Raw genomic sequence first — 226,209 nt, 5'->3', positions numbered from 1 at the left:
GAGATGGGCTGAATTCTCATGATGCTGGTAGGGACGTCCGGCTGGCAGTACGCCGACTGGCGCGGAGTGCTGTATCCATCCGGCACGCCCCAGCGGCTGTGGCTTGAGCGGTACGGCGAGTGCTTCGGAACGGTCGAGAACAACAACACCTTCTACCGGCTGCCGACGCACCAGACCTTCGAGGACTGGAAGGAGCGCACCCCGGACACGTTCGTCATGGCGATCAAGGCGAGCCGGTTCCTCACCCACGTCAGACGGCTGAAGGATCCGCGGGAGCCGGTTGGGCGTCTGCTGGCGGCGGCCGACGGCCTGGGGACCAAGCTCGGGCCGGTCCTCCTGCAGCTCCCGCCGACGTTGAGGGCGGATCCGGAACTGCTCGGCGCGTGCCTGGGGTGTTTCCCCGCCCGGGTGCGTGTCGCCGTCGAACCGCGGCACGCCTCCTGGTGGAGCGATCCCGTCCGCGAGGTGCTGTCGACGTACGGCGCGGCCCTGTGCTGGGCCGATCGGCTCGGCCGCCCGCAGACACCCCTGTGGCGGACCACCGGCTGGGGCTACCTGCGGTTTCACGAGGGCCTGGCCCGCCCGTGGCCCGCCTACGGCGACGGCGCGCTCCGCTCCTGGCTGCGCCGCCTGGGCGAGGCGTGGGACGACCGCTGCGATGTTCACGTGTACTTCAACAACGATCCGGGCGGCGCGGCGGTGCGGAATGCCGCCCGATTCGCGGAACTCGCACACGCCGAGGGGTGGCCGGTGAGCCGTACACCTGCCGGGAGCCTGGATCATGTTCCGGAGGAGATCGCCTCTCAGCCGGGTAGGCGATCAGCGGATTCGCCCGGATGGGCGGGCCGGCCGATGTGACATCGCCGACGAGCGCGGTGCCCATCTCTTTCATCGACGCGCTGGCCGGACGGTGGCCGTACGTGGCACGGTGTACCGGTGTCCGATCTCACCAGGCTTCCACGCTCGGTCGCCGATGCCGTCGCCGCCGAGCGGAACGGCGAACGGTTGCGTTACCTGTTCTTCTGGGGCCATCGGCCGGCGCGCGGCGGCGGGGTCGGCGCCGGATGCCTCAGCCAGTGGTGGGAGGTCACCTTCACGGCGGAGGGGCACGTCTTCCGGTCTGCGTGGTGATCACGACCTGGGCACGCTCGCTCGCCTCGGTCAGCGCGTCGAACAACGCCCCGGCGGCGGCAGGGTGGAGCGCGGTCTCCGGTTCCTCGATCACTACCAGTTTTGTCTGCCCATCCAGTACAACCAGTCGGCGTTCGGCGGTCGCCTGCCTCCCGTACGCCCCAGGCCGCCGGAAGGTCCCGTCAGCCGGGAAGCGGATCATCAAGCCGGGCGCGGTCGAACCGCTCGATGAGGCTGGTCTTGCGCAAGTGCTCCTGACGCAGGCTCGCGAAGCGCCGCGTGAAGTCGCCAAGACGGTCGGCACGCTCGGCCACCGCCCGCAGATCCTTCAGAAGCTCGACGGCCGCGTCGTACTCACTCGCCTTCTTCGCGGTGATCATCGTGTCGACACGCCGCCAGGCTCCGTTCTCGTCCTCGGCCAGCGTTTCCAGCCGCTTCTCCCTGGCCAGAGCCCGCTCTCGGGCACGACGGGCTTCCTCCTGGGCGCGCCTGGCCACGGCAAGGAGTTCGCGTTCCTGGCGCCGCTCCGCCGCCGCGTCCAGCAGCTCGGCCACACTACGCCGGGGAAGATCACCGCTGTCCGCCTTGGGTTCGCCGCGGAAGCGACGCAGCAGTTCCATCCGGACCTGAGCACCCTGGTCCCGGACGACCCGCAGCAGCAGCCCGCTCTTCTCAGCCTCGGTCAGGTTCGCGATCCACGCGGCCAGCTCACGCTGGTTGTCCCGTACGACGGTCAGCTCGGGGCTCGCCTCGGCCGCGACCTCAAGCAGGTCGGCGTCAAGACGGAGGAAGTCGGCCAAGGCCTGCTGCCCCGCGCTCAGCGATCCCAGTCCCGCCGGAATCGGCGGCTCCAGCTCGTCCTCGGCCGTGTAGTCAAAGGCGTCCTCGTCCCGCTCCCACCTGCCGAAGGCCGACAGCCAGGCGAGGTAGAGGGGCCGCAGATCACCCGCGGCGAGCTCGGCCCGGACACCGACGATGGCCGACAGGGAGTCCTCGGCGCCCTCGTCCCATTCGCCCGATTCGTCATCGCTGGTCAGGTCAAGAATGAGATGCTCACCCGAAACCCACATCGTCACCTGGTCCCCGGCACAGTACTGCTCCGCCACATTCCGATCGAGCAGCGTTCTCGGCAGCCGGAGCATGATCTGGTGGGTGCCCCAGTTGGTCAGATACAGGTGGGCGTCATAGAAGCGCTCCATCATCCGGCGCGGATCGCCGCGGAAGTTGCCCCAGTGATACTCGTTGGTAAAGCTGGTGGCGGTGACCCGGGCCCGGGTCGACAGCGCGCGGACCTCGGCCTGCTGGCGGGCGTCCAGGGGACGGTCCACCGCCAGAAACTCGTAGTACTGGTATTCGCTCATCGTCAGGGCACCCAGTGCCGATATGCCTCGATCCACTCCGAACCTCGGGGCGGCGGATCCGGCAGCGGAAGATCGAGAATGCCGATCGCCTGCCGGTATGACCCTCGGACGCAGACCGCGACGATCCCGCTCCCCGCGTACAGGTCGATCTTCTTGACCGTGACCTCGACCCCCAAGACCATCGTCTGGAACGGCGTCGCCAGGTGCTCGTCGAGCATGACGTGAAACCCGGACAGCTGCTCATCATCGTCGTAGGCGTCGACGGTGGCCTCCTCGACCAACGCGTCCAGCTCCGCCTCACTCAGTTCTGCCATGGCAGCCAATCCTAGAGATCTCTCATACGACCTCGCCAAGGAAACAGCCCAGGCGTGAATATTCACGTCTCCTCTCCCTGCACCGCATGAGCATGGTCCCGTACGTGGGATGACCTTCGGGTGACCGTGACCGTGACCGTGACCGCGGGCGAGCGGCCGTCGTATGGCGAGCTCGCGGCCTTGGTCGTGACCCTGACGGCCCGGCTGGATGTGCTGAAGGCCCGGGTAGCCGATCTGGAAGCAAGTGTTCGAGGAGAGGGGCAGCGGCAGGTCAGGCACCGTCCCGACCACCAGCGCCGAGGCGGGGAGCCATCACCACAACAGCAGGGCACGCCCCACTGTCAATGTCGGGCGGTGGTAGGGCGCAGCGGACCGTTCTTGGGGTGCATGAGCGCGCGGAAGTGCCTGACGAGCCTGCCTACCACGTCGGGATCGCGGAGGACCACGCCGACTTCGAGGTTGTGGGCGAGCGCCCGATCCGTGAGGTTCGCGCTGCCGAGCAGCGCGACGTCCTCGTCCGCGGCGATGACCTTCGCGTGCAGCGCGGGAACCGAGCCACCGGTCCTCGGCCTGTCCGCCCAGACCCAGAACGTGGCCAGCGGGCGGAGCGCCTCAAAGGGCGGGGTGGATGTGCCGCGCAGCGCGCCGCCGTCCTCGACGGTGCCCTCCAGGACCAGATCGATCTGGACGCCCCGCCTGGCCGCCCTGACCAGTTCCCGCGTCACCTCGGCGACGCCGAACGCGGCGAAGCTCACCACGAGCAGCGAGGTGCGGCTGGCGCGGATCACCTCGATGATGACCGAGCTGGTCAGCCGGACGGGGACCTCGTCACTGTGCGGCCCGCTGACCACGATGTCGGTCCTGTGGCGGTGGGTCTCGCCGTGCATCCGGGACGCGGTCTCCAGCGCCAGTGCCAGCGCCGAACCCGGCGGCGGCGGGTCCGCCGCCGACCAGGCGGCGACGAGCCTGGCCGCCCGGGCTCCCATGACGGCCCCGGTCCTGGCCTGGGTCAGCAGCCCTCGGATCGCGGGATGCGGTGCGGGGTGCCCGCGCAGGATCTGTGCCCATGCCCGTACGTGGACTTCGGGAAGCTCTCGCGCGAGCGCGGCGATCACGGCGGGCAGATCGCTCACCGGGCGGCCAGGAATCCGATGCCCAGATCGCTGACGGTGTCGACGAGCAACGCCCGGTCCAGGTAGTGATTGCCCCGCTCGCACGAGGTCTCTGACGCGAACAGGCAGGCGTGACACGCCGAGCCGTACAGGTGACCGTGTTCGCGTGGATCGCGTTCGGAGCAGAGCGGGTCGGAGCTGCACAGCCGTGCGGCGTCCAGTGCCTGCTCGATGAGCGTGCCGAGGCGGTCTCGCCGGCCCAGGGTCACCAGTCCGCCCAGCGTGCCCTCACTGTCCGGGGCGGCGGTGTACAGCAGGACTCCGGCCATGGGCCGCGTGCCGGTCCCGGAGTAGATCTGTTCGCCGATTCCTGCGGCGCTGTAGCCGCTCTCCAGGGCGAACTCCCGGATGAGCGCGTGCGCGAAGGTGTGCAGGAGCAGGTAGCGGATGCCCGGCCAGTGGCCTGGTTCGAGCCGGCGCTGTGCCCGCCACCTGTCATGCCCCTCACGGAGCTGCCTGCGACGTCCGCGAACGTCGGAGCGTTGTTCCCAGGCGGCCAGTTCCTCCTCCCGGAAACGCAGGAAGATGCCCTCGCCCCGCGTCTCCGCGCACGGCACCCAGGTGGGCAGGGCGACGGAGATCGGCGCGAAGCCGGTGTCGTCCCCGTCCTCTCCCCATTCGGGGGCGTCGATCCGGGTGAAGCCGTACAGGGCCGACACCTGACGTAACCGGGTGACCAGCACGACCTCCTCCAGCCACCGTTTGCCCTCGGCCGGGGGCCTTTCCTTCTCGGTTGTGAAGTCGGGCAGCCTGACCGGCAGCGCGCGGGTGAAGGCGTTCCATTCGGGAGTCCTCAAATCCAGGTCGTCCCCCTGGTCGTCGTCGCCGGACCTCTCGGCACGCCGCCGGATCGCCTTCCAGACCTCGTCGACCCCGTACTGCTCCAACTCCGGCCAGCAGCGCAGGTCGGGCAGCAACCCCTTGGCGTCGGCCTCCGGGAAACGGGCCACCCGCTCCAGCATCGTCCACAGCTCGGCGACCCGCTGGTCCACCTCCAGGTCGGCCTGCGGCAGGGTGAACGCCTTGAACTGCATCCCGAACCAGCTGTTGGTGGCGCCCAGACCGATCGTCCGGGTCTCCTCGCCGCAGCCGGTGAACTGGGCGGAGCGCAGGTGCGGGTGACGGCCCCGGCAGCGCGGCAGGTTCGGCACCATCTTCTCGCCGATCGCCTGCGCCATCGACCGAGGCTGGACACCGCACGAGCACCGGACCCACAGGCTCGCCGCGTCACCTGTGGTGCTCCGTTCCTCAAGGGTGAGGGTGTGCCCGCCGAACTCGGGGACGACCCCCTGGTGGGCGAAGAACAACCAGGGGAAGTCGTCAAGGTGCCCGTTGCCGCAGGCGAGGACGAACCGGGCCGGCACCGCGGTGGGCCGGCCGCCTCCGTTGCCCCGGCAGCCGTGCACGTAGCGGATCCGGTCCGGGGAGAACGCGTGCGGGAGAAGCTCGAACAGGCCGGTCTCCACCGGAGCCAGCAGCCCGCATTTGGGGTTGGTGCAGCGCAGCCAGCGCGGGAACAGGGTCACCGGCACACCCACCCGGGTCCACTCACCGAAGGGGTCGGCCGACTCGGGGACGTAGGGAGGGGTACGCAGCGCCTCCACCGGTGCCCGCAGCTTCGCCCGCACCGCCGCGAGCAGCCGCTCCTCCGGGACGACCCGGGTCTTGGCCGGATCCCACTCGTCCAGCCCGCACACCATCACCGACAGGTTGGGCATGTCGGCGACCGCCCCCACACCGTAGGTGTGCAGGAGCTGGTTGGGGCGCAACTCGCCGACCCGCAGACTCGACTCGGTCATGACGCGCTCCCTCCGGCGACGAACGGCGGTTCCTGGGTGATGGCGAGATTGTCGTCCTCGGGCAGCAGGAGCAGGCGTACCCCCGGCTCGACGTCGCGTAGCGAGGTCGGGCAGGTCATCGGCAGCCAGCTGCCGTCCTCCGGGCGGCGCAGCAGCCCCGCGGCGTCCCCCGGCGTTCCGGGCGCCCGTTTGTTGTAGGCCAGCCGCCGTCCCGGCACCCGCCGTTCGTTGTGCCACTGGTCGAGCCGGGCGTCCAGGTGGCGTTCGACCTCGACGCCCACCCGGTTGTCGGCGGTGACCTCCCGGGCCCGGCGCTTGAGGAACCGCACCACATGGTCGGCCAGCTCACCGGCCCGGTCGAACTGTCCCGCGCGCAGGTTGCCGTTGTAGGTGAATCCCAGGTTCCGCACCAGGGACACCAGCACCCCGGTCAGCCCTCGGTCGACCGCGCGATCGGCGAACGGGGTCACCGACAGCGCCTCCACATGCCGGTAGATGGTGGCGTGGAAATGCTCGAACGTCTCGTAGTGCGACAGATCGCGTGGCCGAGCCCAGTTGTAGACCGTGAACACCAGGCCCGGCGCGGCACGCCCGACCCGGCTGGTGGCCTGGATGTACTCGGCGGCGGACTTCGGCTGGTTGGAGACGACCATCACGCCGAGGCGGGACACGTCGACACCGACAGCGATCATGTTGGTGGCGAGCAGGATGTCGATCGGGCGGCGCCTGCGCTCCTCGCGGTCGTCGGTGAACGCCTGCTCCAGGTGGTCGAGCACGACCGGGATGTCCGAGGAGGACAACCGGGAGGTCAGCTCCTTGACGACCGGATCCCAGCGACGGGAGAACCCGCGATCCTCCGCCCGGGACAGGCGGGTGGAGACGTCGTCCTCCACCATCCGGCGCATCGCGCCCAGGTCGCGCAGGCTGTTGAAGTAGCCGACCAGGGTCATGTAGGGATCGGTGACCCGGTTGCGCCCGTACCTGTCGTGCAGGGTCTGGGCCGCGCCGAGCACCGCGACGTACACCCGGATCAGCACCGACTTGTTGCGGACGCCGTGTGCGCAGATGCCGACGTAGCGGCGGCCGGGCCGGTGACCGGGTTCCGCCGGATCCACCGGGCGCTGCCGGGAGAAGAAGTTGTCACCGATGTCCAACCCCGGGGGCGGGAAGACCTCGGTACGCCGGTCGAAGAGCGCCCCGATCTGCTGCTGTGCCCGCCGTACGGTCGCGGTCGAGGCGACGACCTTGGGCCGGACCCGCCTGCCGCCGGGCAGCTCCCAGGTGGCGAGCCGGTCGACCGCTGTCTCGTACAGACCGGCCAGGGACCCCAGCGGGCCGGAGATCAGGTGCAGCTCGTCCTGGATGATCAGGTCCGGCGGCCGGAGCCGCGACACGTCGACGATCCGCGCGGACGGCAGGGCTCCCTTGGCGGGATGCCGGGCGGACGCCGATGACAACTCCCAGTCGTTGGACCTGGTGTCCTCCGTCACGTATCCGTGCCGCTCGCACCGCTGCCCGACTCCGCCGAACAGCGCCTGGGTCTCACCGCGCCACGGGAGCTGGGCGAACTTGTCCACCGTCGCGATGATGAGGCTGGGCAGCAGCCGGTAGATCTCCTCGTCCACCAAGACGATCGGGATGCCCTCGGGGTCGACGAGGTTGCTGAACTCGCAGTAGAGGTTGGGGCAGAAGACCTGGGTCCGGCGCCGGGCCGGGTCGACCACGATGTTGACGCCCGCCTCCAGGACCTCACCGCACCACGGGCAACCGGTGAGCTGGTGCGGCGAACCGGTGGCCCGTACGAACCCCCGCCTTCCCGCCTTGCGGAGTTGCTTCAGCCAGTCGCCCGCGTCGTCGGTCCTGTTGGGCGTCACCCGCGCGCCGACCCAGAGCCCGATCCGGAACGGCGTCGTGCCCCACGTCGTCTCGTCGCCGCGGCGCAGGTGCTCGCACGCGCAGATCAGCGCGGTGGCGCGCTGGAACTGCTGGATGGTGAGCAGCCGCAGCGTGTAGCGCATCAGCACCGCCACGCCCGCCGACGGATCGTAGCCACCGAGTGCCGGGCTGAGCCTGCGAATCGCCAGCGTGAACGCGGTCAGACCGAGATATGCCTCGGTCTTGCCGCCACCGGTGGGGAACCAGAGCAGGTCCGCCACGGCGTCGCCGTCCCTCTCGTCGGCACCGCGCTCGGCATGCCCCGGGTCGGCCAGCGCGGGCAGGTTCAGCAGGATGAACGCCAGCTGGAACGGGCGCCAGCGGTGGTTCTTCGGGACGCGGACCTCCTCCAGCGCCTCGTCGAGTGTCCGATCGGGGGTCTTCCGCCGCACGGCCGCCGCCAGTGTGTGCACCCGCTGCAGGTACATCGCCTCGTTGGCGAAGCGGAATGCCCGGAGCGCGTTCTCGTCGCGTACGTTCTCGTCACCGGTGAGCAGGTCGATCCCTGCCTCGATCCGGTCGGCCGCCCTGCGTGCCGTGGCCAGCACCTCGCTCGGCGCCCTCCCGTACCTCACGAGCCCCTCGCCGGAATCGGAGAGGCGCCTCTCCTGCCGGGCGATCCAGGCCCGATATCCGGTGACCAGCGGCGACAACCCCCTGCGCAGCGCGTCCACCGGCAGGCTTCGGAGCACCTCCATGTCCAGCACCAGATCGGCCGACTCCGGATCTCCGTCCGGATCGGGCACGTCGGTGTACGGGATCTCATAGGTCGGCACGGCCCGCGTCTCGATCCGGACCGCCCGCGTCGGGTCGTCCGGTGCCTGCCGCGCCGTCACCCCCACCCCGTGGCCGACGGCGAACTCCGGATGGAACCGGTAGGCCATGGCCAGCCGCCGTTGCTCGACGCGGTCGATCTCGTCACCGCCGCCGGACGTGTCCGGCCGGGCCCGGAAGATCGGCCCGCCGTCCACGGCGGTGACGCCGATGCGCGCCTGGAACAGCCAGGCCGCCCCCTCCAGCCGCTGCGGCCGGGGCGTGGTGTTGACCAGAAAGACCGAGACCAGCCAGCCGCCGTCATGACGGCGCGCCCGGCCACGGACCACCACGTGCTCGTCGGAGGACATGCGCTCCGGATCGAGCCGCCCCTCCCTGAGTGCCAGCCGCACGCTCCCCGAATCGGGCACCCGGCACCACACCCGATCACCCCTGACGCTGTCGAGGCCCTCGACCCGCTGGTAACGTGCCCAGTGACCGGTCACCTTCAGCTCGGTCACGTCGCCGTCCACGAAAACGGTGCAGCCCAGGGCGGAGGGCATCAGGCTGGCGGTGGTCAGCACGGACGGCTCGGCCTCGTCCTCACCCACATCGGCACCGCCGGTGTCGGCGGCGTCGTCCATCAGATCCGGCTCGATCAGCTCACCGTCCGGGGCGAGCCTGCCCAGGATGTAACGATCCATCGGGCGCTCTGCGAACTCCTCCTCCTCGTCGTCGAAGGGGCCGTGGAGATCGCGGACGACCAGCCTCTCCAGTTCATCCCGGATCCGGGCCTCGTCGGGACGTGCGAGCACCGTCTCACCGCTCATGCCGATCACTGTAGGGGCAGACCATGACATTCCACAGGCGCTCCCCGGAAGGCGAGCGGCAGGACTCACGGGCCGCCGCCACGGTCCTCCGGCTGCTGGAGGCGCCGGATCTGGAGGCGCAGCTCTCGTTCACGGTACGCGTGCCGCTGCTCACGCCGTAGTTCCAGCTCTTCGGCGGTCGCATCGTCCCAGCGCGTCCGGGTCGCCCAGATGTGATGCAGGGTGATGCGGGACAGCCACATGACGCCGATCGCGATGGCCATGAGCACGGTCACGTGACCGGCGAAGAGCAGCGCGAAACCGGCGACGAAACACATCCAGTACGCGGTCTTGACGGCGATTTCTATCGCGTCGATGTGCTTTTCGAACAGCGTCATCCGTTACTCCGATGGTGTTGGGGGGAGTAGTCGCTCCGGCACGAGAGGGAATGACCGAAATATCGGTTTCGCCCGCTCGGGTGGTCACGGCCCCACCGGCGGAAGCGCGATGCCGGCCGGGTACCGGACTTGCCGATTTAGACGATCAATACCTACTCTGGTATGCGACTTTTTTCCTTCATCACGGGGTCATGAAAAGGACGGGGGTGGCGTGGCCGAGCGGATGGTGCCCAGTCCCCGGCACGAACGGCTGAGGCAATTGCTCGTCGAAGCCGAAGACAGGGCTCATGAGGTGCGGCAGGCATACCAGCGCGCCTCCTCGGCGATGCGGTCGGGACAGGTGTGGACGGGGCCGACGGCCACCACCTGGACCACCGAGCTGGAAGACCGGCATCAACGGCTCGGACGGCTCGCCCAGCGCGTGGTGGATGCGGTCGAGGAGGAGCTGCGCCGCTCTCCCCCGCTGGTGACCGAGGCAGAGGCGAACGCCATGCGCCGGGAGATGGCCGGACGCACGTGACCGTCATGACCATGAGGGGGAACGTTCCATGGCACCGACCGCCGAGTTCTGCGGCATCGACCCCGAACAGATGGGTCAGCTCGCCACCTCCCTGCGCGGCGCCGCCGACCGGCTGACCGCGTTCAGCAGGGAGTTCGAGGAAAAGCTCGGCCGACACGGGATCAGCACCCCCGTGCTCCGGGAGATCACCGACATCGCCGATTGGGGCGGGAGGCAGGTCTCCATGCTGCACGGCCGGATCGACCTGATCAAAACCCTGGGCAACGGCGCCCCGGAGCTGGGCGGGGCGGGGGGAACTGGCGGCGTGGGCGGGTCGGGGGGCGCGGCCTCGATGGCGGCGGGCGGACAGGGGCTCATCCGGCTCCCCGACGAGCTGAAGGACTTTGATATCGCCCAGGGCCTGGCCAGGATGTACGGCGAGGACATCCTGGTGAACTTCCACGGCGAGTCGCAGGCCAAGCTCATCCACGAGCACATCGACGAGGTCGCCAAACTCGCCGACAACCCCCAGGCCGCCGCCGCCTTCTTCGCCCTGCTGTCCCCCAAGGTCCGGGACAGCCTGCCCAATCTCATCGCGGTCACCGGCAGCAAAACCGCCAAGCAGGACCTGGCCGCCTTCAGCAAGGCCCTCGGCGCGGCTCTGAACGCCCCCACCCTCGTCCCGGCCTTCGCCAAGGTCAGAGCCGACCTGGTGAAACCGGCTGGCAGCAAGGTCGCCGCCTGGAACCGGCTTGCGCTGCTCAGCGGTGCCAAGGCCCCCTCGTCCGTCCGCAGCGCGGCGGCCCGCGCGCTGGTCCTGGACGAGTTCGCGAAGAAGCCCCGGCAAGACTGGCGCGCCGGCGGGCCTGCTGAGACGGAGGCGTATGACCTGCCCGAAGACCTGGTCGCCATGGGGCTGGAGGTGCTCGCCGGAGACGGCGCGGCCGTGCGAGACGCCTTCGCCAAGATGGGCGGGGCCGACGTCAAGCTCAGCCAGGTCGACAAGATGAAGCTGTTCCTCGACCGTGCCAAGAGCACGGGCACCGGGGACGAGGTGGCCGATGCCCTCGGCCGGGCGATGGAGGCGGGCAGCGAGGCCACGACCGAGAAGGCCGGACAACACAGCCCGGAGGCCGCGGCCTTCGCCCTGGACGCGATAAAGGCCGCGGGCTCCTTGGGCAGCGACCTGCCCAAGGTCGCCTGGGACTCCATGAGCGTGATCGCGAAGTCGTACATCCACGAAATGGCCTCGGGCGCCCGCTTCGACAAGGCCGTCTACCGCGATTCCGGAATGGGAGTCCCGGAGAACTGGGTTCACCTTCCTCCCGTGACCCCCGCGTTCTACCTCAGTCCGGGCGACACCTTTCGCTTCCTGAAGACCTTCGTCGGAGACAAACAGCTCACCGGCGACTTCGACGCGACGGCAGCACAGTTCCGTCATGACATGTTGACGGCAGCAGCCAACTTGGACGCACACGACGGGACCCGACATTTCGAGAGAACAGCTAGGGCATTCGGCGACCTTGGTGGCATGGAGTTCAAGGCGACGCTAGACGTGCGCGGGGAGCAGGACGCCATCAACGAAATAGTCGTTAACATCGTCAAAAACACCGTCTCCTTCGGGATCGACGGGATTTCCCCCATGGGTAGGGGGGTCATAGCGGGGTGGGAGTTACTCAAGGCCCATGGTGTCAGCAACTTCCTCGATGGTGTGGCTGACGACATCGAGACACGGGTAGAGCAGGCCACCGGAGCTCGGGCAGACTTCGTTCTGCGCTTGAAATACGATATGGCTCGTCTCCTTCACGAGGCCGAATACCCGGCGAGTAACCCACCCACCGAAGCCATGAACACGAACACCGGAAAACTCAAAACCTATGACGAACTCGTGGCTGAAGCAAAGAAAGAAGCCGGCGCCAACAAGGAATGGGAACAGGTGTTGAAGGAGAAGCTGACACCCTACGAGCGCTGGATGGACAGCAATAGAAAATTCGACGATAAGGCCGAGGATGCCTCAACTTTCCAGGCCAACGAGCGATCCAGGGAAGAGATAAAAATCTGGGACTAAGCTGGCTTCGTCACCGCGGTAGACAAGCTGTCATCGCATGCAGCCGCCAGGTGGGGGCCTCGGGAGCTACATATACGGTCACCTTTACATCTGGGTCTATCTTCGTACCGTAGATGAACCGCCCCTCCTTGGTCTCCGTCTGACTGAAGTCGAACTCCAGTTTATAACCGAGAACCTGGGCAATGGTGTTTTCCATTAGCGTTTGAGCTTGATCCAGGTGAACATCCAATGATTCGTCGACACGTTCGTAATCGGCCGTGGCTCGCAGCGCTCGTTTGAACTTGTCCTTGCCACAGCGGATGTCCTTGTCCGGGCGCTGTAGGATGCGCAGCTTCTTGAGCGGATTCTTGAAGATGCTGTTGGTCTCTAGCTGCTGGGTGTCCTTTTGTAGCTCCGCCGCCGCTTCTCCCAGGGAGGGCTCGGAAGTGCATCCCGAGGTCAGCATCACCAGCGCCAAGCTGACGGCCAGCAACCGGGCGACGCGCATTCAGTACCTCCGGAGGGGTTGACGCCGGGACCTATCAATCCTTACCCACCCGGCCCGCTTTCGCTACACCCCTCCCATACTCGTTTGTCAGCCAAGGGGAGTTGCCAGGTCACGCCGACCGCTGTCATCAGCCAGGGCAGGGGCATGTCCTCGCGGTTCAGAGCCGTGATCCGTTCGGCCAGCGGCTCGCTCATCGTCATAGTCTCACCTTTCGAATACTTTCCGGTGCTCGCGATGGGAGACCGAAAGAGGACTATCTAATTCATGTCCGACCCGATTCGTCTCCGGCCAAGAAAGTGGTTTACCGCTTTCTTGACAACACTTTCGCGAGCAGGATTTCTGTGCCTAGACTGCCTTACCGGTAGTTGACCTGCTACCGGATCGGCAATCCAGGCTAGAGCGGATGATGACAGCCGTTGGTCTGCCCGGGCTGGATTCGATATCACCGGCTGGACATTAAGTCCGTTTTTTCCAATTCGAGAGGAAATACGATGGACAGTGCGCCGTCTCTCGACCCTGGATCCCCCCGCGTGCGGTTCGGCGCCGAGATGCGCCGCCTGCGGCTGGCCGCCCAGCTCTCACAGACCGCAGTGGCCAGACGCCTCGGCTGCACCCAGACCCAGATCAGCCGCCTGGAGAGCGCCAGCCGGACGCCATCCAAGTCCGATGCCGAGAGACTGGATCTGCTCTATGGGACCGCCAACGGCATCTCCTTCACGGGAATTCGCGAGCACATCGTCGCCCAGCCCGGCGGCCCGACCTGGTTCTGGAACTGGGCCGAGGAGATCGAACCCAGAGCCACCGTCATCCGCTCCTGGGATCCCCTCCTGGTGCCCGGCCTGCTCCAGACGGAGGCATATGCCCGGCAAATCTTCAATCTGGAGCCCCAAACCACTCCCGAGGAGGTCGAGGAGCGGGTCGAGGCGCGGGTGCGGCGGCAGAGGATCCTCGATAGAGAGAATCCTCCACGTGTCGTCGTGCTCTTCGATGCAGGGGTGCTACGCCGTAAGGTCGGTGGAGCCGAGGTGATGCGCGAACAATTCGATCACCTACTGGAGGCCGCCAGGCGCCCTTCTGTCTCTATCCAGATCGTCGACCCGGAATGCCTTCCCGGCCTGGCGGGCGCTTTCATGATCGCTGAACTCCCCGACGGGCAACCCGCCACCATTCACACGGACTCGCCGGCCAAGGGATACGTTACGAACGACCACGAACTTATGACTTCCATTCAAGAAAGATATGAGGCGATACGGCTATGGGCTTATCCTGAGCGTGTATCCCTCAAGATGATCGAGGAAGCGAGACGCGAATGGACCTGAGCGCTGCCATCTGGCGGAAATCATCGCGATCTTCAGGAAATGGTGGCCAGTGTGTCGAAGTAGCCGCCAACCTGCCCGGAGTCGTCGCGGTCCGTGACAGCAAGGACCCCAACGGCCCCAAACTACTCTTCACCCCCACCGAGTGGAGAACGTTCGTCGGCGGCATCAAAACCGGTAAGTTCGACCACTAAACCGGTTCCGGTCAGGAGAAAACACCCCTTCAGACTGTGAAAGCGCCGTGAGGCAACACGACTCTGGCCCTATCCTGAGCCGTGTTGCCTCAAAAAGATCAAGAAAGGAAAGCAGCAATGGACCTGAGAGCTGCCATCTGGCGGAAATCATCGCGTTCCTCAGACAACGGTGGCCAGTGCGTCGAGGTCGCCGCCAACCTGCCCGGAGTCGTCGCGGTCCGTGACAGCAAGGACCCCAACGGCCCCAAACTACTCTTCACCCCCACCGAGTGGGGCACCTTCGTCCACGGCATCAAGACTGGAGACTTCGACCGCTGATCCTGTCTCGGTCGGGGACCCCCAGCACGCATCCCTCAAGAAGATCGAGGAAGCGAGACGCGAATGAACCTGAGCACTGCCATCTGGCGAAAATCATCACGTTCCGGATCGAACGGCGGCCAGTGCGTCGAGGTCGCTGCGAACCTGCCCGGGATTGTCGCGGTCCGGGACAGCAAAGACCCGAACGGCCCCAAACTGCTCTTCACGCCCACCGAGTGGGGCACCTTCGTCCGCAGTATCAAGACTGAAGACTTCGACCGCTGATCCTGTCTCGGTCGGGGACCATCAGCACGCATCCCTCAGGAAGATCGAGGAAGTGAAGCAGGAATGGACCTGAGCGCCGCCATCTGGCGGAAATCATCACGCTCCGGTGGAAACGGTGGCCAGTGTGTCGAGGTGGCCGCCAATCTGCCCGGGGTTGTCGCGGTCCGGGACAGCAAGGACCCGGACGGCCCCAAACTGCTCTTCACCCACGCCGGGTGGGGAGCGTTCGTCGGCGGTGTCAAAACCGGCGAGTTCGATCGTTGACCTGGTCTTGGTCCGGAGAAACCGTCCTTTCAGACCGGGATGGTGGTCCGGACCGAGACCAGGGCAGAATCGCTCTCTTCGCCGATATCGGCCGATCAGAAGAGAGTCCCGTCCGGTGGGAACAGGCCGTCCTCGAAGGGGTCGGCCTGTTGCGGCACCGGGTCTGAGCCTTGCGTACGGCCCACTGCCGGTGCGCTGGGAGTCGCCACGGTGGTGGCGCGTGCCTTCTTGGCCTGGCTGCTCTTTCTGAGCTTGCGGACGCCCGTCTCCGGCTCCTGCCGGTGGCGGTAGTGGTTGAGCGCCAGCAACTTGTCGAGGATGTCGAGGCGGGCCTGCGGGCCGACCGTCCAGCGAGTCCCCTGGCCGTGGTCATGGAACCCGTGGTCCAAGACCACATCGGACCACGCGGGCAAAGGGGCCTTCGCCTTCCGAGCCTCATAGTCATGAATGGCCGGTTCCCGCTCCTCATCCAGCGCGTACGCCTCCAGGACCGCCTCGTCGATCTCGACGTGTAGCTCCCTGATCCGCTGGATCTTCGGATCGAACTCGGCCGGGTCGTTCACCAGGTTGTAGAGCTTGGTCAGCCCGAGATCGCACTCCAGCATGAGCTTGCTTCGGAGGCTGTGCAGTTCTTCTGCTATCTCTTCCATCCGCTTTGTGAATGTTGGTTGAGCGAGCGTCTCGCAACAGTCTGAAGGAGCGAACACCGGGTCGGCCTTCATCGTGGAGCTTCGGGTCACCGTCCAGAAGTACTGAAATGCGCTTGTTCGCAAGGCCATCGCTGCAGCCGAAGATGCTGGGAACACCACAAGCTTCTGATCGAAGACCTGCCCGCTAGGAACTAGAACAGGTATCTGAGTCCGACTTGTTTGTGCAATGACGAGCACCCGGTCAAGGTCCGCGATGGCCTCGTACAGGCCCGGTGCCCGCTCTGCGTACTGCCACCACCGTTCCCGACGAGCCTGCCGTTTGTTCCGTTCTCGAAAAGGCTTGACCTCGCGTTCAACGATGGCGAACAGCTCGGGATATTCCTGAGCCCGCTCAACCGGCCAGTCCCGAAAGTTGATCACCCAGCGGCGGCCCGAGCCGTCCGGCCGGGAGTTGAGGTCCTCCCCGTTGAGGTAAGGGAACAGCACCTCCCGATTGCGCGGGTCGGCCTCGATCACGGCAGCGGCCTCCTCCGGAGACATGGTGAAGCCAAGACCGAGGACATTCGACCCCTGAAACGATTGGCCGGTATTGGCCGCCAGTCGGTATGGCAGTCCCTCCATCCGGCCTTCCGGGTCGAGAGAAGAGGTGATCGAAGGCACCTCCCGGCCGTCACGAAGCCGCCGTTCTCCGGCCCCCGGGTGCCCGGCCCAGACCAGCGACACCTCCAGCGACGCCGTACCCGGCCACGGCTGGGACTTGACGGTCCGGTAGACCCGCCAGTCCCGCTCGTACGCCTGGTCGAGACCGACCTCCCGGGTGCCGCCCTGGGCGATCGTGTTGGTGGCGATGATCCCCACCCGCCCGGCCGGGGCCACCGCCAGGTCGCGGAGCAGGAAGTACGAGCACAGGTCCGCGCTACCGCGCCTGCCCCCGGCGACGTACGTGACGAGGAACTCCCGGACGTCATCGCCGATGGCCCCGGTGAGCCGCTGCCCGCCGATGAACGGCGGGTTGCCGACCACGGCGCTGAACCCGCCGTGCCGCATGACCTCGGGAAACTCCAGCGGCCAGTGGAACGGCCTGATCGGCTCCGGTCTGCGTCCGCCGCCGGTGAGCATGGGCGTGATCAACCGGCGGACCCGGTCTTCGGCACCCACGGCCGCGAGGACGGCCCGATACAGCTCGCCGTCCTCCACCACGTCGAGACTTTCCACCAGCCCGGCGAGCCGGGAGCCGTACCCCTCCTCGCCGGGATCGCCCGCCAGCGCGATGGTCATGACGAGCGGGGCGAGGACCTTCTCGACGTCCTCGGCGAGTTCGGCCAGAAGTTCGCCGTACTCGTCCTCGTCCGTCTGCTCCTCCCAGTGCGGACGGCGGTTCTGCTTCTTGCTGTCAGCGGCGGCGAGCGCGGCGGCGACAACGGCGTCCGCCGCGAAACGGAGTCGCCCGGTGAGCGCCTCGGCGGTGGCGAGCCTGGCCTCCAGCTCACGACCGTGGGCGGTGTCACGAACCGGCTCCCGCTCGATCTCGACGCGGAGCCGCTCGGCCTCATCGAGGATCGACGTGACCGTCTCCGCCAAGGTGTTACTGAGCCGGGAGTTCTGAAAATTCCCCGCCTCCGCGTCGAGGTCGAAGGCGACGAGCTGCCGGTCGTCGACGACGCCGATCAGGGAGTCACCGCAGCGCAGCGCGTGGTCGAGGAAGGAGAACGGCCTGTTCTTGGCCAGCGTGACCAGCCAGAGCGACAGCTTCGCCAGCTCAACGGCCTGGTCGTCGCGGTCCACCCCGTAGACGCAGCTCGCGGCCACCCGGCGGCGGGCCTCCAGCAGCAGGCCGTCGCGGTCGTAGCCGGGTCCGACCGCGTCCAGGATCTCCCCCGGCACTCCGTTCCGGTCCCAGTCGTCGACGATCCGGTCCGCGATGTACCGGCAGGCGGAGACGAGGAACGCGCCCGAGCCCATCGCCGGGTCGAGCACCTTCAGCGCCAGCAGCTCGTCCCAGCGCTTGGCCTGCCACACGTGCGGCTCGGCGCCCTCGGCGGGGCCGGGAGAGAAGCAGAGCGGGGCCAGGGTGTGCTCGACGACCTCCTCGGCGAGCGGGCGCGGCGTGTAGTGGGTGCCGGTGGAACGCCGGTCGCCGACCTGGGTGATGATCAGTGATCCGGTGGGGAAGACCGTGGGCCAGCCCCGCAGGTCGCGGCGGAGCAGGCCGAGGAACGGGGCCGCCCGGTCGGCCAGCGCGTCATCGTTGTCACAGGCCGTACGGAGTCGTTCCAGATCGTCCGGCTTCGCTGCGGCGGTCAGCGCCTTGGCGGCCCGGTTCGCCGTCGTGTCGCAGGTCCGGACCGCCCAGGCGGCGAGGTCCGCCTCCTCGCGGCGGGCACGTTCCAGCTCGGCCAGCGGGAGCTCGGGCTCAAGTCTGCCGAACAGCCCGGCGTACGGCTCGGTCACCCGGACGCAGGAGAACTCCAGCAGGCCCTCGTAGACATGGCCGATCTGCTCGACGTTGAGGCCCTTGTAGCTGAGCCGTTCCGGGGCGCCGCTCTCGCCGACCAGGATCAGCAGCGCCCGCAGGATCTCGTGCACGACCCGGTCGGTGACCTTCATATCGGCCAGCCAGCCGAAGCGCTCCGGGTCGAAGAGCGCGCCCCCGTACGGCGGGATGCGCATGTCGTCGTGCTCGCACCCGCCGTACACGGCGCCGAAGAGGGCGAGCAGTCGAGGCCAGGCGGCCCTTCGCCGGTCGCCCACCGCGTCACCGTGCCTGCTGCGCGCCTCCTCCAGCTCGTCGAAGAGGCCGCCGACCGAGTAGGAGTGGGCATACAGCTCGGAGTCGACGGGCAGCAGGCGCTGGTCCTCGGCGTAGAGCAGGAAGACCAGGCGCATCATCACGCTCAGCGTGCCCTGGTAGACCTGGCGTTCGGGCACGTGTACGAGGAGCCGGCCATCGGCCTCCCGGTCGAGCCGGGCGAGCTCGCCGACAAGCAGCTCGACGGCGCGCAGCACCTGCCTGCCAAGGGTGGTCGTGACCTCGGCCTGCGCGTCGGCGCTGCGGGAGAACAGCGCGGCCAGGCTGTCGGTGGGGTCACCCGCCGCGTCGAGGGCGGGCCTGAGCACACGGGTCGCGCCGAGCAGCGTGACGAAGGCGCGGAGCAGGTCGCGCTCCTCCAGCCACAGGTCCGCGTCGAAGGTCGCGACGGTGGAGGGTTCCTGAACCCGGGCGTGCACCAGGATCCACAGCCGCCCGTTGGTGAGCAGCGCCAGCGGCACGCCCCGCCGACGGCAGAGGTCGGCGGCCTCCTCGACCGCGGAGCGGCGGTCCCTGGTCGCCCTGGTGAGGGGTTCGGCCCAGCCTCGCCGGTAGATGTGCAGCCGTTCGGCCCGGCCACCGGCGCCGTCCGGGCCGAAGGCGACCCCGTCCGGCCTTACCCGCGTGTCGGCCGGGCCGTACCCGCGCACCTCCTCGGGCAGCTGCGCGCCTTCGGCGATCAGCGGACCGGTCAGGCCGAGCACCTCGCGGAGGATGAAGTCCTGCCAGGCGGGGTTCAGCTCGTCGGGAGCGGCCTGGACCTCGTCCCACGCCTGGATGAGGCGTTCCAGTTTCCGCTCGGGAAGCACCTCCAGCCCCTGGGGCAGTGCTCCGGCGAGCACGCCGACCGAGACGAACGGGCCGTCCGGCCGGAGCAGGCTGATCCAGTCGGCGTGCTGGCGGGCGATCGACGGGGTCGCGATTCTGCGGCGCGGTGGCATCAGGCCCCCCGGTGGGCGATCGAGGCGGGCACCAGGAAGGTGACCGCGGCCGGGAACCAGCGGACCGTCGGATTGGCGTAGCGGCGGGTGATCGCCTCGATCTCGTCGGCGAGCTGCCGGGGAATCGACTCGCGCCGCTCGACGAGGGCCTCGCGGTCCCTGGCGAGCTGCGTCCGTTCCTCGTCGGCCTCGAAGAGGCTGGGCTGCCAGTAGCCGTCGTCGTCGAGGGCGGCGGTGATGGTACGGCGCAGCTCGTCGAGGACGGCGGTCATGGCGGCGATGTCCTTCTCGCAGCGGGCCTGAAGGTCGGTGGCGTGCCGGTTGGTGCGCCGCCTGGCCCGGTCGGCGAGAATGCCCGCGACCTTCGGCTCCAGCTCCAGCCGCTCCCAGACCTCGGTGAGCCGGTCGAGCACGTGCCGGGGCGGCGGCTCGTCGGTGGCCGCGGCGAGCCAGCTCTCCAGACTTTCGGCGTTCACCCGGGTCAGGCGGCCCTCGTCGAGGGTGCCGCCGCCGAGGACGACCTCCTCGTGCAGCCGGGTGCCCTCGTCCCCGGTGACGACGATGCGCATGTGCGCCACCACGGCGGGGGAGGTGATCAGGTCCGCGGGCACGACCCGGGCGGTGACCCGTGCCAGCTTCGCACCCCCGCCGACCCCGGATGCCCACAGCTCGGCGCGGAGCAGGTGCAGGCACATCTGGACCAGGCGGCTGCCGAGGTGGAGCAGGACCACGTTGGTCCGGTCGGCCGCCGCGTCCTGGTCGAAGGTGACCACCCGCTCCGCGTGCGTGACCGGGTGCAGCAGCCCGTCGTTGCGGGCCTCCGCCCACGCGCCGGACAGCGGGGGCAGCCGGAAGCAGCGCGCTTTCAGCCCCTTGGGAGGGTCGGCGTCGAGCAGGTCCCTGTTGTGGGCCAGCCGGAGCGCGGTGCGGACCACCCGCTCCACCGTCTGCGGGGTGAGGTTCAGCTTCGTCCGGCTGCCGCGTAGCGTCTCGGTGAGCTTCTCCAGGTCGGCGGCGAGATCACGGCGGATCTTCAGCTGGGCCGTACCGCTCCGCTTGGTGATCTCGGTCTCGGCGGCCTGCCAGTCGGCGGGCCGCCCGAGCATCTTCCGCTCGACGTTGGCGGCGATCACGTCTCCCGCGCTGCCGAGGTCCTCCCGGATCTGGTCGACCTTCCTGACCGCCACGGTGAGGAACTGGAGTTCGTCCTCAAGCGAGCCTTCCCGAGCGTCCCGCCAGTCCGACGGGACGAAATGGAAGATGTCCACCTGCGGTGCCGGCTGGCCGTGCCGGTCGATCCGGCCGTTGCGCTGCTCCAGCCGGTTGGGGTTCCACGGGATCTCCCAGTGCAGCAGCCGGTGGCAGTGGTCCTGCAGGTTGATGCCCTCGCTGGCCGCGTCGGTGGCGAGCAGGATCCGCATCGGGTCGAGATCCGGGGAGTCGCGGAAGACCTTGCGGATCCGGTCCCGCTCGGCGTCGTCCATTCCGCCGTAGAGGCAGGCGATCAGCCTGGCCGGGTAGCCCGCGTGGATGAGCTGATCCCGCAGCCAGTTCTGGGTGTCGCGGTACTCGGTGAAGATGATGACCCGCTCGCCGTTGTCGTCGTTCCACTCCCCGTCCGGGCGGACGATCGGGTCGAGCCAGGCGCGCATCGCGTCGAACTTCGCGTCCGGCTGCTTCTTCGCCTCCCCCGCCCAGTCGCGCAGCTCGCCAAGGAGCTTCTTCTCCCCGGCGGTCAGCGGCGGCAGCAGCCGGCGGGCGGCGGTCAGCGCGCTCGTCTCCGCCTCGCCGTACGCGGCGTCGTCCTCGGCGGTCTCCTCCAGCCGGTCCACGAGCGGTCTGAGCACGCGCGCCTGCGCCTTGGCGGGCAGGGGCCGCTCGCCGTCCTCGCGCCGGACCATGGTCTCCAGGTGCTTGTCGACGGTGCTGAAGAACGCCTGCGGAGAGGAGAACAGCCGCTTCTTCAGCAGCATCGTGACGAAGTCGGCGGCGCTCCGCTGGGCGTTGCCGCCGGAGGTCCGTCTCCGCGACTCGGCGTACTCGGCCAGTCTCAGGTGCGCCTGACGTTCGAGCTCCGAGTAGCGGACGTCCACATCGTGGATCTTCCGGGTCGCGAACCGCGACGAGCCATCCCACTTCGGCGGCAGCTCGCTCTTGAGCCGGCGGATCATCACCTGGGCGAGCTGCTCGTCGCTGGGCGGGACACCCCGCGCGAATCGCTGGTCGTCCAGCAGCTCCAGCAGGGCGGTCCACGAGTTCTGGTAGCCGTTGTGCGGGGTGGCGGACAGGAACAGCCGGTGCTCGCAGTGCGGTGCGAGCTCACGGATGACCTCGGTCCGCTGCGAGTCGACCGCGTACTTCCCCCGGGTCGCCGGCGCGCAGGTGTGCACCTCGTCCACGACCAGCAGGTCGAAGGCGCGCGGGTAACGCGGAACCGGGGGGAGCACGTCGCGCAGCAGCCGCCGGGGACGGTCGCGCTTGAGCCAGTCGACGCTCACGATCAGCCGCGGGAAGTGCGTCCACGGGTTCGCGTAGAGCCCGCGGGTCCGGCGGAGCTCCTTCAGCAGCCCACTGTCGACGATCCGGAAGTCCAGCCCGAACTTGTCGCGCATCTCGTCTCGCCACTGCAGGGTCAGGCCCGCCGGGCAGACGATCAGCATGGTGCGGGCCCGGTGCCTGAGCATGAGCTCCTGCATGACCAGCCCGGCCTCGATCGTCTTGCCCAGACCGACGTCGTCGGCGATCAGGAGGTTGGTGCGCGGCATCGACAGCGCCCGCACGACCGGGTCGAGCTGGTACTCCTCGATCTGGATGCCCGAACGGAACGGCGCCTGCAGCACCGTCGTGTCCGCCGAGGCGATCGCCCCCCACCGGACCGCGTCAAGGAACGCGTCCAGATGGCCGGGCGGGTCGAACCCCCGCGCGGGGCTCGGCAGCGCGTGCTGCTCGTACGCGGCGGCGCCCGGCTCCAGCTCCCAGACCACCCGGAGCCGCTCGTCACGGGCGTCGTCCTCGATGCTCACCAGGCTCACCACGTGGGGAGCTCTGGACGTGAGTGCCCTGTCATCGGAGCCGGCCACACTGCCCTGGCGGACGTCGGCGACGACCCACGGCCGGTTCCGGACGGTCACCACCTGGCCGATGGCGGGCAGCGCCGGGGTCTCAGCCGCCACCTGCGTCATCGCCGCTCCCCACCCGAGTCATCATTTTCAACTGTCTTGCCTCATGGCATAGATCGGCGACTACGTCCTACCACGATCCACCAATGTTCCAGAGCGTATCGATAAGGATTCGCCCCGGCGAAAAGCAGAGGCAGGGGCCACGGCGTCGCCGCGTTTGGGGCTCACGGCGCGGCCACCTCACCGTGATCCTCATCCGGCAGCGCGCGGGTGAGCCGCGCGGTCAGCTCGGGATCGGCCAGGATGCGGGCGGTGGCGCGCCACTCGACGATGACCCGGTGCAGCGTGGAGTGGACGTCCAGATCAACCGAGTCCCGGGTGGCGTCGACGAGTTCCCGGACGAACTCCCGCGTCTCCTCCACGGAGAGATGCCGGACCCATGGAAAGACCTGGGGCAGCGCGTGCAGGACGGCGCGGGTGCCTTCATCGTTGGCCGGCAGCGCGGCGATCATGCGGGCCGCGACGTCCGCGGTCTCTTCTCGCTGATGGTCATGCCGGGCTATTGAGATGAACAGGTCCTCTCCGTCGCGGCGTGTGACGCGCACGCGATGGAAGCAGTCGATGATCTCGGCGACCCGTTTGGAGTGCTTCGACAGGTCGGAGAACAGCACGGTCGGCATTGCCATACCCAACCGTACTTCGGAACACGTTCCGAAGTGACCGCCGCCGTTTCTCCAACCAGACCAGCAACTTCACCAGGCTCCGCCTCCCGGTCGAGGACACCCTGGTGACCGAGGTACTTCCTGGCCTGCAGAGCGCCCTTGAGGTCACGCACCGCGCCGGGGCCGACTGCCCGGCACAACACCATGGAGTGATAAATCCGCATAAATGCCGACCAAATCTTCTTCTGATAAGTGCCGTTTACAGTTTTTCCGGTGACCAATACCAGACCGGCTACCGACAGCGGATCCCGCAGGGTGACCGGTGTTCGCGAGCAGGAAGAACTCCTATAGAGGCCCCGAAGCCATCTGGACAATACCGACCGTTTCCTATTGCCTTCAGAGTTGGAAACGGGAAACACCGGAACAGGTCTTGTCTGTCCGACATCGGCTAACACAGTCTTGCAAACGATGATTCACGGCTGCTCGGACAGGCAGTGACGGAGGTTCATGTGGTCCAGCAGCCAATCACCTTCGGAAGGGAACTTCGGAGGCGGCGTCTCGCCGCCGATCTCACCCTTACCGATTTATCCAGGCTGGTTCATTACAGCAAAGGCCAGCTCAGCAAGGTCGAGCGAGGTATCAAAGCGCCGAGCCGCGAGTTGGGCCGCCTCTGCGACGTCGCACTCGACGCCGGAGGCGAGCTCGCAGCTCTGGTCCGCGAACGGCCTCCCAAAGAAGGACTCACGCAGGAGAGCGGTGACGAGGATGAGGTGTGGCTGATGCGGTTGTCCTCAGACGGGCAGAACCGGTTCCAACCCATGAGCCGGAGACAGGCGCTGGCCACGGGGGCGGCTTCGATCGCGGGAATGAGCATCGGCGGCCCGGCAACCCCGTCCGGCGCCGAGGACACGACGCTCCTGGGAGTGTCCCGATCGCTGTTCGACCAGTATCGGCAGCTCGGTCAGACGGTCAGTCCCGGGCTCCTGCTCCCCGTACTCATCGCGCAGACCCATACGCTCCGGGAGCTATCCGCCAATGCCGGTTCCCAGACCCGTCAGGGGTTGCTGAGGCTCGGTTCCCGGTACGCCGAGTATGTCGGCTGGCTGGTGCAGGAGACGGGAAACGAACAGGCGGCGCTGTGGTGGACGCAACGCGCCGTTGACCTGGCGGCTGTCGGCGGTGATCATGACCTTGCCGCCTACGGACTGGTCCGCCGGGCACTGGTCACCCTCTATCGCGAGGATGCGCCCCAGACCGTTGAGCTGGCCCGGCAAGCGCAGAACGGCAAGGTCCCGCCGCGGATCCGCGGCCTGGCAGCGCAACGGGAGGCACAGGGCCACGCGCTCGCAGGTGACTACGACGCCTGCATGCGCAGCCTGGACCGGGCGCGTGCGCTGCTCGTCGGCCACGCATCCGACTCTGACGCGCCCGTCATCGGTACCACCAACCTGTCCGACCCGGTCGCGATGATCACCGGCTGGTGCCTTTACGACCTGGGACGGCCGGCCGAAGCCGCCGAAATCATGGAAACACAGCTGGCGCAGGTGCCGCCCCGGGCACTGCGCACGCAGGTCCGTTACGGAGTGCGCTGCGCACTCGCCCACGCCGCTGCCGGGGAGATCGACCACGCGTGCGATGTGATCAGCCGACTGCTGGGCAGCGCTGTCACGGTGAGTTCGGCCACCATCGCCGCGGACCTGCGCAACCTCGCCCGTGCCCTGGCTCGTCACCGACGGAACCGGTCGGTGCGCGATCTCAATCCTGAACTCAGCGCGACCCTGCAGATCATCGTTTCGTAGAGAGGGAACCCGCTATGCCCGACGTGTTCATCAACTACCGCACTGGAGACGGCGAGAAGACCGCTCTTCTCCTCGAAAAGGAACTATCCGCAATTCTCGGGGGAGAGGAACGGATCTTCCGTGCCACCAGGTCCATCAAACCTGGCCAGCGCTTCCCCGAGGAACTGCTCGGCAACGTGCGGCGCAGTACCGTCCTCCTCGCCGTCATCGGCCCCAACTGGATCCAGCCCCCCAGACTTCGTGACGAGGACGACTGGGTCCGCCGGGAGCTCCTTGAGGCGTTCACCCTCGGCATACCGGTCGTGCCGGTTCTTGAAGGGCACAGGACAAAACGGCTGGACCGGGCGGAGTTGCCGGTGGAGCTGGCCTGGCTCACCGAGACCCAGTCGGTGCACGTGGATCTGGAGGATCTCCAGGCGGACCTCACGCGTCTCGTCGCCAGGCTCGCCGATTGGGTGCCGTCGTTCAGAACGACGAAACGCCCGGCCCCTCAGCCTCCGCCCCCTGGCTCCATCACCAACTCGGCGGGCGACGTTCATGGCACGGCCATCCAGGGCCGCGACATCACCACCGGCGATGTCGGCACCGTCATCAAAGGCGACCACGGAACTATTCACGCTGGTAAGGGCGATATCTACCGCGACTCCCAGCACTTCTCCGGCGATGGGGCGGCATACGTCGCCGGAGACAACCACGGAGGGATCAATCACCGGTTCGGCGGCTCCCGCAAGGACAAGAAGGGCGACCGTTGAGCGACCAGATAAGGTCCTCCGTCTCCGTCGGCCACGGAGCGGCGGTGCACGCGGGCAGCGGCGACCAGATCGTCTTCTCGCTGCTGGCCGAAGCCGCGGGCAAAGATCCCCGGCGCATTGCCGATGACCAGCTGTCGTGGCTCCGGCGGCGCTTCCTTTCCCCCGGAGGCTTCGCCAAGGCGGCTGCGGCCCTGGAATCCCACGGCACCGTATTCCTGGATGGAACGCCGGGCACCGGAAGAAGGACCGCCGCCTGGATGCTCCTGGGTGAGCTGCACTCCGGGAGCGAGACGTTCCACGAGCTCCTACTGAAGGACAAATCCCCCTACCTGAACACCAGCCAGGTCGGCGAAGGCGCTTTGGTGCTGGTGGATCTGTCCGCGATCCCCAATGAGCAGGTCTGGGCCGAGGTCCAAGGCGAGCTTCCCGACCTCCGCAAGGTCGTGCACGAGCACAGCGCTCATCTGGTGGTGATACTCCCCACCGGGAGAGTCGAGCGGCTCGGAGCGGATCTTGGTGCCTACCGCGTCAAAATCGTCCGTCCAGCAGGACAAGTGGTACTCCAGCGTTATCTTCGCATGGAGCGAATCCCGGTAGCCGAGACTGATTCGGCGCCTCAGGCCGCCTCAGACTTCCTGGCCAAGAACCCCTCGATGCAGGAGATCGCCGACTTCGCCGCCCTCGTCGTCGAGGCACGGGCAACGGCGGAATCAGCAGGTGGATTCGCCGGCTGGTGTGAGAGCGCCCTGGCCGCATTGGACAACCACCAGGGCAAGCTCGTCACCGACGATCTCGTCGAACTGCGCAAGGGGCCACAGCGAGCACTGCTGCTGGCCACGGCCATGCTGCACGGAACCCATATCGACGTCATCCACCGGTCCGCTGTCGCACTGCTGGAAGGGGTGCGACATCCCCACGACGAACGTCCTCTCCTAGAGCAGGCGGACCTCGCCGTGCGCTTCCAGGAGATCAAGGCGACACCCGACGCCTCCGGCCGGGTGCGGTTCGACAAACTCGGATACGACTCGGCGGTCCGGGCCCACCTATGGACTCACCGCCCGGAACTACGGGAGCCCATCCAGCGATGGGTCGGTGACACCGTGGGCCTGACGGACTTGGAGACGGACGACCGCGACAAGCTGATCAAGCGGTTCGCCGAGCAGTGCCTGCACGACAGGTACCGAGACCTCCTGCTGACTCTCGTGTCTCAGTGCGCGAAGGACACTGGGAACGGCTTCCGGATGGGCGCGGCCATTCAGGCACTGCGGCACGGGCTCCAGCACGAAGAGCACGGCCGGTTCTTCCGACAGAAGATCTACGACTGGTCGCGTGAGACGAACCTGCCCAGGGGCCTCACCCAGGTGATCGTCGTGGCGTGCTGGAAGGTGATGGCCGTGCGCCACCCGGACCAGGCCATGATCCGGCTCCATCACCTGGCGCGCAGGGAACGCGGAACCACACATGCCCGCGACGCGCTCGTGCAGTTGGTGGGCGCCGACGCCCAACTCCGGGTCCGGATGCTGGAGCGGTTGGTTCAGCGGCTCCAGCTGGAAGAATGGCCGATCGATGCCGACCTGTTCGTGGAGTTCGCCGATCCGGCAGCGCTCACGGCCACCGGACCACACACGCGCGCGCCTCTGTCCGACCCCGACCTGAGAGAGCAGCTAATCATCGGCTGGAGCATCGCCTTCCACCGGCGTCCGTACGAGGTCTGGCGCACACAGGTGGAACGCTGGATCCAGACAGCCTTCGCCGATGAAGCACATCGTGAGCATCTCCTCGACACGCTCGTCGCCGGTGGCGGGCAACATGCGGACCTCCTGGCCCGCCTGCACGTCATCACCCGAGACCTGGCCCGCCCTGGGACGGACGGACAGGAACACCACGCCTTTCTCGTCGATCGCGTCCTACGGAAGATCAACTTTTCCATGGGTATCTGGGCCGTGTGAGCCGCCATCGTGACAACAGATCAGGGAGACAACACCATGGGTTCTGGCCACAGGACGGTGACGGTCTACTTTGTCGCCTTCGCGGGATTGATTCTCGCCGGTCTTATCCTGTTCGCTCCACTACCGCCCTGGGCATGGGTGGTGGTCGCCGTGGTAGCCGGGATCGTCGTGGTCCTGGCCATGAGAGTACCCAGCCGCGGAACGGATTCCGCGCCACCGGTGGAGACGACGTACCTTCCACCGCCACCCATAGAGCCTCGGGAGCAGCGGGTCGTCGAAGTCGCGCTGCCGAGCATGGAGGATGACTACGACTTCCTGTTCTCGGCGACAGTGCGATGGTCTCCGGATGGCAGGACAGTGGATGAACCGGTCGCCAACCTCGGCGGTCTGGCGGTCGACACGATCCTGGAACGTGCCATGGATGTCACGAAGAACCGGCTCCCCGGCAGGGCCTCGCTCGTTCAGCACGAGTTGAACGGTGCACTGAGCAGGATGCAGTCGGACGCCAGCGGATGCGTGCGGGCGATGGCCGAGTCGGTCACGCTCACTCTCTCCGATCACGATCGGCAACGCCTGAAAAAGCTCGCCGAGGTGCGTAAGGACAAGGCGGTCTGGGAGCACGAGAGGAAGTACGAACAGAGCAAGCGGGAGTACCTCGGAGAGGACGTACTGAAAGACCCGGGCAGCACCGTGGTCTGGTGGCTCGCCAAGAACGACGACCGCGTGGAGAAGGTGGTGCAGGACCTGGGCATCCTCGCCCAGCTCTCCTCCGCCGCGAACAACGAGGACATACCCGAATGCTTCCGGTACCTGGTGCCGGGGCCGTCCCCCTCACAGCCAGCAGACGACGAGCCGTCCACACCTGATCCGGGACACGGATCATCCGCCGTCGACCACTTCGAGGCGTTCCTGGGGGCGACGGATTTCCCGGACGGTGACCCGCAACGTGCCCTGTTCACTCGGCAGGTGGCCGACTACCTCGTCAAGCACGGCAGGCAGGACGCGGCTGACGACCTGGAACGCCGGTTCGACGCGCCCAGTGCCTTCGTCCCTGAGGATGCGATTCCTCCCTCCGACCAGCTCGACGAAGAGCCGTACACCGACGATCCCGGATGAGCGAGTCGTGATGTTCACCATGGTGATCCCGAATACCTTTCTTGAAGGCAGATCGAGGACATGGCGGGTCTTTCTGTCCACTACCGGACTGACGCCGGCACTCCTCAGCTCCTGCTCAGCAAGGGTACGTTTCTGATCTGTACCGGCACGCTGATCTCCTTACCCCAGAGGGAGCGCGATGACAGGCACGCAGCAGAGACCCTTTCCCGTCGACGATCTCTTACGGGCCGTACGCCTGGAGATCACCGCCGAACTCCGCAGCGACGGCGATGGGGAGAAGGTCTCACTGACCGCCGGACGCAGGATCGGAGGCGACGGGGAGATCCAGGAGTACCTGTTCTCCTGCAGAAGCTGGAAGGACTCGTTCTCCGGGGAAAAACTACTCGTCCGGCTCTCACGTTCCCGCGACCTGTGGGTGAGCGCCGAGGCGGTGCGGATGCCCGACGGCAAGGTCACGGTCCGCACTGCGGCCGATCTGAGCAGCCGGCCCGACAACGCTCAGCTGCGCAAGGACGAGTCGGCGGGTATGGAGGCCCTCGCCGAGCGGCTGGAATCCGCCGGTGCGAGCGATGGTCTGGTCAATCTCACCACGGCGGGCTGGATGCTCGGTCAGGGAAGTCCGCGCGTCGACCGCTGTGCCACCCCGGAACGTTTCATCCGGGGGTATCGCGAACGCGAACTCAATCCCCGGCAGCGGCAGGCGATCGAGCAGGCTCTCGACAGCGAGCTCACCTTCATCTGGGGACCACCGGGAACCGGCAAGACCGACGTCGTCGCCTCCATCGTCGAGGGCTGTTACCGGCAGGGGATGCGGGTGCTCTTCGTCGCTCCGACCAAGGTCGCCGTGGACCAGGCGCTGGAGCGGATCTGTGACCTGCTCTCCGGTGAGGAGGGTTTCGACACGGGGCTCGTGCAGCGCGCCGGAGACATCGAACTCGCCTCCCTGGCCACCAGGTTCGGCGACCAGATCAACGCCGGACGGATAGCCGGACGACTTTTCGCCGCCGTGACCGCGAGGATCACCGAAACGCGCGAACTGTTGGACGCGGCGCGTCAGGACCTCGCACTCCACGCCGAGGCCGAGCGCGTCTCAGGCGAACTGCGGGACCTGAGCGCGCGACGCGACGAGGCCGGGCGGCACGCCGCCGCCCTGCGCCGGCAGATCCAGGCCGGGCAGGCCGCCCTCGCCAGGACCGAGCAGCAGATTCACAAGATCGGCACCCCTTCCGGGCTCTTCGCCAAGAAGAAACAGGCCAAGCTCGACGACCTCGGCCGCGTGCACCGGACGCATCGGAACGCCGTCGCCGCGCTCGACCAGCAGCTGCACACCGCGCTGACCGTACAGCGAAACCGTGCCACCGAGGTCGCCAAACGTGAGCCGGAGCTGGCCGTGCTGCACGGTCGGCTGCGGAGAGTTCCCCCGCCCGGTCCTCTTCGAGACGCCGTTGAGAGGCTTCAACGACAACTCAGCGCGTTGGAGCAGGAACAGCAGAAGATCACCGAAGCGGTCCGGAGCAACTGCCGCGTCATGGGCGCCACCGTCGCCAAGGCGGTACAGTCCCGCACGTTGCTCGACTCGATCGACGTGGTGGTCATCGACGAGGCCGGGATGGTGAACACCCCTTCGGCCTGGTGCGCCGCCGGACTCGCCGCCCGGCGGGTCGTCGTCGCCGGTGACTTCCGGCAGCTACCCGCCGTGACCAAGTCCTCCGGCGACCGGGAGGCCTCCCCCGAGGACAGGCAGCACGCTGTGCTCTGGATGGACCGCGATGTCTTCGCCACGGCCGGGCTGGTGGACCCGGTGGGCTCGGCCCGTCAGGACCGGCGGATGGTCTGCCTGGACACGCAGTACCGTATGCGCCCGTCGATCTGCGAGGTGGTCAATGTCGTCGCCTACCCCGACGCGCCCTTGCGCACCGGACGCGGTGACCGCAGCCGTCTCCCGTACTCGCCGCTGATCGACGGCCCGCTGATCCTTGTCGACACCACTCCGCGCCGCCTGCCCAACCCGAAAGGCCGCCGCAACGGGCACAAGACCAACCCGGTGCACGAAGCGGTCATTCATGAGCTTGTCCGAGGCCTGCAGTACGACGAGGTCCTGCCCGCTCGCAAGTGGACGAACCTGGCCGCCGGAGAGCGGCCGGCCGACCGGCTGGCTGTGATCGCTCCGTTCAGAGACCAGGTGAAGGCGCTGCGGAACAGCCTGACCTATCGGTTCGGCGAGAGCTACGAGGGGCTGGTGGACACCGTCCACCGATTCCAGGGCAGCCAGCGCCCTCTTGTGGTGATCGATACCGTGGCCGGGGCGGGCGACAGGCTCGGCTACTTCTACGAGGGCTCGGGCCTGTCATCCTCCACCTGCCGATTACTCAACGTGGCCCTCAGCCGGGCGCAGGACCATCTCGTCGTCGTCGCCGACACCCTGTTCCTGCACGACAACCTCAGTCCGGGCAGTGAGGCCGCACAGATGCTCGCCCACCTGGAGCGCCATGCGCGGTTGCTCTCGGTGGACGAGCTCGTGCCGTTCCGTTGCGCGGCCGACCTGGCCGGGCTGGACAAGGACGAGCTGGCCCGGCCTGCGTTCTTCCCCGCCGACGAGGTGTCCCGCGCCATCGCGTGGGACATCGAACAAGCTCAGCGCAGCATCGAGATCTACTGCGCCTTCCTGGACCCGGTCCCCGTCGGCAGATGGCTGCGGCATCTCACCCCGCGCATCGAAAACGGAGTGCAGGTGACCGTCCACACCCGGGACCAGGCCGACGATCCGCGCAGGCGCGCTCTGGTACGAGACCTTGAGGCCGCCGGTTGCCTGGTCGCGGTACGCGAGCGCATGCATGAGAAGGTCATGATCGTCGACGACACCGTGCTGTGGCACGGCTCGCTCAACCTCCTCGCCAACACCGGCGCCACCGACCTGATGATGCGAATCACCGACCCGTCCTCCTGTCGGCAGGTTCGTCACATCGTCGACCGCGCACGGATGGAACGTCCTGCCCGTACCTGGAAACAGACGTCGCCGGAGCCGGATTCGGCTCCCGATGTCAGAACCGGCGACGTGCTGGACGGACGCCTTTACATACAGGTCCCCTTCGACAAGAAGGACGAGTTCAAACACGCGCTACAGGCCGCCGGGATACGCCCCCAGTGGCACGGGGCGAGGAAGCTGTGGCATGTCGATGCCACCGTCCCACGGCACCTGGTCCAGCGTTGGCTTCCTCCGGCCCGGAACTGACAGTGCCGGCGCACTTGAGCAGCTCGCTGGTGTAGCCATCCAGGTCTCCGCCGTTCCCCCACTTGTCCCCCGAACGAACCCACTGGAAGTCAAACAATGAGACACTCCTCAGCTGCTGCCTGCCCTTACGATCATGTTTCATGATGATTCGCACATTGGCGACCACCGCTGGGGTATTCGTCCTGTTGTTCGCCGGTACGGCCACCGCATCGGCCGGTCCCATCGTCGGGGCTCCCGAGCTGACCCACAACCCGCTCTACAAGCAGGGCAGCCTTCCCACGGTCTCCTGCAAGGTGACCAAGGGCACCACCAAGGCCTCCACCACGAAGTACTTGACCAAGGTCGTCGGCTGCCTGAACTCAGCCTGGCGCAAGACCATCAAGGACTTCGTCCCGGCCGGGGTGAGCATCAAGGCCAAGGTCGAGAACGGTCTCTGCCTCACCGGCCTGCAGGTGTCCGGCTCCTTCGCCGCCTCCTGTTACGGCTCCATTCAGGTGCAACTCGGTTCCGACTGGATCAACGCCAAGTCCGACCAGGCCATGCTCGTCGAGGTCACCCGGGCGTACGCCGGATTCATCCAGGCGCAGACAGGCATCAGCGAGGCCTGGTGGGCGTTGCCGGCCAGCCGGGAGGAGGTAGGTGACGGCGACGAGCAAATGCACCGCTACTACCTGCAGGCCGACTGCCTGGGTGGAATCTCCATGAAGAGCCTGGGACGTTCGGCCAAGAACTGGAAGCCCCTCCTCACCGCCGAGACGCCAAAGGAGTACGCCAGGTTCAACTGGTACGGCAAGCCCGCCAACCGTCTCCACTGGTTCAAGCAGGGCTACGCGTCGAAGAAGCCGGGCGCGTGCAACACCTGGAAGGCCCCCTCCTCAAAGGTCGCCTGATCCGTGCCGGCACGTCTCAGAGGATGAGCACGGCCCCGCCCGGCGGGCGAGTACAGCGGTTGCCGTCGACCTGTGCGTGGGCCGCGGGTTCATGCCCAGGGAGACGGCGTACGAGTGGGCGTCACCGCCATGCCTTCCCTGACATGGTCAATCCGTACCCGAGGTGCTACCGGACGGGGGGCACAGGTCACGACCGGGACAGGGACGGCGGAAGCCCCTCGTTGGATGAAGGTCTGCCGGACCGTGGCGTTCGGCTTCACGGGATTCCACGACCCGTTGCTGTCCACGGTCACATCGGCCCCCGACTGGTCCATCCGGCCGGCCAGATAGATGGTGACCTTCTGGTCGCCCGGCCACGTCCAGGTCAACTGCCACTCGTTGATGGTCGAGGTGCCGGTGTTCCTGATCAATATCTTGACCATGTTGTCGGTCACCCGGGCCCCGTTCTCCCAGTAGGACCAGGAGTTGATCTCCTTGTACGTCGCCGCGCACGTGGGGGCCCCGGCCGTCTCGGCGGTCGCGGCCCCTGGGATCGCGACGACCGTCGGCACCAGAACCACCGCGGCCAGGGCGCCGACCAGTCGACTTCGCATGTTCGAGCTCCTCCATCCGGGTTTACGGAGCTTTCTACTGAATCCTTATAGTTTTGGTCAATAGGTGCGTTGACCAGGTCATACAATCCTTGATTTCTTTACCGAGAGTTGACTCTGGGACCGATCACCTGTTCCCCCCGGTCACGAGATCAACGACCGTACCGAGCCGTCCACGGTTTGCCCTACGTGCATCAGGCCCCGGGTCCGGCCTGGTGCCCCTTGCGAGGGAATCGATGATCTTCGTCGAGCTTGGGCACACATTCGGCACGGTCAGCCGCAAACGATCAGCGACAGCCGGACACGACGAAAGCGCCCCCGACCACGAACCTTCCGTTCTAGTGGTCGTCGCAACACCCCAGCTCGGGGAGTGCGATGGACTTCGAGATCCGCAAGATCCGGTCATCAGTCTCGGACCGTTCGTCAACGCCGTCATCACAAACGGCGACCTCCCCGACTTCCTCAACCGAGTCCGGGCCGCCGCCGAACGCCGCGCCGCCTACGCCCCCGCCAGGCCCAGCCGCCGCCCGTCGTCCCTGAGCAGGCTCCGGCCTCCGACGAGCCCTCGGTGACCCCCGAGGAGCGCGAGGCCGCCATCGCCCGCCGTCCGGGAAGCCTTGGGCAGCTTCCGCGTCCGCAGAGGCGAGAAAGGCCCCGCCCGTGTCCTCCGTCCCCGAGGCGCGGCCCTGGAGGCCCCGCCCGCCGCACAGACCGCCCGCGACTACCTCAACCGCCGAGGCGACTTCGCCGAGTGGATGACCATCGCCCGCGAGAAGCTCGGCGGGGACGCTGTTCGGGATGAGGTGGTCGTCCTAGCGGCCGAACTGGCTCGCGCCTGCGACGGCAAGGGACACTTCGTGCGCTGGGGCGCCCGGTTCCTCGGCCACAAGGACTGACCGGGTTGCCCGCGACGTCCTATCCTGAGTCCATGCCGTACATCGAGGAGCGCGTCTCCACCGTCGAGACCGACATCGCCGAGATCTTGAAAGCGCGCATTGCGGACGGCACCTACCCTGCAGACACCCAACTCCCGTCGCAGCATGAGCTGGTCCGCGAGTTCGAGATCGCCCCGAACACCGCCCAGAAGATCCTCACTCGGCTCCGCGAGGAAGGCATCGCCTACTCAGTGCGTGGACTCGGGACGTTCGTGGCTCCACCGGCCGACCAGTAGTCCAGACGCATGAGAGCCCCGGCGCCGGGGCTCTCATGCGTCTGGACTACTTGGAGCAGGATGTTCACCGGCGACCCGGCAGCAGCGCACAGAGTGCGTACGTAGCCGAGAGGGGGTCAACCAGGTCCACCACTACGTTCAAGATCATGGCCGTTGATCACTTCGACCCGGAACCAAAGTACCGCCAGATCGCCCGGATCACCCGCGAGCAGATCCGCACCGGAGAGCTGGAGCCGATGACGCCGATCCCGAGCGAGGCTCGGATGGTTCAGGTGCACGGTGTCGCCCGGGAGACCGTCCGCCAGGCCGTCCGCTTCTGCGTGAGGAGGGGTGGGTCTTCACGATTCAGGCGCGGGGCACCTTCGCGTCGCCTGCGGATCGGTGGCCTGAGACCCCATGATCAACACGCATGGTCCGGCAATGGTCCACCTGGAGATCATCTCAGAGCCGGACCGGCGATGGTCCGGCAGACCGGCAAGGTCATCTAAGATAGAAACCGCAGGTCAGAAGCCTGATCAGGGCTTTCTACGAGGGTAGGGCGGGCGGGACTCGAACCCGCGACCCAGGGATTATGAGTCCCCTGCTCTAACCAGCTGAGCTACCGCCCCTCGTGCACACCGTACTGCGGCATTCAACCAAACGTGGGCGCTGTTCGCACACTTGCCAGGCGGGACGGTTCAAGATGTGACCTTTGGCGAAACCCGGCTCCAGGGGACTCGCTACCCTGACGGTGGACCTTGTTGAGGAGTGTTGGATCATGCGCGTTATTGACGCTTTCCGGGAGTCGTGCGGAACGGAGCCCGCCGGGGTGTGGCACGCGCCGGGGCGGGTCAACCTGATCGGGGAGCATACCGACTACAACGACGGGTTCGTGCTGCCGTTCGCGGTGCCGTGGGGGGTGACCGCGGCGGCCTCGCCGCGCGAGGACGGGGTGATCCGGCTGCGGTCGTTGCAGGCGGGCGAGCCGGTCACGCTCGCGACGCTCGACGAGGCCGAGAGCTGGGCCCGCTACGTGGCCGGGATGTTCTGGGTGCTCCGCGAGGCCGGGCACCGGGTCGGGGGCGCGGACGTGGTGATCGGCGGGGACGTGCCGCAGGGAGCGGGGCTGTCGTCGAGCGCGGCGCTGGAGGTGGTCGTCGGCACGGCGCTGAACGAGTTGTACGGGCTCGGCCTCACCAAGATGGAGATCGCGCTGGCCGCACAGAAGGCCGAGAACGACTTCGTGGGCATACCGTGCGGGATCATGGACCAGGCGGCCTCGGCGCTCGGCGAAGAGGGGAAGGCCCTGTTCATGGACTGCCGAAGCCTCGGCACCAGGAACATCCCGTTCGACCTGGCGAGCCACGGCCTCCAGTTGCTCATCATCAACACCGGAGTGCACCACGAGCTCGCCGACGGGCAGTACGCCCGCCGCCGCCGTGACTGCGAGAACGCCGCGAAGCACCTGGGCGTCGACGCGCTGCGCGACGTCACCGACCTGGGTGGCGCCCTCGCCAGGCTGAGCGGTGACGAGCGCAGGCGCACCCAGCACGTGGTGACCGAGAACCACCGGGTCGAGGCGGTGATCGGGCTGCTGCGGGCCGGGGCGGTACGGGAGATCGGCGCCCTGCTGAACGCCTCCCACCTGTCGCTGCGCGACCAGTTCGAGGTGTCCTGCGCCGAGTTGGACGTGGCCGTGGAGTCGGCGGTCAGGGGTGGTGCCCGGGGAGCTCGGATGACCGGCGGCGGGTTCGGCGGCTCGGCGATCGCACTGGTCACCGACGAGCGGGTGGAGTCCGTGCGGGAATCCGTTACCCGCGCCTACGCCGAGCGCGGCTGGGCCGCACCGGAGATCTACCCGGCGACTCCGGCAGCGGGAGCCCGTCGTCTGATCTGACCCGCACGCGAGCACATGCCCCCGTGCTCTGCCTCGGCATCGTTCCCCAGTGCGGTGACCGCCGCTCCGGCCAGGCCCGTATCCGTGGATCGCGGACCGCTCAGCCGGGTGAACGTTCCCGGCCGTTGCTAGCCCGCGACTCCCGCGACTCCCGCGACTCCCGCGACTCCCGCGACTCCCGCGGCTCCCGCGGCTCCCGCGGCTCCCGCAACTCCTGCGGCGGGGGCTCGAGCCGGGGCGGGACCCCGGGGGCGGTGGCGGGGGAAGAGCGGGACCGGGTCGGCAAGCCGCTCTCCCCTGCACTGGCCGGCGATCCGCGCCGAGGCGTCCGGGAGGAAGGGGGACAGCAGGTCCGCCAGCTCCCTGCAGGTGGCGACGAGGGTGCCGAGGACCTCGTCGAGCCGGGGCGAGCCCTCGCGAGCGAGGCGCCACGGCTCGGTGCGGTTGACGTACCGGTTGGCCTCCTCGGCGACCGCGTAGACGGCGGCGGTGGCCGCGCGGAAGTCGAACACCTCCAGAGCCTCGATCACCGCGCCTCGGGCATGACCTCTGACCTCGTCCAGAGCCGTCTCACGCTCTTCGGGCACGATTCCGCCCCGGTATCGGTGGACCATGCTGACCACCCGGTTGACGAGGTTGCCCAGCCCGTCGGCCAGTTCGCCGTCGTGGCGGGCGACGAGCCGCCTCGCGGTGAAGTCGACGTCGCCGCACCTGGGCACCTCGCGCAGCAGCCACCACCTGACCGCGTCCACGCCGTACACCTCGACGAGCCCGATCGGGTCGACGGCCGAGAGGTCGGTTCCCACGGGGCCGCCACCGGAGTGGCCGGAGACATCGAGGCCGCCCGGAACACCGGAACCGCCCAAGACTCCAGGGCCGCCCGGAACACCGGAACCGCCCGGGACGTCGAAGGCTCCGGTGGAGACGCCCACACCGCGAGGAGCAGCGGAGGCACCCTGCCCGCCGGCGACACCGTAGCGGGCCGATTTACTGATCTTCCGGCCGTCCACGGTCAGGTAGTCGTGGACCAGGATGTCCGTCGGCGGCAACTCCCCCGCCGACAGCAGCATCGCCGGCCAGTAGACCGCGTGGAAGCGCAGGACGCCCTTGCCGAGCACGTGGATCCGCCGGTCGGCACCGGACCACCAGCGGCCGTGCTCTCCCTTCGCGTAGTCCAGCGCGGTCAGGTAGTTGCCGAGCGCGTCCCACCACACGTAGATCACCTGTCCGGGGTCGCCCGGCACGGGGATGCCCCAGCCACGCGCCCGCGCCTGGGATCGAGAAACGCTGAAGTCGGACAGCCCAGCCGCGATGAAGGTGAGGATCTCGTTGCGGCGCTCGGCGGGCTCGACACGAATGCGGCCGCTGTCGATGAGGCTGTACAGCTCGTCGCGGTAGCGGGACAGGCGGAAGAACCAGTTCTCCTCGGACACGTGCTGGAGGGGGGCGTCGTGCTCGGGGCACTGTTCGTCGGGCGGGTAGAACTGCTCGCAGCCGACGCAGTAGAGGCCCTCGTAGTGCCTGCGGTACAGGTCGGCGGAGCAGGCCCGCCAGAACCGTTCGACGCCGGGCCGGTGCCGGGGGTCGGCGCTGGTACGGATGAAGTCATCAAAGGAGAGCGAGAGCGGTCCCGCCAGCCGGGCGAACTCGGCGGCGTTGCGGTCGACGAGATCCCGTACGGAGATCCCCTCGGCCTCGGCGGCCCGCACGTTCTTGAGCGAGTTGTCGTCGGTGCCCGTCTGAAGCCTGACCTCGTCACCGAGCAGGCGGTGGTGCCTGGCGAGTACGTCTGCCTGGACGAGCTCCAGGGCGAAGCCCAGGTGGGGGCGCGCGTTGATGTACGGGATGGTCGTGGTGAGCAGGATTCGGGACATCGGAACCTCCGCTGAAGCCCGAAAACAGATCGAGGCCCCGTTTCAGGGCCTCGAGAAGACGTCAGGCGACCCCGGTTTCAGGGGGAGAGCATCACCAGGAAAGTCATGTTCTCATGCTAGCGATCCGTTCCCCGGTTCGACATGCGGTTTTCCGCGCTCCGAGCCCGTCCCGGCCTCCGAATCCGCCTCCGGCACGGACCTCGACCTCGACCTCGACCTCGACCTACGGGCTGATGACCGGCGGTCTGGCGTTCATGTCCCCGCTCTGGGAGACCGCCGTGCAGGAACACATCCCCACCGAGGCGATCTCACGGGTGTCCGCGTACGACTGGCTGCTCTCCATCGGGCTGACGCCCCTCGGCATGGCCCTGGCCGGGCCGCTGGCCGGCGCGGTGGGCAGGTAGCGCAGCCCGTCGCGCGCGGCCAGGTCGGCCAGCGCCCGCTCCTCCCCGTTCGGGATCACGTCGCCGTGCCCCTGAGCCAGGATCACCGCGTCGGCCTCGATCGTCCGGCCGTCCTGCAGCAGCACCGCCTGACCGCCGGGGATGTCCGCGAGATCGACGGCGCGGGTGGGGTGCACGTGCACCCGGACCCCGCGCGGTGCGGTCGCCACCGCGTGCCTGAAGACGTGGGAGAGGTAGCCGTTCTGGGCCGGACGGGAGGCGAAGGTGCCGGGGTCCCCGCCGAGCCACTCGGCCAGCGTGGGGCCTGAACGGATCGGCCCCTCACAGCGCACCGACTCATCGGTGAAGAGCGTCACGTCGGCGGCGGCGGAGTTCATCCAGAGCAGGTCGGGCTGGTCACGGCGCCAGACGCGGCCGCCGCCCGGCGGGTGGGGGTCGATCACGTGGACGTCCAGCGAGGGCCAGCCGAGCAGGTCGGCGGCGTTGGCGCAGATGCGCTCCACCAGGCAGGTGCCCGTCGGGCCGGCGCCGACGACGGCGATCGAGGCGCTCATACGGCGGCTCTGCGGTGCCACTGCCCCGGCTCGGCGGGAATCCCGGGGAAGGGGCGGCAGGTGTCGAGGCCGGCGGGGCTCGCCTGGTTCGATGTGCTGATCTTCGACATGTGGCTCTCCCGGGCATGTCTCGGTGACCCCGGTGAGGGGGTCCGCGCTTGCGGCACGCCGACCGTGCCGCCAGGTCTCCCCCGGGGGCACCCCGCCGCGGTGCGAGGGTTGCCGGTCAGCCAGCCGGGGCTCCGCACTGACGCTCGTAACCTACTTATAAAGTAGGAAATACATAGATCTCTGTCAAGCCTTATTGTCGGGGAATGCCCTATGAGACGGTGAATGTGGTCTACCGCAAGTACGACGGATCGCTGCACTGGCACCACCGCGGCCTGCTGCTCGGCGAGGACGAGCACGGGGTATGGACCGGTTGCGTGGCCAATTCCAGCGGTCGCAAGGGGGACGGACCCGAGATCGCCTGGCCTCACCCGTTCGTGATGCTCTTCCCCCACGACGCCTGGTGGACCGCGGCCTTCAACACCGCCCCGCACAAGCACGAGATCTACTGCGACATCTCCACGGTGCCGATATGGGGAGACGGCGAGGTCACCATGATCGACCTGGACCTGGATGTGATCCGGACGCGCCGCGATCTGGCGAGGGGCCGCACCAGCCGGGTCTTCCTGGACGACGAGGACGAGTTCGAGGAGCACAGGGTCAGGTACGCCTACCCGCCCGAGGTCGTCCGGAGCGCCCGCGCCTCGGCCGCCTGGCTGATGGAGGCCGTCGCCGCCCGCACGGCCCCCTTCGACACCGCCCCGCACTGGCTCACCCTGGTCAGCTGAGAGCGCCGTAGCGACTACAGCTGAGAGCGTCGTAGCGACTACAGCGGCGGGAAGCCGGCGACGCCCTCGGCGAAGTCCGGCCGGGTGAAGGAGTCGACCATCGCCTCTCCCTCCCGGAAGCCCTCGGGGCGCTCCCGCACAGGAGCTCCCCATCCGGAGAGCCACAGGAGCTCCCCATCCGGAGAGCCACAGGAGCTCCCCATCCGGAGAGCCACAGGAGCTCCCCGCCCGGAGAGCCACAGGAGCTCCCCGCCCGGAGAGCCACAGAATGTCGTTCTACACCTTTTCCTTCCCAGGTGTCAGCATGTGCGAGCGGACCAGGTCCTCGACGGTGGCGCGCAGGCCCAGGAAGAGGGAGGTCCGCTTGACGGCGAGGGCCCGGTAGGCGGGCAGGTCGATCGGGACCTCGGCGGCGACCCTGCCGGGCCCGCAGGCGAAGACGAGGACCCGCTGGGCGAGCAGGACCGCCTCCTCCACGTCGTGGGTGACCATCAGCACGGTCGTGCCCGTGTCGCGCCACACCTCGCGCAGGAAGAGCTGCATGTCCTCCTTGGTCTGCACGTCCAGCGCCCCGAACGGCTCGTCGAGCAGGAGCACGGCCGGCTCGCACGCCAGCGCCCTGGCGATCGCCACCCGCTGGCGCTGCCCACCGGACAGCTGCCGGGGCAGCGCGTCCGCCAGGGACGACAGCCCGACCTCGCCGAGATACCAGCGAACCCGCCGTTCCCGGTCGGCCCCGGAGATCGGCAGCAGCCGCAGTCCGAAGGCCACGTTCTCGGCGACGGTGAGGAAGGGGAACAGCGCTCCCGACTGGAAGACCAGCCCGCGCTCGGGACCGGGGCCGACGACGGGTGCCCCGCCGAGCGTGATGGAGCCCGCGCTGGCCGGGGAGAGCCCGGCGATCAGCGACAGCAGCGTCGACTTGCCCGAGCCGCTCGCCCCGACCACGCACACGAACTCGCCCGGCTCCATCGACAGGTCGATGCCGTCCAGGACGCGGGTGGTCCCGTAGTCCTTGGCCACGCCGCGCAGCACGAGGGTCATGCCGTCCACCTTCCGAGACGGTCGCGCAGCACGCGCAGCACGACGTCGATCAGCAGGCCGACCACCCCGATCACGATGAGCACCGCGAAGATCTTGTCGGTCTGCAGGAACCGCTGGGCCCGGATGATCCGGTAGCCGAGCCCGGACTCGGCGGCGATCAGCTCGGCCACCACCACGAAGTTCCACGCGGCGGCGGCGTTGATCCGCGCCGCGTCCACCACCGCCGGGAGCGCGTACGGCCAGATCACCTTCCTGAGGATCTCGCCACGCCGGGCGCCCAGGGTGGCTGCCGCCTGGCCGAGCTCGCCCGGCACCCGCCGTACGGCGTCGGCGACCATCAGCGTGTTGAAGAACACCACGCCCAGCAGCAGAATCGCGACCTTGGACGGCTCGCCGAGGCCCAGCCAGATGATCAGCAGGGGAATGAACGCGGCGGCCGGCATGTAGCGGAGCAGGCCGACCGCCGGTTCCAGCAGGGCCAGTGCCACGGCCGAGGTGCCCATCGCGACGCCCACCGGCACCGAGATCGCCACCGCCAGCCCGAACCCGGCCCCGACCCGGCCGAGGCTGGCGAGGGTGTCGTCGAGCAGCAGGCCGGTGCCCAGCATCTCCGCGAACGCCTCCAGGACGGCCAGCGGGGACGGCAGGAAGGTCGGATCGACCAGTTCCGCCATGCTGACGACGGTCCAGAGGGCGAGCGGGACCAGTACCGAGGCCGCCCGCAGACCCCAGCGGGCACGGACGGACACCCCGGAGCTCCGCTTCCAGGCCGGACCCGGCCGGCCCGCGCGCCGGGGCAGCGGCTCCCAGGCTCGCCGCCCCACCTCGGGGGGCGCGACGGACTCCGCGGTCCTCACGCTCATGACTGCCGCGACCTTCCTGGTGGCGAGCAGGGCGAGCTGAACCCGCCCCGGCCACAATCGGTCGTCGCCCGGTGTGCTCTCCATATCGGCGCTCCCGCACTCACGGCTTGAGGCTCCTGACGAACCTTGGCTCGAAAAGACCGTCCAGCGACGGCTCGGTGTCGGCCAGGCCCGACGCGACGAGGAACTTCGCGATCAGGGCGGCCTGGTGGTCGAGGTGGTCGTCGGTGTCGCCGGGCTCGAAGGCGGCCAGGTTGTCGGCCAGGGAGAAGATCGTGGTTCCCGCGTCGTAGCTCGCGTAGTCGGCCTCGTTCACCCCCGCCCGCCTGGCCATGATCGCGGTGGCTTCCGCTCTGTTGGCCGCGATCCACTCCAGGGTCTCGAACCAGGTCTTCACCAGTGCCTGCACCTCCTGCGGCCGCTCGGCGACCAGCGAGCCGGCCACCACCAGGTGGTCGGGGATCGCGCCGGGGAAGTCCTTGGAGGTGGCGATGGCCGTGGAACCCGGCAGCCCCAGGGCGGTGGTGGTGAAGGGCGCGAACACGCCGACCGCGTCCACCTGGCCCGCCTTGAAGGCCGCCGCGGCGGCGTCCGTCGGCAGCGGCTTGAAGGTGACGTCCTTCTCGGTCAGCCCCGCCTTCCGCAGCGCGAGCAGCAGCAGATAGTGGTCGACGGTGCCCTGCTCGGCCGCGACGGTCCTGCCCTTCAGGTCGGCCACCGTGGAGATGCCGGACCTGGCGATGATCTGGTCGTTGCCGGTGGAGTTGTCGTTGACCAGCACGATCGTCTGCTTCGCCCCGCCGGACACCGAGGCGAGGGTGTCGTTGAGCGTCTGGCTGTTGGCGTCGACGTTGCCGGTGGCCAGCGCGGTCAGGCTGTCGGTGTAGCTGTCGAAGTACTTCAGCTCGACCTTGATGCCGTTCTTGGCGAACAGCCCCTTCTCCTGGGCGACCTGCCAGGGGAACCAGCCGGGCCAGGCGGAGAAGCCCAGGGTGAGAGCCTTCTTCTCGCCGGACGCGGCCGGCCCGGCGGACCCGCCGGGGGTGGACGCGCACGCCGCACAGGCGGCGAGCAGGCAGAGCGAGACGAGCAGGCGGCGGAGCATCACGCGGTTCCCTTCCTCTTGGGCAGGTGCCCGGAACGGACCAGGCAGCCGAGGGTGTCGCAGATGACGCGGGCGGCGATCAGCGAGGTGATCTCCGCGTTGTCGTAGGGTGGCGAGCACTCCACGACCTCGATCCCGGCCAGCGGCGCCGCGTCGGCGATGATCTGGATGAACTTCAGGACCTCGCGCGGCAGGAAGCCGCCGGGTTCCGGCCAGCCGGTGCCGGGGACGAACGCGGCGTCCAGGCAGTCGACGTCGAAGGAGAGCCACACGGCCTCGGCGTCCTTCCAGGCGACCTCCAGCGCGCGCTCGGCCGCCGCCTCGATGCCCATCTCCACGCAGTCGGTGACCGTCATGATCGTGGTGCCGCGCTCACGACCGACCTTTACCCCAGGTCGGGGCGCCTGCCACCCGCCGATGCCGATCTGCACCAGGTTCTCCGGCGGCACGTTGGGAATGTCGGTGGCGTGGAACCACGGCGTGGTGTGCATGCGCTCGTCGAGGTCGGTCTCCTGGGTGTCCACGTGCCGGTCGAAGTGGATGATCCCGAGGTTGCCCGACAGGTGCTCGGCCACGCCGCGCACGGTCGGGTAACCGATGGAGTGGTCGCCTCCCAGCACGACCGGGAACGCCCCGCTGGAGTAGACGTGCGAGACGGCCTTGGAGATCTGGTCGAAGGTCTTCTCGATGTTGCCGGGGATGGTGAACACGTCCCCGAGGTCGGCCATCGTGATCGACTCGCGCAGATCCACCCCCAGCTCGAAGCTGTAGGGGCCGTACAGGGCGGAGATCTTCCTGATGCCCTGCGGGCCGAAGCGGGTGCCCGAGCGGTAGGTCGTGCCGCCGTCGAACGGCGCGCCCAGGATCGCCACGTCGTACGCGCCGCAGCGCCGCACGTCCTCGACGTACGGAGCCTTGAGGAAGGTGTTGATCCCGGCGAAGTGCGGCAGTTCTCCGCGGGAGAAGGTCGGGATGCGCCGGTCGACGATGGAGTCGGCGCCCTGCAGGCCCACCTCCAGGGCCCAGGCGACCTCGCGCTCCCAGTTGGTGGTGGGCAGCTCGGCCTCGCGGTCGACGGCGAAGCGGGCCTCGGGACCGTACCTGTCGGGGCCCGAGGGGGCCGCGCCGGAGGGGCCCTGGCGGGCGGGGTCGGAAGCGGACGGGTGCCAGTGCATGGGAGCTCCGATCAGCTCGGACCCCGGCTGGAGGACAGCCGGGATCGGCCGGCCTCCCGGGCTTTTGTCCCGCCGTGGAACGGCCACGCGGCCGCCTGCACCTCTCGGACCAGTCCCGCGCCGTCGCCGTACGGCCTCACGGTCGTGACGCCCGGCGTCGGCGGCGGCGGAACCCTAGATGCGCCCCACCATGCGGTGGGTCACTGCAAGTGCACCGCCGGCACGTTTCCCCTGGATTAACCTCCCGTTGCAGTCCGGTGACCAAGCGCACACCTCAGGGAGTCGGCGTGGTGGACGAAGTTCGGTGACAGCCGCCTGTCCTCGTAGTAGCGGTGGAAGACCGGCGTGGCCGAGGCCGACATGGGCGGCACGATCCAGGTCCAGTCCGCGGGGCAGACCCGGCCTGCCCGCTCCTCGCGCTCCAGGTGGATCAGGAAGTGCCTGGCCTCGGTGTGGTGGTCCGTCATCGTCACCCCCGCCCGCTCGAAGGAGTGCAGGACCGCCACGTTCAGCTCCACCAGCGCCTGGTCCCGCCAGAGCGAGCGGTCGGTGCCGGTGTTCAGCCCCAGGCGCTGTGCGATCAACGGCATCAGGTCGTAGCGGTCGGCGTCGGCCAGGTTGCGGGCGCCGATCTCGGTGCCCATGTACCAGCCGTTGAACGGCGCCGCCCGGTAGCAGACGCCGCCGATCTCCAGGCACATGTTCGAGATGACCGGCACGGCGTGCCAGCGCAGCCCCAGCTGCTCGAACCACGGGTGGTTGGGGTGCGAGAGCGCGACCTCCAGCACGGCGTCGCCGGGGATCTCGGACAGCAGCGGCGGCCTGTTCCCGACCGAGATCGCCAGTGGGAGGACGTCGAAGGGGCTTCCGGGGCCGCCGGGCCAGCCCAGCTCGCGCAGCATCGCGGTGAAGCCGATGTAGCGGGGGTCCCCGACGACCGAACCGTCCGCCGTCGGGTACCCGGCGTATCTGATGAGCTGCTCGTTCCAGATCCGCGGTCCCGGCGCCCCCGGTCGGTCCTGGGGGAACACGGTGATCGTCGGGCGGATCCGGCGGGCGGGCGCCGCGTCCCGCAGGTGGTTCACGCACTCGACGGCGACCCCCTCGGCGGTGGTGACGTGCCGCCGGTCGCGCACCCGCAGCGAGCGCCAGTACAGCCGCCCGATGCATCTGCCGCTGTTGCGCCAGGCCACCCTGGCGCCGAAGATCAGCTCGCCGGTGGTGTGCGTGTACGTTCCCGTGTCGGCGATCTCCCGCCGGATCTCGCGCAGGCGCTCCCGTAGAACCCCCGTGCCGGGATTCTCCGCGTGAAACAGCCTCAGGTAGTCCTCGGCCGCCGCCATCACGTCGACTGGAGGCGTCTCGGGGACCTTGGGGACCTCGTGGGCCGGATCCGGCGCACGCCGCCGGGACCTTCGCCAGGTCAGCACAGAAAAACCACCCATTGTGGCTCACGAGCACGACTACCGTTCCGGGCGGCGTGGTGCCCTGAACGCGGCGGCCCTTCCCCGCTGCGATCGCTGTTGTCCGCGGCGACCGCGCACCGGTTCACTCGCCACGATCGCGGCGACACCGGGCACGGCCTCCCCTATTTTCTGTGATTCACCGTGGTTTGTCCGCCGAATCAGGGCATGGGGGGACGCCAAACCCAGGCGTGAGACGCCAAACCTGGGCGTGAGACGCCAAAAGCCCCGGAAGCTGGGCTTCCGGGGCTTTGACGCTGGCTCCCGCGATAGGACTCGAACCTATAACCTGCCGGTTAACAGCCGGCTGCTCTGCCGATTGAGCTACACGGGATTGCGCTTTGCGCTGGTCGGGCCGGGTGCTCCCCGTTCCTTGCGGCGCAGGAATAGATTAGCGCACTCCATGGGTGTGTGTCGCATCGATACTCCGGGGTAGGTGCGAGACGAGTGGCTATCCGCAGGTGATCACAGGACGGCGGCCGGCGGAACATGGTTGTGGAGGTGGACATGCGTTATCGGTTGATGTTCGGGGTGGGATTCGCGTCCGGCTACATCCTGGGGAGCCGCGCCGGACGGGAGCGTTACGAGCAGATCAAGAGGATGGCCCAGCGGGTCGTCGACAACCCCACCGTGCAGGAGACGGCCGGCCTGATGGGCGCCAAGGTCTCCAGGGCCACCGGTGCGGCGAGGACCAAGGTGGGCGACGCGGCCAGAAACCGGCTGCCGTTCATGCAGTCGGCGAACGGCCGGCACGGCGACGAGCACGACGACACGGGCACCGGCTGGCCGGAGAACCAGAGGACCGACGCACCCCACTGATCCCGCCGGTGCCGCCCGGCCGGCGCCCACGGGCAGCGCGGCCCTCCGGGCACCCACGGGCAGCGCGGCCCTCCGGGCACCCACGGGCAGCGCGGCCCTCCGGCGCGAAAGGCCCCGCCAGGGGCCTTTCGCGTGTCCGGGCACCCCGGCCCCCCGGCTCAGACGCCGAAGCTCCTGCGGGTCTCCTCAAGCGCCTGCTCCGCGAGAGCGCGCAACCCGGCGTCGTCCGGGTCCAGACCCGCGTCGAAGACGAACTCCCAGACCAGCCGGTCGGCGTCGGCCTTCCTCGCCACCAGCCGCACTCCCCCTCGCGCGTCCAGCGGGACGTACTGGTTGACCACGATCGAGGCGGTCACCCGCTCCCGCACGGCCTCGGGGACCCTGCCGGGCTCGGGCAGCAGCGCCCGGTGCGACCGCCCGTCGGTGGTGACGACGGTCAGCCCCTCCTCGTCCCATGCTCCGCGGTCCACCTGGAACCAGGGCAGGCGCTCGCCGCCCAGGTAAAGTGCCCTGTCCGCGGCGATCACGTAGCCGTCCGGGCCTTCGGCATAGGTGAGCACCCGGTCGCCGGGATCGACGGCCCCGCGGACCTCGGCGGGCAGGCGGTGGAAGAGCTTCATCTGAATCCTCACAGCGTGGAGAGCTCGGGCGCGGCGCCCACGAGGAGACGCGGCGCGACCCCCCGCAGGTTCGGTGTCGTGTCCGGCGATGGCCGTACCTCAACACTCCACGGTATCCGCGAGCAGGTCGAGGGTGAGCGCGGCCGACCAGGAGAAGTCCCGGCTGCCTCGCCCACTGCCGTCGAAGGGGTCGAAGCACTCGCGGAAACCCGCCTGCCGTACAAGGCGCAGGGTCTGCGAGCCCAGCACCCGCGCCAGCCCCGCCAGGCCGTGCACCGCCGCCGCCCGCCGCAGCAGCCAGTTGGTGTTCACCCAGGACGGCCCGCGCCAGTAGCAGGACCGGTCGAACTGCGGAGCGCGGATCTCGCAACTCGGCACCGGGTACCCCGCGGCTCCCATGAAGCCCGCCGACTCCAGCACCCCCACCAGCTCCGCGACCCTGTCGGCCGGCAGCCCCTCATCGAGCATCGGCCCGAAACAGCCGACCGTGCGGATGGAGCTGAGCCGCCCCGCGCGCAGGTCACGGGCGTGGAAGACACCGTCGGCCCAGAGCCGGTCCAGCAGCGCCGCGCGGATCCGCTCCACCGCCTCCCGGTGCGGGCCCGCGTCCGCGCCGGCCACGGGGGCCAGCTCGGCGAGAGCCTGGCAGGAGGCGAGCCAGATCCCGTTGAACATCGGGTCCTCGACCGCGAACGGGTGCTCGTCTCTCAGATAGGCCGGATCGTAGCCGGAGTCCCGGTAGCCCAGGACCAGCGCCATGTAGCGGTCGTGTTGGCTGTCGGGATGCCGCTGGGAGGGATCCTCCCGCCGGTAGGCGTGGCGGACCGGGGGCAGCGCCTCCAGCGGGGCGTCCCAGACGGGGCTGTCGTCCATCCCCGACTCCCATGGATGCACGATCGCGGCCAGCCCTCCCCCGCCAAGGTCCCTGGACGTGGCGAGGTAGTCGTGCTGGGCGACCAGCATCGGGTAGATCCGCCGTACGAGGGCCGCGGCCGTGTCACGGTCGACCGCGTGCCTCCACACCCACCACAGGGCCAGCGCGTGCAGCGGCGGCTGCGTCAGCCCGGAGGTGCACACCCCGTTGGGAGAGGCTCGGTGCTCCTTTGAGCGCCAGACCGACGGGCCGGGGAAGTAGACCTCCGCGTGGGCGGGCTGGAAGACGATGTGCGGCACCATCCCGGTGTGCCACTGCCCCGCCAGCAGGCTGAGCAGCTCGGTCCCGGCCCTACGGGTGTCCCAGCGGGCCAGGCCGATCGCGACGAAGGTCGAGTCCCAGTTCCACTGGTGCGGGTAGAGGCCCGGCGCGGGCACGGTCGCGGCCCCCGTCGAGTTCGCGTCGAGCACGGACCACGCCTCGCGCCCGAGCGCGGCATCGTCGACCGCCGCTCGCGACTCCATTCGCCCAGTCTGCGCCTGTATCGGCCAGGAGAACAGTCCAGCGTCGCCCCGGCCTTTCCGAATGCGGGGAAAAGGCCCGCGAAACGATGCGGGAAAAAGGCCGCGAAACGGCGCGGCCCCGGGAACCTGGGTTCCCGGGGCCGCGCCGTGTGGCTCCTCAGTCGAGGTAGTCGCGAAGCATCTGCGCCCTCGTCGGGTGGCGTAGCTTGGCGAGGGTCTTCGACTCGATCTGGCGGATGCGTTCACGCGTCACGCCGAACTCCCTGCCGACCTCCTCCAGCGTCCGGGGGTGGCCGTCCGCGAGCCCGAAGCGCAGCTGGATGATGCGCTGTTCACGATCTGAGAGCGTCGCGAGGATGTCGTCGAGCTGGTCCTGCAACATGATGAAGGCCGCCGCCTCCATCGGGACCACCGCGTCCGCGTCCTCGATGAAGTCACCGAGGTCGGAGTCCTCCTCACCGATCGGCGACTGGAGCGAGACCGGCTCCTGGGCGATCCGCTGGATCTCGATCACCCTGTCGATCGGCAGGTCCATCTCCAGGGCGATCTCCTCGGGCGCCGGCTCGCGGCCGAGGTCCTGGTGAAGCTGACGCTGGACGCGCACCAGCTTGTTGATCGTCTCGACCATGTGCACCGGAATCCGAATGGTGCGCGCCTGGTCCGCGATGGCCCTGGTGATCGCCTGGCGAATCCACCAGGTGGCATATGTGGAGAACTTGTAGCCCTTGGTGTAGTCGAATTTCTCGACCGCCCGGATGAGCCCGAGGTTGCCCTCCTGGATGAGGTCCAGGAACAGCATCCCGCGTCCCACATATCTTTTGGCGATTGACACGACCAGCCGCAGATTGGCCTCGATCAGCCGCTGTTTGGCCCGTGTGCCCTGCCAGGCGAGCTCCTTGAACTCCGGGAAGACCAGACGCGAGACGACGCTGGTCAGCTTGTCCTCGGCGAACAGGCCCGCCTCGATGGACTTGGCGAGCTCCACCTCCTCCTCGGCCGTGAGCAGGGGCACACGGCCGATCTCCCGCAGGTAGATCCGGACGAGATCGCTGGTAGGAGCCCTTTTTCCGACATCCTCCTCATCGGACCGGGCGGGCTCCTCGTCGCTCTGGGGCTCAAGGACCTCCACTCCCTGCTCGGCGAGCATGCGAACGACGCGCTCAAGCGCGTCGGACGGCAGCTCGGACTTGTCGAGAGCGGCGGCCACGTCATCGACCGTGACGCTTCCGCGCTCTCTTCCCTTCGTGACGAGGTCGGCCACCTGGTCTACCGATGGCGGCCCACTTGGCAGCACCGATGCACCCACGGGAGACAGTCTGCTGTATTGGGTCCCCTAAATGGCAGACCTATTTTTGTCACCGAAGGTAAGGCCGCGATCATTATCGGATCGAGACCTTATTCGGGTTTGGTGGAATCGCCTCGCGGATATTAAAGCCAATTACGCGGTCAGCTCGCGGCGGCGCGTTCCCTCAGCACGCGCCGCTGCTGCTCGAGCGCGACCAATTCCGCGTACAACCGCTTGTAATCCTCCGGCGCCTCGACGGGATTGGTCCGCTCCATGCGTGATTTGAGCTGATCGAGCACCCGAGTGACGGTGATCAACTCAAGTGCCACCAGCAGTCCCGCCGCGTACCGTTCCTCACTTGTCAGGTCGGCGCGGATCTCCTCGACCGCGAAACGCGTCAGGAGTCCCCGCAGGGAGTCGTTCACGCCGCCCAGCAACCGGTCCACCCATTCCCGCCCGCCGGCTCCGGCCGCCGCCGTGCCGCCCGCGTCGGCGATGAGCTTGTAGAGGGCGAGATGTTCGGGAAGGGTGAACGCCTCCCCGCCCATCACGTCGAACTCCGGGCCGAGCAGCGCGGGACGTTGCACCGCCAGTTTGAGAATCTCGGCCTCGGTCCTGACCGTGGGGTCGGTCAGGTCGGCGATCTTCCTCGGCCTGGCCTTCTGGCGGGGACCCGGTTGTGCCCGCAGGGACACCTCCATGATCCGGTCCAGCACGAAGCCCTCGTCGTTGAAACCGAGCCAGCGGTCCAGGCTCACCGCGTACAGCTTGCGCAGTCCCTGGTCCTTGATCCGGGCCACGATGGGTGCCGCGGCGTCGAGCCCGGCGAGCCGCCCCTCGTTGGTGCTCGCGTCGTAGCGGGAGATCACGCTGCGAATGGCGAAGGCGAACAGCGGTTCCCTGCCGGCGATCAGGTCGCGTACGGCCGCATCGCCATGCCTGATGCGCAGGTCGCACGGGTCGAGCCCGTCCGCCTGCACCGCCACGAAGGTCTGGGTGGCGAACTTCTGCTCGTCGGCGAAGGCGCGCAGCGCCGCCTTCTGCCCGGCGGAATCGCCGTCGAAGGTGAAGACCACCTCGCCCTGGGAGCCCGTGTGGTCGAGCAGCAGCCGCCGGAGCACCTTGATGTGCTCCTCGCCGAACGCGGTGCCGCAGGTGGCCACCGCCGTCGGCACGCCCGACAGGTGACAGGCCATCACGTCGGTGTAGCCTTCGACGATCACGGCCTGGGAGCGCTTGGAGATCTCACGCTTGGCCAGGTCCACACCGTAGAGGACCTCACTCTTCTTATAGAGCGGGCTTTCTGGAGTGTTCAAGTATTTCGGCCCGTCTTCGGCGTCATTCAACTTCCGCGCGCCGAAACCAATGACATCACCGGTTATATCGCGAATAGGCCAGACCAGCCGTCCCCGGAAGCGGTCGATCGGACCGCGCCGCCCCTCCTTGGCCAGCCCTCCCTTGATCAGCTCCGCGCTGGTGAACCCCCTGGCCATCAGATGCCGCGAGAGCGCCTCCCACTCGGCCGGGGCGTACCCGACGCCGAAACGCTCGGCGTCGACCCTCTCGAACCCGCGCTCCGACAGGAACCTGCGCCCGATCGCGGCGTCGGGCGCGGCCAGCTTCGAGACGTAGAACTCGGCCGCCGCCCGATGGGCCTCGATCAGGCGGGTGCGCTCGCCCTGCTCGCGCCCCGGGACGTAGCCGCCCTGCTCGTAGCGGAGCTGGATGCCCGCCCGGACGGCCAGCCGCTCGACCGCCTCGCCGAACGACAGGTGCTCCAGACGCCGGACGAAGGTGATGACGTCACCTCCCTCGGCGCAGCCGAAGCAGTACCAGTAACCCCGGGTGGGGGTCACGTTGAACGACGGGCTCTTCTCCTCATGAAAGGGGCAGAGCCCCTTCAGGTTGCCGCCGCCCGCGTTGCGAAGCTGGATGTGCTCGCCCACGATGTCGGCGATCGGTGAGCGCTCCCGTACGAGCGCGATGTCCTCGTCACTGATCCGGCCTGCCACGCCGCGAGTCTAGTCCGGCCCCCTGACAGGTCGGAGCAGTCGGCCCGGTCCGCCTTCCGACACGTGGGAGCAGTCGGCCCGGTCCGCCTTCCGACACGTGGGAGCGGTGCCGCCGGGACGGGACGGACAGGAGGAACGATGACTTTCCCAAAGAGGTCGTGACCAACCATGACGTCGGTTACAAAGGTAAAGGTGGATTTTCGATAATGTACGCGGGTGGAGATCATGCGATCGGGGCAAAAGACACGATTGGCCGCTGTGACAGGTGCGGTGCTCGTTACCGGAGCCTGCGCGTCGCCAGGTGGGGTGGCGGGCATCGGCACGGTGACTCCGAGCTTCGAGGCCGCCGCCGGGGCGCCGGCCTCGGTCACCGCGACCATGCCCGAGGCGACGCCGACTCCCGCCCCGCAGACGGCGGTCGACCGTCCCAAGCCCGACCCCCCGGTGCAGATTCCGCCGCCGAAGGTTTCCGAACACACCTACGTCTTCCCGGTGAAGGACTGCTCGGTCGACTACCAGCGCAAGCTCCTGGTGCTGCCCAAGACCACGATCTGGGCGGCCAAGGGCTGTTCCTTCGTCTCACCGGTGGACGGCGTGGTCGACGAGGTCAACGTCAAGAACCGCTGGAAGCCCTCCACCGATCACGGTGCCGCCCGTGAGGGGCGCTTCGTCACGATCATCGGCGACGACGGCGTGCGCTACCTGGGCGGTCACCTGGACAAGGTCGCCCCGGAGATCAGGCCGGGGCTGCGCGTCAGCGCCGGCCGGCTCCTGGGCCAGATCGGCAACTCGGGCAATGCCCGCTCCATGGCCAGCAACCTCTATTTCGCGATCTCCTGGAAGACCGACCCCTCGCTGTGGTGGATCCGCCGGGGCATGGTCAAGCCGTGGAACTACCTGGACGCCTGGTCGAAGGGCAACCCCACGTTCTCCCCGGCCGACGAGATGCGGGCCGTGATGAAACGGACCGGGGCGGCTCCCAGGTGCGTCACCCTCTGCGCGTCGAAGCCGGCGCCGACGAAGAAGCCCTCCAAAAAGCCGGAGAAGCCGCCGGAGCCGGAGCCGGAGCAGGTCACGCTGGGCGGTGGCTGAGCGCGACGGCGACCGCCCTCAGGAGGTCAGCGACCCGCCAGGTGTCGGTGCCAGGCGACCGCGGAGGTGTCGGTGAGCGAGGCGATCTGGTCGATGACCACGCGTAGTCGATCGGCGTCCCTCTCGGCCCTGGTGAAGGCGGGCCTGAACGCCGGTTCCAGGGTGCCGGGGGCGCCCAGCATGATCTGGTGGGCCAGATCGTGGATCAGCTCGCGCTGCCTGGCCTGGTTGGCGTTGTGCGCGTCGCTGGCCATCACGTAGTGGGCGGTGACCCCCTTCAGCAGCGCGCACTCCAGCCGGGTGGCTCTGGGCACGATCAGGTCGGCACTGTAGCGCCCGGCAGCCGGGCCGTACGCCTCGCGGGTGGCCACCTCGGCGGACCTGCAGAAGTGGCCGATCAGCGAGCTGGTGAGCCCCTTGATCGCGGCGAGGTCGGTGAGCGAGCGGTCGAAGTGGCGGGGCCAGAGCGGCTGGGTGATCAGGCGTCCGAAGAGATCCTCCAGCTCGCCGGGCTCGACGTCGGGGGCGTACCACTCGCGGGTGGTCGCGCAGACCTCGCGGCGCTCCGCCGGGTCGCGCATCGCCTCCAGCACCACGTTGCCGGAGTGCAGGGCGTCTTCCAGGTCGTGCACGGAGTAGGCGACGTCGTCGGCCCAGTCCATGATCTGGGCTTCGAAGCTGACCCGCCCCTCGGGCGCGCCCTCCCTGATCCACTCGAAGACCGGCAGGTCATCGTCGTAGACGCAGTACTTGGCACTTCTTTCCCTGGTCCACGGATACTTGACCGCCGCGTCCAGGGAGGCGCGGGTGAGGTTGAGGCCGGCGCTACGGCCGTCCTCGGTGACCACCTTGGCCTCCAGCCGGGTCAGCAGACGCAGGCTCTGCGCGTTGCCCTCGAAGCCGCCGCACCCGGCGGCGAGTTCGTTGAGCGCCGTCTCCCCGTTGTGACCGAACGGCGGGTGGCCGAGGTCATGGGCCAGGCAGGCGGTCTCCACCAGGTCGGGATTCCGGCCGAGCGTCTCGCCCATCTCCCTGCCGATCTGGGCGCACTCCAGCGAGTGGGTCAGGCGGGTACGGGGGATGTGCTGGCCACTGCCGAAGGTCTCTCCCGGGCCGACGACCTGGGTCTTGGCGGCGAGCCGCCGCAGCCCGGCGCTGTGCAGCACCCGCGCCCGATCCCGCCCGAACGGGTTTCTGCCGGGGTTGCCGGGCGGTTCCGGCACCCATCTGACCTGGTCGTGTTCGTCATAACCATGCATAAGTGCAGTGATTTTATCCGCGAAAAGAGCGTGCTATGCGGAACGGCAAGAAAACACCTGGTTACCGGGCCGGTGACCTTCATCCTCGGCTCGTACCGGACCCCGCGGCCGCCCCGGTGAGATGGGACGACCACGGGGCCCGGGCTTCACGGGTGTTCCCTCCGGCGGTGCCGGAGGCGAAACACCCGTGAAGCCCGGGCGGGATCCGAAAGGTCACACACCCGTGAAGCCCGGGCGGGATCCGAAAGGTCACACACCCGTGAAGCCCAGGCGGGATCCGAAAGGTCACACACCCGTGAAGCCCAGGCGGGATCCGAAAGGTCACACACCCGTGAAGCCCAGGCGGGATCCGAAAGGTCACACACCCGTGAAGCCCAGGCGGGATCCGAAAGGTCAGCGAGTGTCGGATCCGTCGCAGACCAGGGAGGCGCGGGCGGCCTCCAGGCGGGCTACCGGAACACGGAACGGCGAGCAGGACACGTAGTCCATACCCACCTGGTGGCAGAAGTGGATCGAGTCCGGGTCTCCGCCGTGCTCGCCACAGATACCCAGCTTCAGGTCGGGCCGGACCTTGCGGCCCTCCTCGGCGGCGATGGTGACGAGCCTGCCGACACCGTCACGGTCCAGGGTCTCGAACGGGGAGACGCCGAAGACACCGAGCTCAAGGTATTTGGAGAAGAACGCGGCCTCGACATCGTCGCGGGAGAAGCCCCAGGTCATCTGGGTCAGGTCGTTGGTACCGAAGGAGAAGAACTGGGCGGCCTCGGCGATCTGGCCGGCGGTCAGCGCCGCGCGCGGCACCTCGATCATCGTGCCGATCAGCGCCTCGACCCCGGCCTCGGCGAGGATCTTCCGCGCCTCGTCCTTGACGTGCTCCAGCTCCTGTACGGCGGCCACGAGCGGAATCATGATCTCCGCGCGACTGCCCGGCACGGCCTTGGCCGCCGCCGCGATCGCCCGGACCTGCATGGCGAACACACCGGGGATGACCAGGCCGAGCCGTACACCGCGCAGGCCCAGCATCGGGTTCTGCTCGTGGAGCCGCTTGAGCGCGGCCAGCAGCTCGCGGTCCTTCCGGTCGGCCGCGTCGCCCGCGAGGGCGACCTTCACCGACAGCTCGGTGAAGTCGGGCAGGAACTCGTGGAGCGGCGGGTCGATCAGGCGGATCGTGACGGGCAGCCCCTCCATCGTCTGGAAGATCTCCGTGAAGTCCGCCCGCTGCAGCGGCTCCAGCGCGGCCAGCGCCCGCTCACGCTCCGCCTCGGAGGTGGCCAGCACCAGGTCCTCGACCAGGCTGCGGCGCTCGCCGAGGAACATGTGCTCGGTACGGCAGAGCCCGATGCCCTGGGCACCGAACCTGCGCGCCCTGGCGGAGTCCTCGGCGTTGTCGGCGTTGGCGCGCACGGCCAGCCGGCGTACCTCGTCGGCGTGGGACATGATCCGGTGCACGGCGCCGACGAGCTCGTCGTCCTGGTCACCGGAGCCCTCGAAGTACTCCACGATCGGGGAGGGGACCACGGGCACCTCGCCGAGGTAGACGGCCCCGCTGCTACCGTCGATGGAGATGACGTCTCCCTCGGAGACCACAACGCCGGAAGACGTGGTGAACCTGCGATTCCTGACCGAGACCTCCAGCTCCTCGGCCCCGCAGACGCAGGTCTTGCCCATGCCCCTGGCGACCACGGCGGCGTGCGAGGTCTTGCCGCCGCGACTCGTCAGGACGCCCTGGGCGGCGATCATCCCGGCCAGGTCGTCGGGGTTGGTCTCCCGGCGGACCAGGATGACCGCCTCTCCTTGCGCGGCGAGCTCGACGGCCCGCTCGGTGGAGAAGACGGTCTTGCCGACGGCCGCGCCCGGTGAGGCGTTCATCCCCTTGGCGATCATCTCGGCGCCGGATTCGCTGGTGAAGCGGGGGAACATGAGCTGGGCCAGCTGGTCGCCGGTCACCCGGGTCACGGCCTCGTCGAGGTTGATCACACCCTGGTCGACGAGTTGCACGGCGATGCGGAAGGCCGCGCCCGCGGTCCGCTTGCCCACCCGGGTCTGGAGCATCCAGAGCCTGCCGCGCTCGACGGTGAACTCGATGTCGCACAGGTCGCGGTAGTGGTTCTCCAGCGTCTCCATGGTGTGCATGAGCTCGTCGTAGACGGCCTTGTCGAGGCTCTCCAGCTCCTGCAACGGCATGGTGTTGCGGATGCCCGCGACCACGTCCTCACCCTGGGCGTTCTGCAGGTAGTCGCCGTAGACGCCCTGCTGGCCGGTACCGGGGTCACGAGTGAAGGCCACACCGGTGCCGGAGTCCATGCCACAGTTGCCGAAGACCATCGAGCAGACGCTGACCGCCGTGCCCAGGTCGGCCGGGATGCGTTCCTGACGGCGGTAGAGGACGGCTCGCGGGGCGTTCCACGACTTGAACACGGCCTCCACCGCCATGTTCATCTGCTGGTGGGGATCCGCGGGGAAGTCCTCACCGGTCTGGGCGCGGACGATGCCCTTGTAGGTCGCGACCAGGCGCCGGAAGTCGGCCGCCTCCAGCTCCAGGTCGTGGCGGCCGGCCTTGAGCTCCTCCAGGGCCTCGTCGAAAAGCTCGCCGTCGATGCCCTGGACGGTCTTGCCGAACATCTGGATGAGGCGCCGGTAGGAGTCCCAGGCGAAACGCTCGTTGCCGCTCGCCTGCTTGGCCAGTCCGTGGACCGAGTCGTCGTTCAGACCGATGTTGAGAACGGTCTCCATCATGCCGGGCATGGAGAACGCGGCGCCTGAGCGCACGCTCACCAGGAGCGGGTTGTCAGCCTGGCCCAACCGGCGCCCCATCTTGGTCTCCAGCGCGGCCAGGTGCGCCGAGACCTCCTCCTGCATTCCCCCGGGAATCACCCCGTCCCGCAGGAAGCTCTGGCATGCCTCGGTGGTGATGGTGAAGCCGGGGGGCACCGGCAGCCCGAGATTGGTCATCTCGGCGAGGTTCGCCCCCTTACCGCCAAGCAGACCTTTGAGATCTTTGTTGCCCTCGGTGAAGTCGTAAACGTACTTGGGCACGGTTGCTCCTTCTTCGACTTCAGAACGGCGTCCAGTCCCGCCTCCCTGCGGACTCTACCGACGAACAAGGCGACGAAACAGTACCCAATGCGCAACACTGCATTTTCCCAGTTCAGAGCAGATAAACTGGTCTAATCCAATTCAAATCTAGATCAAATACACGAGGGTATTGACCGCTTCGAGAATCGGCTTATATCAATTGATGTGGGCTGGTTTCCCTAGTATTCGACCCTGTTCACGGCGGGTTCAGCGACCGGCCCGGCATCGCACGCCGCCACCCGGGGCAGGCTTCCGGTGCAATGCCGCAGGGCACGGGGAGCGGCCTTTACGAACCTTCCCGCAGCCGATACCCCCTGCTGATCACGGTCTCGATCACGCCCTCGGCGCCGAGCTTGCGCCGCAGATTGCCGACCGTCACCCGTACGGTGTTGCTGAGGGGGTCGGCGTGCTCGTCCCAGACATGCTCAAGCAGTTCCTCAGCCGAGACCACGTGCCCGTAGTGGGCCATCAGGTAGTGCAGCACGCCGAACTCCTTGGGGGTGAGCCCCAACTCCCGGCCCCTCGCGCGAACCTGCGCCCTGGAGACGTCCAGCCGCAGGTCCCCCACCTGCAAGATCGCGGTGCCGCCGCTCGGCTCCCCGTGCGGCAACGCGCTCACCCTGGCCAGCAGTTCGGGAAAGGCGAACGGTTTGACCAGGTAGTCGTCGGGTCCCTCGTCCAGTCCGAGGACCCGGTCGTCCAGCCGGTCCCGCGCGGTCACCATGATGATCCGCGCGGCCCCGCCGTTGGCGGTCCGCCGCAGCGCGCGGCACAGCTCGAAGCCGTCGCGGCCGGACAGGTCGAGATCGAGCAGGACCACGTCGTACGGGTCGAGTTGGAGCCGCTGTTTGGCCTGCGCCGTGTCGCGGGCGACGCAGACCGTGTAACCAGCCCGGACGAACCCCACTCGCAGGGCTTCGACCAGGTCTTTCTCATCCTCGACAACGAGCAGTCGCATGGTACGAACCTAGATCGTGCACGGCCCGAAACGCGGCTGCCACCGCCGTCCCCGCCTCCGTCGCTCCCGTGTCGTCGCGGAGCGGGTCGTTTCTCAGTCGTTGAGGTGCTGGCGGAGGTAGGGCTCGACCTGGTCGAGGGCCACGCGCTTCTGGGCCATCGAGTCACGCTCGCGGACGGTGACCGCCTGGTCGTCGAGAGTGTCGAAGTCGACGGTGATGCAGAACGGCGTGCCGATCTCGTCCTGGCGGCGGTAGCGGCGGCCGATCGCACCCGCGTCGTCGAACTCGACGTTCCACCGGCGGCGGAGCTGGGCCGCCAGGTCCTTGGCCTTGGGCGACAGGTCGGCGTTGCGCGACAGCGGGAGCACCGCGACCTTGACCGGCGCGAGCCTGTGGTCGAGCCGCATGACCGTGCGCTTCTCCATGACGCCCTTGGCGTTGGGCGCCTCGTCCTCGGTGTAGGCGTCGATCAGGAAGGTGAGCGTGGCGCGGTCGACACCGGCGGCCGGCTCGATCACGTACGGGACGTAGCGCTCGCCGGTGTCCTGCTCGAAGAAGCTGAGGTCGGTGCCGGAGGCCTTGCCGTGCGCGGTCAGGTCGAAGTCCGTGCGGTTGGCGATGCCCTCAAGCTCGCCCCACTCGCTGCCGGTGAAGTTGAAGCGGTACTCGATGTCGACGGTCCGCTTGGAGTAGTGAGAGAGCTTCTCCTGCGGGTGCTCGTAGATGCGCAGGTTGTCGGGGGTGATGCCCAGATCGGTGTACCAGCGGAAGCGCTCGTCGATCCAGTACTGGTGCCACTCCTCGTCGCTGCCCGGCTTGACGAAGAACTCCATCTCCATCTGCTCGAACTCACGGGTGCGAAAGATGAAGTTGCCCGGAGTGATCTCGTTACGGAACGACTTGCCGATCTGGCCGATGCCGAACGGGATCTTCCTGCGCGCCGACTGCTGCACGTTGAGGTAGTTGATGAAGATGCCCTGGGCGGTCTCCGGCCGCAGGTAGGCGAGGCCCGACTCGTCCTCGACCGCGCCGAGGTAGGTCTTCAGCAGGCCGCTGAACTGCTTGGGAGTGGTGAATGAGCCCTTGTTGCCACAGTTGGGGCAGGTGATGTCGGCCAGGCCGTTGGCGGGCGGCTTGCCGTGCTTCTCCTCGTACGACTCTTCGAGGTGGTCGGCGCGGTAGCGCTTGTGACACGACTGGCACTCGGTCAGCGGGTCGGTGAAGGTGTCCACGTGGCCACTGGCCTGCCACACCTCGCGAGCCAAAATCACACAGGAGTCGAGACCGACCACGTCGTCACGGCCCTGCACCACGGTCTTCCACCACTGCCGCTTCACGTTGTTCTTGAGCTCCACGCCCAGCGGACCGTAGTCCCACGACGCGCGCAGGCCGCCGTAGATCTCGCTGGAGGGATACACAAGACCACGCCGCTTGGCGAGGCTGACGATGGTGTCCATGATGTCCGTACGGCGTGCCATAAGGGAAAATCTCCATCCGGCTGGAGGTCGGCGAGGAATTGATTGAGTCTCCAGCTTAGGGGAGACGGCCCCTCGGGACGTGCGCATAAACCATGACGCCCGCCTCACTCCGGCAAAGCTTCCACGGAACCTCAGGGACGGCCGACGTCCTCGAACGCGCTGGGCTCGTTGATCATGAGCGTCATCAGCGGATACATCGCCATCCGCGCCGCGCCCAGCGCCCTGCGGTAGAACCCGGCGCCCTCCCACTCGCTGACCAGCGCCCACAGCTCCGGCTCGTCCACCGATCTCGACACCCTGCCGCGCAGGTAACCCGGCTGCTCCGCCAGCGTGTCGATGATCTCGTGGGCCCCGGCCAGAAACTCCTCGGTCCGGCCGGACGGTACCGAATAGCGGATGAGAGCAAGCATCCGCCCAGCATGTCAGAGCCCGCCCCCCGCCCCGCGACATCCCGTAGGGCCACGATGACGTTAGGCTCGACTCGTGGCCGACAAGCGTGGGAAACGCCCCGCACACCCGCTGGCACAGTCCCGCCCCAGGCAGGGCAAACGCCCGCTGCCGGCGGGTGAGCAGTTCTTCACGCCGGGGGCGACCGGGCTGCGAAAGAAGGCCGAGCGGCGCAGCGCGGCCCCGCTCGTCTTCCTGTTCCAGCTCCCCCGGTGGATCGCCCCGGTGGTGCTGGTGATCCTCCTGTTGACCGGCTTCGCGGTGCCGTCCTTCTGGGGTGGCATCGCCGTGCTTCCGGTGATCGGGTTCGTCGGCTGGCTCGCCTACATGTCGTGGCCGTCCCTGGGGGCCGGGGGCCGCCTGCTGCGTGTCGCGCTGCTCACCTTCCTGATCCTGCTCGCCGCCGACCGCTTCGGCGCCTTCTGACGCCACCTCGCCCTCGCCCCGGGCGTGGCGGCGCCCGTACGTCGCGGGCACCCGGCGCGTGGAGCCGTCACACCGGGGGTGATCGGGCTGACGTGGGTGTCCCCCCCGTCCGCCGGGCCGGCGGGTTCCCTGACCTCGGCGCCGTCGATCACAGGGTCGGCGATCACAGGGTCGGCGATCACTGGGGCGGCGATCACTGGGGCGGCGATCACGGAGTCAGTGATCACAGGGGCGGCGATCACGAGGCCGACGATCATGGGGTGGCGCACGGTTTTGACAACCGTTTTCATTTGCGCGCATACTGGGTGACATGATGTCCGAGTCCTCCCGACGTATCCGCATACGTAACGCGAGCCTGGTCGCGTCCGCCGCCCTTGTCGCCGCCACCACCGCCTGCGGCGCCGAAATCGGCTCAACCGATGAATCGCCCGGGGGGGCGTCAGGCGCCTCCGCGACGGGCAAGCCCGTCGTCACCGCGGCCATGTATCCCCTGCAGTGGCTCACCGAGCGGGTCGGCGGCCCCGACGTGGCCGTCACCGGCCTGACCAAGCCCGGCGTCGAGCCACACGACCTGGAGCTGTCCCCGCTCCAGGTGGCCGGGTTGCAGGAGACGAGGCTCGTCGTCTACATCAAGGGCGTTCAGCCGGCCGTGGACGAGGCGGTCGAACAGCACGCCGCCGACCGGGGCTTCGACGTGGCCTCCTCGGTCCCGACCCTGCCCGCGACCGAGGAGGAGGGCCACGACGGCGAGGAGGGACACGGCCACGAGGAGGCCGGCCACGACCCCCATCTCTGGCTCGACCCGGCCCGCTTCGCGACGGTCGCCACCAAGCTCGGCGAGAGGCTCGCCGTCGTCGACCCCGCGCACGCGCCGGGCTACCGGGAGCGTGCCGCCGGAGCCGCGGCCGACCTCACCGCCCTGGACGGCGAGCTGGCCAAGGGCCTGGCCACGTGTTCCTCACGCGCGATCGTCACCAGCCACGCCGCGTTCGGCTACCTCGCCAACCGCTACAAGCTCCACCAGATCGGCATCAGCGGCATCGATCCCGACGCCGAGCCCTCTCCCGCACGCCTCGCCGAAGTGTCAAAAGTGGCTAAGCAGGAGAAAGTGACTACGATTTTCACCGAGACTCTCGTCAGACCGAAGGTCGCCGAGGTTCTCGCCCAGGAGGTCGGCGCGAAGACCGCGGTCCTCGACCCGGTCGAAAGCCGGCCGGCGACCGGCGACTACCTGTCCGCCATGCGCCAGAACCTCACAGCCCTCCAATCGGCACTCAGCTGCTCCTGAAGGCCAGACGTGACATCCAGCAAAACGGTTTTCACCATGAACGGCGGCAGGGTCAACCTGGACCGCCGCCCGGTGCTCCGCGGGATCGACCTGTCCGTCGAGCCGGGTGAGGCGGTGGCGGTGCTCGGTGCGAACGGGTCGGGGAAGTCAACCCTCATCCGCGCCCTGCTCGGCCTCATCCCCCTGTCCGGCGGCGAGACCCTCCTGTACGACAGACCCCCCGCCCGGTTCCGCGAGTGGTGGCGAATCGGCTACGTGCCCCAGCGGCTCTCGGTGGGCGGCGGCGTGCCGACCACGATCCGCGAGGTCGTCGCCTCGGGACGGATCGCCAGGCAGCGACGCCTGCGGCCGGCCCGCGCGGCCGATCGGGAGGCGACGGACAGGGCGCTGGCCGCCGTCGGCCTGGCCCATCGCGCCTCCGACCCGGTGCAGACCCTGTCCGGCGGCCAGCAGCAGCGGGTGCTGATCGCCCGCGCCCTCGCCGGGGAGCCCGACACCTTCGTCATGGACGAACCCACCGCCGGCGTCGACTCCGGGAGCCAGATGCTCCTGGCCGAGACCCTGTCCACGCTCGTGGAGCAGGGCAAGACGGTCCTGCTGGTCGCGCACGAGCTCGGCCCGCTGGAACCCCTGATCACCCGCGCGGTGGTCCTGCGGGACGGGTACGTCTGCCACGACGGCCCGCCGCCCCAGGCGGTCGGCACTCACGCGCTGCCCGGCCACGACCACGTGCACCCGCACGCCGAGGAGGAGCCCGTGAGCCCGCTCGACTGGAGGCCCTCGTCGTGATCGAGCTTCTGCAGTTCGACTTCATGCGGCGGGCGCTGATCGCCGCCCTCCTGGTCGGCCTGGTCGCCCCCGCCATCGGCACGTTCATGGTCCAGCGCCGCCTGGCCCTGCTGGGCGACGGCATCGGGCACGTCGCGCTGACCGGCGTGGCCCTGGGCTTCCTAACCGGGACCGCCCCGGTGCTGACCGCCGTACTGGTCTCCGTGCTCGGCGCCGTGGCCATCGAAGTGGTCCGCGCACGCGGCAGGACCAGCGGTGACGTGGCGCTCGCGCTGCTGTTCTACGGCGGCATCGCCGGAGGGGTGCTGCTCATCTCGCTGGCCCCCGGCGGCAGCAACGCCACCTTGATGTCCTACCTGTTCGGCTCGATCAGCAGCGTCCCCGTCGAGGACGTGTGGGTGATCGGCCTGCTGGCGGCGGCGGTCCTCGGCGTGCTGGCCGTCTTCGGGCGGGAGCTCTACGTGCTCTGCCAGGACGAGGAGGTCGCCAAGGCCAGCGGCCTGCCGGTCCGCTTCCTCAGCCTGCTGATCGCCGTGACCGCCGCGCTGACCGTGGTCATCGCCATGCGCGTCGTAGGATTGCTTCTGGTCAGCGCGCTGATGGTGGTGCCGGTGGCGACCAGCCAGCAGCTCACCCGAGGTTTCGTGAGCACGATGCTGCTTTCCATGCTTTTCGGGATGATCGCCACGGTCGGTGGCCTGACCTCCTCCTTCTACGTCGAGGTCCCGCCGGGTGCGATCATCGTGATCGTCGCTCTCACCGGGTTCGTCCTCGCCCTCGGGCTCGGTAGATTCATACGCCGAAGCCGACCCCAGGAGTCCAGCTCATGAGCAACAGGCGTGATGCCGTCCACGCGGTCCTCCGTCAGAGCGAGGGTTTCCGCAGTGCGCAGGACGTCTACGCGGAGATGCGCGCGGAAGGCGCCAAGATCGGACTGACCACCGTCTACCGGGCGCTCCAGGCGCTCGCCGACACCGGTCACGTCGACATGCTGAGAACCGACGACGGTGAGTCGGTCTATCGGGCGTGTGCCAGCGGCGACCACCACCACCATCTGGTCTGCCGCATGTGCGGCCGTACCGTGGAGGTGGCCGGACCCGCGGTGGAGCGCTGGGCCGAGGCCATCGGCTCCGAGCACGGGTTCACCGAGGTCACCCACACGGTGGAGATCTTCGGGACCTGTGCCTCCTGCTCCACAGCCGCCAAACCGGCCCATGCGCCGAGCCGCGTCTGAGCCCGCCGGATCCTCACCACCCGGGGAAACGCACCGGGCCGCGTCTGAGCCCGCCGGATCCTCACCACTCGGGGAAACGCACCGGGCGACGGGGGCGTACCGGACGTGGAGCCGCTGAAGATCATGCCGGCTGGGTGTTCACAGGGCGTGCCACGGCGATGTGCGCGAGAGAGAACGAGAGAGAGAAGGCGCGAAGGTCCGCCGGAGAGATACGCTTCCGACACGGCAAGCCACCGCGAGCCTCACGCTGTAACCGCTTTCTACAGGAGTCAACATGCCATTCGGACATGACATGGTGCACTCACTCGCCACCGCGGTCGACCTGGTCAACACCTCCCCCTCCACCGGAGGCGAGGACACCCTGACCGATCTGCGGGAACTGGGCGACTTCGTGGCACGCTGGGAGGTCAGCGGGATCGGTGAGCTGGACGCGGGCGACCTGGCCGAGGTGCGCGCCCTGCGCGAGGCCTTCCACAAGGTCTTCACCGCCCCGGACCAGCCCACCGCGGTCATCCGGCTGAACACCCTGCTGAGCGGGACCCGCATCACCCCGCGCCTGGCGGAGCACGACGGCCACCCCCTGCACGTCCACTACTTCGCGCCGGACGCCTCACTCGACGAGCACCTGGCGGCCGACATCGGGGTCGCCCTGGCCCACCTGCTCGTCGAGGACGAGTGGGAGCGCCTGCGCACCTGCTCGGCGCCCGACTGCGACCATGTCTTCGTGGACGAGTCCCGCAACCGTTCGCGGGTCTACTGCGACAGCCGCACCTGCGGGAACCGCATGCACGTGGCCGCCTACCGTGCGCGACGCCGGGCCTGAGGTCACTCGCCGCCCGTACCCGCTCCGGCGTTGGACCGGGCGCGCCTCCTGGCCCGTCGAGGGCGCCCGGAAGACACCATTGTCATTCCGCGGTCGCGTTCGGCACGGCTCCGCCGTACCTCCTGTCGCGCTTGGCGTATGTCTCGCAGGCCTGCCACAGATCACGGCGGTCGAAGTCGGGCCAGAGACGGTTGAGGAAGACCATCTCGGCGTACGCCGTCTGCCAGATCAGGAAGTTGGAGATGCGCTGCTCGCCCGAGGAGCGCACGAACAGGTCGACGTCGGGGATCTGCGGCTCGTCCAGGTAACGGGCGAAGGTCTCCTCCTTCACCCGGCCCGGCTTGACCCGCCCCTCGGCGATGTCCTGCGCCAGGCGCAGGGCGGCGTCCACGATCTCGGCGCGGCCGCCGTAGTTGACGCAGAACTGCAGGGTCAGGGTGGAGTTGCCCTCGGTCATCTGCTCGGCGTCGCGCAGTTCCTGGATGACGCTTCGCCACAGCCGTCCGGGGCGGCCCGCCCAGCGGACCCGCACGCCCATCGCGTGGAGCTGGTCCCTGCGTCGGCGGATGACGTCGCGGTTGAAACCCATCAGGAAACGGACCTCGTCCGGGGAGCGCTTCCAGTTCTCCGTGGAGAAGGCGTAGGCCGACAGGTAGGGGATGCCGAGCTCGATCGCGCCCTCGATCACGTCGAAGAGCGACGCCTCGCCCGCCTTGTGGCCCTCGGTACGGGGCAGGCCGCGCTGCTTGGCCCACCGGCCGTTGCCGTCCATCACGATCGCCACGTGCCGCGGCACGAGGTCACGCGGGATCGGGGGCGAGATTGCACCGGAGGGGTGCGGGACGGGCGGGCGGACGTTCACGTGGCGAGTTCCCTTTCTACGTGTCGAAGAGAGCGTATGCCGTGTTCGAGGTGCCACTGGAGATACGCGGCGACCAGGCCGCTGCACTCCGCGCGGTGCCTGGCCCCCGATGCGTCGGCGGTGAGCCAGTCCCCCTTGAGCAACGCCACCATCAGGGCCAGGGTCTCCCCCTCCGGCACCGCCGCGCCCGCGGGACGGCAGGCCCCGCACACCACACCGCCGGCCACGATGGCGAAGGCCCGCACCGAGACCGCCTTGCACCGGGCACAGGCCTCCAGGGCGGGGGCGTAACCGGCGACCGCGAGAGAGCGCAGGAAGTAGGCGTCCAGGACGAGCCTGGCCTCGTGGGCGCCCGAGCCGAGCGTGCGCAGGCCGCCGACCAGCAGCAGGAACTGGCGGAGCGCCGGTTCCTTCTCCCCCATGATCAGGCGGTCGGCGGTCTCCAGCATGGCGATGCCCGCCGTGTAGCGCGGGTAGTCTGCGACGAGTGGCCGGCCGTACGGCTGGATGGTCTCGGCTTGAGTGATCACGTCGAGGGTGCGGCCGGTGTGGAGCTGGAGATCGACATGGGTGAACGGTTCGAGCCGACTGCCAAATCGTGATGTCGTGCGCCGGACGCCCTTGGCGACCCCTCGGATCTTGCCCGTCCGCCGGGTCAGGACTGTGACGATGCGATCGGCCTCGCCCAGCTTGTGGGTGCGCAGCACGATGCCGTCGTCACGGTACAGACTCACCCGCACAGTGTAGTGGGGGCGTGGGGCGATTCACTTGGCAGAGGTGCAACCATGATCAAACGACACGGATAGATCACTGGTGCGTGTTGTTCACCTAAAACTCACTAAACTTTGGCCTCTGGCGAAATACATCCCCCGCTACACCGCCTCACACCCGTCTCCGCATGAAAGGGTGCCATGCCCCGCGTGGTCCTGCTGGGCTCATCGCCCGGCCCCGATGCCGCTACCGGCCAGGCGACGCCGCCCGCCGCGTTGACCCTGCCCGCGCTTCCCGGTTGCCCCACGGTGATCGGCAAGCTGCACGGCCAGCTCGCCTCGATCGACCCCGAGCCGGTGACGATCGCCCGATCGAGTGAGGCCGCCGCCTACCGGGGCTTCCCCGGCAGCCTCGTCGAGACCTCCGACCTGGCCGGTGACCTGCGCGCCGTGGCCGAGGCGGCCGAGGCCGCCACCGAGAACCTGCTCATCCTGCCCGCCAACTCGCTGATCCACGACGAGCTGATCTACCAGATCACCAAGTCGAAGCGCGGGGCGCTCGCGCTGATCGTCAGGGAGCCCCGGGAGGAGGACGAGAACGGCGACGCCGTCGTCCCCGACGTCCCGATCGAGGAGGCGCAGCCGGAGATCGGCGACCGGACGCTGGAGGACCTGCCCGTCCGGGTACGCGCCCGCAGGTCCCGCATCATCTCGGTGGGTTCGGCCTTCCATGCGGTGACCAGGCCCAACGCGGTCCTGCTCGGCCCGCTGCACCTGCACCACAAGCACGCGCCGGTCCTCGCCGAGGCCGCCCGCGAGCTGGCCGACATGGCCCACCTGCTGGGCCCCGACGACGACCTGGTCCAGCTGCTGGTCCTGGGCCTGGTCCGCAAGGGCGTCTCGGTCGGCGTCCGCGGCCGCCGGGACCTGTTCTTCCGCCGGGTGTCCACTCCCGGGCAGGCCATCGAGGCGCCGGCCGAGATGGTCACGTTCAACGAGGACAGTGCCAGGCTGAACAACGCGGTGAAGGGCGCCGACGGTTTCTTCACCACCTATTTCGTCAGCACCTACTCCCGGTTCATCGCCCGCTGGGCGGCCAAGCGGGGGCTGACCCCCAACCAGGTCACGCTGATCTCGATCGCGCTGGGCGTGGCCGCGGCGCTCTGCTTCGCCACCGGTGAGCGGGCCGGGATGGTCGCGGGCGGCGTGCTGATCTACTTCGCGTTCGTGTTCGACTGCGTGGACGGCCAGGTCGCGCGGTACGCCCGCAAGTTCGGCGTGCTCGGGGCGTGGCTGGACGCGACCTTCGACCGGTTCAAGGAGTACGTGGTCTTCGCCGGTCTGGCGGTCGGCGCTGCGGTCTCCGGCGTGGGCGACGTGTGGACGCTGGCGCTGATCGCGCTCGGTGTGCAGTCCATCAAGCACCTGCTCGACTTCTCCTACGGCGCGGCGAACCGGCGTAAGCCCCCGTCGCCGCTGCCCTCGGTGCCGCTGTCGGTCAGCGCCGACACCGGCCTTCGCCAGGCGCTGGAACAGCGCAAGGCCGCCCAGACCGGCGGGATCCGCAGCCTGCTGAAGATGTGGGGCAGGGCCGGCAGGTTCCGGGCCGTGCACTGGGCCCGCAAGATGATCGTGTTCCCCATCGGTGAGCGCTTCGCCGCCATCGCGATCGTCAGCGCCCTGTTCGACGCCAGGATCACCTTCCTGACACTGATCATCTGGGGTGGCATCGGTGCCGCCTACTCGCTCACCGGACGCCTGATGAGGTCTCTCGCATGATCACCCAGCCGCAGACCATCCCCGCTCCGGACCCGTACCAGGAGCGGCTGCGCATCCAGACCGCGCGACTGCTCGCCTACCGCGACGACGGCCCGCTGGTGACGCTGCTGCGTGAGCGGGTCGGCCCCGGGCTGCCCCCGGTGCCCGCCACGCTCGCCGCGCTGCTGGCGATCATCGCGATGGCGGTGACCGGGATGCTGGTGGACGGGCCGATCCTGCTCGTCCCCGTGCTGATCATGATCGTCCTGGTGCTGCCCACCGCGGCCCGTGATCACCTCGGCAAGCTCGACTGGCTGGCGCCGCCGCTGATCCGCGGGGCCGAGTTCCTCACGATCATCCTGATCGGCCTGGCGGCGGACGCGCCCAAGTGGCTGCTGTACGTGCTGATCTACGTGATCGGCTACCACACCTACGACACGGTGTACCGGACACGGCAGAGCATCTGGCCGGCCCCCTGGGTCTTCCGGGCCGGCCTGGGCTGGGAGCTCAGGCTGCTGCTGATCGGCGCCGGTGCCGCGCTGGGCGTGCTGACCTGGGTGCTGGCCGCGCTCACGATCTACCTCGGTGTGCTGTTCGCCGTCGAGAGCGTGACGAGCTGGGTCCGCCTGGACAAGCAGACGGCGCTCGCCCAGGCGGGCGACGACCTGGAGGCCTCCCCCGAGGAGGCCCAGGAGCAGGCCACCGGCGAGGCCGAGCAGACCTGACCGGAGACCGCACAGATGGCGGATGCCGCCGGACAGGTCATCTGTCCGGCGGCATTTTCATTGATCACAGGACCGGGTGCGCGGCCGGACGCACGGCGACACGGATTCACCTCGGGTCGCCGCCGTCCGCCGTGAGCGCGGGTGGACCGCTCGTCGCGAGCCCGGACGGACCCGAAGCGATATACAGGTCAGCGTGGAACTGGACAGGCTGGATCGCGACATCATCGGGGCGCTCGTCGAGGACGCCCGAGCCACATACGCGGAGATCGGACAGCAGGTGGGCCTGTCGGCGTCGGCGGTGAAACGCCGGGTGGACCGGCTGCGCGAGACCGGCGCCATCACCGGGTTCACCGCCAGGGTGGAGCCCGCGGCGCTCGGCTGGACCACCGAGGCCTACGTGGAGCTGTTCTGCGCGGGGAAGACCTCGCCGTCGGAGATCGGGGTGGCCATCGGCCGCCATCCCGAGGTGGTCTCGGCGTGCACCATCACCGGCGAGGCCGATGCGCTGCTGCACATCAGGGCCACCGATGTGCGGCACGTGGAGAGGGTGATCGAACGCATCGCCTCGGAGCCGTTCGTGGTGCGGACCAAGAGCTCCATCGTGCTCTCCCGGCTGATCGAGGCGCCGCTCATGACCTCGCGCGACGAGCCGTTCATCGCCCCGCACAACGAATCACCGTTCATCGCCTGAAGCGCGCAAGAAACCCGCGCCAGAACGCAAGAGCAAGCTCTTGGCCTGCGAGAACACCGTTTCCTAGGCTGATGACGCCGCCACTGAGCCGGCGTTTTCACCACGACCTTCGATACGGGGTTATTCATGACGAGGCACTACCTCATGTGTCGGCCCGACCACTTCGCGGTTGAGTACGCGATCAACCCGTGGATGCGTCCCGAGGCCGGTGCCGACCGCGAGGTGGCGATCAGGCAGTGGGAGACGCTCAGGAGCGCCTACGAGGATCTCGGGCACCGCGTCAGCCTCATCGATCCGGTGAAGGGTCTGCCGGACATGGTCTTCGCCGCCAACGGGGCGCTGGTGGTCGGCGGTCGCGTGTACGGCGCGCGGTTCACCCACCCGCAGCGGGCGGCCGAGGGGCCCGCCTACCTGAAATGGTTCGCCGACAACGGCTACCAGCGGGTCCGCGAGGCGACCTTCACCAACGAGGGTGAGGGGGACTTCCTCACCCTCGACCACCTGGTGCTGGCCGGCACCGGCTTCCGTACCGACATCACCGCTCACGCCGAGGCCCAGGAGTTCCTCGGCCGACCGGTGGTGACGCTGCAGCTGGTGGACCCGCGGTTCTACCACCTGGACACCGCCCTCTTCCCGCTAAACGGACACAACGTGGCATACTTCCCGGGGGCTTTCTCCCCTGGAAGCCAGGAGGTGCTCCGCGGCCTCTTCCCCGACGCCGTCATCGCCGGTGAGGACGACGCCGCCGTGCTGGGCCTCAACGCGGTCAGCGACGGCAGCAACGTGGTGATCAACGTCGAGGCCGCCGATCTCCAGCTGGAGCTCAAGCGCCGGGGCTTCGAGATCATCCCCGTTGACCTGTCGGAGCTCCGCAAGGCCGGGGGCGGTCCGAAGTGCTGCACGCTGGAGATCAGGGGATAGTGCCGGGCGAAACGGCCACGGACCAAAAGGGGCGGACATCAAATGACCAGCACTGACGACTTCATCGAGCTGAGCGAGCGCCGCAGCGCTCACAACTACCATCCGCTGCCCGTCGTGATATCCGAGGCGCAGGGCGCCTGGGTGGTCGACGTGGAGGGCAGGCGTTTCCTGGACTGCCTGTCCGGCTACTCCTCGCTGAACTTCGGGCACGGCAACCCGAAGATCATCGCAGCGGCCCAGGAGCAGCTGTCCAGGCTCACCCTGACCAGCCGCGCCTTCTTCCACGACCAGTTCGCCACCTTCGCCGCCGGGCTGGGCGACCTCACCGGCAAGGACATGGTCCTGCCGATGAACACCGGCGCCGAGGCCGTGGAGACCGCGATCAAGGTGGCCCGCAAGTGGGGCTACGAGGTCAAGGGCGTCGCCGCCGAGCAGGCCAACATCATCGTGATGGAGGACAACTTCCACGGCCGCACCACCACGATCGTCAGCTTCTCCACCGACCCCGACGCCCATGACGGCTTCGGCCCGTACACCCCCGGCTTCAAGATCGTCAAGTACGGCTCCGTCGAGGCGATCCACGAGGCCATCGACGCCAACACCGTCGCGGTGCTGCTGGAGCCCATCCAGGGCGAGGCAGGCGTGCTGGTCCCGCCGGACGGCTACCTCACCCAGGTCCGCGAGCTGTGCACCGCGGAGAACATCCTGATGATCGCCGACGAGATCCAGTCGGGTCTCGGCCGTACCGGCGACACCTTCGCCTGCGACCACGAGGGCGTCGTCCCCGACATCTACGTGCTGGGCAAGGCCCTGGGCGGCGGCGTCGTCCCGGTCTCGGCGATCACCGCGAACGAGGACGTGCTCGGCGTGATCAGGCCGGGGCAGCACGGCTCCACCTTCGGCGGCAACCCCCTCGCCTGCGCGGTCGCGAACGCGGTCATCGAGATGCTCGGTACCGGCGAGTACCAGGCACGGGCCAGGGATCTCGGCGAGGTCATGCACGAGAGACTGCGCGGCCTGATCGGCCAGGGCGTGGTCACCGTCCGCGGGCGCGGCCTGTGGGCGGGCGTCGACATCGACCCGTCCCTGGCCGGCGGGCGTGAGGTCTCCAAGGCGCTCATGGCCCACGGCGTCCTGGCCAAGGACACTCACGGCTCGACCGTCCGCCTCGCCCCGCCGATCGTCATCTCCGAGGAGGACCTCGTCTGGGCGATCGACCAGCTCGGCGCCGTCCTCGCCGAGCTGGCGGAGTGAGCCACCGGCCCGGACGGGCCGGCAGAGCCCCGACATGACGGAGCCGGTGCGGCTCACGCGTCACGGACGCGTGAGCCGCAATCGCTCCGGGTACGGACAGTGGTTCCGCACCGGGCGTCGACCGGAGAACTCCCGGCGAGAGACAGCGGCCCCGCCCCGCTAAATCCCCTTCAGCTCCACCGTGGCGATCTCCGAGACATCGGTGCCGGTGGCGGTGTCCCAGCGGGCCGACATGGGAGCGGTGTCCAGGGACAGGACGGCCACCGCGTTGGAGAACCACGGGCCGTCGGTGATCCGCCACGTGAAGGGCGTCCTGGGGATCCTGGCCAGGCGGGAGAGCGAGCGTCCGATCAGGCCGGCGACGCCGAACTGGGCGACGATGTTGGCCAGGCGGAGCGTGCGGCTCAGCGGGTTGCGGATCGGCGAGCAGACCAGCTGGTAGATGGGGAGCCCGCGCGCCTTTGAAACGTAGGAGTAGTGCACGTCTCCGGAAAGTATGATCACCGGCTTCCCCAGCCCGGCCAGCAGCCTGGACAGATCCTCGAAGGAGCGCCGGAAGGCCGCCCAGTGCTCCAGGTCCAACGCCTGGCGCAGCGCCTCCGACCAGCGAGCCACCCTGGCGCCCCATGCCCCCTGTGCCAGGGCCTCGTTCCAGTTCTGGATGTGATGGATGCCCGCGGGAAGCAGGAACGGCACCGAGGAGCCGATCACGAAGCGCTTCGCGCCGTCCCCGCGGAGCCGCTCGGTGAGCCACTCCCACTCCACCGGGTCGATCATGCGCCGGTCTGTTGGGGTGAGCCGGCGGGAGCAGCGGGAGTCGAGCATGATCAGACGGGTGTCCCCGAGATCGCGGGCGTAGCTCCACCGGCTGTCGGCCGGAACGTCATAGGCGTGCTCGGCGAAGGCGTCGAGGACCTCCGCACCGTCCCCCTCGGCCGCGCAGACCTTGCTGAGCAGCTCGTCGGCGGCGCGCTCGGCCGGCGACATGTTGCCCAGGTGCTGGTAGACCCAGTAGGCGCCGATCCCGGAGATCACCCGGTGCCGCCACCAGGGGACGCGCTCCATCTGCTCGCGCCAGGTGCTGGAGGTGTTGAAATCGTCGCGCAGGTCGTGATCATCAAAGATCATCGCGGTGGGCACCGTGGAGAGGATCCAGCGGATCTCCGGGTCGGTCCACGCCCGGCGGTAGATCTCGGCGTACTCCTCGAAGTCGGCGATCTCCTTCTTCGGCTCGCTGTCCCGGCGACTCCCGATGAACTCCAGCATCTCGGCGGACGGCTCGTCGGCGTAGACCTGGTCGCCGAGGAGCAGCAGCAGGTCGGGCCACCGGTCCTCGGGAGTCTCCATCAGGGTGCAGCCGTACGCGCGCAGCATGTCCACCCCGTGGGAGATCGTGTGCAGGGTGTCGTGCGGCACGCTGGTCCGGCAGGAGCCGAACATCACCCGGTTCGGCCCGCCGGGGCCGAGCAGGCGGATGCGGCTGGGCGGCCGGCCGGGCGGCGGCCACACGGCCTCGGCGCCCAGACGCACCTCGTAGGCCCCGCCGCCGGCCACGTCCACGATCGCGTAGTGGTGACCGTGGACCGTGAACGTCCCGGCCTGCGAGCTCACCCCACCGACCTCGACCGTCACCTCGCACGGCTCGCTCGTCTCCAGCCATACCGACGCGCTCGTCTCGTCGACATAACGCAACATCGGCCCGACCACAAGTTCCGGCACGTTCAACCCCTCCGCCACTGCACGACGGTAGGAATCCTTTATCGGAGCCCACCGGATTCGTACGTTCCTCCCAGATTGCCCGGAGAGGCCGCCAGATAACAACGCATCATCAGGTCAAGATGGCGCGACCGGGCCCGGGAGCGGTCACGAGAACGAAACACTGCCTGTCCCCGCAGGCAAAAAACCGCACCTACTCTGAGCGTGACCATGTGCTCCGTACGGAGGTTTCCTTTGAGGACGCTCACGGTGCCGTCGACGACGCCGGCCACCACCGCTCCCGCCAGCCCTGGCCGGCAGGCTCTCGACTCCGCGCTCTTCCAGCTCGACCAGGCGGCCGACCGGCTGGGCCTGGACGACAGCCTGCGTGCCATGCTCGCCACGCCCCGCCGCTCACTCACCGTGTCGGTTCCGGTCCGCCGCGAGGACGGCCGGATGGACGTCGCGCAGGGTTTCCGGGTGCAGCACAACATCACCCGCGGCCCGGCGAAGGGCGGCATCCGCTTCCACCCCCGCACCGACGTCCACGAGGTCACCGCGCTGGCCATGGGGATGACGTGGAAGTGCGCGCTGGCCGGCCTCCCGTACGGGGGCGCCCAGGGCGGCGTCTCGGTGGACCCCGCCTCGCTGAGCACCCGCGAGCTGGAGCGGGTCACCCGCCGCTACGTCAACGAGGTCCTGCCGATCGTCGGCCCCGAGCGGGACGTCCCGACCCCCGACGTCGGCACCGACAGGCGGACCATGACCTGGATCATGGACACCTACTCGGTGAACGCGGGCTACCCGGTGCCCGGCGTGACGATCGGCGGACCGACGACCTCCGGCGGCGCACCGGAGCGGGTGGAGGCCACCTCGCGCGGCGTGCGGATCGCCACGCTCAGGGCCATGCGCGGCTCCCCCCAGGGCCGCACCGTCGCGATCCAGGGCTTCGGCAAGGTCGGCGCCCCCGCCGCGCGCCACCTCGCCGACGCGGGCTGTCTCGTGGTCGCGGTCTCCGACAGCACCGGGGCCGTGGTCAACCGCTCGGGCCTGGACGTCGACGGCCTGCGGGCGTGGTCAAAGGAGACCGGCGGAGTGCGCGGCTACCCCGAGGCGGACCCGCTGTCCCACGACGACCTGCTGGAACTCGACGTGGACGTGCTCGTTCCCGCGGCCCTGGAAGGGGCGATCACCGAGGAGAACGCCCCCCGGATCAGGGCAGGTCTGATCGTGGAGGGTGCCAGCTGCCCCCTCACGCCCGGGGCGGACCGCGTCCTCGCCGACGCGGGCATCACCGTGGTACCCGACATCCTGGCCAACGCGGGCGGCGTGATCGTCTCCTACCTGGAGTGGCTGCAGGAGGCGCAGGGTCGCTCCTGGAGCGCACGCGAGGTGGACGCGAGGCTCCGCGGTCTCGTGGAGAACGCGTTCGACACGGTCACGGCGGTCTCGGCCGAGTGCGGGATCACCCTGCGCCAGGCCGCCCACGTGATCGGCGTCGGCCGGGTCGCCGAGGCGCACCGGGCCCGCGGGCTCTGACCCCGAAGCGGCTCGACGACCTCTCCGTGCGCCTCCGTCGCGACGTGCACGAAGGCCGCCTCGACCCCCGCGCCACCGCACGCGCCGTACGGCAGGCGACCGCGTCCCTACGCCGCCGCGGCCAGACGGTCACGCCACCACGCGATCGTCTCGGCCAGCGCCTCGTCCATCGGGGTCGGCGCGATGCCGAAGGCGGCCTGGAAGTCGCCCGAGTCCAGGACGAAGGGCCGGACGAACTGGTAGCGCAGTTCCTCCAGCTCACCGAGCATCGGGGAGAAGGCCCCGACGGTGCGCAGCAGCGACGCGGCGAGCGGCGGCCAGTCGCGCGCCCACCGGTGGTAGGGCGGGTTGACGCAGTTGTAGAGGACCGCGGCGCCCTCGGTCAGGGCGGTCAGTCCCGCGCGGTCGCCCGCGTCGGCGGCGACCCTGCGGATGCCCGGCACCTCGGGTCCCGAGCCCGAGCGGCTGACGAGGACGACCTCGTGTCCCTGCCCGGCCAGCAACCGGGCGACCTCGGAGCCGACCTGACCGGCTCCCGCGACGACGTGCTTGGCCATGATCTTCCTCACTGATTCCAGACGAGCCGCAGGGCGGCGTTGACGACGAAGACGGCGGCGAAGGCGACCCCGGGGACGACGCGGCCGGCCATGACCAGCGCCACGGCGCCGCCGCCGAACCAGAGCACCTCCAGGACGGCGCGGGCGAGGCCGGTGAGCGGGATCAGCGCGCCGTTGGCCGCGCCGAAGATCGCCCAGGCCGCGATGAACAGCGCCGGCCCGCCAAGGCCGAGGAGCAGTCTCACCGGCCAGTTCGAACCGGTGACGAAACCCCAGTAGCCGACCGAGGCCAGTACGCCCAACTCCAGCAGGAACATGACGAGCAGGTTGGTGTTCTTGGCCAGGGACATCATGGGGGGCTCCTCAGAGATTACCGCTCCGCTATGAGAGCAATGCTCTCGCCAAAGAGCACCAGTCGTCAAGAGCAGTGCTCTCGTTTCTTTCCAGTGCTCTGATATGGTCACGGCATGACTTCGAGGCTCACCGCACGGGAGAGGGTCAGGGCCGAGCTGACCCGCGAGATCACCGACGTCGCCCGAGAGCAGCTGGCCGTCGACGGCGCGAGCGGCCTGTCCCTGCGCGCGGTCGCCCGCGAGATGGGCATGGCCTCCTCCGCGATCTACCGCTACTTCCCCTCCAAGGACGACCTGCTCACGGCCCTGATCATCGACGGCTACAACGCCCTCGGCGAGGCCGTGGAGAACGCCGACGCAGCCGTCCCGCACACCGACCACACGGGCAGGTGGATGGCGGTCTGCCACGCCGTACGGGACTGGGCGCTGGCCCACCCGCACGAGTACGCCCTGCTGTACGGCTCACCCGTCCCCGGCTACCAGGCTCCGCAGGACACCGTCCCCGCCGCGGTCCGCGACACCGTCGTCTACGGCCGGATCGTCTCCGACGCCCATCGGGCCGGAACCCTGAACCCTCCCGGCGACCATCCGCCCGCCCCGCCGTCCTTCCGCGAGGACGCCGCGCGCCTGCGCGAGCTGATGCCCGACGTCCCCGACGACGTGATCGTCCGCGGCCTGATCGCCTGGACCGGCCTGTTCGGCTGGATCAGCTTCGAGCTGTTCGGCCAGTTCAACAACGCGATCCTGGACCGCACCGCGGCCTTCGACCACACCATGCGCTGCCACGCCCGCACCCTCGGCCTGCCCGCCTGACACGTCACGACTTAGCGGCGATCGGTAACGCTTGTGGGTCTGGCGTGATAAATGAGATGAATGGCTCTTGAATGAGCCGTTCCCCCCCCACAGGCGAGAGGCGCTGCCGACTTCATGGTGGACAGTCCCATCCACGGCGAGGGTGTGACGGTCCGCACCCTCTTCGAGTGGAACTCCTTCGCGTTGGACTACTACCAGCGTGAGTACACCTGGACCCGGCACGAGGTCAGCACCCTGATCGACGACCTCAGCCAGCGCTTTCTCAGCCAGTGGAACCCCCTGCACGACCAGGAGGAGGCCAGCCGCTACGCCCCGTACTTCCTGGGCCCCTACGTCTACCACGAGAGCAGGGGCCGCACCTTCCTCGTCGACGGCCAGCAGCGCGTCACCACCCTCCATCTCGTGCTGATCTATCTCCGGCAGCTGCTGCTCGACCAGGAGATGTGGATCAACGTCGACGAGTTGGAAGGGCTCACCTACACGGCGCGGCACGGCAGGCGGAGCTTCAAGGTCGGCAGCTCCGAGGAGCTGTCCCGCGCGCAGCTGCTCAATTCCCTGGTCACCGATTGGAACGGTCTCAAGGGGTTCACCCTGCCCGACGACGCGCACATCTCGGTGCGCAACCTGCACGACCGGAGCAGGGAGATCGACGGGGAGTTCCCCGAGGTGCTACGGGGCGAGGCCCTGGTGCCCTTCGTCCGGTGGCTGCTGGACCGGGTCTGCCTGGTCGGCATCCGGGCACTGGACCAGGAGAACGGCCGCGAGATCTTCGTGTCGATGAACGACCGGGGGCTCCGGCTGAGCCACGTGGACCTGCTCAAGGGCCATCTCTTCCGGCGGGTCGGCGAGCAGCCGCGCGAGGAACTGGGTAGGGAGTGGGCCGATATGCTGGCCCGTCTCACCACCTCGGAGACCGACTCCCCCGAGGCCAACACGCCCAGCGCGTACGTTCGCTCGTTCCTGCTGGCGCAGTATGCGCACCTCGACAAGGACTCCAAAGACGCCGCCGAGATCGGGCGGGCCGTCCATGAGTGGATCCTGCGCAACGACGTCCAGCTCGGCCTCGGCCGCCCGGCAGAGGCCGAGAGGTTCGTGCGGAGGCTCACGGACGTGTCGAAACGCTACTGCGAGCTGCTCCGCGCCTGCCGGGAGTTCACGCCCGCCCTGGCAGCCGTCTACTTCAACGGCTACAACGGCATCGACAACCAGTTCACGCTGCTGCTCTCCGTCGTCTCTCCCGAGGACCCCGACGAGGTGTTCGTCCGGAAGACCTCGATGGTCGCCTCCTTCCTCGACCTCCTCTACGTGCGCAGATGCGTCAACAACCTGCCGGTGCAGCGCCGTGACCTCGACGAGGTCATCCACCGGCTGATTCCGCTGCTGCGAATCTGCCGGACCGCCGAGGACATCGCCACGGTCCTCGGCCGGGAGACCTCCCTGCTCGACCACGACTTCCGCGAGCTGGCCTCCTTCGGGCTGCGGGCCAACAACCGCCGCGTGGTCCGCTACCTGCTCTCCCGGATGACCGCCCACGTCCAGCGCGCCTGCGAGGGAGGGCAGCACGAGTACGCCTTCCTGCGGGGGCGGCGCGACTACGAGATCGAGCACATCTGGGCCAACCGCTTCGAACGGTACCGGGACGCCGTCAAGACCACCGCGGAGTTCTACATCCGGCGCAACCGCCTCGGCGCCCTGCTGCTCCTGCCCAAGTCGATCAACGCGAGCTTCCGCGACGACCCCTACGACAGGAAGATCGAGCACTACTACGCGGAGAACCGGCTCGCGGCCTCCCTGCACCCCAAGAGCCGCCTGCGCAACACCCCGTTCACGCACTATCTCAAGGACTCGGGGCTGGACAAGGCGTTCCGGCCCTGCCCCAGTTTCGGGGTACGGGAGATCGAACAGCGCCAGCACCTCTACCGGCTGCTCTGCGAGGAGATCTGGAACCCGGCCAGGCTCGGCTTCCGCCTGCCGGTGATCCCGCTCCCGACTCCTGTCGAGTCGCCCACGGCCCGCCGCCACTACGGCGTCGAGGTCGCCGACCTGATCAGGAGCGGCCTGATAGCGCCGAACACCAAGATCTTCCGTACGGTCAAGGGCGAGGTCCACCACGCCACGATCGAGGAGGACGGAAGGATCAGGCTGGCGGCGACGGACCAGGCGTACCACTCCCTGTCCGCCGCCGGGGCCGCGGCCGCGGGGAGCAAGGCGTGCGCCGGCTGGGACGTCTGGCGCATCGACCGCGACGGCGCGGCGATCCCGCTGAAACGCCTCCGCGAGGAGGCCATCACCCGCGGCCTCGTCTCCACCCCCTGACGCTCCGGCAGCCGGGGATGAGACCTACTCTCTCACCGCCGGACCGGTGGCCGGAAGAGGAACGGGCCGGGTGGGCGTTCGTCGCACCGGCGCAGGTGGAATCGGAATGCTTGATCGAGTTTTTTACCAGCTCGGAAGTCGCCAGTACGATGTCGTCGACCATTGGATGATCGACACCGAGCCATTCGCGCACTTCAGAGCGGGCTCGTGAGACGGATTCACGAACGCTGGGCAGATCGATGCTGCCGAGAATCCTCGGCTCCGGAGTCGTCGCTTTCATGGTTTCACCCGCTTAGAAGAATCATCTCCGATCAACCTCCCGACCATCCCAAGTTTCGGCTACATCCGGTACCGGATCACCATTCAGGTTCTTCCCTTCAAGGCATACTCAACGACCGGCCTCGCCGGTGGGTTCGCCATCGCACAGGCTCGGGGAACCTTCGACACCGCATACGTCGAGTCTGCTGGGGTCATGAGCCGAGTAACAGAGCGACCAGAGGACGTGAGCGTTTTAACATACAGATACGAGGGGATTCGTTCCGAAGCACTGTCCCAGCGCGAGTCCCTAGAATTGATCAAGGAGACGACGCAGCGATGGACGAGTTGACCCAGGAACTCAACACTGCCGTCTGGCGCAAGTCCTCCCTGTCAGGACCCGACGGCGGCAACTGCGTTGAAGTCGCCGAGTTGTCCGGCGGCCGTAAAGGCGTCCGAGACAGCAAAAATCCAACCGGCCCCGCACTGGTCTTCACCCCCGGCGAATGGGACGCGTTCGTCAAAGGCGTGAAGGGTTGCGAATTCGACTGACCGCTCCCCCTGTTTCCGAGGTTTCACCGGCGTGAACTCGGCACGAGCACCGGATCCTGTCTCCCTCCTCCTAACGGGACGCCCATGATCCCCGAGGCGTGCCACGACCCCGCGGTGACGATCATTATGGAGCCGTCGACAGCCTCTACCGGGAGAACGCCTTCTGTGCGGCACCGCGGATGACCTCGCCCAGGCGCTACCGTTCCCCGTGCAGTGAGATGAGGGCGACGAGTGACCCGGTGACGGCAGGAAGGACCCGCTGCAGGACGCGCAGCTGCTGCGTGCCGGCAACGTCGTCGGGAGTCTCCTTGCCGGGCTTCACCGCGTCCTCCATCGGCACGTCTCCCGCGCCCGCGAGCTTGGCGCCGAGTACTCCGGTGTAGGCGGTCGGCCGACGACCAACCCCGGAGGTTGCGCTCGGCATGCTCACGCCCCATGCGTGAGCCCCATCCAGCAGACGACCCTCATGGCGCAACTGTTTCATATATGAAAGAGTTGCGCCATGACTAGAAGTAGCGCAATGGCCACCCTCGGCTCTATCGGCGAGGCACAATGGGGCCTTGTAACGACGAGGCAGGCGGTCCAGAACGGCGTCTCCAATCTGGACATGACCCGGCTCACCCAGGATGGAGTGCTCAACCGTGTCGCTTATGGTGTCTACCGCGTTTCAGGTTCACCCGCCGGTCCGCTCACCGAACTGCGTGCCGCATGGCTCATGCTCGAACCACAGACCGAGGCCGATCTTCGGGGCATCGGCGCCGGGGTCGTCTCGCACGGTAGCGCCGCCGTCGTTCACGGCGTCGGAGACTTCACCGATGAGGTCCACGAGTTCACCCGAGAGAGGCGCGGAAGATCTCGTCGCCCCGATGTCCGGATCCATTCACGGCCGATTGGCCCGGAATCCGTCGTGTGGGTGGATCAACTTCCCGTCACCTCGATACCGCGACTGATCGACGACCTGCTCGCGGATCGCCATGACGGCCAGCACGTGGCGCACGTCCTGACGGACAGCCTCGACAGGGGCCTCTCAACGCCGGAAGAGGTCGCCGAAACGATAAATCACCATGCCGCGGCGTACGGCGTCACTCCGGCTGAAACATTTCTAGATCATCTGATTGGCCTGGTCAGACCAGCATCTCCCGGGAGCCCTCATCACAACTAACATGCCGTACGCCTCTCCCCGTGCGTTTGAGGCGGCGCTCACTGCCCGATTCAAAATGCTCGCGTCGCAACGCCCTTACTCGATGTCGCAACTGCGCCGCCAGTTCGCCTATGACCGAGCGCTTGCCCGCTGCTTCTCCGGGCCATCGAGCGATCGATGGGTACTCAAAGGGGGTATATCCATCCTCGCTCTCCTCCAGGCAGCACGACACTCTTCGGACCTTGACCTCTGTACAACGGCCCCCAGCAGCTCTGAGGCATTCCACGCTCTCCAATCGTCCCTGAGCCAGGACCTTGGCGACCACTTCTCCTTCCATCTTCAACAACCCTCACTACTGATCCAAGGCGTGGAGGGGGTCCGAGCTTCCGTAACAGCGTTTCTCGGACGTCGCCCCTACGAACGTTTTCACGTAGATCTGGTAACCGGCGTGATCTCCACCGGGACAGTGGAACATGCTGATCCACTCGTTGCACTTGGCATTCCTGGGCTACATCAACCGCGATATCGCCTCTACCCGCTGTGCGACACCCTTGCAGACAAGATCTACTCGATCGGGAAATGGCACAGTGATCGTCCCAGCACGCGCTTCCGCGACCTCGTTGACATCGTGCTGATCGCGGTCAACCGCCCTGTGGACGCCGCCCGGATGCACTCCGCGCTGAGCTGTGAGCGGCTACTGCGGAAGGGGATCCAGCCGACGACCGTCACTGTGGCCGACGAACCCCTCTGGGAAGCCGGATACGCGAAAGCCGCGGCATCAGCCCCCGGTCTGGCCGGATACCGTGACCTGCACTCCGCACTGCTCCTGGCGAGAAGGTTCGTGGATCCCGTGCTCAACGGGGTGGTTACCTCGGGGACGTGGGAACCGACCACACTGCGTTGGCAGTAGCCGGCCATCCGGCGGATCCATGCTGTTGTGGCCCTACCGAACCCTTACCTGGGCTCTGCTCCCGCGAAGAGACGATCGTTCCCGAACGGGTTGCGGAACTTGCCCGTGGGGTCGTGGTCGGCGGCCAGCCGCCGGAAGTCCGGTAGCCGGTCGTACAGGGACGCCAGGCGCTCGGGGCCCATCAGGAAGAGCTTGCCCCAGTGGGGCGGGCCTCGAAGGGCTCCAGGAGCCCGGCACGAGTGCACCATGAGTACCGCTGACCAGTGGATAATCTTCAACCGTGCTGTATGGGAGAGATCGGGAGACCGCGGTCCTCGACCGTCTTCTTGACGGGGCCAAGCGAGGGCAGGGCGGGGCCCGCGTGCTCTGGGGCGATCCAGGCATCGGCAAGACGGCGTTGCTCCGGTACATCGAGGATCGCGCCGAGGGGTTCGTCGTCCTGAGCGGCAGGGGAACCCGATCGGAGTCCGCCTTGGCCTTCGCCGCCCTGCACGAGCTGGAGCGCGGCCGCGCTCCCCGAGCTCATCGAGGCCGCGGTGCTCACGGGGCGGGCGGACCTGGCCATCCCCGCTGTGGACGAACTCGCCGCACTTACCGAAGCATCTGGCACCGATTGGGGCTTGGGCGTCCTGCTGCGCAGCCGCGCCCTGCTATCCGACGACCCGGACGACCTCTACCGGGAAGCCTGCGCCCGGCTGGGCCGAACCCGCGTGAACGTGCAACTGGCCCGGACTCACCTGCTGTACGGCGAATGGCTGAGCCGCACCGGCCGTCGCGCCGAGGCGCGTGCCCGGCTCCAAGAGGCGCATCGGCTGCTGGACGCCATGGGCGCAACGGGATTCGCCACCCGGGCCGCCCGCCGATTGCGCGCACTGGGTGAACGTCCGGCCGGCGGCACCAGGCCGGCCATCGACGTCCTCACCTCGAAGGAGGCGAACATCGCCCACCTGGTGACGAGAGGCCGGACCTCGAGGGAAGTGGCCGCCGAGCTCTTCCTCAGTCCACGAACCGTCGAGGCTCACCTGCGTAACATCTTCCGGAAGCTGGGCATCAACTCGCGCAGGCAGCTGCGAGACATGAACCTGCGAGTGTGACCGGCCCGGCCCCGGTCACACTCGCAGCGCTCATTTAAGGCCGAGGAGCTGGAATTCCCAGGCGAGGGCCGCCCCGAAGCTGCCGCCGTGCGCGAAGAAGATCTCGGCCATGCCCGGCACGGTCTCTTCCCTGGCCCAGTCGCGCTGCCACTCGCCGAGCATGGTGACGGCAGCGCTGGGGATGACACCCGCCTGCACCATGCGCTGTACCGCGCGCTAGTGCGCTTCCATCGAGGTGGCGCCGGAGGCGTCCGTCACGGCGATCACCCGATATCCGTCAGCCATCGCGTGCACCGCGGGGAAGACCACACAGATGTCGGTGTAAAGGCCGGCGATGACGAGGTCCTTACGCCCCGTCGCCGCCACCGCCTCCACCACTCGCTGGTCCTCCCAGCTGTTCTGGGTGGTGCGGTCAATCGGCTCCTGATCGGGGAAGACGTCCTGCAGCGAACGGAGAAGACGGCCACCCCGATCGGCGACCACGGTCGTCAAGATGGTGGGGATGCCGAACAGCTTCGCCGCCTTGGCCAGGGCGAGAGTGTTGTTGATCACCAAGTTGCCGTCATGGCTCTGCAGACCTGCAAACTGGGCACCCTGATGGTCGATCAGCAGCAGGACGGCGCTGTCGGGGGTGGATAGAGCTTCAAGGCCGATGTACGGGTTAGTGGGCACTTTCTGGCTCCTTTCGAGCGACAAGGTGATGCTTGCATCGATCGGAGCCCCTCCGCCTCTGCGAAAACTACCTATTGCTCTTGCCAGGTGAACGCGCCGGGACGGGACACCGCCGTTCGATCCATCGCCCGGCGCCGACCGTGACCGTGCCGCGTACCGGGTCGAACTCGGGTGGCCGTGCGGGGCACGGGTCAGGACCGGTGGTCGGGTGGGGCACGACGGCGACATCACCGTGCCAACGGTAGGTCAGGCTCGTACGGTGGCGGGAGGCCCGCCACCGTACGAGCCGATGTTCCTTGGATCGACGATCACCTCTACCGGCGATCAGGTCGCCGACGGCTCCCGCCGTTTCGCGGCGAAGGTGCGACGGGGCCGGCCTGATCCTCTCCAGGCGCCGATGAGTGACTGCTCTCCTGTCCCGGATCCGCAAAAGTCGGGTCTAGAAGTCGAAGACCGGACCTGTGGCGGCGTGCATGTCGCACTCGTTACTGAAGGTCCGCCGGTACTGGATGTACTGGCCGTCCCACATGCCGGTCGCGCTCGCCGTCGTGGGGTCGTACACCCGCGCGCACCCCATCCACGTCGGCCTGACCCGGGCCGGGTCGCCCTGCGCCGGGTAGAGCGCCGCACACGCGTCCGCCGCGCGCGGGTGCGTGCCGAAGACCGGCGAGCAACTGAGCTGAACGCTACGGGTGCCCGACCTGCCCGCGATGGTCAGCGATAGATCCCTGCCCAGTGGTACGCCCACCGTCACGGGCCACGGCGGAATCGGCCACCCGGTCGGGCGGGGCGGAATCGGGCGCGGCGGCCACGGAGTCGGCCACGGCGGAATCGGCCATCCGGTCGGCCTGGGCGGGAACGGGCGCGGCGGCCACGGAGTCGGCCACGGCGGAGGCGGGATCGGGCGAGGCGGGATCGGCTGACCCCACGTTCCGGGCGGCCACGGGAGCGGAGGCCGTGGCGGGAACGGGGGTCGCGGGGGTGGAATCATCGACCCGGGCCCCGGAGGAAGCGGCCCGGGCCCCGGAGGCGTCGGCGGTCGCGGGGGCAGCATGATCGATCCGGGCCCCGGCGGCATCGGCCGCGGCGGCCACGGAGGTGGATCGGCGATCGGCCGGCCCGCGGCCGGGGCGGGCCCGCGGCCCGGCGGTTGCGGCAGCGCGTCCGCGGCGGCCGTCGTGCCGCTGAGAAGGACGAGCCCGGCGGTGGCCAGGCCGAAGATACATCGCATGAATTCCCCCGATGAATACGAATTTCGTACATAGCCGAAAATGTCGCTTTCGGTTTGTTCGGGGGGAGCGAATTACACCCTGAGCTGCAAAGATGCTATGTCGCTAACGATGGGGTACCTCGGAGCGACTCGCCGTGGAATGCCATGAATTCACCAGTTTGGAAAGGCCTCGGCCGTCGATCGAACCCGGTTCGCACCGCCGGTCGCCGCCACGGAAGGGTGAAACGACTCGACCGCGCGTCCGCGGGTTACGCGGGAGGCGCGGTCGAGTAGGCGACAGATGACCTTGTGGGTCGTTGTCAGGCGCGTTGCCCCGGCGGATCGTGCCGGGGACAGCGCGGAAGGCCGTCCTAGCGGGTGGCGCGGTTGACGGCGGAGATGACGGCCTTGAGGGCGGCGGCGGTGGTGTTGGCGTCGATGCCGACGCCCCACAGGGTCTGGCCGGCGATCTCGCACTCGATGTAGGAGGCGGCCTTGGCGTCGGTTCCGGCGCTCATGGCGTGCTCGGCGTAGTCGAGGACGCGAACCTCGACGCCGACCCTGGCCAGCGCCTCGCAGAAGGCGGAGATGGGGCCGTTGCCGACACCCTCGATCTCCCGGATCTCCCCGTCGACCCGCAGGTCGACGCTGATCGCGTCCTTCTCGTCGCCCCGGGAGACGGTGCGGTGGGCCAGCAGGCCCAGCCGGCCCCACGGGCCGGCCGCGTTCGGCAGGTACTCGTCGGCGAAGACCTCGAACATCTGGGCCGGGCTCACCTCGCCGCCGAGGGCGTCGGCGCGGCCCTGGACGACGCGGGAGAACTCGATCTGCAGGCGGCGCGGCAGGTCCAGCTGGTGGTCGGCCTTCATGATGTAGGCGACCCCGCCCTTGCCCGACTGGCTGTTGACCCTGATGACCGCCTCGTACGTGCGTCCGATGTCCTTGGGGTCGATCGGCAGGTAGGGGACCGCCCAGGTGAACTCCTCAACCGGGACGCCCGCGGCGGCCGCGTCACGCTCCAGGTGCTCGAAGCCCTTCTTGATGGCGTCCTGGTGGGATCCGGAGAAGGCGGTGTAGACCAGCTCGCCGCCCCACGGGTGGCGCGGGTGGACGGGCAGCTGGGTGCAGTACTCGGTGATCCGGCGGATCTCATCGATGTCGGAGATGTCGACCTCCGGGTCGACGCCCTGCGAGAACAGGTTCATGCCCAGCGTGACCAGGCAGACGTTGCCGGTGCGCTCGCCGTTGCCGAACAGGCAGCCCTCGATCCGGTCCGCCCCGGCCATGTAGCCCAGCTCGGCGGCGGCGACGGCGGTGCCCCGGTCGTTGTGGGGGTGCAGGGACAGCACGATCGAGTCGCGATAGGCCAGGTTGCGGTGCATCCACTCGATCTGGTCGGCGTAGATGTTGGGCGTGGCCATCTCGACGGTGGCGGGCAGGTTGATGATGACCTTGCGGTCGGGGGTGGGCTGCCACACGTCGTTGACGGCGTCGCAGACCTCCACCGCGTACTCCAGCTCGGTGCCGGTGAAGGACTCCGGGGAGTACTGGAAGTAGATCTCCGTGCCCTCCAGCTCGGCGGCCAGCTTCTTGCAGAGCTTGGCGCCCTCGACCGCGATCGCGGTGATGCCCTCGCGGTCCTGGCCGAAGACGACCCTGCGCTGGAGGGTGGAGGTGGAGTTGTACAGGTGGATGATCGCCTGCTTGGCCCCGCGCACCGACTCGAAGGTCCGCTCGATCAGCTCGGGCCTGGCCTGGGTCAGGACCTGGATCACCACGTCGTCGGGGATCAGATCCTCTTCGATGATCTGTCGTACGAAGTCGAAGTCGGTCTGGGAGGCGGCGGGAAAGCCCACCTCGATCTCCTTGTAACCCATCTTCACCAGCAGCTGGAACATCTTGAGCTTGCGGTGGGAGTCCATGGGGTCGATCAGCGCCTGGTTGCCGTCACGCAGGTCGACGGCACACCACCGGGGTGCCCGCTCGATGACCTTGCCCGGCCAGGTGCGGTCGGCCAGCCGGATCGGGGTGAAGGACTCGTAGCGCTTGAACGGCATGGGACTGGGTTGCTGCTGCGGATACATGCAAAGGCTCCTCGACTGGAAAACAATCGTGGCCGACACGCATGGCTCGCTCCGCGACGAGGGAGCCGGCCCTTACAGGCCCTCGTCGCGGCAGCTAAGAAGAAGCCCGCGCAGCATGCACAGCACGCTATCAGACGGTTCCGAATGCCCGGGCCACGGTCTCACATGGCGGGACTCGAAGATCTTCGACGCGAATCACGCCACCGCCGTCGACTCGGTTTCCAACCGTGCGATCACCCGCTGATTGGATACAGTCCAGATGAACTCTGACAGGGGGAACCGACATGAGGGACGGCGACATCCTCGCCCACATCAACGAGCTCATCGTCGAGGAGCGGGAGCTCCGGAAGAAGCTGACCTCGCACTCGATCTCCTCGCACGAGGAGAACAACCGGATCAGACAGTTGGAGGAGGCTCTCGACCAGGCATGGGACCTGCTCAGGCAGCGCCGGGCACGCCGCGAGTTCGGCGAGGACCCCGACTCCGCCGCTCCCCGCCCGATCGACGAGGTCGAAGACTACCGTCAGTGACCGTCCGGATCGAAAGACCCAGCCGAGGCCGGAGGCGGTGTCGAAGACCACCGTCGGTGACCGTCCGGACCGAAAGACCCTGTCGGGGTCGGGGACGGTGAGGCGGGGGCGGGTTCCTCCACCGGGCGGCCATCGCAGCGCGAGTCGGCCGAGGCCCGCTGCGAGACCGGGGCGAGCCAGGAGATCACACTCTGCTCGACGTACCAGCCGTGCAGGTTCGCCCACGTCCTGGGCACCTCGCCGGGGTCGGGGCAGAGGACCTTCGACCGCAGCCGGTCGTTGGGGATGAAGCTCACGGCACCGTCACGGTGCAGGACCGTGGTCATCAGGTCGTCGCCGGCGACCATGTAGCCCACGACCACCTCGGGGGACTTCTCCCCGGTGATCTCCAGGGCGATCAGCGGGAGGATCGGCGCCCTCATCACGACCGCGCCGACCAGGAACGGGGTGAACACCGCCATCGCGATCGCGATGCCGTGGGTCAGCACCCTGGCCGACGCCGCGGGCACCGGGCCGGTCAGCAGCGGCGCGCACACCGGGGGGAGCGTCAGCAGGATCGCGGTCGCCACGTCCCGCTCGGCGAACGCGGTGACGACGGCCGGCCACAGCAGCACGTACGACAGCACCGCGGCGATCAGCGGCAGCGCGTAGCAGAACGTGACCCGCAACTCCTCGTGGTCCGGGAACCGCTCGCGCACGATCAGGCCCGCCAGCGCGAGCGACAGCATCATCAGCGTCGGCAGGAAGCGCAGTTGCCAGGTGCCCACGCCCACCACGACGGCCAGGCCCGCGACCCAGCCGGGCAGCCGCTGGGCCGCGCGCACCAGCCATGAGGAACGGCCCGTGCTGATCCAGCAGAGGGTGCCGAGGAGCCGGCCGCCGACGACGACGACGGGCAGCACCCACACCGTGGTCAGCAGGATCGCGCTCAGCATGCCCAGCGGGCTGATGGTCTGCACGAGCAGGAGCAGCGTCTGGGTGTCCTGTCGGCTGGCGTACCACAGCCGCATCACCAGCAGGATGATCGGGAACACCGGCAGCAGCGTGAGGAACCACTCCTGGTTCCTCGGCGCGTTCCTGACCCGCCTGTCGGTCTTCAAGGGGCGGAGGGACAATCCCGGGCGGGGAGGGTCCGCTCCCATGGCCAGCGGCGCACCGGCGGGGGAAGCGCGCACGGCTGCTCCGCCTGGGCCACGTTCACCCCCGGGTTGGTCTTCAGCAGCGGTTCGATGTGGGCCTTGTACGCCTCCTCCCAGCGCTGGTTCTGCGGGTCGGCGTAGGAACGGTAGAGCGCGAGGTCGACCAGGGTGCGCAGCGCGGCGTTGGGACCCGCGTTGACAGCCCACATCTCCGTCTTCTCCAACGCGATGTCGTGGTGGCGCAGGTTCCTGTCCTGCGTGACGAACCCGGCCAGGAGTGCCGCGTCGGTGGTCACCGCGTCGATGTCGCCCCTCCGGAGACGTTCCACGCATTTGCTGATCAGGCCCTCGGCGATGGGGTTGCCCCTTATCGCCTTGCTCAGCTCGGTCAGGGAGGTCGAGGTGCCGAGCGAGCAGACCTTCCTGCCCTCAAGCTGCCCCAGGGAGGCGACGTGTTCGTCCTGGTAGTCGGATCTGGTCACCACCGACTGCTCGGTGAAGAGGTAGGGCGTGGAGAAGCCGACGGAGGGGTCCGCCTTGCGGGCGGGCGTCACGCTGAAGGTCGCCACCACGAGGTCGACCCTGACGAATTCCCCGTTCCCATTCCGGGCCTGCATCCGCGCCCTGTCCTCGGTCTCGATGGACATGAACTCGACCTGGTCGCGCCGGAAGCCCAGATCCGCCGCGATCAGGTAGGCGATGTCGATGTCGAAGCCCTCGAAGCCGGACCCGTCCTTCGACCGCAGGGCGATGCCCGGGGTGTCGTCCTTCACGCCGATCCGGAGCCTGTCCTTGCTGAGGAGTCCCGCCTTCTCCCGGAGCTCGGCCTCGGTGGGCGGCCCGTTCACCCACGTGATGGACACCCCGACCACGACCGCGGCGACGACCAGCGCGATCCAGGCGGTCAGCCGGAACCGCCGGAACCCGCGCCTGGCGAACGGCCCGGCCGGCATCCCGGGGTACGCGTCCTCGAAGACCCGCGCGTCCTTGGGCCGTGGGTCGTGACCGTGCCCGTCGTCGTCCCACCGGTCACGCTCGTCGGACCGCCGCTCGTGACCGTGCCCGTCGTCGTCCCACCGGTCACGCTCGTATCGGCCGTCGAAGCGCCGCTCACGGTCATGTCGATCATCGGACCGCCGGCCACGGTCGTCACCTGACTGTCGATCATGCTCATCGACATCCCGGCCTCGGCTCTCGTCACCGGGCGACCTGCCGGTCCCGCCGCCGGATCGCCCCTCGCGCTCGTCGCCGGCCGGTCCGCCGCCCCCGCGACCGCCCTGCCGGTCGGAGCGACCGTGGTGCTCGGAAGGGGTCGGTGTCCCCTCCGCTCGCGTTCCCGCGTCCGCAGGTTCCTCCGCCATGACCCCCCCGGACTCCCTTTTTGCTGGGTAGGTTATGTCGCCATCGCCCACAGTGGGAGGTTCTTCATCAAGAAGAGATCAAGCACGACCTTCTTGATATGGATAGTCCGTTTCATACAGCGAGAAGGCGGTGAATCTCCTCCCCGTGTAATTCCTCCACCGCCCCCGAGTGGACGACGTGCCCGGCGTCGAGGATGAGGAAACGGTCGGCGAGGCGGAGCGCCAGGTCCAGATACTGCTCGACCAGCAGGAGCGACAGGCCGGAGGCGTGCAGCCGCTCGATCGCCTCCTCGATCTCGATGATGATCGAGGGCTGGATGCCCTCGGTGGGCTCGTCCAGGATGAGCAGCCTGGGCCGGGTGACGAGTGCGCGGGCGATCGCGAGCTGCTGCTGCTGCCCGCCGGACAGGAATCCGGCACGCCGCTTGAGCAGCGGCTTCAGGCGGGGGAAGGTCTCCAGCGCCTCCTCCAGCGCCTCCTGCGGGCCGCCTGCGGCCTCCAGCGTGACCTGCAGGTTGGCGAGCACGCTGAGCTGGGGGAAGGTCTCGTGTCCCTGGGGGACGTACGCCATGCCGAGCCGCACCCGCTCGTGCGGCGGCAGGCGCGTCACGTCGCGGCCCTCGAAGACGACCGAACCCGCGGTGGCGGGCAGCACGCCCATCACGGTGTTGAGCAGGGTGGTCTTGCCCACCCCGTTGCGGCCCATCACACACACCAGTTGCCCTGGCTCCACTTTCAGGGAGACCCCGAACAGCACGCGGGCTCTGCCGTACCCGGCGTCAAGATCCTGTACTGACAGCATCGTCGCGCTTCCTTCCGAGATAGACCTCCTGCACGCGCGGGTCGTCGCGGACCTGGTCCACCGAGCCTTCGATCAGCACCTTGCCCTCGTGCAGGACGGTGACCTGCGAGGCGTACCTGCGCAGGAACTCCATGTCATGTTCGATCACGATCACCGTGTGGTCGTTGGCCACGGACGTCAGGAGCTCGCCGGTCCGTTCCCGCTCGTCCTTCGACATCCCGGCCACCGGCTCGTCCAGCAGGAGCAGCTTGGGGTTCTGGGTGAGCAGCATGCCGATCTCCAGCCACTGCCGCTGCCCGTGGGAGAGCACCCCCGCGGGCCGGTCCGCCAGCTCCCGCAGACCTGTGGTCTCCAGCGCGTCGGCGACGGCCTCGGAGATCCCGCGCCTGCGCCGGGCCAGCGACCAGAGCGGGCGCCGGAAGGAGGCCGCCAGGTCGAGGTTCTCCAGGACCGTGAGCTCCTCGAAGACCACGGAGGTCTGGAAGGTGCGCCCGACACCGAGCCTGACGATGTTGTGCTCGCGCAGGCCGACCAGGTTACGGCCGTCGAAGACGACCTCACCGGTGGTGGGGCGGGTGAGGCCGGTGATGACGTCGATGAGCGTGGTCTTCCCCGCGCCGTTGGGCCCGATCAGGAAGCGCAGCTCCCCCTCCTCGACGGTCAGGTCGATGCCGTCGATGGCGCGGAAGCCGTCGAAGACCACCGACAGCCCGCGTACCTCGATGATCGGACTCATCGGACCTCCTCCATGACTCTCCTGCCGGGGGCGTCGTCCGTGGGCGGGGGTTCCGGGGCCGTGGGGCGCTTCGACCGCCGGGCCAGGGCGTCGCGGGCCGATGCCGCCAGCCCGAGGATCCCCTTGGGGGCCAGGGTCATGACGAGGATGAACAGCGCGCCCTGCAGGTAGAGCCAGCCGTCGGCGAACTGCTCGCTGAAGGACGTCTTGGCGTACCCCATGACGACCGCGCCGAGGATGGCCCCGGCGAGGGCGAACCTGCCGCCGACCGCGACCGCGACGACGAGTTCGAGCGAGGGGACCACCCCCAGCAGCGCGGGAGAGATGATGCCGACCAGCGGTACGAACAGGGCGCCCGCGAGCCCGGCCATGCCGGCGGAGATCGCGAAGACGACGGTCTTGACCCTGGCCGGGTCGTAGCCGAGGAACCTGACGCGGTCCTCGCCGTCCCTGATCGCGACGAGCAGCCGCCCGAAGCGGCTGTTGACCAGCTGGCGGGCACCGAGGTAAAGCAGCCCGGTGACGATCGCGACCACGAAGTAGAGCCCGCGCTGAGTGGAGTCCGCCGCCAGGTCCTGGCCGAACAGGTCGAAGAAGTTGGTCAGGCCGTTGGTGCCGCCGGTCAGGCCCTGCTGTCCGACGAGCAGGATGACGAACGCGGCGGCGAGCGCCTGGGTGAGGATCGCGAAGTACGCGCCGCGCACCCGCTGGCGGAACACCAGCAGGCCCAGCACGGTCGCGATCAGCATCGGCCCGAGTACGACCATGGCCAGCGCGAACACCGGGTTGGCGAACGGTTTCCAGAGCGCGGGCAGCTGTTCGACCCCGCTCCAGACCATGAAGTCGGGCAGGTCTCCCTGGGCGTCCACCAGCTTCAGGTGCATGCCCATCGCGTAGCCGCCGAGCCCGAAGAACACGCCCTGGCCGAGGACGAGCATGCCGCCCTGCCCCCAGGCCAGACCGATGCCCAGGGCGACGATCGCGAAGCAGAGGTACTTGGCCAGCAGGCCGAGGCGGAAGGGTTCCAGCAGCAGTGGTGCGACGACCAGGGCGAGCACGGCCACCGCCGCGAAGAGCGCCGGCCCTCTGAGGCGGGTGAGATTCACGTGAGCGCCCTCGATCGGAGTACGAACAGGCCCTGCGGGCGGAACTGGAGGAAGGCGATGATCGCGGCGAACACGATGACCTTCGCCAGGCTGGCGTCGCTCCAGAACTCGGCGTAGGAGTTGAGCAGGCCGAGGCCGGCGGCGGCGATGACGGCGCCGCGCAGCTGGCCGAGCCCTCCGGCGACGACCACCAGGAAGGCGTCGACGATGTAGTAGGTGCCCAGCGCGGGACCGACGGGGCCGATGAGGGTGAGCGCCACCCCGGCGACTCCGGCCAGCCCTGAGCCGATGAAGAAGGTCCGCTGGTCCACCCGGGCGGTGTTGATGCCGCTGACCGCGGCCAGTTGCCGGTTCTGCATCACGGCCTGCATCCGGCGGCCGGCGCCGGTGCGGTTCATGTAGGCCCAGATGCCGATGACGGTGGCGATGGCGAGACCGAAGATGAACAGCCGGTTGTACGGCAGGGAGGCGATGCCGCCCTGCAACCAGGTGGGCGCCTGGACCTGCACGTTGGGTGCCCCGAACAGGTCGCGGGCGAGCTGCTGGAGCACGAGGCTGACGCCCCAGGTGAGCAGCAGGGTGTCGAGCGGGCGGCCGTAGAAGTGGCGGATCGCGGTCCGTTCCAGGATGAGCCCCATCAGCCCGGCGACCAGGAAGGCGACGGGCAGGGCCACGATCACGGCCATCCGGCCGGTGAGGTCCTGGAGCAGGTAGGCGGTGTACGCCCCGGCCATGATGAACTCGCCGTGGGCCATGTTGATCACGCCCATCTGGCCGAACGTGAACGTCAGGCCGAGGGCGATGAGCAGCAGCACGGCACCGATGGACAGGCCGATCGGGAGCTGGTTGAGAAAGGCCTCCACCGAAGGTCCCCTTCCTACGAGTGTGTGGCTCCGGAGCCGGGCCGCGCCGCGTCGTGGACGCGCCACGGTACTTTCCGCGATCTGGTCACGGCCCGGTCCGGAGCCGGTCTTGAGGGGGATCAGCCGGTGGCCAGGTCACTCGCCCAGGGGTAGCCCTTGAGGTAGGGGTCGGGCTTGATCGGCTTGCCGGAGTTCCAGACCTCCTTGATGAGACCGTCGGGCTGGATCACCCCGATCCTGGCCGTCTTGTACATGTGCTGGTTCTCGCCGTCGATGGTGACGAGGCCCTCGGGACGGTCCAGCGCGATGCCGCCCGCCGCCTTCCTGACGGCCTCGACCTCGACGGTCCCGGCCTTCTTGGCGGCCTCGGCCCAGAGGTAGACGGCGTTGTATCCGGCCTCCATCGGGTCGGAGGTCACCTTGTCCGCGCCGTACTTGGCCTTGAACGCGGCGACGAACTTCTCGTTGGCCGGGTTCTCGGTGGTCTGGTAGTAGTTCCAGGCGACGGGGTGGCCGGCGATGTTGTCGACGCCGATGCCCTTGACCTCCTCCTCGGCGACGCTCACCGACAGCACGGGCATCTTCTCCGCGGTGATCCCGGCGCTGTTGAGCTGCTTGAAGAAGGCGACGTTGCTGTCGCCGTTGAGGGTGTTGAACACGGCGTCCGGCTTGGCCTGGACGACCTTGTTGGTCAGCGTGCTGTACTCGGTGTGGCCGAGCGGGGTGTACTCCTCACCGAGGATCTCCATGTCGTTCGCCGCCGCGTACGCCTTGATGATCTTGTTGGCGGTTCGCGGGAAGACGTAGTCGCTGCCGACCAGGAAGATCTTCTTCTTGCCCTGTTCCTTGAGGTAGTCCAGGCCCGGGATGATCTGCTGGTTGGTGGTGGCACCGGTGTAGAAGATGTACGGCGAGCTCTCCAGGCCCTCGTACTGCACCGGGTACCACAACAGGGCCTTGCTCCGCTCGAAGACCGGCAGCATCGCCTTGCGACTGGCGGAGGTCCACCCGCCGAAGGTGGTGGCGACCTTGTCCTGGCGGATGAGCTTGGTGGCCTTCTCCGCGAAGGTGGGCCAGTCGGACGCGCCGTCCTCCACCACGGGTACCAGCTTCTTGCCGAGCACTCCCCCGGCGGCGTTGATCTCCTCGATGGCGAGCAGTTCGGCGTCCCTGACGGTCACCTCGCTGATGGCCATGGTGCCGCTCAGCGAGTGCAGGATGCCGACCTTGATATCGCCGTCACCGCCACTCGCGGCGGCCGCGTCCTTGTTCGCAGGGGCTTCAGTGCCGCAGGCGGTCAGTGTCGCGGTCAGCGCCGCGACGGCCACCACGGAGCACCATGCTGTCTTCCTCAATGAACTTTCCTCCTTGCCGGTACGGCCCCCGCACCGATCTATCTGCCGCCAAGGTGACTGAGTGAGATTTCCCGTCTAGTTCGCGATTGTTAATTGCGGTTTACCGGAATATCACCGCCGTGACAGGACGCGGCGCCGCGGATAACCGCCGCCCACTTATCCAGATAAATCGACAAATTTCGTGGTACCAGCGTCAGAACGCCTCGGCAGACCCACGAGAAAGGGGCGCCGATGGACGGCTCTCCCCTCTCACACACCTCACGTCACCTGGAAACCCGCATGACATCGACGTGCAACGTCGCCGAAACCATCGGTTCCTATGGTCCGGGAATGCGGCTCACACCACACGAGCAGGAACGCCTGCTCATCCACGTCGCCGCCGGTCTCGCTCGCGACCGCAGGTCACGGGGCCTCCGGCTCAACCATCCCGAGGCCACCGCGATCATCGCGTCCTTCCTCATGGAGGGGGCCAGGGACGGACGGACCGTCGCCGAGTTGATGGAGGCGGGGCGCGAGGTGCTCTCCCGCGACGACGTCATGGAAGGGGTGCCCGAGATGCTGTCGTCCGTACAGATCGAGGCGACCTTCCCCGACGGCACCAAGCTCGTCACCGTCCACCAGCCGATCCCGTGAACCCAAGGAGCGGTGAGCGCCGATGACACCCGGCGAGATCCAGTACGGCGACACGCCCATCCCGCTCAACCCGGGCCGCGAGCGCGTCACCGTCCGCGTCGTCAACACCGCGGACCGGCCGATCCAGGTCGGTTCGCACTACCACTTCTCCGCGTGCAACCCCGGCCTGGAGTTCGACCGCCAGGCGGCCTGGGGCACCCGGCTCGACGTCCCCGCGGGTACGGCGGTGCGGTTCGAGCCCGGCGTGGAGCGCGACGTGCCCCTCGTGCCGATCGGCGGGCTGCGGATCGTCCCCGGTCTCCGCCCCGAGTGGGCCGGACCTCTCGACGGGAGCCCCGGTGTTCATTGAACGATCCCGCTACGCCGCGCTCTACGGCCCCACCGCCGGCGACCGGATCAGGCTGGCCGACACCGACCTGCTCATCGAGGTCACCGAGGACCTGTCGATCGGCCCCGCCGGAGCGGGCGACGAGGCGGTCTTCGGCGGCGGCAAGGTGATCAGGGAGTCGATGGGCCAGGCCAGGGCCACCAGGGCCGAGGGCGCGCCCGACCTGGTGATCACCGGCGCGGTGATTCTCGACCACTGGGGAGTGGTCAAGGCGGACATCGGGGTCAGAGACGGCCGCATCATCGCGATCGGCAAGGCCGGAAACCCCGACACCATGGACGGTGTCCATCCCGATCTGGTGATCGGCCCCTCGACCGAGATCCTCGCGGGCAACGGGAAGATCCTGACCGCCGGGGCGATCGACTCCCACGTCCACCTGATCTGCCCGCAGATCCTCGACGAGGCCCTCGCCGCCGGGGTGACGACCATCGTGGGCGGCGGCACCGGACCCGCCGAGGGCACCAAGGCCACCACCGTCACCGGCACCTGGTACCTCGCCCGGATGCTGGAGTCCCTCGACTCCTACCCGATCAACGTCGCGCTGCTCGGCAAGGGCAACACGGTCAGCCGCGAGGGGTTGCTGGAACAGCTCCGCGCCGGGGCCTCCGGTTTCAAGCTGCACGAGGACTGGGGCACCACCCCGGCCGCCATCGACGCCTGCCTGTCGGTGGCCGACGCCACCGGCACCCAGGTCACGATCCACACCGACACCCTCAACGAGGCCGGGTTCGTGGAGTCGACGCTGGCGGCGATCGGCGACCGGATGATCCACGCCTACCACACCGAGGGAGCCGGCGGCGGTCACGCGCCCGACATCATCCGGGTCGCCTCCTACCGCAACATCCTGCCGTCCTCGACCAACCCGACCCGCCCGCACACCGTCAACACGCTCGACGAGCACCTCGACATGCTGATGGTCTGCCACCACCTCAACCCGTCCATCCCCGAGGACCTGGCGTTCGCCGAGTCCCGGATCCGGCCGTCCACGATGGCGGCCGAGGACATCCTGCACGACATGGGCGCGATCTCGATGATCGGCTCGGACTCGCAGGCGATGGGCCGGGTGGGCGAGACGATCATCCGAACCTGGCAGACCGCGCACGTGATGAAGCGCCGGCGGGGGGCTCTGCCGGGCGACGGCCCCGCCGACAACCTCCGGGCTCGACGCTACGTCGCCAAATACACGATCTGCCCGGCGGTGGCCCACGGCCTGGACGGCGAGGTCGGCTCGGTGGAGACCGGCAAGCTGGCCGACCTGGTCCTGTGGGACCCGGCCTTCTTTGGTGTCAAACCGGACCTGGTGGTCAAGGGCGGTGTCATCGCCTACGCCCAGATGGGCGACGCGAACGCCTCCATCCCGACCCCGCAGCCGGTCATGCCGCGCCCGATGTTCGGTGCCGCCCCGGTCACCGCCGCCGCCACATCCGTCCACTTCGTCGCCCCGATGGCGATCGAGGACGGTCTCGCCGACCGGCTGGCCGTACGCAGGCGCCTGCTGCCGGTGGCCGACGTCCGCCGCAGAGGCAAGGAGAGCATGCCGCTCAACGACGCCATGCCCAGGATCGACGTCGACCCCGACACCTTCGCGGTCAGCGTCGACGGCGACCTGATCGAACCCGCCCCCGCCGAGAGCCTGCCCATGACCCAGCGCTACTTCCTGTTCTGATCTCCTGCCCGGCCGAAGGGAGGCCTCGGATGAACGCCGCGCTGCTACTGCTGGCCGACTCCCGGCTGCCCGCCGGGGGGCACGGTCACTCCGGTGGTGCCGAGGAGGCGGTCAGGATCGGCGCGATCCACGACCTTGTCGGCCTGGCCGCCTTCCTGCGGGGCCGCCTGGCCACCGCGGGCCTGGTGACGGCCGCCCTCGCCGCCGCGGCCTGCGATCTCGGCACGTCTCCCCCCGTGGAGACGTGCCGTTCGGAGTGGACGCGGCTGGACGCGGAGGCCGACGCCAGGATCTCCTCTCCCGCCCAGCGGGAGGCGAGCCGCACCCAGGGCAGGCTGCTGCTGCGGACCTCGCGGAGGATCTGGCCCTCCCCGGTGCTCGACACGCTGGCCGGGGCCCTGCCCCAGGGTGCCCACCACCCCCTCGCGCTCGGCGCGGTGGCGGCCTCGGCGGGGTGCTCCCCCGCCGAGGCCGCCCTCGCGGCGGCCTACACCTCCGTCACCGGACCCGCCACGGCGGCGGTACGGCTGCTCGGCCTCGACCCCGTCGCCGTCCACCGACTGCTCGCCGATCTCGCCCCGGCCCTGGAAAGGGTCGCGGCCACCGTCCCCGCCGACTGGGAGGCGCTGCCCGCACATGCCTCCCCCGCGCTCGACCTGCTCGCCGAACACCATATTCGTGCAGATCTGAGGCTTTTCGTCTCCTGACGGCCACCTGAAAGGACGGTGACCCACGTGGGCGCCAACCACGACGACCACCACCACGCGGCCGACCCGCACGGCCGGGCGTTACGCCTGGGCATCGGAGGCCCCGTCGGCAGCGGCAAGACCGCGCTGACCGCGGCACTGTGCCGGACACTGGGCCCGTTCATGCGCCTGGGCGTGGTCACCAACGACATCTACACCACCGAGGACGCCGACTTCCTGCGCAGGGCGGGCGTGCTCGCCCCGGAGCGGATCGTCGCCGTGCAGACCGGCTGCTGCCCGCACACCGCCATCCGGGACGACATCGCGGCCAACCTCGACGCGGTGGAGACCCTGGAGGAGCGGTTCGGCCCGCTCGACCTGGTGATCGTGGAGAGCGGCGGGGACAACCTCACCGCCACCTTCAGCAGGGGGCTGGCCGATCGGCAGATCTTCGTGCTGGACGTGTCGGGCGGCGACAAGGTCCCGCGCAAGGGGGGCCCCGGCGTGACGACGGCCGACCTGCTCGTGATCAACAAGACCGATCTGGCCCCGATGGTCGGTGCGGACCTCACGGTCATGTCACGCGACGCGGCGGCCGTACGGGACGGCAAACCCGTACTTTTCACCTCGATCAGGGAGGATCCAAGCGCGTACGCGGTCTCCGACTGGGTCACCGGGCTCGTCGAGTCCTGGGCCTACGAGCACTCCCACGCCTGACCCATGCCCCTCACCAACCCGGCTCCCGCCCCCGCCGGTGCTCCGGCGCCGGCGGGGTCCGTCCGACGGCCGCAGCGGGCAGGACGACGGTCGATGAAAGCGCGGGCGGCCATCGCCACCCGGCGGGACGCGGCCGGCCGGACCATCCTCGCCACGATGCGTTCCGACCCACCGCTCACGCTGCGGGCGACCGCGCCCGGCCGGGTGCATCTGGTGTCCACCGCGGCGGGTCCGCTGGGCGGCGACGACCTGGCCCTCGACATCGAGGTGGCGCCGGGAACCGCGCTGGAGGTGCGGTCGGTCGCGAGCACGCTGGTGCTGCCCGGTTCCACGGGGGCCGAATCGCTGATGACGATCACGGCGCGGGTCGGGGCGGGGGCCTCGCTCAGGTTCGCACCGGAACCGACGGTGCTCGCGGCGGGCTGCCTGCACCGTATGGTCGTCCGGCTCGACCTGGCCGAGGACGCGCGGGTGCTCTGGCGCGAGGAGATCGTCTTCGGCCGGTACGGCGAGCGCCCCGGACGCTGCCACTCACGCTTCGACGCCGTTCTCGGCGGGGTCCCACTGCTCCGGCAGGAGTTCGTGACGGGCGACGCGGAGATCGACGGCAGTCCCGCCGTCTACGGCGACGCCCGCTGCGTGGGCAGCACCCTGATCACCGGCCGGGCACCGGAGACGGTGGTCGGGGCGGGCTGGGCCGTCCTGCCCCTGGCCGGACCGGCCACCCTGGTCTCCGCGCTCGGCCGGGACGCCGTCGAGCTGCGGCGACGGCTCGGGCACGGAGAGGAGGCCGTCACCGGCCGCCTCTGAGGGCCACGGCCCGGCTCCCATGGAACAAGACAGCGTCCCGGCCACGGCCCGGCTCCCATGGGCCAGGGCGGCCGTCCCGGCCACGGCCACGGCCCGGCTCCGATGAACCAGGGCGGCCGTCCCGGCCCTGGAACCGTCAGTCGTAGAAACCCAGGCGGCGGAGCTGCTTGGGGTCGCGCTGCCAGTCCTTGGCGACGCTGATGCGCAGGTCGAGGTAGACGCGGGTGCCCAGCAGCGCCTCGATCTGCCCGCGGGCCCGGCTGCCGACGTCCTTGAGCCGGGAGCCCTTGTGCCCGATCACGATGGCCTTCTGGGACGGACGCTCGACGAACATGTGAGCGTAGATGTCGAGGAGGTCGTCACGACCCTCCCTCGGCAGCATCTCGTCGACGACCACCGCGATCGAATGCGGCAGCTCGTCGCGAACCCCTTCCAGGGCCGCCTCCCGGATCAGCTCACCGACCAGCACCTGCTCGGGCTCATCGGTGAGCTGTCCTCCCTCGTACAGCGGCGGGCTCACCGGCAGGCGCTGGACCAGCACGTCGGCCAGCACGTCGAGCTGCTCGCCCGACTGCGCGGAGACCGGCACGATGTCATCGAACTCGGCAAGCTGGGAGATCGCGAGCAGCTGCGCGGCGATCTGCTCGCGGGTCGCCAGGTCGCACTTGGTCACCACGGCGACCACCGGGGTCTTCTTGATGCCCGCGAGCTTCTCGGCGATGAACCGGTCGCCCTTGCCGATGGACTCGTTGGCGGGCACGCAGAAGCCGATCACGTCGACCTCGGTGAGGGTGGAGAGCACCAGGCTGTCCAGCCGCTCGCCCAGGAGCGTGCGGGGCCGGTGCAGACCCGGCGTGTCGACGATGACGAGCTGGGAGTCGGGGCGGTGCACGATGCCGCGGATGGCCCGGCGGGTCGTCTGGGGCTTGGAGGAGGTGATCGCCACCTTCGTGCCGACCAACGCGTTCATCAGCGTGGACTTGCCGACGTTGGGCCGGCCGACGAAGCAGGCGAAACCGGCATGGAAATCAGCAGCTGAGGAACTCACGTCAACCATTGTCGCCGATGCCGGACTCAGCTCTGACGCGGTGTCCCGTCAGGGCCGGCCACGAGCAGGGTCCCACCGCCCAGATCGCGGACCGTCCGCGTGTCGGCGTCGGAGGGTCCCTCACCGGCGGTGACCAGCGCGGCGGCCTCCAGCGACTCCGCTCCACCGGACACCGCCATCGCCACGGCGACCTGGATCGCCGACAGGGTCAGCGACGGCAACGCCACGTTGGTCGCCGAGTAGGTCCGGCCGGTCTCGTCCCGTACGGCCGCGCCCTCGACGGCACCGTTGCGTGCACGGGCGGAACGGGCCAGCACGATGATCTTCTTGTCCTCGGGGTCGAGGCTCGCGTCACTCACAGCACAAGGGTATTCAGCTTCCCGCGTCCAGGACGACACCGGTGCGGCCCCGGCACCAAAACGACACGGCTGCCGCCTCGCTCAGGCGGAGACCTCGTCGACCAGCAGGCGGGCGAGCTCCCGGGTGCGCTCGGTGTCGACGTCCCTGACACCGGCGTGCACCAGCGAGATCAGGGTGTGGCCGCTGAGGGCGAACACCAGGTGCATCTCGTACGGATATCCGTTCAACCTGCCGTTCAGCCGCCTGGCCTGCACCTCGCCGCCGACCTCGTCCAGGTCCAGGGGGGAGACCCGAAGAGCGGTGCCGCGGCCCGCCAGTTGGGCGCGTGCGACCGGACAGCCGCTCAGCGCCGTTGTGAGCTCGTTGAAGTGAAGCTCGGCGTCGTCACCGTGGTAGGAGGCCAGGCCGAACCCGGCCAGCTCCCCGACCCCGTCCCCCTGGTAGGTCACGGCCGCCCGCGCCCCCAGCGCACGCTGCGGCGGCCTGCCTCCGGCGGCGTCGAGAACGAGCCGGCAGTCCTCGTTCACGGGCTGGAACGGGGCGCGCCAGCCGTCACGCGGGCGGGCCGAGAACCCCTCAGGCAGCGCCCGTGCCTCGTTGAGCAACCCCCGCAGCCGGTTCAGCTCCGCGGTGCCGTCCATGGCGTCGCCGGCCCCCGCCCCGCTTCCACAGCCGGCCGCCCCGCCCACCATAAGTCCACATAACACTGTAAAAACGACAATATTTATCCCTCGCGTCATGACCATCCCCCCGATGTCATGTGCGAGGCGTCTCGTCCTCGCCGACTCGCTTTCTTCCCCGTCGGCAAAAGCGGCAATCATTAAGAAACGCCTAAGGGTGCCCTCAACCGTATTTCACGGTCGAGAACACCCTCAAGCGAGTAACACAGGACAGCCTCCAGCCCTGCGTGACTCTTCTCCCCCACGGGGCCGACCCCTCGCGCCGCGAACCCCTCCGGACGCCGGGGATCCTCCCCACCGACTCCCGCGCGACCAGGTGCCGTGAGAGAAGCATCACCCGCACCACTTGCAGGGCGCTTGCGGACGACTTGGGACGAATCCACCACCCGAGCCCGTCACTGATCGGCGGAGGCCGAGACCGAGTCAGACTCCGCGGAGGCGATCCTGGTGACGAGGACCGTGCCGATCCGGTTGCGGCGCCCGGCGAGGCTCTCGGCCGTCAGGCTGAGCCCCTCCACCACCGCCTGGGAGCCGGCGATCGGCACCCGGCCCAGCGCGTGCGCCAGCAGCCCTCCGACGGTCTCGACGTCGTCGACCTCCAACTCGATGCCGAACAGGTCTTCCAGATCGTCCACCGGGAGCCTGGCGGTCACCCGGACCGCACCGCCCTCCAGCGGCTCCACCCTGGGGACCTCCTGGTCGTACTCGTCGGTGATCTCACCGACGATCTCCTCCAGGATGTCCTCGATGGTGACCAGGCCGGCCGTGCCACCGTACTCGTCGATGACGATGGCCTGGTGGATCTGGCGGGCCTGCATCTCGCGCAGCAGCTGGTCGATCGGCTTGCTCTCCGGCACGTAGGTGGCCGGACGCATGATGGACTCCACCGGCTCGGCGCGCCCGTCGTCACCGGTGTCCTGCACCCGGCGCGCGATGTCCTTGAGATAGGCGATGCCGATGACGTCGTCCTCGTTCTCACCGACCACGGGGATCCGCGAGAAGCCGCTGCGCAGGGCGAGCGACAGGGCCTGGCTCAGCGTCTTGCCCCGCTCGATGAACACCATGTCGGTACGGGGCACCATGACCTCGCGGACCAGGGTGTCGCCGAGCTCGAAGACCGAGTGGATCATCTCCCGCTCGTCCGGCTCGATGACCCTGCGTTCCTCGGCCAGGTCGACCAGGTCGCGCAGCTCGGCCTCGGAGGTGAACGGGCCCTCGCGGAAGCCCTTGCCGGGCGTCACCGCGTTGCCCAGCAGGATGAGCAGCTTGGGCAGGGGTCCGAAGATCCGGGTCAGGCCGTACACCAGGGGCGCGCTGGCGAGCGCGATCGGCTCGGCGTGCTGACGGCCCAGCGTGCGCGGGGAGACCCCGACGATCACATAGCTGACGACGATCATGACCGCCGCCGCGGCGGCGTAGGCCCGGCCCTGGTCGCCGAGCCAGTCGATGAAGAGCAGCGTGCCGATCACCGTGGCGACCAGCTCGCAGCTCAGCCGGAGCAGGAGCAGCAGGTTCAGGTAGCGCGGCGGATCGGCGACGATGGCCTGCAGGCGCACCGCTCCCCGACGGCCGTCGCGGACGAACTCCTCCGCGCGAACCCTTGAGATGCGGGTCAGGGCCGTCTCCGCGCTGGCGATCAACCCACCGACCACAACGAGGACGACAGCGGAGAACAACCACCCGTTGGCAAGGTTCACCGCTGGGGGCGCACCTCCCGCCACGATTCCAGAAGCTCGCCCTGAAGGCCGAACATCTCCTTGTGCTCCTCGGGTTCGGCGTGATCGAAGCCGAGCAGGTGGAGGATGCCGTGCGTGCACAGCAGCTCCAGCTCCGCCTCGGTGCTGTGCCCCGCCTCGGCGGCCTGCTTGGCCGCCACCTGCGGGCAGAGCACCACGTCACCGAGGAGTGCCGGGTCGGTGGGCGTGTCGCCCTCCTGCCGGGCTCCCGCGCCGGGACCGGGCCGCAGCTCGTCCATCGGGAAGGCGAGCACGTCCGTGGGGCCCGGCTCGCCCATCCACTGCTCGTGCAGCGCCGACATGGCCTCTTCGTCGACGACCAGGATCGACAGCTCGGCGAGCGGGTTGATGCCCATCCGCTCCAGCACGTGCCCGGCCAGCGAGACGATGAGCCCCTCGTCGATCTCGACACCGGACTCGTTGTTGACCTCAACGCTCATGGGTCACCCCCTGCTTCTCACGTGCCGCGCGACCGGCTCGTGCCCCGCGACCGGCTCGTGCCCCGCGCCGGAGTCGCTCCGCGCTCATGTTCTCTCCCGGGGACGCTGCTTGACCACGCCCTTGATCTGCTGCGGCGCGCTCTGGCGCTGCCTCTCGTCATAGCGCCCGTACGCGTCCACGATGTCGCCCACCAGCTTGTGGCGCACCACGTCGTCGCTGGTCAGACGGCTGAAGTGGATGTCAGAGATGCCTTCGAGGATGCCCTGGACGACCCTGAGACCGCTCTGCGTGCCGTTCGGCAGGTCGACCTGGGTGACGTCGCCGGTGACGACGATCTTCGAGTTGAACCCCAGCCGCGTCAGGAACATCTTCATCTGCTCCGGCGAGGTGTTCTGCGCCTCGTCCAGGATGATGTAGGCGTCGTTGAGCGTGCGGCCCCGCATGTAGGCGAGGGGTGCCACCTCGATCGTGCCCGCGGCCATCAGCCGGGGGATCGACTCGGGATCGAGCATGTCGTGCAGCGCGTCGTAGAGTGGGCGCAGGTAAGGGTCGATCTTCTCGTAGAGCGTTCCCGGCAGGAAGCCCAGCCGCTCGCCCGCCTCAACCGCGGGGCGGGTGAGGATGATCCGGTTGACCTTCTTCTCCTGGAGGGCCTTCACGGCCTTCGCCATGGCGAGATAGGTCTTGCCCGTGCCGGCCGGGCCGATGCCGAAGACGACGGTGAACTTGTCGATCGCGTCGACGTAACGCTTCTGGTTCACGGTCTTCGGGCGGATGGTCCGGCCCCGCGAGGAGATGATGTCCAGGGAGAGCACCTCGGCGGGACGGTCGGAGGTCATCCGCAACATGGCGATGCTGCGCTCGACCGCGTCGGCCGTGAGCTGCGCGCCTCCGCGGACGAGTTCGGACATCTCCTCGAAGAGCCGCACCACGGTGCTGCTCTCCTCCGGGCTGCCGGTGACGGTGATCTCGTTGCCCCGGACGTGGATGTCGGCGCGGAAGGCGCCCTCGATGACACGCAACAGCTCATCGCGCGAGCCCAGCAGGCTGACCATCGACTGATCGTCCGGAATCACCACCTTCGCCTGAGTCCGGCTGGCACCCCTGGACCTCGGCGACATTCTGCTGGAATCGTTTGTCTCGGACATGAGCTGGCCTTACGGCCTGTTCGCCTCCAGATATAGGCGCGGAACTTCAACGCCATCGTATCCGTGATCGACGGGATCGCGCCTACCGGTTTTCAGCCGGGCGGCCACTTCAGACCGCGCCCCCCGATCACGTGTCCGTGCACGTGGAAGACGGTCTGACCGGCCTCGGGTCCGGTGTTGAACACCAGCCGGTAGCCCGATTCCGCGACTCCCTCCTGCCTGGCGACCGCGTGCGCGGTCTTGAGCACCTCGTCGGCCAGTCCCTGGTCGGCGGCCGCCAGTGCCGCGGCGTCCCGGTGGTGCTCCCTGGTGACCACCAGCACGTGGGTCGGCGCCTGGGGGTTGACGTCACGGAAGGCCAGCGTGCGATCGGTCTCATAGACGATCTCCGCGGGAATCTCGCTGGCCACGATCTTGCAGAACAGGCAGTCGGCTTCGCTCACCATGCGGGCACCTTACCGCTTGAGGACGTTGTGAATCGGTGATGGTTCCCGTCGGCAAACAAAGATCCACCCAGATATGGTGGGTGTGCAAAACTTCAACCAAGACAGCCTTTGCGCATAGCACCATATGGCCGCCTGGCGAGGACACGACTGGGTCATGCCCCTTAATGAACCGGAAGAGCGTAAACCCTCTGGGAAGGCCGAGCGTCCCACTGATGTGATCACCGAGACCCTCGTGGCAGACAGATCGCTCGGGGCGGTGCCCGTCGGGTGGGATGCCGACATGGCCGTTACCGCGCTCTACAGCGCGCACTATCGGTCTCTTGTCCGTCTCGCCGTACTGCTCGTCCGCGATATGGCAACCGCGGAGGAGGTCGTGCAGGACGCGTTCGTCGCCATCCATGGCGCCTGGCGTCGCCTGCGCGACACCGACAAGGCACTGGCCTACCTGCGGCAGTCGGTCGTGAACCGATCACGTTCGGTGCTTCGGCACCGGGCGGTCGTCGAGAAGTACGCGCCCAAGGGCATGCCCGACGCGCCGAGCGCGGAGAACGGGGCGATCGGCGAGTTCGAGCGCTCCGCCGTCATCGAGGCGCTCCGCGGGCTGCCCGCGCGCCAGCGGGAGGCCCTGGTCCTGCGCTACTACGGAGACCTGTCCGAGGCGCAGATCGCCCACGCGATGGGCATCAGCAAAGGCGCGGTCAAGAGCCACACGGCTCGCGGCATGGCCGCCCTACGAACCTCACTGGAGCAACTGTCATGACCGACTCCCCGGATGAGTACGGCGAGCTGCTCCGCCGTGCGCTCAGCGCGGAGGCGAACTCGGTCGTTCCCTCCCCTGACGGGCTGGAGATAATTCGCGCCCGCATCGAGCGACGCGGGTTTCGCTGGCTGACGTGGTGGCGGACCGGAGCCTCCGTCGCCGGCGCGCTCCTCGTCGCGGCGACCGTCGTCATGGTGGTTCCCCAGTTCCGAGAACAGGTGATCCCCCAGGTGAGCACCGGCACGGTCAACTTCACCGAGTCGACGCCTCCTCCGGACGGATCCGCCACCTCAAGACCCCCGGCTCCGCCCCAGCCGTCGTCCGGCCCCGCCCAGCTCCCCACCATCGGCAGGCCGGAGGCAGGCGGCACCACGCTCCCGCCGACGCCCACACCGTCCAGGAGTACGACGCCCAGCACGAAGCCGACCTCCAAGGCGACCTCGGCGCCACCGACTCCCAGTCCGACGCCGACGCCCACCTGCCCCACGCCTCTCGACGATCCACCCGTCGACCCCAACGGGATCTCCAAGCAGTGTGAGGAGGCCGAGGCGACACCCGCACCGACGAGGACGCGGCCCCCGGCTCCCTCGGAGAGCCCGTGCTCGGCCGATGAGTGCGACACGTCGGACGACGTGTCGCCCCCGATGCCGACGGAGGCGAACGTCCCCGCGCCGATCCCGGTCAGCAGCTAGGGCACCGTCCGGCGGATCCTGCCGTGGCGAGGATCTGCAGGGTGGCCTCTCGGCGCGCAGATGGGGGCCTCGGCCTACCGTGGTGGCCGGCGGCAACGCGGCGGGGCGCCGTCCGACCGGCCGCGGCAGACAGAAGACCCAAGGGACCCCAAGGGACCCCAAGGGACAGGGCCAAGGGGCGCCGTCCGGGGATCACCAGCGGCCGCTGCGCGTCTGGAGCACCGCCGCCGCGACGACACCGGCCGTCGAGGTACGCAGCACCGTCGGCCCGAGCAGCGCCGGCACCGCCTTGACCTCGCGGAAGACGGCGATCTCCTCCTGCGACACCCCGCCCTCCGGGCCGACCACCACGACGATGTCGCCGCCCGCGGGGAGCGGAAGGCCGGACAGCGGGGAGGCGGCCTCCTCGTGCAGCACGACGCCGAGCGCCGCCGCCGACAGCAGGGCGGCGACCCCGGCGGTGGAGACGAGCTCCGTCACCTCGGGCAGGCGGAAGCGGCGTGACTGCTTGCCCGCCTCACGCGCCGTGGAGCGCCAGCGGGCCAGCGCCTTGGCCGCGCGCTCGCCCTTCCACTGGGTGACACACCTGGCCGCGGCCCAGGGGACGATCACGTCCACCCCCGCCTCGGTCATCATCTCCACGGCCAGCTCGCCCCGGTCGCCCTTGGGCAGTCCCTGGACCACGACCAGGCGAGGGGACGGCATGGGCACCTCGTGACGGCGCAGTACCTGGACCCGGAGCGAATCCCTGCCCGCCTCGATCACCACGCACTCGGCGACGGAACCCGCCCCGTCTGTCAGGTCAAGCCGCTCCCCGGCCCGCAGCCGCCGTACGGCCGCCGCGTGACGCCCCTCGGGGCCGCCGAAGACGAACTCCGGCCTGACCAGGTCGGCGGGTTCGGCCAGGAAGACCGGAACGGTCATGGGCCGTCGGGGCGGGCCGTATCGTGGCGACACGACCGGGAACGGGCCGCGTTGCCGCGGCGCGGCCAGGAACGGACCGCGCCACGCCCACGCGACCCGGGGCGCTCCGGGTCAGCGGCCATTGAAGGCATCCCGCAGCCGGGAGAAGAAACTCTGCTGCCCGGGGGCGAACTTGCCGGGCGGGCGCTCCTCGCCGCGAAGCCTGGCGAGCTCCTTCAGGAGGTCCTCCTGGACCGTGTCGAGACGGGAGGGGGTCTCCACGTTCACATGGATCAGCAGGTCGCCGCGGCCGGTCTCGTTCAGGCGCTGCACGCCGCGGCCGTAGAGCGGGATCGTCTGCCCCGACTGCGTGCCGGGACGGATGTCCAGATCCTCGGCGCCATCGAGCGTCTCCATGGTCAGGATGGTGCCGAGCGCCGCCGCGGTCATCGGGATCTGCACCGTGCAGTGCAGGTCGTCGCCGCGCCGCTCGAAGATCTCGTGAGGGCGCTCGACGATCTCCAGGAACAGGTCGCCGGGCGGGCCGCCACCCGGGCCGATCTCGCCCTCGCCGGCGAGCTGGATGTGGGTGCCGTCCTCCACCCCGGCCGGGATGCGGACCTTGATGGTCCGCCGGGTGCGGACCCGGCCGTCGCCGGAGCACTCCTGGCAGGGGTGGCGGATGATCGACCCGAAGCCACCGCACTGGGGACAGGGCCGGGAGGTCATCACCTGACCGAGGAAGGAGCGGGTGACCTGGGAGACCTCGCCCCGGCCATGACACATGTCACAGGTGTCGGGGTGGGTGCCGGCGGCGGCGCCGGAGCCCGTGCAGACCTCGCAGACCACCGCGGTGTCGACGACCAGCTCGCGGGTCGTGCCGAAGCCCGACTCCCGCAGGTCGAGCTCGACCCGGATTGTGGCGTTGCGCCCGCGACGGGCGCGCGAGCGGGGGCCGCGGCCACCGCCGCCGGCCGCGCCGAAGAAGGCGTCCATGATGTCGCTGAACGGGAAGCCCGCGCCGAAGCCACCGGCCCCCGCACCACCCGAGGCGAACGGGTCGGCACCCATGTCGTACATCTGCCGCTTGCTGGAGTCGGACAGGACCTCGTAGGCCTGAGTGATCTCCTTGAAGCGCTCCTGAGTCTCAGGGTCGGGGTTGACGTCGGGATGCAGTTCGCGCGCCAGGCGTCGGTACGCCTTCTTGATCTCTTCCGCACTGGCGTCACGGCGCACCCCGAGGGTGCCGTAGTAGTCGCTCTTAGCCACTTTTCGTTGACCTCTTATGATGCAGCCAGGATCTGGCTGACGTAGCGTGCCACCGCGCGCACCGCGCCCATCGTGACCGGGTAGTCCATACGCGTCGGGCCCAGCACACCGAGCCGGGCCAGTTGCTTGTCCCCAGAACCGTATCCGGCGGCGACGATAGACGTGCCCTGGAGTCCGGTGTAGGGGTTCTCCGAGCCGATCCGCACGGTCAGCGCCGACAGGTCGGAGGTCTCACCGAGCAGTCGCATGAGCACGACCTGCTCTTCCAGAGCCTCCAGCACATCGCGGAGCCCGACGGTGAAGTCGGCTCCCGCAAGGTTGGCGGCCCCGGCAAAAACAATCTTTTCATCGTGCCTGTCCACCAGGGACTCCAGCAGCACCGACAGGATCGTGGCCGCGAGCGGCCGGTCCTCTGCGGGCAGCCGCTCAGGCAGGTCGGCGACCTTGTCGGGGACGCTGGTGAGCCCGCACCCGTCGAGGGAGGTGTTGAGCACCGCTCGCAGATGGGCCACACGCTGCTCGTCCGCGACGTCGGGCAGCTCGACGACGCGCTGCTCGACCCGGCCGGTGTTGGTGATGAGCACGAACATCAGCCGGCGCTCGTTCAGCGGCACCAGCTCGACGTGCCGGACCGTCGAATTGGTCAGCGTCGGGTACTGCACCACGGCGACCTGACGGGTGAGCTGGGCAAGCAGCCGCACCGTCCGCATGACGACGTCGTCGATGTCCACCGCACCCGCGAGAAAGCTCTCGATGGCCTTACGTTCCGCGCTCGAGAGGGGTTTCACCTGCGAGAGCCGGTCGACGAAGAGCCGGTAGCCCTTGTCCGTGGGCACCCGGCCGGCGCTGGTGTGAGGCTGGGCGATGTAGCCCTGCTCCTCCAGCACCGCCATGTCGTTGCGGATCGTCGCCGGGGACACCCCCAGACTGTGCCGATCCGCGAGGGCCTTGGAGCCCACCGGCTCGTTGGTGGACACGTAGTCCTCGACGATGGCGCGAAGCACGGCGAGCTTCCGGTCGTCGACCAACGTGGTCACCTCCCTGCCTGCGTTCAAATGGGAAACACGAGGCCTGGCACTCTGTGTTCCCGAGTGCCAAGTGTACGGCCCCCGTGCGGAAGGCGCGATAAGCAAGAGCTGCGGATGATGATGCCAAGCCTTTGGCAAGTCAACTGCTATCGCGCTTCAAGCGGCCCCCTGCACAATTCGTACATGTCCAACGATTTTGGTTCTTTTCCGGGCGACGCCCCCCGCGGCCCCGGTTACGGCTCCCCCCAGCAGCCGTATGGCCAGCAGTCCCACCAGGGCGGCCCCTCCTACGGTTACGCACCTCCCGGCTACGGCGCCCCGCAGGGACCGCCGCCCACCGGGAAGATCAAACCCGGTATCGGGTGGATCGTCGGCGTGTGGCTGCTCGCCCTGCTCAGCATCATCGTCGGCATCGGCGGCTTCGCCGGTGGCGTGCTGGGTGCGGTCAACAGCGCGGCACCGACGAAGACGTTCGCCCCCGGCGAAAACGCGACGGTCACGCTCAACCCGGCGGACAAGCCGGCCATCTACGTCTCCACCAGCGGACCCACCAACTTCGAGTGCACGCTGACGGGTGGCACCGGCACGCCCCGCCTGCAGAAGCCGACCATCCAGCAGACCGTATCGGGCTCCAACGGCGTCGTCTGGGAGATGGGCCTGCAGATCGGCGTGGACCAGGCAGGCGACTACCAGGTCACCTGTACCGCCGACCCCGCGGAGGGCACCACGTTCGGCGTGGGCCGCGAACTCGCCGCCGAATCACTGGTCGGCGGGACGGTCGCCCTGTTCGCAGTGCCCTCCGCCGGGATCCTGCTGGCCATCATCGTGACGATCGTCGTACTGGTGAAGCGGAGCAACGCCCGCAAGCGCCGGGCCGCCGCGTCGGCGGGGCAGTGGGGGCAGCCGGGACCCTACGGCAGGTGACGCCCGCGTTTGCTAGCGTCCCAGGTGATCCCTGGCGAGAGATGGTGGGCGGTCGGTGATGTACGAGCGTGATGTTCTGGCGGGAGACTGGCGGCGCCCCCGCAGGGGGAGGATTACCCAGGTGCCCGCCGAGCTCGACCTGGTCGTCGAGGACGCCGACGGCGGCTTCTGCGGTGCCGTGGTGGCCTGCGACAAGGAGGCCGTCACCCTGGAGGACCGCTTCGGCCGCCGGCGGATCTTCCCCCTGGAGCCGGCCGCGTTCCTCCTGGAGGGCAAGACGGTGACGCTCGTGCGACCGGCCACCGCGCCGCGCGGCCCCCGGCGGAGCGCGTCGGGCTCCATCGCGGTGGAGGGCCTGCGGGCCCAGGTGGCCGGGGAGAGCCGGATCTACGTGGAGGGCGTGCACGACGCCGCGCTCGTGGAGAAGGTCTGGGGCCACGACCTGAGGGTCGAGGGTGTGGTCGTGGAGTATCTGGAGGGGATCGATCACCTGCCCTCCGTCGTCGAGGAGTTCGGCCCGGGCCCCGGCCGCCGCCTGGGTGTGCTCGTCGACCACCTGATCCCCGGTTCCAAGGAGAGCCGGATCGCCGCGCGGATCTCCTCACCTCACGTGCTGATCGTCGGGCACCCGTTCGTGGACGTCTGGCAGGCGGTCAAGCCGCAGGCGCTCAAGATCTCCTCCTGGCCGTCGGTGCCGCGCGGCGTGCCCTGGAAGGAAGGCGTCGTCGCCGCGCTGGGATGGCGGATGGAACCCGGCGACGCGTGGCGCCGCATCCTCGGATCGGTGACGACGTATACCGATCTGGAGCCCGAGCTGCTCGGTCCGGTCGAAGAGCTGATCGACTTCGTCACGGTTCCCGGCGAGGATGGCTAGTGTTCTGTTCCTCAACGGAGGGTGCGCACGCGCGGCCGAAAACCTGATGCTGTCAGGGTGGCCTCCCCGGCCGCCTGGGCCGGTGTGGATCTGTGCTTCCGATAAGGACGTCGCACTAGGCCGTCAACCCGTCAGGAGGGCCATGAGCGAGAATCTCGGGGAATCACCGGGCGAGGACCGGACAAGGCGCTTCGGCGCCCCTCCACCCGGCCAGTACGGTGGCCCCGGCCAGTACGGCGGGTACGACCAGTACGGCCAGTATGGCGGGTACGGCCAGCCGGCGGGTTACGGCTACCAGGCGCCGCCGGGAACCTACGGCCCGCGGCCCGACAGCGACGACACCACCATGGCGATGCTCGCCCACCTGCTGGGCCTGCTGACCAGCTTCGTCGGCCCGCTGGTGCTTTACCTCGCCAAGAAGGACGAGTCACCCTACGTGCGGGACCAGGCCGCCGAGGCCCTCAACTTCCAGCTCACGCTGTTGATCGCCTATTTCGTCTGCATGATCCTGGTGCTGGTGCTCATCGGCGTCGTGCTGATGTTCCTCCTCTGGATCGGGTCGATCATCATGGTGGTCATCGCCGCGGTGGCGGCCAACAGGGGGGAGAACCACCGCTATCCGATGAGCATCCGCTTCGTCGGCTGACCGGGGCCGGAGCTCAGGTGAGGTCGCGGACCAGGGCGTCTGCCAGCAGGCGTCCGCGCAGGGTGAGCACCGCCTGGCCCGCCTTGAACGGCCCCGTCTCCAGCAGGCCGTCGGCCAGCGCGCGGGCGACGACCCGGGGACGTTCGAGCTCCCTGAGCGGGAAACCCTGGGCGAGCCGCAACTCCAGCATCAACCGCTCCACCGCCCGGTCCTCGGGCCCCAGCACCTCTCGGGCGTGGGCGGGCGAGGTGCCCGCGGCCAGCCTCCTGGCGTAGGCGGCGGGGTGCTTGACGTTCCACCAGCGGGTGCCGCCGACGTGGCTGTGCGCCCCGGGACCGACGCCCCACCAGTCGCCGCCGGTCCAGTAGAGCAGGTTGTGCCGGCATCGCCCGGCCTCGGAGGTCGCCCAGTTGGACACCTCGTACCACTCGAACCCCGCCTCGGCCAGCATGGCGTCGGCGATCAGGTAACGGTCGGCGGCCACGTCGTCGTCGGGCATCGGGAGCTCGCCCCGCCTGATCCTGGCGGCCAGCCTCGTCCCGTCCTCGACGATCAGCGAGTACGCGGAGACGTGGTCGGGTCCCGCCTCGATCGCCGCGGCCAGCGAAGCGCGCCAGTCGTCGTCGCTCTCCCCCGGCGTGCTGTAGATCAGATCAAGGTTGACGTGCTCGAACCCCGCCTGCCTCGCCTCCCGTACGGCCAGTGCCGGGCGGCCGGGGGTGTGGCGGCGGTCCAGCACCGCGAGCACGTGCTCGCGGGCGCTCTGCATCCCGAAGCTCATCCGGTTGAACCCGCCCGCGCGAAGCTCCGCCAGGTAGGCGGGATCCACCGACTCGGGGTTGGCCTCGGTGGTCACCTCGGCGCCGGGAGCGAGCCCGAACTCCTCCTCGATCGCCCCCAGGATCCGTACCAGGTCTCCGGCCGGCAGCAGGGTCGGGGTGCCCCCGCCGAAGAACACGGTCTCGACCGGGAGGCGCGCGGCGCCGAGGTTCGCCCGCGCCCGCCGTACCTCGTCGACGGCGGTGTCCCCGTAGTCCCGCTGCGAGGCACCGGGGCCGAGCTCCGAGGCCGTGTAGGTGTTGAAATCGCAGTAACCGCACCGGGTCACGCAGAAGGGCACGTGGACGTAGAAGCCGAAGGGCCGCTCGCCGAGCCCGGCGAGCGCGCTCTCGGGGAGCTCGCCCGAGGCGGGTACGGGATCCCCGTCGGGAAGTGTGGATGGCACGCCCCAAGTCTGCCGCTCCCGGCGCGATGCCCGGGACGTCGCCCCGGTCGCGGAACGCCTGCCGTTCCATGTCCTGCCGGGTGATCCGAGGCGCCCGGCCGTCCACCGGTCAAAACGCCGCAGGCCGTTGACGGCCGGATCGCACAGGTCTACGATCCGGGAAAACTTAAAGGAAAGTTTCCTATAAGTTACTATTCCGACGCCACGGTCCAGGGCTATGACCTGCACGGCCCGTGGGAGAAGATCACCGGCCACAACGGCAACCTGTTCAACGACCGGCGCGACCCCAACCCGGTGAAGTACAGCGTGGACCAGACCGTCCGCGACTACCTGACCCGCGGCGCCCCGGCCAAGAAGATCGTGGTGGGCGTGCCCGCCTACGGTCAGGGCTGGACCGGCGTCACCGGCGGCAGGAACGGCCTGTACGGCACCGCCACCGGTCCCGCGCCGGGCACCTTCGCCGCCGGGAGCGAGGACTACAAGATCCTGGTGAACAAGCCGGGCAAGCGCTACCGCGACCTGCTGACCGGGTCCGTGTGGCTCTACGACGGCAACGAGTTCTGGTCCTACGACGACCCGACCTCGCTGCTCCAGAAGGCGGCCTACATCCGCCTGAAGGGCCTCGGCGGCTCGATGATGTGGTCCATCGACCAGGACGACACCTCGGCGTCGCTCACCTCGGCGCTCTACAAGGTCCTGCGCTGAGCGACCCTCTCATACCGGGCGGGGCCGCAGGATCTGGGTCACCGGCGGCCCCGCCCGCGCGTCCGTTCCCCCGGTGCCGGCCCCGAACGCTCATCCGCGCTCGCGGCCCAGCACCCGCTCACCGACCCTGTCCCACCGCTCGGGGTGGCCCGGGTGAGCGAGCAGGCGGCGCAGCAGGTCCCTGTCACCGTGATAGGCGCGGAAGGACTCGGTGACCGTGACACTGGCCTCGGGGCGCGAGACGACCTTGACCTCGTCGCCCCGGCCCAGCTCACCCGGCTCGACCACCCGCAGGTAGGCACCGACCCGCCCGGCCTGGGTGAAGCGCTTGAGCCAGCCCTGCTCCCCGATCCAGCCGCGGAACACCGAGCACGGCACCCTCGGGCCGGTCACCTCGGCCAGCACCGTGCCCATCCGCCAGCGCTCCCCGATCTTGGCCCCGTTGACGTCGAGCCCCGCCGTCGTGAGGTTCTCCCCGAACATGCCGTCACGCAGTTCCCGGCCCATCTCGGCCTGCCACCAGTCGTAGTCCTCCCGCGCGTAGGCGTAGAGCGCCTGATCGGAAGAGCCGTGGTGCTCAAGGTCGGCCCTCTCGTCTCCGGCCAGGCCGCTCTCCGACACCCCGACCCGGCCCTCCACGGAGGTCTTGTCTATCGCGGTGCGCTTGAGACGGCCGGCCCACTCCGCGTCGACGGCGCGGCCCACGTTCACCGAGACGATGTGCATAACCGGACGGTACCGGAGCCCTCGATCGGAAGGCGAACCGGTATCCACCGCCTGACCTGGCTTGGCTTGAACTAGTGGCCCCACACCGAACGTTGACCGGGAAACCCGCAGCGGGGAACAGGCGTTCCGGCCCGGAAAAGCCCGGCAAGGTTCGGAGACGCCCCACTAGCCCGACCTGGCTCGGCCTGACCTGACCTGACCTGACCTGACCTGACCAGGCCTACCCCTCGGCCGGAAGTCGCCGCTACTTCTTGGGCTTGTCCGTGGAGGACTCGGTGGACAGCGCGGCGACGAACGCCTCCTGGGGCACCTCGACGCGGCCGACCATCTTCATCCGCTTCTTGCCCTCCTTCTGCTTCTCCAGCAGCTTGCGCTTGCGGGAGATGTCGCCGCCGTAGCACTTGGCGAGGACGTCCTTGCGGATGGCGCGGATGTTCTCACGGGCGATGACCCGGGCGCCGATGGCCGCCTGGATCGGCACCTCGAACTGCTGCCTGGGGATGAGCTCGCGCAGCTTCTTGGCCATCTCGACGCCGTAGGCGTAGGACTTGTCCCGGTGAACAATGGCGCTGAAGGCGTCCACGGCCTCGCCCTGGAGCAGGATGTCGACCTTGACCAGATCGGACTCCTGCTCGCCCGAGGGCTCGTAGTCCAGCGAGGCGTAGCCACGCGTGCGGGACTTGAGCTGGTCGAAGAAGTCAAAGATGATCTCGCCGAGCGGCATCGTGTAGCGGATCTCGACGCGGTCCTCGGACAGGTAGTCCATGCCCTGCAGGTTGCCCCGGCGGTTCTGGCAGAGCTCCATGATGGCGCCGATGAACTCCGAGGGGACGAGCACCGTCGACTTCACCATCGGCTCGAAGACCTTGTCCACCTTGCCGGTGGGGAACTCCGAGGGGTTGGTGACAACGATCTCCTTGCCGTCCTCCATGATCACCCGGTAGACCACGTTGGGCGCGGTGGAGATGAGCGAGAGGTTGGACTCGCGCTCAAGCCGCTCGCGGACGATCTCCATGTGGAGCAGCCCGAGGAAGCCACAGCGGAAGCCGAAGCCCAGGGCCGCCGAGGTCTCCGGCTCGTAGACCAGCGCGGCGTCGTTGAGCTGGAGCTTGTCCAGGGCCTCGCGGAGCTCGGGGTAGTCGTCGCCGTCGATGGGATACAGGCCCGAGAAGACCATGGGCTTGGGGTGCTCGTACCCGCTGAGCGCCTCGACGGCCGACCTCGTCACGGAGGTCACCGTGTCGCCGACCCGCGACTGGCGGACGTCCTTCACACCGGTGATCAGGTAGCCCACCTCACCGACGCCCAGCCCCTTGTCGGCGATCTTCGGCTCGGGCGAGATGACGCCGATCTCCAGCGTCTCGTGGGCCGCGCCGGTGGACATCATCAGGATGCGCTCGCGCTTGCCCAGGTGACCGTCCATGACCCGGACGTAGGTGATCACACCGCGGTAGGTGTCGTAGACCGAGTCGAAGATCAGCGCGCGGGCCGGCGCGTCGGCGTCGCCGACCGGGGCCGGGATGTTCGCGACCACGTGGTCCAGCAGTTCGCGAACGCCCACACCGGTCTTGCCGGAGACCCTCAGCACGTCCTCCGGATCGCAGCCGATGAGGTGGGCGATCTCCGCGGCGTACTTCTCCGGCTGGGCGGCGGGCAGGTCGATCTTGTTGAGCACCGGGATGATCGTCATGTCGTTGTTCATGGCCAGGTAGAGGTTGGCCAGGGTCTGCGCCTCGATGCCCTGTGCGGCGTCGACCAGCAGGATCGCGCCCTCGCACGCCTGGAGCGACCGGGAGACCTCGTAGGTGAAGTCGACGTGCCCGGGAGTGTCGATCATGTTGAGGACGTAGTCGGTCTCGCCGACCTGCCACGGCAGCCTGACCGCCTGCGACTTGATGGTGATGCCGCGCTCGCGCTCGATGTCCATCCGGTCGAGATACTGAGCACGCATGGAACGGTCGTCGACCACTCCGGTGATCTGCAGCATGCGGTCGGCTAGCGTCGACTTGCCATGGTCGATATGCGCGATGATGCAGAAGTTGCGGAGCACCGCGGGGTCGGTCTGGCCAGGCTGAATGCGCACCGGGGTCCGTTTCAACAGATTGATGACGATCACACGGCTGGCATGCCAGCCGCCTTCCATGGTGACATGTCCGGGTGATTGCCCGGACCAGAGCACGGCGCGGCCTGCGTTTTCTCGCCACGGTGGTGGCCCTGCTCCTTGCGCTTCCAGGGGTGGCCGTGGCCACCCTCACCCTGCAGTTTACCGGGACACCCGCCCCATGGGCGAAGACGACCGGTCATGACGCCCTGTGGCTCGGCCACGCGTGGGTCGACGGCCGGAAGACCGCCGACGACGTCCGAACACTCGCCACCAAACTCCGCAAGACCGGCATCAAGGACGTCTACCTCCACTCAGGACCGTTCGACCGCGACGGGACGCTGCCCATCGAGAAATATCCCAGGGCTGTCGACTTCCTGAAGTGGTGGCGCGAGGAACTGCCCAAGGTCAGGGTGTCCGCCTGGCTCGGCCAGAAGGTCGACGGCACCCTGGACCTCGACGACGCGGCCTCCAGGCAGCGCGTGCTGGACGGCGCGCGCGCGATCATGGCACTCGGCTTCGACGGCGTCCACTACAACTTCGAGCCGATCGGCGACGGCGACACCGAGTTCCTCGATCTGCTGACCCAGACCCGCGCGATCGTGGGCAAAGGCCTGCTCTCCACCTCGACCCCGCAGATCGAACCGTTCCCGCTCACCCGCCCGGCCGCGCGCGCCGTCCTCGGCCACGACAAGTACTGGTCGCCCGACTACTTCCGCCAGGTGGCGAACCTCACGGACCAGGTGGCGATCATGACCTACGACTCGTATCTCCCCTTCCCCGCCGTCTACGGCGGCTACGTCGTGCGGCAGAGCACGCTGGCGCTGGAACTCGTCCCCGAGGAGAAGACGCTGCTGATCGGCGCCCCGGCCTATCACGACCACGGCCCCTCCTGGGCCGATGAGGCCGAGAGCGTCGAGAAGGCCGCCAGGGGCGCCCGGCTGGCGCTCACCTCGTACGGCAAACCCCGCGAGCGGTTCGGGCTGGCACTCTACGTCGACTTCGCCGCCACCAAGGAGGACTGGGCGGAGTACGACAAGTTCTGGTTCAAGCCATGAGGATTACGGTCCGAGCGATCGAAATCACACGCTAAACTGATCAGGCATCCCTCTGCCCGGCCTGTCGATTTGAGCGACGACCTCGGCAGTTGGTAGTCTAGTCAACTGCGTGTGGCGCGCCCTCTCTGCCCGCGCGCCCCATCCAACGACATTCACCGAGGCTTCTTCGTGGCGAACATCAAGTCCCAGATCAAGCGCAACCGGCAGAACGAGAAGGCCCGGCTGCGCAACAAGGCTGTCAAGTCTTCCCTGAAGACGGCCATCCGTAAGTTCCGCGAGGCCGCCGACCAGGGTAACGTCGAGCAGGCCGCTGTGCTCCAGCGCGCCGCCGCCCGTCAGCTGGACAAGGCGGCCAGCAAGGGCGTCATCCACAAGAACCAGGCCGCCAACCGCAAGTCGGCGATCGCCCAGCGCGCCGCCGCCCTGCCGGCGGCCGCCAAGTAGTTTCAGGTTTCGCGTAGTTTCAGGTTTCGCGGACGCCGCACCCTTCACGGGGTGTGGCGTTCTTGCGTTTCATCGACCCCGTGACGCCTGGCCCATCGAGGTTCTCACCCCCGGCGCTCCGTGATACGTCGCCACCGGCGCACCCCTGCGGGCACGCCGAGAGGCCCAGGCAATGCAGTACCGAACGCGCCCCTTTACCCGGCTAACATCCGACGCAGTACCGAACGCGCCCCTTTGCCCGCCTAACGTCCGGTACGGCTGGCGACCACGGTCTGGACCATGTGCTCCAGCGCGTACCCGGGGTCGGCACCGCCGCCCTTCACCTGCGCGTCGGCGGTGGCGACGGCCTGGATCGCGCGGGCGAGCCCCTCGGGCCCCCAACCGTTCAGCTGCCGCTGGACCCGTTCGATCTTCCAGGGCGGCATGCCGAGGTGACTGGCGAGTGGACCACCCCTCAGGTTTCGGGGAGCTCCGCCCACCTTCGCCAGCGAGCGCAGGCCTCCGGCGAGCGCGCTCACCAGCAGAACCGGTGCCGTACCGGTCGAGAGCGCCCAGCGCAGTTGCTCCAGGGCGTCGCCCAGGCGTCCCTCGACTGCCGAGTCTGCCACGGTGAACCCGCTGACCTCGGCCCTGCCCCGGTGGTAGCGCGCCACGGCGGCCTCGTCGATCGCCTTGCCGGGGGTGTCGAAGGCGAGCTGGCTGCACGCGGCGGCAAGCTCGCGCAGGTCGTTGCCCACGGCTTCGAGGAGCGCGGCGGCCGCGTCGGCCCCGATGGTGCGCCCGGCCCGTTTCAGCTCCGCCTTGACGAACGCCAGCCGCTCGGCGGGTTTGGTCACCTTGGTGACGGTGACCACCTGAGCTCCGGTCTTCTTGACCCCGTCGACCAGGGCCTTCCCCTTGACGCCTCCCGGATGGACGAGGACCAGCACGGTCTCGTCGGCCGGGTGGGCCGCGTAGGAGACGACTTCGGCGATGACGTCCTTGCCGAGATCCTGGGCAGAGCGGACGACCACCACGGACCTGTCGCCGAACAGCGAGGGCGACGTCATGCGGGTGAGCTCCCCGAGCTCCATCTTCGCGCCGGGGAGGTCGTGCACCTCGGTGGTCGGATCGGCCGCCCTGGCCGCCGAGGTCACCTCGCTCACCGCGCGGTCGGCCAGCAGTTCCTCATCGCCGAGTATCAGGATCACGGGTGCCGGATCGGTTGCCGCCATGCCGAGCAGCATGCCACGTCTCGGTGGCGGGAGAGGCATCGGCAAGTCGTTCGCAATTGGAATGCAGGTGCCGTGGGGCACTCTGGGAACATCACAGGAGGTGAGAACAATGACAAACTCCGCCATTCGCCGCCACGCCTGCCCCCGCTGCGGAACATCCCTTGACGAGGGCCCGATCATGTACCGCTGCGCGCGCTGCAGCCGGTCGGTCTACGCCGCCGACGTGGACACCGAGTTCCGCCGCCCCGCCAAGATCACGTCCTAGGCCCCGGGAGAGACCCACCGGCCGGAGCGGCTCTTCCGGGGACGACCGTCAGGGTTCCCCCGCCGTCCACCACGGCGAGGTCCCCCGACAGGTCCGTCCGGTGGACGCGCATACCGAGCCGGTGCAGCGTGGCCACGGTCGACGGAGCGGGATGGCCGTAGTCGTTGTCCGCCCCCACGCTGATGAGGGCGGCACGAGCACCGGTCGCGGCGAGGAAGGCCGGATCGTACCTGCCGGACCCGTGATGCGGAACCTTGAGAATCTCGGCGGGCGGCAGGCCCCTGCGGAGCAGCTCCGCCTGAGCCTCGGTCTCGATGTCGCCACTGAGCAGCGCCGACCCCGCGGCCCAGCGGACATGCACCACGACGCTGGCGTTGTTGACGGCCGCCCCCTTCCCCGCGCCGGTCAGGGATGCCTCGGCCGCCGGGCCGATGACCGTCAGCTCGGAGGGTCCGAACCGCCAGCTCGCCCCCGGACTCGCCGCCCACTCGACCACGCGGCGGCGGGCGAGATCCTCGCTCAGCCTCGCCTCCTCGTGCTCTCCGGCATCGCCTCCGGTACCGTGCGGGGTCACCAGCACCGCGCCCACGGCACGCCCGCGAAAGACACCGTCGAGCCCTCCCACATGGTCGAGGTGCGGATGGGTGAGAATGACCAGTGGCACCTCCCTGACTCCCATGGAACGCAGGCAACGGTCCACCAGGACGGGATCGGGCCCCGCGTCCACCACCACGGCTCGCCCCGGCCCCGCCGCGACCAGTAACGCGTCTCCCTGGCCGACGTCACAGGCCACCAGTAGCCATCCGCGAGGCGGCCAACGAGTCACGATCGGCACGGCCACCGTCACGGCGAGAACCAGCCCGGCGACGGCCGCCAGGGCGATCAGGCGTGCCCTCCGGTGTCGCAGCGCCAGCACGGCGAGCGGAACGGCGCCGGCCAGCAGGAGCAGCCCGGTGACGCCGCCCGGCCACGGGAGCACGCCCAGCGGGAGCCCCGCGGTGTGCTCGGCCACCTCGATGATCCATCCGGTGGCCAGACCCGCCGGCCGGACCAGCAGCTGGGCGAGCCCCATGTGCAGGGGGGCGACCAGCGCCACCGCGAAGCCGAGCAGGGTGGCCGGGGCCACGGCCGGACCCGCGAGCAGGTTGGCCGGGATCGCCACCGGTGCGAGCTGCCCGGACATGAGGACCAGGACGGGGGTGACAGCGGCCTGGGCCGCGGCGGCCACGGCGATCGCCTCCGCCGTCCATCGGGGCATTCGGGCCGAGAGCCGGTCGCGCCAGCGCGGGGCGAGGACCAGAATGCCCGCGGTGGCGAAGACCGACAGGGCGAAGCCGTAGGAGCGGGCGAGGTCGGGGACGAAGAGGATCAGCCCCAGGACCGTCGCCGACAGGGCCGCGACGCCGTCGCGCGAACGGCCCGTACCGAGCGCCACGGCGGCGACCCCTCCCATCAGGAGGGCCCTGAGCACACTGGGCGAGGGCCGGGCGACGACCGAGAAGGCGACCATGGCCGAGATCGCCAGCACCGCCCGCACCGCGAGTGGCAGACCGGCCATCCTGGCCATCGCGACCGCCGCGCCGGCCACGATGGCGAGGTTGGCGCCGGAGACGGCGAGCAGGTGACTGAGGCCCGCCGCCTTGAAATCGGCTCTGACCTGATCGTCCATTCGGGACACGTCACCGACCACCAGGCCGGGTAGCAACCCGCGTTGCGCCGGTGGCAACACCTCGGCAGCCTTCCTCAATCCCGATCTGAGCGCCCCGGCCGCGCGTTGCTCCCAGGAGGGCCCGCTCAGGACTCGCGGTGCTCCCCTGACCAGCACCACCGCCGCGAGCAGCTCACCGGGGTCCGCCGGGCCGAAGCGCCCGCTGATCTCGACCCGCTGGCTGGGCAGTAGCGAGCGCCACTCCGCGCCGGAGACGAAAAGCACCACCGGAGCCCGCAGCGTCACCCTGCCCGCCCCCGTCCCGACCGACTCGACCCGGGCGGGCACCACGAAGCTCTCCCGCCGGAACAGCCCCCCACGCCGGGCCACCTCCCGGGGGTCGTCGGTCACCACCACCTCCATCACCGCCGAGGCGTGCCTCCCTGCCAGCTCGGCGACCGGTCCCGTACCGGCCGCGTGCACCCGGAAGGCCACCGACCCCGCCACCGCGGCCGTGCACCCCAGGACCGCGATCACCGCGTTCCGCCGGCCCGCGGTTCTCCCTGTCCGGACCAGGAGGGCCACGGCCAGGGCGCCCACGGCCGTGAGGGCGGCCACCACGGCGCCCGTCGCCGCCGGGCGGCCCAGCAGGACAAGAGCGGTCACCCACGATGCCGCCGCGGGCAGGACCAGATACGCGGCGTGCGCCCCCCGCTCCTCTCCTGAACTCCTGAAACCACCGACCTCCCCGAGAACACCGGAACCGCCAGGGCCCTCGGTCTTCCCGGCGCACTCGACCGTGCCGGTCCGCATCGTGACCGGCTTTCGCAACCGGCGGGTCACACGCGGACCCTGTCGCGCATCTCGGCGTACTTACGGTCACCTATGCCACTCACGTCGCGGAGCTGCTCAACGGTGCGGAAGCCGCCGTGCGCGGCGCGGTATTCGGTGATGCGCCGGGCGAGCACCTCGCCCACGCCCGGTAGCCGATCGAGCTGCTCGGCCGTGGCCGTGTTGAGGTCGACGGCGGCGGTGGCGGGGTCCGCTGGATCCACAAGGGCGGGTGCCGCCGCGACGGCGGAGCCGACGACGATCTGCTCACCGTCGACGAGCCTGCGCGCGAGGTTGAGAGATCCCGTGGCGGCTGCCCCGCGAACGCCTCCGGCCGCCCGGACCGCGTCGGCGACCCGGGACCCCCCGGGCAACGTGATCACCCCGGGACGACGGACCTTGCCGGTCACGTGAACCGTCAGCTCGATGGCCGGCCTGGACAGCGGCCGTGAGGCGTTGACAGGTTCCGACAGCGGAGACCCGGAGATCGGCACCGGCGGGGCCAGGGGCTCGGGCTCCGGCTGGGATCTCCAGGCGTACACACCACCGGCGACGGCGGCCGTCAGGGCGACGAGCAGCAGGAGACGCAACCCCGGCCTGCCCGGGCCGAGAGCCTGTCCCTGTGCGGCCACGACCTTACGCAGTGCCTCGAAGGCCGGGGGAACCGGCGCGGAACGCGTGTGCGCGGCGGGCCCGTCGAGGGAAACGGCATCCTGCGGCCCGCTCTGACCACCTGGCCACACATCTCCCGCCGAACAGGGCATACCAGCCGGATCGGCCACTCCGCGTGAGAGGGACGGAACGGCCGTGCCGCCCGGCGGAGGCGGGTGACGCGGATCTCCCGAATCGGCAGGGCTCGCCGGCCGGGACAGACATAACGGATCAATCTGCCGGAATGGCGAGAACCGATCGTCCAGCAGCGGCGGCGCAAGCGAATCGGTCGCCCTGCGAGGGAGCGGAACCGCGTTCGGCGATCCACGCCCCGTCAAGATCCGCAGCCGCGACTCGGCTCGGAACCGCTCGATGTTCTGGCCTGTGGTCCGCACCCGCAGGACGCTACGGCGGCGGCACCGGGAGGATCCTCACCGAATTCCGTTCTGTGGATATCCGGCCGGTCATACGGCCAGGCTGTGGACGGCGATCCGGCGGACGGGTTCCCGGACGTCGGAGAGGCGCGGGCCGGAGCGCCCGCAGGTGTCAGGAGTGCGGGAGGGAGACGGTGATGCCGAGCATCCCGGGGCCGACATGGGCGCCGATGACCAAGCCGACCTCGACGACTGCGACCTTGACGAGTGCGGGGATGCGCCGGGGCAGGCGCGCTGCCAGTGCCTCGGCACGGGCCGCGGCACCGAGATGCTGGACGGCGACCTCCACCGGGGCGGTGCCCGCCGCCTCGACCGCGAGGTCCTCAAGACGGGCGATGGCACGGCTCGCCGTACGGACCTTCTCCAGGGGAACGATCGCCCCATCAGAGATGTGCAGGATCGGTTTGATCATCAGTGCCGAGCCGAGGAGGGTCGCCGCCGCACCGATCCGGCCTCCCCTTCGCAGGTATTCCAGGGTGTCGACATAGAAGAAGCTGCGGATCGACTCCGCGCGGCGGCGGGCGGCGTCCGCCACCTCCGTCCGGGTCGCGCCCGCGGCGGCGGCACCCGCGGCGGCGAGGACGGGGAATCCGAGGCCCATGGCGATGGATCTGCTGTCGACGACGTCGACCGGAACGGGCGAATCCTCGGCTCCCGCGCGGGCGGCCTCGACCGTACCGGACATCTCCGAGGACAGGTGGATGGAGACGATGCCGGTCGCGCCCCGGGCCGCCGCCTGCCGGTAGGCGTCCGCGAAACGCCGCGGGGCGGGCCTGGAGGTCGTCACCGGGGCCCGCTCCCCGAGCATGTCGTCCATGCTCGCGCCGTCGGGCCACGCCGTGTCGTCGAGCGACCTGCCTCCCACGACCACCTGGAGCGGTACCACGATGATTCCCAGGCCGGAGACCTGCTCTCGCGGGAGGTAGGCGGTGGAATCCGTGACGACGGCGACCGGTGGCGACATGTCCAGAGGTTACTCGGAGAAGATCAGACGAAGGAGGCAGGAGGCAGGAACGCTGGACCTACTGGACAGGGGTGCCTCCGCGCCAGACCCGGCGGGGCTTGAGTCCGAAGGCCCAGGCGAAGGCGCCCTCGTGGTCGGCGTCCCACTGGACGATGTCGGCCAGGCGTCCGGGGGCGAGAACACCGCGGTCGGAAGCCCCGAGGACCGTGGCGCCACCGAGAGTGGCGGCGCGCAGGGCGTCGCCGACGCTCATCCCGAAGGCCGCCACCGCGAGGCTGATGACCAGCGACATCGAGGTGATGCCGCAGTGGCCCGGGTTGTGATCGCTGCCGAGGGCCACGGTGACCCCCTGGGCGAGCATCCGGCGGACAGGAGGCAGGCTGCCGCGCTGGAGGGCGGTTCCGGGGCAGACCACGGCGGGGACTCCGTAGCGGGCCAGGATCGCGATGTCCTCGTCGGTGGTGTGGTGGAGCAGGTCTGCGGAGGCGCAGCCGAGTTCGGCGGCGAGCTGGACGGCACCGCGGCGGGTGTAGGCTCCGGCGTGCACGCGGGGCTGCAGGCCGACGTTGCGCCCGGAGGCCAGGACCCAGCGGGCCTCCTCCGCGGTGAAGTGGCCCTCGTCGCAGTAGACGTCGACGCCATCGGCTCCCGCCGCCGCGGCGTCGGCGCACCAGGCGCCCACGGCCTCGACGTAGTCGCGCTGGCGGCCGAAGTATTCGGGCGGGACGACGTGCGCGGCCATGAAGGTCACGTGCACCCGCGGCATCATCGGCTCCTTCTCCAGCTCGCGCAGGAGCCGCACGTCGGCCAGTTCGCCGTCGCGGGTGAGGTGGTAGCCGGTTTTGGCCTCGATGGTGGTGGTGCCGCTGAGCAGCCAGTCCCGGAGTCGCTCACGGACACCGTTGCAGAGTGTCCAGGGGTCGGTGCCCCGGGTGACCGTCACGGTGGAACCGATGCCGCCGCCCGCCGCGGTGATCGCGGAAGGGGTGGAACCGCCGGAGCGCATCGCCATCTCGGCGTAGCGGTTGCCCGCGTAGACCGGGTGGGTGTGCGCGTCGATCAGGCCTGGGGTGACCAGCGCGCCACCCAGGTTCTCGACGTGGTCGACGTCGACGATGTCGTCGACGACGCCGGGCACACTCTGCGGCAGATCCGCGGCTCGGCCGACCCAGGCGATCCGGTCGTTGTGAACGAGGATCGCCGCGTTGCTGAACACATCGTTTCCGGTCCAGAGCCGGCCGATGTTGGTCAGAAGGCGGACCGTCATCGCATCACCGCCTTGTGTTCAGGGGAAGACGCTTGGAGGAGGACCGCCCCCGGACGGGGCGAGTCGCCCCTGACACTGCCGGGCACCGTGCCCTTCAAGCCCGCTGTGAGTCCGGACGGCATCGGGGGTCTCCTGCTCTCATCCGCTTATCTGTTGTGCGGCGACAGTATCGCCAGGATCATGATCGGGCGATTTCAGTTCAGTTACGTTATTTCACAAGTCGGCCCGTTGTACAGGCTAATTGGGAAGAACGCCGCCTCGCCGCGACCCTACCTCGCCTGCCGGCTCGACGATCACGCGTGGCGTTGAGCACCTTTCCACAGCTCAGACTACTTCTTCATCATCCGTAACAGTAGTCACCAGAGCAACTCGCGTCATAACATCTCGCTAGATTTGCCTTATGGTAGCAATCTAAACCCCGGTCGACCACTGCAGTTTTCGCGGCTTTTGTACGTTTTCGCGACCACAGTGCACCTCACCGAGCCGTCCAGCGCAAGCCCAGCCATTGAAACGCGATTCGCGATCAACGTAGGCTGGTAATCGGGAGCCCTGGGCCGTGATCCTTGACCGCCTCCGCATCGGCGGCGGGCGACTGCGGCACCGTGAGGGCACCTGGGATGGGGCCGCGACATTGACCCGACACTTGCCGACCGAAACCTCAGAAAAGGCCGTAAGCAGGACGCTCCATGTAGCCTTTCGTGCGAGTTGCCCGCAGGTCACACGCATAGGAGTTGCCTTGCCCGTCCACGCGGACGTCGGCCGGCGTCGCATTGAAGAACTCCTCCAGGCGACATCACCGCCGTGGAGATCGTCGACTCCTTCATCGGCCGGATGCCGGCCACCATCGCGGCGATCTTCCGTATGCCCGACGCCGAGACGATCGTCGTCGGCATGCGACCGACGGCGGCGATCACCCTCGTCGAGCCGAGCCTCTCCCCCGGTGGCGTGCGCACGGCGCCAGGCCCCGGAGGGAGCACACATGGTGATCTCTAGTGACCTCCTGCCGGAGGCGATCGGAAGCGTTCCTGGACACGCCCATGGGTAGCGGCGGGGCGACGGTGCTGGTCGTGGACGACACCCCGACCAAGCTGTACATCCTGTCGAGCTGGCTGCGCCGCTCGGGACACCAGGTCGTGCAGGCCACCGGCGGCATGGAGGCGCTCGCCAAGGTCAGGGAGCTCCAGCCGGACCTGGTCGTCCTCGACGTACGGCTGCCCGACATCAGCGGTTACGAGGTCTGCGAGCAGATCAAGGCCGACGCGGCGACGTCGTCGATACCGGTCATCCAGATCTCCGGGGCGGCGATCACCCCGGCCGACCGTGCCCAGGGGCTCGAACGCGGAGCCGACGCCTACCTGGCGGAGCCGGTCGAGCCTGACGAGTTCGCCGCGACGGTCGAGGCCACGCTGCGCTACTACCGCGCCCGGCAACGAGCCGAGCTGATGGCCCGGCGGCTGGCCGCCCTCACCGAGGTCACGCTCTCGATGAACTCCGCCGAGACGTTCGACGAGCTTCTCACCACGGCCGTCGAGGGGACCTCCCGGATCCTGGAGCGGCAGGCGGGCACGCTGGCCCTGCCTCCCGACGGCCGGACCCGCAGGTTCGTCGCCATGCCTCCGGAGAACGTCGCCGTCGCCAAGGTCGCGGCGCCGGAAACGCTGGACAGGTTGAGCGCGATGTCCCTGGGCGACTCCGCGGGCACCCAGGTTTTCACGGTCCCCACCGCCGACTGGATGGGGCTGATACCCGACGCGAAGATCGGCGGTGATGTCTCGGCCGTGGTCTGCCGCACCAAGCTGGGCAGGCCCCCCGTCTACCTCGGGGTGGAGGGGGTCCCGCCGCTCGACACCGACGAGTCCAACGTGCTGCGCCAGCTCGGCCAGGCCCTCGCCCTCGCCGTGGACGCGCTTCGGGCGTACGCCGAGGAGCACGCGATCGCCCTCACCCTGCAGCGCAGCCTGCTGCCGGCGCGGATCCCCGAGATACCCGGGCTCACGATCAGCTGGCGGTACCAGCCGGCGGTCGACAACGTCGAGGTCGGCGGCGACTTCTACGAGGTCCTGCGGCCGGACCACCGGGTGCTCATCGCCATCGGCGACGTCCAGGGACACTCGCTGCTGGCCGCCACCGTCATGGCGGAGCTGCGCCACGCACTGCGTGCCACCGTCATCGGCACCTCGGACCTCGGCACGTCGACGGCCCTGCTCAACGATGTGCTGCGGCGCTATCACCCCGGTATGACCGCCACCGTCTGCCTGCTCCTGCTCGACCCGGTGAGCGGGGAGATGGAGGTCGCCAACGCGGGGCACATCCCGCCCCTGCTCATCGCCGACGGCCAGGCCCGCTACCACCGCCTGGGCAATCTCCTGCTGGGCGTGACCGAGGAGAGCTACCGGGTCGACCGGGTGAACGTGCCGCGGGGAGGCTCGGTGCTGATGTTCACCGACGGACTCATCGAGGACCGCGACAAGCTGCTCGACGAGAGCCTGGAGATCGTACGGCAGCTGGCCGAGGGGGCGGAGGAGGACCTGGAGGTCTTCTGCGACCGGCTGATCGAGAGGTTCGGCGCGAGGGAGGACGACGTGGCGCTGGTCATGTTCCGCCGCGAGAGGTGAGCGGTCCGCGCGGCGGGGGAAGGCGCCACCGTCCCGCCGTACCGCTCCCCAAGGAGGCGGTACGGCGGGAGGAGTCGATCAGACGGTCTCGACCGGCTTGGCGGTCTTCTCCAGCTCCGCGAAGAGGCCGGGCAGGACCCTGGCGTGCAGGATCGTGCCGTCCTCGGTGTGCTCGATGCCGAGGACCTCACCCTCCCCGTGCACCCTGGAGATCAGGTCGCCGCGCTCGTACGGCACGAGAAGCCTGACCTCCTGGTCGAACCGGGGCAGCTCCCGCTCGATCACGGCTCTCAGCTCGTCGATCCCGGCGCCCGTGCGGGCCGAGACCACGACCGTGTGCCTTTCCCGCGCGGTCAGCTGGGCCAGCACCACCGGGTCGGCGGCGTCGGCCTTGTTGATGACCACGATCTCCGGAATGTCGCGGGCGCCCTCGATATCGGTGATCACCTCACGCACCGCGGCGAGCTGCGACTCGGGGTCGGGGTGCGAGCCGTCGACCACGTGCAGGATCAGGTCGGCATCGCCGACCTCCTCAAGCGTGGAGCGGAATGCCTCGACGAGCTGGTGCGGCAGGTGCCGGACGAACCCGACGGTGTCGGCCAGCGTGAACAGGCGGCCGTCGGGCGTGTGCGCCCTGCGGACCGTCGGGTCGAGCGTGGCGAACAGGGAGTCCTCGACCAGCACTCCGGCGCCGGTCAGCCGGTTCAGCAGCGAGGACTTGCCCGCGTTGGTGTATCCGGCGATGGCCACGGCGGGGACCTCGCGCTGCAGGCGTCGTGCCCGCTTGGTCTCGCGGGCGGTGGTCATCCCGCCGATCTGGCGGCGCAGCTTGGCCATCCGCTCGCGGATCCGGCGGCGGTCCAGCTCGATCTTGGTCTCACCGGGACCGCGACCGCCCATGCCGACGCCGCCCGCGGCACGCCCGCCGACCTGGCGGGACAGGTTGCCACCCCAGCCTCGCAGGCGCGGCAGGAGGTAGTTGAGCTGTGCGAGCTCGACCTGGGCCTTGCCCTCGCGGCTCTTGGCGTGCTGGGCGAAGATGTCGAGGATCAGCATGGTCCGGTCGATGACCTTGACCTTGACCGTCTCCTCAAGCTGGCGGAGCTGGCCGGGGCTCAGCTCACCGTCGCACACCACGGTGTCGGCACCGGTGGCGGAGACGATGTCGGCGAGCTCCTGCGCCTTGCCCGCACCGATGTAGGTCGCCGTGTCGGGCTTCTGGCGGCGCTGGATCAGCCCCTCCAGCACCTCTGAACCCGCGGTCTCGGCGAGGAGCTTGAGCTCCAGGAGGGAGTTTTCGGCGTCGATCGCCGTACCGGAGGTCCAGACGCCGACCAGGACGACCCGCTCAAGTCGCAGCTGGCGGTATTCGACCTCGGTGACGTCTTCCAACTCCGTGGAGAGGCCCACCACCCGGCGGAGCGCCTGGCGCTCGGCCAGGTCCATCTCGCCGGTGTCGAGCAGGTCGTCGAATCGATCGATGTCCAGCGGCTCACGAGTGTCTATGTCGTCGCTCCATTCAGATGGTGGGTCCGTATGCGTCCTTCTCATATGAGTGAACGCCCGACCACCCCGGGTCTCTTCCCTTCGATGGTGCCATGGGAACCGCTCCGTCATCACCTGGTTATCACCGCTCCGTCCGCCGACCGGCGCGGCCCTGATCTCAGGATCGGTACCGGGGTCAGGGGACCAGGACCCGGGCGTCGCCGGAGCCGGTCTTCAGCGTGATCTTGCGCGGTGCCGAGGGGTCCCTGACGACCTCCACGGTCTCGTCGCCGGAGCCGGTCTCGGTGGTCACGTCGTAGCTGCCCTTGGGAAGGTACGCGGCGACGTCGCCCGAGCCGGTCTTGATCTCCACCCTGTCGGGCATGGCCGCGAACCTCGCCTCGACGTCGCCGGAGCCGGTGTCGGCGATGAACTCCTTGGAACCCAGGTTTCCCGCCTCGACGTCGCCGGAGCCGCTCGCGGCGTTCACTCCCCCGGTCAGGCCGCGCAGCGTGATGATGCCGGAACCGGTGTCGAGCTTGGCCGTCAGGCCCGGCGGGACCTCGACCTTGTAGTCGACCGAGCAGCTCATCCCATCGCAGCTGTGACGCAGGGTGAGCGTTCCGCCGTCCACCGGGTGCTCGGTGGTGGGCCTGTCGCCGCCACGCCAGTGGATGGTCTCGGTCACGTGGACGGCCGGCCGGTCCGACTCGGTGACCACGATGTCACCCGAGCCCGTGGCGACGTCCAGGGCCGTCACCTTGCCGGTGACGTCGTAGGAGACGACGTCCTGCTGCCGGCCACGGAAGTCCAGGGCGAACTCGCATCCCGAGAGCATGAAAACCGCCCCCAAGAGCCCCCCGGCGACGAGCGTGTTCTTCTTCATGCGCTCATTCCTCGACTTTCCGGGAAGTTTCTTCCCGCTCGCGACTGGATCCGCCCTCTCCCGCTGCCGAGAGACGCTGATCCAACTGTCTCCGAGTACGTCCCCCGGATCATCGGGGAATTCCCCGGCCGAGCCCTGAGGAGAACCCTGCCTTTGACCGAGAACTGGCCGTCGAGTAGCGTCTATTCCACAATTCAGAAGTGATTTTCCACGATACGGAAAGAGGCCTCATGGACGGCGTTGAGATCAATGGCCCCGGCCAGGACCGCTTCGACGAGATCCTCACGCCGGAGGCACTGGCCTTCGTGGCCACCCTCCAGCGCGAGTTCGACGGCCGGCGGCTGGAGTTGCTCCAGGCCCGCCAGGCCCGCCAGGCGGAGCTGTCGGCGGGCGGCACCCTCGACTTCCTGCCCGAGACCAGGCACGTGCGCGAGTCCGAGTGGCACGTCGCCTCGCCCGCGCCCGGCCTGGAGGACCGCCGCGTGGAGATCACCGGCCCGGTCGACCGGAAGATGACGATCAACGCACTGAACTCCGGCGCCAAGGTCTGGCTGGCCGACTTCGAAGACGCCAACGCCCCCACCTGGGAAAACACCGTCAACGGCCAGCTCAACCTTCGCGACGCGCTCGACCGGACCATCGACTTCTCCGCCGGGGAGAAGAGCTATGCCCTCAAACCCGACACCGAGCTGGCCACCATCGTGGTCCGCCCCCGCGGGTGGCACCTGGAGGAGAAGCACCTCACCCTCGACGGAGCCCCGTTCTCCGCCTCCCTCGTCGACTTCGGGCTCTACTTCTTCCACTCGGCGCAGCGGCAGATCGCCAAGGGCAAGGGCCCCTACTTCTACCTGCCGAAGATGGAGTCGCACCTGGAGGCCCGCCTCTGGAACGACGTCTTCGTCAGGGCCCAGGAACTGCTCGGCATCACCCAGGGCACGATCCGGGCGACGGTGCTCATCGAGACCTATCCGGCCGCGTTCGAGATGGAGGAGATCCTCTACGAGCTCCGCGACCACTCCGCCGGCCTCAACGCGGGCCGCTGGGACTACCTCTTCAGCGTGATCAAGAAGTTCCGCACCCGCGGCCGCGAGTTCCTGCTGCCCGAGCGGAACGCGGTGACGATGACCGCCCCGTTCATGCGCGCCTACACCGAACTCCTGGTCAGCACCTGTCACCGGCGCGGGGCCCACGCCATCGGCGGGATGGCCGCGTTCATCCCCTCCCGTCGCGACCCCGAGGTCAACAAGATCGCTCTGGAGAAGGTCACCGCCGACAAGACCCGCGAGTCCGGCGACGGCTTCGACGGCTCCTGGGTCGCCCACCCCGACCTGGTGCCGATCTGCCGCGACGTCTTCGACGCCGTACTCGGGTCGCGGCCGAACCAGCTCGACCGCCTGCGCGAGGACGTCTCCGTCTCCGCCGCCGACCTGCTCGCGGTCGCCAAGACCCCCGGCGACATCACCGAGGCGGGGCTGCGCAACAACGTGGACGTGGCACTGCGCTACCTGGCCGCCTGGATGGGCGGGCTGGGCGCGGTCGCGATCCACAATCTGATGGAGGACGCGGCGACCGCCGAGATCTCCCGCTCCCAGATCTGGCAGTGGATCCACAACGACATCAAGCTCGCCGACACCGGTGCCGTGGTGACCAGGGAACTGGTCGAGCAGATCATCGACGAGGAGCTCACCAAGATCAAGGAAGAGCCCGGATACGACGAGGCCCTTTACGACCAGGCGACCGCGCTGTTCAAGGAGGTCGCCCTGGACGACGACTTCGCGGAGTTCCTTACTCTCCCTGCCTATGCGCGTATGCCATGACATGACCGGCCCGACGGTGAGGAATCCTCATCCCCTGACGAGGATTCCTCACTCCAGGCGGTCACCGGCGGCGGATGCGGAGGCCGGGCCGAGTGGATACTTTGCGTGCATGAGTGATGACAGGAACGGCGAGGGAGCCGGGCGGGGCGACTACGGATCGCTGCTCGACGCCGTCAAGCGCGAGATCACCGGTAGCCGGGGGCGGGTGGCCCTGCTCACCACCGATGCCGAGCTGATCCGGCAGTACTGGCGGATCGGCCGCCACATCCTCGAACGGCAGACGGACGATGACTGGGGCAGAAAGGCGGTACCCCGGCTCTCCATCGACCTGCGCGGCGCGTTCCCCGAGGCCATGGGCTACTCGCGGACCAACCTCCTCTACATGAGGGCGTTCGCGGCGGCCTGGCCGGACTCCGTCCCGCAGACGGGGCGGCCGATCCCGTGGGGCCACCACATCGTCCTGCTGGACATGCTGGACAGCCGGGCGACGAGGGAGTTCTACGCGCGCAAGACCGCGGACGAGGGGTGGGCCAGGGGCGTCCTGATCACGATGATCAAAGGCCGGCTCCATCTCCGCATCCGTCACTCACCGCCGGGCCCCGCCCGTACGTCACCGGTCCCCGAGTGCCGGTCGGCGCAGCGGGGGTTCGCCGGGCTCCTGGACGAGGGCCCCAGGCACGGCAGGAACGCCGGCGCCCCGCGCTGAGCGAGAATTGAAGACGAGGACGATGTCCTCGATCGGCCGATGGAGGCCGGACGACGACGGCGGACGACGGCGGACGACGGCGGACGACGGCGGACGACGGCGGACGACGGCGACGTCACTGTCGTCGCCGGGTCCCGGTCGCGCCGGAGGAGGAACGATGGCGACGAAGACGCTGGACGAATCGGCCCGCAGGTTCGAGGAGCTCCTCGGCCCCGGGTCGGTGATCACCGATCCCGTACGGCTGCGCACCTACGAATGTGACGGGCTGACCCACCATCGGGCCACTCCCGGCGTCGTGGTGCTTCCGGAGAGCACCGAGCAGATCGCGGCCGTGGTGCGGATCTGCAACGAGTACGGCCTGCCGTTCGTCGCCAGGGGCGCCGGGACGGGTCTGTCCGGCGGGGCTCTGCCGAGGACCGACGGGGTGCTGGTCGTGACCTCGAAGATGCGGCGGATCCTCTCCGTCGACGTGCCGAACCGGCGGGCGACCGTGGAACCGGGGGTCACCAATCTGGCGATCACCGAGGCCGTCCGCGACCTGGGCTACTACTACGCACCCGACCCCTCCAGCCAGCAGGTCTGCACGATCGGCGGCAACGTGGCGGAGAACTCGGGCGGCGCGCACTGCCTCAAGTACGGCTTCACCGTCAACCACGTGGTCGGCCTGGAGATCGTCACCCCCGACGGTGACATCGTCGAGCTCGCCGACGTCGGTCCCGGCTACGACCTGCTGGGCGCGTTCGTCGGCTCGGAGGGCACGCTCGGCATCGCGACCAAGGTCGTCGTACGGCTGAGCCGGCTTCCGGAGGCCGTGACGACGCTGCTGGCGGCGTTCGAGGACATCGAGCGGGGCGGGCGGGCGGTGTCGGCGATCATCGGCGGCGGCATCGTGCCGGCCGCGATCGAGATGATGGACGCCCTGGCCGTCGAGGCGGCCGAGGCGGCCGTGGCGTGTGCCTACCCCGAGGGTGCCGGCGCGGTGCTCATCGTGGAGCTGGACGGCCCGGCCGAGGAGGTCGCGCACTCCTTCGGCGAGGTGACCCGGATATGCCGGGAGAGCGGCGCGTTCGAGATACGGGTCGCCGACGACCCGGCGGAGCGGGCGGCCATCTGGCGGGGCCGCAAGTCGGCGTTCGCCGCGGTGGGCCGGATCAGCCCCGCCTACATCGTCCAGGACGGCGTCGTGCCGCGGACCGCGCTGCCCGAGGTGCTGGCGAGGATCGACGGGCTCTCCCGCGAGTACGGGATCAGGGTCGCGAACGTCTTCCACGCCGGTGACGGCAACCTGCACCCGCTGGTGCTGTTCGACGACGCGGAGCCCGGCGCGGGCGAGCGGGCGGAGATCGTCTCGGGAAAGATCCTCGATCTGTGCATCGAGCACGGCGGTTCCATCACCGGTGAGCACGGCGTCGGAGTGGACAAATCCCGATATATGACAAAAATGTTCTCCGACGACGACCTCGACACCATGCAGTTGGTGCGCTGTGCCTTCGACCCCCGTGGCCTGTCGAACCCGGGCAAGGTCTTCCCGACCCCGCGGCTGTGCGGCGAGGTTCCCGGGGTCCGCAAGGGCGTGCACCCGCTGGTCGAGTCGGGACAGGCGGAGCACTTCTGATGGAGGCGCTGCACGAGACGGGTGTGACGGTCCGGCCGGCGACCCCCGACGACACGGTGGGCGGGGTCCTGCCCCGCTGGGTCGCCCTGCCCGAGAGCACCGCCGAGGTCGCCGCGCTGATGCGCGTCTCGGCCGCGCACGACCTGGCCGTGGTTCCGGCGGGGAACGGCACGAAGCTCGGCTGGGGAAATCCCCCCGAGCGGTGCGACCTGCTGATCGACACCCGCCGCCTGCTTCTCGATAACGGATCGACGGTCGAGCACTCCTTCGGCGACCTCGTGGCACAGGTCGGCGCCGGACTCCCCCTCGACGTCCTCAACTCCACGCTCTCACGGTTCGGACAGGAACTGGCCCTGGACGGCACCCCGCGCGCCGGCACGGTCGGCGGCACACTCGCCACCGCGATCGCCGGCCCCCGCAGGTTCCGCTACGGCACCGCCCGCGACCTGCTGATCGGCGTCACGGTCGTACTGGCCGACGGCACGATCGCCTCCTCGGGCGGCAAGGTGGTCAAGAACGTCGCGGGCTACGACCTGGGCAAGCTCTTCACCGGCTCGTACGGCACGCTCGGTGTCATCACGGAGGCCACCTTCCGCCTCCACCCGATCCTCACCGACCGCCGCTGGATCACCGTGGAGCCGCACGCCTCCGGTGAACCGGCGTCCCCGGCCGGAGGCGGCCACGGGGCTGCCGCGCTGGTCACCGAGCTCGCGTCCGCCCTGGCCGAGCCGAGCGCGATCGAGCTGGAGTGGCCGGACCTCCTGGGCACCCCCACCGTGTCCGCGCTCGTCGAAGGGGTGGCGGCCGGTGCCCGGGCGGAGGCCGTGCGCCGGCTCATGGACGGGTACGGGAATGCGCTGATCACCGCGGAGGCGCCCGCCTGGTGGGCGGTGCCGCCCGGCGAGGACGTGCTGCTGGAGTTGCGGGTCCCGCCCGCCGCCGCGTACCCGGCGCTGCGGGCGGTCGCCGCTCGCGGGCTGCCCGCGCGCGTGCGCGGTTCGGTGGCCTCGGCGGTCCTGTGGGTCGCCCTGCCCGCCGACGTCGACGAGGCGGCCTTCGCCGGGTTCGTGACGGGCCTGCGCGACGACCTCCGCCGGCTCGGCGGCGCTCTGACCGTGCTCACCGCACCCGGTGAGATCACCCGCGGGGTGGATCGCTGGGGCCCGTCGGGCGCGCTGCCGCTGATGCGGCGGATCAAGGAACGGTTCGACCCCGGCCGGAGGATGTCCCCCGGCCGGTTCGTGGGAGGGATCTGACATGGATCCAGAGCTGATCAACGACTGCGTGCACTGCGGATTCTGTCTGCCCTCATGCCCGACGTACACCCTGTGGGGCGAGGAGATGGACTCCCCGCGCGGCCGGATCCATCTGATGAAGCAGCATGTCGAGGGCACGCCGCTGACACCGGAGATGGCCGGGCACTTCGACGCGTGCCTGGGGTGCATGGCGTGCGTGCCGGCCTGCCCGTCCGGGGTGAGGTACGACCGGCTGATCGAGCAGACCCGTGCCGAGGTCGAGCGGACGCACGTGCGGAAACCGGACGACCGGGCGCTGCGGGCGCTGGTCTTCCAGCTGTTCCCCTACCCCCGGCGGCTGCGGGCGATGCGGCTGCCGCTGCGGCTCAGTGCCGGGTTGCGCCGCGCGATCGCCCCGAGGCTGGAGCGGATCAACCCGTCCCTGGCGGCGATGGCCGACCTCGCTCCCCCGGCCACCACCAGGGAGAGACTGCCGCGCGTGCTCCCGGCGCGGGGCCCGCGCAGGGCGACGGTCGGGATGCTCACCGGATGCGTGCAGGGGGAGTTCTTCCCGCAGGTGAACGCGGCCACGGCCCGGGTGCTCGCGATGGAGGGCTGCGACGTGGTGATCCCGCCGTCGCAGGGCTGCTGCGGAGCGCTGTCCCTGCACTCGGGCCAGGAGAGACAGGCCCTGCGGTTCGCGAAGCGGACGATCTCCACCTTCGAGCGGGCGGGCGTCGACACGATCGTGGTCAACGCCGCCGGTTGCGGGTCGACGATGAAGGACTACGCGGAGATCCTCGACGCCGAGGGAGGCGAGTGGGCCGACAGGGCGCGGGCGATCAGAACCGTCGATCTGGCCGAGTATCTCGTCGCGCTCGGCCCCGTGGCCGAACGGCACCCGCTGCCGCTCACCATGGCCTACCACGACGCCTGCCACCTGGCCCACGCGCAGGGGATACGCTCCGAGCCCCGCAGGCTCCTGGAAGGCGTGCCCGGCCTGGAGCTGAGGGAGATCGCCGAGTCGGCGATCTGCTGCGGCTCGGCGGGAACCTATAACCTGTTCCAGCCTCAGACCGCCAGGGACCTCGGCGACCGCAAGGCGGAGCGGGTGCTGGCCACCGGCGCCGACCTGCTGGTCTCGGCCAATCCCGGCTGCACCATGCAGATCGTCTCGGCGATCCGCCGCCGGGGGGCCGAGCCCATCCCCGTGGCGCACACCGCCCAGGTCCTCGACGCCTCGCTGCGCGGGCTCACGGAGGTGCCGTGAGCGAGCCGTCCGGCGGCCACGGGACACGCACGGATCCGGGGTCGCCCGGCGAGGAGGTCACATGAGCGCTGTGCAGTCGGTCGATCGGACGCTGGACGTGCTGGAGGCGCTGGCCGAGCAGGGCGGGGAGGCAGGGCTCTCGGAGATCGCGGCCAGGACCGGCCTGCCCTACGGGACGATCCACCGGCTGCTGCGCACGCTGCTCGCGCGGGGCTACGTGCGCCAGGAGTCCGACCGCCGCTACGCCCTGGGCGGCGCGCTGATACGACTCGGCGGGGTGGCCGAGCGCATGGTCGGCGTATGGGCGCAACCCCACCTGAGGAAGATGGTCGAACTGTGGGGCGAGACGGCCAACCTGGCGGTGTTGGAGGGGGACTTCGTGGTCTACGTCGCCCAGGCGCTCTCGCCGAGGCGGCTGCGGATGTTCGCCGAGGTCGGAAGGCGGGTGCTGCCGCACAGCACCGCGGTGGGAAAGGTCCTGATGGCCGACCGGCCGGATGCCGAGGTGGCGTCGCTGGTCGAGCGCACCGGCATGCCCCGGCGGACCGCCAACACGATCACCGACCTGCCGGGGATGCTCACCGAGCTTGAGCGGGTGCGCGAGCACGGGTACGCGATGGACCTGGGCGAGGAGGAGATCGGCGTGCACTGTCTGGCGGTGGGCGTACACGACGGGGTGCGGACCGTCGCCGCGCTGTCGGTCTCCGGACCCGCCGAGCGGATCTCCGCACTCGACCGGCGGGACCTCACCGAGGGGATGCGCAGGATCGCGCGCGACTTCGGCGCCGAGCTGGGTCCGGCCACGTCCACCAAGGCGGATGGCACGGCATGAACCGGTCACCCGTGACGGTTCCGGCCACCGGGGTCAGCGGCCGGGAGGGGTGATGTTGAGGTTGCTGCCCTGCGGCACCGGGACCACGCTGACCTGCCCCTTCTGGATGGCCTGCCAGAGCACGGCGCCCTGCGGGCCGAGGACTTTGACAAGGTCCTTGATCGATTCGATCTCGGTGCGGACCTTGGCGTTGCGCTGGGTCTGTGCGACGTTCTCCGCCTTGGCCGCCTGCTCCGAGGCCAGGGCGTTGACCAGGGCCTCCGGCGGCTCGGGCTTCTGGATGGTCAGGGAGATGTCACCGCACTGCCCACTGCCCGCGTAGTTCTGGCTGCAGAAGTAGTCGCCCCCCGCCGTCCCCTTGATGAACTCCCTGGCGAGCTGGCCGACCCGCGTCTCCCACGCCTGCTTCACCTTCGGGTCGTTGAACAGCCCCCGCCACTCGAACTCCTGCGAGGCGGCGTCCATGGCCCGGTCCAGCGGCACCCGCATGTAGATGTTGAGCATCCGCCGCCAGCCGTCGGACGACTCGCCCTCCTCGTAGTAGGCGCGGAACTTCAGCCCGATCTTCTCGTGGAAGTGCTGGAGCGTCCTGCAGTCGGTGTTCAACGTGAACGTCGCCACCCCGGACACGATCATCTCCACGTTGTCCTTGGAGACCACGGACAGCGGCTTGGACTCGGCCTCGTCCGCCCCGGAGAAGTCGAAGGTCCGCTGGCCGAACGGGTAGGAATATCCTCTGTCGCCGGGACCGAGGAGCGTGGCGCCGCTGGAGGGGTTGATGCACTTCTCGAACTTGATGGCCTCGAAGGTGCCGCCCGCGTAGTGCAGGACCACCTCGTCGGGCTGGGTGCTCACGCGCGAGCAGCCGCTGAGGGCGAACCCGGAGACCACCAGAACGGCGACCGCGAGGAGGAACCACTTCAACAGCGGTCGCCTGCCGCCACCGGCCTTCTGAGCGCTCATCATCTCTCCCTTTGCACCCGTTTCGTGAAAGCGGATCCTAGTGGCGGCTGATCGCGAGCGCCGGAACCACCGACGACCGACACCCAAGGGAGACATATCCGTCTATGGAACCCGATGGAGCCGGTCGGCGGAGTAGGGAGTGAGAGTGCGTACACGCTCCGGAAGGATTCCCTCCTGATGACGACTGGACGAAACAGGTGGTGACACTGGATCACCCCCAACGGACCGGGGCGTTCCCGCTGTCCCCTCCCGCCGACGACGCGACCGACGCGACGCTGATCGGGGAGTCCCTGACGAACCCGGACAGGTTCGCCGGGCTCTTCGACCGGCACGCCGACGAGATCCACCGGTACGTGGCGCGGCGGCTGGACGACGTGACCACGGCCGACGACATGACGGCCGAGACGTTCCTCGTGGCCTTCCGCAAGCGGACCCGGTACGACGTACGGCTCCTTCGGCTTCGAGGCGATGAACCCGGAGACGGGCGAGCCAGATGAGGAGACCCGCTACCTCTACCGGACCAGGCGAGCCATCTGGCTGTCCGCCGACGGGACGAGGAACGGCGTGCTGCGGATCGAACACCTGGAGCCCAGGGCCTACCCGGGCTGGCCGATCCCCGAGACGGCGTACAAGGAGCCCGGAGTCGAGACGATGCCGCTGGTGAACTGCGCGAAGACCCCCGAATACCTGCGTACCGACCACGCGGCGCTCAGGAGGCTCCCCACGGACGCCGACGGGATGCGCGCCCACCTCTACACCGGCGACCGGGGCGGCAACTCCAAGGACGAGGCGGCCTTCACCGCGGCGGGCGACATGCTCAGGGAGACCTACATGCCCCCGGCGCAGCGGGCGGCGCTGTTCAAGGCGGTGGGCACCATCCCCGGGGTCGACGTCACCGAGCGGGCCGAGGACGCGGCCGGACGCGAGGGGATCGGCGTCGGCAGGGTCGGCCTCGACGGCGTCAGGCAGGATCTGATCTTCGACGCGAAGACGTACGATCTGCTCGGCGAGCGCGGGATCGTGGTCGACGAGAAGGCCGCCAAGTCCCCCAGGGGCAGCCTGGTCGCCTCGACCGCCCAGCTCTCGGTCACGGTGGCCGACGAGGCTCCCGAGGTGGAGGCCGGGGACGCGGACCGCTGCGGCTGACAGCCGCTCCTGCCTGCCCCCCGCCCGCCGCGGCGCCGTGGACCCGACTTCGCGGACGGGGAGCCCCGGCCACGGCCGATCAGCTGTGGACGCGGTGGACGGGTGATCCGTCGGCCGCGCAGTTGACCTCGACCTTGACCTCGGTCTCCTCGGACTCGAACTCGACGCGGGCCCGGTCGGCGGGTCCACGCTCGACGTCGTCGGTCTGGAATCCCTGGGCCGGGCTCCACGACCGGAGGGTGACCAGGCCGTCCTTACACCGGGCGATGACCCTGCCGCCCGCCGTGGTGATCACCCGGCTCTCGCCGGGCTCCGCGACGGGCGTGGCGGTGACGGTAGCGGCCGGCTGGGGAGCGGACTCGGCGACGGTCGGTTCGGAAGCGGACCCGGCGGGATCCGAGGTGACCCCGGACGTGGGGACGGCCGTGGGAGCGGCGGTGGGAAGACCGCCGGGAAGGGACGAGGCGAGAGCGAGAGCCTTGTCGACCTCGGCCGCGGAGAGAGGCCGGAGCCCGGCGGTCGTCAGCGGCTCGCTGAGACGGTCGATCACCGCCACACCCGCTCCGGTCGCGAGAAGCCCGGTGACCAGCCATCCGGCCACGACCAGGGGAAGACGCTTGCGCATGCGCTCACTGTGCCACCTGAAACGATAAGACGAGGTTAAGGGGCCGATAACCGCAATCCCGCCCTCCCGGCTTACTCCGCATCAGCCATGGTCACCGGCTAGATGACAGCCGAAAAGGCGCCGCGGTCACCGGATCCGAGACTTGTACATAGGGCTCAGAGCCAATAATCGGCTTCCTCCCCTGGGCGGCCGGTTGATGGCTGCATCCAAGATCGGAGCCTCCTCCTATGTCCGAAACCTCAAACGTCATCGCGTTCGACGCCCACCGCCCCCGAGGCCGCCGGAAGAAGGCCACCATGGCCGCCGGCGCGCCTCTGCTGCCCCTCGTCGACTCCTGGCAGCTCGCCCTCGAAACGCAGAACAAGGCCCCGTACACGATCGAGCTGTACACGAAATCCGCGCGTCGCTTCATCGCCTACCTCGCCGAGCACCAGCTGCCCGCCGACGCCGAGGGCGTCACCGCCGAGCATGTCCGCGCCTTCCTCGTCTCCGAGCAGGCCCGGACCAGCGTCCACACCTCCTCAGCCCATCACGCCTACCTCGGCATCTTCTTCAACTGGCTGATCTCTGAGGAGGATCGGACAACCTTCTCCCCCGTGCTGCGCGCGGACCGGCCCCACGTGCCGAAGAAGGCACGCAAGTACCTGACCGACGAGGACCTGGCCGCGCTGGTGGCCGCCTGCAAGGGCGCGGACTTCGAGTCCCGGCGTGATACGGCGATCCTTCGGATCCTCATGGACAACGGGATGAGGGTGGCCGGCCTGGCCGGTCTCCAGGTCCCCGATGTGGACCTGCGCGGCCGCCGGCTCCGCATCATGCTGAAGGGTGGTGATGAGCACTGGGCGCCGATCGGCGCGAAGACCGCGGCGGCGCTGGACCGGTATCTGCGGGTCCGGGCCGCGCGGCGCACCGCTGACTCTCCGAGTCTGTGGCTGGGACTGCGGGGCAGCGGTGCGCGGGGGATGACGCCGTCGGGGATGCGGTACATCCTGCGGCAGCTCGGGGAGCGGGCCGGGGTGCAGGATGTGCATCCGCATCGGTTCCGGGGCACCGCGGCGCACAGCTTGTTGAAGGCGGGGGCGAATTGCGACGAGGTGCAGAGCATTTTGGGGTGGAAGGATCCGGGAATGGTGCGCCTTTACACGGGGGACCTGGTGGCGGAGCGGGCGAGAGAAACGCATGCGCGCCTGTCTCCGAGCGACCGCATCTGAGGCGGAAAGCGAGGAATCCCCGCTGCGGGTCTGCGTCGTCGCAGGCCCGGCGGGGATGGTCGAGATGGCCACGCTCACACAGCCACGTGTGGGCGGGGCCGGCACGGGGTGGGACTACTTGCCGTCGCGTTCGTCGGCGCGACCACATCTGTATCCCTCACTGAAGTCGCGGTTGCTGCGCTGGACGAGCGCGGCAACGGTGACGGCGAGGGCGAGCGCGAGCGCGAAGCGCTGCGCGGGCTCATCGAGGGGGGTGCCGACTGTGTAGTACAGGCCGACGTAGACGATGTTGAGTATCCACAGGGTGATGAGGGCGATGAGGAGAGGACGCGACATTGGGCCTCCGCGGGCAATCGTGCACATGGAACGTGCCATACAACCTTATGTTCTATAAGCACGCCCCATATAACACTCAAGTTCACACTTTCGGACAGTCTTTCGTGTGATTTTTTTGCGCACTATGCATCGGTCCGTTTTTCACCCTCCCGGCCGTCGTCCGGATCAGAGGATTTTTGGTCACGCCCTATTTCCATTTCCAGGATTTCCTCAATCCTGGAAATGGATCGCTGGTAATCCGCTCTTGCCTGCGCCAGCGCCCGCTCGAAGCGGTCGCGCTCTTCGGCATGCATGCGCTCGAGGCGCTTTCGCCGCTCGCCCGTGATTCGGGCCAGCAACTCTTCAAGGCGTGAGCTCCCGGTCTCCTGCGGTGTTGCGGTCTCCCCCACGGAGACCGAAACAGTGGAGGGGTCCAGGCCGGCTAGTTGTGCGGCTTCCAGCCGGTCGATGTCGAGCGCGTCGGCGATCTTGTTGATCGTCTCCGGTAGCGCGGCCCTCTGCTGCACCTCTAGGCGGTCATAGGTCTTTCGTGCGATACCCGCCCGTTTGATCAGCGCGACTTTGGTCCACCCGCGCGCGGTGCGTTCTCGCTCGGCCCGTACCCAAAACCCGTAGCCGGGCGGCCCTTTTCTTCCCTCGCTCATGCATCACCTTGTATCACGATGCTCCATGACCGGCCAGCAAGGTGACGCAACTAGCACCGGTCAGAGATGCGCCACCTTGCGTCATTTATGGTCTTGCATGTAGCGTCATGGTTCACGTTGCATCACCTTGTGACATGAACGAGGCACCACATGGCTAAGAAATCCCCGCAATATCTGACGCTCCCCACGGTCTGCAAACGGCTAGGCCGGCACCGATCCACGGTCACCCGGATGATCAAGCGCGGTGACCTTGAGGCGATCAAAACGCAGGCCAGCCCGCAGGGGCGGGTGCTCATCAGCAAGGAGTCGTTCGACCGGTACCAGGCGCTGCAGGAGTCCGAGCAGGTGGCTGGCTGATGGCGGCTGACCCGCGGATCGTGTCCGCGCAGCGTCGTATCGCGGTTGATCGCTCCTGGGCGATGACTCCGGACCGGTCCGAGCGGACCGCGGCGGCGCGGGCGGCCTCCCCGACGTCGCTGGACCACTGGATCACCAAGATCCGCGCCGAGGGCAAGGTTCGCGAGAAGGACATCCAGAAGAACGCCGAGAGCGCGCACCGGGCGTACATGCGCGGTATGTCGCTGCGGGCTGCGGCGGCTAAGAGGGTGAAGAAGGAGATCCGCGAGGCCGAGCGCCTCAAGCGGATGCGCCGCTCCGCGTAGTAGGTCCGGGCCCCGGCCGTGCGACCGGCCGGGAGCCCGTAGGCACCAACCCCCCACACCCATCGCGTGATGAAGAGAGGTCAGGCCATGCCTGAACAGTACCGCCCGCCGAAGTTCGGTGATCTCACCCCGAACATGATCGTCCGCATCCCGTACGCCTCTGTCAACCCCGACCGCGTGCCGACCCTGCCGCCCGCGGTGAAGGTCCTCGCCGTCCCGACCCCCTGCCCGCTGCCCGGCTGCAAGGCCGTCGAGGTGATGACACGCGAGGTCGACGGCGGAGCCCCGCACCTGTACCACCGGCTCCCCCACCAGCGTGATGAATGAGTCCCTCTGCCCTTGCACGGAGGAGAAGTCGTGATCGGCGCCTCGATCTTGTGTGGCCTGGTCGCTCTGGCCGGCGCCCTCCTCGCCGCCCTGGCCGCCCACTCCCGCCGCTGGATCCACGCCACCACCGCCGCCGCCTGCACCCTGCTCGCCGTCTTCGCCGCCATCTGGTTCGCCGGTGGCCCGGCCTCGCTGTCGGTGTGGCCGGACACGGCGCCGGTGTGGGTGCTCCTGGCCGCAGTGTGGCTCCTGGCCGCCATGGTGCTCGGCCTCATCTTCTGGGCTCGCCAGGAGGTGCAGCGGTGACGGCAGCACAGGAGCTCCGCGCCGCCGCCGCCCGGCTGCGTGAGAAGGCCAAGAACACCACCGCCGGGCCGTGGGCCGCCGTCCAGGGGGTCGAGATCTGCCCTCGGTGGATCATCTCCGAAGGAGCCACCGAGAAGGATTCGGCCTACGCCGCCGAGGTCGCCAGGAGCTACGCCGAAGACGGCGTGGCCGTCTCGGACGCCGACTGGGAGTGGATGGCGTTCGCCTCCCCGCTCCTGGCCGAGCCGCTCGCCGCCTGGCTGGAGTCCTGGGACGGCATCGAGATCCGCGAGGACGCGCCGATGGTCGACGACCTCCGGCACGCCCTCAACGTGGCCCGCGCCATCCTCCGGAGCGGCTCATGACCGCTCCCCTGATCCCCCGAGTCATTGGCCTCGACCTGTCCCTCGCCGCCACCGGCATCGCCCGCCCCGACGGTCACACCGAACGCGTCACCTGCGGAGACCTACTCGGCACCGACCGCCTGGCCTGGATCTGCTCTGCAGTCATGGGCCACGCCCGGGACAGCGTCGACCTGGTGGTGGTGGAAGGCCCGTCGTACGGCAATATGTCCGGCGCCGGCCACCATGAAGCCGCCGGACTGTGGTGGCTGATCGCCTACACCCTGGACGGCGCCGACATCCCGTACGCCATCGCGCCGCCCGCGACGTTGAAGAAGTACGCGACCGGCCGCGGCAACGCCACCAAGCCCGACATGCGAATGGCCTTGTTCCAGCGCACCGGCCTGGACATCCGCGACGACAACCAAGCGGACGCCTGGTGGCTACGCGCCGCAGGCCTGCACCACCTCGGCCACCCCATCGTCGACCTGCCCGCGGCGCAGCAGGCCGCACTCGACAAGGTGTCCTGGCCGGAGGTGGTGGGTCGTGGGTAGGTGCACCGTCAAAATCCGCTGCCTCTGCTGCAACCGGCCCGGACTGCACATGGCGCGCGGCCTCATCGTGAGCTGCTACGCCCGACACCAGCGCGCGGGCACCCTCGACCAGTACCCGCTCTCCGAACCCGACGGCTCCCCATGGCGGCCGACCGGCCGCATCGGTACCGGCACCCTGAACCGGTACATCGCGATGGAGGTGCGTGGCTTCTCCCCGGCGCGGATCCGCTTCGAGCTGGGGCTGTCGTCCCGGCAGGTGAACCGGTACGCGAAGGCAGCACGCGAGCAGCGGCTGGCGGCGGCCGGATGACCAAGGAAGACGCCGAGTGGGTGCGCGAGCACGTGTGGACCCAGGGTATGCGGAAGATCTTCAAGGAGGTCCCGGGCTACTACCTGGTCTGCGCGTGCCAGTCGAGCGGGCCCTGCCACAACTCCAAGGACCCCGGGCGGCATCAGCGGTGCCATGTCGGCCAGCACCCGCTGATCAGCTACGAGACGATCATCGGCGCACCGGGCGGCACGCACGGCGTGGCCTTCGCAACGCCATACCGGTACCCGACCGCCAGTGCGACCGGCTGGAAGTACAGCACGGCCGCCATGGTGTGGCTGGCTGACCGCCGATGCGCCTGGTGGTGCCGCTGCGACTGCGGCCACCCCCGGGCCGACATCGCGCACGCCCCCGAGAAGAACCCGATGCGGCCCGTCCGCTACAAGCCGGTGTTCCTGCCGGACTTCAACGATCCACTAGAGAGGCAATCAGCATGACCGATGACTCCCCCGGCCAGGTTCGGCCGTTCGCGACCGTCTTGCAGGACCTGCGTAAGGGCGCGGTCCTCGAGGAGGCGGCCGCGGAGTTGCAGCAGCTTGTCGCGTCCGTCCTGGAGACCGGCAAGAAGGGCAAGCTCACCCTCGTCGTCGCCATCGAGCCGATGAAGGGCAACGAGACCGCGCTCACCGTCGCCGCCGACGTCACCACCACCCGGCCGAAGTCCCCGCCGAAGGCCGCCGTGTTCTTCGCCGACTCCGAGTTCAACCTGGTGCGCGACGACCCCCGCCAGATCGCTCTTCCCGGTCTGCGCCGGATCGACACCATCACCATTTCCAACGAGCCGAAGGACATCGCCCAGTGAACGACCGCACCGAGAACGACGCCCTCATCGAGGCACTCAACACCTCCTACATTGCCGAGCAGCTGGAGCCCGGCGGCTTCTACGCCTACAAGCACAACGACCACGTCACCACCATCGACCTACTCGACAAGCACCTCGAGCGGCCCCGGCGGAAGACCGGCCGCGTCGTCGTCGAGGACGTGCCGTCGTTCGTGCACTACTACAAGAAGCACGCCGACAGCGGCAGCGAGGTGTTCGTCGACGTCGAGGCCGGCCGCATCACCGCGATCCTCGACGCCCACGAGCCGACCCCCGACGAGGACCTGAACCGGGATGAGTCCGCCCGGTGGGGTGAGCACCAGCTCGTGCTCGTCTTGCACCAGACCGACGCGTGGAAGCGGTGGGGCGGCAAGGACCGGCAGCTCATCCGGCAGGCCGAGTTCGCCGACTTCATCGACGACAACCGCGCCGACATCCGCAAGCCGACCGCGGCGGAGATGCTGGAGTTGGTCCAGCACTTCCAGACGCAGAAGAAGGTCACGTTCAACTCGGCGATCGTCCTGAGTAACGGCGACCGGCGCCTCACCTTCACCGAGGAGACCGACGCCGGAGCCGGAACCAAGGGGCAGATCGAGGTTCCCAGCGTGCTGGAACTCGGCATCGCCCCTTTCGAGGACAGCGAACCCTACGTGGTCAGCGCCCGTTTCCGGTACCGGATCCAGAACAGCGCCCTTTACATGGGCGTCCTGTTGGACAACGCCGACGACGTCCTGAAGGACGCGGTCAAGACCGTCGTGACGAAGATCCAGGAAGAGCTCGGCGTGCAGATCATGCGAGGCACCCCGGCGTGAGTATCAGCACCACGACCCCCGCCGGCCTTTCCGCCGGTGGGGGTCTCCCCATCCCCTCGCTTCCCCGGTCGGCGTCCATCACGGTCACGCAGCGCACCGGCGGCCGGGTGACCGTGGCCACCTGGGACACATGTCACGGGGTCGCGGACTTCATCACCAGCGTGCTCGGGACGCCGGGCGCCACCTGCCACACCGACAGAAAGGATCCGTGATCATGGGTTGGGCATCCGGAGGAGTCATCTTCGACGACGTCGCGCACGCGCTCATCGAGGCCGGGGCCGCCGACGAGCTGAAGCGGCGGACGCTCGGCAAGCTCATCGACTGGTTGCGTGAGGAGGACTGGGACACCGAGACCGAGTCGCTGGAGGAGTTCCGCGACGACTCGGTCATCGTGGCCCTGTTCCGGGAGCGCGGCATCACCATGCAGTGCAGCGACCGGACGGGCCCGACGAACGCCGGGGTGTGCACGCGGAAGCTGGGGCACGCTGGCGACCACGTCGACCATCAGGACTTCTCGTGGTCACAGGCGGTGAAGCCGTGATCCTCGACTGGTTCCGCACCACGAAAGCCCTCACCGCCGAACTGGAAGAGGTCCGCGAGGAGTGCGCGGCCCTGGCGTCCGAGCGTGACGAGCTCGCCGAGAAGCTCGCCCAGGCCGAACGCGACCGAGACAGCGTGTGGCGGGCGCTCGCGGTCGAGGAGACGCGCCCCCTCCCCGCCCTGACAGCGGATGCGCGCGCCGAGGTACAGCGGGAGCGGGAGCGGGCCGACGCGCTCGAGAAGCGACTGCACACGTTGCAGGTCGCCAACATGCGCCACGACGTGAGGGCGCGATGCGCTGCTGGTGGCGGCACCGGTGGGTGCCGGTTGAGGTGATCGGCCGCATCGTGACGCAGCAGTGCGCACGGTGCGGCCGAACCCGGCTCCGCGTGCTCTGACCTGGCAGTACGGCAAATAGCAGGGGGTTTCTCATGCGCCATGATGCGTCACCTTGCGCCATGATGCGCCATAAGGTAACTTCAGTCCTGCGAACACGACACAAAGTGGCGCAAGCTGACGCAGGATCCCGGATCGAAGGAGCCCCCCTCATGACCGCCATGACCGCCACGCAGATCGCCGCCGAAATGGCGCGCCTCGCCGCCCTCCTGCTCACCGCGGTGGAGAGCGAGGACTTCGACGGCGACCGCGCCGCCGTCCTCGGCTCCCTCGCCACCGTGATCGCCCGCACCAGCACCACCCTCGACGTCCTGGGCGAGCAGGCCAGCAACGACGACGGTGAGGGCTGGGAGACGGTCGCCGACGAGTGCCTCCGCGCCATCCACCTCCTCGGCGCCGTCGCCATCGGCGCCCGAGTCGCGGCGAAGGCCGCGAAGGCGGAGCAGGCCAAGACCGCGTCCCTGCTGGCGCTCACCACCGCCTGACCCGTTGACCGGCCGCCCCGCATCCCCCGGGGCGGCCACCCCCCTCTCCCCTTCCCCAGTCCAGAGAGGACACCATGACCGAGCTCAACGAGGCGCAGCGCGACGGCATCGCCTGCATCCGCTGCGGCCGCGAAGACGCGCCCATGGTCCCGACCGGGCAGCGCGTCAAGCGCACCCAGACGTTCCAGTGCGCCGTCGACTGCACCGTCGACCAGCTCGCGCTCGCGTTCACGCTCCCGCCCTGGGACGAGGTTGAGATCGAGCTGGTGAGCATCTACAGCCGGTCCCCCTCCGTCCGGGACGGCCTCATGGGCATCTACGCCCGCATCCAGGACATGCTCGCGAGTGACCTCGTCGCGGCCCGGATGAACATCGCGGACAGTGGCCGCGCCGAGGCCTCCCCGATCGTCGAAACCGCCGAGAAGTGCGTGTGCACGGACTCCGTCCACTCCTGGACGGGCACGTGCCCCGAGCCAGGAGACCCCAACTACTACTTCTGCCCCCGGCGCGCTGGCGGTGCCCGGTGATGTTCACCCAGCCCGGCACCACCGGGACCACCTTCGCCGCCCCCGCCCCGGCGGCCCCCGTCTTCGAACACCCGCCCACCCCCGAGCAGACCGCCATCCTCGACGCAGCCCGCACCGGCGACCCCCTCGTCATCGAAGCAGGCGCCGGCACCGGCAAGACGTCCACGCTCAAGATGATCGCCACGTCCACGATGCAGCGCGGCCTGTACCTCGCCTACAACCGCGCGATCGCCGAAGACGCCCGCGCCACCTTCCCCGCGAACGTGCACTGCGCCACCGCCCACTCCCTCGCCTTCCAGGCCGTCGGCCGCACCTTCGCCCACCGCCTCAACGGCCCCAGGTTGCCCGCGAGGGAGACCGCGCGGCTGCTCGGCATCCCCCAGGTGCTTGACCTCGGCGCCCACGCCCTCACCGCGCCCAAGGTCGCCCGGATCGTCATGGACACCATCGCCCGGTTCTGCAACTCCGACCGGGAAACCCCCGGCGACCCCCACATCCCGACCGTGCCCGGACTCGACGACCCGGCCTCCGTCCTGGCCCTCAAGACCAAGCTGATGCCGATGGTCCACCGCGCGTGGGAAAACCTCACCAGCGTCAACGGCCGGCTGAAATTTCAGCACGACGTCTACCTGAAGATGTGGGCGCTCACCCGGCCCACCCTGCCCGCCGAGCTCGTCTTTCTCGACGAGGCCCAGGATGCGAACCCGCTGATCGCTGGCGTGGTCAACGCTCAGTCCTCCCAGCGGATCCTCGTCGGCGACGAGTCCCAGGCGATCTACGGGTGGCGGGGCGCGGTCGACGCGATGGCATCGTTCTCCGGCCGCCGCCTCGCGCTCACCCAGTCGTTCCGCTTCGGCCAGCGCATCGCCGACGAGGCCAACGAGTGGCTCGACCTCCTCTCCGCCCCGCTGCGTCTCACCGGCAACCCTGCCCGTGATTCCCGGCTGGAGCGCATCCCCTCCCCGGCCGCGGTCCTGTGCCGCACCAACGCCGGGGCGATCGGGCAGATCATCGCCGCGATCGGCTCCGGACAGCGCACCGCCCTCGTCGGTGGAGGCGACGACATCCGCCGCCTCGCCGATGCCTGCCGGGACCTGCGATCCGGCCGCGGCACCATGCACCCGGAGCTGATGGCATTCGCGTCCTGGCATGAGGTGCAGGACTACGCCGAACACGACGCCGGCGGCCAAGACCTCAAGACCCTCGTCAAGCTCGTCGACTCCCACGGCCCCGACGCCATCATCAAGGTCGTCGACCAGCTCGTCGACGAGCACAACGCCGACGTCGTCATCTCCACCGCGCACAAGGCGAAGGGCCGCGAGTGGGACACGGTCCGGTTGGCTGCGGACTTTGTCGGGCCGTACGACAAGGACGGCGTGCTGATCCCGGCGGAGGCGATGCTGACCTACGTCGCCGTCACCCGCGCCAAGCAGGGCCTGGACTGCCGGATGCTCCCCACGCACGGCGGCATCTCAGAGCAGGCCAACCACGAGGGATTCCAGCGACTCCCCTTCGACACCCTCGTGCCGGACCCGGAGCCCATCCCCACCGACCTTCCCCCGGCGATGGTCGGCTGGCTCAACATGCGCCAGGAAGCCGCCACCAACGAGAAGCGGTGGAAGGAGATCCGCGAGCAGGCCGAGGAGAAGCTCAAGGACTGGCTCGGGGACCGCACCGAGGCCACCGTCAACGGCCGCCCCGCCATCACCTGGAAGCCCTCCAAGCCCGGCACCCAGCTCAACAGCAAGGCCCTGGAGAAGGACCACCCCGCCATCTACGCGGCCTACCTCATCGAGAAGAAGGCCGCCCGCCCCTTCAAGATCCTCGGAGAGTAGACATGACCTTCGACGACATTCGAAGCGACTGGGCGTTCCCCGACGATGTCGCCCAGTGCAGCCGGTGCGTGGCACTCGTCCTGGCGGTGAACAGCAGTGCGCACGAGGCGTGGCACGAGCAGATGCGCACCGCTTCCCCGGAGTCGCCCGCCGAGGTTTTCGACAAGGTGATCGCCAAGTTGGAGATGCAGCGCGTCACGAGCGACTGGCCGCGCACCTCCCAGCAGGCGACGGGCTACAAGCAGGGCATGTACGACGCCATCGCGACCTTGAAGCAGGTCCGCGAACTGCTCGTCGGCGGCGACCAGTGATCGACCCATCCCGCATCGAGCTCCTCCTGGAGCGGTGCGACCGCGAGGACAAGCACAACCCTCCGGACCGCCGCTTCCTCTACACCTCCGAGATCCGCTACCTGCTCGGCGTCGGCCCCGGCCCGGACTACAGCGAGCTGGAGAAGCTCGTCACCGGAGAGCAGCCGTGACGGCCTTCACGCAGCCGGACGCCGGATGGGCGGCAACCCCGCTCACCGGCCTCGCCGGAGCCATCGCCACCAGCGTCGTCCAAACCGTCCTGCACGCCGGAGCCCACGCCCCCCGCTCCCTCCAACGCGTCATCGGCCCATCCGAGATCGGCATGCCCTGCACCCGCCGCATGGCCTACAAGCTGTGCGACCACCCCGCCGCCAACACCAGCTCCGACCCGTGGGCGTCCATCATCGGCACCGCCGTCCACTCCTGGATGGAACAGACGTACGCCGCTGAAAACGCCCGGCTCGGCCGGGAGCGGTACGTCATCGAGCGCCGCCTGCACATTCGCGGCAACGTCTACGGCCACGCCGACCTGTACGACCGCGACCTGAAGGTCAACAACGACTGGAAGGTCGTCGGCCCCGACCGGCTCAAGGACTACCGGTCCAAAGGCCCCGGCCCCCAGTACGAAATCCAAGCCCACCTCTACGGACTCGGCCAGGAAAACGCGGGCGAGCAGGTCGAGCACGTCGCCATCACCTTCCTGCCGCGCGGCGGCCGCATCGACGGCCTGCACGTGTGGACCGCCCCCTACGACCGGTCCATCGCGCTCGGGGCGCTGGAGCGGATGGACAACGTCCTCGCCGCCCTGACCGCCCTCGACCCGCCCAACAACCCGACGGCCTGGGCGATGTTCCCGGCCACCGAGGCGTACTGCACCTACTGCCCGTTCTTCCTCCCCGGATCCACGGATCTCAGCGCCGGATGTCCCGGCACCACCACCAAGTAAAGGATCACTGAAATGTCGTTCGGTTTCTCCCAGCCCGCCGCCGGTTCCGACTTCCGCGCCGCCGACCACGTCGGCCACCTCCTGCTCGTCTACGTCCGCGAGCTCCGCACCAGCATCGTCACTCAGTTCGGCACCAGCGACGCCATCGCCTGCGACGTCGTCGTCCTCACCGACCCCGCTGGGCCGCGCTGCGAGCCCCAGGTCCTCCTCTTTCAGAAGCCCCTCATCGGCTCGCTGAAGAACAGCATCGGCAAGGACCCGGTGCTCGCCCGCCTCGGCCAGGGCACCGCCAAGCCCGGACAGAGCGCCCCCTACATCCTCAACCCGTTCAACGAGGCCGACGCGGCGTTCGCCACCCAGTGGCTCCAGTCCGTGGGCGGCAACCCGTTCCAGACCGCGCCGTCCTTCGCACCCCCCGCCGCCCTAGCTCCGGTGCCGGCCGCCCCGCTCCCCCAGGCCGTGCCCGCTCCGATCCCGGCGCAGGCTCCCGCCCCGGCCTACCCCGCCACCTACCCGGCTCCGCAGGCCGCCGCACCCGCCCCGATGCCCGCGCCGGCACCGGCTCCGGCGGCCCCGCCCGTCACCCTGCCCACCGGCCAGCAGGTCAGCGCCGAGCAGTACGCCGCCATGGCCGCCCTCAGCATGACCACCCTCCCCCCCGCCGCCCCCGTCCCGGCTGCGCCCCACGCGTAGCCGCCCAGACCGCCCCATCTCACCGGAACAACCAGCGGGCGGGGCACCCCCTCACCAGCCCCGGGAGACCGTCAAGGTCCTCCCGGGGCCTCCCCATCTCACCGGAACAACCAGCGGGGACACCACCTTGAACAACGCGATCCGGCAGGCCGCACACGATCTCTACGAGGCGGGCCTGTGCGTCCTCCCCGCCGCCACCGACGGCAGCAAGAAACCCGCAGGCAGCTGGAAGCGATACCAGGCCGAACGGCCCGACCCCGTCCTGGTAGAGGCCTGGTTCGCCGAGAACGCCGTCGGGCTCGGAGTCGTCACCGGCGCCGTCTCCGGCAACCTGGAGATGCTCGAGCTGGAGGGACGCGCCGTCGCCGAAGGCCTCCCCGCAGAACTCACCGCCCTCGCCGACGCGAGCGGCCTTGGTGACCTCTGGAAGCGTGTCACCAGCGGCTACCTGGAGTTCACGCCGTCCGGCGGAATCCACATCCTTTACAAAGTAGATGGAGTGGTGGCCGGGAACACGAAGCTCGCCCGCCGCCCCAGCACGCCCGACGAGCTCGCCGCGTGGAAGCACGACCAGCAGGCCAGCATCAACGAAGAGTCCGACGCCGACCGCCGGGCGAAGCGGCAGGAATTCCTCGACCGGGTGGTGCGCGGCGAGCAGGTCCCCCAGGTCCTCGCCGAAACCCGGGGAGAAGGCGGGTGGGTCGTCCTCGCCCCCTCCCACGGCGCCGTGCACCCCACCGGGCAGCCCTGGACCCTCGTTGCCGGCGGACCGTCCACCATCGCCACCGTGACCCCGGATGAACGCGACGCGCTGCACCGCCTCGCCGGAGCGTTCGACCAGATGCCCACCGGCCAGCCCCCCGCGGCCCCCTCTGCTCCCCCGGCCGGAACGCTCCTGTTCACCCAGCCCGCACCCGCGTACGAGGACGACGGCAGCGTCTCCCCCGGCAACGACTACAACGCCAAGACAACGTGGGACGAGATCCTCATCCCCCGCGGCTGGACCCGCCTCTACACCGACTCCGCCGGGGTCACCTACTGGCGCCGCCCCGGCAAGTCGGTGGGCATCTCGGCGACCACCGGCCGCAACGACGGCGACAACCTCTACGTCTGGACCACCAGCACCGAATTCGAGGCCGAACGCCCGTACGACAAGTTCGGCGCCCTCGCCCACACCGAGCACGCAGGCGACCACTCCGCGGCCGCCAAAGCACTCCAGGCGCGCGGCTACGGCGTCCGCGTCGAACCCACCCGCACCGCACCGGCGCCCCTCCCGCCGCCGCTCGTGGACGGCAACCTCGCCACCGTCCACCAGCTCCCCACCCCCGTGCCGCACCTCACCGTGGTGGAAGAGCGCACCTTCGAGCACAGCGACGACGGCAACGCCCTCGGCCTCGTCGAACGATTCGGCGACGTCATCCGCTACGTACCCGACCGCGGCCGATGGCTCGCCTGGACCGGCGTCCACTGGGAGTGGCAGCCCGTCGGCGGCGGCCTGGTCCGCGAGTACGGCAAACGCATCGCCCGCGGACTCGAAGACGCCGACAAGGCCGCCGTCCGCCACAAGAAGAACGCCCTGTCCTCCGCAGGCACCTCGGCCATGCTCGCCCAAGCCCAGACCGACGTGCGCGTCGTCATCTCCTTCGACGAGCTCGACAACCAGCCCTGGCAGCTCAACACCCCCGCGGGCATCGTGGACCTCACCACCGGCGAGCTCGGCCCCTCCGATGCGTCCCGGCTGCACACGAAGGTCACCGCGGTCGCCCCCGACTTCGGCGCCGACCTGACCCGGTGGGAAGAGTTCCTCGCCGACACCTTCGGCGCCGACTCCGAACTCATCGGCTACCTGCAAAGGCTGATCGGCTACTCCGCCACCGGATCCGTCGCCAAGCACATTTTGCCTTTTTGTGTCGGCTCCGGTGGAAACGGAAAAGGCGTCTTCCTTGAATCATTGACCGGCGTGCTCGGTGATTATGCGACCACCGCGCCGAGCGGATTTTTGATGGCGAAATCCCACGCCGGACATGAAACAGAAATCGCCCGGCTGGCCGGAATGAGAATGGTCGTCTGCTCGGAAGTCGCCGACGACGACCGATTTGATGAAGTGAAAGTCAAGCAGCTCACCGGCGGAGATTCCCTCACCGCCCGATTTATGAGGATGGACCACTTCACATTCACGCCGACCCACCATCTGTGGCTCATGGGCAACCACCAGCCGAGCGTCCGGGCCGGCGGCCGCGCGTTCTGGCGACGCCTCCGCCTGGTCCCCTTCGAGCACGAGGTGCCCGACGAGAAGATGGTCGACGACCTGCAAGGCATCCTCGCCCGGGAGCACGGAGGCGCCTTGCTGGCCTGGATCGTCGCAGGCGCCGCCCAGTACGCCACCCACGGCCTGATGGAGCCTGAGCAGGTCAAGGCCGCCACCGCCGGGTATGCCGCCGACCAGGACACCGTCAGCCGCTTCGTCGTCGACGCCTGCCACGTCGGTGGAGGCGAGCACGTACAGATCAAGATCGTGAGACTGCGGGAAGCCTACGAACGGTGGTGCTTCACCGAGGGCGAAACCCCCGTCAGCGCGAAGAAGCTGACCATGGAGCTCACCCGCAAGCACGGAGTCGGCCAGTCCCGCAACGCCTCCTCCCGGTCCTACACGGGCATAACGCTCCTCCAGATCGAGGACGAGGATCCGTCATCGGGGGCCGCGGATGTGTCATCGGGCTTCACGCAACCGTCACGCCCGACAAACGACACCGTGACCGATTCACCGGATAGGTCCGATTGGGAGTCGGACAAGATCGGCGGGCCCGGATGGTGACCAAGCTCCGCGATGACAGATCCACCAAGGATCCGTCACCACTCCGAAAAGCCGCTCTGAGCTGGGACAACCCTACTTTCCCGATCATGGCCCTGACGGATGACGGATTTTCTCCCATTCCCCCCTATAGAGAACTGCCTTATGTGCGCGCGCGTGTGACGTGCGCACCTCAACAGGGGAACCGGAGGAAATCCGTCATCCGTCATCCGTCACACCACAACAGGAGACGATCATGAGCAGCCGCTACGAACTCCACCCCCGCCTCTCCGCCCTCCAGGCGACCCTCGCCAAGGCCGAACGCAAGCTCCCCCTCAGCCAGCCCATCCGCTCGGCCGACCTCTACGACGAAGCGATCAAGACCGTTGACGAGATGGTCGAGCGCTTCGGCGAGATCATCGAGCAAGCCCGGCAATGATCGATATTCCGGCCGTCCTCGACCACTGCCCCCGCTGCGGAGGACAGATCCTCGTCGCCGTCTCCGACGGCCTCCCCACCCGAGCAGACGCCACCCCCCTCACCCCCCAGGCCGAGCTCGCCGCGCTCCTGGACGACCGCCTCACCTACGACGTGCAACCGCTCGGTCTGCCCCGGCGCCCGTACCTCCATCACCGAAACTCCTGGCGCATCCAAGCCCCAAGGAAATGGCCCGTGGTCGGATCCCACCGATGCCCGCCCGGCCCGCATTTCCCCCGACCTCAGACGAAGCCAGTTGACCTCATCATTCCCATCGGCCACCCGATTCCCGACCAGCCGCCATTCTGATCTGAGGAGACCGCATTGAAGAACGAAGTGGTGGAAGACCTTGAATGGTGCATCGAATATTGGCCTGACCTCATTGAGGCCCGACTGCCCGGAACAGCACGCCCCTGGCGGCAACCCCAGCTCTCCCCCGAGGCGAAGCTGAAGCGGGATTGGGATGCGCGCATCGACTGGGCACTGCGCACCACGCACGCCCTCGGTGAGTCGCCGGCCCCGGTGGACGTCGCGATCCTGTCCACCGCACTGGATCTCCTGGTGCGCGCCGACGACCTCGCGGCCGACCTCGGCCCCGTCGTCATGTGCCCGATCCTCGCCCCGCCCGGGCCTGGAGAGTTGGACGCCCGCCCGTACCTGCGGTACGCCGCGGCGCGGTTCGCCGAGGGTCCCGAGTGGCTCGCCGACGGGGCAGAACCCACCGTCCGCCACATACAGCAGAAGATCGCCCAGGCGCTCTGCATGGTCTACGACGGCCAAACCCTGGCAGTCACCTGCCCCTGGTGCTCAGAGACCGGTGTGTGGCGCGTACAGACGCTCCCAGGCGGACAGGTCGCCATCGTGTGCGGCGGGGTGTGTGAGCCGCCTCAGCGTGATGTGGGGACGTGGTGGGGTGGTCAGCCCGTGTGGCCCATCGCTCAGTGGCCGTGGCTCGCTCAGCGCGTGATGTCAGCCGAGGAGAAAGTGCGACGCGCGAGGGAGGCGATCGCCTCATGATCGATCGTGTTGACACAGGTCAGACGCCTGTGGATAATCACCTCTGATACTTCATGTCTTCAGGAGCCCCGCCATCGTGCGGGGCTTTCTTCATGTCCGGGGGTGAGCACGTGTGCCTCCACGCATGGACGACGAGAAGCGCACCGCAATCCTCACCGGCATCAAGGCCGGCGGAACCTGCCGAGGAATCGCCCGCGAGCACAAGGTCAGCCCGGACACCGTCCGTCGCATAGCCGCCGAGGGCGGCATCGAGCAGCCGTTCGCACGTACGAACACGAAGAACGCGACTGAGGCGAAGAAGGCCGACAACGCAGCGTTGCGCGCCACCACGTCCCGCCGGTTCCTGGAGGAGTGCAACCGGTTCCTCGACGACCTGCACAAGCCGCACCTGGTGTGGAACTTCGGCGGGAAGGACAACACCTTCAACTCGAAGGAGCTGCCGGCGCCGTCGACGGCGGATAAGCGGAACCTGATCGTGTCCGCGGCCACCGCGATCGACAAGCACCTCGTCATCGAGAAGCACGACAACTCCGGTGAGTCGCACGCCGCGGTCGATCAGTGGCTGACGGAGATGGGCGCGTGAAGGTCAACCCCCTCGTTGGCAAGCAGAAGCAGTCCGTGCAGCTGGCGACGGCCCGGTTGAACATCTGGGAAGGCTCGGTCCGCTCCAGCAAGACGATCTGCTCCCTGCTCAAGTGGATGCGGTTCGTCCGCACCGCTCCCGACGGCCCTTTGCTGATGACGGGCAAAACCGAACGCACGCTCAAGCGCAACATCATCGACCCGCTCACCGAAATGTTGGGCGAGAAACGGTGCAAGCACGTCGTCGGTGCCGGAGAACTTCACCTCCTCGGCCGCACCATCTACACCGCCGGCGCGCATGATGAGGGCAGCGTCGACAAGATTCGCGGCCTGAGCTTGGTGGGCGCGTACGGCGACGAGCTGTCCACCATGCCCGAGAGCTTCTTTCGGATGCTCACCACCCGGTTGAGCATCCCGGGCGCCCAGTTCTTCGGGTCGAGCAACCCGGATGGACCCCAGCATTGGCTGAAGACCGACTTCCTCGACCGGGCCCGCCTGCACCTCGACATCGACGGCCAGCTCCAGCACAGCGACGACCCAGACGCTCTCAACCTCAACAGGTTCAGCTTCCAGCTCCGTGACAACCCGAACCTCACCGACGAGTACATCGACGCCGTCTCCTCCGAGCACACTGGCCTCTACTACCGCCGCCTCATCCTGGGCGAATGGTGCCTGGCTGAAGGCGTCGTCTACGAGTCCTGGGATCCGGCTCGGCATGTCGTCGATCAGCTGCCGCCGATCGCGCAGTGGCTGTGCATCGCCCTCGACTACGGCACCACGAACCCGTTCCATGCCCTCGCGATCGGCCTCGGCACGGATGGTCGTCTGTATGTCGGGCACGAGTGGCGGTGGGACAGCAAGCGGATGCGCGGTTCGCTGACCGATGCGGAGTACAGCGAGCGGGTGCGCGCCTGGGTCAACGGTCTGGGCATCGCCCCGTCGTACTGGATTGTCGACCCTTCGGCGAAGAGCTACCGCGTGCAGATGCACCGTGACGGGGTCACCAGCACGCTGGCTGACAACGAGGTCGTCGACGGCATCCGCGACGTCGCGTCCCTGTTCGCCACCGGCCGCCTCCTGGTGCACGCCGGATGCAAGTGGCTGATCAAGGAGATTCCCGGCTACGCGTGGGATCCCGACGCCAGCGAGAAGGGCGAGGACAAGCCGATAAAGCTCAACGACCACGGTGTGGATGCGCTGCGGTACGGGATCAGGACGACGCGGAACATCTGGTCGTCGTTGCTCGCTCCACCCCAAGCCAAGGAGGCGGCGTGACCGTTGACGAAGCACTGGCCAATGCCGTCCGCCTCCTCCGCAACGCCGAGGTCGAGACGAACCTCGTGCTCATGGAACGCTTGGAGCATCTCGCGGACTCCTGGCTCACGATCGCGAACCTGCTCGTCGAGCGGGAGCGCGTCTAAAGAGCACCGTTCTACCAGTTGGTAACTTTTGGGAATGACCATTCCCGTGAGTTGCAAAAGATGATCTACCTACCCCCTCTCTGGAGTGACGCATGCCCCTCGACTACCCCGATCCGGACCCGACCACGGGCAGCATCGTCCGCTACCGAGGCAAGCAGGGCTTCAACGCCGTGCGCGCCGCGATCGTCACCGCCGACGTCTACACGCTCGACCCGCGTGGCGTTGAGGCTGGGGTCATCCCCGCGCTGGACAGCGACCAGCACGTGCACCTGTGGGTGTTCACCCCGGGCGAGTCGGGCGGCTTCACCGAGTACAACATCGGTCCGGGTCAGGAGCCGGGCACGTGGCACTGGCCCGGGAGCGTCTGATGACCGCCGATCTGTTCGGTCGCCGCATCGAGATCGAGGGCCTGGAAATCCTGGGAGTCGTCCAGGCCCACCGCGTCACCGGTCCCACGTGGTCCGGGACGCCCTACCGCGTCACCTTCGAACTGATCGTGCGAGAGGTCGAAACCGCAGATGGTGAGCGCGTTCTGATGACGCCTGAGCAGGCTGCCGAGCAGGCCGCCCACGTCCTCAAGCGGGCCGCCGCATGGGCCGACAACCCCGAGACGGTGTCCGGCCTCGTGCAGGTCGCTGACGGATGGACCCGGCTGCACACCGCGCTCAAGATGGGCCAGAGCGAGCTGGTGACGGTCAACATGCACGACACCGTCATCCGCGAGGAGCCCGGCCAGGTCGAGCCGGAGCCCGAGGTGTCGGACAAGACCCGGGACGCGCTGGTCGCGCTCGGCTGGACACCGCCCGCCGAGCCCCGGCCTGACGACGTGGCAATCACCTACCCCTGAGAGGAGCGCGCCATGCTGCGACGGACGGAATGCTCCCTCGTCAACGAGCTGGGAAATCACATTTTGTTCGACTTCTCCCTCGTCGGGGATGCGGTCACCATGCGGATCGCCGGGCCCACCAGCGTTTGTGAAAACACGATCACGCGCATGGAGGCCTTGGAGGTTCACCGACAGCTCGGGTATCTCCTGGCCACCTAAATACGTCTCGCACGGCACCCCACCGTCTGGAACCGTTGAGAGGAGGCCCGGATGCCGCTGCCCAGCGGTGGCGGCACCTGGCCGCCCCAAGCACTCCAGCCCATCTACGACCAATACGCCGTCCACAACGCCTGGTACGTCGGCAACTCCGATGAGCTCGCCCAGGTGTACGGCGACCACACCGGCGGTGCCCGCCCTGCCAACCGGCCGTCGCAGTATCGCGGCGGCATCGTCGGCAAGGCTGCCCGCATGTTCTGGGGCGCCCCGGTCCCGCAGGGTGAGCGTAGGACGAAACTCCACGTGCCGGTGGCCAGCGACATCGCCACCATGAGCAGCGACCTGCTGTTCTCCGAGCCCCCCTCGATTACGGTCGAGAACAAGCAGACGCAGGAGCGCATCGAGGAGCTCGTCGAGAACGGGTTGCAGGCCACGCTCCTCGAAGGTGCGGAGGTCGGGGCCGCGCTCGGCGGCTACTACCTGCGGGCCGTCTGGGACAAGGCCGTCGCCGAGCAGCCGTGGTTGGCCGTGGTCCACGCTGATGCTGCTGTCCCTGAATTCCGCTGGGGTCGCCTCTCGGCTGTCACCTTCTGGCGGATCGTCGAGCAGCCCGACGACAAGACGTACCTCCGGCATCTGGAGCGGCACGAACCCGGCCGCATCCTGCACGCGCTCTACAGGGGCGAGCACGGCAGCCTCGGCAAGCCCATCCCGCTCGACAGTGTGGAGGCAACGCGCGGCCTACAGCCTGTTGTCGAGACCCGCATCAAGAAGTTGACCGCCGTCTACGTCCCGAACATGAGGCCGAACCGGGAATGGCGACGCGACCCCAACGGGGCGAACCTCGGCCGCTCTGACTTCGCCGGCCCCGTGCTCGGCTTGTTCGACGCGCTCGACGAGACGTACACCTCGTGGATGCGGGATGTCAGGCACGGCAAGGGCCGCATCCATGTCCCGTCCTCCTACATTCAGAACCAGGGCAGGGGGCAAGGCGGCTACTACGACCCCGACCGCGAGGTCTACGAAGCCCTGGACGTGCTCGGCGGCGACCAGAGAATGGAACTCAGCGTCACCCAGTTCCAGATCCGTGTCGCCGAGCACCGGGACACGGCCGCCGAGTTGCTCGCCGCGATCCTCCGCGCCACCGGCTACTCCGCCCAGTCCTTCGGGTTAACCGGTGACGTCGCGATCACAGCCACCGAGGTCATGGCCAAGGAGCGCCGGAGCCTGGTCACCCGCGGACGGAAAGCCGTCTACACCGGGCCTGCGCTCGCTGACGCGGTTGAGATGCTGCTTCTCCTGGAGGCCGAGCTGTTCTCCTCCGGGGTGACTCCGGAGCGGCCAACCGTCGTCTTCGGCGACTCCGTCTCGGCTGATATTCAGCAGCTGGCCACCACCGCCGAGCTGATGCGCCGGGCCGAGGCTGCGTCCACGTATGAGCTGGTCCGCATGCTGCATCCCGACTGGGACGTCCCCGAGATCGAGGAAGAAGTGCAGCGGATCAAGGACGATCAGCCGACCCCGGTGATGGACCCCTTCGCCCTGCCCGGCGAGATGACCGAGCCCGGACCTGACGGTGAATCACCGGGAAGTCAAGCCGAGCAGGACGGGCCGCCCGAGGAGTAGGGCAACCATCACTTCGGGAGATCCCGAAGTGATGCTCGGCCCGATGGCCATCATTTTCGGGACTTCCCGAAAATGATCCTGAGCTGCGGATTCTCCCTGAACGAGCGTTAGGCACGCCGAGGAGGTCCCCGCCGTGGCTGTGGACCAGGACCTCCTCGACCAGATCGCCGGCACCGTCGCCGACCTCTACCGCGAAGTCGAGGAGGTCCTGGTCACGGTCATCGCCGACGAACTCAAGAGAGGCCTCGACGCACCCACCGCCGAGGTCAAGCTCGACGCGATCAGGCGTCTGCGCGCGGCCGCCGAGGCCGTCCAGCAGCGCCTGGTCAAGACCAAGTCCGCGGCCGTCCGGGAGGCGATCCGCACCGCGTACCGGTCCGGGCACACCAACGCCTTAACCAGCATCCCCACCGACATCATGACCAAGCTCAAGGCCCAGGAAGCCATGCCCCAGGTGCCAGCCGCGGCCATCATGGAGAACCTCGCCCAGGCCCTGCACCGCGACCTGGGCAGGGTGGACGGCAACATCCTCCGAGCCCCCGAAGACGCGTACCGGGCCGTGCAGGCCGCCACCGCTGCCCGGATCGTGACCGGCACCACCACCCGCAGGCAGGCGTCTCAGGCCGCGTGGCAGCGCCTCATGGACAAGGGCATCACCTCGTTCACCGACAAGGCCGGGCGGCAGTGGAGGCTGAGCAGCTACGCCGAGATGATCGGCCGCACCAACGCGCAGCGAGCCATGGTGCAAGGCCAGATGGACCGCCTCGCCTCGATCGGCCTGGACCTGGTCTACATCAGCGACAACGTCCAGGAGTGCAAGGTCTGTCGGCCGTACGAGTCGAAGGTGCTCCGGCGCGACTCCGGCCCGATCGGCAAGATCAAGGTCGAACACAGCACGCGGGACGGCGAGATGGTGACCGTCGACGTCATCGACACCCTCGACAGCGCCAGGTCCAAGGGGCTGTTCCACCCGAACTGCAGGCACAGCGCATCGGCCTACCTGCCCGGGATCACCAAGCTCAAGGAGAACACCGAAGACCCCGAGGGCGACAAGGCCCGACAGAAGCAGCGCGCCCTGGAACGGAAGATCCGAGCCGCGAAAGAGCAGGCGCTCGGCGCGCTCACCCCCGAGGCGAAGAAGGCTGCCGGCGCGAAGGTCCGCGCCGCTCAGGCCGAACTCCGCGACCACCTCGCCAAGCACCCCAAGCTCAAGCGGCTCCCCTACCGCGAGAGCATCGGCGCCGGCAACATCCCGCCCGCGGGTGGGCCGAAGGGCGGCCCCGTCAGCGACCTGGTCCCGCCCGACCCGACCTCGCCGAGCACCGCCGCGAAGAAGCCCAAGGCGGACCCGGCCGCGGCAGCCAAGAAGGCCAAGGCGGCAGCGGAGAAGGAAGCCGAGGAGGCCGCAGAGGCTGCACAGCAGGCCGAAGAGAAAGCCCAGGCCGAGAAGCTCGCCGCAGAGGCCGAGGCCGCCATCAAGGCCGCGAAGGCGAAGAAAGCAGCCGAAGCCAAGGCGCGCGCCCTCGCCGCCGCGAAAGCCAAGAAGGCGACTGCGAAACCCACGACGTCTATCGGCGGCATGCGTGGCGCCACACGCCACCACAGCAACAAAGATGGCGTCAACTGGGCCAACCAGAACCTCCCCCTGCCCAAGACCCTCACCTCCAGCGACAAGAACGCCCTGCGCGCCTACACAGGCGACTACTACAAGCTCGTTAACGACGGCCTTCGGGGCGAGCTCCCCAAGGCGCGTGACCGGGGGCGCTACGACAGCATCCTCGAAGGCCTGGACAGCGCATTTGAGAAGTCCAAGCTTCCCGAGGACGTCATCTTGCACCGGGGCGTCAGCAAGCACTTCGCGGAGTTCCTCGGCGCCGACGCCGACCGACCCGAAACCATGTTCGGCCTGATCGGGAAAGACTTCCCTGAGCACGGCTACATGAGCACCAGCACCGGCCAGAACGCGGCATTCCCATCCGAGATTTATCTGATCATCCGCGCCCCCAAGGGCACCCCCGCGATGAACGTCATGTCGCTCTCGGAGTACGGCCCCGAGGAGCGGGAGATCCTCCTCGGCCGCGGCATGCGGTACGTGGTGCACTCCGTGTACCAGTGTGGGACGCGAGACACCTGGTACATGGAGGTCGAGATCGTCTCCCAGGATTGGGCCAAGCCTACGGACTGGGCTCCGGACCCGCTCGGCGACGGTGACGCTGGCTACACTTCGAATGGGTACGCGAAGGAGGAGTGATGGAGCGCAAGGAGGCGTATGGCCGGTGGGCCTACGATCCGCGCCCTGACCCGGCTGAGGTGAACACTCCGGCTGGCTACTCCAGTGATCCACAGGGCGAGGTGCGCCGGGCCGAGCTCCGCCAGGGCGACCAACTGCTCGGCCACGTGTGGACCGACGACAAGCAGGCCGCCGGATTCCTCCCCGCCGAGGAGGCCGGCCCCGAGGGGGTGCGCGCGCAGGCGGCCGTGTGGACGATCCTCCAGTCCTGCTACGAGGCAGGCGTCGCAGCCGAAGACGTGCTCGACCCCGAGTTCTTCATGCCGGACTTCGACCTGGCCGACGTACCAGGCGTTCGCGTCTAACGGCACCACGCCTTCACCGCGGTCACCACCCGATCAGCCTGCGCCTGGTCGATCGTGGCGTCCCCGCCGGACAACGCGGCGACGACGTACTCGGTCAAGTCACCGCGCTCGGCGGGGTTCAGGATCCGATCGCACACCGCGCGCCCCCGGCGGATCGCTCGTTCCTCATGGACGACCAGGCCGGGGTCGATGCTGGCGAGCGCGGCCAGGTAGGTGGCTCGTTGCCCGGCGTCCGGGGTCGGCACCGGCATCCGGGTTTCGCCCGGCTCCGCGGTACGGTTCGGTGCCGATGTCGAGCTCGCTGACGGCGTGGCGGCCTCGCCACCGCCTGTGAGCTTGAGCAGGCCGCCGAGCAGGGCAAGCACGACCAGCGCACCGCCGAGCACGACGACCGCCTTCCCTTTCCCACTGCCCTTCGGAGGCGGGGGCAGCTCCGGCCGGTATGGGCCTGGGGGCGGCTGCCAGCCGGGCGGCCGTCCGGGCTGCGTGTACTGCTGGGTCGGCGGACCGTACGGCTGCTGCGGCTGGCCTGGCCGTTGCTGGGGCTGCTGCGGAGGGTGCATAACCGCGCACCATACGCCCCACCTCTGACGTTCCATCCCGGATCACCTGGGATGGATGCCCGAAAAGGATCGCCCGGAGCGGTCCAAAACTCCTTCGACCGGCCAGGCGCCGGTCTTCCCGCCACCGCGCTCCCCTGGAGGGTCCGCATGACCATGCCCACCCCGCCGGCCCCGGCACCTCAGCCCGGCCCGCCCTCTGATCCCGGCCAGCAACCGCCCGCGCAGGGCGCACCCCCGGCCGCCCCGCCCACTCCGGCTCCCGCGCCGCCCCCGGTTCCGCAGCCGCCCACTTGGACGCCCCCCGCGCCCGCGCAGGTCGACGACGGTGGCATCGACGACATCGGCAAGCTGCCGAAGAAGTGGCAGAAGGAGCTCACCGACGCGCGCAGCGACGCTGCGAAGTACCGCGTCCAGGCTCGGACGGAGACCGTGCTCCGGCACGCGTACACCACGGCGACGGAGCACGGCGTCAACCCCGCCGCCCTGTTGGGCAGCACGGTGTTCGCCGAGCACGCCAAGCAGCTCGACCCGACCGCGGAGGACTTCCCGGCCCGCCTGGCCGAGACCATTCAGGCCGCGCTGAAGGCGAACCCGTGGATGGCCGCACAGCAGACCACCACGCCCCCGCCTCCCCCGATTCCGCCCCAGTCCGGCGGCGATTTCACCGGCTCCGGCGGCCCCGGTCAGGCCGCGACGCTCGATGAGCAGATCGCCGAGGCCGAGAAGAACCGGGACTTCGGTAAGGCCATCGCGCTCAAGCGGCAGCGCGCCGCACTCAACCAGCAACCATAATGATCTAGGAGACGACCATGGCGGGGATCACCGGCCTCGGAACCACCTTCAACCTGCCCAACTATGTGGGCGAGCTGTTCGGCCTGACGCCGGAGGACACCCCCCTGCTCAGCGCGATCGGCGGCCTCACCGGCGGCGGCCAGACCACCGCCGTCGAGTTCGAATGGCAGTCCTACGACCTCAGAGATCCCTCGGTCCGGGCCCGCACCGAAGGCGCCACCGCCCCGACCGCGGAAGAGCGTGTCCGGGCGAATATCCGCAACGTGTGCCAGATCCACCAGGAGAAGGTGAGCGTCTCCTACACGAAGATGGCCGCCACTGGGCAGGTCGCCACCCCCAGCTCCGACCCGTACCGGGGCGTGCCTGGATCCAACCCGGTAGGCAACGAGCTGGACTGGCAGGTCGAGCAGGCGCTGAAGTCCATCGCGCTGGACGTGAACTACAGCTTCATCAACGGCAAGTACGCCAACCCGACCAGCAACTCAACCGCGCGGAAGACGAAGGGCCTGCTGGAGGCCATCGTCACCAACAAGGTGAGCAAGGCCACGAGCACGATCACGGGGCTGACCTCGGCTACCGACACGATCACCGAGACGGCGACCGCGCTGACCAACGGCGACAAGATCGTGTTCACCTCGACCGGTGACATGACCAACGTCGTGGCCGGCCGCGTCTACTACGTCGTCTCGAAGTCGACGAACGCCTTCAAGGTCGCCACGTCGTCCGGTGGCTCGGCGATCACCCTCGGCACGTCCACGTCGAACGTGGACTACATCGTGCCGTGGACCACCGCGCTCACCACCGCGCACATCGACGACCTCATCCAGCAGGCCTACGACAACGGCGGCTTATCGGAGTCGGCCACCGCCACGATGATCGTCAACTCCACGCAGAAGCGCGCCATCACCAAGGCGTACGCCGAGGCCGGGGCGAAGATCGTGTACGTCGACCAGTCCCGCACCATGGGCGGCGTCAGCGTGGACACCGTGCTCACCGACTTCGGCCGGTTCAACATCATGCTCGACCGGCACGTCCCCCGCGACGCGCTGATCGTCGCCAGCATGGAGCAGCTCATGCCCGTCCTCCTGGCCGTCCCGGGCAAGGGCGTGTTCTTCGAGGAGGAGCTCGCGAAAACCGGCGCGTCCACGGACGTGCAGCTGTACGGCGAGATCGGTCTGAAGTTCGGCAACGAGCGGGCGCACGCGGCCTATCGCGGCCTCGCGGTCTAAGGAAGGCTGACTCATGGCACGTGTCGCAGTAACCCCCGTCACCGCCAGCACGGCCGGCGCCGTCTGCACGCCGGTCGCCTTCACCGCGGACGGCATCAGCGTCCCGAACGACGGCAAGACCGCGGTCATCGTCAACAACGGGGCCGGCGCCTCGGTGGACATCACCACGCAGTTCGGCGACCGAGCGCTCGTCGACGGGGTCGCCCCTGATGACCGGGTCAAGGCGGTCGCCCCGTCCGTGCCGCAGGTGTTCGGTCCGTGGGGCAGCGAGTACGACCAGGGCGGAGCGGACGGCCGTGTCGTCTGGCTCGACATTTCCGCGCACGCGACCGTCACCTATCAGGTGATCCGCGTCAACCCCAGGTAAAGGGGTCCCGTGATCGCGCGGGTGGGTGGCTGGTGCTGGAGGGGGACCGGCTGCCTGCCCGCGTCACAACCACGCATAGAAGGGGAGTGACCGATGGCTGAAGGCCTCAGCTCGGGGACCGCGAACGCGATCCTCAACGCGCTCTGCCGGTCCACACCGTGGACCGAGCCCGACGAGGTGTGGGTCCAGCTTCACACCGCCGCCCCCGGTGCGGCCGGAACCGACGCCGCCGCCACCGAGGCGGATCGGATCCAGGCGACGTTCGGGACGAACGCGTCGTCCGGGGCGATCAGCAACACGGCCACACTGACTTGGAGCAGTGTGGCCGGGGCGGAGGATTACACGCACTTCAGCGCGTGGTCGGCCAGCACGTCCGGGACGTTCCTGTTCTCGGGAACGATGACAGCGAACGCCGTCATGATCGGCGATGACTTCGTGATCCCGATCGGCGACCTCGACGTGTCGCTCAACATCGCGTCCTGAGGGGTGAGGGATGGCCGCCCCGACCTTCCGGGCCGCAGGTCTCGGCGGCACCTCTACCACCACCTCCACCACGGTAGCCAAGCCGGGCGGGACCGTCACCGGCGACACCCTGTACGCCCTGGTCAGCAACGGCGGCGCCTCGACCGCGCCGACCACGGTGCCGTCCGGGTGGGAGCTCGTCGCCTCTGGCTCGATCTCGACGACGTTTTGGGCGGGCGTCTACGAGCACAAGGTCGTCGACGGCGGCTCCGAGCCTGCGAACTACACCTGGTCGGGGTTCACCGACAGCTGCGCCGGGTCGATGGTCGGCGTCGTCGGCGCCGACACCACTACTCCGGTCCACGTCTTCCGCGCGCAGGCCACCGACGACGGCCACCCGGCGTGCGCGAGCATCACGACGACCGTCGCGGATTGCCTGATCGTGGCGCTGGTCGGCACCGCCGACAACCAACTCGTCGGCGACCTGTCGTGGGCGTGCGCCACCAACCCGGCGTCTCTCACGGAGCGTACGGACCTGCTGTCATCCGGCGGCGCCGATACCGCCTCCGCGATCGCCACCGCCCCCCAGACGGTCACCGGGCCGACGGGGAACTTCGCGGCGACGCTGGCCGGGTCACGCGACAACGTGTCGTTCCTCCTAGCCATCCAACCCCCGCAGGCCGGGGGCGGGGACGTCACCGGAACGGCAACCGCGGACCTCGGAGGGCTCACGGCCACCGCCGCCGGGCACCGCACCGTTCACAGCACCGTAGAGGCGGCCCTTGGCGGGCTCGCCGCGGCGGCTGCTGGCCATCGCACTGTCCACGGCAGCGCGCTGGCCGACCTCGGGGCACTCGCCGCCACGGCCAACAACCCGGCGGCTGGCGATGTTCCCGGTGTCGCGGCCGCCAACCTCGCAGGACTGACCGCGACGGCCACCGGTACGCGCCGCGTACACGGGGCGGCCGCTGGGGTGCTCGGAGCTCTCACGGCCGCTGCCGTCGGCGACCGGGTCGTGCACGGCCAGGCCGTCGCGACGCTCAGCGGGCTCACCGCCACAGCCTCAGCCGTCCGCGCCATCCGTGGCATCGCTGTAGCCAACCTCGGCGGACTCACCGCAACCGCCACCGGCACGGTGGTCGGGAACGTCGCCGGGGCCGCAGCCGCGCACCTGGGTCCTCTCACAGCCGTGGCAGCTGGTTGCCGCAGGGTCTATGCGGCGGCCGCCGCCCCGCTCGGCGCGCTCACAGCCACCGCGGTAGCGGGCCGCCCCCCGGTGTCTGGCGTCGCCACCGCGACGCTCGGTTCGCTCGCCGCCACCATCACCGGCAGGCGCAGAATCCGCGCCGCGCTCACCGCCCCGTTTGGCGCTCTGACCGCGTCCGCGTCAGGTCGGCGAACCGTGCACGGCGCGGCTGCCCTCTTCGGCACGCTCGCCGCGACGGGCCGCGGCTACCGGACTGTGTACGGCTCGGCAGGTGCGCCACTCGGCGCGCTCACCGCGACGGCTTCGGCGGGCGAGCATATCCCCGCCCCGGGACGGCTGGCTATCACCACGGCCCCCAGTGCGACGCTCACGCCCTCACGCTCCGGCAGTGTTCTGGCCTCGGCCACCGCCGACACCGCCTCCCTGACCATCGCTCGCACCCCGTAGGAGGTGGCCAAGTGCCGGACGCCGGAGACTCCCAGACCGTCACGTTGACCGTCGCCCCCGCCGACGGCACCACCGTCGCTGCGCTCACGTTGACCGCGCCGGATGGGACCGCCACCACCCCGGCCGTCACCGGATCCGGCGGCACCTGGAGCGCCACCGCCGCTTACACCACCGCCGGAGCGTGGACGCTGGCCTGGGTGGTGACGGGCACCGGCGCAGGTGTGGAGTACTCCACGGTGCACGTCGCGCCCGCCCAACCAGGCACCGCCCGCTCCTACGCCACCACGGCGGACTTGGCCGACTGGCTTGGTGACGCTCCCCCTACTGGAGCGGCGCGCATGCTGGCGCGGGCGAGCAGGTACATGGACAACGTCCTCCTCAAGTCATCGATCTACCCGGTGGACGACACCGGCGCCCCGACCGAGGCGGCGCACATCATCGCCATGCGGGACGCCTGCTGCGCCACCGTCGAATGGTGGCAGGCGAACGGCGACGACGGACTCGGCGCCGGCGCTGAGTACACCAGCGTCTCAGCCGGGAACATCACCCTGTCCAAGGGCGGGGCAGGCTCGTCCAGCACACCGCCGGATCCCCGCCGAGCCCCGGAAGCGGTCGAGATCCTCGACGGCGCCGGACTACTCGGCCACTCCCCGCGGACGTACCAATGCCGCGAATGATCCCCGGCTGGCTGCTCCAGCGAGCAGGCCAGGACATCACTGTGGAGCCGTTCGAGGGTGAGGGCCCATTCGGCGCCGAGTACGGGGCCGAGGACACCGTCCGCTGCCTGGTCGAGCACAAACGCAAGCTCGTTCGCAACGCGGAGGGCGCCGAGGTCATCTCAGAGACGACGCTGCGCATGCAGCTCACCGAGACGTGCCCGGCCGGCTCCCGCGTCACCCTCCCCGACGGGCGGCAAAGCACCGTGCTGACGTCCGCACCCATCGACGGCGGCAAACTCCCCGTCCCCTCCCACCTGCAAGTGACGCTCCAGTGAGGAGGACCCGGCGATGCCGCAACGATCCTCGCTCAAGCTGAATCTCGGCCAGCTCGACAAGGACATGCACGAGGCCGCGGCCGACGGCCTGCAGAAGTGGATGGAGCACAACCTCAAGGTCAGCCGCGACCAGGTGCCGCATGAGGAAGGCACGCTGGAGCGGTCCGGCGTCGCTTCGGTGGACCGCACGCAGCTCAAGGGCGCAGTCAGTTTTGATACCGAGTACGCCATCCCGCAACACGAGCACCTCGACTGGAAGCACGACGACGACCGCAAGGCGAAATACGTCGAGGACCCATGGGATTCCGAGCAGCAGATCGGCATGGAACTCGTGGCCACCGAGATGCGAAGGCGCCTGCGGTGAGCTGGACCACGGATCTCCTCACCGCGTTCGCCGAGCTCCTGCACGCCGAGGGTGTCGGCACGTGGAAGTCCGCCGGCACCTACACCACCTCGGACACGGCCATCGTCCTCGGCCGCCTCCCCACCACCCCTGACCGGGCCATCGCGCTCGCCGCATACGGCGTCGACCAGGGCGCCGACGACCCCGTCAACACCGACGGCACCCAAGGCGTGCAGCTGCGCATGCGCGGCACCACGGACCCCCGCGTCGTGGACGAGATCGCCGATGCCGCGTTCGACGTCCTGCAGGGCTCCCAGCTCCTGGCCGTCGGCGTGCTCCAGTGCACCCGCCGCATCCAGGCCCCCCTCGGCACGGACGGGACTGGCCGCTGGGAGCGCGCCGACTCCTACAGCCTGCTCGTTCACCGACCTACTCAGCACCGCCCCGGATAGAGGGAGATCACCGCATGGCTACCCGTTCGCTGCTGGCCAAGGATTGGCAGCTCGACGTCAACGAGGGCACCTACGACGTGCCCGTGTGGACCCAGGTCAAGGGCATGACGGTCTTCAAGGAGACCCTCGAGTCGACGAAGGAGGACGACTCCGACTTCGACTCCGACGGCTGGGGATCCGACCAGGTCACCCAGCGCAAATGGAGGCTGGAGTGCGAGGGCAAGCGCAAGCGCGATGCCGACAACCTCGCCACGTTCATCCCTGATCCCGGCCAGCAGGCGGTCATCGACGCCGGAAACTTGGTCGGCGTCGGCTCCAACATCGACATCCGTTACTACCGCAAAGACGGCAGCCCGGACGCGTGGCGCGGTTACGTCACCGTGGAGTACGGCGGCGGCGGCGGCCCTGTAACCGGCCTGGAGCCGTGCAACTTCACCCTCGGCGGCCAGGGCGCCCGCACTCGGCTGACCCCGTACCCGGCTCTCGCCGCGGCCTGATCGGAAGGATCCCCCTCCCATGCCGAAGTTCCCTGAGCTCGACGCCAGCCTGGGCGAGACTCTTGACCTGCCCGTACCGCTCCCGAAGCGCGGATCCCGACCGGCCGGGCAGGTCAAGATGTACAGCGTCCCTCCCCTTGACGCCGATACGTGGACGAGGTTCACCGCCCGCTTCACCAGCCTGAAGGACAAGGCGCTGGCCGCGAAGGACGACGACGAGGAGGTGGCCGACGACCAGTCCGAGGCCGCCCTTCACCGGCAGTCCCTCGGCGCCGTCTACGACGAGCTGGTCGCCGACGGTGCGGCGTGGCCGCAGATCCGCCGATGCGGGCTGACCGCGCTGAACTGGCACATCCACGGCGAGGAGCGGGCCATGGAGGTGTGGGCGGGCGGCATCCCAAAACGACGGTCGACGTCGGAGACGGACGGGACGACGGAGACCCTGGCGGAGGCCCCATCGACCCCGTCACCGGGCTCCGAGAGTGGTACAACCCGGAGCCGCAGGGACCGGGCATCACGTGGGCAGACCTCTTCGCCCGCTGGAGCCTGATCGAGGCTGACCTGCACCAGTTCTATGGCGTGGACGTGGAGCAGCCCGGCCTACTCCGCGCGCGCACAGGCCGATGGCTGCGCGTGCGCGTCCTCGGGCTGCTGGCTGATCCGAAGACCCGCATCTTCCGTGTGCTCCGCGCCGAGCGTGAGCCGGAGCCGGACCGCGGCGCCCCTGTGATTGAGCGGGACATCGACGACTGAACCCATGAGAGGGGTGACCCTCCATGGCGCTCACCGTTGGCGAGCTTGTCGCCTACGCGACGATCGACAAGAGCGACTTCAGCAGCGGTACCCAGGCCATCGGCTCGGACCTGTCCCGGCTCCAGTCGTCCACCAGCAGCTCCATGGCGTCCATGGAGTCGACGGTCACCAAGAGCCTGTCGGAGATCGAGCAGTCCATCAGGGACGGTCTCGACCCGGCGGCCGCCATCGCTGATCTGGATCGGCTGGAGCGCGAGCTCGACGCCGGGCTGCAGGAGATGCTCGACGAGGCCGACCGGTTCGCGGCCGAGCTCGACGCGACGATCGACGAGGCGTTCGCCAGCCTCGACGACGACGCCCAGCAGTCCGGAAAGAAGGCCGGCGACGAACTCGTCGACGGCCTCCGCGCGGGGGTGCGCGACGCCGAGCGCGTCGTCCGCGAGGCGGGCGAGGACGCGGGTGACTCCTTCGGTGACGGGGTTGAGGGGGCGGGTGGCGGCGGCCGCATGGCCGGGATCGGCAGCAACCTCGTTGGCGGGCTGAAGGTCGGAGCGCTCGGCGTTGCCGCAGCCGCCGGGGCAGCGATCGGCGCTGCCCTCATGTCCGGGCTGGAATCCGCTCTGGACGCCGAGTCGGCCAAGCAGAAGTTGTTCGCTCAGATCGGCGCGTCCGAGGGCGAGATGAAGCGGCTCGGCAACGTCGCGGGCAAGGTGTACGCGGACGGCTACGGCGAGACGGTCGGGGATGTCACTGAGGCCATCAAGGGCCTGGTGCAGAACGTCGACGGCATCCGCACCGCGAGCGAGGAGAGCCTGGGCACGCTATCGAAGCGGGCCATCGACACCGGGATCATCCTGGATGAGGACGTCTCGAAGGTCACGCGATCCATCGCGAAGATCCTCAAGACCGACCTGGCCAGCAGCGCCGACGAGGCGTTCGACATCTTGGTCAGGGGCGCCCAGTTGGGCGGCAACGAAGCTGAGGACCTCCTCGACACCTACTCGGAGTACTCGACCCAGTTCCGGACCCTGGGCCTGTCCGGGCAGCAAGCCATGGGCCTCATCGTTCAAGGGCTTCAGGCCGGCGCCCGGGACGCGGACGTGGTCGCGGACGCGATCAAGGAATTCTCGATCGAGGCCGTCCAGGGCGGCGAACGCGTCCGCGGCGGTTTCAAGTCCCTCGGCCTGAATGCGGATGAGATGGTCGCGAAGTTCGCTAAGGGTGGACCGACCGCAGCCAAGGCCTTCGATCTCGTGCTCGACAAACTTCGTGGCATCGAGGACCCGGCCAAGCGCAACGCCGCGGCCGTCGAGCTGTTCGGGACCAAGGCTGAAGACCTCGGGGCTGCCCTGTTCGCCCTGGATCCGTCGGCTGCGGTGAACACCCTCGGCCAGGTCGACGGCGCGGCAAAGAAGGCCGGCGACACCCTCAACGACACCGCCGAGCACAAGCTCACCGCGTTCAAACGCAGTCTGGAGTCCAACGTCGTCGAGTTCCTCGGCGGGACCGTGCTCCCGGCCCTGGAGGACGCAGCCGAGGCGTTCAAGATGTCGGGCGCCCTGGAGACGCTGCAGGGGTGGGCCGACCAGATCGGTGAAATCTGGGACAGCGTGGTGGCTGACGTCCAGGAGTGGGCGGCAGCGAACGGCGAGACGATCGAGGAATGGAAGACGAAGCTCAGCGAGGGTTTCGAGTCCATGAAGGAAATCGTTGATACCGCGCTCGCCGCCATCAAGGAATTCTGGGATAAGCACGGTGAGGAAATTGTTGCCACGGTTTCTTTCGCCGTCGACAGCATTCTCAGTATTTGGAATACCTTCTGGGGTACCGTCAGCGGCCTCCTCGACGTCTTCATCGGCGCCTTCACGGGCGACTGGGAGCAGATGGGTGAGGGCCTGGAAAAGATCTGGGACAGCCTGTGGCAAGGCATCGAGGACGCCATCGACCGGGCTCTGGGAATCATTCTTGGCGACACCTCGAAAACCTGGAATTCTCTGAACGAGGAAGCCTCTAAAGCCTGGGACAAGCTAGTCGCCGCCATCACCTCGAAAGCCGCCGAGATCATCGCGGATATCCGGAAACTGCCCGACAAGATCAAGGCCGCGCTCGGCAACCTGGGCACTCTGCTCGTGCAGGCCGGAAACGATGTGATCAACGGATTCATCTCCGGCATCCGAGCCAAGGCCGCCGAGGTGACCAACGCCATTAAATCCGTGGTCGGCCTGGCAGAACCGACAGCCAAGGCGACCCTCAACGAGCATTCGCCGAGCAAGATTTTCGAGGATATCGGCGGCAACACGATCCTCGGATTTATCGGCGGTGTGATCGATAAGGGTAAGGAGCTCGCCGGTACCGTGGCGGCGGCGATGGACAGCGTCGTGTCCACCGCGAAGACGTCGACAGGTACCGGGTCGGGCGGCGGATCCGGTGGCGGGGCTCGCCCGTCCACGATCATGCATGAGATCGGCAAGTACACGGTCAAGGGGTTGCTCGACGGCCTCACCAGCGAGGGCGCGAACGTCAAGGGCGTCGTTGACAAGCTGGTCGCCGACATCAAGACCGCATTCAAGTCCACCCCTGACGTGGTGGACGGCCTACTCGATTTCGTCCGCGTGGGCAATAAAAACCTGGAAGACCTCGCCCTGCAGCGCCAGGCGCTCGTGCAGCAGTTGGCCGATGCGAAGGAGATGGCTAAGCGCGTCGCGGGCACTGCTCAGGAATGGGCGGATATCACCGGGCTAAAGCCCGAGGACATCACGGGCGCCGGGGATATGGCTGCCGAACTCCAGGGCAAAGCGTCCGCTATCAATGATTTCGCGAACAACATTCAGACCCTCGCGAAGCGTGGCCTGAACAAGAAGATCATTCAGGACATCATTGACGCGGGGGTGGAGAAGGGCGCTACTTTCGCGGAAATGCTGGTCGGCTCGGATGGCTCGGAAATCAAGGCCTTGAATAAGGCGCAGGCTGCCGTAGACAAGGCCAGCAAGAAGCTTGGGAAAGCTTCGGCCGACGCCATGTTCGATGTCGGCAAGAAGAGCGGCGAGGGTTATCTGAAGGGGCTCGAAGCGAGCCTCAAGGATCTCGACAAGGCGATGCAGAAGATCGTCGATGCTTTAGTGAAGGCGATCAAGAAGGAACTCAAAATCAAGAGCCCTTCCCAGGTGATGGCAGAAATCGGCCAGTTCACCATGGCCGGATTCGTCCAAGGCATGCAGTCGATGGAGACTTCGACCATCGCCGCGATGACCGGCCTCGTCGGCAAAGCCGTGTCCGCCACCTCGGATGCGGCGATCGGCAGCGTCGGCAAGGCCGCAGCCGCGTCCACCTCGACGGAGGTCCTGAACGGCACCCACGGGACCGCCGGGGTCGCGTACACCGGCCCCTTGTTCGGGGGGCCGAACGCCGGCGCCCCCGCACCCGCGGGCGGCATCGCGGGCGTCACCGTCAACATCGAAAACGCCACCATCCGCGAAGAGATGGACATTACGAAGCTCGGCAGCGAGGTCGGCTTCCAAGTCGCAGCGTACGGATAGGAGCAGGCATGGCTGATCGCATCCAGCCGTACACACCCGCTGACCTGTTGCGGCTGCAGTCCGTTCAGACCCGCCCGCGCGGCTGGTCCAACCGGATCAAGCCGAAGGTCACCGGTGGCAGGGACGCCCAGCGGCGCCCGGTCAAGGTCACCCTCGATGAGCTCGGCAACCTCATCCGGGAGCGGTGGACCGGCCAGGACGTGCACATTTTCCTGCCGCACCTGCGGGTACGGCACAGCATCACAGAGGAGCGCCGATGAACGGGCTGGGACTACCGGCTGCGCAGCCGACGGCGGCGGAGCTGCGGGCGCAGCTCGCGCTCGCGGAGGCGTGTGAGCCGATTCAGCAGGAGAACCTGGACGCGAAGCAGGCGTACCGGGATGCGCTGGAGCGCGGCGACGCCGCGGAGATCGCCGCCGCCAAGGAGCGCAAGCAGGCCGCCGCACACCAGATCAACGAGACACGAACCTGGCTGCGTCGTGAGGCACGGATCGCCAAGCTGCAGGCGCTCATCCCCGCCTTGGAGGAGGACCTGAGCAAACCGCACTGGCGGCCCACCTCGGCCTGGCGGCCCGAGGAGCACAGGCACCTGGAGGAGGCGCGGGAGCGCCTGGCCGCGATGAAGGCCGAGCTGCCCGCGCTGGAGGCTGACGCGGCACCACTACGTGAGGTGTTCGAGTCGTTGCCCGTACCGGTGCCGCCATTTGTGCTGGAGGACGGCTCCGCGCAGGTGGACCTGCCGCCGGTCGCGGTCAAGAGCAAGACCATGAAGGGCGGCCGCTGACATGGCATCCGGACTGTATGTCGTCACCTACCAGGACGTGCTCGACACCAGCCAGCTGGCGTTGGACCTGGATTTGGAGACGCACAAGTTCGCGCTGTTCAACAGCACGAAGTCGCCGAACTACAACGGCGACGGCGCCTATAGCGCGACGAACGAGATCAGCGGCACCGGGTATACGGCGGCCGGTAAGGAGGTCACCGGCACCGCTCTGTCGCTGCCGGGCGCGGGGGTGCTGAAGTACAACTCTGATGCGGTCTCCTGGCCAGCGTCGACGCTGACCGGGGTACGGCACATCGACATGTACGCGGACGCCCTGAGCGGCGACCCGCTGATCATGGGGATCGACCTGGGCACCGACTACAACACCTCCGACGGGACACTGCTGGTGACCCCTCACGTCAACGGGCTGTTCACGATCGACTTCACCCCGTAGACCAAACCACGTCGCACCCCGCCGCCCTTGTGGCGGCTTTGTCATGTCCGCCACCTGATCAGCATGGGAGGGGGCGGGCATGGCGGTTGCTCTGCGCTCGGTCTCCACGGGGACGCTCAACGCCACCGGTTCGGGCAACATCACCAAGCCGTCCGGTGCGGTCGCGGGCGACCTGCTGATCGCGTTCCATTCCGTCGACGAGGGCACGCTCGCGAACATGGGCACCCCCTCGGGTGGGGCCACCTGGACGTCGTTGGCCACCCGGAACTCCGGGACCGCTCACGACATGAAGACCAAGGTGTGGTGGAAGATCGCCGGGGGCAGCGAGCCCGCGGACTACGGGTTCACCCAGAACTCGGCGGGCCAAGGTTGTGTGGTGATCGCCGCGATCTCCGGCGCAGCTGCCACCACACCCGTGGTCGCGCAAAGCGGCAACGATGCCTTCGCCACCACCACGTCGACCCCGGGCATCACCCCCACCGGCGCCAACGACCTGGAACTACGGTGGGCAGCCGGTAACCCGGACTTCGATACCGTCGCCTGGTCCCCGCCCGCGACGTACACCGAGCAGGCCGATATCCAGTCGGGCGGCAACACCGCCGCCACCCTGGCCACCAAGGTCCTGACGTCCAGCGCCACGACCAGCTCCCTGAACTTCACCAGCAGCCCAGAAGTTGGGTTCCGGCACGGCTTCACCGTCGCCGTCGCCACCGGAGCGGTGGACGCCGAGGCCACATTGACCACGGTCGCCGTGATCACCACGACACCCGACCCGTCGGTGTCGGCCGGGGCCGGCGTCTCCCTCTCCACAGTCGCCGCCACCACCAGCGTGCCCACCCCCGGCGTGTCGGCCGGATCCAGCACCGCCCCGAACACGGTGACCGTCGCGGCGAGTGTGCCCACACCGAACGTCACCACCGACCAGGCCGAGATCGTCACCCCCGGCACCGTCACCGTCACCACGACGGTGCCGGATCCGACGGTGTCGGCCGGGCACAGCCTCCAACCAGCCGCCGTGGAGTTGTCCGTCGACATCTACCCGATGTCGGTGGATGCCCAGTTCAACGCCGAGATCGACCTGCCAGCGGTCGCCCTGCAGGTCGAGATACCAGGCGCGCTGGTCAGCGTGCCGATCCGGCCCGGAGACAACATCAGCCGGCCTGGACAGCTGGAATTCAACGGCACTCTGTTCGGGTCCGGCACCCCATACCGGTGGAGGAGCCTGGTCGGGTGGCGTGACCGCGCGAACCTGGATTCCGGCAACGTGCCCCGAGCATCCCGGCACGGCTCGTGGGCGGGCCGGCCGCTGCTCCAAGAGCGCATCATCACCTGGGCGGCGCTACTCAAGGCTCCCCCGCAGGAGGTTGAGGCCGCGATCGACGCCCTGGAGCAGGCGCTGCCCGTCTTGGAGGATGAGACAGAGTTGCCTCTGGTCATCAACGACTTGGGCATCCCCTATCTCGCGTTCGGACGCATTGACCGGGTGCAGCTGCCGGTGGATGCCAAGCTCCGGCTCGGCCTGGGCCAGCTCACCTTGCAATGGGTGTGCTCGGATCCTCGCCGGTACGCGGTCAACGCGACCGGGGTGACCATCCCCGTCGGGGAGGCTCGTGATGTCAGCAACGCGGGCAACGCGGCTACCCATCCGCTGCTGAGGGTGAACGGGCCCGCCCCCGGGCCGATCGTGCTCAACGAGACCCTCGATCGGGTCGTGGAGTTCAACCTCACCGTCCCCACCGGCAAGCAGCTGCTCATCGACTGCGACCTCGGCACCGCGACCATCGACGGGGTCGACGTGATGGGCAAACTCACCGGCTCCTCCGTGCACCCGAGTGACTTCGTGCTCGGCCGCGGCCTCAACATCGTCTCCCACGACGCCACCTCCGGCGGAGTCGACGTCGACGTGCTGTACCGCGACGCCTGGGCGTAACCCCCGACCTGACGAAGGAGGTGGGTGATGCCCGCGTCTGTTCGCTCCTACACGGTCGGCACCGGTACCGGCTCCAGCATTTCGGTGGCCCGGCCGAGTGGCGTCGCCGCCGGCGACCAGCTGTGGGCGTTCCACTCCTGCGACGATGAAACGCTGGTCGGGATGACCGCCCCGTCCGGGTGGGTGAGTGCCGCCAGCCTGAACACCGACAACGTGCTGCCTACCCGGGTGTGGCGCAAGGTCGCCTCCGGCGGCGAACCCAGCACGTACGCCTTCGGCCAGCCCGGCAACGTCGGCGGCGCGGTGCACATCATCGCCATCCGGGACGCCTCTGCGTCGATCGCGGCGCGCGGCGCGACCCTGACATCATTCGGGACGAGCACGCCCACCCCGACCGTCACTCCTGCGGCGGCCTCCCACCTGGAGATCCGCTATGCCGCGGTCTCCACGATCCTCGGCGCCACCACGTGGACCGCCCCGTCCGGGTACACGATGCGCGGCATCGCCCAGGTCGACGGTGTCCTGGGTTCGGCCAGCGCTACCCGGCAGATCGCCAGCTCGGCCCCCTCCGGCGTCAAAACCTTTCTGCGTACTCCGAACACCATCTCCGTGGCCGGCGCTGGTATCACCGTGTCGATCGCGTCAGCGGACCTTGAGCCGGAACTGCCGCCGATCCCGCCGTTCACGCCCGGCGCCGGGTCCGCGCTGTATCAGTACCCGTTCCGGCGCATGGTGGGTGACCGCGCCTATTTGGGGCACCTCGACCTGTCCGGCGTCAGCTTTGAGCGGCGGGATTCCTCGCCGGGCACGTTCACCGCTCGCGTGCCGATCACCAGCACCAAAATTGGTGATCAGATCGATGCGATCATCCCCCGTGACCCGGCTGCGCTGACCCGCGGCCCTGGCGTCATCTGCTGCGAGATGCTGCGCGCGGGCGACTACTGGGGTGAGGCGTGGATCACCGGCTACGCCATCCGTAAGAGCCGGAGACAAGTCCCGGTCTTGGAGTTACGGGGAACCACGTTGGAGGGCTATCTCCAACATGTCCTGTTGAGGGAAAACCTCGAGTTCACAGGCGTCGATCAGATCGAGATCGCCCGTGCCCTGCTGGAGTCCATGGCTGCGGTGCCGGGCGCGGACATTGACCTGATCTTGCAATCCGGCACGTCCGGCGAACCTCGCGATCGCCACTACAAGGCCGACGACAACGGCACCTATGGTCAACGCCTCGCCGAGCTGGGTGAGGTGCTGGACGGGTTCGAATGGACGATCGACAGCCGTGCCGGTTCGGGCGGGCTGGAGCGGCACTGGCGGTGGGGGGCGCCGACCCTCGGCGACGCGGACGCCGAGCACGTGTTCGGGTCCGGCTCATACGGCGGTGACGTGCTCGACTGGGCCATTGAGGTGGATGCGCTCAAGGGCGGCACGCACTGGCAGGCGCGCGGCGACACCATCGACGACGATGCCTCCACTGAGGCCACCCCGCTGCTGTCCGGCATCTACGAGTCCGCCCCGCACACAGCTGCGGGGTGGCCGCGCATTGACCGCCTGGTAGATCGGGCTGGTGTGACCGTGCAGCAGACGTTGGAGGATTACGCCGCGGGGTGGGCTGCTCGTAAGTCCGGCGCGGTCCGCGTGTTCTCTGTCACGGTCGCGATCGGCAAGGTTCCGACCTTTACCCCGAACGACCTGGGTAACCCTGCCCGGTTTGTTCTGTCCGACGAGTGGCACAAGCGCGTCGGCCTGGGCGCCGGGTTGAACGCCCGGCACCGCATCATCGGTTGCCGGGTCGTCCCGGTAGGCCGGGAGAACGGCAAGGACGAGATGCAGTTGATTGTCGAGGAGCAGGAGGTTACTTGATGGATCGCGATTCTCGGCCTGCCAACGCGTTGCAGGACATCCGGGATCTGCAGCGTGACGTCGTCCAGGCTCAGGGGTCTACCTCGCGCCGTCAGCCGGTGACGAAGGCGTCCAGGGGCTGGGAGCTGCCGAACATGGCCGCCCCTGCTACTCCGGTCAGCGGCGGGCACCTGTTCGCCAGTAGCGGTCAGCCGTTTTGGAAGGATTCCGGCGGCGCCACCTACAGTCTCAAGAACCCGCAGGGCGGCGCGGTGGCGTACACGACCGTGGCCATCTTCAACGCGCCCGGAACGTATACGCAGGGCCAGGTCCAGGCGCTCGTCGACGCGGTCGATGCTCTGCAAACCTCATATCAGGCGCTGCTGACATCCCTGCGTACCGCTGAGCACATCGCCACCTGACTCCTTGATCGTGTCGTCCGCGCGTGCGGGTGATGCGCCCCCAAGGGAGGCGCGCGGACGACACCCCCCTTCTCGTCGGTGACAGATCCGTCATCGACCCAATCTAGCCTCTGAGCTGGGAAAACACCCTGATTCCGACCGGCCCATGACGGATGACACATTTTCTTCCAATGCACTGTCTATATAACGTGGCGCGCGCGTGCGGGACGCTCATACGGAGCTAAGCGTCACATCTGTCATCCGTCACGGGCCCATGAGATATGGAGCCCTACCTTGCCGATCGACTCTCTTGGCCCGGTCACCATAGGGGCCCGCGAAATCTATGACGAGCTGAAGACCGTCGGCGGGAAAGTGGACCGGCTCGACGGGAAGGTCGAGCAGACCGCAGGAGCCCACGCCGAGCTCGTCGCCGACCTGGCCGACCACGAGACCCGCATCCGGAACCTGGAGCGGGGCCGGTGGCCTCTGCCGTCTCTGGCCGCCCTGGTGGCGTTCGCCTCCCTGATCCTGGCCATCTTGTCCTTCGTCGCCACGAGAGGAGCCTGACCATGGCCAGGATGCCGGGCACCGCTTGGAAGCCCATCACCGTCAACTTCACGCCGGGCGGTCAGGTTGAGGTCCGCGGGGTGGTTCTGCACATCATGGCCGGCACCCTCGGCGGGACCGACAGCTGGTTCAGGAATCCGCGCGCTCAGGCCTCCTCGCACTTCGGCACTAGCCGAGGCGGCCAGCTCGTCCAGTGGGTCGACACCCGTGACAAGGCGTGGACCCAAGGCACGGGGAACAGGTCCTGGATCTCGATCGAAAACGAAGGCAAGGGCGGCGACGAGCTCACCGACGCCCAGCTCGACCGGTGCGCCCAGGTGCTCGCGTGGGCTCACACCGAGCACGGCGTGCCGCTCCAGGTCACCTCGGATCCGGGCGGGCGGGGTCTGGGTCACCACTCGATGGGCGGCAAGGCGTGGGGCGGGCACAGCATGTGTCCCGGCGCGCGGATCATCGCTCAGAAGCCGGAGATCGTCCGCCGGGCGAAGGCCATCGTCAACGACGCCGTCGACGGGGGCGGGCCTACGCCGTGGCCGGGCCGGCTGCTCCGCTACATCGCCGAGCAGCCGCTCATGCGTGGCCAGGATGTTCGGACCTGGCAGACCGCGCTCCGCAAACACGACGGCAAGACGGTCGTCGACAACTCGTTCGGCCCGAAGACCCGCACGGCCACCCGCGCTTTCCAGCGCTCCGTGGGCCTGGTCGATGACGGCATCGTCGGCCCCGCGGCCTGGCGCGCTGGCGTCCAGTAACCCCTCAACGAAGTGGACGTGCTGACGTACGACTGCACCACCGCGCCCGCGCCCACCTCGACCCCGAGCACCACCCCCACCCCCTGAGTCCCTGGAGGACCCATGTCCCTGTCCGACTGGTTCGTGTCCTGGCTGCGTACCAACGTGGCCGCCTGGGTGCCCACCGTGGCCGTCTGGCTCGGCTCCTTCGGTATCGACCTCCCGGTCGAGGCTGGAACCCTGGCTGTCGGCTCCCTGCTCATCAGCGCGTTCTACACGCTGGTCCGGCTGGTTGAGGCGAAGTGGCCGGCGGCCGGTGTGCTGCTCGGCTGGAAGGGCGCCCCGACCTACAAGGAGGGCACCCATCCGGGTGTCCACGCTGGCCGGGACCTACGCGGCCTGTAAGCCTGTAAATCCTGTTCACAGCGCGCCCCCGCTCACCCTTCACCGGGGTGGGCGGGGGCGCTTTTCGTCATTCCTCCGGCTGGCGGAGGACGAAGGTTCCGCGTCCCTGCACCGCGACCACCAGGCCCTCCTCGCGGAGGATCGCGACTGCTTTGCGCACCGAGTCGCGGCCGAGGTCGTGAATCTGCATGAGACGAGATTCGGCCGGGATGGCCCGGCCTGGCGGCAGCTCCCCCGAGGCGATTTGAGCGCGCAGGAGATCGGCGAGTTGCCGGTACACCGGGGTGGCGCCGTCGTGGTCGATCGTCATGGGCACGGACGGTAGATGTCCGCGATCGTGGTCCCTCGATCGCCCGCATCTGCAAATGAGTGCAGACGTCTGCCAACGTTTGGGCGTAGTGTGGTGCATGAGGGTTGCTTAAAGTGACGGCCCCGGCAGGCGCTGTAACGCCGTACCGGGGCCTTGGTCAGGAATCGAGGTCCTAACCCGTGGAACAGCCTAGAACCAGGAGCGCCGAGGAGTCATCCGCGCTCGCCGCAGTCATCGGCCACGCCTTCCCCCGCTGGACGGTGTGGCACCTGAACGGGTGGTGGTACGCGGCGGGCCCGCATCCGGGCGGCATGTGCGCGCGCACTCTGCACGCCACCCAGCCCGGTGATCTATGCCGCCAGGTCGACGACTACGAGCAGCGCCCGCCGGCCATGCTGGAGGCCGCACTGTGACCCCCGAGGAGCTCGGCCGCATGCACGCCGAAGCGGTGGCGCGCGGCGCGGACCCCGAGGAGCTGGACCGGCTGCGCGCTGAGGCGTTGCAGGAGTGCGGCAGCGTCGAGGAGATGGCGCGGTGGGCCAGTTGGCTGGAGAGGCTCGCCTACTACTACCGGGATCTGCGTGGGGAAATCCCCCGCGACCGGTTCTGATCGTCCGTTCTGGCGGCGCAGCCTCGGCGGTGCCTTCGCCGGGGGCCAGGACGGCGTACAGGGAGCCCCCGCCCACCCGATGACAGGGTGAGCGGGGGCTCCTTTTCGTACGGCTACGCGAACACGGCCGTACGGGCTTCCTTCACCCTCTTCTCACACCACGACTTCGAGCGGAGACTACGGGCCATCAGGGCGGCGTAGTCCGGCCCCCACCGGTCGCCGGACTCGGCCGCGGCCAGGATCTCCCCGGTGAGGAGCTTCGCGAACTCGACACGGTCCGCGGGCTGCGGGGTGGCCGGCTGCTCCACCGTAGGGGCTCCGGCGTGGAAGGTGAAGGCGCGCCGTACGGTCCGTGTCACCGGTGCGGGCGATCCCGTACGGAAGACCAGCGCGCGCCGTACGGGGGCCGTACGGGCAGGTCCAGCGGCGTAAACGAAGGTACGGGCGACCCTCACCGTACGGAGCGGGGTGTCCTGCTGTACGGGCTGCTCCGTACGGGCGGCCGCGTCGTACGCGCGCTGTACGGCCTCGGTGATCTGCAACCTCAGTGTGGTGACGGCCTCGGCGGCGCAGAACACCATCGCGGGCGGCACGGAGTGCAGGAGGATCGCCGCCGGGTCGAGTTCGGCCCAGGCCTGCCAGGTGTTCATCGCGTAGGTGAGGGCGAGCGCGGTCCACTTGGTGCGGCGCACCCAGGCGCCGGCGACGATCGAGTGTCGGGCGATGACCTGCTCGCCCAGGAGGACGCCGACGAGGACGAGGGACACCATGGGGTCGAGCATCCAGGCGATCCACCACTCGATGCTGAAGGTGGTCTTCCCGGCGGCGGCGAAGCCCTGGACGGTCGCCATGGTGAAGAGCAGGCCGAGGATGAGGCCGGTCCAGATGAGGATGTCCACGCGGGTGCGGAGGCGTTCGATGCGGTAGGCGACGACGTCGGGGTTGGTGTCGTGGGCGCGGACGTCGGCTGCGGCCTGGGCGGCGGTGGCGAGTCGCTCGGCGGCGGTCGGCTTGGCCTTTCTGGCCAGCGCGGGGAGGGCGATACTGTAGGTCACGGTCTGGACTCCAAGTAAGGGTTGGATGTCTGGGCTCGGCCTCACTGGCGTTGGCGCGCTGGTGAGGCCGTCTTCGTCTTAGGAGATTCGCCCGGTGAGGGGGACCATGGGGGCGCCGGCCGCGATCTCCTCCAGCCGCTCGTAGTAGGCGGCTCTCAGGGTGCGGTGTGCTTCTCCGAGCGGGGGGCGGTGCCAGTCCGGGGTGTCGAGGTCGAGCGGGTCGGCGTCGGGGTCGGCGAGGCGGCCGTACGTGGCGTCGGCGTCGATGGTCGCTCGCGAGGCCAGGGCGAGCTTGCACGCGATCAGGTCCCGGCGCTTCACCTCCTCCTCGACGTAGTCGGCCCAACCTCCGGCGGGTCCGAGCTGCTGAAGTTCGGCGACGAACTGGACGTCGTTCATCGGCTTGTAGTGCTTCGCGTGGTCGGACATGGCGGGCTCCTGGGGGATGGGGACGAGCGCGGCGGCCGGGTGGCCGTGCCGCGTGATGATGGTGATCTCTCCGGCGTGCTCGGCGCGCTCGACCAGGTAGCCGATGCGGGCGCGGGCCTCGCGGAGGTTGATCTCGTTCCTCATGCCCAGAACAGTACACACTTATAACTGTGTACACAAGTCGTGGTCGGCCCCTAGATGGAACTCCAGGCTAGTTGGCAGGGCGGGCCGATGCAGGTGGCTCTGCACCGACCCGCCCTGCCCCGATTGAATCACGACCGCTCTACCCCGCTCTATACAGCAGTGCACTGCGGTGCACGCCCAGCCGCCGAGAGACCCTGCTCCATGATCACCTACAGTGCGGCTCATGATCGAATGGCGTGCCGACTCGGCCAGGTGGGAGCAGGTTGCACGGGTGATCCGCAAGCGCATCGAGTCCGGCGAGTACCCGCCCGGGCGGCTGATCTCCGAGCGCGGCATCGTCGAAGAGTTCGGCATCGCCTACACCACCGCGCGGAAAGTCACCGCCGGCCTACGCACAGAAGGCCTGATCTACACCCGGCCGAACTACGGGTCCTTCGTCGGCCCAGAGCCCACCGACAACGAGTAACGGCTGCCCCGAACCCATCGCAGGACGGCGCGGAAACACGGGGTCTGTGAGCGCCCTCCCGAAGATCTACCTTGGGTTTGAGCGCTTAACTCCGCAATACTCAGGCAATCGACAACCTCGGCGTAGTGCTGTTTGTATAGAGGTAACCACGCCCTAAGACGAGGTTAAGGGGCCGATAACCCGCTTTGGAGGTGGCACGGCGGAAGGCTAACGTGGCGGCAAATGTCAAACGTACTGCTCATCGAGGACGACGTCGCGATCCGCACCTCCCTCACCCGGGGCCTGCGCGACCGCGGCCACGCCGTGTCGTCCGCTCCCGCCGCTCTCGACGGCCTCCGGCTGGCCGTCGAGGAACGCCCCGACCTGGTGGTACTCGATCTCGGCCTGCCCGATATGGATGGGCTGGATCTCCTTCGGATGCTCCGGGCGGTGAGCCGGGTCCCGGTGATCGTGGCGACCGCGCGGGACGGCGACGCGGAGATGGTCAGGTTGCTGGACGCGGGCGCCGACGACTACGTGGTCAAGCCGTTCAGCGCGACCCAGCTCGACGCCCGGATACGGGCGGTGCTCCGGCGGGTGGCCGGTGAGAACCGCGCCGACAGCTCGGTCACCGTCGGGGGCCTGCGGATCGACCCGCGCACCCGGGAGGCGACCTTGGACGGTACGCCACTGGATCTGAGCCCCCGGGAGTTCGACCTGCTCCACTACCTGGCCACCCGCCCCGGCGAGGTGGTCACCAAGCGGGAGCTGCTCACCCACGTCTGGCAGATCCCCTACGGCGGAGCCGACAAGACCGTGGACGTCCACCTGTCGTGGCTCCGCCGCAAGCTGGGCGAGACCTCCCAGGAGCCCCGCTACCTGCAGACCGTCAGGGGTGTAGGCGTGCGACTGGCCGCCCCGGCATGAGGCGCTGGCTGACCCTGCTGGTCGCGGCGACCACCTCCCTCGTACTGATCGCGCTGATGGTCCCGCTGGCGCTCCTGGTCCGCACGGTGGCGGTGAGCGGGGCGGTCAGCGAGGCCGAGAGCGAGGCCGAGTCGGTGGCCGTCGCGGTCGGCGCCGTGGACACCGAGACCCTGCGGCTCACCACGGAACAGACCTCGCATCCGGTCACCGTCTTCCTCCCCGACGGCCAGGTGATCGGTGCCCCCGCCTCGCGCTCCACCGCCGTGGAGCTGTCCTTCCTCGGTCGCAGCGTCACCGCCGCCGTCCCCGGCGGGCGGGAGATCCTGGTCTCGGTCCAGGGAGCGCCCGGGGGCACCGCGGTGGTCCGGGTGTTCCTGGACGACGACCGGCTGACCAGGGGGGTGCCCCAGGTCTGGGCCGGACTGGCGGCGCTCGGCCTGGCCCTGGTCGGTCTGGGCGTGCTGGTCGGCGACCGGCTGGCCCGCGCGGTGATCAGGCCGATCACCGCGCTGGCGGGGGTCTCGCACCGGCTCGCCGCGGGCGATCTGTCCGCCAGGACCGTGCCCGACGGCCCGGTCGAGGTGCACGCGGTCGGCCTCGCCCTCAACCACCTGGCCGAGCGCATCACCGGCCTGCTGGCGGAGGAGCGGGAGAGCGCCGCCGACCTGTCACACCGGCTGCGCACCCCGCTGACCGGGCTGAGACTGGAGGCGGAGTCCCTGACCGACCCGGAGGAGTCGGCCAGGATCGAGGCCTGGGTGGACGCCCTGGAACGCGCCGTCACCTCGGTGATCACCGAGGCCAGACGGCGGGTGCGGGAGCGGGCCGAGTGCGACGCGGCGGCGGTGACCGCGGCCCGGGTCGCGTTCTGGTCGGTGCTCGCCGAGGATCAGTCGCGGCATTTCACCCTCGACCTGGCACCGGGCCCGCTGCCGGTCGCCGTCGCCGCGGACGAGCTGGCCGCCTGCGTGGACGCGCTGCTCGGCAACGTGTTCGCGCACACACCCGAGGGGGTCTCGTTCTCCGTACGCTTGGAGCCGGCCGAGGGTGGCGCGCTGCTGACCGTCGCCGACGCCGGTCCCGGCTTCGCCACCTCCGACCCGCTGCAGCGCGGTGAGAGCGGGGCCGGGTCGACCGGCCTCGGCCTCGACATCGCCCGCCGCACCGCCGAGTCGGCGGGCGGCTCGCTGTCCCTGCGAACATCCTCCGCGGGCGGAGCGGGCGTGACCCTGTTCCTGCCCGCCGTCCCGTCCTGAGGAACGGCCGGTCCTGAGGAAAGGCCGGTCCTGAGGAACGGCCGGTCCTGAGGAACGGCCGGTCCTGAGGAAAGGCCGGTCCTGAGGAAAGGCCGGTCCTGCTCCTAGTGGAGCAGGTTCATCACCATGATCACTCCATCCGGCGACATGTCGTCGGTGTGCAGCCGGGAGAGATCGACACGGAGCCTGGTGGGACGTCCTCTCCGGTTCACGCCGTCCAGGGTGACGCTGTCACCGCGATCGTTTCCCGGGCCGGGCTCCGCGTCCAGCATCCGCTGCACCTGAGCCAGGATCTCCCCGACGGGAAGACCGATGTCGAGAGAGGCCAGCCGGCAACCGAGCGCCTCGTCCGTGCGGAGCCCCCACAGCTCCTCGGCTCCCGGGCTCCAGACCAGCACCCTCAGGTCCGTGTCGACCACGGCCACGGCGTCGCCAAGGCTGCGCACCACCGAGGAGACGAGGTCGGTGGCCCGCTTGAGCTCGTCGCTACAGGAATTCAGGGTGTCGTTGATCTGCTGGAGCTCGTCGTTCGTGGACTGCAGCTCCTCGTTCATCGTCTCCAGTTCCTCGTTCGTGGACTGCAGCTCCTCGTTGGTGGTCTCCAGCTCCTCGTTGGTCGACTGCAGCTCCTCGTTGGTGGTCTCCAGCTCCTCGTTGGTCGACTGCAGCTCCTCGTAGGCGTGCTCCAGCTCCCTGTTCGTCTGCTCCAGCCGGTCGCGGAGCCGACGGTAGCGCGTCACGTCGTGGAAGTTGACGCCGACGCCCACCAGCTCACCGCCCGGCTCGACAAGCGGGACGACGGCGATGTCGAAGACGCTCGCCTCCGGCGCGTCCGGCCGGCGCCAGGTGACGTCCTGCAACTCGGCGACGCGCAGGTCCTGCTCCACCTGGTCGATCACCGAGCGGAGCTCGACCGGCCGGTAGGAGATCTCCAGATCCTGGAACGGCCGCCCGATGTCGCGCGGATTGAGGTTGAAGAGCAGCTCGGCCCGCGAGTTCGCCAGGGCGAGGTTCCTGGAACGGTCGAGCGCTATCTGGGCGACAGGACCGGTGGCGAGCGCCGCCGCCTGCAGCACCGTGTGCCGCACGTACGGGTGGCTCTGCGACACACCGGTGCCCGGCGCCCAGGTGACGCGGTTGCCGGGTGGCGGCGATCCGATCTTCTTGAACAGCCTCATCCGGAGGTTCACCGGCTCGAACCTGTCACCGTGATTGAGCAGCATCTCCGCCTTGCCCAGGAAGAGGTAACCGGGGTCGGAGAGCGCGAAGTGGAATCGGCGGACGATGCTGAGCTGGGTCTCGCTGTTGAAGTACATCAGCGTGTTGCGGGCCAGCATCAGATCGACCCGGGAGATCGGCGCGTCGCGCGTGAGGTCGTTACGACCGAAGATCAGCTGGCGTCGCAGGTCGCGGCGGAACGCGAAGCCGGCGTCCGCCGGCTCGAAGTACTTCTGGCGCAGCCCGTCCGGCAACTCGGAGAGCCGGCGCTCGCTGTAGACCGCCGCGCGCGCCGTTTGGAGGGCCTTCTGATCGAGGTCCGTGGCGTAGATCTTCACCCGTTCACGGAAGGCGTCCATGCCGAGCTCCTCGGCCAGCAGCATCGCGAGGCTGTAGGCCTCCTCTCCCGTCGCACAGCCCGCGCTCCAGATCCGGATCACCTTTCCCGGCCCTTTGCTCTCCAGCAGGGAGGGGATCACGCTCTCGCGGAGCGTCTGCCAGGCGGGCGGATCGCGGAAGAAGGCGGTGACGTTGATCAGCAGGCTGTCGAAGAGCCTGCCGAACTCCTCGGGTTCCAGCTCTAAATAATCACGATACTCACCGTAGTCACGCAGCTTGAGCGCCCCGAGCCTCCTGCTGATGCGACGCATGAGGGTGGTGCGCTTGTACCCCGTGAAATCGAAACCGCGCGTCTCCTTCAACATGAGCAGGAGATCGTCGAATTCACGTTCGTCGCCGGGCATCACACTGCCAGCCTAGGCCCGTCACCGACCGCTACGTGAGGGCAAAGCCATCACCGGTGCCGTCGATGCGGCTTTGTGGCATTCGCATCGTCTCCACTGCCCGTCTGGTCTGCGCGGCGTCCTCCAGCAGCCGCTGCGAGGAATGTTTCCTTCCCTGCGCCTCCGCACGCTCCAGCATGCGCGGCCACTCCGCCGGCAGGGTGCGCAGGGCCGCCACCCCGCCCGTGGAGGCGGCGACGACCGCCAGGTCACGCCCATTGGAACCTGCCACATTTAGCTTCTATCCCACCGGGACCCATTCATACTGGGGAACCATAGGATTGTCGGCGGAGCCCGGAAAATCCCTTGAAGGGTATGTGGCCAGCATGGATATGTCGGTGTATGTCATTCACCAGTACGGCGACACGGCTCTGGTGGCCGTGACGGGCGAGGTGGACGCCTTCAATTACCGGCTGCTGGAGTCGGAGCTGGAACACCTCATTCGCACAGGTGCGCGGCATATTCTCGTGGACGCCGGCGAACTGCTCTTCTGTGACATCCGCGGGGCTCGGGCGCTGGAGCGGATCCACCAGGGTCTTCGCGTGGCCGGAGGAGAACTGTTCGTCGTCCCCTCCCCGACCGTCGCCCGGTTGTTCAACATGCTCTGGGGGGCGCAGGGGCCCGAACACCCGGGCCTGGTCACCGTCTCCCATCTGGACCAGTTCCCCGAACCCCCGTCGCTCCCCCTGCGGCACGCCCCTGTCCTGCGTCGCGTCGGCGGCGGGCGCCGCGCGCGCAGGGCCGCCACACCGCCCGTCGACACCCTCGCCTCCAGGCCGGGAGACGGCCCGGAGACGAGGGCGTCCCCCTGCCTGGAGCGCGCCGCTCCCCGGGGGAGCGGTGCGCTCCAGGCAGGGGGACGCCTGACGTGCCCGCCTGCGGAACGCCCGGTGCATCCTGCCCTGGAGAGGTCGTCGCGCCTGAGGCGGGAGGCCGCGGCACGCCTGGAGACGCTGCGTCTCCAGGCGCAGACGACCTGCGCGATGCTCGCCGAGATCCAGGACCGGATGGCCATCCTGCACGCGGAACTGGATACTCACATCGCGGTGCGGGCCGCGGTGAGACTGGCCTGCGACGACCACTCCCGGCAGGCGAAGGTGGATCGGACGCGCGACCTCACCACGTCGTTCTCGATCGGAGCCGACTAAGCGATCCCGGCCGGCGACCCCGGGGGCCGCGGGCCACGAGCGGACCGCGGAGACGGGCAGCGGAGAGGCGGGGAAGCATCCGGTCCCAGGCTCTGAAGCACCGGCCCCAGGCTCTGAAGCACCGCCACCAGGCCGTCCGCGGCGACGCCCGGGAACCGGTTCTCCTCACTTAACGATCTCTTAGCGTGCCCCTAGCAAAATCTCCGCAAATCATGACTCATGAAGCGAATCACCAGAATCACCATCGGAACCCTCGCAACCGCCGCCCTGCTGACCGGAGGGGGCGGCATCGCCCTCGCCGCGCACCAGACGGACAGCGCGGCGATCACCGCCACCGCGGCCGCCGGCACGACCGGCGCCACAGGCACCACGGGAACCACAGGCACCACAGGCACCACAGGCACCACCGCGGCGGCCATCTCCTCCCGCAAGGCCGTGCAGATCGCCAAGAAGCGCCTTCCCGGCGCGCGCGTGAGCAAGGTCGAACGCGAGTGGGAGCACGGCCGGCGCGCCTGGAAGGTCGAGCTGCACAAGGGCGCCTGGGAGTACGACGTCTACGTGTCGGCGAGGACAGGAAAGATCATCAAGTTGAAGCGCGAGTACGACGACTGATCAGCAGGCCTCGAGTACGGCCTGCATGGCGTCCTTCTCCGCGGGCGTCACCCACAGGCCGTACTTGACCTTCACCTTGATCTGGCGCTCGACGTAGGGGCACCGGTAGGCGTGGCGCGGCGGGAGCCACGTCGCCGCGTCACCGGCGCCCTTCTGGCTGTTCAACGGTCCGTCGACGGCCAGCAGGTTCAGCGGGTCGTTGGCCAGCTCCTTGCGCTTGGTCTTGGTCCACCCCTGGGCGCCCTTCTGCCAGGCGTCGGCGAGCGCGATCACGTGGTCGATCTGCACCGCCGAACTGGTCCGCGTGCCACGCTCGAACTTGATGGTCTTGCCGCTGTAGGGGTCGTCGAGAATGCCGGACTGCACAATGCAGTTCTTGCCGCCCTCCTTGAAAGTCTCGTCCTTCAGGTCGCGAATGAGAATGTCGTTGCGGGTGTCACAGCCGTTCTTGTCGACGTCCGACCATGCGGGACCGAACTCGTCACGGTCGAAACCGGTCATCGGGGCGCGGCCCTTGACATCAAGGCTCTTCAGGTCCTTGAGCGCCTCGGACGCGGACTGCCCGCCGCCGGCAGACGTCGGCCCGCCGTCCAGATCGCCCGGAATCGGGCCACAGCCCGCCACCGTGAACGCGATCGTCGCGACGACCATGCCTCGTGCCAGCGCAGCCCGCACTGTGCCACCTCTCCCGCGCGTTCACTACCTCTGAAGCGGCAAATTATTCCAGATACCTCCTTCAATCCTAAAAGCCTCAAGCAGCCTTCGGAGCACCGAGAGGATTTTCAACGCGTCAATCCGCACCTCAACCACGTCTCTCACCTGACCCGCACAAATGCATTACGAGCAGCACCTCACTGGAAGCGCGCCTCAGAATTTTTACTCAACGCGACTATCGACTACGTAAAGTAACGGTGCTCTAATGGCCAAGAGCGCTCACGACGGGTGAGTGAACGACTACGAAGAGGATTCGCATGGGTAAGATCTCATCGCGTCATCCCCGCCTCGCACGAACCACGACAGGGCTGGTCACCACCACGGCCGCCCTGCTCCTGGCCTCCGGGACCGGCGTCGGCACGGCGGCGGCGCAACAGTCCTCCACCCTGCCACCGAGGGTGATCCAGCTCGAAGAGAACGCGAGCTGCCCCTTCAACAGCCTCTGCCTCTACCGCGACTACGGCTTCAACGGACCGGGATACAGCATCCCCGCGGGCTACCCGACCGATCTGAACAACGTGCCGATGCCGGGCGGCGTGGGCGGCACCTCCACCGCCGCGAACAACGTCTCATCGTGGATCAACAACACCGGCTACTACGTCCAGCTGATCGACTACGAGGGTGCGGAGCGCACCCTGTATCCCGGTTACTCGCTGGAAGAGCCGCCGGACACCAACGACAGCGTCGACGCCATCGACTGGCTCTACTGACGCCCTCGACCCCTCCCCTTCTCCCCGCGCGCCCGCTCACCCAGGCCTCGGGGAGAAGGTCTCCGCGGCCTCCCAGGTCAGGTGATCAGGATCCCGCCGTCGACCGGGATCACCGCACCGGTGACGTACGAGGCGGCGTCCGAGGCAAGGAAGATCGCCGTTGCGACGAGTTCGGCCGGATCGCCGGGGCGCTTCATCAGCACCCGGTGCTCAAACTGCCAGGCCAGATAGCCCTCCGCGTACTGGTCGGTCATCTCCGAGGCGAAGAAGCCCGGCTCGACACAGTTGACCCGGATGCCGCGACGCCCCGTCCACTGCTGAGCGAGATCGCGGGTGAGGCCGACGACCCCCGCCTTGGAAGCGCTGTAGGCGGCCTGCGGCAGCCCGGCGGTCGTCTCGCCCAGGATGCTGCCGACATTGACGATCGAGGAGCCGGGCTTCATGACCCTGGCACAGGCCTGCGCCATCCAGTAGGTGCCGTGCAGGTTGATCTCCACCACCTGCCTGAACTGCTCGGGCGTCTCCCTCAGTGCCGGGATCGCGGCGCCCACACCCGCGTTGTTGATCAGAATGTCCACCGCGCCCAGTTCCGTGACCGCCGCTTCAGCCAGGGCCTGGCAGTCCTCGGGCTTGGTCACGTCGGTGACGAGGGCCACGCATCGCCTGCCGGTCTCCTCGACCAGGGCGCGGGTCTCCTCAAGACGATCCTTCCTGCGAGCGCCGATCACGATGTCCGCACCCGCCTCGGCCAGACCCCTCGCGAACGCGACGCCGAGCCCCGAGGACGCGCCGGTAACGACCGCGACCTTGCCGTCCAGCCGGAATCGTTCCAGCATTCGGATCCCTCCCTAGTCCACCCCATATGCCGAATGAGACTCTAGTGACCGGGAAAGGAACCACCCGCGAGGGGTCTCCTCACGGGCGGTGCGGTTTTCCTGACTCCGAGCGGCGCCGCGGGCTTCGGGCGCGGCCCGTGACGATCCGTCCTACAGGCCGTACTCCTTGGTGATCCGCTCGTGCCGCTCCACCTCGACATCGACGGCCTTGGCCAGATCGAGCCAGGCCAGCGGGTGCACCCAGCGCTCGGTGGCGTCGTCCAGGAGCGCGTCGACCTCGACCGGGCTGACGTCCGGCGGGACCGCGACCCAGCCGAACACGCCGGGCAGCGGCTCACCCGTGGTCGGGTGGGTCACGGTGTAGTTGTCATCGCTGTAGACCCACATCGGCCAGCCGCGCTCGGCCATGACGTCGTTGAACTCCGTCCAGTCGGCCTGGCTGGGAGCGGCGCCGTCGAAGAACCAGCTGGTGTAGCCACCGGGGCGGAGCATGCTCACCGCGGCGAAGGGCGGAACGAACTTCTCCTGCTCCTCGGCGCTCTCCGGAATCGGCTCCAGCAACTGCGGCTCGAAGACGACCAGGTCACCGGCGTTGTACTCCATGCCGGGAGGCTGGGGAATGGCCAGGCGCGCCGTCGCGGGGCCCGTGCGCACGCTCAGGACCTGACGCTGGCTGCCGTCGGGAGCCGGAAGGATGATGCGCACCAGCCCCATCTCCTCCTCGATCGGTCCCTCGCTCGACTTCAGCGGAATCCCGATCTTGGTGGCGCCCAGGCGGACGGTCTCCCAGTCTTCGGCGGCCGTCGCCATGACGACCATCCTCCAGAGGTCCTGCTGCTCGATCTCCTCGGAGTCGAGGAGATCGAGCAGGATGCCCGCCCCCTTGGCGTTGTCGCCGAGTTGCTGCGTCGCGGCCGACCACAGCCTGGCCGCCTCGATACCGCCGCCGGCGGCGACCGCCGCCTCGCCCTCGGCCGCCGCCTGCTCCCAGCGCTCCCGCGCGGTGTGCAGGCGCCCCAGGGCCATGTGGCGCTGCGCGGCGGGCAGCCGCTCGGCCAACTGCTCCAGGCGCTCGTCCTGACGGGCCTCGATCAGCAGGCTGCTGAGGTAGAGGGAGTCCTGCGGGTCGGCGTTCTCGATGTCGCCGGACTCGACCAGCATGGTCCAGTAGATGTCGGCGCCCCTCGCCGGGTAGCCGAGGAAGCCCAGCGTGGTGGTGTGGCGCCGGGTGGCCTCCACGTCACGACCGGACAGCGGGGCCAGCCAGCCCACCCAGCGCTCCGGGTCGGCGTTGAAGCCGTCGGCGGCGTCGAAGGAGCCGACCAGTTCGGCCTCGGACCCAGGAGCGGGAAGCGCGGTGGCCTCGTCGGTGGCGACGCGCAGCGCGGCGATCCGCTCGGCGACGTCACCGGGGTTCCTGAGCTCTCCCGCCGCGGACTCCGCCAGGTCGGCCAGGAGACGCGCCTGCCAGATCCCCTGCCGGGCGACCGCCAGTTGCCCGGCGACGAGCGCCAGCTCGACCCGGGCGCGGTAGCCGCCCATCATCGCGAAGTAGTCGATCCACTGCTTGAGAACCCGGCCCAGCTGCCAGGTGTTGGTGATCTGTGCCGATCCGGCGAGCGCGCGGACGGCGTACGACCACTCGACCCAGACGCGGGGATGCTCACCGACCACGTCGAGATCGGGCAGGGCGTCGACGGACTCCTGCACGCGATCGAGGGCGGCGAGCACGAGCGCGCGGAGCACTCCCTCGCGATACTCCTTGGCCACCGGGTCGTCGGGCTTGAAGTCGGCCGCGGCGTCGAGCGCGGTGAGCGCGTCCTCGGCGCGGCCCGCGGCGAGGAGCGCGCGGGCCGAGGCGGCTCCCAGCTCCCAGCTCGCCTCGTGGCCCACGCCGCCCAGCGCCGCCACGGCGGTCTCGGCGTGGGAGACGGCCTCCTCGACGCGCCCCGCGTCGAGAAGCGCCGCGACATAGTGCTCGGCGACGGAGGCGAAGGCCGGCGAGCCGGGCTCCACGTCCAGTGCCGAGAGCTCGGCCAGCCGCTCGGCGGCGTAACCGGGGCCGTCGGCGTTCGCCTGGGCGAGGGCCAGCGCCACGACGGCACCGGGCGCGGCCGGGCATTCGCGGACGTCCTCGCGTCTGGTGAACTCGACCAGTGCCTCGGCGTCGGCGATCGCGACCGCCCCCTGCGCGCGGTCGCCGATACGGCCGATCAGGTGCCAGTAGCGGGCGTAGAACTCCAGCCAGGGCATCTGCAGGTTCTCCGCCTGCTGCGCGATCGCGGGCGCGAGCACGTCGAGCTGCGCGTATCGGCCTTCCAGCGCCTGCGCGGGCACATCTCCGATCGCCATAGCCAGACCGGTGTTACCTGCTTCGTGCAGTTGCCGCTGGGTGTCGCTCACCCAGGCCCAGATGTCCACGTCCATGAGACGTCAGTCTGCCAGGTCGGGAAGCATGCCCCAAACGACTTGGCGATCCCGCACGGCCCGGAGGGGCGGCGTTACGGCTCCCGCCTGCCCGGCTCGGAGCGTGATCTCACCGGATACGACGCACCCGCGACGATGCCCGCACGAGTCATGGAAGACCCACCCCGCGGCTCAGAGCGTGATCTCACCGGACGCGACCAGGACGGCGGGCCCTGCCAGATAGCTGGTCCGCTCGTCGAGGGTGACGGTGACGGTGCCGCCGAGCACCTCGACCGCCCAGGTGCCACTGGTCTCACCGGCCAGTCGCGCGGCGGCCACGGCCGAGGCGACCGCGCCGGTGCCGCAGGAACGCGTCTCGCCCGAACCGCGTTCGAAGACCCGCATGACGACCCGGCGCGGGCCCACCGGATTGAGCAGTTCGATGTTGACCCCGCCGGGGAACACCTCGGGGTCGAACGCGGGCTGGTGGCTCAGGTCGAGCTGGGCCACCGGATCACCGATGACGCAGGCCAGGTGCGGGTTTCCCATGTCGACGTGGATGCCCTCGTACTCGCGGCCCGCGACGATCGTGCGGCTCGGCCCCAGCACCCGGGGCGGGCCCATGTCGACGGTCACGTCACCCGTCTGGGCCAGCCGTACGCGTCTGACGCCCGCGCGTGTCGCGACGCCGAACTCCCCGGGCGCGGCGAGACCCTCGTCGACCAGGTAGCGGGCGAAGACCCGCACCCCGTTGCCACACATCTCGGCGAGGCCGCCGTCGGCGTTGCGGTAGTCCATGAACCACTCGGCCTCATCCGCCTGGCCGGACACCTCCGTGCTGAGCTTCGTCCGCGTCACCCGTAGCACGCCGTCCGCGCCGATCCCGGCGCGCCGGTCGCACACCGCCGCCACGAGTGTCGCGGGCAGCTCCAGCTCACCGTCCGGGTCAGGGAGGATGACGAAGTCGTTCTCGGTGCCGTGCCCCTTCGCGAATCGCATGCCCCAACTCTATCCAGGCCCGCGTCCGCCCCCGTCGCCCCGGGGAACGGCCGCCCCTCCGGCATACCGCCCCCGAAGCCCCGGAGCCCCCGGAGCCCTGGTCGGCACGTCAGAGCGAGTCGTCCGGTTCAGGGTGGTCCGGGGTGGTTCAGGATGGTTCCCGGTCTCGCCCAGCCAGAGCGGTCAGGGCGGTCAGAGCGGTCAGGGCGGTCAGGGCGGTCAGAGCGGTCAGGGCGGTCAGGCACTCAGGCACTCAGGCACTCAGGCGCTCAGGCGCTCAGGCGCTCAGGCACTCAGGCACTCAGGCACTCAGGCGCGAATCGCGGCGAGCGCGCGGCCCAGGAGGTCGGGTTCCTGCTGGGGGAGCCAGATCACCCGGGGATCGCGGCGGAACCACGACTCCTGACGGCGGACGAACCTGCGCGTCGCCCGTACCGTCTCCTCCTGCGCCTCCTTCTCGGTGCACTCACCGCCGAGGAAGCGCAGCACCTGCGCGTACCCGAGGGCGCGACTGGCCGTGCGGCCTCCGGCGAGCCCGTGTGCGGCGAGTCCCCGGACCTCCTCAACCAGCCCGGCCCGCCACATGTGCTCGACCCTCGCCTCGACCCGGGCGTCCAGCACCTCCCTGGGCACCTCCACCCCCAGCTGGACACTGTCGTAGACGGCGTCGTACGACGGCATCGTGGCCGAGAACGGCCGCCCGGAGATCTCGATGACCTCCAGCGCGCGGACGATCCTGCGGCCGTTGCTCGGCAGGATCGTCTCGGCGGCCTTCGGGTCGCGCTCGCGGAGCCGCTCGTACAGCGGGGCGGGGCCGCGCAGGTCGAGCTCGGCCTCCAACCGGGCGCGGACCTGTGGGTCGGTGCCGGGGAACTCCAGGTCGTCCAGGGCGGCCCGCACATACAGTCCGGACCCGCCCACCAGGATCGGCACCACCTCCCTGGCCCGCAGGTCGTCGATCAGCGGCCGGACCAGCGACTGGTACTCGGCCACGCTGGCGGCTCTGGTCACCTCCCAGATGTCCAGCAGGTGGTGGGGAACCCCCCGCCGCTCCCCCACGGAGAGTTTCGCCGTCCCGATGTCCATTCCTTGGTAAAGCTGCATCGAGTCGGTGTTTATCACCTCGCCCCCCAGTTCGAGGGCGAGATCCACGGCCAGATCGGACTTTCCGCCGGCGGTCGGGCCGACGACGGCGATGACGGGTAGCTGAGGCACGGGGTAATTCTGCCAATCCGCTGGGTATGGGTGAGAGGCGATGCGTCCTGTGCATCGGAATTGGGGGATACATCATGTCGATCCTCGACAAGGTCAAGAACATGCTGGGCGGCAACGCCAAAACCGAAGAGATCGTCAAGAAGGGCATCGACAAGGCGGAGCAGATCGCCAGGAAGAAGACCGGCGGGAAGCACGATCAGCAGATCAGCACCGCCGCGCAGAAGGCCAGGGAGATGGCCGACAAGATCGACAATCAGCCGGACACCGGTCAGCCGGGCACGACACCCACTCCGGGCCGGCCCGACCAGCAAGGTCGGCCCGACACGCCTCCGCCCTACGGCCCATAGGCACGGTCCGCACAGCGGAGCGGGTCCCGATCCCGGTCAGTCCCAGTCGAGCGTCGGCTGCAGGTAGCCCTCCAGGGTCAGCAGCCACCGCTTCGACTCCACGCCCTCGCCTCCGCTGAACCCGCCGAGGCCGTTTCCGGCGACCACCCGGTGGCACGGCACGATGACGGGGATCGGGTTGGCTCCCATGATCGACCCGATGGCCCGCGCCGGAACACCCGTCCCGCTCCGGGCCGCCAGTTCCCCGTAGGTCACCGCCTTACCGTACGGAACCGTTTCGTACAGTGTGCCGAGCACCCTGCGCTGCACCGGCGAGGTCAGCCGCCAGTCCACCGGCACCTCGAAGACCTTCAGCCTGCCCGCGTAGTAGTCGCCCAACTCGCCGACCGCCCCGGCCGTCCTGACCGGATCGTCCACCTCGTCCAGCCTCAGCCGCTCAAGCGCGCGGGTCCTGAACGCCTCCGGGTCACCCCAGCCCACGCTCACCACGCCCTCCTCGGTCACCGCGACGACCATGTCCCCCAACTGCGTCGCAACACTCCCGAACGCCACGTTTCCCACCATCGACCTCGCATCCCCTCGCGACCCCGTCACCCCCGTCATCTCAGGCACGGCGCCCATCCTGCACCATAACCACAACGGGCAGGCATCTTTCCTAAGGAAGAACTCCTCGTCGATCCTCTTTTCTTCCCGTTCCAGGCAGAGCACTCATTTCTTCAACCCTCAGATTCCGAGCTTTTGTCCTACGTACGCCACAGTGACAGTACGGTCTTCCGCGGCAATCCGGAAATGCAGTCGACCTGCTCCTGGGGTAAACCGAGCACGTAACTCAAAGGTGCGGACGGCTCCGTCAAGGTCGACGAATTCACAGAGATGCTCACGGCCTTGGTATTCACCGGTGACCTTTGTCTCCCACTGTGGCACGGCGGCGCCATCGCGATGCCAGACCACGACCGCCCGGTTAATACTGATCAACCGATCCACAACTGGTTCCAACCAGTCCAGGCGAAGATTTCGCAAATCGTTCTCGACGCGAGGAAGAAACCGTATATGTGTGAACGTGACTGTTCAGGTGCCCTTTCCTCGTGAGGTTGGGCGTGGCATGGGCATGATCGGACTCATGGGATGATCTTCGGGTGATTCCGGCTGAGGGCGAGCGTCCGTCATACGGCGAGCTTGCCGCTTTGGTCGTGACGCTGACCGCCCGGCTGGATGTGCTGGAAGCGCGGGTCGTCGAGTTGGAGGCGGAAAACGCCCAGCTCAAAGCGGAGAACGCGGAGTTGCGGGCTGAGAATGCCGAGCTGCGGCGGCAGGTAGGGCGAAACTCGCGTAATTCCTCGCAACCTCCGTCGGCCGATGGCCTGGCCAAGCCACCGCCCAAGTCGATGCGGGGTAGGAGCGGACGTCGCCCCGGTAAGCAGCCCGGCACGTCGGGGACGGCGTTGATGCAGGTGGACTGCCCGACATGGACGGTGCCGCACCTTCCATCTGCGTGTGGCGGGTGTGGCGGGGACCTGACCGATGCAACCCCGGCGGGCGTTGCGGTGATTCGGCAGGTTTTCGACATCCCCGAGGTCAAGGCCGAGGTCACCGCGCATAAGTTGCACGCCCTGGCCTGTGGCGGTTGCGGGACGGTGACCCGTGCTGCGGCTCCGGCGTTCGCCACGGCCCCGGCGGTATACGGGCCACGGGTGAGCGCGCTGGCCGCCTACCTGTCCGCCCAGCACCACATCCCGGTTGGGCGGGTCGCCGAAGTCCTCGCCGATCTGGCCGGGATCGAGGTGTCGACCGGGTGGATCAGCGACACGGTCACGAAGGTGGCCCAGGTCCTGGCGCCGGTCAACGCACGGATCCGTGACGCGATCGCCGCTGCGAGCGTCGCGCACTTCGATGAGAGCGTCACCCGCGTGGGCGGCAGGAACCACTGGCTGCACGTGGCCGCCACACCTGCGCTGACCGCCTACCACATCGACGCCCACGGGCGCGGCACCGAGTCGATCACCGCGTTCGGGATCCTTCCCCGCTTCACCGGCGTGGCCGTCCACGACGCCTACCGCTCCTACCAGGCATTCGAGGGCTGCACGCACGCCTTGTGCAATGCGCACATCGTCCGGGAGGCCGCCGGGATCGGCGAGTACGACCTTCGCGCGCGGGCCGATGGCTGGGCTGAGGCGCTGGTGCTGTTACTCGGTGACGGATACCGGTGGGTGGCCGCCTGGCGAGACAAAGGGCATGACCGCCTGCCGGACTTCAAGCTGAAGGACCTGTCCCAGCGCTTCGACGACCTGGTGGAACGAGCGTTGACCGCGCATTCCCCACGCGGAACGGGCAAGCAGAGCCCTGCACGTAACCTGGCGCTACGCCTGCGAACCCGAAAGAGTGAGGTGCTGCGGTTCGCCACCGACTTCACTGTGGCGTACTCCAACAACGTCGCGGAGCAGGCCATCCGTATGATCAAGACGAAGACCAAGGTCAGCGGTGGTTTTCGCACGCTCAAGGGCGCCCAGACTTTCCTGGCCATCCGCGGCTACATCTCCACCGTCCGAAAGAACGGTCTCCGCGCCGCTCACGCGCTGCACGACGCGCTGCTCGGCAATCCCTGGATGCCCGCACTCACGCGATGACCTGAATAGTCACCCACAACTGGTTCCAACCAGTCCAGGCGAAGATTTCGCAAATCGTTCTCGACGCGAGGAAGAAACCGTATATGTGTGAACAGTTCCGTTCGATTCTCCCACAGTTCGACGCCCGAGCCTAGTTCGGCCAATCCACTCTGTTTGATCCTGTCCTCGTGTTGCGTGGCATGATCCCTGGTCGCCATATGGCGAACTTCGACATCGTCCGTGCGCAGCACCGGGTCTCCGTGATCATCCTCTTCGAGGATCTCCCGGGTCGCTGTGACCCAGGCGGTATCCCACTCGGAGTCAAGAAGAAGACCGACCACGACGCCGCCCAGGAGATGCGCTGCTCCAATGGCCTCTGCGCGGCGTCCGTTATGGGTGTAGTCGACACCGCCACCCGCGTCGGGAGGCAGTACCGAGTAGCGGCCAAGCCATCTGGCTTGGGCAGACGAAGCAGAGTTACCGGTTACACAGGTCTCGGATCAGCGCAAGGCCGTTCAGGGCGGGCGGGGCCCTCCGACGGTCGGGTTTGTTTTCACACCCGCTTGGGCAGGGTCGCTCACAGTGCGGGGGATCCGCTCGCGTCCCGGATCCGCTCGCGTCCCGGATCCGCTCGCGTCCCGGATCCGCTCGCGTCCCGGATCACTCCGTCCAGCGAGCGACGAAGTAGCCGACGCCGTAGGGTGCGTCGTCGTAGAGGACCTCTCCGCGCAGGACGCCGCCGCAGCCGCCCAGGACCTGCAGAGCCGCACGGCCGGCGACCCACAGCTCGGCGGCCTCGCCGGGATCGAGCGGCGGGACCTCGGCGCGGGCGAGCGCCCGGACGATCGCCCTGTCGTACGGCTCGGCGCGCGGGTCCAGGTATCCGGGGGACTTCTCGGTGAGGCGGGCCGAGCCGTCGGCCGTGACGAGCATCGCCACGCGACCGGCCGTGGCCGCCAGTCGCTCGCCCAGGGCCGTGCACTCCGCCGGGGGCGCGTCGAAGGAGATCGCGTGAAATGCCGAGGCGGTCAGGTGCTCCCTGTCGAGGAGCAGGCGACCGACCGAGAGCGACAGCGGCAGGACGGGCTCCCCCTCCCCGCTTCGGACGTCAACGCCCCAGGGAGCGAGGCTTCCGGCGGCGTCCGCGCCGTACGCGGCGGTCCGGTCCGCGCCGCCGACCACCACGATCGTGTCGGCTCCGGCATCACGCAGCGCTCCGAGCGCGGCCGCGCAGGCCGCCCTGAGGTCGTCAAGCTCCACGGCCGCCGCCCCGGCCAGTTCGGGTAACAGCAACGGGGGATGCGGGCACACGGCCGCGGCGACAAGCACCCGGCCAGACTAACCGAGTCCTCCCGGGGAGCCGCCCCGGCTTCCCCGCGCCGGCCTCACCCGGAGGAGGACCACCACGGAGAGGTACGGGCCGGTGCCCACCAGCCCTCGTCAGCCGCCGAGGGGTCCCTGGGGGTGCACGTAGCCGGTGTCGCCGTCGGCGCGGGGGTCGTCCGGGACCTCCTGTGACTGCTGAGGGCTGCTCTGCTGCTGCTTCGACGGCTTGTCCGCCGTCGGCTTCCCCGCGGCCGAATCGGCTCCCGGCCCGCTCTCGCCCGTCCGATCGACGCCCGCGCCCCCGCCCCCGCCTGCGCCGGCGCCCGCGTCGGCACCGGCACCTCCGGTGGAGGTGTCATCGCCGCCGGAGGCGGTGTCCGCCGCCTTCTCGGGCTGCTGCTTCTCCTCCTGCGGCGCGTTCTGGTCGGGCTCGGGGTTCTGAGCGGCCTCCTGGGTGCTCTTCGGCGCCCTTGGCGGCGGCGCTCCAGGATCGTCCTGGCCGCCGTTCATGAAGGCGAAGGCTGCGCCCCCGCCCAGGAGGGCGGCGGCGAGGACGGAGAAGACGGCTATGGCCGGGCCGCTTCTCCGCTGGGACTTGCGGGACCTGCGTGGCTTGCCGGGCCCACCGGCGGGGCCGGTGAGGATCTCTGGCTCTCCGGGACTGCCCGGAGACGGAGGGACATGCATGGGGAAAACTCCCTGCGGTTCTCGGGGGGAAACCTCCACGGTTTCCGAAGGGTGCCGAACCACAGTAGCCACAGCGGGGAAATGCTCGCACACCAATCACAAATGAATCACGAAATATCGCCTCTTAGAGCACTTGCCGGGCCGCCGCGCGCGTATACCCTGGCAGGAGCGGTGGGAGCACCGGGATCGCCGCTCTCGCAGGGGATTCCAACTCTTCGATCATGGGCATATGCCACCCGGAACGGCCACTTCGGAAAGGGCCGTCCCGGGAGAACGCTTCAGCGAAAAAATCTCAGCGGAGGCGTGCCCGAGGTCCCGCGTAGCGGACCTCAGGAGACGGAACAGCCCGAGGTGTCCGGAAGCGGGGCCGGGCGTCCGATCGAGGGCATGCCGAGCATGACACCGGAGCCGGAGCCCGCCGGTGCGCCCTGGCGAGCCTCCCAGGCGGCGCCCGCGCGGGTACGGCGGAGCCTCAGGGCGGGACCGTCGGCGACCAGGTGGTGCGGCGCCGCGTAGGTGACCTCGGCGCTCACCACGTCGCCGGGGCGCGGAACCTCGGCACCCGGGGTGAAGTGCACCAGGCGGTTGTCGGGGGCCCGCCCCGACATGCGCCTGGTCGCCTCGTCCTTGCGGCCCTCGCCCTCGGCCACCAGCACGTCGAGGGTCCGCCCCACCTGCTTCTTGTTCTCCGCCCAGGAGATCTCGGTCTGCAGGGCGACGAGCCGCTCGTAACGCTCCTGCACGACCTCCTTGGGGACCTGGTGCTCCATGGTGGCCGCGGGGGTGCCCGGCCGAATGGAGTACTGGAAGGTGAAGGCGTTGGCGAACCGCGACTCGCGCACCACGTCGAGGGTGCCCTGGAAGTCCTCCTCGGTCTCGCCGGGGAAGCCCACGATGATGTCCGTGGAGATCGCCGCGTCGGGCATGGCGGCACGGACCCGCTCGATGATGCCGAGATAGCGCTCGGCCCGGTAGGAGCGGCGCATGGCCTTGAGGATCCGGTCGGAGCCCGACTGCAGTGGCATGTGGAGCTGGTGCATGACGTTGGGCGTCTCGGCCATGGCCGCGATGACGTCGTCGGTGAACGCCGCCGGGTGCGGGCTGGTGAAACGGACCCTCTCCAGGCCCTCGATCTCGCCGCAGGCCCGCAGCAGCTTGCCGAAGGCGAGCCTGTCTCCGAACTCCACACCGTAGGTGTTGACGTTCTGGCCGAGGAGGGTGATCTCCAGCACGCCCTGGTCGACCAGGGTGCGGACCTCGTTGAGGACGTCGCCGGGGCGGCGATCCTTCTCCTTGCCGCGCAGGGCGGGCACGATGCAGAACGTGCAGGTGTTGTTGCACCCCACGGAGACCGACACCCAGGCGGCGTAGGCGGACTCGCGCTTGGTCGGCAGCGTGCTCGGGAAGGTCTCCAGGGATTCCCTGATCTCGACCTGGGCCTCCTGCTGGACGCGCGCGCGCTCAAGGAGCACCGGCAGCGAGCCGATGTTGTGGGTGCCGAACACCACGTCCACCCAGGGTGCCCTGCGGACGATCTCTCCCTGGTCCTTCTGCGCCAGGCAGCCGCCCACGGCGATCTGCATGCCGGGATTGCCGACCTTCGAGGGGCGCAGGTGCCCGAGGTTGCCGTAGAGCTTGTTGTCGGCGTTCTCCCGTACGGCACAGGTGTTGAACACGACCACGTCGGCCGTCTCCCCCTGGGCGGCCGGAACGTATCCGGCGTCTTCCAGCAGGCCGGACAGGCGCTCGGAGTCGTGCACGTTCATCTGGCACCCATAGGTACGAACCTCGTACGTGCGGGCGCTCTCCACGGTGGCAGTCATCTCAAGACAAGGGTAGGCGCTCCGCCGGACCTTCGGGTACGGCCCGGAACCCGCCGGACCCGGGGTGAGGAGCCGGTCACTCCAGGTTGATGGCCAACAGGTAAGTGGGCTGTGATCTGATCGGTACCGCAGGGTTAGTGCGGGGTGCCCTTTACAGAATTACGTTATCCACCATGACGGAGAACGGGGACAAGACTCCTTTGGTGGTGCTCGAAGGCGTCAACAAGCACTTCGGCAGCCTGCACGTCCTTCGGGACATCAATCTGACGATCTCCCGCGGTGAGGTCCTCGTCGTCATCGGCCCCTCGGGGGGCGGCAAGTCGACCCTCTGCCGGACGATCAACCGGCTGGAGGCGATCGACCAGGGGACGATCACCTTCGACGGGCAGCCACTCGCCGTCGAGGGTAAGGCGCTGGCCAAGCTCAGGTCCGAGGTCGGGATGGTGTTCCAGTCCTTCAACCTGTTCGCCCACAAGACGATCCTGGAGAACGTCACGCTAGGCCCGATCAAGGTTCGCGGCATCGCCAGGGCCGACGCCGAGCGGCGGGGCATGGAGCTGCTGGAACGGGTGGGCATCGGCGCCCAGGCGTCGAAGTATCCCGCGCAGCTCTCCGGAGGCCAGCAGCAGCGCGTGGCCATCGCCCGCGCCCTGGCCATGGACCCCAAGATGATCCTGTTCGACGAGCCGACCTCGGCACTGGACCCCGAGATGGTCCAGGAGGTGCTCGACGTCATGATCAGCCTTGCCCAGGAGGGCATGACGATGATGGTCGTCACCCACGAGATGGGCTTCGCCCGCCGCGCGGCGGACCGCGTGGTGTTCATGGCCGAGGGCCAGATCGTGGAGGAGAACACCCCCGAGGAGTTCTTCACCAACGCCCGTACCGACCGGGCCAAGGATTTCCTTTCCAAGATCCTCACTCACTGACGGCTCTGCTCATCCCCGATGGAAGACGAGGTAGTGAAAATGCGTGTACGTCGTATTGGAGCCGTGGTGATCGCAGCCGCCGCGGCGGTGGCCGGCCTGACCGCGTGCGGTGACGGCGGCAGTGGAAGCGACAAGTTCGTCGTGGGTATCAAGGTCGACCAGCCGGGGCTCGGGCAGAAGCAGCCCGACGGCTCCTTCAAGGGGTTCGACGTCGACGTGGCCAGGTATGTCGCCAAGGAGCTCGGTTACTCCGAGGACAAGATCGAGTTCAAGGAGGCCATCTCGGCCAACCGCGAATCCTTCATCCAGCAGGGCCAGGTCAACGCGGTGATCGCGACCTACTCGATCACCGACGACCGCAAGAAGAAGGTCGCTTTCGCCGGCCCGTACCTGGTCACCGGCCAGGACATCCTGACCCGGGCGGACGACACCACGATCAACAGTGTCGAGGACCTCAAGACCAAGAAGGTCTGCGGCGCCCAGGGCTCGTCCTCTCCCGCGCGCCTGGTCGAGAAGTTCGGCGACGAGTGGAAGAGCCAGTTCCTCACCGAGCAGCAGGGCTACGGCGCCTGCCTGCCGCTGCTGGAGAACAAGCAGGTTGACGCGATCTCCACGGACGCGACGATCCTGGCCGGCTTCGCCGCCCAGTCCCCCGGCAAGTTCCGCCTCGTCGGCCAGCCCTTCTCCGAGGAGAAGTACGGCATCGGCCTGAAGCTGGACGACAAGGACACCCGCGAGAAGGTCAACGCGGCGGTGGAGAAGATGTTCAAGGACGGCAGCTGGAAGAAGGCCGTCGACACCAACTTCGGCGAGTTCGGGAAGTTCTTCACCACCCCGCCGACTGTCGAGCGCTACTGACCGGTCACATCTCGGCCGGGGCGTGCGGACGCCCCGGCCGGTGACCACTGGAGGAATGAGTGCAGGCACTCTCCGAAGAATTCCGGGTCATTCTGGAAGCTTTCTGGTTGACGATCCGGCTCACCCTCACCAGCGGGCTGGTGGCGCTGGTGCTCGGGACGATCCTCGCGGGGATGCGGGTCAGCCCGCTGCCTGTGTTGCGCGGAATCGGCACGACGTACGTGAACGTCCTGCGGAACACCCCGCTGACCCTGGTGATCGTGTTCTGCGGGCTGGGCCTCGGCCTGGTCCTGGACGTCTCGTTCTCCCCGAGCCTGTCCACCAACTACATGTGGCTCTCCATCATCGGCCTGTCGGCCTACACGGCGGCGTTCGTCTGCGAGGCGATCCGGGCCGGGATCAACACGGTGCCGGTCGGCCAGGCCGAGGCGGCCCGCGCCATCGGGCTCACGTTCGGCCAGAATCTGAGGCTGATCGTGCTGCCCCAGGCGTTCCGCGCGGTGATCGCCCCGCTGGGCAGCATCCTGATCGCGCTGACCAAGAACACCACGATCGCCGCCGCCATCGGGGTCGGTGAGGCGTCCCTGACGATGAAGACGCTCTTCGAGGCGCACGGCGACGCGGTCGTGCAGATCTTCGCCGGGTTCGCTCTGGGCTTCCTGATCCTGACCCTGCCGACCGGGCTGCTGTTCGGCTGGCTCGCCAAGCGCCTGGCGGTGGTCCGATGACCGCGGTGACCACCGAACGCGAGCGGCGCCCGGCGCGCGGGCGTGCCGAGAGCTCCGAGCGCGTCAGCGTCCTGTACGACATTCCCGGCCCCAAGGCCCGGATCCGCAACAACGTGCTCACCGTGCTGGTCATCGGTGTCACGCTGTTCGCGGTGTACGTGTTGGTGACCAAGCTCGACGAGAAGAACCAGCTCAGCGCCGAGATGTGGACGCCGTTCCTCCGCGGCGACGTGTGGCTCAACCTGATCCTGCCCGGCCTGCTGAACACGCTCAGCGCGGCCGCGGTCGCCGCCGTGATCGCGGTGCCGTTCGGATTCGTCTTCGGCATCGGCCGGCTCTCGGAACGGACCTGGATCCGCCTGGCAGCGGGTGCGGTCGTCGAGTTCTTCAGGGCGATCCCGCTACTGATCATGATCTTCGCGGTGATGTTCGGCGGGAGCGCGGTCTTCGGGCTCACCGTGACGCCGTTCGCCGCGGTGGTCGTCGGCCTGGTCCTGTACAACGGCTCGGTGCTGGCGGAGATCGTACGGGCGGGCATCCTGTCCATCCCCCGGGGACAGCGGGAGGCCGCGCTGGCGGTCGGCCTGCGTCCTGGTCAGGTGATGCGGATGATCATGCTCCCGCAGGCGGTCACCGTCATGATGCCGGCGATCGTCGCGCAGCTGGTGGTGTTGCTGAAGGACACCGCCCTGGGCTTCATCGTGTCGTTCGAGGACCTGCTGAACGCGGGGGCGCGCGTGCTGCCCTCCAACTTCAACAACATCATTCCCGCCGTGATCGTCATCGCGATCATCTACATCATCATCAACGTGATGGTGGGCACCGTCGCCACCTGGCTGGAGAGGCGGAGCCGTCGCAGCAGGAAGACGGCGGCCCAGCCGATCGCCCGGCCCGGCTCGCCGACCGCGGTCGAGGTCGAGGTCGAGGTCGAGGTCGAGGTCGGCCAGGGGAACCCGAAACCGTAGACACCACAGCGATCGGGGGCGGTCACCGGGGTCCGGTGGCCGCCCTCTTTCATGCCGGGCCTCGAGGCAGGTGACGGTCCCACCAACGGTGAAAACACCCGAAGGCCGACTTATGGAAAAGGTCAGATCAACTACCTCTCTCCCGCTCATTCCTCCCGATCCTGCGGCCCGCGCCGACTGGCGATGGCATATCTCTGGTGACGCGAGCGTGATACCGGCGACACGGAGCGGGTTATCGGGCAGGATTGCGCCATGTCCCCCGAGCAGGCCGTCCTGCCGTACGCCACCTGGCCCTCGCCGATCTCCACGTCCGACGTCGCCCGTTCCGGGCTGCGCCTCGGGTTCCCGACGGTGCTCGGCGAAGAGGTCTGGTGGACCGAGGACCGTCCCGCCGAGGGCGGGCGGACCACCATCGTGCACAGAACTCCAGACGGTGCGCAGCGCGAGTTGCTGAGCGCGCCGTGGAGCGCCAGAACCAGGGTTCACGAGTACGGCGGCCGGTCGTACGCGGTGGTGCCCGGCGAGGGCGTGGTGTTCACGAACTTCGCAGACCAGCGGCTCTACCTGCTGCCCACCGGCGGCGAGCCACGGCCGCTCACACCTGAGCCCGAGCAGCCCACGGACCTGCGCTACGCGGACCTTCTCGTCCACGACGGCCAGGTCTGGTGCGTCAGGGAACGCCACGACGACGGCGAGGTGAGCCGGTCGATCGTGTCCATCCCCCTCTCCGGCGAGGACGCGCCCCGCGAGCGGATCGGCGGGCACGACTTCTACGCCTCCCCCGCCATCTCCCCCGACGGCGAGCACCTGGCCTTCATCTGCTGGAACCATCCGCAGATGCCGTGGAACGGCACCGAACTGCGGGTCTGCCGGCTGGCCGACGGCACCTCCTGGAAGGTCAAGGGCGGCATCTCCGAGTCGGTGCTCGCCCCACAGTGGCGTGACGAGCGGCACCTCTACGTGATCTCCGACTGGTCGGGCTGGTGGAACCTCTACCTGGTCGGGATGTACGGCACCTCAACCAGGGCGCTCTACCCGATGGAGGAGGAGTTCGCGGGCCCGCTGTGGCAGCTCGGCGCGATACCGTACGCGCCGATGGCCGACGGCAGCCTCGCGGTCCTGCACGGGCTGGGCGACCTGAGGCTGGGCGTCTTCGACCCCGACAGCGGTGTGCTGAGCGACCTGGACGTGCCCTACGACGGCTGGGATCCGGTGCTGGCCACCGACGGGCACGCCCTGGTCGGTATCGGGTACGGCCCGGTGCTGCCCCGCTCGATCGTCCGGGTCGACACCGTGACCGGCAGGGCGCAGGAGTTGCGCGGGGACGTCAACGGGCTGCCCGACACCGCCTACCTGCCGCTCCCCAGAACCGTGAGGTTCGAGAGCCGATTCGGGCGCGAGGTGCACGCGTTCCTCTACCCGCCGTCCAACCCCTCGGCACGTGGCGAGGGCCCCCCGCCGTACGTCGTGTTCGTGCACGGCGGGCCGACGGGACACAGCGCCGGAGCGCTCGACCTGGAGAAGGCGTTCTTCACCAGCAGGGGCATCGGAGTGATCGACGTCAACTACGGCGGTTCCACCGGCTACGGCCGCGCCTACCGCGAGCGGCTGCGCGGCCAGTGGGGCGTGGTCGACGTCGAGGACTCGATCGCCGCGGCCGAATGGCTGGCCGCGGAAGGGCTGGCCGACCCTGCGCGGATCGCGATCCGGGGCGGCAGCGCGGGCGGCTGGACGGTCATGGCGGCCTGCTGCACGTCCGACGCGTTCGCCGGGGGCGTCTCCTACTACGGCATAAGCTCGCTCGCCACGTTCAGTGCGACCACCCACGACTTCGAGTCACGCTACATCGAGTGGCTGATCGGCCCGGAAGACCCTGTTCTGTACGCTTCGCGTGAGCCCATCGGCCAGGTGGCGGGGGTGAGCTGCCCGATGCTGCTCCTGCAGGGCCTGTCCGACCCCGTGGTCCCCCCCGAGCAGTCGCAGGTCTTCGTCGACGCCCTCGCCGAACGTGGCGTTCCCTGCACCTACCTCACGTTCGAGGGCGAGGCCCACGGCTTCCGCCGCGCCGAGACCCGCAGCGCGGCACTGGCCACCGAGCTCGCCTTCTACCAGCAGATCTTCCACGTCTGAGCGCTCACCCGAAAGCTCGCCTCACGGCTCCCCGCTCCCCACCCGCGCACCTGTCCGTCCGGCGGGCGACTTTCAGGTGTCGGGCCGGTCAGCGGGCGAACTCGGTGGCCCGGGACTCACGGACGACCGTGATGCGGATCTGACCGGGGTAGGTGAGCTCCTCCTCGACCTGCTTGGCGACATCGCGGGCGATCACCTGAGCCTGGATGTCGTCGACCGCTCCCGGCTTGACCATGACCCTGATCTCACGGCCCGCCTGCATGGCGAAGACCTTCTCGACCCCCTCGTAGGAGGTGGCGATCTCCTCCAGGCGCTCCAGGCGCTTGACGTAGGCCTCCAGTGACTCTCGGCGGGCGCCCGGGCGTCCGCCGCTGATCGCGTCGGCGGCCTGGGTGAGGACGGCTTCGACGGTCTTGACCTCGACCTCGTTGTGGTGGGCCTCGATGGCGTGGACGACGTCCTCGTGCTCGCCGTACCGTCTGGCGATCTCGGCGCCGATGAGCGCGTGGCTTCCCTCGACCTCGTGGGTGAGGGCCTTGCCGATGTCGTGCAGGAGCGTGCAGCGCTTGAGCAACGTCGTGTCGAGCCGCAGCTCGGCCGCCATGATGCCGGCGATGTGGGCGGACTCGATGAGGTGCCCGAGCACGTTCTGGCCGTAGGAGGTGCGGTAGCGGAGCTGGCCGAGGAGGGTGACCAGCTCAGGGTGCATGTCGGTGATGGCGAGCTCCACCAGGGCGTCCTCACCCGCCCGCACGCACAGCTCCTGGACCTCGGCCTTGCTGCGCTCGTGGGCCTCCTCGATGCGCTGCGGATGGATGCGGCCGTCGAGGACGAGTTTCTCCAGAGTCAGCCGCGCGGTCTCGCGGCGGACCGGGTCGAAGCACGACAGCAACACGGCTTCCGGCGTGTCGTCGATGATCAGGTTGACTCCGGTGGTCGACTCGAAGGCACGAATGTTACGACCTTCGCGGCCGATGATGCGCCCCTTCATCTCGTCACCCGGCAGGTGCAGGACGCTCACGACGGACTCGGCGGTCTGCTCGGTGGCCACCCGCTGAACCGCCAATGTGACGATCTTGGTGGCGCGCTTCTCGCCCTCCTTGCGGGCCTCGCCCTCGATCTCCCTGACGATCAGCGCGGCCTCGCGCTTGGCCTGGTTCTCGATCTCCCGGACCAGCTCGGTTCTGGCCTGGTCGCCGGTGAGCCCGGACACCCGTTCCAGGATGGCCTTGCGCTCCTCGGCCACCCGTTCGAGATCCTCGCGTCGGTCGGCCAGCTCGGTCTCCGTCTCGGCGAGCTTGCGTGCCCGGTCGGCCTGGCGCCTGGCCTCATCGTCGAGGCGCTGCTCCCGCTCGGCCAGCCGGTTCTCCCTGCGTTCGAGGTCTGCCCGGAGCTCCTTGAGCTCGTATTTCAGCACCTTGCCCTCGGCCTCGGCCTCCTTGCGCATCTCGGTCGCCGCCTCGACCGCCGCCTCCGATTTGCGCAGAAGCTCTCCGGCGTCGTCCTGGGCCTTCGCCCGGATACCGGCGGCCTCACGCCTGGCCTCCTCCAGCTGAGCCGAAACCTCGGCCTCCTGCTCCGGGGTGAGGCCCTTCGGCCCGGCTCCCCCGATGCGACGCAGCAACACGACCAGCACGGCTGTCATCAAGGCGAGAGCCACAACCGCCACTGCCAACATGACGACCACGACCGGATCCATGCGCGCCCCACCTTCCTCGCGTCGCAAATATCAGGCACACGAGGGGTCACACGCACGGCACGGAAAGCTCAAGAGACGGCGCTGTCGGGACAGAAGTGAACCCAGAGGGATCACTTACCGGCTTTTCCCGCCGGCCCGTTGTCCCGCCCTAATCCGCCAAGCCTGCTTGTCCGTACTACACCGCTATGACAATCCGCACTGCGCGGAGTAACTCCTCACTGCCGTTGAGATTAAGCGTCAGAGAGGTAACGAGCAAGCAAAGACCTAGTGTCAGACCACTTGAACTAGTCGAGGGGATAACCCGAATCTTCCAGGAATGACGTTGTTTCTACCTCATCATCCTCCAGCACTTCGCGGATCACGCGAAACGCCAGGCCAGGACCGTACCCCTTCCGGGCGAGCAGGCCGGCCAGCCTACGAGTCCTGACCGCAGGGTCCAGGCCGCGAGTCGAGGAGAGCTTGCGCCGCACAAGGCGACGGGCGGTCTCCGCCTCCTGCTCGGGGTCGAGCTGCTCCACCGCGTCCTTCACGGTCTCCTCATCCACCCCCCGGTGCCGGAGCTCGGAGGCAAGGGCCTTTCTGGCAAGCCCCCGCCCGGCATGGCGGGAGCTCACCCATGCCGCGGCGAACGCCTCATCGTCGATGAGCCCGACCTCGGAGAAGCGCTCCAGCACGGCGTCCGCCGCCTCCTGGGGCACCTCACGCTTGCGCAGCGCCTCCGCGAGCTGGGCTCGGGTGCGCGGTGCCATCGTCAACAACCGCAGGCAGATCGCCCGCGCCACCGCCTGCGGATCGGCCCCGGCTCCCCGGCTCGCGGGAGAGCCCTCGGCCGGTCCGTCAGGAAGGAGGCCCTCAGGAAAGGCACCCGGGGAATCACCCCCGGACCGCCGCTCACCACGCCGGGAGCCACGTCCCTTCCGGCTTCGCGGCTCGCCACCGACGGAGCCTGCGCCCTCCCCCTGAAGTCCCCCCTCGGGAGCGGGGGCACCATCACCTCGCCCGCGCCCACTCCTGCCCGGCGAGTCGGTCCGAGGCTCGTCGGGCCAGGCGCCCCAGTCTCTCGGCCCGAGTTCGCCCGCCGGACCGAGATCGGCTCCCATCATCAGCGGTCAGCCCGAATCAGGCGTCACCCGGCTTGGGGGTGGCCGCCTTGGAACCGCGACCGGACGCGGCGGCTGCCGGAGCCGAGCCGGAAGCACGGCCGGACGCCGCGGTCGCAGGAGCGGCGGGCGGCGGAGTGGCCGGGCTGTCGACGCGCGGGCCGACGCCGAGCTTCTCCTTGATCTTCTTCTCGATCTCGTTCGCCATGTCCGGGTGGTTCTTGAGGAAGTTTCGCGCGTTCTCCTTGCCCTGGCCGAGTTGGTCCCCCTCGTAGGTGTACCAGGCTCCGGACTTGCGGACGAAGCCGTGCTCCACGCCCATGTCGATCAGGCCGCCCTCGCGGGAGATGCCGACGCCGTAGAGGATGTCGAAGTCGGCCACCCGGAAGGGCGGGGCCATCTTGTTCTTGACGACCTTCACCCGGGTGCGGTTGCCGACCGCCTCGGTGCCGTCCTTCAGCGTCTCGATGCGGCGGATGTCGAGACGCACCGAGGCGTAGAACTTCAGCGCCTTTCCACCGGTCGTGGTCTCGGGCGAGCCGAACATGACGCCGATCTTCTCACGGAGCTGGTTGATGAAGATCGCGGTGGTGCCGGTGTTGTTGAGCGCGCCCGCGACCTTGCGCAGCGCCTGGGACATCAGGCGTGCCTGGAGGCCGACGTGGCTGTCGCCCATCTCACCCTCGATCTCGGCCTTGGGCACCAGGGCCGCGACCGAGTCGATGACCAGCAGGTCGACGGCGCCGGACCGGATCAGCATGTCGGCGATCTCCAGCGCCTGCTCGCCGGTGTCGGGCTGGGAGACGAGCAGCGCGTCGGTGTCGACGCCCAGCTTCTGGGCGTACTCCGGGTCGAGCGCGTGCTCGGCGTCGATGAACGCGGCGATGCCGCCACCGCGCTGGGCGTTGGCCACCGCGTGCAGGGCGACCGTGGTCTTGCCCGAGGACTCGGGACCGTAGACCTCGACGATGCGGCCACGCGGGAAGCCCCCGATGCCGAGGGCCACGTCGAGCGCGATGGAGCCGGTGGGGATCACCTCGATGGGCGCCCGGGTCTCGTCGCCCAGGCGCATGATGGAGCCCTTGCCGAACTGCCGCTCGATCTGAGCGAGCGCGGTCTCGAGCGCCTTCTCGCGGTCGTTAGCTGCCATGGGAGCCCCCCTGGAGGGTCGCGGGTTGGATCGGTTGCCAGAAAGCTACGGGGTGCCGCCGACAATTTCGGGAGGGCACGCCAGGAGTGACGGCCCGTTCAATATAGCCGAACGACTGTTCGATCGTGGCCTGTTGGCGCCACGCGTTCCAGGAACCGTGATCCGCCGCGGAACTCTCCCGCGTGGCCGGGTACAGATGAAGGGGCCGTGGCCGCGAGGAGCGCCACCCCATCCGGGAGGCGACATTTCCGATAATTGCCCTGAGCCTGTTGCAACCAGGCTGACCTGGGGTGATCCTGAGGGGAAACGACCCGAGGTGTCCGACGTGCCCAACACGTTCACGCAGCAACGCCTAGCCCATCTCGACTCCCTGGCCGCCGAACTGCAACGACGAGGGCTGGTCAGCCGCACCCTCGGAGGCACCACTCCGGTGCTGTGGGTATGGCATCCGGACAGCGGCCGGCAGACCATCGTCTTCGCCACCCCGGTCAAGGACGGCTGGCTGTTTCTGTGGTCACCGGACGGCGAGGAGAGCACCGACGACCCCGTGCACGCGGCCGACTCGGTGGAGAGGCTTCTCGCTCCGCCTGTGGAGCCCTCCTGACCGCCCCCGGGTCACCCTCAGCGGAGCCTGGGAGAGACGTCGGTCACCCCGCACACGGCGTGCCAGACCTCCTTCGCCCCGACCCCCTCGGCCAGCGCCTGGATCACGGTCCGGCCGCCGAGGTCGGCGATGACGTAGTCATGGGCCCACGACTCGGCGTACTGGTCGCCGAAGTGCAACTTCATCCGCTTCCAGAAATCCGACAGGCGCATGCCCCAAGTATGGGACCACACCGGCGTGCCGCGGCCCACGCCCGGAACACCGCCGGGCACACCGCCGGGCACACCACTGAGCACACCGCCGGGCCGCGAGTCGGCCCCGTCCCGATCACCCGGTCCCGATCACCCGGTCCCGGTGGAAGAGAGACGGGCTGTCGGGCGGGGGGGCGGGGGCGGGGGGCCGTCAGCGGCCGGGTACGCGCGCCGGGCGGGAGTACGCCCCCCCAGAAGGGGACGCTCCCCAGAAGGGGACGCTCCCCAGAAGGGGACGCTCCCCAGAAGGGTGGCGCTCCCCAGAGGGGTGGCGCACGTCAGAGGGGTGGCGCACGTCAGAGCACCCGGGAGCCGTACATCTCGCCGAGGGGGTCGGCGAGCAGTTCCACGCGCGCCCCATCCGGGTCGGCGAAGTAGATGGAGGTACCGCTCTCCACCTGGTGCGGCACACCCGCCGCCGCCAGCTTGCCCCGCAGATGCTCCCAGGTGGAGGGGGCCACGGAGATGGCGACGTGGTGGAGCCCGCCGAGGACCTCCCGGTAGGGGCCGAGGTCCAGACCTGGGAAGTCGAAGAAGGCAAGGAGGTTGCCGTTGCCGATGTCGAAGAAGAAGTGGTTCGACCCCCGGTAGTCGCGGTTCTCGAAGATCTCCGTGAGGGGGAACTCCAGAAGGTCCTGGTAGAACCTGATCGTCGCCTCGACGTCGGAGGAGATCAGTGCGAAGTGGTGCAGCCCCCTCGCGCTGCTCGGCGGACGGCCCTCCCTCAGGTGTTCCGCTCTGATCCGCTCGCGTTTCGCCTCGATGGCCTGATAGTCGATGCTCACCGTTCGCTCACCGCTCATAAGTCGTATGTTCGCCAAAGCATGCCCTCCACATCTTTCCCCGCCCGAACTCCGAGGCATCCTCCGGTGTTCGGCTGACGACGGAGAGCGACCCGCCTCGGGGCAGGTCATGGTGGCAGAGCCTCGTCGAACCCCTCCGGTGTGGAGAGCGCGCGATCCGGCCGTGAGACCGGTGGATCACGTATCCGCAGGTGATGAACCGGCCTCCGGCCTCTCTCCGCCTCTGGCCCGTGGCAGGCGGCGACGGGTTCTGTCGGTGCCGCCGTGCAGTATGGACGGTGGCCCGGTTGGTCGGCCGAGCCGGGAGGCAGGGGGCACGCGATGAGCGAGACGGCAGGCGCGGACGGGGCGCTGGGGCACTTCACCCGGATGACCAGGGACTGGTTCACCGGGGCGTTCGCCGCACCGACCGCGGCGCAGGAGGGGGCGTGGGCGGCGATCGCCCGGGGTGACAACACCCTGGTGGTCGCCCCCACCGGCTCCGGCAAGACGCTGGCCGCCTTCCTGTGGTCGCTCGACCGGCTGGCGGCCGGGCACCCGGCCACCGAACCCCCCGGAGACAGCGGGTCTCTCCGGGATGCCGCCTCTCCCACGTCCGGCGAAGACGCCGGCTTCCCCGCGAGTGCCGGAGGCGCCAGATCTTCCCCCTCCGCCGGAGACACCGGATCTCCGGCGGGCACCACCGCGATCGCGGACGCCCCGGCGGGCGCCACCGTCGCGGGCGTGACGAACGGTACGGGTGCCGGTGGGAGGCGCAGGCGTTCGCAAGGGGGCGACGAACCGCCGAGGCTGTGCCGGGTCCTTTACGTGTCGCCGCTCAAGGCTCTGGCGGTCGACATCGAGCGCAACCTCCGGGCACCGCTGGCCGGGCTGAAGCAGACCGCGAGAAGGCTCGGCCTCCCGGTGCCGGAGATCTCGGTGGCGATCCGCTCCGGCGACACCTCCCCCGAGGAGCGACGCCGGTTCGCGACCAGGCCGTCCGACATCCTGATCACTACCCCCGAGTCGCTGTTCCTGCTGCTCACCGGCCAGGCCCGGGAGGCACTGCGCGGTGTGGAGACGGTCATCGTCGACGAGGTGCACGCGGTGGCGGCCACCAAGCGCGGCGCGCACCTGGCCCTCAGCCTGGAGCGGCTCGACGCTCTCCTGCCCCGGCCCGCGCAGCGCGTCGGCCTGTCGGCGACCGTGCGGCCGGTGAGCGAGGTCGCCGCCTTCCTGGGCGGCCCCTGTCCGGCGACCGTGGTCCAGCCGCCCTCGGGGAAGGAGATCGAGGTCGAGGTGGTCGTCCCGATCGAGGACATGACGGAGCTCGACACGCCCCCCACCTCCCCCACCCCCGGCGAAGACCTGTGGCCGACCGAGACTCCGGCCAAGCGGTCGATCTGGCCGCATGTGGAGGAGCGGCTGTTCGACCTGATCGGGAATCACGGTTCCACGATCGTGTTCGCCAACTCGCGGCGGCTGGCCGAACGGCTGTGCACCCGTCTCAACGAGCTGGCGTGGGAGCGGGGTGCAGCCGAGGCGGAGCGGGCCGGAGGCGACACGGAGGCGGGCCCGGTGCACTGGGCCGAGGGCTTCCCCAAGCCCCCTGCCTCCCTGTCCACCCCGGCGGCCATGATGGCGCAGGCCGGCTCGGCCAAGGGGGTCGTCCCGGAGATCGTACGGGCCCACCATGGGTCGGTGTCGAAGGAGGAGCGCTCCCAGATCGAGGAGGCGCTCAAGTCCGGACGGTTGCCCGCCGTGGTCGCGACCTCCAGCCTGGAGCTCGGCATCGACATGGGCGCGGTGGACCTGGTGGCCTGTGTGGGAGCGCCGCCGAGCGTGGCGAGCGGCCTGCAGCGGATCGGCCGGGCCGGGCACCAGGTGGGAGCCGTCTCACGCGGCGTGATCTTCCCCAAATACCGGGGGGACCTGGTCCAGACGGCCGTGGTGGCCGAGCGGATGCGGAGCGGGGAGATCGAGGAGCTGCGCTATCCGCGCAATCCTCTCGATGTCCTCGCCCAGCAGATCGTGGCGATGACCGCGCTGGACGAGTGGACCGTCGACGAGCTGGAGGAGGTCGTGCGGCGAGCCGCCCCCTACCGGACGCTGCCCAGAAGCGCGCTGGAGGCGACGCTCGACATGCTCGCCGGGCGCTACCCGAGCGAGGAGTTCGCCGAGCTGCGACCGCGCGTCGTCTGGGATCGGGTGGCCGGCACCCTGCGGGGTCGTCCCGGAGCCCAGCGGCTGGCGGTCACCAACGGCGGCACGATTCCCGACCGGGGGTTGTTCGGTGTGTTCCTGGTCGGCGAGAAGTCCTCCCGGGTGGGCGAGCTGGACGAGGAGATGGTCTACGAGTCGCGGGCCGGGGACGTGTTCGTGCTGGGCGCGACCTCCTGGCGGATCGAGGAGATCACGGCTGACCGGGTGCTGGTCACTCCCGCGCCCGGGCAGCCGGGGAAGCTCCCGTTCTGGCACGGCGACACCGCGGGGCGTCCGGCGGAGCTGGGGAAGGCCATCGGCGCGTTCCTCCGCGAGATGTCCGCGGCGGGTGCGGACGCCCAGGCGGGAGGCGGTGGTACGGAAAGTGCGAGGCCGGGGGACACGAAGGCGGGAAGGGCACAGGCCGGAACGGGAAGCCCGGGAACGGGAAACGCGGCACGGGACGGAGCCCTGGAGAGGATCAGGTCGGCGGGGCTTGACGGGTTCGCCGCGGCCAACCTGCTCGCCTACCTGGCCGAGCAACGGCAGGCGACCGGTTACGTGCCGGACGACCGGACGTTGCTGGTCGAGCGGTTCCACGACGAGCTGGGCGACTGGCGGGTGGTGGTGCACTCCCCGTACGGAGCACGGGTGCACGCGCCGTGGGCACTGGCGATCGGGCGGCGGCTGCGAGAGCGCTACGGCGTCGATGTGCAGGCCGTGCACGCCGATGACGGGATCGTGCTGCGCATCCCCGACACGCTCTCGGAGCCCCCGTCCGACGTCGCCGCCTTCGACGCGGACGAGATCGAGCGGATCGTCACCGAGGAGCTCGGCGGCTCGGCGCTGTTCGCGGCGCGGTTCCGCGAGTGCGCGGGGCGGTCCCTGCTGCTGCCGCGCCGCGTGCCGGGCAGGCGGTCACCGCTCTGGCAGCAGCGGCAGCGTGCGTCGCACCTGCTGAACGTGGCCGGCCGCTACGAGTCGTTCCCCGTGGTGCTGGAGACGATGCGCGAGTGCCTTCAGGACGTGTTCGACGTTCCGGGGCTGGTCCGGCTGATGCGCGACATCGAGGCGCGGCGGGTCCGGCTGGTGGAGGTCGAGACCGAGAAGGCGTCGCCGTTCGCGGCGTCGCTGCTGTTCAACTACATCGGGGCGTTCATGTACGAGGGGGACGCCCCGCTGGCCGAGCGCCGCGCTCAGGCGCTCGCGCTCGACACGAGCCTGCTGGCCGAGTTGCTGGGCCAGGCCGACCTGCGCGAACTGCTCGACCCCGACGTGATCGCCGACACCGAGCGGGGGCTGGCCCGGCTGGACCGGCCGCTGCGCGACGCCGAGGATCTGGCCGACCTGCTCCGCTCGCACGGTCCCCTGGTGTCCGAGGACGTGAGCGTGCGCGGGGGTGACCCGGCCTGGCTGGCCGCGCTGGAGGACTCCCGGCGGGCGATCAGGGTTCGGGTGGCCGGGCAGGAGCGGTGGGCGGCGATCGAGGACGCCGCCCGGCTACGCGACGCTCTCGGCGTGCCGTTGCCCGCAGGGGTGCCGCACGCGTTCCTGGAACCGGTGGACGATCCGCTGGGCGACCTGATCGCCAGGCACGCCCGCACGCGCACCCCCTTCCCCGCGAACACGGCCGCGGCCAGGTTCGGCCTCGGCGCCGCGGTCGTCACCGACGCGTTGCGCCGCCTGGCCTCCTCGGGGCGGGTGGTGAGCGGGGAGTTCAGACCGGGTGGCCGGGGCGAGGAGTGGTGCGACGCCGAGGTGCTGCGGATGCTGCGCCGCAGGTCCCTGGCCAGGCTCCGTAAGGAGGTGGAACCGGTCTCCGCGGAGACTGTGGCCGTCTTCGCCCCCGCCTGGCACGGCATCACCGACTCCCCGCTGCGGGGCAGGCCGCCGATCGACGCGCTGGTGAGCGCGATCGAGCAGTTACAGGGCTCGGCGGTGCCCGCGTCGGCGCTGGAGACGCTGATCCTGCCCTCGCGGGTGCCCGGATACGACCCGTCGCTGCTGGACGAGCTGACGGCCTCCGGCGAGGTGATCTGGGCGGGGCAGGGGTCCCTGCCCGGTGGCGACGGCTGGGTGTCGCTCTACTTCGCCGACACCGCGCCGCTGCTGATGCCCGCTCCCGCCGACATCACGCTGACCCCGGTGCACGGGGCGGTGCTGGAGGTGCTGAGCGGTGGGGGCGCGCTCTTCTTCCGCGAGCTGGCGAGCCGGGCCGGCGTTCTGCCGGCCGGTTCGGTCCCGGACGACCGTACCCTGTCGTCCGCCGTGTGGGATCTGGTGTGGTCGGGCCGGATCACCGGTGACACGCTGGCGCCGTTGCGGGCCACGCTCGGGACGGGACGCCCCGCGCACCGCCCGGCCCCGACCCGGCGGCGGCGGGCGGTGCTGCCGAGCCGGAGCGGCCCGCCCACGGTGGGCGGGCGCTGGTGGACGCTGCCCGCCCTCGCCGAGGACGCCACCCAGCGCGCCCACGCCCAGGCCGAGGTGCTGCTGGAGCGGCACGGCGTGGTGACCAGGGGCGCGGTGACCGCCGAGCGGCTGCCGGGCGGGTTCGCCGCGGTCTACCAGGTGCTTCGCGCCTTCGAGGAGAGTGGCCGGTGCCGCAGGGGCTACTTCGTGGAGGGGCTGGGCGGCGCCCAGTTCGCCCTTCCCGGTGCCGTCGACCGGATGCGCGCCATGTCCGTCTCGCTCACCTCACCGCCGAACACGGCACCGGTGTCCGACCCGTGGAGCACCCGGAGACCTGAGAGGGCGGGGGAAAGCGCCCGGCGAGCGGTGGTGCTGGCGGCGACCGACCCGGCCAACCCGTACGGGGCGGCCCTGCCGTGGCCCGCCCATCCTGGCGAGGTGTCCCACAAGCCGGGCAGGAAGGCCGGGTCCCTGGTCGTGCTCGTCGACGGGCATCTGATCCTCTACGTCGAGCGCGGCGGTAAGACCCTGCTGTCCTTCTCCGGCGACGACCGCCTCCGGCCTGCCGTCGACGCCCTCGCGCTCGCCGTGCGTGACGGCGCCCTCGGCAAGCTGACCGTCGAGCGCGCGGACGGCACCGCCATCAACGACTCCCCTCTGGCCGCCGCCCTGGAATCCGCGGGCTTCCACCCAACCCCCCGGGGGCTGCGCCTGCGCGCCTAATGCTCCGTTCCCAATGACGGTGTGGGCGCGTTCCCCGATCCGGTCGGGGGGCCGGATCTCTACTCCGTTCCAGGATCTTCGAGTCCTCAGCGGAGGTCGCGAACGCGCTGCGGGGAAACCGAGATTGTCGGGCCTGCCTTCCTGATGCCAGGACCGTGGTGGATCTGTACTTCCGATGAGGAACGTCGCACCAGGAACTGCCCGCACCGCTGTGGTGATCGCCTCATGACCCCGCAGGTTCACGGACTCACGGCCGGGCGGTGGAGTCGCGGGCGGTGAAGTCGCGGGCGGTGGAGTCGCGGGCGGTGGAGTCGCGGGCGGTGAAGTCGCGGGCGGTGGAAGCATCCGGCTCCGGTGCCGGCGTACTGGCCGCGGAGGCGATCTCGACCTCTCGGGTGGCGTGCAGGATGTCCATCCAGACCCGGTTGAGCAGCGTGGCGAGTGACAGGAGCAGTCCCACGAGCACCACCACACGCATTGCGACACCGTCTGGCAGGAGGTTGGCGAGCACGAGCGCGCAGAGGGCGAGATCGGTGATGATCATCACGGCGATGACCAGTGAGTAGACGCGGACGCGCTGCTTGGTCCAGAAATACACGCCGTTCACCGGGTCCTCACGGCGAGGTCTCCGGCGCTGGTTCCTGAGGTTGTGGAGGAAGCGCGAATCCCAGATGAACGCCAGCAGCAACACCGGAAGTATCTGGGCGACGGTGGCATAGAAGTCTCTGGGCACTGCTTTTCTCCTCTGAGGTTTCGCGGGCCCTGACCAGCCCGCGTACCGGACCCGCGTACCGGACCCGCGTACCGGACCCGCGAACGGAGCCGGCCCCGAAAGAACCCGTCACGCCTTCGCCCGGTAGAAGACATGTCCGGCCAGCGCCTGGACTCCCAGGTCGGCGCCGCCGTCGAAACACTCCCACTCGGCGAAGCCCGCTCTCCGTAGGGCGTCGTCGATCTGCTCGGCGGGAAAACAGACCATGTGCAGCCTCGCGTCGACACGTGTCCACGAATCCCCGTCACGACTGAACAGGGTGATGTCGCTCACCGCCGCTCCGGTAGCCGCGTCAAGGTGTGCCCTGACCACGCAGACGTCGTCGTCGGACGTCTCGGCGAACGTCCCCCTCCAGTTGACGGCCGCCGCGGCCGGCGTGTTGACGTCGAAGACGAGGAGGCCACCCGGCCGTAGTACCCGCCGCGCCTCCACGCAGAACCGTCGCAGGTTCGGCGTCCCGCCGAGGTGGTTGACGCTGTTGTACGTCGACAGGACCACGTCGTAGTCGTCGACGGGCCCCATGGCGAGCACGTCGGCCCGCCAGACCCGGGCCGACGGGGCGTTGCGCGTCGCCAGTTCGACCATGGCGCCGGAGATGTCGATCGCGTCCACGGTGAACCCTCGTCCGGTCAGCGCGGCGGCGATCCGGCCGGTACCGCAGCACAGGTCGAGAACCCTGGCCCCTGGCGGAACGGCCGGCACCATCAGGGCCAGCAGCGGATCGAGCGCGACCGAGACGAACTGCGGAGCCCAGTGGCGGTCGTAGTAGGCCGCGACGGGATCGAACTCGGCCATCTCTACTCAACCTCCGTACGGGCGACTCGGAAGCCGGTCGCCTCTCCTCGCGTGGCCGGATGGCTGGAGACCCGGAAGCACGCCGTCCGATCAGGGGGCCGCCACCGAGATCCCTTGGTGACGCGCAGGATCTCCTCGAAACTCTCCCCGCCGACGGAGTCGGAGGCCGCCGTGTACGGGTACCCCTCCGGGCCGGCGGGAGGAACACCGTATGGGCTGCTCACCCGATTACTGGACCGAGCAGGCCACCCGGGCCTCGCGCGTCTCCTTCGACCGGCCAGGCGGCGGGCCGCCGCCCGAGCGCTGGGAGGAGGGCATGATCCGCTGGCTGGGCCCCGCCGGGTACGACGTCGACTACTGCTCGGCCCTGGACCTGCACGCCGGACGCGAGCTACTGGCCGGCTACCGGCTGCTGATGGTCAGCGGACATGACGAGTACTGGTCGGCGGGGATGCGCGACAGCGTCGAGGAGTTCGTCCGCCGGGGTGGCAACCTGGCCGTCTTCTCCGGCAACACCTGCTGGTGGCAGTTCCGGCTGGAGGACGACGGGCGCACCATGGTCTGCTACCGCGACGCGATCGCCGACCCGATGGCCGCCGTGGACCCCGCCCTCACCCCGGTCGAGTGGTCGAGCGCGCCGGTGAACCGTCCGGAGAACGGCCTGACCGGGGTCAGCTTCCGGCGCGGCGCCGGGACCTGGGGACCGTACATGCGGCTCATGCACGAGGAGTCCTCCACCGTCCGCTTCCCCGAGCACTGGGTGTTCGAGGGCACCAAGCTGGGCGAGGGCGACACGTTCGGCAAGGGCGCCATCGGCTACGAGACGGACGCCTGCGACTTCGTCGAGGAGGACGGGGTGCCGGTGGCCACCGGGCGCGACGGCACCCCGCCGTCCTTCGTCATCCTGGCCACCGCGGACCTGCGGCACTGGCATCGGTACGGCCAGGGCGGCATGGCCACCATGGGCGTCTTCAGCCTCGGCGCCGGGACGGTGTTCACCGCCTCCACCGTGAACTGGGGAAACACCCTGCACGACCCGATCGTGGACCGGATCACCCGCAACGTGCTGGACCGGCTGTCGGCGCGCGCGGGCGGCTGGGAGACCATCGGCGGCGCGGACGAGATCCGTGCGCTGACCGTGTTCGGCTCCCTGCTGTACGGCGCCACCCGGGACGGCTCGCTGCTCACTCGCGAGGTCTCGGGCCAGAACCTGCGCTGGCGTCCCGCGGGCACCGCCCCCGCGCTGGTCGCCCTGGCCACCCCCAGGGAGGCCACCGGCGTCCACCCGATCGGCCTGTACGGTCTCACCTCCGACGACCGGCTCGTCTACCGCGACCCCGAGCACGACTGGGTCACCCTCGCCGACGGGCCCTGCGGCGGGGTCGGCCTGGGCATGGTGAACGGCGAGCTGTTCGCCGCCGCCGCGGAGGGCCTGTGGCTGTCGGTCAGCGAGGCGAGGGAGTCGCCGAAGACGTACTCGCAGTCTCCCTCGGTCCTCTCGTACAGCAGCGGCCTTGGGGAACAGTGGAGGCGCTGGTGGCAGAGCACCGCCCCGACCGGCCGGTACCGCCGATGGCCGGTACCGCCACGGTCGGGGCGGTTG

At 68.9% G+C, this 226,209-nt stretch carries 233 protein-coding genes, 2 tRNA genes, 1 pseudogene and 1 riboswitch (1 of these 237 cut by a window edge); of the genes and pseudogenes, 142 read left to right on the top strand and 94 right to left on the bottom strand.

Features of this window, described 5'->3' with window-relative positions:
* Positions 1-18 precede the first annotated feature (18 nt).
* Both OG884_RS27420 and OG884_RS27415 read left to right on the top strand, forming a co-directional pair.
* A complete protein-coding gene (locus OG884_RS27420; RefSeq protein ID WP_326637572.1) occupies positions 19-858 on the top strand; it encodes a DUF72 domain-containing protein in 840 nt (279 codons plus the stop codon).
* Positions 859-936: 78 nt separating this feature from the next.
* A complete protein-coding gene (locus tag OG884_RS27415; protein WP_326637570.1) occupies positions 937-1,131 on the top strand; it encodes a hypothetical protein in 195 nt (64 codons plus the stop codon).
* Here OG884_RS27415 and OG884_RS37660 read toward each other — a convergent pair.
* From OG884_RS37660 to OG884_RS27385, 7 genes are all read right to left on the bottom strand, one after another.
* Positions 1,094-1,333 carry an AAA family ATPase gene (locus tag OG884_RS37660; protein ID WP_442811535.1) on the bottom strand — a complete coding sequence of 80 codons (240 nt, stop codon included), beginning with the start codon at positions 1,331-1,333 and terminating at the stop codon, positions 1,094-1,096. The two genes, OG884_RS27415 and OG884_RS37660, sit on opposite strands and share 38 nt — an antisense overlap.
* Positions 1,314-2,492: a hypothetical protein gene (locus OG884_RS27410; protein ID WP_326637569.1), complete on the bottom strand. Its 1,179-nt coding sequence runs from the start codon at positions 2,490-2,492 to the stop codon at positions 1,314-1,316. The genes OG884_RS37660 and OG884_RS27410 overlap by 20 nt, the downstream gene beginning before the upstream one ends.
* A 2-nt stretch (positions 2,493-2,494) precedes the next feature.
* A complete protein-coding gene (locus OG884_RS27405; RefSeq protein ID WP_326637566.1) occupies positions 2,495-2,806 on the bottom strand; it encodes a hypothetical protein in 312 nt (103 codons plus the stop codon).
* A gap of 341 nt (positions 2,807-3,147) precedes the next feature.
* Entirely contained in the window at positions 3,148-3,939 is a 792-nt protein-coding gene (drmC, locus tag OG884_RS27400; RefSeq protein WP_326637564.1) for a DISARM system phospholipase D-like protein DrmC, read from the bottom strand.
* Positions 3,936-5,777 (bottom strand): DUF1998 domain-containing protein, encoded by a 1,842-nt coding sequence (locus tag OG884_RS27395; RefSeq protein WP_326637562.1) that lies wholly within the window; start codon positions 5,775-5,777, stop codon positions 3,936-3,938. Before OG884_RS27395 ends, drmC begins: the two co-directional genes overlap by 4 nt.
* Positions 5,774-9,295, bottom strand: a complete 3,522-nt coding sequence (gene drmA, locus OG884_RS27390; RefSeq protein ID WP_326637561.1) for a DISARM system helicase DrmA — start codon at positions 9,293-9,295, stop codon at positions 5,774-5,776. The genes OG884_RS27395 and drmA overlap by 4 nt, the downstream gene beginning before the upstream one ends.
* A 65-nt stretch (positions 9,296-9,360) precedes the next feature.
* Positions 9,361-9,672, bottom strand: a complete 312-nt coding sequence (locus tag OG884_RS27385; protein WP_326637559.1) for a hypothetical protein — start codon at positions 9,670-9,672, stop codon at positions 9,361-9,363.
* A 211-nt stretch (positions 9,673-9,883) separates the two neighbouring features.
* Here OG884_RS27385 and OG884_RS27380 point away from each other — a divergent pair, with 211 nt between their 5' ends.
* Positions 9,884-10,192: a hypothetical protein gene (locus OG884_RS27380; RefSeq protein WP_326637558.1), complete on the top strand. Its 309-nt coding sequence runs from the start codon at positions 9,884-9,886 to the stop codon at positions 10,190-10,192.
* 28 nt (positions 10,193-10,220) lie between these two features.
* Entirely contained in the window at positions 10,221-12,239 is a 2,019-nt protein-coding gene (locus OG884_RS27375; RefSeq protein ID WP_326637557.1) for a hypothetical protein, read from the top strand.
* A 10-nt stretch (positions 12,240-12,249) separates the two neighbouring features.
* Here OG884_RS27375 and OG884_RS27370 read toward each other — a convergent pair whose 3' ends face one another.
* Complete coding sequence (locus tag OG884_RS27370; RefSeq protein ID WP_326637556.1) at positions 12,250-12,726, bottom strand: hypothetical protein; 477 nt, start codon at positions 12,724-12,726, stop codon at positions 12,250-12,252.
* Between the two features lie 491 nt (positions 12,727-13,217).
* Here OG884_RS27370 and OG884_RS27365 point away from each other — a divergent pair, with 491 nt between their 5' ends.
* The 5 genes from OG884_RS27365 (at position 13,218) to OG884_RS27345 (ending at position 15,082) form a co-directional block, all read left to right on the top strand.
* On the top strand, positions 13,218-14,045 hold the full coding sequence (locus OG884_RS27365) for a helix-turn-helix domain-containing protein (protein ID WP_326637554.1): 828 nt from the start codon (positions 13,218-13,220) through the stop codon (positions 14,043-14,045).
* Positions 14,036-14,236, top strand: a complete 201-nt coding sequence (locus OG884_RS27360) for a DUF397 domain-containing protein (protein WP_326637552.1) — start codon at positions 14,036-14,038, stop codon at positions 14,234-14,236. The genes OG884_RS27365 and OG884_RS27360 overlap by 10 nt, the downstream gene beginning before the upstream one ends.
* Before the next feature lie 117 nt (positions 14,237-14,353).
* Positions 14,354-14,554, top strand: coding sequence for a DUF397 domain-containing protein (locus OG884_RS27355; protein ID WP_326637550.1), 201 nt, complete (start codon positions 14,354-14,356; stop codon positions 14,552-14,554).
* A 63-nt stretch (positions 14,555-14,617) separates the two neighbouring features.
* Positions 14,618-14,818 (top strand): DUF397 domain-containing protein, encoded by a 201-nt coding sequence (locus OG884_RS27350; RefSeq protein ID WP_326637548.1) that lies wholly within the window; start codon positions 14,618-14,620, stop codon positions 14,816-14,818.
* A 63-nt stretch (positions 14,819-14,881) separates the two neighbouring features.
* Entirely contained in the window at positions 14,882-15,082 is a 201-nt protein-coding gene (locus OG884_RS27345; protein ID WP_326637546.1) for a DUF397 domain-containing protein, read from the top strand.
* 95 nt (positions 15,083-15,177) lie between these two features.
* On the opposite strand, the gene OG884_RS27340 is transcribed toward OG884_RS27345, so the two are convergent.
* The 3 genes from OG884_RS27340 to OG884_RS27330 form a co-directional block, all read right to left on the bottom strand.
* The gene (locus tag OG884_RS27340; protein ID WP_326637544.1) at positions 15,178-19,482 is read right to left on the bottom strand and encodes an Eco57I restriction-modification methylase domain-containing protein; all 4,305 of its coding nucleotides are present in this window, start codon (positions 19,480-19,482) and stop codon (positions 15,178-15,180) included.
* Positions 19,482-22,664: a DISARM system SNF2-like helicase DrmD gene (drmD, locus tag OG884_RS27335; RefSeq protein ID WP_326637542.1), complete on the bottom strand. Its 3,183-nt coding sequence runs from the start codon at positions 22,662-22,664 to the stop codon at positions 19,482-19,484. Before drmD ends, OG884_RS27340 begins: the two co-directional genes overlap by 1 nt.
* 161 nt (positions 22,665-22,825) lie before the next feature.
* Positions 22,826-23,287: a hypothetical protein gene (locus tag OG884_RS27330; protein WP_326637540.1), complete on the bottom strand. Its 462-nt coding sequence runs from the start codon at positions 23,285-23,287 to the stop codon at positions 22,826-22,828.
* Between the two features lie 485 nt (positions 23,288-23,772).
* Here OG884_RS27330 and OG884_RS27325 point away from each other — a divergent pair, with 485 nt between their 5' ends.
* The 6 genes from OG884_RS27325 (at position 23,773) to OG884_RS27300 (ending at position 33,001) form a co-directional block, all read left to right on the top strand.
* On the top strand, positions 23,773-25,062 hold the full coding sequence (locus OG884_RS27325) for a helix-turn-helix transcriptional regulator (protein ID WP_326637538.1): 1,290 nt from the start codon (positions 23,773-23,775) through the stop codon (positions 25,060-25,062).
* A 14-nt stretch (positions 25,063-25,076) separates the two neighbouring features.
* Positions 25,077-25,814, top strand: coding sequence for a toll/interleukin-1 receptor domain-containing protein (locus OG884_RS27320; protein WP_326637536.1), 738 nt, complete (start codon positions 25,077-25,079; stop codon positions 25,812-25,814).
* Positions 25,811-27,763, top strand: a complete 1,953-nt coding sequence (locus OG884_RS27315) for a hypothetical protein (RefSeq protein ID WP_326637534.1) — start codon at positions 25,811-25,813, stop codon at positions 27,761-27,763. Before OG884_RS27320 ends, OG884_RS27315 begins: the two co-directional genes overlap by 4 nt.
* A 36-nt stretch (positions 27,764-27,799) precedes the next feature.
* Positions 27,800-28,879, top strand: a complete 1,080-nt coding sequence (locus OG884_RS27310; RefSeq protein WP_326637532.1) for a hypothetical protein — start codon at positions 27,800-27,802, stop codon at positions 28,877-28,879.
* Positions 28,880-29,057: 178 nt separating this feature from the next.
* On the top strand, positions 29,058-32,111 hold the full coding sequence (locus OG884_RS27305; protein ID WP_326637530.1) for an AAA domain-containing protein: 3,054 nt from the start codon (positions 29,058-29,060) through the stop codon (positions 32,109-32,111).
* Between the two features lie 140 nt (positions 32,112-32,251).
* Positions 32,252-33,001, top strand: coding sequence for a hypothetical protein (locus OG884_RS27300; RefSeq protein WP_326637528.1), 750 nt, complete (start codon positions 32,252-32,254; stop codon positions 32,999-33,001).
* Positions 33,002-33,090: 89 nt separating this feature from the next.
* Here the strand turns inward: OG884_RS27300 and OG884_RS27295 are convergent, their stop codons facing one another.
* Complete coding sequence (locus OG884_RS27295) at positions 33,091-33,594, bottom strand: cellulose binding domain-containing protein (RefSeq protein WP_326637526.1); 504 nt, start codon at positions 33,592-33,594, stop codon at positions 33,091-33,093.
* 614 nt (positions 33,595-34,208) lie between these two features.
* Here OG884_RS27295 and OG884_RS27290 point away from each other — a divergent pair.
* Genes OG884_RS27290 through OG884_RS27280 form a run of 3 tightly spaced genes read left to right on the top strand, consistent with a single transcriptional unit; the run spans position 34,209 to position 35,250 of the window.
* A complete protein-coding gene (locus OG884_RS27290; RefSeq protein WP_326637524.1) occupies positions 34,209-34,487 on the top strand; it encodes a hypothetical protein in 279 nt (92 codons plus the stop codon).
* Positions 34,488-34,519: 32 nt separating this feature from the next.
* Positions 34,520-34,762, top strand: a complete 243-nt coding sequence (locus OG884_RS27285; RefSeq protein ID WP_326637522.1) for a GntR family transcriptional regulator — start codon at positions 34,520-34,522, stop codon at positions 34,760-34,762.
* Between the two features lie 35 nt (positions 34,763-34,797).
* Positions 34,798-35,250, top strand: coding sequence for a GntR family transcriptional regulator (locus tag OG884_RS27280; RefSeq protein WP_326637520.1), 453 nt, complete (start codon positions 34,798-34,800; stop codon positions 35,248-35,250).
* A gap of 46 nt (positions 35,251-35,296) precedes the next feature.
* Here the strand turns inward: OG884_RS27280 and OG884_RS27275 are convergent.
* A tRNA-Ile gene (locus OG884_RS27275) sits at positions 35,297-35,370 on the bottom strand.
* A gap of 149 nt (positions 35,371-35,519) precedes the next feature.
* Here OG884_RS27275 and galK point away from each other — a divergent pair.
* A complete protein-coding gene (galK, locus tag OG884_RS27270) occupies positions 35,520-36,638 on the top strand; it encodes a galactokinase (protein WP_326637519.1) in 1,119 nt (372 codons plus the stop codon).
* A 128-nt stretch (positions 36,639-36,766) separates the two neighbouring features.
* On the opposite strand, the gene OG884_RS27265 is transcribed toward galK, so the two are convergent.
* Positions 36,767-38,512, bottom strand: coding sequence for a methionine--tRNA ligase (locus OG884_RS27265; RefSeq protein ID WP_326637518.1), 1,746 nt, complete (start codon positions 38,510-38,512; stop codon positions 36,767-36,769).
* A 223-nt stretch (positions 38,513-38,735) separates the two neighbouring features.
* The gene (locus OG884_RS27260; RefSeq protein WP_326637516.1) at positions 38,736-39,470 is read right to left on the bottom strand and encodes an FAD/NAD(P)-binding protein; all 735 of its coding nucleotides are present in this window, start codon (positions 39,468-39,470) and stop codon (positions 38,736-38,738) included.
* A gap of 149 nt (positions 39,471-39,619) precedes the next feature.
* Positions 39,620-39,732, bottom strand: a riboswitch (SAM riboswitch).
* 52 nt (positions 39,733-39,784) lie between these two features.
* On the opposite strand from OG884_RS27260, the gene OG884_RS27255 reads away from it, so the two are divergent.
* Entirely contained in the window at positions 39,785-40,306 is a 522-nt protein-coding gene (locus OG884_RS27255; RefSeq protein ID WP_326637512.1) for a DUF402 domain-containing protein, read from the top strand.
* Between the two features lie 276 nt (positions 40,307-40,582).
* Here OG884_RS27255 and OG884_RS27250 read toward each other — a convergent pair whose 3' ends face one another.
* The 6 genes from OG884_RS27250 to OG884_RS27225 all read right to left on the bottom strand — a co-directional run bounded on the left by OG884_RS27250 (position 40,583) and on the right by OG884_RS27225 (position 46,290).
* Positions 40,583-41,350 (bottom strand): ABC transporter ATP-binding protein, encoded by a 768-nt coding sequence (locus tag OG884_RS27250; RefSeq protein ID WP_326637510.1) that lies wholly within the window; start codon positions 41,348-41,350, stop codon positions 40,583-40,585.
* Complete coding sequence (locus OG884_RS27245) at positions 41,347-42,297, bottom strand: ABC transporter permease (protein ID WP_326637508.1); 951 nt, start codon at positions 42,295-42,297, stop codon at positions 41,347-41,349. Before OG884_RS27245 ends, OG884_RS27250 begins: the two co-directional genes overlap by 4 nt.
* Before the next feature lie 16 nt (positions 42,298-42,313).
* A complete protein-coding gene (locus OG884_RS27240) occupies positions 42,314-43,318 on the bottom strand; it encodes an ABC transporter substrate-binding protein (protein ID WP_326647011.1) in 1,005 nt (334 codons plus the stop codon).
* Positions 43,318-44,493 carry an agmatinase family protein gene (locus tag OG884_RS27235; RefSeq protein WP_326637506.1) on the bottom strand — a complete coding sequence of 392 codons (1,176 nt, stop codon included), beginning with the start codon at positions 44,491-44,493 and terminating at the stop codon, positions 43,318-43,320. The genes OG884_RS27240 and OG884_RS27235 overlap by 1 nt, the downstream gene beginning before the upstream one ends.
* A 236-nt stretch (positions 44,494-44,729) precedes the next feature.
* On the bottom strand, positions 44,730-45,923 hold the full coding sequence (locus OG884_RS27230; RefSeq protein WP_326637504.1) for a nitric oxide synthase oxygenase: 1,194 nt from the start codon (positions 45,921-45,923) through the stop codon (positions 44,730-44,732).
* 291 nt (positions 45,924-46,214) lie between these two features.
* A tRNA-Asn gene (locus tag OG884_RS27225) sits at positions 46,215-46,290 on the bottom strand.
* A 173-nt stretch (positions 46,291-46,463) separates the two neighbouring features.
* Here OG884_RS27225 and OG884_RS27220 point away from each other — a divergent pair.
* Positions 46,464-46,775, top strand: coding sequence for a YtxH domain-containing protein (locus tag OG884_RS27220; protein ID WP_326637503.1), 312 nt, complete (start codon positions 46,464-46,466; stop codon positions 46,773-46,775).
* 158 nt (positions 46,776-46,933) lie between these two features.
* Here OG884_RS27220 and OG884_RS27215 read toward each other — a convergent pair whose 3' ends face one another.
* From OG884_RS27215 to dnaG, 4 genes are all read right to left on the bottom strand, one after another.
* Positions 46,934-47,395: a hypothetical protein gene (locus tag OG884_RS27215; protein WP_326637502.1), complete on the bottom strand. Its 462-nt coding sequence runs from the start codon at positions 47,393-47,395 to the stop codon at positions 46,934-46,936.
* 99 nt (positions 47,396-47,494) lie between these two features.
* Complete coding sequence (locus OG884_RS27210; protein ID WP_326637500.1) at positions 47,495-48,793, bottom strand: MGH1-like glycoside hydrolase domain-containing protein; 1,299 nt, start codon at positions 48,791-48,793, stop codon at positions 47,495-47,497.
* A gap of 157 nt (positions 48,794-48,950) precedes the next feature.
* Positions 48,951-50,087: an RNA polymerase sigma factor RpoD gene (gene rpoD / locus OG884_RS27205; protein WP_326647010.1), complete on the bottom strand. Its 1,137-nt coding sequence runs from the start codon at positions 50,085-50,087 to the stop codon at positions 48,951-48,953.
* Between the two features lie 152 nt (positions 50,088-50,239).
* Positions 50,240-52,090: a DNA primase gene (dnaG, locus tag OG884_RS27200; RefSeq protein WP_326637498.1), complete on the bottom strand. Its 1,851-nt coding sequence runs from the start codon at positions 52,088-52,090 to the stop codon at positions 50,240-50,242.
* A 258-nt stretch (positions 52,091-52,348) separates the two neighbouring features.
* Here dnaG and OG884_RS27195 point away from each other — a divergent pair, with 258 nt between their 5' ends.
* Positions 52,349-53,182, top strand: coding sequence for a M23 family metallopeptidase (locus tag OG884_RS27195; RefSeq protein ID WP_326637496.1), 834 nt, complete (start codon positions 52,349-52,351; stop codon positions 53,180-53,182).
* A 26-nt stretch (positions 53,183-53,208) separates the two neighbouring features.
* Here OG884_RS27195 and OG884_RS27190 read toward each other — a convergent pair whose 3' ends face one another.
* From OG884_RS27190 to OG884_RS27170, 5 genes are all read right to left on the bottom strand, one after another.
* On the bottom strand, positions 53,209-54,441 hold the full coding sequence (locus tag OG884_RS27190; protein WP_326637494.1) for a deoxyguanosinetriphosphate triphosphohydrolase: 1,233 nt from the start codon (positions 54,439-54,441) through the stop codon (positions 53,209-53,211).
* Positions 54,442-54,834: 393 nt separating this feature from the next.
* Positions 54,835-57,477, bottom strand: coding sequence for a pyruvate, phosphate dikinase (ppdK, locus tag OG884_RS27185; protein WP_326637492.1), 2,643 nt, complete (start codon positions 57,475-57,477; stop codon positions 54,835-54,837).
* A gap of 325 nt (positions 57,478-57,802) precedes the next feature.
* Positions 57,803-58,474: a response regulator transcription factor gene (locus OG884_RS27180; protein WP_326637491.1), complete on the bottom strand. Its 672-nt coding sequence runs from the start codon at positions 58,472-58,474 to the stop codon at positions 57,803-57,805.
* Positions 58,475-58,567: 93 nt separating this feature from the next.
* Positions 58,568-59,953: a glycine--tRNA ligase gene (locus OG884_RS27175; protein ID WP_326637489.1), complete on the bottom strand. Its 1,386-nt coding sequence runs from the start codon at positions 59,951-59,953 to the stop codon at positions 58,568-58,570.
* Between the two features lie 131 nt (positions 59,954-60,084).
* Positions 60,085-60,363 carry an antibiotic biosynthesis monooxygenase family protein gene (locus tag OG884_RS27170; RefSeq protein ID WP_326637487.1) on the bottom strand — a complete coding sequence of 93 codons (279 nt, stop codon included), beginning with the start codon at positions 60,361-60,363 and terminating at the stop codon, positions 60,085-60,087.
* A gap of 73 nt (positions 60,364-60,436) precedes the next feature.
* Between OG884_RS27170 and OG884_RS27165 the strand changes: the two genes are divergently transcribed.
* From OG884_RS27165 to OG884_RS27140, 6 genes are all read left to right on the top strand, one after another.
* Positions 60,437-60,826, top strand: a complete 390-nt coding sequence (locus OG884_RS27165; RefSeq protein ID WP_326637485.1) for a DUF6703 family protein — start codon at positions 60,437-60,439, stop codon at positions 60,824-60,826.
* A gap of 310 nt (positions 60,827-61,136) precedes the next feature.
* Positions 61,137-62,114 (top strand): metal ABC transporter substrate-binding protein, encoded by a 978-nt coding sequence (locus OG884_RS27160; protein ID WP_326637483.1) that lies wholly within the window; start codon positions 61,137-61,139, stop codon positions 62,112-62,114.
* Positions 62,115-62,150: 36 nt separating this feature from the next.
* Entirely contained in the window at positions 62,151-62,903 is a 753-nt protein-coding gene (locus OG884_RS27155; protein ID WP_326647009.1) for a metal ABC transporter ATP-binding protein, read from the top strand.
* Positions 62,900-63,733: a metal ABC transporter permease gene (locus tag OG884_RS27150; protein WP_326637482.1), complete on the top strand. Its 834-nt coding sequence runs from the start codon at positions 62,900-62,902 to the stop codon at positions 63,731-63,733. Before OG884_RS27155 ends, OG884_RS27150 begins: the two co-directional genes overlap by 4 nt.
* The gene (locus OG884_RS27145) at positions 63,730-64,137 is read left to right on the top strand and encodes a Fur family transcriptional regulator (RefSeq protein ID WP_326637480.1); all 408 of its coding nucleotides are present in this window, start codon (positions 63,730-63,732) and stop codon (positions 64,135-64,137) included. Before OG884_RS27150 ends, OG884_RS27145 begins: the two co-directional genes overlap by 4 nt.
* Before the next feature lie 274 nt (positions 64,138-64,411).
* A complete protein-coding gene (locus OG884_RS27140; RefSeq protein ID WP_326637478.1) occupies positions 64,412-64,960 on the top strand; it encodes a CGNR zinc finger domain-containing protein in 549 nt (182 codons plus the stop codon).
* Positions 64,961-65,042: 82 nt separating this feature from the next.
* On the opposite strand, the gene OG884_RS27135 is transcribed toward OG884_RS27140, so the two are convergent.
* Both OG884_RS27135 and recO read right to left on the bottom strand, forming a co-directional pair.
* On the bottom strand, positions 65,043-65,822 hold the full coding sequence (locus OG884_RS27135) for an isoprenyl transferase (protein ID WP_326637476.1): 780 nt from the start codon (positions 65,820-65,822) through the stop codon (positions 65,043-65,045).
* The gene (recO, locus tag OG884_RS27130; protein ID WP_326637474.1) at positions 65,819-66,556 is read right to left on the bottom strand and encodes a DNA repair protein RecO; all 738 of its coding nucleotides are present in this window, start codon (positions 66,554-66,556) and stop codon (positions 65,819-65,821) included. The genes OG884_RS27135 and recO overlap by 4 nt, the downstream gene beginning before the upstream one ends.
* 177 nt (positions 66,557-66,733) lie before the next feature.
* Here recO and OG884_RS27125 point away from each other — a divergent pair, with 177 nt between their 5' ends.
* The 5 genes from OG884_RS27125 (at position 66,734) to rocD (ending at position 71,881) form a co-directional block, all read left to right on the top strand.
* Positions 66,734-68,311: a CDP-alcohol phosphatidyltransferase family protein gene (locus tag OG884_RS27125; protein ID WP_326637471.1), complete on the top strand. Its 1,578-nt coding sequence runs from the start codon at positions 66,734-66,736 to the stop codon at positions 68,309-68,311.
* Positions 68,308-69,015, top strand: a complete 708-nt coding sequence (locus OG884_RS27120) for a DUF5941 domain-containing protein (RefSeq protein WP_326637469.1) — start codon at positions 68,308-68,310, stop codon at positions 69,013-69,015. Before OG884_RS27125 ends, OG884_RS27120 begins: the two co-directional genes overlap by 4 nt.
* 193 nt (positions 69,016-69,208) lie before the next feature.
* Positions 69,209-69,706 carry an Lrp/AsnC family transcriptional regulator gene (locus OG884_RS27115; protein WP_326637467.1) on the top strand — a complete coding sequence of 166 codons (498 nt, stop codon included), beginning with the start codon at positions 69,209-69,211 and terminating at the stop codon, positions 69,704-69,706.
* A 126-nt stretch (positions 69,707-69,832) separates the two neighbouring features.
* Positions 69,833-70,627: a dimethylargininase gene (ddaH, locus tag OG884_RS27110; protein ID WP_326637465.1), complete on the top strand. Its 795-nt coding sequence runs from the start codon at positions 69,833-69,835 to the stop codon at positions 70,625-70,627.
* A gap of 42 nt (positions 70,628-70,669) precedes the next feature.
* The gene (rocD, locus tag OG884_RS27105) at positions 70,670-71,881 is read left to right on the top strand and encodes an ornithine--oxo-acid transaminase (RefSeq protein ID WP_326637463.1); all 1,212 of its coding nucleotides are present in this window, start codon (positions 70,670-70,672) and stop codon (positions 71,879-71,881) included.
* A gap of 159 nt (positions 71,882-72,040) precedes the next feature.
* Here the strand turns inward: rocD and OG884_RS27100 are convergent, their stop codons facing one another.
* A complete protein-coding gene (locus OG884_RS27100; protein WP_326637461.1) occupies positions 72,041-73,618 on the bottom strand; it encodes a DUF7800 domain-containing protein in 1,578 nt (525 codons plus the stop codon).
* Between the two features lie 228 nt (positions 73,619-73,846).
* On the opposite strand from OG884_RS27100, the gene OG884_RS27095 reads away from it, so the two are divergent.
* Complete coding sequence (locus OG884_RS27095) at positions 73,847-75,115, top strand: Glu/Leu/Phe/Val family dehydrogenase (protein WP_326637460.1); 1,269 nt, start codon at positions 73,847-73,849, stop codon at positions 75,113-75,115.
* Positions 75,116-75,222: 107 nt separating this feature from the next.
* Here the strand turns inward: OG884_RS27095 and OG884_RS27090 are convergent, their stop codons facing one another.
* Entirely contained in the window at positions 75,223-75,672 is a 450-nt protein-coding gene (locus tag OG884_RS27090) for an NAD-dependent epimerase/dehydratase family protein (protein WP_326637457.1), read from the bottom strand.
* A gap of 8 nt (positions 75,673-75,680) precedes the next feature.
* Complete coding sequence (locus OG884_RS27085; protein ID WP_326637455.1) at positions 75,681-76,025, bottom strand: YrdB family protein; 345 nt, start codon at positions 76,023-76,025, stop codon at positions 75,681-75,683.
* Between the two features lie 114 nt (positions 76,026-76,139).
* Between OG884_RS27085 and OG884_RS27080 the strand changes: the two genes are divergently transcribed.
* The 4 genes from OG884_RS27080 (at position 76,140) to OG884_RS27070 (ending at position 79,961) form a co-directional block, all read left to right on the top strand.
* The gene (locus tag OG884_RS27080; protein WP_326637453.1) at positions 76,140-76,838 is read left to right on the top strand and encodes a TetR/AcrR family transcriptional regulator; all 699 of its coding nucleotides are present in this window, start codon (positions 76,140-76,142) and stop codon (positions 76,836-76,838) included.
* A gap of 114 nt (positions 76,839-76,952) precedes the next feature.
* Positions 76,953-79,154, top strand: a complete 2,202-nt coding sequence (locus tag OG884_RS27075) for a DUF262 domain-containing protein (RefSeq protein ID WP_326637450.1) — start codon at positions 76,953-76,955, stop codon at positions 79,152-79,154.
* Between the two features lie 235 nt (positions 79,155-79,389).
* Positions 79,390-79,761 (top strand): Scr1 family TA system antitoxin-like transcriptional regulator, encoded by a 372-nt coding sequence (locus tag OG884_RS37655; RefSeq protein ID WP_442811744.1) that lies wholly within the window; start codon positions 79,390-79,392, stop codon positions 79,759-79,761.
* Positions 79,749-79,961, top strand: a complete 213-nt coding sequence (locus OG884_RS27070; protein WP_326637449.1) for a DUF397 domain-containing protein — start codon at positions 79,749-79,751, stop codon at positions 79,959-79,961. Before OG884_RS37655 ends, OG884_RS27070 begins: the two co-directional genes overlap by 13 nt.
* A 196-nt stretch (positions 79,962-80,157) precedes the next feature.
* Here OG884_RS27070 and OG884_RS27065 read toward each other — a convergent pair whose 3' ends face one another.
* Positions 80,158-80,385, bottom strand: coding sequence for a hypothetical protein (locus OG884_RS27065; protein WP_326637448.1), 228 nt, complete (start codon positions 80,383-80,385; stop codon positions 80,158-80,160).
* Positions 80,386-80,481: 96 nt separating this feature from the next.
* Here OG884_RS27065 and OG884_RS27060 point away from each other — a divergent pair, with 96 nt between their 5' ends.
* Positions 80,482-81,123 carry a type IV toxin-antitoxin system AbiEi family antitoxin domain-containing protein gene (locus OG884_RS27060; protein ID WP_326637446.1) on the top strand — a complete coding sequence of 214 codons (642 nt, stop codon included), beginning with the start codon at positions 80,482-80,484 and terminating at the stop codon, positions 81,121-81,123.
* A 1-nt stretch (position 81,124) separates the two neighbouring features.
* Complete coding sequence (locus OG884_RS27055; protein ID WP_326637444.1) at positions 81,125-82,012, top strand: nucleotidyl transferase AbiEii/AbiGii toxin family protein; 888 nt, start codon at positions 81,125-81,127, stop codon at positions 82,010-82,012.
* Positions 82,013-82,056: 44 nt separating this feature from the next.
* Here the strand turns inward: OG884_RS27055 and OG884_RS27050 are convergent, their stop codons facing one another.
* Entirely contained in the window at positions 82,057-82,260 is a 204-nt protein-coding gene (locus OG884_RS27050) for a D-arabinono-1,4-lactone oxidase (protein WP_326647008.1), read from the bottom strand.
* A gap of 32 nt (positions 82,261-82,292) precedes the next feature.
* Between OG884_RS27050 and OG884_RS37650 the strand changes: the two are divergent.
* Both OG884_RS37650 and OG884_RS27040 read left to right on the top strand, forming a co-directional pair.
* Positions 82,293-82,451 (top strand): annotated as a pseudogene (locus tag OG884_RS37650) (ATP-binding protein); the annotation flags it as partial.
* 97 nt (positions 82,452-82,548) lie between these two features.
* The gene (locus OG884_RS27040; RefSeq protein ID WP_326637441.1) at positions 82,549-83,106 is read left to right on the top strand and encodes a LuxR C-terminal-related transcriptional regulator; all 558 of its coding nucleotides are present in this window, start codon (positions 82,549-82,551) and stop codon (positions 83,104-83,106) included.
* A 30-nt stretch (positions 83,107-83,136) separates the two neighbouring features.
* Here OG884_RS27040 and OG884_RS27035 read toward each other — a convergent pair whose 3' ends face one another.
* The 4 genes from OG884_RS27035 to leuA form a co-directional block, all read right to left on the bottom strand.
* Positions 83,137-83,307: a hypothetical protein gene (locus tag OG884_RS27035; protein ID WP_326637438.1), complete on the bottom strand. Its 171-nt coding sequence runs from the start codon at positions 83,305-83,307 to the stop codon at positions 83,137-83,139.
* A 15-nt stretch (positions 83,308-83,322) separates the two neighbouring features.
* Positions 83,323-83,778, bottom strand: coding sequence for an isochorismatase family protein (locus OG884_RS27030; protein ID WP_326637436.1), 456 nt, complete (start codon positions 83,776-83,778; stop codon positions 83,323-83,325).
* Positions 83,779-84,217: 439 nt separating this feature from the next.
* Positions 84,218-84,526 (bottom strand): SSI family serine proteinase inhibitor, encoded by a 309-nt coding sequence (locus OG884_RS27025; RefSeq protein ID WP_326637435.1) that lies wholly within the window; start codon positions 84,524-84,526, stop codon positions 84,218-84,220.
* An 833-nt stretch (positions 84,527-85,359) separates the two neighbouring features.
* A complete protein-coding gene (leuA, locus tag OG884_RS27020) occupies positions 85,360-87,072 on the bottom strand; it encodes a 2-isopropylmalate synthase (protein ID WP_326637433.1) in 1,713 nt (570 codons plus the stop codon).
* A 284-nt stretch (positions 87,073-87,356) separates the two neighbouring features.
* On the opposite strand from leuA, the gene OG884_RS27015 reads away from it, so the two are divergent.
* Positions 87,357-87,602 (top strand): DUF2630 family protein, encoded by a 246-nt coding sequence (locus OG884_RS27015; protein WP_326637431.1) that lies wholly within the window; start codon positions 87,357-87,359, stop codon positions 87,600-87,602.
* On the opposite strand, the gene OG884_RS27010 is transcribed toward OG884_RS27015, so the two are convergent.
* The 7 genes from OG884_RS27010 to urtA all read right to left on the bottom strand — a co-directional run bounded on the left by OG884_RS27010 (position 87,596) and on the right by urtA (position 94,964).
* Entirely contained in the window at positions 87,596-88,702 is a 1,107-nt protein-coding gene (locus OG884_RS27010; protein ID WP_326637429.1) for a hypothetical protein, read from the bottom strand. The two genes, OG884_RS27015 and OG884_RS27010, sit on opposite strands and share 7 nt — an antisense overlap.
* A complete protein-coding gene (locus tag OG884_RS27005; RefSeq protein ID WP_326637427.1) occupies positions 88,699-90,102 on the bottom strand; it encodes a transporter substrate-binding domain-containing protein in 1,404 nt (467 codons plus the stop codon). The genes OG884_RS27010 and OG884_RS27005 overlap by 4 nt, the downstream gene beginning before the upstream one ends.
* A 112-nt stretch (positions 90,103-90,214) precedes the next feature.
* Complete coding sequence (gene urtE / locus OG884_RS27000; RefSeq protein WP_326637425.1) at positions 90,215-90,904, bottom strand: urea ABC transporter ATP-binding subunit UrtE; 690 nt, start codon at positions 90,902-90,904, stop codon at positions 90,215-90,217.
* Positions 90,882-91,640 (bottom strand): urea ABC transporter ATP-binding protein UrtD, encoded by a 759-nt coding sequence (gene urtD / locus OG884_RS26995; protein ID WP_326637424.1) that lies wholly within the window; start codon positions 91,638-91,640, stop codon positions 90,882-90,884. The genes urtE and urtD overlap by 23 nt, the downstream gene beginning before the upstream one ends.
* A complete protein-coding gene (urtC, locus tag OG884_RS26990) occupies positions 91,637-92,746 on the bottom strand; it encodes an urea ABC transporter permease subunit UrtC (protein WP_326637422.1) in 1,110 nt (369 codons plus the stop codon). Before urtC ends, urtD begins: the two co-directional genes overlap by 4 nt.
* Complete coding sequence (urtB, locus tag OG884_RS26985; protein WP_326637420.1) at positions 92,743-93,609, bottom strand: urea ABC transporter permease subunit UrtB; 867 nt, start codon at positions 93,607-93,609, stop codon at positions 92,743-92,745. The genes urtC and urtB overlap by 4 nt, the downstream gene beginning before the upstream one ends.
* A gap of 119 nt (positions 93,610-93,728) precedes the next feature.
* Positions 93,729-94,964, bottom strand: coding sequence for an urea ABC transporter substrate-binding protein (urtA, locus tag OG884_RS26980; protein WP_326637418.1), 1,236 nt, complete (start codon positions 94,962-94,964; stop codon positions 93,729-93,731).
* Positions 94,965-95,294: 330 nt separating this feature from the next.
* On the opposite strand from urtA, the gene OG884_RS26975 reads away from it, so the two are divergent.
* The 6 genes from OG884_RS26975 to OG884_RS26950 all read left to right on the top strand — a co-directional run bounded on the left by OG884_RS26975 (position 95,295) and on the right by OG884_RS26950 (position 99,864).
* Complete coding sequence (locus tag OG884_RS26975; protein WP_326637416.1) at positions 95,295-95,597, top strand: urease subunit gamma; 303 nt, start codon at positions 95,295-95,297, stop codon at positions 95,595-95,597.
* Between the two features lie 22 nt (positions 95,598-95,619).
* The gene (locus tag OG884_RS26970; protein ID WP_326637415.1) at positions 95,620-95,946 is read left to right on the top strand and encodes an urease subunit beta; all 327 of its coding nucleotides are present in this window, start codon (positions 95,620-95,622) and stop codon (positions 95,944-95,946) included.
* Entirely contained in the window at positions 95,936-97,651 is a 1,716-nt protein-coding gene (locus OG884_RS26965) for an urease subunit alpha (RefSeq protein WP_326637413.1), read from the top strand. Before OG884_RS26970 ends, OG884_RS26965 begins: the two co-directional genes overlap by 11 nt.
* 29 nt (positions 97,652-97,680) lie before the next feature.
* Entirely contained in the window at positions 97,681-98,358 is a 678-nt protein-coding gene (locus tag OG884_RS26960) for an urease accessory protein UreF (protein ID WP_326637411.1), read from the top strand.
* A 27-nt stretch (positions 98,359-98,385) separates the two neighbouring features.
* The gene (gene ureG / locus OG884_RS26955) at positions 98,386-99,054 is read left to right on the top strand and encodes an urease accessory protein UreG (RefSeq protein WP_326637410.1); all 669 of its coding nucleotides are present in this window, start codon (positions 98,386-98,388) and stop codon (positions 99,052-99,054) included.
* Positions 99,055-99,147: 93 nt separating this feature from the next.
* Positions 99,148-99,864, top strand: a complete 717-nt coding sequence (locus tag OG884_RS26950) for an urease accessory protein UreD (protein ID WP_326637409.1) — start codon at positions 99,148-99,150, stop codon at positions 99,862-99,864.
* Positions 99,865-100,000: 136 nt separating this feature from the next.
* On the opposite strand, the gene era is transcribed toward OG884_RS26950, so the two are convergent.
* The 7 genes from era to OG884_RS26915 form a co-directional block, all read right to left on the bottom strand.
* Entirely contained in the window at positions 100,001-100,921 is a 921-nt protein-coding gene (gene era / locus OG884_RS26945; protein WP_326637407.1) for a GTPase Era, read from the bottom strand.
* A gap of 17 nt (positions 100,922-100,938) precedes the next feature.
* The gene (locus tag OG884_RS26940) at positions 100,939-101,271 is read right to left on the bottom strand and encodes a cytidine deaminase (protein WP_326637405.1); all 333 of its coding nucleotides are present in this window, start codon (positions 101,269-101,271) and stop codon (positions 100,939-100,941) included.
* An 81-nt stretch (positions 101,272-101,352) separates the two neighbouring features.
* Positions 101,353-101,913, bottom strand: a complete 561-nt coding sequence (locus tag OG884_RS26935) for a hypothetical protein (protein ID WP_326637403.1) — start codon at positions 101,911-101,913, stop codon at positions 101,353-101,355.
* A gap of 434 nt (positions 101,914-102,347) precedes the next feature.
* Entirely contained in the window at positions 102,348-103,649 is a 1,302-nt protein-coding gene (locus OG884_RS26930) for a hemolysin family protein (RefSeq protein WP_326637401.1), read from the bottom strand.
* Positions 103,646-104,128 carry an rRNA maturation RNase YbeY gene (ybeY, locus tag OG884_RS26925; protein WP_326637399.1) on the bottom strand — a complete coding sequence of 161 codons (483 nt, stop codon included), beginning with the start codon at positions 104,126-104,128 and terminating at the stop codon, positions 103,646-103,648. Before ybeY ends, OG884_RS26930 begins: the two co-directional genes overlap by 4 nt.
* Before the next feature lie 84 nt (positions 104,129-104,212).
* A complete protein-coding gene (locus OG884_RS26920) occupies positions 104,213-105,277 on the bottom strand; it encodes a PhoH family protein (protein WP_326637397.1) in 1,065 nt (354 codons plus the stop codon).
* 92 nt (positions 105,278-105,369) lie between these two features.
* Complete coding sequence (locus tag OG884_RS26915; protein WP_326647007.1) at positions 105,370-105,720, bottom strand: histidine triad nucleotide-binding protein; 351 nt, start codon at positions 105,718-105,720, stop codon at positions 105,370-105,372.
* A 283-nt stretch (positions 105,721-106,003) separates the two neighbouring features.
* Here OG884_RS26915 and OG884_RS26910 point away from each other — a divergent pair, with 283 nt between their 5' ends.
* Both OG884_RS26910 and OG884_RS26905 read left to right on the top strand, forming a co-directional pair.
* Complete coding sequence (locus OG884_RS26910; RefSeq protein WP_043655278.1) at positions 106,004-106,483, top strand: SigE family RNA polymerase sigma factor; 480 nt, start codon at positions 106,004-106,006, stop codon at positions 106,481-106,483.
* Positions 106,480-107,175, top strand: a complete 696-nt coding sequence (locus tag OG884_RS26905) for a hypothetical protein (protein ID WP_326637395.1) — start codon at positions 106,480-106,482, stop codon at positions 107,173-107,175. The genes OG884_RS26910 and OG884_RS26905 overlap by 4 nt, the downstream gene beginning before the upstream one ends.
* Positions 107,176-107,367: 192 nt before the next feature.
* Here OG884_RS26905 and OG884_RS26900 read toward each other — a convergent pair whose 3' ends face one another.
* From OG884_RS26900 to hrcA, 3 genes are all read right to left on the bottom strand, one after another.
* Positions 107,368-108,099: a 16S rRNA (uracil(1498)-N(3))-methyltransferase gene (locus tag OG884_RS26900; protein WP_326637393.1), complete on the bottom strand. Its 732-nt coding sequence runs from the start codon at positions 108,097-108,099 to the stop codon at positions 107,368-107,370.
* A gap of 111 nt (positions 108,100-108,210) precedes the next feature.
* A complete protein-coding gene (gene dnaJ, locus OG884_RS26895; RefSeq protein ID WP_326637392.1) occupies positions 108,211-109,347 on the bottom strand; it encodes a molecular chaperone DnaJ in 1,137 nt (378 codons plus the stop codon).
* Positions 109,348-109,361: 14 nt separating this feature from the next.
* Positions 109,362-110,375: a heat-inducible transcriptional repressor HrcA gene (gene hrcA / locus OG884_RS26890; protein WP_326647003.1), complete on the bottom strand. Its 1,014-nt coding sequence runs from the start codon at positions 110,373-110,375 to the stop codon at positions 109,362-109,364.
* Between the two features lie 183 nt (positions 110,376-110,558).
* Between hrcA and OG884_RS26885 the strand changes: the two genes are divergently transcribed.
* From OG884_RS26885 to OG884_RS26875, 3 genes are all read left to right on the top strand, one after another.
* The gene (locus tag OG884_RS26885; RefSeq protein ID WP_326637390.1) at positions 110,559-111,299 is read left to right on the top strand and encodes a hypothetical protein; all 741 of its coding nucleotides are present in this window, start codon (positions 110,559-110,561) and stop codon (positions 111,297-111,299) included.
* A gap of 58 nt (positions 111,300-111,357) precedes the next feature.
* The gene (locus tag OG884_RS26880) at positions 111,358-112,173 is read left to right on the top strand and encodes a DUF3097 domain-containing protein (protein ID WP_326637388.1); all 816 of its coding nucleotides are present in this window, start codon (positions 111,358-111,360) and stop codon (positions 112,171-112,173) included.
* 142 nt (positions 112,174-112,315) lie between these two features.
* A complete protein-coding gene (locus tag OG884_RS26875; RefSeq protein ID WP_326637386.1) occupies positions 112,316-112,819 on the top strand; it encodes a DUF4870 domain-containing protein in 504 nt (167 codons plus the stop codon).
* A gap of 13 nt (positions 112,820-112,832) precedes the next feature.
* Here the strand turns inward: OG884_RS26875 and hemW are convergent, their stop codons facing one another.
* Positions 112,833-114,044, bottom strand: coding sequence for a radical SAM family heme chaperone HemW (gene hemW, locus OG884_RS26870; protein ID WP_326637384.1), 1,212 nt, complete (start codon positions 114,042-114,044; stop codon positions 112,833-112,835).
* 138 nt (positions 114,045-114,182) lie between these two features.
* Here hemW and OG884_RS26865 point away from each other — a divergent pair, with 138 nt between their 5' ends.
* Complete coding sequence (locus OG884_RS26865) at positions 114,183-114,749, top strand: glycoside hydrolase family 18 protein (RefSeq protein ID WP_326647002.1); 567 nt, start codon at positions 114,183-114,185, stop codon at positions 114,747-114,749.
* 90 nt (positions 114,750-114,839) lie between these two features.
* On the opposite strand, the gene OG884_RS26860 is transcribed toward OG884_RS26865, so the two are convergent.
* Both OG884_RS26860 and lepA read right to left on the bottom strand, forming a co-directional pair.
* Positions 114,840-115,475 (bottom strand): MOSC domain-containing protein, encoded by a 636-nt coding sequence (locus tag OG884_RS26860; RefSeq protein WP_326637382.1) that lies wholly within the window; start codon positions 115,473-115,475, stop codon positions 114,840-114,842.
* A 244-nt stretch (positions 115,476-115,719) separates the two neighbouring features.
* Entirely contained in the window at positions 115,720-117,558 is a 1,839-nt protein-coding gene (gene lepA / locus OG884_RS26855; RefSeq protein WP_326647001.1) for a translation elongation factor 4, read from the bottom strand.
* A gap of 74 nt (positions 117,559-117,632) precedes the next feature.
* Here lepA and OG884_RS26850 point away from each other — a divergent pair, with 74 nt between their 5' ends.
* Positions 117,633-118,634 carry a hypothetical protein gene (locus OG884_RS26850; protein ID WP_326637380.1) on the top strand — a complete coding sequence of 334 codons (1,002 nt, stop codon included), beginning with the start codon at positions 117,633-117,635 and terminating at the stop codon, positions 118,632-118,634.
* A gap of 168 nt (positions 118,635-118,802) precedes the next feature.
* Positions 118,803-119,078, top strand: a complete 276-nt coding sequence (rpsT, locus tag OG884_RS26845) for a 30S ribosomal protein S20 (protein ID WP_326637379.1) — start codon at positions 118,803-118,805, stop codon at positions 119,076-119,078.
* 242 nt (positions 119,079-119,320) lie between these two features.
* Here rpsT and holA read toward each other — a convergent pair whose 3' ends face one another.
* Positions 119,321-120,292 carry a DNA polymerase III subunit delta gene (holA, locus tag OG884_RS26840; RefSeq protein ID WP_326637376.1) on the bottom strand — a complete coding sequence of 324 codons (972 nt, stop codon included), beginning with the start codon at positions 120,290-120,292 and terminating at the stop codon, positions 119,321-119,323.
* Between the two features lie 109 nt (positions 120,293-120,401).
* Between holA and OG884_RS26835 the strand changes: the two genes are divergently transcribed.
* Entirely contained in the window at positions 120,402-120,557 is a 156-nt protein-coding gene (locus OG884_RS26835; RefSeq protein WP_326637374.1) for a hypothetical protein, read from the top strand.
* On the opposite strand, the gene OG884_RS26830 is transcribed toward OG884_RS26835, so the two are convergent.
* From OG884_RS26830 to hutI, 4 genes are all read right to left on the bottom strand, one after another.
* Positions 120,547-123,048 (bottom strand): ComEC/Rec2 family competence protein, encoded by a 2,502-nt coding sequence (locus tag OG884_RS26830; protein WP_326637372.1) that lies wholly within the window; start codon positions 123,046-123,048, stop codon positions 120,547-120,549. The genes OG884_RS26835 and OG884_RS26830 overlap by 11 nt on opposite strands.
* On the bottom strand, positions 123,045-123,779 hold the full coding sequence (locus tag OG884_RS26825) for a ComEA family DNA-binding protein (protein WP_326637370.1): 735 nt from the start codon (positions 123,777-123,779) through the stop codon (positions 123,045-123,047). The genes OG884_RS26830 and OG884_RS26825 overlap by 4 nt, the downstream gene beginning before the upstream one ends.
* A gap of 454 nt (positions 123,780-124,233) precedes the next feature.
* Positions 124,234-125,085, bottom strand: coding sequence for a DegV family protein (locus tag OG884_RS26820; protein ID WP_326637368.1), 852 nt, complete (start codon positions 125,083-125,085; stop codon positions 124,234-124,236).
* 58 nt (positions 125,086-125,143) lie between these two features.
* The gene (hutI, locus tag OG884_RS26815; RefSeq protein WP_326637366.1) at positions 125,144-126,352 is read right to left on the bottom strand and encodes an imidazolonepropionase; all 1,209 of its coding nucleotides are present in this window, start codon (positions 126,350-126,352) and stop codon (positions 125,144-125,146) included.
* 801 nt (positions 126,353-127,153) lie between these two features.
* Between hutI and OG884_RS26810 the strand changes: the two genes are divergently transcribed.
* Both OG884_RS26810 and OG884_RS26805 read left to right on the top strand, forming a co-directional pair.
* Positions 127,154-127,345, top strand: a complete 192-nt coding sequence (locus OG884_RS26810) for a hypothetical protein (RefSeq protein ID WP_326637364.1) — start codon at positions 127,154-127,156, stop codon at positions 127,343-127,345.
* 44 nt (positions 127,346-127,389) lie between these two features.
* Positions 127,390-128,967, top strand: a complete 1,578-nt coding sequence (locus tag OG884_RS26805; protein ID WP_326637363.1) for a SpoIIE family protein phosphatase — start codon at positions 127,390-127,392, stop codon at positions 128,965-128,967.
* A 78-nt stretch (positions 128,968-129,045) separates the two neighbouring features.
* Here the strand turns inward: OG884_RS26805 and hflX are convergent, their stop codons facing one another.
* The gene (gene hflX / locus OG884_RS26800) at positions 129,046-130,413 is read right to left on the bottom strand and encodes a GTPase HflX (RefSeq protein WP_326647000.1); all 1,368 of its coding nucleotides are present in this window, start codon (positions 130,411-130,413) and stop codon (positions 129,046-129,048) included.
* A 235-nt stretch (positions 130,414-130,648) separates the two neighbouring features.
* Positions 130,649-131,338, bottom strand: a complete 690-nt coding sequence (locus tag OG884_RS26795; protein ID WP_326637362.1) for a DUF4097 family beta strand repeat-containing protein — start codon at positions 131,336-131,338, stop codon at positions 130,649-130,651.
* 230 nt (positions 131,339-131,568) lie between these two features.
* Between OG884_RS26795 and aceB the strand changes: the two genes are divergently transcribed.
* The 6 genes from aceB to OG884_RS26765 all read left to right on the top strand — a co-directional run bounded on the left by aceB (position 131,569) and on the right by OG884_RS26765 (position 138,813).
* Entirely contained in the window at positions 131,569-133,155 is a 1,587-nt protein-coding gene (gene aceB, locus OG884_RS26790) for a malate synthase A (RefSeq protein ID WP_326637360.1), read from the top strand.
* Between the two features lie 109 nt (positions 133,156-133,264).
* The gene (locus OG884_RS26785; protein WP_326637358.1) at positions 133,265-133,861 is read left to right on the top strand and encodes a DUF1016 N-terminal domain-containing protein; all 597 of its coding nucleotides are present in this window, start codon (positions 133,265-133,267) and stop codon (positions 133,859-133,861) included.
* A gap of 157 nt (positions 133,862-134,018) precedes the next feature.
* Entirely contained in the window at positions 134,019-135,476 is a 1,458-nt protein-coding gene (locus OG884_RS26780; RefSeq protein ID WP_326637356.1) for an FAD-binding oxidoreductase, read from the top strand.
* Positions 135,476-136,732: an FAD-binding oxidoreductase gene (locus OG884_RS26775; protein ID WP_326637355.1), complete on the top strand. Its 1,257-nt coding sequence runs from the start codon at positions 135,476-135,478 to the stop codon at positions 136,730-136,732. The genes OG884_RS26780 and OG884_RS26775 overlap by 1 nt, the downstream gene beginning before the upstream one ends.
* 1 nt (position 136,733) lies before the next feature.
* The gene (locus OG884_RS26770) at positions 136,734-137,981 is read left to right on the top strand and encodes a (Fe-S)-binding protein (protein WP_326637354.1); all 1,248 of its coding nucleotides are present in this window, start codon (positions 136,734-136,736) and stop codon (positions 137,979-137,981) included.
* Between the two features lie 61 nt (positions 137,982-138,042).
* Positions 138,043-138,813: an IclR family transcriptional regulator gene (locus tag OG884_RS26765; RefSeq protein WP_326637353.1), complete on the top strand. Its 771-nt coding sequence runs from the start codon at positions 138,043-138,045 to the stop codon at positions 138,811-138,813.
* A gap of 33 nt (positions 138,814-138,846) precedes the next feature.
* On the opposite strand, the gene OG884_RS26760 is transcribed toward OG884_RS26765, so the two are convergent.
* On the bottom strand, positions 138,847-139,779 hold the full coding sequence (locus OG884_RS26760) for a hypothetical protein (protein ID WP_326637351.1): 933 nt from the start codon (positions 139,777-139,779) through the stop codon (positions 138,847-138,849).
* 197 nt (positions 139,780-139,976) lie between these two features.
* On the opposite strand from OG884_RS26760, the gene OG884_RS26755 reads away from it, so the two are divergent.
* Together OG884_RS26755 and OG884_RS26750 are read left to right on the top strand one after the other, a co-directional pair.
* A complete protein-coding gene (locus tag OG884_RS26755) occupies positions 139,977-140,273 on the top strand; it encodes an RNA polymerase sigma factor (RefSeq protein WP_326637348.1) in 297 nt (98 codons plus the stop codon).
* On the top strand, positions 140,245-140,922 hold the full coding sequence (locus tag OG884_RS26750; RefSeq protein WP_326637346.1) for a CU044_5270 family protein: 678 nt from the start codon (positions 140,245-140,247) through the stop codon (positions 140,920-140,922). The genes OG884_RS26755 and OG884_RS26750 overlap by 29 nt, the downstream gene beginning before the upstream one ends.
* A gap of 79 nt (positions 140,923-141,001) precedes the next feature.
* On the opposite strand, the gene OG884_RS26745 is transcribed toward OG884_RS26750, so the two are convergent.
* Positions 141,002-141,547, bottom strand: coding sequence for a hypothetical protein (locus OG884_RS26745; RefSeq protein ID WP_326637343.1), 546 nt, complete (start codon positions 141,545-141,547; stop codon positions 141,002-141,004).
* 227 nt (positions 141,548-141,774) lie between these two features.
* Between OG884_RS26745 and OG884_RS26740 the strand changes: the two genes are divergently transcribed.
* A complete protein-coding gene (locus OG884_RS26740; protein ID WP_326637342.1) occupies positions 141,775-142,758 on the top strand; it encodes a tyrosine-type recombinase/integrase in 984 nt (327 codons plus the stop codon).
* A 114-nt stretch (positions 142,759-142,872) separates the two neighbouring features.
* On the opposite strand, the gene OG884_RS26735 is transcribed toward OG884_RS26740, so the two are convergent.
* On the bottom strand, positions 142,873-143,094 hold the full coding sequence (locus OG884_RS26735) for a hypothetical protein (protein WP_326637340.1): 222 nt from the start codon (positions 143,092-143,094) through the stop codon (positions 142,873-142,875).
* A 122-nt stretch (positions 143,095-143,216) separates the two neighbouring features.
* Entirely contained in the window at positions 143,217-143,738 is a 522-nt protein-coding gene (locus OG884_RS26730) for a helix-turn-helix transcriptional regulator (RefSeq protein WP_326637339.1), read from the bottom strand.
* A gap of 150 nt (positions 143,739-143,888) precedes the next feature.
* Between OG884_RS26730 and OG884_RS26725 the strand changes: the two genes are divergently transcribed.
* The 33 genes from OG884_RS26725 to OG884_RS26565 all read left to right on the top strand — a co-directional run bounded on the left by OG884_RS26725 (position 143,889) and on the right by OG884_RS26565 (position 165,172).
* Positions 143,889-144,095 carry a helix-turn-helix domain-containing protein gene (locus tag OG884_RS26725; RefSeq protein WP_326637338.1) on the top strand — a complete coding sequence of 69 codons (207 nt, stop codon included), beginning with the start codon at positions 143,889-143,891 and terminating at the stop codon, positions 144,093-144,095.
* The gene (locus OG884_RS26720; protein WP_326637337.1) at positions 144,095-144,400 is read left to right on the top strand and encodes a hypothetical protein; all 306 of its coding nucleotides are present in this window, start codon (positions 144,095-144,097) and stop codon (positions 144,398-144,400) included. Before OG884_RS26725 ends, OG884_RS26720 begins: the two co-directional genes overlap by 1 nt.
* An 87-nt stretch (positions 144,401-144,487) precedes the next feature.
* Entirely contained in the window at positions 144,488-144,727 is a 240-nt protein-coding gene (locus OG884_RS26715) for a hypothetical protein (RefSeq protein WP_326637335.1), read from the top strand.
* A 30-nt stretch (positions 144,728-144,757) separates the two neighbouring features.
* Positions 144,758-145,033, top strand: a complete 276-nt coding sequence (locus tag OG884_RS26710; protein ID WP_326637333.1) for a hypothetical protein — start codon at positions 144,758-144,760, stop codon at positions 145,031-145,033.
* A complete protein-coding gene (locus OG884_RS26705; protein WP_326637332.1) occupies positions 145,030-145,398 on the top strand; it encodes a hypothetical protein in 369 nt (122 codons plus the stop codon). Before OG884_RS26710 ends, OG884_RS26705 begins: the two co-directional genes overlap by 4 nt.
* The gene (locus tag OG884_RS26700) at positions 145,395-145,928 is read left to right on the top strand and encodes a hypothetical protein (RefSeq protein ID WP_326637330.1); all 534 of its coding nucleotides are present in this window, start codon (positions 145,395-145,397) and stop codon (positions 145,926-145,928) included. The genes OG884_RS26705 and OG884_RS26700 overlap by 4 nt, the downstream gene beginning before the upstream one ends.
* A complete protein-coding gene (locus OG884_RS26695; RefSeq protein WP_326637328.1) occupies positions 145,921-146,238 on the top strand; it encodes a hypothetical protein in 318 nt (105 codons plus the stop codon). The genes OG884_RS26700 and OG884_RS26695 overlap by 8 nt, the downstream gene beginning before the upstream one ends.
* Positions 146,235-146,693 carry a DUF6248 family natural product biosynthesis protein gene (locus OG884_RS26690; protein WP_326637327.1) on the top strand — a complete coding sequence of 153 codons (459 nt, stop codon included), beginning with the start codon at positions 146,235-146,237 and terminating at the stop codon, positions 146,691-146,693. Before OG884_RS26695 ends, OG884_RS26690 begins: the two co-directional genes overlap by 4 nt.
* Positions 146,690-147,058, top strand: a complete 369-nt coding sequence (locus OG884_RS26685) for a hypothetical protein (protein ID WP_326637326.1) — start codon at positions 146,690-146,692, stop codon at positions 147,056-147,058. Before OG884_RS26690 ends, OG884_RS26685 begins: the two co-directional genes overlap by 4 nt.
* Positions 147,055-147,888 (top strand): DUF2303 family protein, encoded by an 834-nt coding sequence (locus tag OG884_RS26680; RefSeq protein ID WP_326637325.1) that lies wholly within the window; start codon positions 147,055-147,057, stop codon positions 147,886-147,888. Before OG884_RS26685 ends, OG884_RS26680 begins: the two co-directional genes overlap by 4 nt.
* Positions 147,885-148,100, top strand: coding sequence for a hypothetical protein (locus OG884_RS26675; protein WP_326637324.1), 216 nt, complete (start codon positions 147,885-147,887; stop codon positions 148,098-148,100). The genes OG884_RS26680 and OG884_RS26675 overlap by 4 nt, the downstream gene beginning before the upstream one ends.
* A gap of 2 nt (positions 148,101-148,102) precedes the next feature.
* Positions 148,103-148,429, top strand: coding sequence for a hypothetical protein (locus OG884_RS26670; protein ID WP_326637323.1), 327 nt, complete (start codon positions 148,103-148,105; stop codon positions 148,427-148,429).
* Positions 148,426-148,764: a hypothetical protein gene (locus tag OG884_RS26665; RefSeq protein WP_326637322.1), complete on the top strand. Its 339-nt coding sequence runs from the start codon at positions 148,426-148,428 to the stop codon at positions 148,762-148,764. Before OG884_RS26670 ends, OG884_RS26665 begins: the two co-directional genes overlap by 4 nt.
* A 212-nt stretch (positions 148,765-148,976) precedes the next feature.
* Complete coding sequence (locus OG884_RS26660) at positions 148,977-149,309, top strand: hypothetical protein (RefSeq protein WP_326637321.1); 333 nt, start codon at positions 148,977-148,979, stop codon at positions 149,307-149,309.
* Between the two features lie 74 nt (positions 149,310-149,383).
* Complete coding sequence (locus tag OG884_RS26655; RefSeq protein ID WP_326637320.1) at positions 149,384-149,836, top strand: hypothetical protein; 453 nt, start codon at positions 149,384-149,386, stop codon at positions 149,834-149,836.
* The gene (locus OG884_RS26650) at positions 149,836-151,671 is read left to right on the top strand and encodes a UvrD-helicase domain-containing protein (RefSeq protein WP_326637318.1); all 1,836 of its coding nucleotides are present in this window, start codon (positions 149,836-149,838) and stop codon (positions 151,669-151,671) included. Before OG884_RS26655 ends, OG884_RS26650 begins: the two co-directional genes overlap by 1 nt.
* Positions 151,672-151,673: 2 nt before the next feature.
* Positions 151,674-151,982, top strand: coding sequence for a hypothetical protein (locus OG884_RS26645; RefSeq protein ID WP_326637316.1), 309 nt, complete (start codon positions 151,674-151,676; stop codon positions 151,980-151,982).
* Positions 151,979-152,152 (top strand): hypothetical protein, encoded by a 174-nt coding sequence (locus tag OG884_RS26640; RefSeq protein WP_326637315.1) that lies wholly within the window; start codon positions 151,979-151,981, stop codon positions 152,150-152,152. The genes OG884_RS26645 and OG884_RS26640 overlap by 4 nt, the downstream gene beginning before the upstream one ends.
* Complete coding sequence (locus OG884_RS26635) at positions 152,149-152,928, top strand: hypothetical protein (RefSeq protein WP_326637312.1); 780 nt, start codon at positions 152,149-152,151, stop codon at positions 152,926-152,928. Before OG884_RS26640 ends, OG884_RS26635 begins: the two co-directional genes overlap by 4 nt.
* Positions 152,929-152,940: 12 nt before the next feature.
* Entirely contained in the window at positions 152,941-153,621 is a 681-nt protein-coding gene (locus tag OG884_RS26630) for a hypothetical protein (RefSeq protein WP_326637310.1), read from the top strand.
* Positions 153,622-153,748: 127 nt separating this feature from the next.
* Complete coding sequence (locus tag OG884_RS26625) at positions 153,749-156,436, top strand: phage/plasmid primase, P4 family (protein ID WP_326637309.1); 2,688 nt, start codon at positions 153,749-153,751, stop codon at positions 156,434-156,436.
* Between the two features lie 232 nt (positions 156,437-156,668).
* Positions 156,669-156,851 carry a hypothetical protein gene (locus OG884_RS26620; RefSeq protein ID WP_326637308.1) on the top strand — a complete coding sequence of 61 codons (183 nt, stop codon included), beginning with the start codon at positions 156,669-156,671 and terminating at the stop codon, positions 156,849-156,851.
* A complete protein-coding gene (locus tag OG884_RS26615) occupies positions 156,848-157,198 on the top strand; it encodes a hypothetical protein (RefSeq protein ID WP_326637307.1) in 351 nt (116 codons plus the stop codon). The genes OG884_RS26620 and OG884_RS26615 overlap by 4 nt, the downstream gene beginning before the upstream one ends.
* Positions 157,199-157,213: 15 nt before the next feature.
* Entirely contained in the window at positions 157,214-157,906 is a 693-nt protein-coding gene (locus OG884_RS26610) for a hypothetical protein (RefSeq protein WP_326637306.1), read from the top strand.
* Positions 157,907-158,018: 112 nt separating this feature from the next.
* Complete coding sequence (locus OG884_RS26605) at positions 158,019-158,489, top strand: hypothetical protein (RefSeq protein WP_326637305.1); 471 nt, start codon at positions 158,019-158,021, stop codon at positions 158,487-158,489.
* Positions 158,486-159,763: a PBSX family phage terminase large subunit gene (locus OG884_RS26600; RefSeq protein WP_326637303.1), complete on the top strand. Its 1,278-nt coding sequence runs from the start codon at positions 158,486-158,488 to the stop codon at positions 159,761-159,763. The genes OG884_RS26605 and OG884_RS26600 overlap by 4 nt, the downstream gene beginning before the upstream one ends.
* Positions 159,760-159,909 (top strand): hypothetical protein, encoded by a 150-nt coding sequence (locus tag OG884_RS26595; protein ID WP_326637301.1) that lies wholly within the window; start codon positions 159,760-159,762, stop codon positions 159,907-159,909. Before OG884_RS26600 ends, OG884_RS26595 begins: the two co-directional genes overlap by 4 nt.
* Before the next feature lie 92 nt (positions 159,910-160,001).
* On the top strand, positions 160,002-160,277 hold the full coding sequence (locus OG884_RS26590; RefSeq protein WP_326637299.1) for a hypothetical protein: 276 nt from the start codon (positions 160,002-160,004) through the stop codon (positions 160,275-160,277).
* Positions 160,277-160,756 carry a hypothetical protein gene (locus tag OG884_RS26585; protein ID WP_326637297.1) on the top strand — a complete coding sequence of 160 codons (480 nt, stop codon included), beginning with the start codon at positions 160,277-160,279 and terminating at the stop codon, positions 160,754-160,756. Before OG884_RS26590 ends, OG884_RS26585 begins: the two co-directional genes overlap by 1 nt.
* A 12-nt stretch (positions 160,757-160,768) precedes the next feature.
* Positions 160,769-160,954, top strand: a complete 186-nt coding sequence (locus OG884_RS26580) for a hypothetical protein (protein ID WP_326637295.1) — start codon at positions 160,769-160,771, stop codon at positions 160,952-160,954.
* A gap of 51 nt (positions 160,955-161,005) precedes the next feature.
* Entirely contained in the window at positions 161,006-162,577 is a 1,572-nt protein-coding gene (locus OG884_RS26575; protein ID WP_326637294.1) for a phage portal protein, read from the top strand.
* A gap of 133 nt (positions 162,578-162,710) precedes the next feature.
* The gene (locus OG884_RS26570; protein ID WP_326637292.1) at positions 162,711-164,828 is read left to right on the top strand and encodes a phage minor capsid protein; all 2,118 of its coding nucleotides are present in this window, start codon (positions 162,711-162,713) and stop codon (positions 164,826-164,828) included.
* On the top strand, positions 164,828-165,172 hold the full coding sequence (locus tag OG884_RS26565) for a hypothetical protein (RefSeq protein WP_326637291.1): 345 nt from the start codon (positions 164,828-164,830) through the stop codon (positions 165,170-165,172). Before OG884_RS26570 ends, OG884_RS26565 begins: the two co-directional genes overlap by 1 nt.
* On the opposite strand, the gene OG884_RS26560 is transcribed toward OG884_RS26565, so the two are convergent.
* Positions 165,169-165,735 (bottom strand): DUF732 domain-containing protein, encoded by a 567-nt coding sequence (locus OG884_RS26560; protein WP_326637290.1) that lies wholly within the window; start codon positions 165,733-165,735, stop codon positions 165,169-165,171. The genes OG884_RS26565 and OG884_RS26560 overlap by 4 nt on opposite strands.
* 147 nt (positions 165,736-165,882) lie before the next feature.
* Here OG884_RS26560 and OG884_RS26555 point away from each other — a divergent pair, with 147 nt between their 5' ends.
* From OG884_RS26555 to OG884_RS26450, 22 genes are all read left to right on the top strand, one after another.
* Entirely contained in the window at positions 165,883-166,527 is a 645-nt protein-coding gene (locus OG884_RS26555; protein ID WP_326637289.1) for a hypothetical protein, read from the top strand.
* 17 nt (positions 166,528-166,544) lie between these two features.
* Positions 166,545-167,756: an SU10 major capsid protein gene (locus OG884_RS26550; RefSeq protein ID WP_326637287.1), complete on the top strand. Its 1,212-nt coding sequence runs from the start codon at positions 166,545-166,547 to the stop codon at positions 167,754-167,756.
* Positions 167,757-167,769: 13 nt separating this feature from the next.
* Positions 167,770-168,123 carry a hypothetical protein gene (locus tag OG884_RS26545; protein WP_326637285.1) on the top strand — a complete coding sequence of 118 codons (354 nt, stop codon included), beginning with the start codon at positions 167,770-167,772 and terminating at the stop codon, positions 168,121-168,123.
* A 93-nt stretch (positions 168,124-168,216) separates the two neighbouring features.
* Positions 168,217-168,606: a phage tail fiber protein gene (locus OG884_RS26540; protein ID WP_326637283.1), complete on the top strand. Its 390-nt coding sequence runs from the start codon at positions 168,217-168,219 to the stop codon at positions 168,604-168,606.
* Between the two features lie 10 nt (positions 168,607-168,616).
* Positions 168,617-170,239, top strand: coding sequence for a hypothetical protein (locus tag OG884_RS26535; RefSeq protein WP_326637281.1), 1,623 nt, complete (start codon positions 168,617-168,619; stop codon positions 170,237-170,239).
* An 11-nt stretch (positions 170,240-170,250) separates the two neighbouring features.
* Positions 170,251-170,916, top strand: a complete 666-nt coding sequence (locus OG884_RS26530) for a hypothetical protein (protein WP_326637279.1) — start codon at positions 170,251-170,253, stop codon at positions 170,914-170,916.
* A complete protein-coding gene (locus OG884_RS26525; RefSeq protein ID WP_326637277.1) occupies positions 170,904-171,233 on the top strand; it encodes a hypothetical protein in 330 nt (109 codons plus the stop codon). Before OG884_RS26530 ends, OG884_RS26525 begins: the two co-directional genes overlap by 13 nt.
* A gap of 13 nt (positions 171,234-171,246) precedes the next feature.
* Positions 171,247-171,597, top strand: coding sequence for a hypothetical protein (locus OG884_RS26520; RefSeq protein ID WP_326637275.1), 351 nt, complete (start codon positions 171,247-171,249; stop codon positions 171,595-171,597).
* The gene (locus tag OG884_RS26515; RefSeq protein ID WP_326637274.1) at positions 171,594-172,028 is read left to right on the top strand and encodes a minor capsid protein; all 435 of its coding nucleotides are present in this window, start codon (positions 171,594-171,596) and stop codon (positions 172,026-172,028) included. The genes OG884_RS26520 and OG884_RS26515 overlap by 4 nt, the downstream gene beginning before the upstream one ends.
* A gap of 14 nt (positions 172,029-172,042) precedes the next feature.
* Entirely contained in the window at positions 172,043-172,525 is a 483-nt protein-coding gene (locus OG884_RS26510; RefSeq protein ID WP_326637272.1) for a phage tail tube protein, read from the top strand.
* Positions 172,526-172,544: 19 nt separating this feature from the next.
* Positions 172,545-173,075: a DUF7426 family protein gene (locus OG884_RS26505; protein WP_326637271.1), complete on the top strand. Its 531-nt coding sequence runs from the start codon at positions 172,545-172,547 to the stop codon at positions 173,073-173,075.
* 29 nt (positions 173,076-173,104) lie between these two features.
* Positions 173,105-173,278 (top strand): hypothetical protein, encoded by a 174-nt coding sequence (locus tag OG884_RS26500; protein ID WP_326637270.1) that lies wholly within the window; start codon positions 173,105-173,107, stop codon positions 173,276-173,278.
* 23 nt (positions 173,279-173,301) lie between these two features.
* Complete coding sequence (locus OG884_RS26495) at positions 173,302-176,814, top strand: phage tail tape measure protein (RefSeq protein ID WP_326637268.1); 3,513 nt, start codon at positions 173,302-173,304, stop codon at positions 176,812-176,814.
* Between the two features lie 8 nt (positions 176,815-176,822).
* Positions 176,823-177,074 (top strand): hypothetical protein, encoded by a 252-nt coding sequence (locus OG884_RS26490; protein ID WP_326637266.1) that lies wholly within the window; start codon positions 176,823-176,825, stop codon positions 177,072-177,074.
* Entirely contained in the window at positions 177,071-177,598 is a 528-nt protein-coding gene (locus OG884_RS26485) for a hypothetical protein (RefSeq protein WP_326637264.1), read from the top strand. Before OG884_RS26490 ends, OG884_RS26485 begins: the two co-directional genes overlap by 4 nt.
* Position 177,599: 1 nt before the next feature.
* On the top strand, positions 177,600-178,031 hold the full coding sequence (locus OG884_RS26480; protein WP_326637262.1) for a hypothetical protein: 432 nt from the start codon (positions 177,600-177,602) through the stop codon (positions 178,029-178,031).
* 79 nt (positions 178,032-178,110) lie between these two features.
* Complete coding sequence (locus tag OG884_RS26475) at positions 178,111-179,961, top strand: phage distal tail protein (RefSeq protein ID WP_326637260.1); 1,851 nt, start codon at positions 178,111-178,113, stop codon at positions 179,959-179,961.
* Between the two features lie 24 nt (positions 179,962-179,985).
* Positions 179,986-181,821 (top strand): hypothetical protein, encoded by a 1,836-nt coding sequence (locus tag OG884_RS26470; RefSeq protein WP_326637258.1) that lies wholly within the window; start codon positions 179,986-179,988, stop codon positions 181,819-181,821.
* Positions 181,821-182,222 (top strand): hypothetical protein, encoded by a 402-nt coding sequence (locus tag OG884_RS26465; RefSeq protein WP_326637256.1) that lies wholly within the window; start codon positions 181,821-181,823, stop codon positions 182,220-182,222. The genes OG884_RS26470 and OG884_RS26465 overlap by 1 nt, the downstream gene beginning before the upstream one ends.
* A gap of 273 nt (positions 182,223-182,495) precedes the next feature.
* Entirely contained in the window at positions 182,496-182,768 is a 273-nt protein-coding gene (locus OG884_RS26460; RefSeq protein ID WP_326637254.1) for a hypothetical protein, read from the top strand.
* Positions 182,769-182,770: 2 nt separating this feature from the next.
* Positions 182,771-183,520: a peptidoglycan recognition protein family protein gene (locus OG884_RS26455; protein ID WP_326637252.1), complete on the top strand. Its 750-nt coding sequence runs from the start codon at positions 182,771-182,773 to the stop codon at positions 183,518-183,520.
* 102 nt (positions 183,521-183,622) lie between these two features.
* Positions 183,623-183,904, top strand: coding sequence for a hypothetical protein (locus OG884_RS26450; RefSeq protein ID WP_326637251.1), 282 nt, complete (start codon positions 183,623-183,625; stop codon positions 183,902-183,904).
* 67 nt (positions 183,905-183,971) lie between these two features.
* Here the strand turns inward: OG884_RS26450 and OG884_RS26445 are convergent, their stop codons facing one another.
* A complete protein-coding gene (locus tag OG884_RS26445) occupies positions 183,972-184,214 on the bottom strand; it encodes a winged helix-turn-helix domain-containing protein (protein WP_326637249.1) in 243 nt (80 codons plus the stop codon).
* Between the two features lie 179 nt (positions 184,215-184,393).
* On the opposite strand from OG884_RS26445, the gene OG884_RS26440 reads away from it, so the two are divergent.
* The gene (locus OG884_RS26440) at positions 184,394-184,627 is read left to right on the top strand and encodes a hypothetical protein (protein WP_326637247.1); all 234 of its coding nucleotides are present in this window, start codon (positions 184,394-184,396) and stop codon (positions 184,625-184,627) included.
* Positions 184,624-184,824 (top strand): hypothetical protein, encoded by a 201-nt coding sequence (locus OG884_RS26435; RefSeq protein WP_326637245.1) that lies wholly within the window; start codon positions 184,624-184,626, stop codon positions 184,822-184,824. The genes OG884_RS26440 and OG884_RS26435 overlap by 4 nt, the downstream gene beginning before the upstream one ends.
* A 113-nt stretch (positions 184,825-184,937) precedes the next feature.
* Here the strand turns inward: OG884_RS26435 and OG884_RS26430 are convergent, their stop codons facing one another.
* Positions 184,938-185,879: a hypothetical protein gene (locus OG884_RS26430; RefSeq protein ID WP_326637243.1), complete on the bottom strand. Its 942-nt coding sequence runs from the start codon at positions 185,877-185,879 to the stop codon at positions 184,938-184,940.
* A 78-nt stretch (positions 185,880-185,957) separates the two neighbouring features.
* A complete protein-coding gene (locus OG884_RS26425) occupies positions 185,958-186,452 on the bottom strand; it encodes a type II toxin-antitoxin system Phd/YefM family antitoxin (protein WP_326637242.1) in 495 nt (164 codons plus the stop codon).
* A gap of 223 nt (positions 186,453-186,675) precedes the next feature.
* Here OG884_RS26425 and OG884_RS26420 point away from each other — a divergent pair, with 223 nt between their 5' ends.
* From OG884_RS26420 to OG884_RS26410, 3 genes are all read left to right on the top strand, one after another.
* Positions 186,676-186,918, top strand: coding sequence for a winged helix-turn-helix domain-containing protein (locus OG884_RS26420; RefSeq protein ID WP_326637241.1), 243 nt, complete (start codon positions 186,676-186,678; stop codon positions 186,916-186,918).
* Between the two features lie 222 nt (positions 186,919-187,140).
* A complete protein-coding gene (locus OG884_RS26415) occupies positions 187,141-187,824 on the top strand; it encodes a response regulator transcription factor (protein WP_326637239.1) in 684 nt (227 codons plus the stop codon).
* A complete protein-coding gene (locus OG884_RS26410) occupies positions 187,821-189,080 on the top strand; it encodes a HAMP domain-containing sensor histidine kinase (RefSeq protein WP_326637237.1) in 1,260 nt (419 codons plus the stop codon). Before OG884_RS26415 ends, OG884_RS26410 begins: the two co-directional genes overlap by 4 nt.
* Positions 189,081-189,184: 104 nt before the next feature.
* Here the strand turns inward: OG884_RS26410 and OG884_RS26405 are convergent, their stop codons facing one another.
* On the bottom strand, positions 189,185-191,041 hold the full coding sequence (locus tag OG884_RS26405) for a CheR family methyltransferase (RefSeq protein ID WP_326646999.1): 1,857 nt from the start codon (positions 191,039-191,041) through the stop codon (positions 189,185-189,187).
* Between the two features lie 31 nt (positions 191,042-191,072).
* A complete protein-coding gene (locus OG884_RS26400; protein WP_326637235.1) occupies positions 191,073-191,312 on the bottom strand; it encodes a hypothetical protein in 240 nt (79 codons plus the stop codon).
* Positions 191,313-191,418: 106 nt separating this feature from the next.
* On the opposite strand from OG884_RS26400, the gene OG884_RS26395 reads away from it, so the two are divergent.
* Entirely contained in the window at positions 191,419-192,228 is an 810-nt protein-coding gene (locus OG884_RS26395) for an STAS domain-containing protein (RefSeq protein WP_326637234.1), read from the top strand.
* 219 nt (positions 192,229-192,447) lie between these two features.
* Positions 192,448-192,840 carry a PepSY domain-containing protein gene (locus tag OG884_RS26390; RefSeq protein ID WP_326637232.1) on the top strand — a complete coding sequence of 131 codons (393 nt, stop codon included), beginning with the start codon at positions 192,448-192,450 and terminating at the stop codon, positions 192,838-192,840.
* On the opposite strand, the gene OG884_RS26385 is transcribed toward OG884_RS26390, so the two are convergent.
* Entirely contained in the window at positions 192,841-193,515 is a 675-nt protein-coding gene (locus OG884_RS26385) for an HNH endonuclease family protein (RefSeq protein WP_326637230.1), read from the bottom strand.
* Between the two features lie 296 nt (positions 193,516-193,811).
* Between OG884_RS26385 and OG884_RS26380 the strand changes: the two genes are divergently transcribed.
* A complete protein-coding gene (locus OG884_RS26380) occupies positions 193,812-194,264 on the top strand; it encodes a peptidase inhibitor family I36 protein (RefSeq protein WP_326637228.1) in 453 nt (150 codons plus the stop codon).
* 77 nt (positions 194,265-194,341) lie between these two features.
* On the opposite strand, the gene OG884_RS26375 is transcribed toward OG884_RS26380, so the two are convergent.
* The 4 genes from OG884_RS26375 to miaA form a co-directional block, all read right to left on the bottom strand.
* Positions 194,342-195,100: an SDR family NAD(P)-dependent oxidoreductase gene (locus OG884_RS26375; protein ID WP_326637227.1), complete on the bottom strand. Its 759-nt coding sequence runs from the start codon at positions 195,098-195,100 to the stop codon at positions 194,342-194,344.
* 150 nt (positions 195,101-195,250) lie between these two features.
* Positions 195,251-197,527 carry a tetratricopeptide repeat protein gene (locus tag OG884_RS26370; RefSeq protein WP_326637225.1) on the bottom strand — a complete coding sequence of 759 codons (2,277 nt, stop codon included), beginning with the start codon at positions 197,525-197,527 and terminating at the stop codon, positions 195,251-195,253.
* Positions 197,528-197,698: 171 nt separating this feature from the next.
* The gene (gene dapF / locus OG884_RS26365) at positions 197,699-198,505 is read right to left on the bottom strand and encodes a diaminopimelate epimerase (protein WP_326637223.1); all 807 of its coding nucleotides are present in this window, start codon (positions 198,503-198,505) and stop codon (positions 197,699-197,701) included.
* A gap of 309 nt (positions 198,506-198,814) precedes the next feature.
* Positions 198,815-199,720 (bottom strand): tRNA (adenosine(37)-N6)-dimethylallyltransferase MiaA, encoded by a 906-nt coding sequence (gene miaA / locus OG884_RS26360; protein WP_326637222.1) that lies wholly within the window; start codon positions 199,718-199,720, stop codon positions 198,815-198,817.
* A 74-nt stretch (positions 199,721-199,794) separates the two neighbouring features.
* On the opposite strand from miaA, the gene OG884_RS26355 reads away from it, so the two are divergent.
* Complete coding sequence (locus OG884_RS26355) at positions 199,795-200,067, top strand: antitoxin (protein ID WP_326637220.1); 273 nt, start codon at positions 199,795-199,797, stop codon at positions 200,065-200,067.
* A 36-nt stretch (positions 200,068-200,103) separates the two neighbouring features.
* On the opposite strand, the gene OG884_RS26350 is transcribed toward OG884_RS26355, so the two are convergent.
* Complete coding sequence (locus OG884_RS26350; protein ID WP_326637219.1) at positions 200,104-200,619, bottom strand: methylated-DNA--[protein]-cysteine S-methyltransferase; 516 nt, start codon at positions 200,617-200,619, stop codon at positions 200,104-200,106.
* A 584-nt stretch (positions 200,620-201,203) separates the two neighbouring features.
* Here OG884_RS26350 and tnpC point away from each other — a divergent pair.
* Complete coding sequence (gene tnpC, locus OG884_RS26345) at positions 201,204-202,691, top strand: IS66 family transposase (protein ID WP_326637071.1); 1,488 nt, start codon at positions 201,204-201,206, stop codon at positions 202,689-202,691.
* A gap of 639 nt (positions 202,692-203,330) precedes the next feature.
* On the opposite strand, the gene OG884_RS26340 is transcribed toward tnpC, so the two are convergent.
* From OG884_RS26340 to miaB, 3 genes are all read right to left on the bottom strand, one after another.
* On the bottom strand, positions 203,331-203,999 hold the full coding sequence (locus OG884_RS26340) for a hypothetical protein (protein WP_326637218.1): 669 nt from the start codon (positions 203,997-203,999) through the stop codon (positions 203,331-203,333).
* A 111-nt stretch (positions 204,000-204,110) separates the two neighbouring features.
* A complete protein-coding gene (locus OG884_RS26335) occupies positions 204,111-204,683 on the bottom strand; it encodes a hypothetical protein (protein ID WP_326637217.1) in 573 nt (190 codons plus the stop codon).
* Positions 204,684-205,012: 329 nt separating this feature from the next.
* Positions 205,013-206,506: a tRNA (N6-isopentenyl adenosine(37)-C2)-methylthiotransferase MiaB gene (gene miaB, locus OG884_RS26330; protein WP_326637215.1), complete on the bottom strand. Its 1,494-nt coding sequence runs from the start codon at positions 206,504-206,506 to the stop codon at positions 205,013-205,015.
* 173 nt (positions 206,507-206,679) lie between these two features.
* On the opposite strand from miaB, the gene OG884_RS26325 reads away from it, so the two are divergent.
* From OG884_RS26325 to OG884_RS26305, 5 genes are all read left to right on the top strand, one after another.
* Positions 206,680-207,435: an amino acid ABC transporter ATP-binding protein gene (locus tag OG884_RS26325; protein ID WP_326637213.1), complete on the top strand. Its 756-nt coding sequence runs from the start codon at positions 206,680-206,682 to the stop codon at positions 207,433-207,435.
* 66 nt (positions 207,436-207,501) lie between these two features.
* Positions 207,502-208,293: a glutamate ABC transporter substrate-binding protein gene (locus OG884_RS26320; RefSeq protein ID WP_326637211.1), complete on the top strand. Its 792-nt coding sequence runs from the start codon at positions 207,502-207,504 to the stop codon at positions 208,291-208,293.
* 59 nt (positions 208,294-208,352) lie between these two features.
* Entirely contained in the window at positions 208,353-209,021 is a 669-nt protein-coding gene (locus OG884_RS26315) for an amino acid ABC transporter permease (protein ID WP_326637210.1), read from the top strand.
* Complete coding sequence (locus tag OG884_RS26310) at positions 209,018-209,986, top strand: amino acid ABC transporter permease (RefSeq protein WP_326637208.1); 969 nt, start codon at positions 209,018-209,020, stop codon at positions 209,984-209,986. The genes OG884_RS26315 and OG884_RS26310 overlap by 4 nt, the downstream gene beginning before the upstream one ends.
* A 252-nt stretch (positions 209,987-210,238) precedes the next feature.
* Positions 210,239-212,116, top strand: coding sequence for a S9 family peptidase (locus OG884_RS26305; RefSeq protein WP_326637206.1), 1,878 nt, complete (start codon positions 210,239-210,241; stop codon positions 212,114-212,116).
* Between the two features lie 88 nt (positions 212,117-212,204).
* On the opposite strand, the gene rny is transcribed toward OG884_RS26305, so the two are convergent.
* From rny to recA, 3 genes are all read right to left on the bottom strand, one after another.
* Positions 212,205-213,815 (bottom strand): ribonuclease Y, encoded by a 1,611-nt coding sequence (rny, locus tag OG884_RS26300; RefSeq protein ID WP_326637204.1) that lies wholly within the window; start codon positions 213,813-213,815, stop codon positions 212,205-212,207.
* 284 nt (positions 213,816-214,099) lie between these two features.
* Entirely contained in the window at positions 214,100-214,915 is an 816-nt protein-coding gene (recX, locus tag OG884_RS26295) for a recombination regulator RecX (protein ID WP_326646998.1), read from the bottom strand.
* A 19-nt stretch (positions 214,916-214,934) separates the two neighbouring features.
* The gene (gene recA, locus OG884_RS26290; protein ID WP_326637202.1) at positions 214,935-216,065 is read right to left on the bottom strand and encodes a recombinase RecA; all 1,131 of its coding nucleotides are present in this window, start codon (positions 216,063-216,065) and stop codon (positions 214,935-214,937) included.
* 325 nt (positions 216,066-216,390) lie between these two features.
* Here recA and OG884_RS26285 point away from each other — a divergent pair, with 325 nt between their 5' ends.
* The gene (locus OG884_RS26285) at positions 216,391-216,669 is read left to right on the top strand and encodes a hypothetical protein (protein WP_326637201.1); all 279 of its coding nucleotides are present in this window, start codon (positions 216,391-216,393) and stop codon (positions 216,667-216,669) included.
* 17 nt (positions 216,670-216,686) lie between these two features.
* Here the strand turns inward: OG884_RS26285 and OG884_RS26280 are convergent, their stop codons facing one another.
* Both OG884_RS26280 and OG884_RS26275 read right to left on the bottom strand, forming a co-directional pair.
* The gene (locus OG884_RS26280) at positions 216,687-216,881 is read right to left on the bottom strand and encodes a DUF3046 domain-containing protein (RefSeq protein ID WP_030904097.1); all 195 of its coding nucleotides are present in this window, start codon (positions 216,879-216,881) and stop codon (positions 216,687-216,689) included.
* A 335-nt stretch (positions 216,882-217,216) separates the two neighbouring features.
* The gene (locus OG884_RS26275; RefSeq protein WP_326637199.1) at positions 217,217-217,723 is read right to left on the bottom strand and encodes a VOC family protein; all 507 of its coding nucleotides are present in this window, start codon (positions 217,721-217,723) and stop codon (positions 217,217-217,219) included.
* Between the two features lie 321 nt (positions 217,724-218,044).
* Between OG884_RS26275 and OG884_RS26270 the strand changes: the two genes are divergently transcribed.
* Positions 218,045-223,039, top strand: a complete 4,995-nt coding sequence (locus OG884_RS26270; RefSeq protein ID WP_326637198.1) for an ATP-dependent helicase — start codon at positions 218,045-218,047, stop codon at positions 223,037-223,039.
* A 247-nt stretch (positions 223,040-223,286) separates the two neighbouring features.
* Here the strand turns inward: OG884_RS26270 and OG884_RS26265 are convergent, their stop codons facing one another.
* Positions 223,287-223,772, bottom strand: coding sequence for a hypothetical protein (locus OG884_RS26265; protein WP_326637195.1), 486 nt, complete (start codon positions 223,770-223,772; stop codon positions 223,287-223,289).
* A gap of 108 nt (positions 223,773-223,880) precedes the next feature.
* Positions 223,881-224,606, bottom strand: coding sequence for a class I SAM-dependent methyltransferase (locus OG884_RS26260; RefSeq protein ID WP_326637193.1), 726 nt, complete (start codon positions 224,604-224,606; stop codon positions 223,881-223,883).
* 211 nt (positions 224,607-224,817) lie between these two features.
* On the opposite strand from OG884_RS26260, the gene OG884_RS26255 reads away from it, so the two are divergent.
* On the top strand, positions 224,818-226,209 hold the 5' portion of the coding sequence (locus OG884_RS26255) for a N,N-dimethylformamidase beta subunit family domain-containing protein (RefSeq protein ID WP_326637192.1). Its footprint extends 51 nt past the window's final position; 1,392 of the gene's 1,443 nt are visible here — the first part of the coding sequence; its start codon is at positions 224,818-224,820; its stop codon lies beyond the right edge, outside the window.

It is taken from the genome of Streptosporangium sp. NBC_01755 (genome assembly GCF_035917995.1).
GTDB lineage: Bacteria > Actinomycetota > Actinomycetes > Streptosporangiales > Streptosporangiaceae > Streptosporangium.
This window is presented reverse-complemented; position numbering and strand designations above follow the sequence as displayed.

What these genes read in the sequence shown, in the direction of transcription:
- OG884_RS27160 (WP_326637483.1), top strand. Translation starts at nt 61,137, where the DNA reads ATGATGTCCGAGTCCTCCCGACGTATCCGCATACGTAACGCGAGCCTG.
- OG884_RS26795 (WP_326637362.1), bottom strand. Translation starts at nt 131,338, where the DNA reads ATGAAGAAGAACACGCTCGTCGCCGGGGGGCTCTTGGGGGCGGTTTTC.
- OG884_RS26565 (WP_326637291.1), top strand. Translation starts at nt 164,828, where the DNA reads ATGGAGCGCAAGGAGGCGTATGGCCGGTGGGCCTACGATCCGCGCCCT.
- OG884_RS26905 (WP_326637395.1), top strand. Translation starts at nt 106,480, where the DNA reads ATGACCGACTCCCCGGATGAGTACGGCGAGCTGCTCCGCCGTGCGCTC.
- OG884_RS26555 (WP_326637289.1), top strand. Translation starts at nt 165,883, where the DNA reads ATGACCATGCCCACCCCGCCGGCCCCGGCACCTCAGCCCGGCCCGCCC.
- OG884_RS26390 (WP_326637232.1), top strand. Translation starts at nt 192,448, where the DNA reads ATGAAGCGAATCACCAGAATCACCATCGGAACCCTCGCAACCGCCGCC.
- hflX (WP_326647000.1), bottom strand. Translation starts at nt 130,413, where the DNA reads ATGGACCTGGCCGAGCGCCAGGCGCTCCGCCGGGTGGTGGGCCTCTCC.
- OG884_RS26630 (WP_326637310.1), top strand. Translation starts at nt 152,941, where the DNA reads ATGTCGTTCGGTTTCTCCCAGCCCGCCGCCGGTTCCGACTTCCGCGCC.
- OG884_RS26495 (WP_326637268.1), top strand. Translation starts at nt 173,302, where the DNA reads ATGGCGCTCACCGTTGGCGAGCTTGTCGCCTACGCGACGATCGACAAG.
- OG884_RS26420 (WP_326637241.1), top strand. Translation starts at nt 186,676, where the DNA reads ATGATCGAATGGCGTGCCGACTCGGCCAGGTGGGAGCAGGTTGCACGG.
- OG884_RS26445 (WP_326637249.1), bottom strand. Translation starts at nt 184,214, where the DNA reads ATGACGATCGACCACGACGGCGCCACCCCGGTGTACCGGCAACTCGCC.
- urtE (WP_326637425.1), bottom strand. Translation starts at nt 90,904, where the DNA reads ATGCTGTCAGTACAGGATCTTGACGCCGGGTACGGCAGAGCCCGCGTG.
- OG884_RS27395 (WP_326637562.1), bottom strand. Translation starts at nt 5,777, where the DNA reads ATGACCGAGTCGAGTCTGCGGGTCGGCGAGTTGCGCCCCAACCAGCTC.
- era (WP_326637407.1), bottom strand. Translation starts at nt 100,921, where the DNA reads ATGGTTGACGTGAGTTCCTCAGCTGCTGATTTCCATGCCGGTTTCGCC.
- OG884_RS26885 (WP_326637390.1), top strand. Translation starts at nt 110,559, where the DNA reads ATGTCCAACGATTTTGGTTCTTTTCCGGGCGACGCCCCCCGCGGCCCC.
- OG884_RS26725 (WP_326637338.1), top strand. Translation starts at nt 143,889, where the DNA reads ATGGCTAAGAAATCCCCGCAATATCTGACGCTCCCCACGGTCTGCAAA.
- drmD (WP_326637542.1), bottom strand. Translation starts at nt 22,664, where the DNA reads ATGACGCAGGTGGCGGCTGAGACCCCGGCGCTGCCCGCCATCGGCCAG.
- OG884_RS27220 (WP_326637503.1), top strand. Translation starts at nt 46,464, where the DNA reads ATGCGTTATCGGTTGATGTTCGGGGTGGGATTCGCGTCCGGCTACATC.
- OG884_RS27305 (WP_326637530.1), top strand. Translation starts at nt 29,058, where the DNA reads ATGACAGGCACGCAGCAGAGACCCTTTCCCGTCGACGATCTCTTACGG.
- OG884_RS27295 (WP_326637526.1), bottom strand. Translation starts at nt 33,594, where the DNA reads ATGCGAAGTCGACTGGTCGGCGCCCTGGCCGCGGTGGTTCTGGTGCCG.
- OG884_RS26375 (WP_326637227.1), bottom strand. Translation starts at nt 195,100, where the DNA reads ATGCTGGAACGATTCCGGCTGGACGGCAAGGTCGCGGTCGTTACCGGC.
- OG884_RS26875 (WP_326637386.1), top strand. Translation starts at nt 112,316, where the DNA reads ATGAGCGAGAATCTCGGGGAATCACCGGGCGAGGACCGGACAAGGCGC.
- OG884_RS26975 (WP_326637416.1), top strand. Translation starts at nt 95,295, where the DNA reads ATGCGGCTCACACCACACGAGCAGGAACGCCTGCTCATCCACGTCGCC.
- OG884_RS26740 (WP_326637342.1), top strand. Translation starts at nt 141,775, where the DNA reads ATGTCCGAAACCTCAAACGTCATCGCGTTCGACGCCCACCGCCCCCGA.
- OG884_RS26715 (WP_326637335.1), top strand. Translation starts at nt 144,488, where the DNA reads ATGCCTGAACAGTACCGCCCGCCGAAGTTCGGTGATCTCACCCCGAAC.
- OG884_RS26590 (WP_326637299.1), top strand. Translation starts at nt 160,002, where the DNA reads ATGCCCCTCGACTACCCCGATCCGGACCCGACCACGGGCAGCATCGTC.
- OG884_RS26835 (WP_326637374.1), top strand. Translation starts at nt 120,402, where the DNA reads ATGACAAACTCCGCCATTCGCCGCCACGCCTGCCCCCGCTGCGGAACA.
- OG884_RS26685 (WP_326637326.1), top strand. Translation starts at nt 146,690, where the DNA reads ATGACCGATGACTCCCCCGGCCAGGTTCGGCCGTTCGCGACCGTCTTG.
- OG884_RS26450 (WP_326637251.1), top strand. Translation starts at nt 183,623, where the DNA reads ATGTCCCTGTCCGACTGGTTCGTGTCCTGGCTGCGTACCAACGTGGCC.
- OG884_RS26550 (WP_326637287.1), top strand. Translation starts at nt 166,545, where the DNA reads ATGGCGGGGATCACCGGCCTCGGAACCACCTTCAACCTGCCCAACTAT.
- OG884_RS27405 (WP_326637566.1), bottom strand. Translation starts at nt 2,806, where the DNA reads ATGGCAGAACTGAGTGAGGCGGAGCTGGACGCGTTGGTCGAGGAGGCC.
- OG884_RS27410 (WP_326637569.1), bottom strand. Translation starts at nt 2,492, where the DNA reads ATGAGCGAATACCAGTACTACGAGTTTCTGGCGGTGGACCGTCCCCTG.
- OG884_RS26335 (WP_326637217.1), bottom strand. Translation starts at nt 204,683, where the DNA reads ATGCATGTCCCTCCGTCTCCGGGCAGTCCCGGAGAGCCAGAGATCCTC.
- ybeY (WP_326637399.1), bottom strand. Translation starts at nt 104,128, where the DNA reads ATGAGCGTTGAGGTCAACAACGAGTCCGGTGTCGAGATCGACGAGGGG.
- OG884_RS27355 (WP_326637550.1), top strand. Translation starts at nt 14,354, where the DNA reads ATGGACCTGAGAGCTGCCATCTGGCGGAAATCATCGCGTTCCTCAGAC.
- OG884_RS26805 (WP_326637363.1), top strand. Translation starts at nt 127,390, where the DNA reads ATGGGTAGCGGCGGGGCGACGGTGCTGGTCGTGGACGACACCCCGACC.
- OG884_RS27075 (WP_326637450.1), top strand. Translation starts at nt 76,953, where the DNA reads ATGGTGGACAGTCCCATCCACGGCGAGGGTGTGACGGTCCGCACCCTC.
- OG884_RS26960 (WP_326637411.1), top strand. Translation starts at nt 97,681, where the DNA reads ATGAACGCCGCGCTGCTACTGCTGGCCGACTCCCGGCTGCCCGCCGGG.
- OG884_RS37660 (WP_442811535.1), bottom strand. Translation starts at nt 1,333, where the DNA reads ATGATCCGCTTCCCGGCTGACGGGACCTTCCGGCGGCCTGGGGCGTAC.
- OG884_RS26765 (WP_326637353.1), top strand. Translation starts at nt 138,043, where the DNA reads ATGAGCGCTGTGCAGTCGGTCGATCGGACGCTGGACGTGCTGGAGGCG.
- OG884_RS26860 (WP_326637382.1), bottom strand. Translation starts at nt 115,475, where the DNA reads ATGCACATCGTCTCGGTGAACGTGGGCCGCGCCGTCGACGCGGAGTGG.
- OG884_RS26475 (WP_326637260.1), top strand. Translation starts at nt 178,111, where the DNA reads ATGGCGGTTGCTCTGCGCTCGGTCTCCACGGGGACGCTCAACGCCACC.
- OG884_RS27035 (WP_326637438.1), bottom strand. Translation starts at nt 83,307, where the DNA reads ATGGTGCAGGCGGGTGTCATCCCCAGCGCTGCCGTCACCATGCTCGGC.
- drmA (WP_326637561.1), bottom strand. Translation starts at nt 9,295, where the DNA reads ATGAGCGGTGAGACGGTGCTCGCACGTCCCGACGAGGCCCGGATCCGG.
- OG884_RS27310 (WP_326637532.1), top strand. Translation starts at nt 27,800, where the DNA reads ATGGGTTCTGGCCACAGGACGGTGACGGTCTACTTTGTCGCCTTCGCG.
- OG884_RS27015 (WP_326637431.1), top strand. Translation starts at nt 87,357, where the DNA reads ATGAGGGACGGCGACATCCTCGCCCACATCAACGAGCTCATCGTCGAG.
- OG884_RS26690 (WP_326637327.1), top strand. Translation starts at nt 146,235, where the DNA reads ATGACCAAGGAAGACGCCGAGTGGGTGCGCGAGCACGTGTGGACCCAG.
- OG884_RS27155 (WP_326647009.1), top strand. Translation starts at nt 62,151, where the DNA reads ATGAACGGCGGCAGGGTCAACCTGGACCGCCGCCCGGTGCTCCGCGGG.
- OG884_RS26970 (WP_326637415.1), top strand. Translation starts at nt 95,620, where the DNA reads ATGACACCCGGCGAGATCCAGTACGGCGACACGCCCATCCCGCTCAAC.
- galK (WP_326637519.1), top strand. Translation starts at nt 35,520, where the DNA reads ATGCGCGTTATTGACGCTTTCCGGGAGTCGTGCGGAACGGAGCCCGCC.
- OG884_RS26585 (WP_326637297.1), top strand. Translation starts at nt 160,277, where the DNA reads ATGACCGCCGATCTGTTCGGTCGCCGCATCGAGATCGAGGGCCTGGAA.
- OG884_RS27360 (WP_326637552.1), top strand. Translation starts at nt 14,036, where the DNA reads ATGGACCTGAGCGCTGCCATCTGGCGGAAATCATCGCGATCTTCAGGA.
- OG884_RS26720 (WP_326637337.1), top strand. Translation starts at nt 144,095, where the DNA reads ATGGCGGCTGACCCGCGGATCGTGTCCGCGCAGCGTCGTATCGCGGTT.
- OG884_RS26775 (WP_326637355.1), top strand. Translation starts at nt 135,476, where the DNA reads ATGGAGGCGCTGCACGAGACGGGTGTGACGGTCCGGCCGGCGACCCCC.
- OG884_RS26480 (WP_326637262.1), top strand. Translation starts at nt 177,600, where the DNA reads ATGGCATCCGGACTGTATGTCGTCACCTACCAGGACGTGCTCGACACC.
- urtD (WP_326637424.1), bottom strand. Translation starts at nt 91,640, where the DNA reads ATGAGTCCGATCATCGAGGTACGCGGGCTGTCGGTGGTCTTCGACGGC.
- OG884_RS27365 (WP_326637554.1), top strand. Translation starts at nt 13,218, where the DNA reads ATGGACAGTGCGCCGTCTCTCGACCCTGGATCCCCCCGCGTGCGGTTC.
- OG884_RS26270 (WP_326637198.1), top strand. Translation starts at nt 218,045, where the DNA reads ATGAGCGAGACGGCAGGCGCGGACGGGGCGCTGGGGCACTTCACCCGG.
- holA (WP_326637376.1), bottom strand. Translation starts at nt 120,292, where the DNA reads ATGGCGGCAACCGATCCGGCACCCGTGATCCTGATACTCGGCGATGAG.
- OG884_RS26880 (WP_326637388.1), top strand. Translation starts at nt 111,358, where the DNA reads ATGTACGAGCGTGATGTTCTGGCGGGAGACTGGCGGCGCCCCCGCAGG.
- rny (WP_326637204.1), bottom strand. Translation starts at nt 213,815, where the DNA reads ATGGATCCGGTCGTGGTCGTCATGTTGGCAGTGGCGGTTGTGGCTCTC.
- OG884_RS26745 (WP_326637343.1), bottom strand. Translation starts at nt 141,547, where the DNA reads ATGCGCAAGCGTCTTCCCCTGGTCGTGGCCGGATGGCTGGTCACCGGG.
- OG884_RS27060 (WP_326637446.1), top strand. Translation starts at nt 80,482, where the DNA reads ATGGCCACCCTCGGCTCTATCGGCGAGGCACAATGGGGCCTTGTAACG.
- OG884_RS27120 (WP_326637469.1), top strand. Translation starts at nt 68,308, where the DNA reads ATGATCACCCAGCCGCAGACCATCCCCGCTCCGGACCCGTACCAGGAG.
- OG884_RS27265 (WP_326637518.1), bottom strand. Translation starts at nt 38,512, where the DNA reads ATGTCCCGAATCCTGCTCACCACGACCATCCCGTACATCAACGCGCGC.
- OG884_RS26325 (WP_326637213.1), top strand. Translation starts at nt 206,680, where the DNA reads ATGACGGAGAACGGGGACAAGACTCCTTTGGTGGTGCTCGAAGGCGTC.
- OG884_RS26485 (WP_326637264.1), top strand. Translation starts at nt 177,071, where the DNA reads ATGAACGGGCTGGGACTACCGGCTGCGCAGCCGACGGCGGCGGAGCTG.
- dapF (WP_326637223.1), bottom strand. Translation starts at nt 198,505, where the DNA reads ATGCGATTCGCGAAGGGGCACGGCACCGAGAACGACTTCGTCATCCTC.
- OG884_RS27235 (WP_326637506.1), bottom strand. Translation starts at nt 44,493, where the DNA reads ATGCACTGGCACCCGTCCGCTTCCGACCCCGCCCGCCAGGGCCCCTCC.
- OG884_RS26415 (WP_326637239.1), top strand. Translation starts at nt 187,141, where the DNA reads ATGTCAAACGTACTGCTCATCGAGGACGACGTCGCGATCCGCACCTCC.
- OG884_RS26615 (WP_326637307.1), top strand. Translation starts at nt 156,848, where the DNA reads ATGATCGATATTCCGGCCGTCCTCGACCACTGCCCCCGCTGCGGAGGA.
- OG884_RS26520 (WP_326637275.1), top strand. Translation starts at nt 171,247, where the DNA reads ATGCCGCAACGATCCTCGCTCAAGCTGAATCTCGGCCAGCTCGACAAG.
- OG884_RS27080 (WP_326637453.1), top strand. Translation starts at nt 76,140, where the DNA reads ATGACTTCGAGGCTCACCGCACGGGAGAGGGTCAGGGCCGAGCTGACC.
- OG884_RS27085 (WP_326637455.1), bottom strand. Translation starts at nt 76,025, where the DNA reads ATGATGTCCCTGGCCAAGAACACCAACCTGCTCGTCATGTTCCTGCTG.
- OG884_RS26700 (WP_326637330.1), top strand. Translation starts at nt 145,395, where the DNA reads ATGACCGCTCCCCTGATCCCCCGAGTCATTGGCCTCGACCTGTCCCTC.
- OG884_RS27210 (WP_326637500.1), bottom strand. Translation starts at nt 48,793, where the DNA reads ATGGAGTCGCGAGCGGCGGTCGACGATGCCGCGCTCGGGCGCGAGGCG.
- OG884_RS27240 (WP_326647011.1), bottom strand. Translation starts at nt 43,318, where the DNA reads ATGCTCCGCCGCCTGCTCGTCTCGCTCTGCCTGCTCGCCGCCTGTGCG.
- OG884_RS26310 (WP_326637208.1), top strand. Translation starts at nt 209,018, where the DNA reads ATGACCGCGGTGACCACCGAACGCGAGCGGCGCCCGGCGCGCGGGCGT.
- OG884_RS26900 (WP_326637393.1), bottom strand. Translation starts at nt 108,099, where the DNA reads ATGACCGTTCCGGTCTTCCTGGCCGAACCCGCCGACCTGGTCAGGCCG.
- OG884_RS27190 (WP_326637494.1), bottom strand. Translation starts at nt 54,441, where the DNA reads ATGCATGGTTATGACGAACACGACCAGGTCAGATGGGTGCCGGAACCG.
- OG884_RS27420 (WP_326637572.1), top strand. Translation starts at nt 19, where the DNA reads ATGATGCTGGTAGGGACGTCCGGCTGGCAGTACGCCGACTGGCGCGGA.
- OG884_RS27385 (WP_326637559.1), bottom strand. Translation starts at nt 9,672, where the DNA reads ATGACGCTGTTCGAAAAGCACATCGACGCGATAGAAATCGCCGTCAAG.
- OG884_RS27170 (WP_326637487.1), bottom strand. Translation starts at nt 60,363, where the DNA reads ATGCTTGCTCTCATCCGCTATTCGGTACCGTCCGGCCGGACCGAGGAG.
- OG884_RS26770 (WP_326637354.1), top strand. Translation starts at nt 136,734, where the DNA reads ATGGATCCAGAGCTGATCAACGACTGCGTGCACTGCGGATTCTGTCTG.
- OG884_RS27285 (WP_326637522.1), top strand. Translation starts at nt 34,520, where the DNA reads ATGCCGTACATCGAGGAGCGCGTCTCCACCGTCGAGACCGACATCGCC.
- OG884_RS27245 (WP_326637508.1), bottom strand. Translation starts at nt 42,297, where the DNA reads ATGGAGAGCACACCGGGCGACGACCGATTGTGGCCGGGGCGGGTTCAG.
- OG884_RS26660 (WP_326637321.1), top strand. Translation starts at nt 148,977, where the DNA reads ATGACCGCCATGACCGCCACGCAGATCGCCGCCGAAATGGCGCGCCTC.
- OG884_RS27140 (WP_326637478.1), top strand. Translation starts at nt 64,412, where the DNA reads ATGCCATTCGGACATGACATGGTGCACTCACTCGCCACCGCGGTCGAC.
- leuA (WP_326637433.1), bottom strand. Translation starts at nt 87,072, where the DNA reads ATGTATCCGCAGCAGCAACCCAGTCCCATGCCGTTCAAGCGCTACGAG.
- OG884_RS27320 (WP_326637536.1), top strand. Translation starts at nt 25,077, where the DNA reads ATGCCCGACGTGTTCATCAACTACCGCACTGGAGACGGCGAGAAGACC.
- OG884_RS26525 (WP_326637277.1), top strand. Translation starts at nt 170,904, where the DNA reads ATGCCGCGAATGATCCCCGGCTGGCTGCTCCAGCGAGCAGGCCAGGAC.
- OG884_RS26935 (WP_326637403.1), bottom strand. Translation starts at nt 101,913, where the DNA reads ATGGACGGCACCGCGGAGCTGAACCGGCTGCGGGGGTTGCTCAACGAG.
- OG884_RS27375 (WP_326637557.1), top strand. Translation starts at nt 10,221, where the DNA reads ATGGCACCGACCGCCGAGTTCTGCGGCATCGACCCCGAACAGATGGGT.
- OG884_RS26650 (WP_326637318.1), top strand. Translation starts at nt 149,836, where the DNA reads ATGTTCACCCAGCCCGGCACCACCGGGACCACCTTCGCCGCCCCCGCC.
- OG884_RS26920 (WP_326637397.1), bottom strand. Translation starts at nt 105,277, where the DNA reads ATGTCCGAGACAAACGATTCCAGCAGAATGTCGCCGAGGTCCAGGGGT.
- recA (WP_326637202.1), bottom strand. Translation starts at nt 216,065, where the DNA reads ATGGCAGCTAACGACCGCGAGAAGGCGCTCGAGACCGCGCTCGCTCAG.
- OG884_RS26645 (WP_326637316.1), top strand. Translation starts at nt 151,674, where the DNA reads ATGACCTTCGACGACATTCGAAGCGACTGGGCGTTCCCCGACGATGTC.
- OG884_RS26655 (WP_326637320.1), top strand. Translation starts at nt 149,384, where the DNA reads ATGACCGAGCTCAACGAGGCGCAGCGCGACGGCATCGCCTGCATCCGC.
- OG884_RS27005 (WP_326637427.1), bottom strand. Translation starts at nt 90,102, where the DNA reads ATGGCGGAGGAACCTGCGGACGCGGGAACGCGAGCGGAGGGGACACCG.
- OG884_RS27215 (WP_326637502.1), bottom strand. Translation starts at nt 47,395, where the DNA reads ATGAAGCTCTTCCACCGCCTGCCCGCCGAGGTCCGCGGGGCCGTCGAT.
- OG884_RS26785 (WP_326637358.1), top strand. Translation starts at nt 133,265, where the DNA reads ATGAGTGATGACAGGAACGGCGAGGGAGCCGGGCGGGGCGACTACGGA.
- OG884_RS27070 (WP_326637449.1), top strand. Translation starts at nt 79,749, where the DNA reads ATGGACGAGTTGACCCAGGAACTCAACACTGCCGTCTGGCGCAAGTCC.
- OG884_RS26455 (WP_326637252.1), top strand. Translation starts at nt 182,771, where the DNA reads ATGGCCAGGATGCCGGGCACCGCTTGGAAGCCCATCACCGTCAACTTC.
- OG884_RS27255 (WP_326637512.1), top strand. Translation starts at nt 39,785, where the DNA reads ATGCCCTATGAGACGGTGAATGTGGTCTACCGCAAGTACGACGGATCG.
- OG884_RS27175 (WP_326637489.1), bottom strand. Translation starts at nt 59,953, where the DNA reads ATGGCACGCCGTACGGACATCATGGACACCATCGTCAGCCTCGCCAAG.
- OG884_RS26425 (WP_326637242.1), bottom strand. Translation starts at nt 186,452, where the DNA reads ATGAGGAACGAGATCAACCTCCGCGAGGCCCGCGCCCGCATCGGCTAC.
- OG884_RS26305 (WP_326637206.1), top strand. Translation starts at nt 210,239, where the DNA reads ATGTCCCCCGAGCAGGCCGTCCTGCCGTACGCCACCTGGCCCTCGCCG.
- OG884_RS26780 (WP_326637356.1), top strand. Translation starts at nt 134,019, where the DNA reads ATGGCGACGAAGACGCTGGACGAATCGGCCCGCAGGTTCGAGGAGCTC.
- miaB (WP_326637215.1), bottom strand. Translation starts at nt 206,506, where the DNA reads ATGACTGCCACCGTGGAGAGCGCCCGCACGTACGAGGTTCGTACCTAT.
- OG884_RS26820 (WP_326637368.1), bottom strand. Translation starts at nt 125,085, where the DNA reads ATGTCGCCACCGGTCGCCGTCGTCACGGATTCCACCGCCTACCTCCCG.
- OG884_RS26505 (WP_326637271.1), top strand. Translation starts at nt 172,545, where the DNA reads ATGCCGAAGTTCCCTGAGCTCGACGCCAGCCTGGGCGAGACTCTTGAC.
- OG884_RS26670 (WP_326637323.1), top strand. Translation starts at nt 148,103, where the DNA reads ATGGGTTGGGCATCCGGAGGAGTCATCTTCGACGACGTCGCGCACGCG.
- OG884_RS27350 (WP_326637548.1), top strand. Translation starts at nt 14,618, where the DNA reads ATGAACCTGAGCACTGCCATCTGGCGAAAATCATCACGTTCCGGATCG.
- OG884_RS27055 (WP_326637444.1), top strand. Translation starts at nt 81,125, where the DNA reads ATGCCGTACGCCTCTCCCCGTGCGTTTGAGGCGGCGCTCACTGCCCGA.
- OG884_RS26750 (WP_326637346.1), top strand. Translation starts at nt 140,245, where the DNA reads ATGAACCCGGAGACGGGCGAGCCAGATGAGGAGACCCGCTACCTCTAC.
- OG884_RS26730 (WP_326637339.1), bottom strand. Translation starts at nt 143,738, where the DNA reads ATGAGCGAGGGAAGAAAAGGGCCGCCCGGCTACGGGTTTTGGGTACGG.
- aceB (WP_326637360.1), top strand. Translation starts at nt 131,569, where the DNA reads ATGGACGGCGTTGAGATCAATGGCCCCGGCCAGGACCGCTTCGACGAG.
- OG884_RS27330 (WP_326637540.1), bottom strand. Translation starts at nt 23,287, where the DNA reads ATGGCAATGCCGACCGTGCTGTTCTCCGACCTGTCGAAGCACTCCAAA.
- OG884_RS26545 (WP_326637285.1), top strand. Translation starts at nt 167,770, where the DNA reads ATGGCACGTGTCGCAGTAACCCCCGTCACCGCCAGCACGGCCGGCGCC.
- OG884_RS26260 (WP_326637193.1), bottom strand. Translation starts at nt 224,606, where the DNA reads ATGGCCGAGTTCGATCCCGTCGCGGCCTACTACGACCGCCACTGGGCT.
- OG884_RS27370 (WP_326637556.1), bottom strand. Translation starts at nt 12,726, where the DNA reads ATGCGCGTCGCCCGGTTGCTGGCCGTCAGCTTGGCGCTGGTGATGCTG.
- OG884_RS27050 (WP_326647008.1), bottom strand. Translation starts at nt 82,260, where the DNA reads ATGGTGCACTCGTGCCGGGCTCCTGGAGCCCTTCGAGGCCCGCCCCAC.
- hutI (WP_326637366.1), bottom strand. Translation starts at nt 126,352, where the DNA reads ATGACGGTCCGCCTTCTGACCAACATCGGCCGGCTCTGGACCGGAAAC.
- OG884_RS27065 (WP_326637448.1), bottom strand. Translation starts at nt 80,385, where the DNA reads ATGCCGAGCGCAACCTCCGGGGTTGGTCGTCGGCCGACCGCCTACACC.
- OG884_RS26535 (WP_326637281.1), top strand. Translation starts at nt 168,617, where the DNA reads ATGGCCGCCCCGACCTTCCGGGCCGCAGGTCTCGGCGGCACCTCTACC.
- OG884_RS26910 (WP_043655278.1), top strand. Translation starts at nt 106,004, where the DNA reads ATGGCCGTTACCGCGCTCTACAGCGCGCACTATCGGTCTCTTGTCCGT.
- OG884_RS26950 (WP_326637409.1), top strand. Translation starts at nt 99,148, where the DNA reads ATGAAAGCGCGGGCGGCCATCGCCACCCGGCGGGACGCGGCCGGCCGG.
- OG884_RS26510 (WP_326637272.1), top strand. Translation starts at nt 172,043, where the DNA reads ATGGCTACCCGTTCGCTGCTGGCCAAGGATTGGCAGCTCGACGTCAAC.
- OG884_RS27345 (WP_326637546.1), top strand. Translation starts at nt 14,882, where the DNA reads ATGGACCTGAGCGCCGCCATCTGGCGGAAATCATCACGCTCCGGTGGA.
- OG884_RS27250 (WP_326637510.1), bottom strand. Translation starts at nt 41,350, where the DNA reads ATGACCCTCGTGCTGCGCGGCGTGGCCAAGGACTACGGGACCACCCGC.
- rocD (WP_326637463.1), top strand. Translation starts at nt 70,670, where the DNA reads ATGACCAGCACTGACGACTTCATCGAGCTGAGCGAGCGCCGCAGCGCT.
- OG884_RS27280 (WP_326637520.1), top strand. Translation starts at nt 34,798, where the DNA reads ATGCGTCTGGACTACTTGGAGCAGGATGTTCACCGGCGACCCGGCAGC.
- OG884_RS26405 (WP_326646999.1), bottom strand. Translation starts at nt 191,041, where the DNA reads ATGCCCGGCGACGAACGTGAATTCGACGATCTCCTGCTCATGTTGAAG.
- OG884_RS26760 (WP_326637351.1), bottom strand. Translation starts at nt 139,779, where the DNA reads ATGATGAGCGCTCAGAAGGCCGGTGGCGGCAGGCGACCGCTGTTGAAG.
- OG884_RS27260 (WP_326637516.1), bottom strand. Translation starts at nt 39,470, where the DNA reads ATGAGCGCCTCGATCGCCGTCGTCGGCGCCGGCCCGACGGGCACCTGC.
- OG884_RS26620 (WP_326637308.1), top strand. Translation starts at nt 156,669, where the DNA reads ATGAGCAGCCGCTACGAACTCCACCCCCGCCTCTCCGCCCTCCAGGCG.
- OG884_RS27300 (WP_326637528.1), top strand. Translation starts at nt 32,252, where the DNA reads ATGATGATTCGCACATTGGCGACCACCGCTGGGGTATTCGTCCTGTTG.
- OG884_RS27125 (WP_326637471.1), top strand. Translation starts at nt 66,734, where the DNA reads ATGCCCCGCGTGGTCCTGCTGGGCTCATCGCCCGGCCCCGATGCCGCT.
- OG884_RS26580 (WP_326637295.1), top strand. Translation starts at nt 160,769, where the DNA reads ATGCTGCGACGGACGGAATGCTCCCTCGTCAACGAGCTGGGAAATCAC.
- OG884_RS27340 (WP_326637544.1), bottom strand. Translation starts at nt 19,482, where the DNA reads ATGCCACCGCGCCGCAGAATCGCGACCCCGTCGATCGCCCGCCAGCAC.
- OG884_RS26380 (WP_326637228.1), top strand. Translation starts at nt 193,812, where the DNA reads ATGGGTAAGATCTCATCGCGTCATCCCCGCCTCGCACGAACCACGACA.
- OG884_RS26575 (WP_326637294.1), top strand. Translation starts at nt 161,006, where the DNA reads ATGCCGCTGCCCAGCGGTGGCGGCACCTGGCCGCCCCAAGCACTCCAG.
- OG884_RS26275 (WP_326637199.1), bottom strand. Translation starts at nt 217,723, where the DNA reads ATGAGCGGTGAGCGAACGGTGAGCATCGACTATCAGGCCATCGAGGCG.
- OG884_RS26560 (WP_326637290.1), bottom strand. Translation starts at nt 165,735, where the DNA reads ATGCACCCTCCGCAGCAGCCCCAGCAACGGCCAGGCCAGCCGCAGCAG.
- OG884_RS26280 (WP_030904097.1), bottom strand. Translation starts at nt 216,881, where the DNA reads ATGCGCCTGTCGGATTTCTGGAAGCGGATGAAGTTGCACTTCGGCGAC.
- OG884_RS27145 (WP_326637480.1), top strand. Translation starts at nt 63,730, where the DNA reads ATGAGCAACAGGCGTGATGCCGTCCACGCGGTCCTCCGTCAGAGCGAG.
- OG884_RS26355 (WP_326637220.1), top strand. Translation starts at nt 199,795, where the DNA reads ATGTCGATCCTCGACAAGGTCAAGAACATGCTGGGCGGCAACGCCAAA.
- OG884_RS26490 (WP_326637266.1), top strand. Translation starts at nt 176,823, where the DNA reads ATGGCTGATCGCATCCAGCCGTACACACCCGCTGACCTGTTGCGGCTG.
- OG884_RS27180 (WP_326637491.1), bottom strand. Translation starts at nt 58,474, where the DNA reads ATGCGACTGCTCGTTGTCGAGGATGAGAAAGACCTGGTCGAAGCCCTG.
- OG884_RS26410 (WP_326637237.1), top strand. Translation starts at nt 187,821, where the DNA reads ATGAGGCGCTGGCTGACCCTGCTGGTCGCGGCGACCACCTCCCTCGTA.
- OG884_RS26735 (WP_326637340.1), bottom strand. Translation starts at nt 143,094, where the DNA reads ATGTCGCGTCCTCTCCTCATCGCCCTCATCACCCTGTGGATACTCAAC.
- OG884_RS26370 (WP_326637225.1), bottom strand. Translation starts at nt 197,527, where the DNA reads ATGGACGTGGACATCTGGGCCTGGGTGAGCGACACCCAGCGGCAACTG.
- OG884_RS27090 (WP_326637457.1), bottom strand. Translation starts at nt 75,672, where the DNA reads ATGGCCAAGCACGTCGTCGCGGGAGCCGGTCAGGTCGGCTCCGAGGTC.
- recX (WP_326646998.1), bottom strand. Translation starts at nt 214,915, where the DNA reads ATGGGAGCCGATCTCGGTCCGGCGGGCGAACTCGGGCCGAGAGACTGG.
- OG884_RS26540 (WP_326637283.1), top strand. Translation starts at nt 168,217, where the DNA reads ATGGCTGAAGGCCTCAGCTCGGGGACCGCGAACGCGATCCTCAACGCG.
- OG884_RS26465 (WP_326637256.1), top strand. Translation starts at nt 181,821, where the DNA reads ATGGATCGCGATTCTCGGCCTGCCAACGCGTTGCAGGACATCCGGGAT.
- ddaH (WP_326637465.1), top strand. Translation starts at nt 69,833, where the DNA reads ATGACGAGGCACTACCTCATGTGTCGGCCCGACCACTTCGCGGTTGAG.